The 230,686-nt window shown below is 51.8% G+C and carries 204 protein-coding genes, 6 tRNA genes, 5 pseudogenes and 1 riboswitch (2 of these 216 cut by a window edge); of the genes and pseudogenes, 126 read left to right on the top strand and 89 right to left on the bottom strand.

What is annotated here, in order from left to right; translation table 11 throughout:
- Positions 1-224 carry the start of a uroporphyrinogen-III C-methyltransferase gene (gene cobA, locus IB196_RS15600; RefSeq protein WP_005122542.1) on the bottom strand. It extends 565 nt beyond the left edge of the window, so only the first 224 of its 789 coding nucleotides appear in the window; its start codon is at positions 222-224; the stop codon falls past the left edge of the window.
- A 404-nt stretch (positions 225-628) separates the two neighbouring features.
- On the opposite strand from cobA, the gene IB196_RS15595 reads away from it, so the two are divergent.
- Complete coding sequence (locus IB196_RS15595) at positions 629-1,531, top strand: LysR family transcriptional regulator (RefSeq protein ID WP_005122541.1); 903 nt, start codon at positions 629-631, stop codon at positions 1,529-1,531.
- Positions 1,532-1,650: 119 nt separating this feature from the next.
- Here IB196_RS15595 and cobO read toward each other — a convergent pair whose 3' ends face one another.
- From cobO to glmS, 10 genes are all read right to left on the bottom strand, one after another.
- Positions 1,651-2,253: a cob(I)yrinic acid a,c-diamide adenosyltransferase gene (gene cobO / locus IB196_RS15590; protein ID WP_005122540.1), complete on the bottom strand. Its 603-nt coding sequence runs from the start codon at positions 2,251-2,253 to the stop codon at positions 1,651-1,653.
- 9 nt (positions 2,254-2,262) lie between these two features.
- Positions 2,263-3,915, bottom strand: a complete 1,653-nt coding sequence (locus IB196_RS15585) for a class I fumarate hydratase (RefSeq protein WP_005122539.1) — start codon at positions 3,913-3,915, stop codon at positions 2,263-2,265.
- 93 nt (positions 3,916-4,008) lie between these two features.
- A complete protein-coding gene (glsA, locus tag IB196_RS15580; RefSeq protein WP_188231801.1) occupies positions 4,009-5,010 on the bottom strand; it encodes a glutaminase A in 1,002 nt (333 codons plus the stop codon).
- A 141-nt stretch (positions 5,011-5,151) separates the two neighbouring features.
- Positions 5,152-6,459, bottom strand: a complete 1,308-nt coding sequence (locus IB196_RS15575; RefSeq protein ID WP_005122537.1) for a dicarboxylate/amino acid:cation symporter — start codon at positions 6,457-6,459, stop codon at positions 5,152-5,154.
- Positions 6,460-6,627: 168 nt separating this feature from the next.
- A complete protein-coding gene (locus IB196_RS15570; RefSeq protein ID WP_005122536.1) occupies positions 6,628-6,945 on the bottom strand; it encodes a DUF4387 domain-containing protein in 318 nt (105 codons plus the stop codon).
- Positions 6,942-8,312, bottom strand: a complete 1,371-nt coding sequence (locus IB196_RS15565) for an acyclic terpene utilization AtuA family protein (RefSeq protein WP_188231802.1) — start codon at positions 8,310-8,312, stop codon at positions 6,942-6,944. Before IB196_RS15565 ends, IB196_RS15570 begins: the two co-directional genes overlap by 4 nt.
- 3 nt (positions 8,313-8,315) lie before the next feature.
- Entirely contained in the window at positions 8,316-9,557 is a 1,242-nt protein-coding gene (locus IB196_RS15560; protein WP_005122534.1) for a methylaspartate ammonia-lyase, read from the bottom strand.
- The gene (locus tag IB196_RS15555; RefSeq protein ID WP_040232517.1) at positions 9,557-11,002 is read right to left on the bottom strand and encodes a methylaspartate mutase subunit E; all 1,446 of its coding nucleotides are present in this window, start codon (positions 11,000-11,002) and stop codon (positions 9,557-9,559) included. The genes IB196_RS15560 and IB196_RS15555 overlap by 1 nt, the downstream gene beginning before the upstream one ends.
- A 12-nt stretch (positions 11,003-11,014) precedes the next feature.
- Positions 11,015-12,409 carry a methylaspartate mutase accessory protein GlmL gene (gene glmL, locus IB196_RS15550; RefSeq protein WP_040232514.1) on the bottom strand — a complete coding sequence of 465 codons (1,395 nt, stop codon included), beginning with the start codon at positions 12,407-12,409 and terminating at the stop codon, positions 11,015-11,017.
- Positions 12,409-12,858, bottom strand: coding sequence for a methylaspartate mutase subunit S (glmS, locus tag IB196_RS15545; protein WP_005122530.1), 450 nt, complete (start codon positions 12,856-12,858; stop codon positions 12,409-12,411). Before glmS ends, glmL begins: the two co-directional genes overlap by 1 nt.
- Before the next feature lie 1,219 nt (positions 12,859-14,077).
- Here glmS and cydA point away from each other — a divergent pair.
- The 18 genes from cydA to pnuC all read left to right on the top strand — a co-directional run bounded on the left by cydA (position 14,078) and on the right by pnuC (position 25,846).
- Positions 14,078-15,646 (top strand): cytochrome ubiquinol oxidase subunit I, encoded by a 1,569-nt coding sequence (cydA, locus tag IB196_RS15540; RefSeq protein ID WP_005125442.1) that lies wholly within the window; start codon positions 14,078-14,080, stop codon positions 15,644-15,646.
- Positions 15,647-15,661: 15 nt separating this feature from the next.
- Positions 15,662-16,801, top strand: a complete 1,140-nt coding sequence (gene cydB / locus IB196_RS15535) for a cytochrome d ubiquinol oxidase subunit II (RefSeq protein ID WP_005125441.1) — start codon at positions 15,662-15,664, stop codon at positions 16,799-16,801.
- Between the two features lie 14 nt (positions 16,802-16,815).
- A complete protein-coding gene (cydX, locus tag IB196_RS15530) occupies positions 16,816-16,929 on the top strand; it encodes a cytochrome bd-I oxidase subunit CydX (protein WP_003022970.1) in 114 nt (37 codons plus the stop codon).
- A gap of 2 nt (positions 16,930-16,931) precedes the next feature.
- Positions 16,932-17,222 carry a cyd operon protein YbgE gene (gene ybgE, locus IB196_RS15525; protein WP_167335599.1) on the top strand — a complete coding sequence of 97 codons (291 nt, stop codon included), beginning with the start codon at positions 16,932-16,934 and terminating at the stop codon, positions 17,220-17,222.
- Between the two features lie 273 nt (positions 17,223-17,495).
- Positions 17,496-17,900, top strand: a complete 405-nt coding sequence (gene ybgC, locus IB196_RS15520; RefSeq protein ID WP_005125439.1) for a tol-pal system-associated acyl-CoA thioesterase — start codon at positions 17,496-17,498, stop codon at positions 17,898-17,900.
- Positions 17,897-18,589 carry a Tol-Pal system protein TolQ gene (gene tolQ, locus IB196_RS15515; protein ID WP_003022976.1) on the top strand — a complete coding sequence of 231 codons (693 nt, stop codon included), beginning with the start codon at positions 17,897-17,899 and terminating at the stop codon, positions 18,587-18,589. Before ybgC ends, tolQ begins: the two co-directional genes overlap by 4 nt.
- 3 nt (positions 18,590-18,592) lie before the next feature.
- Positions 18,593-19,021: a colicin uptake protein TolR gene (gene tolR, locus IB196_RS15510; RefSeq protein ID WP_005125437.1), complete on the top strand. Its 429-nt coding sequence runs from the start codon at positions 18,593-18,595 to the stop codon at positions 19,019-19,021.
- Positions 19,022-19,085: 64 nt separating this feature from the next.
- Positions 19,086-20,342, top strand: a complete 1,257-nt coding sequence (gene tolA / locus IB196_RS15505; RefSeq protein ID WP_003022980.1) for a cell envelope integrity protein TolA — start codon at positions 19,086-19,088, stop codon at positions 20,340-20,342.
- Positions 20,343-20,470: 128 nt separating this feature from the next.
- A complete protein-coding gene (gene tolB, locus IB196_RS15500) occupies positions 20,471-21,763 on the top strand; it encodes a Tol-Pal system beta propeller repeat protein TolB (RefSeq protein ID WP_003022981.1) in 1,293 nt (430 codons plus the stop codon).
- A 34-nt stretch (positions 21,764-21,797) separates the two neighbouring features.
- Positions 21,798-22,316, top strand: a complete 519-nt coding sequence (pal, locus tag IB196_RS15495; protein ID WP_003022983.1) for a peptidoglycan-associated lipoprotein Pal — start codon at positions 21,798-21,800, stop codon at positions 22,314-22,316.
- A 9-nt stretch (positions 22,317-22,325) separates the two neighbouring features.
- Positions 22,326-23,114 (top strand): cell division protein CpoB, encoded by a 789-nt coding sequence (cpoB, locus tag IB196_RS15490; protein ID WP_005125435.1) that lies wholly within the window; start codon positions 22,326-22,328, stop codon positions 23,112-23,114.
- Between the two features lie 164 nt (positions 23,115-23,278).
- Positions 23,279-23,354 (top strand) — tRNA-Lys (locus IB196_RS15485).
- A 36-nt stretch (positions 23,355-23,390) separates the two neighbouring features.
- A tRNA-Val gene (locus IB196_RS15480) sits at positions 23,391-23,466 on the top strand.
- A 3-nt stretch (positions 23,467-23,469) separates the two neighbouring features.
- Positions 23,470-23,545 (top strand) — tRNA-Lys (locus tag IB196_RS15475).
- A 45-nt stretch (positions 23,546-23,590) separates the two neighbouring features.
- A tRNA-Lys gene (locus IB196_RS15470) sits at positions 23,591-23,666 on the top strand.
- 33 nt (positions 23,667-23,699) lie between these two features.
- A tRNA-Lys gene (locus tag IB196_RS15465) sits at positions 23,700-23,775 on the top strand.
- A 281-nt stretch (positions 23,776-24,056) separates the two neighbouring features.
- Complete coding sequence (nadA, locus tag IB196_RS15460) at positions 24,057-25,100, top strand: quinolinate synthase NadA (RefSeq protein WP_188231803.1); 1,044 nt, start codon at positions 24,057-24,059, stop codon at positions 25,098-25,100.
- Between the two features lie 26 nt (positions 25,101-25,126).
- A complete protein-coding gene (gene pnuC / locus IB196_RS15455; RefSeq protein WP_040232503.1) occupies positions 25,127-25,846 on the top strand; it encodes a nicotinamide riboside transporter PnuC in 720 nt (239 codons plus the stop codon).
- On the opposite strand, the gene zitB is transcribed toward pnuC, so the two are convergent.
- Complete coding sequence (gene zitB, locus IB196_RS15450; protein ID WP_005125430.1) at positions 25,843-26,784, bottom strand: CDF family zinc transporter ZitB; 942 nt, start codon at positions 26,782-26,784, stop codon at positions 25,843-25,845. The two genes, pnuC and zitB, sit on opposite strands and share 4 nt — an antisense overlap.
- A 375-nt stretch (positions 26,785-27,159) precedes the next feature.
- Between zitB and aroG the strand changes: the two genes are divergently transcribed.
- Together aroG and IB196_RS15440 are read left to right on the top strand one after the other, a co-directional pair.
- Positions 27,160-28,212: a 3-deoxy-7-phosphoheptulonate synthase AroG gene (gene aroG, locus IB196_RS15445; protein WP_188231804.1), complete on the top strand. Its 1,053-nt coding sequence runs from the start codon at positions 27,160-27,162 to the stop codon at positions 28,210-28,212.
- A 199-nt stretch (positions 28,213-28,411) separates the two neighbouring features.
- Positions 28,412-30,802 carry an autotransporter outer membrane beta-barrel domain-containing protein gene (locus IB196_RS15440; protein WP_188231805.1) on the top strand — a complete coding sequence of 797 codons (2,391 nt, stop codon included), beginning with the start codon at positions 28,412-28,414 and terminating at the stop codon, positions 30,800-30,802.
- A gap of 57 nt (positions 30,803-30,859) precedes the next feature.
- On the opposite strand, the gene gpmA is transcribed toward IB196_RS15440, so the two are convergent.
- The 7 genes from gpmA to modE all read right to left on the bottom strand — a co-directional run bounded on the left by gpmA (position 30,860) and on the right by modE (position 38,638).
- Positions 30,860-31,612, bottom strand: a complete 753-nt coding sequence (gpmA, locus tag IB196_RS15435) for a 2,3-diphosphoglycerate-dependent phosphoglycerate mutase (protein ID WP_003022999.1) — start codon at positions 31,610-31,612, stop codon at positions 30,860-30,862.
- Positions 31,613-31,832: 220 nt separating this feature from the next.
- On the bottom strand, positions 31,833-32,873 hold the full coding sequence (galM, locus tag IB196_RS15430; RefSeq protein ID WP_188231806.1) for a galactose-1-epimerase: 1,041 nt from the start codon (positions 32,871-32,873) through the stop codon (positions 31,833-31,835).
- Entirely contained in the window at positions 32,867-34,015 is a 1,149-nt protein-coding gene (galK, locus tag IB196_RS15425; protein WP_040232498.1) for a galactokinase, read from the bottom strand. The genes galM and galK overlap by 7 nt, the downstream gene beginning before the upstream one ends.
- Before the next feature lie 3 nt (positions 34,016-34,018).
- The gene (gene galT / locus IB196_RS15420; RefSeq protein ID WP_005125424.1) at positions 34,019-35,065 is read right to left on the bottom strand and encodes a galactose-1-phosphate uridylyltransferase; all 1,047 of its coding nucleotides are present in this window, start codon (positions 35,063-35,065) and stop codon (positions 34,019-34,021) included.
- Between the two features lie 9 nt (positions 35,066-35,074).
- Positions 35,075-36,091 carry a UDP-glucose 4-epimerase GalE gene (gene galE, locus IB196_RS15415; RefSeq protein ID WP_040232497.1) on the bottom strand — a complete coding sequence of 339 codons (1,017 nt, stop codon included), beginning with the start codon at positions 36,089-36,091 and terminating at the stop codon, positions 35,075-35,077.
- A 219-nt stretch (positions 36,092-36,310) separates the two neighbouring features.
- Positions 36,311-37,783 (bottom strand): molybdate ABC transporter ATP-binding protein ModF, encoded by a 1,473-nt coding sequence (gene modF, locus IB196_RS15410; protein WP_005125422.1) that lies wholly within the window; start codon positions 37,781-37,783, stop codon positions 36,311-36,313.
- 66 nt (positions 37,784-37,849) lie between these two features.
- Positions 37,850-38,638 carry a molybdenum-dependent transcriptional regulator gene (gene modE, locus IB196_RS15405; RefSeq protein ID WP_040232496.1) on the bottom strand — a complete coding sequence of 263 codons (789 nt, stop codon included), beginning with the start codon at positions 38,636-38,638 and terminating at the stop codon, positions 37,850-37,852.
- A gap of 130 nt (positions 38,639-38,768) precedes the next feature.
- Between modE and IB196_RS15400 the strand changes: the two genes are divergently transcribed.
- The 4 genes from IB196_RS15400 (at position 38,769) to modC (ending at position 41,631) form a co-directional block, all read left to right on the top strand.
- Positions 38,769-38,918: an AcrZ family multidrug efflux pump-associated protein gene (locus tag IB196_RS15400; RefSeq protein WP_003023026.1), complete on the top strand. Its 150-nt coding sequence runs from the start codon at positions 38,769-38,771 to the stop codon at positions 38,916-38,918.
- A 189-nt stretch (positions 38,919-39,107) separates the two neighbouring features.
- On the top strand, positions 39,108-39,881 hold the full coding sequence (gene modA / locus IB196_RS15395; RefSeq protein WP_188231807.1) for a molybdate ABC transporter substrate-binding protein: 774 nt from the start codon (positions 39,108-39,110) through the stop codon (positions 39,879-39,881).
- Positions 39,881-40,570, top strand: a complete 690-nt coding sequence (gene modB, locus IB196_RS15390) for a molybdate ABC transporter permease subunit (protein WP_188231808.1) — start codon at positions 39,881-39,883, stop codon at positions 40,568-40,570. The genes modA and modB overlap by 1 nt, the downstream gene beginning before the upstream one ends.
- A 2-nt stretch (positions 40,571-40,572) precedes the next feature.
- A complete protein-coding gene (gene modC, locus IB196_RS15385; protein WP_005125417.1) occupies positions 40,573-41,631 on the top strand; it encodes a molybdenum ABC transporter ATP-binding protein ModC in 1,059 nt (352 codons plus the stop codon).
- Here modC and IB196_RS15380 read toward each other — a convergent pair whose 3' ends face one another.
- Complete coding sequence (locus tag IB196_RS15380) at positions 41,632-42,450, bottom strand: pyridoxal phosphatase (protein ID WP_005125416.1); 819 nt, start codon at positions 42,448-42,450, stop codon at positions 41,632-41,634.
- A 165-nt stretch (positions 42,451-42,615) separates the two neighbouring features.
- On the opposite strand from IB196_RS15380, the gene pgl reads away from it, so the two are divergent.
- The 3 genes from pgl (at position 42,616) to IB196_RS15365 (ending at position 50,905) form a co-directional block, all read left to right on the top strand.
- The gene (pgl, locus tag IB196_RS15375; protein ID WP_005125415.1) at positions 42,616-43,611 is read left to right on the top strand and encodes a 6-phosphogluconolactonase; all 996 of its coding nucleotides are present in this window, start codon (positions 42,616-42,618) and stop codon (positions 43,609-43,611) included.
- Positions 43,612-43,928: 317 nt separating this feature from the next.
- The gene (locus IB196_RS15370) at positions 43,929-47,534 is read left to right on the top strand and encodes a hypothetical protein (protein ID WP_188231809.1); all 3,606 of its coding nucleotides are present in this window, start codon (positions 43,929-43,931) and stop codon (positions 47,532-47,534) included.
- A complete protein-coding gene (locus IB196_RS15365; RefSeq protein ID WP_188231810.1) occupies positions 47,531-50,905 on the top strand; it encodes an OTU domain-containing protein in 3,375 nt (1,124 codons plus the stop codon). Before IB196_RS15370 ends, IB196_RS15365 begins: the two co-directional genes overlap by 4 nt.
- 47 nt (positions 50,906-50,952) lie before the next feature.
- Here the strand turns inward: IB196_RS15365 and IB196_RS15360 are convergent, their stop codons facing one another.
- Positions 50,953-52,236, bottom strand: coding sequence for a putative acyl-CoA thioester hydrolase (locus IB196_RS15360; RefSeq protein ID WP_188231811.1), 1,284 nt, complete (start codon positions 52,234-52,236; stop codon positions 50,953-50,955).
- Between the two features lie 224 nt (positions 52,237-52,460).
- Here IB196_RS15360 and hutI point away from each other — a divergent pair, with 224 nt between their 5' ends.
- The 5 genes from hutI (at position 52,461) to hutH (ending at position 58,837) form a co-directional block, all read left to right on the top strand.
- Positions 52,461-53,684: an imidazolonepropionase gene (hutI, locus tag IB196_RS15355; protein ID WP_040231279.1), complete on the top strand. Its 1,224-nt coding sequence runs from the start codon at positions 52,461-52,463 to the stop codon at positions 53,682-53,684.
- Positions 53,681-54,622, top strand: coding sequence for a formimidoylglutamase (gene hutG, locus IB196_RS15350; protein ID WP_040231277.1), 942 nt, complete (start codon positions 53,681-53,683; stop codon positions 54,620-54,622). Before hutI ends, hutG begins: the two co-directional genes overlap by 4 nt.
- A gap of 64 nt (positions 54,623-54,686) precedes the next feature.
- Positions 54,687-55,406 (top strand): histidine utilization repressor, encoded by a 720-nt coding sequence (locus tag IB196_RS15345; RefSeq protein ID WP_005123762.1) that lies wholly within the window; start codon positions 54,687-54,689, stop codon positions 55,404-55,406.
- 223 nt (positions 55,407-55,629) lie between these two features.
- Positions 55,630-57,315 carry a urocanate hydratase gene (gene hutU, locus IB196_RS15340; RefSeq protein WP_188231812.1) on the top strand — a complete coding sequence of 562 codons (1,686 nt, stop codon included), beginning with the start codon at positions 55,630-55,632 and terminating at the stop codon, positions 57,313-57,315.
- A 1-nt stretch (position 57,316) separates the two neighbouring features.
- Positions 57,317-58,837, top strand: coding sequence for a histidine ammonia-lyase (gene hutH, locus IB196_RS15335; protein WP_182290749.1), 1,521 nt, complete (start codon positions 57,317-57,319; stop codon positions 58,835-58,837).
- Between the two features lie 89 nt (positions 58,838-58,926).
- On the opposite strand, the gene IB196_RS15330 is transcribed toward hutH, so the two are convergent.
- Together IB196_RS15330 and bioA are read right to left on the bottom strand one after the other, a co-directional pair.
- Positions 58,927-59,403, bottom strand: a complete 477-nt coding sequence (locus IB196_RS15330; protein ID WP_005123759.1) for a kinase inhibitor — start codon at positions 59,401-59,403, stop codon at positions 58,927-58,929.
- A gap of 57 nt (positions 59,404-59,460) precedes the next feature.
- Positions 59,461-60,750: an adenosylmethionine--8-amino-7-oxononanoate transaminase gene (gene bioA / locus IB196_RS15325; RefSeq protein WP_005123758.1), complete on the bottom strand. Its 1,290-nt coding sequence runs from the start codon at positions 60,748-60,750 to the stop codon at positions 59,461-59,463.
- Positions 60,751-60,826: 76 nt separating this feature from the next.
- Here bioA and bioB point away from each other — a divergent pair, with 76 nt between their 5' ends.
- From bioB to bioD, 4 genes are read left to right on the top strand one after another with little or no spacing between them, the layout of a single operon-like run.
- A complete protein-coding gene (gene bioB / locus IB196_RS15320) occupies positions 60,827-61,867 on the top strand; it encodes a biotin synthase BioB (RefSeq protein WP_005123757.1) in 1,041 nt (346 codons plus the stop codon).
- Positions 61,864-63,018 carry an 8-amino-7-oxononanoate synthase gene (gene bioF, locus IB196_RS15315; protein ID WP_188231813.1) on the top strand — a complete coding sequence of 385 codons (1,155 nt, stop codon included), beginning with the start codon at positions 61,864-61,866 and terminating at the stop codon, positions 63,016-63,018. Before bioB ends, bioF begins: the two co-directional genes overlap by 4 nt.
- On the top strand, positions 63,005-63,790 hold the full coding sequence (bioC, locus tag IB196_RS15310) for a malonyl-ACP O-methyltransferase BioC (protein WP_005123754.1): 786 nt from the start codon (positions 63,005-63,007) through the stop codon (positions 63,788-63,790). Before bioF ends, bioC begins: the two co-directional genes overlap by 14 nt.
- Positions 63,753-64,451: a dethiobiotin synthase gene (gene bioD, locus IB196_RS15305; protein ID WP_155020839.1), complete on the top strand. Its 699-nt coding sequence runs from the start codon at positions 63,753-63,755 to the stop codon at positions 64,449-64,451. Before bioC ends, bioD begins: the two co-directional genes overlap by 38 nt.
- Here bioD and IB196_RS15300 read toward each other — a convergent pair.
- Complete coding sequence (locus tag IB196_RS15300) at positions 64,417-65,139, bottom strand: ATP-binding cassette domain-containing protein (protein WP_005123752.1); 723 nt, start codon at positions 65,137-65,139, stop codon at positions 64,417-64,419. The genes bioD and IB196_RS15300 overlap by 35 nt on opposite strands.
- Positions 65,140-65,907: 768 nt before the next feature.
- On the opposite strand from IB196_RS15300, the gene uvrB reads away from it, so the two are divergent.
- Positions 65,908-67,929: an excinuclease ABC subunit UvrB gene (gene uvrB / locus IB196_RS15295; RefSeq protein WP_149692112.1), complete on the top strand. Its 2,022-nt coding sequence runs from the start codon at positions 65,908-65,910 to the stop codon at positions 67,927-67,929.
- Positions 67,930-68,081: 152 nt separating this feature from the next.
- Here the strand turns inward: uvrB and yvcK are convergent, their stop codons facing one another.
- Positions 68,082-68,990 (bottom strand): uridine diphosphate-N-acetylglucosamine-binding protein YvcK, encoded by a 909-nt coding sequence (yvcK, locus tag IB196_RS15290; protein ID WP_005123744.1) that lies wholly within the window; start codon positions 68,988-68,990, stop codon positions 68,082-68,084.
- Positions 68,991-69,279: 289 nt separating this feature from the next.
- Positions 69,280-69,425, top strand: a riboswitch (molybdenum cofactor riboswitch).
- On the opposite strand from yvcK, the gene moaA reads away from it, so the two are divergent.
- The 6 genes from moaA (at position 69,413) to IB196_RS15260 (ending at position 72,863) form a co-directional block, all read left to right on the top strand.
- Complete coding sequence (gene moaA / locus IB196_RS15285; protein WP_149692113.1) at positions 69,413-70,402, top strand: GTP 3',8-cyclase MoaA; 990 nt, start codon at positions 69,413-69,415, stop codon at positions 70,400-70,402. Its footprint overlaps the riboswitch before it by 13 nt.
- A 19-nt stretch (positions 70,403-70,421) precedes the next feature.
- Positions 70,422-70,934: a molybdenum cofactor biosynthesis protein B gene (gene moaB / locus IB196_RS15280; protein WP_005123739.1), complete on the top strand. Its 513-nt coding sequence runs from the start codon at positions 70,422-70,424 to the stop codon at positions 70,932-70,934.
- A 2-nt stretch (positions 70,935-70,936) separates the two neighbouring features.
- Entirely contained in the window at positions 70,937-71,422 is a 486-nt protein-coding gene (gene moaC / locus IB196_RS15275) for a cyclic pyranopterin monophosphate synthase MoaC (RefSeq protein WP_005123737.1), read from the top strand.
- Entirely contained in the window at positions 71,415-71,660 is a 246-nt protein-coding gene (gene moaD / locus IB196_RS15270) for a molybdopterin synthase sulfur carrier subunit (RefSeq protein WP_005123735.1), read from the top strand. Before moaC ends, moaD begins: the two co-directional genes overlap by 8 nt.
- Before the next feature lies 1 nt (position 71,661).
- Complete coding sequence (gene moaE, locus IB196_RS15265) at positions 71,662-72,114, top strand: molybdopterin synthase catalytic subunit MoaE (protein ID WP_005123732.1); 453 nt, start codon at positions 71,662-71,664, stop codon at positions 72,112-72,114.
- Positions 72,115-72,158: 44 nt separating this feature from the next.
- Positions 72,159-72,863 (top strand): Bax inhibitor-1/YccA family protein, encoded by a 705-nt coding sequence (locus IB196_RS15260; RefSeq protein ID WP_040230421.1) that lies wholly within the window; start codon positions 72,159-72,161, stop codon positions 72,861-72,863.
- Positions 72,864-73,019: 156 nt separating this feature from the next.
- Here the strand turns inward: IB196_RS15260 and clsB are convergent, their stop codons facing one another.
- Complete coding sequence (gene clsB / locus IB196_RS15255) at positions 73,020-74,261, bottom strand: cardiolipin synthase ClsB (protein WP_005123729.1); 1,242 nt, start codon at positions 74,259-74,261, stop codon at positions 73,020-73,022.
- Positions 74,258-75,019: an endonuclease/exonuclease/phosphatase family protein gene (locus IB196_RS15250; protein WP_188231814.1), complete on the bottom strand. Its 762-nt coding sequence runs from the start codon at positions 75,017-75,019 to the stop codon at positions 74,258-74,260. The genes clsB and IB196_RS15250 overlap by 4 nt, the downstream gene beginning before the upstream one ends.
- A gap of 131 nt (positions 75,020-75,150) precedes the next feature.
- On the opposite strand from IB196_RS15250, the gene IB196_RS15245 reads away from it, so the two are divergent.
- On the top strand, positions 75,151-75,561 hold the full coding sequence (locus IB196_RS15245; RefSeq protein WP_003035203.1) for a YbhQ family protein: 411 nt from the start codon (positions 75,151-75,153) through the stop codon (positions 75,559-75,561).
- Here the strand turns inward: IB196_RS15245 and IB196_RS15240 are convergent.
- The 5 genes from IB196_RS15240 to cecR form a co-directional block, all read right to left on the bottom strand.
- A complete protein-coding gene (locus IB196_RS15240; protein WP_005123723.1) occupies positions 75,523-76,629 on the bottom strand; it encodes an ABC transporter permease in 1,107 nt (368 codons plus the stop codon). The two genes, IB196_RS15245 and IB196_RS15240, sit on opposite strands and share 39 nt — an antisense overlap.
- 115 nt (positions 76,630-76,744) lie before the next feature.
- On the bottom strand, positions 76,745-77,878 hold the full coding sequence (locus IB196_RS15235; protein WP_182290743.1) for an ABC transporter permease: 1,134 nt from the start codon (positions 77,876-77,878) through the stop codon (positions 76,745-76,747).
- Positions 77,871-79,607, bottom strand: coding sequence for an ATP-binding cassette domain-containing protein (locus tag IB196_RS15230; RefSeq protein WP_188231815.1), 1,737 nt, complete (start codon positions 79,605-79,607; stop codon positions 77,871-77,873). The genes IB196_RS15235 and IB196_RS15230 overlap by 8 nt, the downstream gene beginning before the upstream one ends.
- Positions 79,600-80,595: a secretion protein HlyD gene (gene hlyD, locus IB196_RS15225; RefSeq protein WP_005123716.1), complete on the bottom strand. Its 996-nt coding sequence runs from the start codon at positions 80,593-80,595 to the stop codon at positions 79,600-79,602. The genes IB196_RS15230 and hlyD overlap by 8 nt, the downstream gene beginning before the upstream one ends.
- Complete coding sequence (gene cecR / locus IB196_RS15220) at positions 80,592-81,269, bottom strand: transcriptional regulator CecR (RefSeq protein WP_040230429.1); 678 nt, start codon at positions 81,267-81,269, stop codon at positions 80,592-80,594. The genes hlyD and cecR overlap by 4 nt, the downstream gene beginning before the upstream one ends.
- A gap of 221 nt (positions 81,270-81,490) precedes the next feature.
- Here cecR and rhlE point away from each other — a divergent pair, with 221 nt between their 5' ends.
- Positions 81,491-82,840 (top strand): ATP-dependent RNA helicase RhlE, encoded by a 1,350-nt coding sequence (gene rhlE / locus IB196_RS15215; RefSeq protein ID WP_188231816.1) that lies wholly within the window; start codon positions 81,491-81,493, stop codon positions 82,838-82,840.
- A 68-nt stretch (positions 82,841-82,908) separates the two neighbouring features.
- On the opposite strand, the gene IB196_RS15210 is transcribed toward rhlE, so the two are convergent.
- Complete coding sequence (locus tag IB196_RS15210; protein WP_005123711.1) at positions 82,909-83,643, bottom strand: GntR family transcriptional regulator; 735 nt, start codon at positions 83,641-83,643, stop codon at positions 82,909-82,911.
- A 202-nt stretch (positions 83,644-83,845) separates the two neighbouring features.
- Between IB196_RS15210 and IB196_RS15205 the strand changes: the two genes are divergently transcribed.
- The 5 genes from IB196_RS15205 (at position 83,846) to IB196_RS15185 (ending at position 91,204) form a co-directional block, all read left to right on the top strand.
- A complete protein-coding gene (locus IB196_RS15205) occupies positions 83,846-85,198 on the top strand; it encodes an adenylosuccinate lyase family protein (protein ID WP_005123710.1) in 1,353 nt (450 codons plus the stop codon).
- A 33-nt stretch (positions 85,199-85,231) separates the two neighbouring features.
- The gene (locus tag IB196_RS15200) at positions 85,232-86,653 is read left to right on the top strand and encodes a DASS family sodium-coupled anion symporter (RefSeq protein ID WP_005123709.1); all 1,422 of its coding nucleotides are present in this window, start codon (positions 85,232-85,234) and stop codon (positions 86,651-86,653) included.
- A 154-nt stretch (positions 86,654-86,807) separates the two neighbouring features.
- Positions 86,808-88,958, top strand: coding sequence for an ATP-dependent DNA helicase DinG (gene dinG / locus IB196_RS15195; RefSeq protein WP_005123708.1), 2,151 nt, complete (start codon positions 86,808-86,810; stop codon positions 88,956-88,958).
- 29 nt (positions 88,959-88,987) lie between these two features.
- Entirely contained in the window at positions 88,988-89,956 is a 969-nt protein-coding gene (ybiB, locus tag IB196_RS15190) for a DNA-binding protein YbiB (RefSeq protein WP_188231817.1), read from the top strand.
- A gap of 162 nt (positions 89,957-90,118) precedes the next feature.
- Positions 90,119-91,204 carry a malate/lactate/ureidoglycolate dehydrogenase gene (locus IB196_RS15185; protein ID WP_155020846.1) on the top strand — a complete coding sequence of 362 codons (1,086 nt, stop codon included), beginning with the start codon at positions 90,119-90,121 and terminating at the stop codon, positions 91,202-91,204.
- Positions 91,205-91,301: 97 nt separating this feature from the next.
- On the opposite strand, the gene ybiJ is transcribed toward IB196_RS15185, so the two are convergent.
- From ybiJ to mcbA, 5 genes are all read right to left on the bottom strand, one after another.
- On the bottom strand, positions 91,302-91,562 hold the full coding sequence (ybiJ, locus tag IB196_RS15180) for a DUF1471 family protein YbiJ (protein WP_005123702.1): 261 nt from the start codon (positions 91,560-91,562) through the stop codon (positions 91,302-91,304).
- A gap of 301 nt (positions 91,563-91,863) precedes the next feature.
- Complete coding sequence (locus IB196_RS15175; RefSeq protein WP_188231818.1) at positions 91,864-92,130, bottom strand: DksA/TraR family C4-type zinc finger protein; 267 nt, start codon at positions 92,128-92,130, stop codon at positions 91,864-91,866.
- A gap of 75 nt (positions 92,131-92,205) precedes the next feature.
- Positions 92,206-92,883 carry a PKHD-type hydroxylase YbiX gene (gene ybiX, locus IB196_RS15170; RefSeq protein WP_188231819.1) on the bottom strand — a complete coding sequence of 226 codons (678 nt, stop codon included), beginning with the start codon at positions 92,881-92,883 and terminating at the stop codon, positions 92,206-92,208.
- Positions 92,884-92,926: 43 nt separating this feature from the next.
- Complete coding sequence (locus IB196_RS15165) at positions 92,927-95,212, bottom strand: catecholate siderophore receptor Fiu (protein ID WP_149692122.1); 2,286 nt, start codon at positions 95,210-95,212, stop codon at positions 92,927-92,929.
- Positions 95,213-95,502: 290 nt separating this feature from the next.
- The gene (gene mcbA / locus IB196_RS15160) at positions 95,503-95,763 is read right to left on the bottom strand and encodes a DUF1471 family periplasmic protein McbA (protein WP_040230433.1); all 261 of its coding nucleotides are present in this window, start codon (positions 95,761-95,763) and stop codon (positions 95,503-95,505) included.
- Positions 95,764-95,963: 200 nt separating this feature from the next.
- On the opposite strand from mcbA, the gene rlmF reads away from it, so the two are divergent.
- The gene (gene rlmF / locus IB196_RS15155; protein ID WP_005123691.1) at positions 95,964-96,890 is read left to right on the top strand and encodes a 23S rRNA (adenine(1618)-N(6))-methyltransferase RlmF; all 927 of its coding nucleotides are present in this window, start codon (positions 95,964-95,966) and stop codon (positions 96,888-96,890) included.
- On the opposite strand, the gene ybiO is transcribed toward rlmF, so the two are convergent.
- The 6 genes from ybiO to rhtA form a co-directional block, all read right to left on the bottom strand.
- Positions 96,887-99,124: a mechanosensitive channel protein gene (ybiO, locus tag IB196_RS15150; RefSeq protein WP_188231820.1), complete on the bottom strand. Its 2,238-nt coding sequence runs from the start codon at positions 99,122-99,124 to the stop codon at positions 96,887-96,889. The genes rlmF and ybiO overlap by 4 nt on opposite strands.
- Positions 99,125-99,242: 118 nt before the next feature.
- Complete coding sequence (glnQ, locus tag IB196_RS15145) at positions 99,243-99,965, bottom strand: glutamine ABC transporter ATP-binding protein GlnQ (RefSeq protein WP_005123686.1); 723 nt, start codon at positions 99,963-99,965, stop codon at positions 99,243-99,245.
- Positions 99,962-100,621 (bottom strand): glutamine ABC transporter permease GlnP, encoded by a 660-nt coding sequence (gene glnP / locus IB196_RS15140; protein WP_005123684.1) that lies wholly within the window; start codon positions 100,619-100,621, stop codon positions 99,962-99,964. The genes glnQ and glnP overlap by 4 nt, the downstream gene beginning before the upstream one ends.
- Before the next feature lie 137 nt (positions 100,622-100,758).
- Positions 100,759-101,505 (bottom strand): glutamine ABC transporter substrate-binding protein GlnH, encoded by a 747-nt coding sequence (glnH, locus tag IB196_RS15135; protein ID WP_188231821.1) that lies wholly within the window; start codon positions 101,503-101,505, stop codon positions 100,759-100,761.
- A 364-nt stretch (positions 101,506-101,869) separates the two neighbouring features.
- Positions 101,870-102,373 (bottom strand): DNA starvation/stationary phase protection protein Dps, encoded by a 504-nt coding sequence (dps, locus tag IB196_RS15130; protein WP_005123679.1) that lies wholly within the window; start codon positions 102,371-102,373, stop codon positions 101,870-101,872.
- A 302-nt stretch (positions 102,374-102,675) separates the two neighbouring features.
- Positions 102,676-103,563, bottom strand: coding sequence for a threonine/homoserine exporter RhtA (gene rhtA / locus IB196_RS15125; RefSeq protein WP_005123676.1), 888 nt, complete (start codon positions 103,561-103,563; stop codon positions 102,676-102,678).
- Between the two features lie 411 nt (positions 103,564-103,974).
- Between rhtA and ompX the strand changes: the two genes are divergently transcribed.
- Positions 103,975-104,490, top strand: coding sequence for an outer membrane protein OmpX (gene ompX / locus IB196_RS15120; RefSeq protein ID WP_005123672.1), 516 nt, complete (start codon positions 103,975-103,977; stop codon positions 104,488-104,490).
- Between the two features lie 64 nt (positions 104,491-104,554).
- On the opposite strand, the gene IB196_RS15115 is transcribed toward ompX, so the two are convergent.
- Together IB196_RS15115 and mntS are read right to left on the bottom strand one after the other, a co-directional pair.
- A complete protein-coding gene (locus IB196_RS15115; protein WP_040230439.1) occupies positions 104,555-106,141 on the bottom strand; it encodes a phosphoethanolamine transferase in 1,587 nt (528 codons plus the stop codon).
- Between the two features lie 276 nt (positions 106,142-106,417).
- Positions 106,418-106,546 carry a manganase accumulation protein MntS gene (mntS, locus tag IB196_RS15110; protein ID WP_005123669.1) on the bottom strand — a complete coding sequence of 43 codons (129 nt, stop codon included), beginning with the start codon at positions 106,544-106,546 and terminating at the stop codon, positions 106,418-106,420.
- Positions 106,547-106,732: 186 nt separating this feature from the next.
- Here mntS and mntR point away from each other — a divergent pair, with 186 nt between their 5' ends.
- The gene (mntR, locus tag IB196_RS15105) at positions 106,733-107,206 is read left to right on the top strand and encodes a manganese-binding transcriptional regulator MntR (RefSeq protein WP_003035264.1); all 474 of its coding nucleotides are present in this window, start codon (positions 106,733-106,735) and stop codon (positions 107,204-107,206) included.
- Positions 107,203-108,312: an anion transporter gene (locus tag IB196_RS15100; RefSeq protein WP_188231822.1), complete on the top strand. Its 1,110-nt coding sequence runs from the start codon at positions 107,203-107,205 to the stop codon at positions 108,310-108,312. Before mntR ends, IB196_RS15100 begins: the two co-directional genes overlap by 4 nt.
- A gap of 94 nt (positions 108,313-108,406) precedes the next feature.
- Here IB196_RS15100 and ldtB read toward each other — a convergent pair whose 3' ends face one another.
- On the bottom strand, positions 108,407-109,327 hold the full coding sequence (ldtB, locus tag IB196_RS15095) for a L,D-transpeptidase (protein ID WP_003035268.1): 921 nt from the start codon (positions 109,325-109,327) through the stop codon (positions 108,407-108,409).
- Between the two features lie 233 nt (positions 109,328-109,560).
- Between ldtB and IB196_RS15090 the strand changes: the two genes are divergently transcribed.
- Together IB196_RS15090 and IB196_RS15085 are read left to right on the top strand one after the other, a co-directional pair.
- On the top strand, positions 109,561-111,153 hold the full coding sequence (locus IB196_RS15090; protein ID WP_005123661.1) for an ABC-F family ATPase: 1,593 nt from the start codon (positions 109,561-109,563) through the stop codon (positions 111,151-111,153).
- A 100-nt stretch (positions 111,154-111,253) separates the two neighbouring features.
- Entirely contained in the window at positions 111,254-112,108 is an 855-nt protein-coding gene (locus tag IB196_RS15085; protein WP_223236841.1) for a hypothetical protein, read from the top strand.
- A gap of 69 nt (positions 112,109-112,177) precedes the next feature.
- On the opposite strand, the gene IB196_RS15080 is transcribed toward IB196_RS15085, so the two are convergent.
- From IB196_RS15080 to IB196_RS15065, 4 genes are all read right to left on the bottom strand, one after another.
- Entirely contained in the window at positions 112,178-113,440 is a 1,263-nt protein-coding gene (locus IB196_RS15080) for a DUF1479 domain-containing protein (RefSeq protein WP_188231823.1), read from the bottom strand.
- Positions 113,441-113,593: 153 nt separating this feature from the next.
- Positions 113,594-114,409, bottom strand: a complete 816-nt coding sequence (locus tag IB196_RS15075) for a Cof-type HAD-IIB family hydrolase (protein ID WP_188231824.1) — start codon at positions 114,407-114,409, stop codon at positions 113,594-113,596.
- Positions 114,410-114,574: 165 nt separating this feature from the next.
- Positions 114,575-117,007, bottom strand: coding sequence for a glycyl radical protein (locus IB196_RS15070; RefSeq protein WP_005123654.1), 2,433 nt, complete (start codon positions 117,005-117,007; stop codon positions 114,575-114,577).
- A 5-nt stretch (positions 117,008-117,012) separates the two neighbouring features.
- Entirely contained in the window at positions 117,013-117,912 is a 900-nt protein-coding gene (locus tag IB196_RS15065) for a glycyl-radical enzyme activating protein (RefSeq protein WP_149692127.1), read from the bottom strand.
- 132 nt (positions 117,913-118,044) lie between these two features.
- Between IB196_RS15065 and fsa the strand changes: the two genes are divergently transcribed.
- The gene (fsa, locus tag IB196_RS15060; RefSeq protein ID WP_005123650.1) at positions 118,045-118,707 is read left to right on the top strand and encodes a fructose-6-phosphate aldolase; all 663 of its coding nucleotides are present in this window, start codon (positions 118,045-118,047) and stop codon (positions 118,705-118,707) included.
- Between the two features lie 86 nt (positions 118,708-118,793).
- Here fsa and moeB read toward each other — a convergent pair whose 3' ends face one another.
- Together moeB and moeA are read right to left on the bottom strand one after the other, a co-directional pair.
- Positions 118,794-119,543: a molybdopterin-synthase adenylyltransferase MoeB gene (moeB, locus tag IB196_RS15055; RefSeq protein WP_005123649.1), complete on the bottom strand. Its 750-nt coding sequence runs from the start codon at positions 119,541-119,543 to the stop codon at positions 118,794-118,796.
- The gene (moeA, locus tag IB196_RS15050; protein WP_005123648.1) at positions 119,543-120,778 is read right to left on the bottom strand and encodes a molybdopterin molybdotransferase MoeA; all 1,236 of its coding nucleotides are present in this window, start codon (positions 120,776-120,778) and stop codon (positions 119,543-119,545) included. Before moeA ends, moeB begins: the two co-directional genes overlap by 1 nt.
- A 201-nt stretch (positions 120,779-120,979) precedes the next feature.
- Here moeA and iaaA point away from each other — a divergent pair, with 201 nt between their 5' ends.
- Genes iaaA through gsiD form a run of 5 tightly spaced genes read left to right on the top strand, consistent with a single transcriptional unit; the run spans position 120,980 to position 127,251 of the window.
- Complete coding sequence (iaaA, locus tag IB196_RS15045; RefSeq protein ID WP_005123646.1) at positions 120,980-121,945, top strand: beta-aspartyl-peptidase; 966 nt, start codon at positions 120,980-120,982, stop codon at positions 121,943-121,945.
- Positions 121,932-123,803 carry a glutathione ABC transporter ATP-binding protein GsiA gene (gene gsiA / locus IB196_RS15040; RefSeq protein ID WP_005123645.1) on the top strand — a complete coding sequence of 624 codons (1,872 nt, stop codon included), beginning with the start codon at positions 121,932-121,934 and terminating at the stop codon, positions 123,801-123,803. The genes iaaA and gsiA overlap by 14 nt, the downstream gene beginning before the upstream one ends.
- A gap of 28 nt (positions 123,804-123,831) precedes the next feature.
- Positions 123,832-125,370 carry a glutathione ABC transporter substrate-binding protein GsiB gene (gene gsiB / locus IB196_RS15035; RefSeq protein ID WP_005123644.1) on the top strand — a complete coding sequence of 513 codons (1,539 nt, stop codon included), beginning with the start codon at positions 123,832-123,834 and terminating at the stop codon, positions 125,368-125,370.
- Between the two features lie 46 nt (positions 125,371-125,416).
- Positions 125,417-126,337, top strand: a complete 921-nt coding sequence (gsiC, locus tag IB196_RS15030) for a glutathione ABC transporter permease GsiC (RefSeq protein ID WP_005123643.1) — start codon at positions 125,417-125,419, stop codon at positions 126,335-126,337.
- Between the two features lie 2 nt (positions 126,338-126,339).
- Positions 126,340-127,251, top strand: a complete 912-nt coding sequence (gene gsiD / locus IB196_RS15025; RefSeq protein WP_005123642.1) for a glutathione ABC transporter permease GsiD — start codon at positions 126,340-126,342, stop codon at positions 127,249-127,251.
- A 92-nt stretch (positions 127,252-127,343) separates the two neighbouring features.
- On the opposite strand, the gene rimO is transcribed toward gsiD, so the two are convergent.
- A complete protein-coding gene (rimO, locus tag IB196_RS15020) occupies positions 127,344-128,669 on the bottom strand; it encodes a 30S ribosomal protein S12 methylthiotransferase RimO (RefSeq protein ID WP_040230451.1) in 1,326 nt (441 codons plus the stop codon).
- 229 nt (positions 128,670-128,898) lie between these two features.
- Here rimO and bssR point away from each other — a divergent pair, with 229 nt between their 5' ends.
- Together bssR and IB196_RS15010 are read left to right on the top strand one after the other, a co-directional pair.
- Positions 128,899-129,282 carry a biofilm formation regulator BssR gene (gene bssR / locus IB196_RS15015; protein WP_040230452.1) on the top strand — a complete coding sequence of 128 codons (384 nt, stop codon included), beginning with the start codon at positions 128,899-128,901 and terminating at the stop codon, positions 129,280-129,282.
- A 102-nt stretch (positions 129,283-129,384) separates the two neighbouring features.
- On the top strand, positions 129,385-130,482 hold the full coding sequence (locus IB196_RS15010) for a PQQ-dependent sugar dehydrogenase (RefSeq protein WP_040230453.1): 1,098 nt from the start codon (positions 129,385-129,387) through the stop codon (positions 130,480-130,482).
- Between the two features lie 5 nt (positions 130,483-130,487).
- On the opposite strand, the gene IB196_RS15005 is transcribed toward IB196_RS15010, so the two are convergent.
- Positions 130,488-131,114, bottom strand: coding sequence for a glutathione S-transferase family protein (locus IB196_RS15005; protein WP_040230455.1), 627 nt, complete (start codon positions 131,112-131,114; stop codon positions 130,488-130,490).
- A 326-nt stretch (positions 131,115-131,440) separates the two neighbouring features.
- Here IB196_RS15005 and dacC point away from each other — a divergent pair, with 326 nt between their 5' ends.
- Positions 131,441-132,643 (top strand): serine-type D-Ala-D-Ala carboxypeptidase, encoded by a 1,203-nt coding sequence (gene dacC, locus IB196_RS15000; protein ID WP_005123632.1) that lies wholly within the window; start codon positions 131,441-131,443, stop codon positions 132,641-132,643.
- A 45-nt stretch (positions 132,644-132,688) separates the two neighbouring features.
- Here the strand turns inward: dacC and deoR are convergent, their stop codons facing one another.
- Both deoR and ybjG read right to left on the bottom strand, forming a co-directional pair.
- A complete protein-coding gene (deoR, locus tag IB196_RS14995; RefSeq protein WP_005123630.1) occupies positions 132,689-133,447 on the bottom strand; it encodes a DNA-binding transcriptional repressor DeoR in 759 nt (252 codons plus the stop codon).
- 64 nt (positions 133,448-133,511) lie between these two features.
- The gene (gene ybjG / locus IB196_RS14990; protein WP_005123628.1) at positions 133,512-134,120 is read right to left on the bottom strand and encodes an undecaprenyl-diphosphate phosphatase; all 609 of its coding nucleotides are present in this window, start codon (positions 134,118-134,120) and stop codon (positions 133,512-133,514) included.
- Positions 134,121-134,416: 296 nt separating this feature from the next.
- Here ybjG and IB196_RS14985 point away from each other — a divergent pair, with 296 nt between their 5' ends.
- Positions 134,417-135,649 carry an MFS transporter gene (locus IB196_RS14985; protein ID WP_040230458.1) on the top strand — a complete coding sequence of 411 codons (1,233 nt, stop codon included), beginning with the start codon at positions 134,417-134,419 and terminating at the stop codon, positions 135,647-135,649.
- A gap of 28 nt (positions 135,650-135,677) precedes the next feature.
- Here the strand turns inward: IB196_RS14985 and IB196_RS14980 are convergent, their stop codons facing one another.
- The 3 genes from IB196_RS14980 to IB196_RS14970 form a co-directional block, all read right to left on the bottom strand.
- Positions 135,678-135,959, bottom strand: a complete 282-nt coding sequence (locus tag IB196_RS14980; RefSeq protein ID WP_040230459.1) for a hypothetical protein — start codon at positions 135,957-135,959, stop codon at positions 135,678-135,680.
- Positions 135,960-136,066: 107 nt separating this feature from the next.
- Entirely contained in the window at positions 136,067-136,882 is an 816-nt protein-coding gene (locus IB196_RS14975; RefSeq protein WP_040230460.1) for a Cof-type HAD-IIB family hydrolase, read from the bottom strand.
- On the bottom strand, positions 136,882-138,090 hold the full coding sequence (locus IB196_RS14970; RefSeq protein ID WP_188231825.1) for an MFS transporter: 1,209 nt from the start codon (positions 138,088-138,090) through the stop codon (positions 136,882-136,884). The genes IB196_RS14975 and IB196_RS14970 overlap by 1 nt, the downstream gene beginning before the upstream one ends.
- 85 nt (positions 138,091-138,175) lie before the next feature.
- Here IB196_RS14970 and IB196_RS14965 point away from each other — a divergent pair, with 85 nt between their 5' ends.
- A complete protein-coding gene (locus IB196_RS14965) occupies positions 138,176-138,724 on the top strand; it encodes a TetR/AcrR family transcriptional regulator (protein ID WP_188231826.1) in 549 nt (182 codons plus the stop codon).
- 6 nt (positions 138,725-138,730) lie between these two features.
- Here IB196_RS14965 and IB196_RS14960 read toward each other — a convergent pair whose 3' ends face one another.
- The gene (locus IB196_RS14960) at positions 138,731-139,645 is read right to left on the bottom strand and encodes a LysR family transcriptional regulator (protein ID WP_040230463.1); all 915 of its coding nucleotides are present in this window, start codon (positions 139,643-139,645) and stop codon (positions 138,731-138,733) included.
- Between the two features lie 103 nt (positions 139,646-139,748).
- On the opposite strand from IB196_RS14960, the gene IB196_RS14955 reads away from it, so the two are divergent.
- Complete coding sequence (locus IB196_RS14955; protein WP_188231827.1) at positions 139,749-140,663, top strand: DMT family transporter; 915 nt, start codon at positions 139,749-139,751, stop codon at positions 140,661-140,663.
- 17 nt (positions 140,664-140,680) lie between these two features.
- Here the strand turns inward: IB196_RS14955 and IB196_RS14950 are convergent.
- Positions 140,681-141,126, bottom strand: a pseudogene (locus IB196_RS14950) (SDR family NAD(P)-dependent oxidoreductase); the annotation flags it as partial.
- A gap of 307 nt (positions 141,127-141,433) precedes the next feature.
- Between IB196_RS14950 and IB196_RS14945 the strand changes: the two are divergent.
- Complete coding sequence (locus tag IB196_RS14945; RefSeq protein ID WP_097412683.1) at positions 141,434-141,841, top strand: hypothetical protein; 408 nt, start codon at positions 141,434-141,436, stop codon at positions 141,839-141,841.
- Here IB196_RS14945 and IB196_RS14940 read toward each other — a convergent pair whose 3' ends face one another.
- The 4 genes from IB196_RS14940 to IB196_RS14925 all read right to left on the bottom strand — a co-directional run bounded on the left by IB196_RS14940 (position 141,842) and on the right by IB196_RS14925 (position 146,187).
- Positions 141,842-142,858, bottom strand: coding sequence for a tyrosine-type recombinase/integrase (locus IB196_RS14940; RefSeq protein WP_188231828.1), 1,017 nt, complete (start codon positions 142,856-142,858; stop codon positions 141,842-141,844).
- An 89-nt stretch (positions 142,859-142,947) separates the two neighbouring features.
- A complete protein-coding gene (locus IB196_RS14935; RefSeq protein WP_188231829.1) occupies positions 142,948-143,877 on the bottom strand; it encodes a hypothetical protein in 930 nt (309 codons plus the stop codon).
- Positions 143,878-143,893: 16 nt separating this feature from the next.
- A complete protein-coding gene (locus IB196_RS14930) occupies positions 143,894-145,570 on the bottom strand; it encodes a DUF4041 domain-containing protein (RefSeq protein ID WP_188231830.1) in 1,677 nt (558 codons plus the stop codon).
- A 20-nt stretch (positions 145,571-145,590) separates the two neighbouring features.
- Positions 145,591-146,187, bottom strand: a complete 597-nt coding sequence (locus IB196_RS14925) for a phage repressor protein CI (protein WP_087052922.1) — start codon at positions 146,185-146,187, stop codon at positions 145,591-145,593.
- 95 nt (positions 146,188-146,282) lie between these two features.
- Between IB196_RS14925 and IB196_RS14920 the strand changes: the two genes are divergently transcribed.
- The 9 genes from IB196_RS14920 (at position 146,283) to IB196_RS14880 (ending at position 151,689) form a co-directional block, all read left to right on the top strand.
- Positions 146,283-146,504: a regulator for prophage gene (locus IB196_RS14920; RefSeq protein ID WP_004201303.1), complete on the top strand. Its 222-nt coding sequence runs from the start codon at positions 146,283-146,285 to the stop codon at positions 146,502-146,504.
- 32 nt (positions 146,505-146,536) lie between these two features.
- A complete protein-coding gene (locus IB196_RS14915; RefSeq protein WP_188231831.1) occupies positions 146,537-147,046 on the top strand; it encodes a phage regulatory CII family protein in 510 nt (169 codons plus the stop codon).
- Between the two features lie 7 nt (positions 147,047-147,053).
- Positions 147,054-147,254, top strand: a complete 201-nt coding sequence (locus IB196_RS14910) for a phage filamentation protein Fil family protein (protein ID WP_188231832.1) — start codon at positions 147,054-147,056, stop codon at positions 147,252-147,254.
- Positions 147,218-147,559, top strand: a complete 342-nt coding sequence (locus tag IB196_RS14905) for a DUF5347 family protein (RefSeq protein WP_000963480.1) — start codon at positions 147,218-147,220, stop codon at positions 147,557-147,559. The genes IB196_RS14910 and IB196_RS14905 overlap by 37 nt, the downstream gene beginning before the upstream one ends.
- A gap of 67 nt (positions 147,560-147,626) precedes the next feature.
- Positions 147,627-147,860, top strand: coding sequence for a DUF2732 family protein (locus tag IB196_RS14900; protein ID WP_001244238.1), 234 nt, complete (start codon positions 147,627-147,629; stop codon positions 147,858-147,860).
- Positions 147,860-148,087, top strand: coding sequence for a TraR/DksA family transcriptional regulator (locus IB196_RS14895; protein WP_111465855.1), 228 nt, complete (start codon positions 147,860-147,862; stop codon positions 148,085-148,087). Before IB196_RS14900 ends, IB196_RS14895 begins: the two co-directional genes overlap by 1 nt.
- Positions 148,084-148,941: a DNA adenine methylase gene (locus IB196_RS14890; RefSeq protein ID WP_188231833.1), complete on the top strand. Its 858-nt coding sequence runs from the start codon at positions 148,084-148,086 to the stop codon at positions 148,939-148,941. Before IB196_RS14895 ends, IB196_RS14890 begins: the two co-directional genes overlap by 4 nt.
- Positions 148,932-151,343: a replication endonuclease gene (locus IB196_RS14885; RefSeq protein ID WP_188231834.1), complete on the top strand. Its 2,412-nt coding sequence runs from the start codon at positions 148,932-148,934 to the stop codon at positions 151,341-151,343. Before IB196_RS14890 ends, IB196_RS14885 begins: the two co-directional genes overlap by 10 nt.
- 157 nt (positions 151,344-151,500) lie before the next feature.
- The gene (locus tag IB196_RS14880; protein WP_101742980.1) at positions 151,501-151,689 is read left to right on the top strand and encodes a hypothetical protein; all 189 of its coding nucleotides are present in this window, start codon (positions 151,501-151,503) and stop codon (positions 151,687-151,689) included.
- Between the two features lie 68 nt (positions 151,690-151,757).
- Here IB196_RS14880 and IB196_RS14875 read toward each other — a convergent pair whose 3' ends face one another.
- Positions 151,758-152,057 (bottom strand): hypothetical protein, encoded by a 300-nt coding sequence (locus IB196_RS14875; RefSeq protein ID WP_188231835.1) that lies wholly within the window; start codon positions 152,055-152,057, stop codon positions 151,758-151,760.
- Between the two features lie 110 nt (positions 152,058-152,167).
- Positions 152,168-152,974: a DUF6694 family lipoprotein gene (locus tag IB196_RS14870; RefSeq protein ID WP_223236843.1), complete on the bottom strand. Its 807-nt coding sequence runs from the start codon at positions 152,972-152,974 to the stop codon at positions 152,168-152,170.
- Positions 152,975-153,479: 505 nt separating this feature from the next.
- On the opposite strand from IB196_RS14870, the gene IB196_RS14865 reads away from it, so the two are divergent.
- Both IB196_RS14865 and IB196_RS14860 read left to right on the top strand, forming a co-directional pair.
- Complete coding sequence (locus IB196_RS14865; protein ID WP_188231837.1) at positions 153,480-154,298, top strand: hypothetical protein; 819 nt, start codon at positions 153,480-153,482, stop codon at positions 154,296-154,298.
- A 1-nt stretch (position 154,299) separates the two neighbouring features.
- Positions 154,300-155,046 carry a hypothetical protein gene (locus tag IB196_RS14860; RefSeq protein WP_188231838.1) on the top strand — a complete coding sequence of 249 codons (747 nt, stop codon included), beginning with the start codon at positions 154,300-154,302 and terminating at the stop codon, positions 155,044-155,046.
- A 43-nt stretch (positions 155,047-155,089) separates the two neighbouring features.
- Here IB196_RS14860 and IB196_RS14855 read toward each other — a convergent pair whose 3' ends face one another.
- Together IB196_RS14855 and IB196_RS14850 are read right to left on the bottom strand one after the other, a co-directional pair.
- Positions 155,090-156,127, bottom strand: coding sequence for a phage portal protein (locus tag IB196_RS14855; RefSeq protein ID WP_188231839.1), 1,038 nt, complete (start codon positions 156,125-156,127; stop codon positions 155,090-155,092).
- Positions 156,127-156,870 (bottom strand): annotated as a pseudogene (locus tag IB196_RS14850) (terminase family protein); the annotation flags it as partial. The pseudogene IB196_RS14850 and the gene IB196_RS14855, both read right to left, overlap by 1 nt.
- On the opposite strand from IB196_RS14850, the pseudogene IB196_RS14845 reads away from it, so the two are divergent.
- From IB196_RS14845 to IB196_RS14830, 4 genes and pseudogenes are all read left to right on the top strand, one after another.
- A pseudogene (locus IB196_RS14845) lies at positions 156,870-157,133 on the top strand (hypothetical protein); the annotation flags it as partial. The pseudogenes IB196_RS14850 and IB196_RS14845 sit on opposite strands and share 1 nt — an antisense overlap.
- Positions 157,130-157,615 (top strand): phage tail protein, encoded by a 486-nt coding sequence (locus IB196_RS14840; RefSeq protein WP_000980407.1) that lies wholly within the window; start codon positions 157,130-157,132, stop codon positions 157,613-157,615. The pseudogene IB196_RS14845 and the gene IB196_RS14840, both read left to right, overlap by 4 nt.
- Complete coding sequence (locus IB196_RS14835; protein ID WP_188231840.1) at positions 157,612-158,712, top strand: phage late control D family protein; 1,101 nt, start codon at positions 157,612-157,614, stop codon at positions 158,710-158,712. The genes IB196_RS14840 and IB196_RS14835 overlap by 4 nt, the downstream gene beginning before the upstream one ends.
- A 67-nt stretch (positions 158,713-158,779) precedes the next feature.
- Entirely contained in the window at positions 158,780-158,995 is a 216-nt protein-coding gene (locus tag IB196_RS14830; RefSeq protein ID WP_058842448.1) for an ogr/Delta-like zinc finger family protein, read from the top strand.
- A gap of 286 nt (positions 158,996-159,281) precedes the next feature.
- On the opposite strand, the gene IB196_RS14825 is transcribed toward IB196_RS14830, so the two are convergent.
- Positions 159,282-160,967 carry an aspartate:alanine antiporter gene (locus IB196_RS14825; RefSeq protein WP_040233921.1) on the bottom strand — a complete coding sequence of 562 codons (1,686 nt, stop codon included), beginning with the start codon at positions 160,965-160,967 and terminating at the stop codon, positions 159,282-159,284.
- 269 nt (positions 160,968-161,236) lie between these two features.
- Between IB196_RS14825 and IB196_RS14820 the strand changes: the two genes are divergently transcribed.
- Positions 161,237-161,617 (top strand): inner membrane protein YbjM, encoded by a 381-nt coding sequence (locus IB196_RS14820; protein ID WP_040233923.1) that lies wholly within the window; start codon positions 161,237-161,239, stop codon positions 161,615-161,617.
- A 34-nt stretch (positions 161,618-161,651) separates the two neighbouring features.
- Here the strand turns inward: IB196_RS14820 and IB196_RS14815 are convergent, their stop codons facing one another.
- The gene (locus IB196_RS14815; RefSeq protein ID WP_188231841.1) at positions 161,652-161,915 is read right to left on the bottom strand and encodes a GrxA family glutaredoxin; all 264 of its coding nucleotides are present in this window, start codon (positions 161,913-161,915) and stop codon (positions 161,652-161,654) included.
- A 172-nt stretch (positions 161,916-162,087) separates the two neighbouring features.
- Between IB196_RS14815 and IB196_RS14810 the strand changes: the two genes are divergently transcribed.
- The 10 genes from IB196_RS14810 to rlmC all read left to right on the top strand — a co-directional run bounded on the left by IB196_RS14810 (position 162,088) and on the right by rlmC (position 170,949).
- On the top strand, positions 162,088-162,378 hold the full coding sequence (locus IB196_RS14810) for a DUF1418 family protein (RefSeq protein WP_040233924.1): 291 nt from the start codon (positions 162,088-162,090) through the stop codon (positions 162,376-162,378).
- Positions 162,362-163,084 carry a nitroreductase NfsA gene (gene nfsA / locus IB196_RS14805; RefSeq protein WP_005123605.1) on the top strand — a complete coding sequence of 241 codons (723 nt, stop codon included), beginning with the start codon at positions 162,362-162,364 and terminating at the stop codon, positions 163,082-163,084. Before IB196_RS14810 ends, nfsA begins: the two co-directional genes overlap by 17 nt.
- A 59-nt stretch (positions 163,085-163,143) precedes the next feature.
- Entirely contained in the window at positions 163,144-164,046 is a 903-nt protein-coding gene (rimK, locus tag IB196_RS14800) for a 30S ribosomal protein S6--L-glutamate ligase (protein ID WP_005123604.1), read from the top strand.
- A 90-nt stretch (positions 164,047-164,136) separates the two neighbouring features.
- Complete coding sequence (locus tag IB196_RS14795; RefSeq protein WP_005123602.1) at positions 164,137-164,613, top strand: YbjN domain-containing protein; 477 nt, start codon at positions 164,137-164,139, stop codon at positions 164,611-164,613.
- 430 nt (positions 164,614-165,043) lie between these two features.
- Positions 165,044-166,156 carry a spermidine/putrescine ABC transporter substrate-binding protein PotF gene (gene potF / locus IB196_RS14790; protein WP_005123601.1) on the top strand — a complete coding sequence of 371 codons (1,113 nt, stop codon included), beginning with the start codon at positions 165,044-165,046 and terminating at the stop codon, positions 166,154-166,156.
- A gap of 137 nt (positions 166,157-166,293) precedes the next feature.
- Positions 166,294-167,427, top strand: coding sequence for a putrescine ABC transporter ATP-binding subunit PotG (potG, locus tag IB196_RS14785; RefSeq protein ID WP_005123599.1), 1,134 nt, complete (start codon positions 166,294-166,296; stop codon positions 167,425-167,427).
- Between the two features lie 9 nt (positions 167,428-167,436).
- Positions 167,437-168,390, top strand: coding sequence for a putrescine ABC transporter permease PotH (gene potH, locus IB196_RS14780; protein ID WP_005123598.1), 954 nt, complete (start codon positions 167,437-167,439; stop codon positions 168,388-168,390).
- Positions 168,387-169,232: a putrescine ABC transporter permease PotI gene (gene potI, locus IB196_RS14775; protein WP_048212155.1), complete on the top strand. Its 846-nt coding sequence runs from the start codon at positions 168,387-168,389 to the stop codon at positions 169,230-169,232. Before potH ends, potI begins: the two co-directional genes overlap by 4 nt.
- A gap of 59 nt (positions 169,233-169,291) precedes the next feature.
- Entirely contained in the window at positions 169,292-169,780 is a 489-nt protein-coding gene (locus IB196_RS14770) for a YbjO family protein (RefSeq protein ID WP_005123594.1), read from the top strand.
- A gap of 41 nt (positions 169,781-169,821) precedes the next feature.
- On the top strand, positions 169,822-170,949 hold the full coding sequence (rlmC, locus tag IB196_RS14765; RefSeq protein WP_040233929.1) for a 23S rRNA (uracil(747)-C(5))-methyltransferase RlmC: 1,128 nt from the start codon (positions 169,822-169,824) through the stop codon (positions 170,947-170,949).
- A gap of 143 nt (positions 170,950-171,092) precedes the next feature.
- Here the strand turns inward: rlmC and IB196_RS14760 are convergent.
- The 3 genes from IB196_RS14760 to IB196_RS14750 form a co-directional block, all read right to left on the bottom strand.
- Positions 171,093-171,180 (bottom strand) — tRNA-Ser (locus IB196_RS14760).
- 149 nt (positions 171,181-171,329) lie between these two features.
- Positions 171,330-172,007: an isochorismatase family protein gene (locus IB196_RS14755; protein WP_005123590.1), complete on the bottom strand. Its 678-nt coding sequence runs from the start codon at positions 172,005-172,007 to the stop codon at positions 171,330-171,332.
- 16 nt (positions 172,008-172,023) lie between these two features.
- A complete protein-coding gene (locus IB196_RS14750) occupies positions 172,024-172,884 on the bottom strand; it encodes a pirin family protein (protein WP_188231842.1) in 861 nt (286 codons plus the stop codon).
- A gap of 108 nt (positions 172,885-172,992) precedes the next feature.
- On the opposite strand from IB196_RS14750, the gene IB196_RS14745 reads away from it, so the two are divergent.
- Entirely contained in the window at positions 172,993-173,904 is a 912-nt protein-coding gene (locus IB196_RS14745) for a LysR family transcriptional regulator (protein WP_005123587.1), read from the top strand.
- Between the two features lie 78 nt (positions 173,905-173,982).
- Here the strand turns inward: IB196_RS14745 and infA are convergent, their stop codons facing one another.
- From infA to trxB, 7 genes and pseudogenes are all read right to left on the bottom strand, one after another.
- Positions 173,983-174,201, bottom strand: coding sequence for a translation initiation factor IF-1 (infA, locus tag IB196_RS14740; protein ID WP_002211347.1), 219 nt, complete (start codon positions 174,199-174,201; stop codon positions 173,983-173,985).
- Positions 174,129-174,293: pseudogene (locus tag IB196_RS14735) on the bottom strand (hypothetical protein); the annotation flags it as partial. The gene infA and the pseudogene IB196_RS14735, both read right to left, overlap by 73 nt.
- A 119-nt stretch (positions 174,294-174,412) precedes the next feature.
- A pseudogene (locus IB196_RS14730) lies at positions 174,413-174,487 on the bottom strand (hypothetical protein); the annotation flags it as partial.
- Positions 174,488-175,192 carry a leucyl/phenylalanyl-tRNA--protein transferase gene (gene aat / locus IB196_RS14725; RefSeq protein ID WP_005123586.1) on the bottom strand — a complete coding sequence of 235 codons (705 nt, stop codon included), beginning with the start codon at positions 175,190-175,192 and terminating at the stop codon, positions 174,488-174,490. It lies immediately after the preceding pseudogene.
- 44 nt (positions 175,193-175,236) lie between these two features.
- Positions 175,237-176,958, bottom strand: coding sequence for a cysteine/glutathione ABC transporter ATP-binding protein/permease CydC (gene cydC / locus IB196_RS14720; protein ID WP_040233934.1), 1,722 nt, complete (start codon positions 176,956-176,958; stop codon positions 175,237-175,239).
- Positions 176,959-178,725, bottom strand: a complete 1,767-nt coding sequence (gene cydD, locus IB196_RS14715; protein WP_040233935.1) for a cysteine/glutathione ABC transporter permease/ATP-binding protein CydD — start codon at positions 178,723-178,725, stop codon at positions 176,959-176,961.
- Positions 178,726-178,839: 114 nt separating this feature from the next.
- The gene (trxB, locus tag IB196_RS14710; RefSeq protein ID WP_005123580.1) at positions 178,840-179,808 is read right to left on the bottom strand and encodes a thioredoxin-disulfide reductase; all 969 of its coding nucleotides are present in this window, start codon (positions 179,806-179,808) and stop codon (positions 178,840-178,842) included.
- Between the two features lie 618 nt (positions 179,809-180,426).
- Between trxB and lrp the strand changes: the two genes are divergently transcribed.
- The 10 genes from lrp to IB196_RS14660 all read left to right on the top strand — a co-directional run bounded on the left by lrp (position 180,427) and on the right by IB196_RS14660 (position 195,802).
- A complete protein-coding gene (gene lrp / locus IB196_RS14705) occupies positions 180,427-180,921 on the top strand; it encodes a leucine-responsive transcriptional regulator Lrp (RefSeq protein WP_002439523.1) in 495 nt (164 codons plus the stop codon).
- Between the two features lie 134 nt (positions 180,922-181,055).
- Complete coding sequence (ftsK, locus tag IB196_RS14700) at positions 181,056-185,057, top strand: DNA translocase FtsK (protein WP_188231843.1); 4,002 nt, start codon at positions 181,056-181,058, stop codon at positions 185,055-185,057.
- Between the two features lie 111 nt (positions 185,058-185,168).
- A complete protein-coding gene (gene lolA, locus IB196_RS14695; RefSeq protein WP_040233939.1) occupies positions 185,169-185,780 on the top strand; it encodes an outer membrane lipoprotein chaperone LolA in 612 nt (203 codons plus the stop codon).
- A gap of 10 nt (positions 185,781-185,790) precedes the next feature.
- Positions 185,791-187,134 carry a replication-associated recombination protein RarA gene (gene rarA / locus IB196_RS14690; RefSeq protein WP_040233941.1) on the top strand — a complete coding sequence of 448 codons (1,344 nt, stop codon included), beginning with the start codon at positions 185,791-185,793 and terminating at the stop codon, positions 187,132-187,134.
- 92 nt (positions 187,135-187,226) lie between these two features.
- Positions 187,227-188,519: a serine--tRNA ligase gene (serS, locus tag IB196_RS14685; RefSeq protein ID WP_003836908.1), complete on the top strand. Its 1,293-nt coding sequence runs from the start codon at positions 187,227-187,229 to the stop codon at positions 188,517-188,519.
- Positions 188,520-188,755: 236 nt separating this feature from the next.
- Positions 188,756-191,200 carry a dimethylsulfoxide reductase subunit A gene (gene dmsA, locus IB196_RS14680; RefSeq protein ID WP_188231844.1) on the top strand — a complete coding sequence of 815 codons (2,445 nt, stop codon included), beginning with the start codon at positions 188,756-188,758 and terminating at the stop codon, positions 191,198-191,200.
- A 10-nt stretch (positions 191,201-191,210) separates the two neighbouring features.
- Positions 191,211-191,828 carry a DMSO/selenate family reductase complex B subunit gene (locus tag IB196_RS14675; protein ID WP_188235311.1) on the top strand — a complete coding sequence of 206 codons (618 nt, stop codon included), beginning with the start codon at positions 191,211-191,213 and terminating at the stop codon, positions 191,826-191,828.
- 1 nt (position 191,829) lies between these two features.
- Positions 191,830-192,693: a dimethyl sulfoxide reductase anchor subunit family protein gene (locus IB196_RS14670; RefSeq protein WP_005123569.1), complete on the top strand. Its 864-nt coding sequence runs from the start codon at positions 191,830-191,832 to the stop codon at positions 192,691-192,693.
- A gap of 331 nt (positions 192,694-193,024) precedes the next feature.
- Positions 193,025-194,173, top strand: a complete 1,149-nt coding sequence (locus IB196_RS14665) for an MFS transporter (RefSeq protein WP_005123568.1) — start codon at positions 193,025-193,027, stop codon at positions 194,171-194,173.
- A gap of 207 nt (positions 194,174-194,380) precedes the next feature.
- Positions 194,381-195,802 (top strand): amino acid permease, encoded by a 1,422-nt coding sequence (locus IB196_RS14660; protein ID WP_005123567.1) that lies wholly within the window; start codon positions 194,381-194,383, stop codon positions 195,800-195,802.
- A gap of 43 nt (positions 195,803-195,845) precedes the next feature.
- On the opposite strand, the gene pflA is transcribed toward IB196_RS14660, so the two are convergent.
- The 4 genes from pflA to ycaO form a co-directional block, all read right to left on the bottom strand.
- On the bottom strand, positions 195,846-196,586 hold the full coding sequence (gene pflA / locus IB196_RS14655) for a pyruvate formate lyase 1-activating protein (protein WP_003035751.1): 741 nt from the start codon (positions 196,584-196,586) through the stop codon (positions 195,846-195,848).
- A gap of 185 nt (positions 196,587-196,771) precedes the next feature.
- Entirely contained in the window at positions 196,772-199,054 is a 2,283-nt protein-coding gene (pflB, locus tag IB196_RS14650; protein WP_005123565.1) for a formate C-acetyltransferase, read from the bottom strand.
- Between the two features lie 59 nt (positions 199,055-199,113).
- On the bottom strand, positions 199,114-199,971 hold the full coding sequence (gene focA, locus IB196_RS14645; RefSeq protein WP_003831909.1) for a formate transporter FocA: 858 nt from the start codon (positions 199,969-199,971) through the stop codon (positions 199,114-199,116).
- Between the two features lie 404 nt (positions 199,972-200,375).
- Entirely contained in the window at positions 200,376-202,136 is a 1,761-nt protein-coding gene (gene ycaO, locus IB196_RS14640) for a 30S ribosomal protein S12 methylthiotransferase accessory factor YcaO (protein WP_149692501.1), read from the bottom strand.
- 446 nt (positions 202,137-202,582) lie between these two features.
- Between ycaO and serC the strand changes: the two genes are divergently transcribed.
- The 12 genes from serC to IB196_RS14580 all read left to right on the top strand — a co-directional run bounded on the left by serC (position 202,583) and on the right by IB196_RS14580 (position 216,702).
- Positions 202,583-203,671 carry a 3-phosphoserine/phosphohydroxythreonine transaminase gene (serC, locus tag IB196_RS14635; protein WP_188232534.1) on the top strand — a complete coding sequence of 363 codons (1,089 nt, stop codon included), beginning with the start codon at positions 202,583-202,585 and terminating at the stop codon, positions 203,669-203,671.
- Between the two features lie 69 nt (positions 203,672-203,740).
- Positions 203,741-205,024, top strand: coding sequence for a 3-phosphoshikimate 1-carboxyvinyltransferase (gene aroA / locus IB196_RS14630; RefSeq protein ID WP_188232533.1), 1,284 nt, complete (start codon positions 203,741-203,743; stop codon positions 205,022-205,024).
- Positions 205,025-205,195: 171 nt separating this feature from the next.
- Positions 205,196-205,879 (top strand): (d)CMP kinase, encoded by a 684-nt coding sequence (gene cmk, locus IB196_RS14625; protein WP_005123561.1) that lies wholly within the window; start codon positions 205,196-205,198, stop codon positions 205,877-205,879.
- A 113-nt stretch (positions 205,880-205,992) separates the two neighbouring features.
- Positions 205,993-207,666, top strand: a complete 1,674-nt coding sequence (gene rpsA / locus IB196_RS14620; protein ID WP_003035776.1) for a 30S ribosomal protein S1 — start codon at positions 205,993-205,995, stop codon at positions 207,664-207,666.
- A gap of 159 nt (positions 207,667-207,825) precedes the next feature.
- Positions 207,826-208,110 carry an integration host factor subunit beta gene (gene ihfB / locus IB196_RS14615; RefSeq protein WP_003035780.1) on the top strand — a complete coding sequence of 95 codons (285 nt, stop codon included), beginning with the start codon at positions 207,826-207,828 and terminating at the stop codon, positions 208,108-208,110.
- Positions 208,111-208,316: 206 nt separating this feature from the next.
- Positions 208,317-210,581, top strand: coding sequence for a ComEC family protein (locus IB196_RS14610; RefSeq protein ID WP_188232532.1), 2,265 nt, complete (start codon positions 208,317-208,319; stop codon positions 210,579-210,581).
- Between the two features lie 36 nt (positions 210,582-210,617).
- Positions 210,618-212,366 (top strand): lipid A ABC transporter ATP-binding protein/permease MsbA, encoded by a 1,749-nt coding sequence (msbA, locus tag IB196_RS14605; RefSeq protein ID WP_005123558.1) that lies wholly within the window; start codon positions 210,618-210,620, stop codon positions 212,364-212,366.
- On the top strand, positions 212,363-213,340 hold the full coding sequence (gene lpxK, locus IB196_RS14600; RefSeq protein ID WP_005123557.1) for a tetraacyldisaccharide 4'-kinase: 978 nt from the start codon (positions 212,363-212,365) through the stop codon (positions 213,338-213,340). Before msbA ends, lpxK begins: the two co-directional genes overlap by 4 nt.
- Before the next feature lie 41 nt (positions 213,341-213,381).
- Positions 213,382-214,614 (top strand): winged helix-turn-helix domain-containing protein, encoded by a 1,233-nt coding sequence (locus IB196_RS14595; protein WP_005123555.1) that lies wholly within the window; start codon positions 213,382-213,384, stop codon positions 214,612-214,614.
- A 51-nt stretch (positions 214,615-214,665) separates the two neighbouring features.
- On the top strand, positions 214,666-214,848 hold the full coding sequence (gene ycaR / locus IB196_RS14590) for a protein YcaR (protein WP_003035793.1): 183 nt from the start codon (positions 214,666-214,668) through the stop codon (positions 214,846-214,848).
- Positions 214,845-215,591: a 3-deoxy-manno-octulosonate cytidylyltransferase gene (kdsB, locus tag IB196_RS14585; protein ID WP_005123554.1), complete on the top strand. Its 747-nt coding sequence runs from the start codon at positions 214,845-214,847 to the stop codon at positions 215,589-215,591. Before ycaR ends, kdsB begins: the two co-directional genes overlap by 4 nt.
- A gap of 217 nt (positions 215,592-215,808) precedes the next feature.
- Entirely contained in the window at positions 215,809-216,702 is an 894-nt protein-coding gene (locus IB196_RS14580; RefSeq protein ID WP_005123553.1) for a YcbJ family phosphotransferase, read from the top strand.
- On the opposite strand, the gene elyC is transcribed toward IB196_RS14580, so the two are convergent.
- Positions 216,679-217,455 carry an envelope biogenesis factor ElyC gene (gene elyC, locus IB196_RS14575; protein ID WP_149691725.1) on the bottom strand — a complete coding sequence of 259 codons (777 nt, stop codon included), beginning with the start codon at positions 217,453-217,455 and terminating at the stop codon, positions 216,679-216,681. The two genes, IB196_RS14580 and elyC, sit on opposite strands and share 24 nt — an antisense overlap.
- A gap of 135 nt (positions 217,456-217,590) precedes the next feature.
- Between elyC and cmoM the strand changes: the two genes are divergently transcribed.
- From cmoM to IB196_RS14540, 7 genes are all read left to right on the top strand, one after another.
- Positions 217,591-218,370 carry a tRNA uridine 5-oxyacetic acid(34) methyltransferase CmoM gene (cmoM, locus tag IB196_RS14570; RefSeq protein ID WP_040231810.1) on the top strand — a complete coding sequence of 260 codons (780 nt, stop codon included), beginning with the start codon at positions 217,591-217,593 and terminating at the stop codon, positions 218,368-218,370.
- Between the two features lie 3 nt (positions 218,371-218,373).
- The gene (gene mukF, locus IB196_RS14565) at positions 218,374-219,696 is read left to right on the top strand and encodes a chromosome partition protein MukF (protein WP_005123549.1); all 1,323 of its coding nucleotides are present in this window, start codon (positions 218,374-218,376) and stop codon (positions 219,694-219,696) included.
- On the top strand, positions 219,677-220,381 hold the full coding sequence (gene mukE, locus IB196_RS14560) for a chromosome partition protein MukE (protein ID WP_005123548.1): 705 nt from the start codon (positions 219,677-219,679) through the stop codon (positions 220,379-220,381). The genes mukF and mukE overlap by 20 nt, the downstream gene beginning before the upstream one ends.
- A complete protein-coding gene (gene mukB, locus IB196_RS14555; RefSeq protein WP_040231813.1) occupies positions 220,381-224,841 on the top strand; it encodes a chromosome partition protein MukB in 4,461 nt (1,486 codons plus the stop codon). The genes mukE and mukB overlap by 1 nt, the downstream gene beginning before the upstream one ends.
- A gap of 261 nt (positions 224,842-225,102) precedes the next feature.
- On the top strand, positions 225,103-226,854 hold the full coding sequence (ldtD, locus tag IB196_RS14550) for a L,D-transpeptidase (RefSeq protein ID WP_005123544.1): 1,752 nt from the start codon (positions 225,103-225,105) through the stop codon (positions 226,852-226,854).
- Between the two features lie 176 nt (positions 226,855-227,030).
- Entirely contained in the window at positions 227,031-227,579 is a 549-nt protein-coding gene (locus IB196_RS14545; RefSeq protein WP_003831948.1) for a YcbK family protein, read from the top strand.
- Positions 227,580-227,607: 28 nt separating this feature from the next.
- A complete protein-coding gene (locus IB196_RS14540; protein WP_149691722.1) occupies positions 227,608-228,255 on the top strand; it encodes an MBL fold metallo-hydrolase in 648 nt (215 codons plus the stop codon).
- 603 nt (positions 228,256-228,858) lie between these two features.
- Here the strand turns inward: IB196_RS14540 and aspC are convergent.
- Positions 228,859-230,049 (bottom strand): aspartate transaminase, encoded by a 1,191-nt coding sequence (aspC, locus tag IB196_RS14535; RefSeq protein ID WP_005123542.1) that lies wholly within the window; start codon positions 230,047-230,049, stop codon positions 228,859-228,861.
- Between the two features lie 183 nt (positions 230,050-230,232).
- Positions 230,233-230,686 carry the 3' portion of a porin OmpF gene (gene ompF, locus IB196_RS14530; RefSeq protein WP_040231815.1) on the bottom strand. The gene runs 623 nt beyond the window's last position, so 454 of the gene's 1,077 nt are visible here — the last part of the coding sequence; its start codon lies off the right edge, out of view — the gene reads right to left on this strand; it ends in the stop codon at positions 230,233-230,235.

The following is a 230,686-nucleotide window of genomic DNA, read 5'->3' as shown; positions in this document are numbered from 1 at the left end:
AGAAGCGCATTGATTTCATCCTGTGGCACGCAATGAAATCCCGGATTCTTACCGACATTGATAAGCTCACAGTCAGCGGATGCCCATTCCAGAATCTTAGGATTGACCAACCTGTCGTAAATAATGACATCTGCTTGTTTAATGCACATCACTGCTTTGAGGGTGAGTAATGAAATATCACCGGGACCTGCGCCAACGAGCCAGACCTTTCCGAAAGTTTTCACATTGTGTCCTTTATCACGTCTAACAAAAAAAGGCAGAACCACTCCGGAGAATGATTAAAAGCAGTCGTTTGCCTGTAAGTTATAACGCTAAATTTTCCTAAATTATCACAATGATAATATTGATTAATCTCGCAAAGTTTTTTCCACAATAAACAAGATAACTTGAAAAATTATTAAGAACTTATTGGCGCTATGTGTCTGAATTTAACCTTAATTAAATTGTGTTTATTGTTGTGCTTGAGTATTATTGGTTAATATTTATCCGCCATCAGTATGAACAAATCATGGATTGGATCAATGACATCAATGCCTGAAATAAAATATAACACTCGATGTTTGTTCGGGTGATATGAATTATTTTTTATAAATTAAACTATTTTTGTACGCTGCATATGGAAGAGGTTATGAGAGGAAAAATACCCAAAACGGAGTTGCTGGTAACTTTTGAAGTGGTTGCGCGTCACGAAAGTTATACCCGGGCAGCTGAAGAGCTGGCTTTAACACAAAGTGCTGTTTTCCGCCAGGTGAATGCGCTAGAGGATTTTCTTAATACAGCGCTATTTAATCATGCCAAAAAGCGCATTTTTTTAAATGCGGCAGGCAAACACTATTTAGCTATCGTTAAAGAAACACTGAACAAGCTTGAACGAGATACAACGACGATCATGACATGGCAGCCGACCGTACAAGTGATCGAACTGGCGGTTAACCCAACGTTCAGTACGCACTGGCTGATCCCAAACCTGCGTGAGTTCAATAAACTCAATCCTGATATTATCGTTAATATTCATTCTCTGGCGAATATTGGTGATTTTCTTAACCGGGAATATGACGCAGCGATCATGCGGGAAGATTTTTACTCACCGTGGTCGGGGGTCGAGTACCTGTTCGAAGAGGAAATTCTGCCAGTGTGCAGCCGTTGCCTGCTTGCCGAACCGGACCGGAAGCTGTCCGTCGATGAACTGCTGAACGAATACCCGCTGTTGCATCAAAGTACCCGCATCAAAGGCTGGCAGGAATGGTTTGCGCTGTCCGATGTCAGCAGTCCGCTGGTGAATAAAGGTCCGAGATTTGATCTCTTGTCGATGCTGATTGCGGCGGTACGTTCCAACCTTGGCGTCGCATTGCTCCCCCGTTTTGCCATTCAACACGATCTGGATAGTGGGGATATGGTGATTCCTTGCGATGTTCCAATGCGCACCGGGAATCGATTTATCATGACGTGGCGGGAGGAGAAATCAGAATCCCTGCATTTGGAGATCTTCCGCAACTGGTTGCTAAATAAATCCGTGATGTCGGCTGCCTGATGGCGGCTTGCGCCTTATCAGGCCTACAGGTTTCGGTGTTCACCATAGGCCCGATAAGCGTATCGGTTTCGGGCAAAACGCCGGATGCGGCGTAAACGTCTTATCCGGCAAAAGAACGATTACCAGTCGATTCCTGGCTGTGCCTGAATGCCGCTATCAAAAGCGTGTTTAACCGGGCGAAGCTCGCTGACCGTATCGGCAAGTTCAAGTAACAGCGCATGGCAACCGCGCCCGGTGACAATCACGCTTTGGTCGGCAGGGCGATTTTCGATGGCGCTGATAACCTCCTGCGTATCCAGATAGTGATAAGCCAACATATAGGTGAGTTCGTCCAGCACGACCAGATCGTAATGCGCATCGGCCAGCATGCGCTTACTTTCCTGCCACACTGCGGTGGCCGCCTCGATATCGGCTTCCCGGTTCTGGGTTTCCCAGGTAAAACCGGTACCCATAATATGAAACTCCACGCCGAGAGGGTGCAGTGTGTTGTACTCGCCATTATCCCACTGGCCTTTAATAAACTGCGCGACGCCAACGGTTTTTCCGTGACCAACCGCGCGCGTCGCTGTGCCGAAGGCTGCGGTAGATTTTCCTTTACCGTTGCCGGTAAAGACCATCAGAATCCCTTTCTTCTCCGTTGCCGCCGCCACGCGGGTATCAACCTGCGCTTTCAGTTTCTGCTGACGCTGGCGGTGCCTGTCATTATTGGCTCGCGCTTCCATGGTGACTCCTTAATGTCCTGCCGGACAGGTTGCGCAGCGATGCTGCTGCTCAAACTGACTGAAGAAGTTATTGCCTTTGTCATCGACTAATACGAACGCAGGCATATTTTTAACTTCCATCATCCACACCGCTTCCATTCCCAGCTCAGGATATTCAAGGCACTGCAGGCTCTTCACATACTGCTGGGCCAGCAGAGCCGCCGCGCCGCCAATGCTGCCGAGGCTAAATCCACCGTGTTTGTGACAGGCATCAGTGACCTGCTGACTGCGATTACCCTTGGTGAGCATAATGAGACTTCCGCCTTGTGCCTGGAAAGCATCGACATACCCATCCATGCGTCCGCCGGTTGTTGGACCCATTGAGCCGCAGGCCTGGTTTTCGGGGGTTTTGGCGGGGCCGGCGTAATAAACGATATGTTTTTTCATGTATTCCGGCATCGGTTCGCCGTTATCCAGGCGCGCTTTGATGTTTGCGTGGGCGATATCTCGGGCAACAACAATTGGGCCGCTTAACGACAAACGAGTCCCGATGGGCAGGGCGGAAAGGTCATGCAGGATTTCGCGCAGTGGGCGATTCAGATCCAGTTGAACGGTCTGGGCGCCGTTTTCCACTCGCTGTGAATCAGGGATAAATTTGCCCGGGTTATGCTCAAGTTTCTCCAGCCAGATTCCGTGTTTGTTGATTTTGGCTTTGATGTTGCGGTCGGCTGAGCAGGAGAGGGCCATGGCGATAGGGCAGGAGCCGCCGTGGCGTGGCAGGCGGATCACCCGGATATCGTGGGCAAAGTATTTCCCGCCAAACTGCGCGCCGATGCCAAACTCGCGGCTGGCATTGAGCAGCTCGGCTTCCAGCGCCGTATCGCGGAACGCCTGACCTAGCTCGTTCCCGCTGGTGGGCAGGTTATCGTAATATTTGGTTGATGCCAGTTTGGCTGTCTTCAGCGCCTGATCGGCAGATAATCCGCCAACCACGAAAGCGATGTGGTACGGCGGGCAAGCGGCGGTACCCAGCGATTTCATTTTTTCGATCAGGAAAGCCGTCAATTTCTCCGGCTGCAGAATAGATTTGGTTTCCTGAAATAGCGCCGCCTTATTAGCAGAACCGCCGCCTTTGTTGACGAACAGGAATTTATACTCATTACCCGGCGTGGCGCTGATGTCGATTTGCGCCGGCAGGTTAGTCTGGGTATTGATCTCGGTATACATGTCCAGCGGGGCATTTTGCGAGTAACGCAGATTGTTTTCGGTGAAGGTGGTATACACGCCTTTGCTTAAGGCTTCGGCGTCATCGCCGCCTGTCCAGACATGCTGTCCTTTGCAGGCCACAATAGTTGCCGTCCCGGTGTCCTGACAGTTAGGCAGGACGCCTTTGGCCGAAACCTCAGCGTTGCGCAGCAGTTGTAAAGCGACGTACTTATCGTTACCGCTGGCCTGCGAGTCGTGCAAAATGCTGGCTATCTGTTTCAAATGTCCGGCGCGCAGAAAAAATGAAGCCTCATAAAATGCCTGCTGTGCTAATAAGGTTAACGCTTCTGGCGCTACCTTAATCACTTCCTCTCCGTCTAACTCCGTTACCGTTACGTGCTGGTTACTCAGTAATTCATACTCGGTACTATCTTTACTCTGAACAAAGAGTTCCTGCCAGACAAATGGTTTAGACATGTTTACTTCTCACCTCTTCATTTTTGCCGGATGACGGCGTAAATAAGTGCGCTAATCGTAGGCCGGATAAGCGAAACGCCATCCGGCATAGTGTTATTTTGCTAAAAAGACATTGGCCTGCGTCGCTTCGGCGACATATTCGATAGTTTGCTGGGCGCGAACGCTGTTACCGGCTTTGTCCAACGGCGGAGAATAGACGGCAATCGCATATTTGCCGGGTACCACCGCAACCATTCCGCCGCCAACACCGCTTTTCGCCGGAATGCCAACGGTATACAGCCATTTACCGCTGCCGTCGTACAGTCCGGCAATTGCCATTTCCGCCAACACCTGCGGAACATATTTTTCATTCAGCAACTGCTTACCGTTGAACGGTGATTTGCCTTTGTTCGCCAATACGGCACCCATTTTGGCCAGTTGCTCAACGGTGATATCCACCGAGCACTGACGGGTATAAATTTCGACGGCGTCGTCGGTATTGCCATAGAAGCTGTTATAGGATTCCATCAGTTTCGCCAGCGCCTGATTGTGCTGGTTGGTCTCCATCTCGGATTTGAATACCGGTTCGTTGACCGTCAGTGAGGCATCCGCCCAGACGTTCAGGTTGTCGAGGATTTTGTTCCAGCGATCGGTTTTGTCTTTGGCTTCAATCAGACTAACGGTGCTCATGGCTCCGGCGTTTACCAGCGGGTTTTCCGGCGCGCCTTTGGTCAGTTCAACGGCTAAACCGGAATTAAATGGCAGGCCAGTAGCATTAGCCCCGAGTTTATCCAGCACCACCTGAGGACCGTGCTGTTCCATGGCGAGCGCCATGGTGAAGACTTTACTCAGGGATTCCATGGGGAAGGGTTTGTTAACATCGCCAACCTGGTAGATCTTGCCGTCCACCGTAGCAATAGTGATGGCAAAATTATTTGGGCTGTAGGTCGCCAGGGCAGGGATGTAGTCGGCGACTTTTCCATCGTTATTACTTTTGTACTTTTGATGCGCCTGTTCTATCAGTCTGGCGTAGTCCGGCGCGGTTTGCGCGAATGAGGTAGCGCTAAACAAGACGCTGAAAGAAAAGAGACTCACGCCGAGCAGAGTTTTAGTCATGGTGCTTTCCTGTTGGGGTACTTATCATGCGCCGGATGGCGGCGTACCGCCTGATCCGGCCTACCGCCTGATCCGGCCTACGGATAATTAAACGTTATGTAGGCCGGATAAGCGCAAGCGCCATCCGGCAATAACGAGGTATCAGGACATCGCAACTTCTGACGGTTCGGTAACCGGACGTTCCTGTTCCGGTGACTTCACTGGCGCAGTTCCACGGCAACCCTGGCCGAAGTGTTCGCCTTCCCAACGGCCCACAATGGCAGCGCCCATGGCGTTACTCATGACGTTGGTGGCTGAACGACCCATATCGAGGAACGGATCGACGCCCATCAGCAGGATCAAACCGGCTTCCGGAATGTTGAATTGGTTCAGGGTAGCGGCGATAACGACCATCGAGGCACGTGGTACACCCGCCATCCCTTTAGAGGTCAGCATCAGAATTAACAACATGGTAATTTGCTCGCCCATGCTCAGTTCGATATTGCACGCCTGAGCAATAAAGACGGTGGCAAAGGAGCAATAGGCCATGGAACCTACGAGGTTAAAGGAGTAACCAATAGGCAGAACGAAGCTGGCAATTTTTGACGATACGCCGAATTTTTCCAGCTTATCCAGCGTGCCCGGGAAGGCGGCTTCAGAACTGGACGTGGTAAAGGCCAGCAGCGCCGGTTCGAAGATTGATTTAGTGAGACGGCTGATGCAAGGACCAACAATGAGTGTCGACAGGCCAATCAGAATTGCCCACAGCATGCCCAGTGTCAGGTAAAACTCGCCCATAAAGATACCGGCGCTGACCATGACACCCAGACCACGTTCGGCAATCAAACCTGAAATAGCGGCAAAAACGGTCAGTGGCGCAAACAGCATGACGTAGCCTGTCAGCTTCAGCATCACGTGCACCAGGGAATCCAGAACCTTCACGATAGGCTCGGCTTTTTCACCGATTGCGGCCAGGCTGCAACCAAGGAAAATGGAGAACACCACGATCTGCAGGATTTCGTTCCGCGCCATCGCGTCAACGATACTGGTTGGTACGGCATGTGAGATAAAGACTTTCAGCGTGAAGGGTTCAGACTTAACGGCGGCAACAGCGCCTGCGTCATGAGCAACAAAGTTGATGCCTGCGCCCGGTTGGAAGATATTAACGATAACCAGACCCAATGCGATCGACAGCAGTGAGGCACAAATAAACAGGAAAAAGGTTTTAGAAAATATACGACCCAGCGTTTTGGCATCACCCATCTTGGCAATACCGACAACCAGCGTTGAAATAACCAATGGCGCAATAATCATCTTCACCATACGTAAGAATATAGTGGTGAAAATGGAAATATCCTGTGCATATGATTTTGCTGTTTCAGCCGCGGCCATATTATTAATGGCCACCCCGGCAATCATGCCGAGTATCAGGCCTAATATGATCATCTTCGTTAAACTAATTTTCTTCATGTGTACTCCATCGGATAAAGGTTGGTAATTGGAATTGTGTAGGGTGGCGTGCGCCTGAGCCTGGACAGCAGCTCAGACGCACGCCTGTTGTGACCAACCGCATGAATATTCGAAGCACTGTGATACAGCTGAACTCTGTGCTCCAATGGCTGTTATTGTGTTTTTTTGTTACAGATCGAATTCAATACTTAATAATGGTGCGTGTTGCTGCGCGCCATAAACATCATTGTCACCGACATTGCCGGAAATAATATCGCGCGGCATGACAATTTTTACTGCATTAGCGGGATCAAACCACACAATATTGTGAATAAAGTCAGGTTCGACATTATATAACCCAGCAATAAGTTGCGGAGTTAATTGCTCCGAACGCTTTACTCGCTGATAGTCTTCCCGGGTTTTAAATAAAATATCTAAAACCAGTTCGTACGGTCCGGCGTTTTTCGAGCGAATAACTTGCGCCAGTGAACAAATTGACTGTTTCATGCCTGAACTCCTTCTGGCGTCACCTGTTCAATGTGGAAATCAAAACGCAGCGCATCGCTTGCTTCAATCAGGTGATAGATCGAGAACTCATACACCGGTCCACTTTGAATATCAGATGGCGAGAACGGGAAGGCGAGGTTGCCCGCCGTCGCAATGCGATTCTCATAGCCGTAGTGCAGCAGGGTAGAGCGCACCAGCGAGCAAACGCTGTTGGCGATATCCTGCGTCGGTGCGACGACATCCAGTAAAATCCCCAGTTCGTGACCGGCGGTTTTCATCGGTTCATGGTTGCCCATCACGCCGTTCTTCCCGTACAGGTGGAACGTCATGCGGATGCTGTCGTCATTCAGGGAGAGGTTACGTGCTACGCTTGCCTGGACCTCTTCGAGAATGGTGTCAATTCCGGCAATCATAATCGGGTCGCGCGTTCCGGCGATGGTCAGGCAGCGGAAGCCAACCTGACGTGCACCTTCCAGTTTCAACGCATACGGTGTTTCTTCATGACGTGAACCGCTGACATACACTTCGCCCTCGTTAACCTGGGTAAAGGTGCACGCTTTCAGGTTCAGCACACCGCCGGGTCCCGGCAGGAAGTACGGATCGGACTTCTCATACAGGGTGTGCGCCGCAGCAGAAGTTTCAGTGAACTTACGCTTGGAATTGAACGCCTTCAGCGTAAAGCCGTTGTCGTCGATAATGCCCATCGCACAATCGGAGCCGGAGCCGGGGGTGGCAGCAATGGCAGCACACTCAAGGATCTTACCGCAATGCAGCGCCAGACCTTCATCAAAGCCCTGCATAATCGGCAGCGCGGCGAAGCAGGCCGGATCGTAGGCACGTCCGCCCAGCACCACTTGCGCACCGGCTTTCAGTGCGCGCTGGAAAGGCTCGATACCCATCTGCGCGACGATGTAGGTACTCTCTTCAATCGCCTCGTGAGTCAGTTCAGGCACAAAATCGAGCGCGGTGATTTTGCCGTTATCCAGCGCCTGATGAACAATTTCTTTGTCGACATCAGACGGGATCAGCGCCATTGAGAAGGACAGTTTTTCTTCCTGTGCGATCTCATGGATAATCTGGCGACACCACTCCAGATGCGGAGCTGCGCCAGAACCACCGGCGGTGCCGATCACGACCGGGATGTTATTCTTAACGCCCGCCACGATCATATAGCGCAGATCGCGTTTTACCCCAGCCCTGTCGGTAAAGGGTTTACCTGCCCCCAGGTAGTGGGGGCCAGGATCGGAGGAACCTGCGTCAACAGCAATAAGATCCGGTGACTCTTCCATGGCTTTACGAAAACTCTCTTCCGGGAAGCCATAACCCAGGATAGCCGTCGGCGATAAGATCTTAAATGTGCGAGCCATCTCTTAATCCTTAGTTTGCAACAACGCGATGGTGCGATTCATCTCGTTAAACACGATGTTGAGACCTTCATCGAATCCCATGCCAGGTTTGACCAGCATACGCATCGGACGCGCGGCAAGCGCCACGTGTACGCAGGTGCGGGCGCTGATCTCGGTTTCGTTACAGGTACCGCCCTGGTAGGCTTCCATGGCATGTTTGTTGCAGTACAACACTGCATCAACAATGTTATGAATGCCGCCAAGATCAGGGGTTTTGATCTGTACCATGTGGCAGCTGCCCGCATCGGTAAAGTCCACGATATCCTGATAGGTGTTACACCATTCGTCGGCGACAATTTTCACGCCGGAACCCAGACGGGTCAGCTCTTTGGTGATAGCGGTCAACATGCGGATCTGATCCGGCTTGTTACCGGCATCTACCGGCCCTTCGATATACAGCGGCAGGCCCTGAGCTTCGGCTTCCAGGCTGGCGATGTATTCGGCGCAGCGCACGGGATCCATATCGAAGATCAGACCGATCGTGCCGTACACATCAATATGCAGCGTTGGGTGATAACGTTCGCTGGTGCGCAGGCTTAAGATGCGGTCGGACAACCAACGTACATACTCACGCAGTTTTTCGCCTTTAAAGCCCAGCTTCTCTTCCACGTTGTTGATCAGCGCATGCGGCAGAACGTCCACACCTTTGAGGATCATCTTGTCAACGGCGATATAACGGTCATCGCCGCTCTGGCCAAATAATGGAATGGCTTCCGGCACGCACGGCAGTTGCCATTCATCGCAAACCACTTCAGTTTTCAGACGACCGGTGGCCAGCGCCGCCGCGTCAAGCAGTGCCTGAGACAGACCATAACGAACGGCGGTATGCAGCAGATGGCCGTCAATACGCAGTTGGTCAAAGAAACGGGCGTTCGGCAGGAACGCATCAACGTCACGGCCTTCCAGCAGCGGTTTGATGTGATCGTTGAGGAACGGAATGAAATTTTCTGCCAGGAATAGCGGATCACGGCCACCTGCACCTGAGTATTGCACTGCTGCACAATCGCCCACCGCTACCGCGCCATTTTCCAGAATCAGTTGCACGGAAACGCATTCACCCGCTTGACGAACAGAGGTAAATCCAGGTGTTACCGGATCGCCGGTATAGATAAACCCGTCATGACCGGCGCCATTTTTGATGGCCTGCTGATCGTCAAAATAAAATGAGGAGTAGCCAGCGGTGAAAAGGGCCTTTTTGATTTTCATTATGGTCTTCCTATTAATTTACTGTGGGATACGGCGTTGATGTCATCAATGACCATCTGGAAAGAAGGCTTGCGGCCTTCAAAATGTGCGCGCTCTGCGACATAGTCGTGGTGCAGGGCGAGAATATCTTTCGGCAGCGGAACCGCACCGGCTTCGAGAATACGGATAGCACCTGTGTTATCGCGCACCGGCAGAATTTTGCCTGCGTTGCAAGCGGCAGGTGCGAACGGTACATCCAGTACGCCAGCTTCAAAGGCCAGCACCGTGCCGCGCGCAATGTCGCCATTGCCCAGTTCGAAAACTTTTTTCAGCACTGCGCGGACTTCGCTCTTAATCAGATCAACTTCCTGTTCGACGGCAGCGCATTGCGGGAATTTCTGGTCGCTGACCATGTTGAGCATCTGGCGTGACGCTTTCAGTCCCTGGGCGTTGGCTGCAGCCGTTGGGATACCGAACGCTTCGTGCGGGCTTTTGGTGATCACTTTTGTGGCACCGGACATACCGGCAACCGCCGCACCCCAGGCGATAACGGAGAAGGCTTTCGCTTCATCTTCCGGGAATCCGCCCATCCACTGGTGGAAAACGGTACTCAGTTCGTAATCGTCGAAGCCATGGTTATGGAAGTATTCGTGGGACAGTTCACGCAGCGCCTGAATGGCGGCGATATCCTGAGTCAAACTACCGACCTGACCGTAGCCGACGGTAATGGACTTCACGCCTTGTTCCAGTGCCAGCAGACCTTCGATAATCGCTACCGAGTGGGACATAAACGGGGGGATCAGGGTGCCAGTCAATGGGCCAAACGGTTCACGGTTGATGCGAATACCATTTTCTTCGTACAGTCCCATCAGGCGATCACAGTACTGCCAGTCACGAATGGATTTTTCCAGGGTGACGCGTTTGGCGTAAGGGATGTTGTAGGAGATACCGCCGCCTTCGTAGCTGGTGAAGCCACTGGCCATGGCGATTTCTGCCAGCAGACGTGCATCTGGCGTACCGTGGCGGACCTGGATTGGTTTTTCCAGCGACTCAGTCATACGGCGGCAGGCAGCAACCCCATGATTGACGACGGGTAAACCATTCAGTTTGGAGGTGCCCGCCTCGATAGATTTTTGGATCCCGACAGCTGCTTCTTCATAGCGGTTCAGACGGGTGTAGGCATCGATGGTACTTGGCAGGAGGTCACATTCTTCCTGCAATGTTTTAAGCAGCTCGATATGCTCATCCATGAGTGCGACGCCTGCACGCGGCTGGCTCAGTGTTTTACCTTCTTGATCGGCCTTCAACAGCGCGAGGGAGAAGCGTTTTGAATCTGGAATTGATTGCTGGTACTTCACGCCATCTTCGAAGTTCTCAACGTCTTTGCCGGTTTCCCAGGTTTGCAATACCTGGTGCCTTTCGGTCATGAATTCGTCGTGGGTCAATTTTTTATTTCGAAGTTCCATTCGTAGCTGCCTTTAGTTTTGTAGGGTTAAACACTGAATGCTGGTGCGAGCAGCGGCTTGCGGGTACAGCCTGGCGACATTTGCCAGTAGCGGGAGCAGGCCATATGAATCGCGGTAATACTCAAACTGATTCGGTAACAGAATTCTTTTACCCTGGTCGTCCAGCTCCCGGTATTTAAGCCAGTTATGGATATCGAACTGGCTGGCACGAGAGAGCCATCCACCTGAACCGACGACTTTGCGTACGGTGGTGAGATCGCGACCCATCTGTAAATCCACGTTACCGACGCAGGTGCAAACCTGCTTCTTAGTGCCCGCGTGGCGCTCAGTGGCATAGCCCACGCACAAACCGGCTAACAGAGTGTCGAAATATTTCTCTTCCGCGTTGACCGGCAGGTAGTCCGGCTGCCCAACCAGATGACGCAGGTAGCGATAAAACGCCTCCTCACGTTGTGGCTGTTGGGCGAAAACAACTTTCACCATATCCTGCGTGCTTTCTCCCACCACGACGGCGGAAACGCGCATGCCCAGGTCACCTTCAACGGTACGTTTGACGAACGGTTCAGGAACACCATGCAGGACAGTGTCGGGGGAGAGGGTATTCGCGCTGGCCGAATAGACATCCGTGGTGGCTCCGCCCATATCAATCAGCATGAACTCCTTCCATGCGTTGTCGTAATCGCTAATGGCTTTGACTAACTCATAGACCGTCCATGGCGTCGGCATTGGCTCTTCGCCTGTTTCGCCGACAATGACGTCCAGACCTTTACCTTTGACAATGCGTGACAAGAACACATCGCAAATCGCCTGGCGCGCGGCAAACGGATTCGGGTGATCGAGGTCAGGAAGAATGTTGTCTACCGTGGTCAGATCTTTGTGTCCCAGAATCGTTTGTATTTCGTCCTGAATGTCCCGGTTTCCGGCGTAGATAATGGCGCAATCAAGCTTTGAACCTGCCAGCGCGTGCGCATTCGCCAGGCCGTAGCTTTCTTCACCGCCGTCTGTACCGCCGGTAAACAACAGAATATCTGGTGGTGATGATTCCAGCTCCTGGATGTCATGACGGTTCAGCTTGTACGAATAATATTGCGCGATTTTCGCTCCCGCCGAATGGGCGGTAACTTTTGCCGATTCCAGCGTAATGGAAGGCACCAGCCCCATTGCTGCTACGGCAAGTCCACCTTTGGCCGAGGAGGAGTATTTCAACTGCACTTCACCACTTTTCAGTAACGGGCGAGCATCGGCAACGTTCAGCACCTGATTCAGGCTGGCAAAAAAACCGTCTGCCAGATGATGTGTGGTGGTTGGGGTCAGGACATGGTTTACCAGGGTTAATTCCTCACCTTCATGGGCGAAGAGGGCTGCCTTGGTCCATGTCGAGCCGATATCGACAGAAACTGTTTGCATCAGATGGCCTCTTCCAGGCAACGCTGCTCGAGGCCTTTGTGTTGGTGAATATCATTAGTGATAAGCGCGCAGACATCTTCCAGGTCGTGGCTCGGTGCGAAGACGCGGTTAAATCCCATCTCTTTAAACTTCACTTCCACATCGGCGAAGTCATGTTTACCTACGACCAGGTTGCCGCCGACGTACAACAGGATGTCGCCGAGGCCACGTTCGATGCAGCGCTCACGCAGTCCGAGGCAGTCAATGTCGCCGTGGCCGTAGATGGAAGACACCACGATGGCATCGGCGCCTGTTTCAATTGCGGCATCAATATATTCATCCTGGCTCACCATCACCCCGAGGTTGATTACGTGAAAATCATGAGCAGTAAAAACGCGATCCAGAACTTTATTGCCTACTGCATGGCAGTCAGCACCGATGACGCCAATAACAAGTGTAGATTTCTTCATGGGTAATCCTCTGTAGGGCTGATGGTCAATAAGTAAAAAATATTTCTAATATTTAGAACATGGATTGTGACAACCTCTTAATAGGTTTGGAGTTTCAGTGGAAGCGGAAAAGGAAGCAATTGATCTATTTTCAAAATATCCTGCATAAAATGATTGTTATATTTTATTTTCATAAAAATTCATTTAAATCAGTATGTTATAAATTCATTTGCATTGGTTATTTTATTTATTAGCGAATTACCTAATAAACCACTTGCGATGTTTGTGATCGAAATCTTATTTTGTGGTGCAGGCTTTATCAGGGGCGTTTTTAATAATTTCGAAAATGATATTCGCTAAATAACTTGTGAACGACATAACGGTTTTTTATTTATTAATCTTATATGTCGTAAATATTTTTTGTTAAATTTAAGATAAAAATGATAATGAATTGTTTGGAATATATTCATTCATTGTCGTAGAAGCGATGTTGTGGTTGGAGCGATAACTTACAGTGATGATTTAAGCGAAACGGCGGGTCTCTGCAGGGAGATCGCCAAACCTCAGGGCGTCGGTCAATGCTTGCCGCTTCGCTTCCAGTTGAGATAGTTACATTGTGGTGTTAATTATAAGTGAAATTAAAATTAATGATTTGTATTAAATAATGGCTACGGAGCTTGCTAAACAAAAAACTGTGAGCTACCCAGCAATAGTGACTCTTTATCTGTCCATAATTTTGTCCCCCCCACTGGTTAAAAGATCGTGTAGATTTAAATAAATATTCTATCATTTGTAGTAACGGCAATTACTCATTGAAAAACATATTGTTAACATGATGTTCACTAGTTGCACTAGTGATAAACACTATTAACATTAAAATTGAAAATTGATTTAAATCAATGTTTAAAACTTGGTAAACATCATCAAATGAGGTTAAATTGCTGCAGATCAAATTGGTCTGAAGGTGATAAATTAGCTATAAATTGATCACTATCGAAAAATGCAAATTTACCTCGATAAAAACCTGTTTATTGTAAGGATTTTACGGCGTAATATAATTGCGGGATCAATTTGAGTGTTTTATTAACATGTTTGTAACTTTTCCATCATTGTCCTTTCTTCAAATGAGAAGAAAGAGCAGCGGCGGAAGGAAGCAAATAAATTTGTATTGGGGCATGCGTGTGACCCTTTCTAACGGGGTTCACTCTCGGAGTCTTCATGCGATGAGCAAGGAGTCATGATGTTAGATATAGTCGAACTGTCGCGCTTACAGTTTGCCTTGACCGCGATGTACCACTTCCTGTTTGTGCCACTGACGCTCGGTATGGCGTTCTTGTTGGCCATCATGGAAACGGTCTACGTCCTTTCCGGCAAACAGATTTATAAAGATATGACCAAGTTCTGGGGCAAGTTGTTTGGTATCAACTTCGCTCTGGGTGTGGCAACCGGTCTGACCATGGAGTTCCAGTTCGGGACTAACTGGTCTTACTATTCCCACTATGTAGGGGATATTTTCGGTGCGCCGCTGGCGATTGAAGGTTTGATGGCCTTCTTCCTCGAATCCACCTTTGTAGGTCTGTTCTTCTTCGGCTGGGACCGTTTGGGTAAAGTCCAGCATATGTGCGTCACCTGGCTGGTGGCCTTAGGTTCAAACCTGTCCGCACTGTGGATTCTGGTTGCGAACGGCTGGATGCAAAACCCAATCGCGGCGGATTTCAACTTTGAAACCATGCGTATGGAGATGCTGAGCTTCTCTGAACTGGTGCTCAACCCGGTTGCTCAGGTGAAATTTGTTCACACTGTGGCTTCTGGTTATGTTTGTGGCGCGATGTTCGTTCTGGGTATCAGCTCCTACTATATGCTGCGCGGCCGTGACTTCGCGTTTGCTAAACGTTCTTTTGCTATCGCCGCCAGCTTTGGTATGGCTGCCATTTTGTCTGTTATCGTTCTCGGTGATGAATCTGGTTACGAAATGGGCGACGTGCAGAAAACCAAACTTGCTGCTATTGAAGCCGAGTGGGAAACCCAACCTGCACCGGCATCCTTTACGCTGTTCGGTATTCCGGACCAGGATGCGCAGGAAAACCATTTTGCGATTCAAATTCCTTATGCGCTGGGCATCATTGCCACCCGCTCTGTTGATACACCGGTCATTGGTCTGAAAGATCTGATGGTGCAGCACGAAGAGCGCATCCGTAACGGGATGAAAGCGTATCAACTGCTGGAAGAACTGCGTGCTGGTAGTACCGATCAGGCCGTTCGCGACCAGTTCAACAGCATGAAGAAAGATCTGGGTTATGGTCTGCTGCTGAAACGCTACACGGACAACGTCACCGACGCGACCGAAGCGCAAATTCAGCAAGCCACGAAAGACTCTATCCCTCGTGTTGCACCGCTGTACTTCGCATTCCGTATTATGGTGGCGTGCGGCATCCTGATGCTGGCTATCATTGCTGTGTCCTTCTGGACCGTGATTCGTAATCGTATCGGCGAGAAAAAATGGCTGCTGCGCACCGCGCTGTATGCGATTCCGCTGCCGTGGATTGCCATTGAATCCGGTTGGTTTGTCGCAGAGTACGGTCGTCAACCGTGGGCGATTGGTGAAGTGTTACCAACAGCCGTAGCGAACTCTTCGCTGACCGCTGGCGACCTCATCTTCTCGATGCTGTTGATTTGCGGCCTGTATACCCTGTTCCTGGTGGCTGAACTGTATCTGATGTTCAAGTTCGCACGCCTTGGGCCGAGTAGCCTGAAAACCGGTCGTTATCACTACGAGCAGTCCACCGTGACTTCTCAGCCGGCACGCTAAGACAGGAGTCGTCAAATGATCGATTATGAAGTATTGCGTTTTATCTGGTGGCTGCTGGTTGGCATTCTGCTGATTGGTTTTGCGGTCACTGATGGTTTCGACATGGGGGTGGGCATGCTCACCCGTTTCCTCGGTCGTAATGATACCGAGCGTCGAATTATGATTAACTCCATCGCCCCGCACTGGGACGGTAACCAGGTTTGGCTCATCACCGCAGGTGGCGCACTGTTCGCTGCCTGGCCGATGGTGTATGCCGCTGCGTTCTCCGGTTTCTATGTGGCGATGATCCTGGTACTGGCGTCTTTGTTCTTCCGTCCGGTCGGTTTCGATTACCGCTCCAAGATTGAAGATATGCGCTGGCGCAACATGTGGGACTGGGGCATCTTCATTGGTAGCTTCGTTCCGCCGCTGGTTATCGGTGTTGCGTTTGGCAACCTGCTGCAAGGTGTTCCGTTCCACATGGATGAGTACATGCGCTTGTACTACACCGGTAACTTCTTCCAGTTGCTGAATCCGTTTGGTCTGCTGGCAGGGGTTGTGAGCGTAGGGATGATCATCACTCAGGGCGCCACCTATCTTCAGATGCGTACCGTGGGCGAGCTACACCTGCGTGCACGTACCACCTCACAGGTTGCGGCGCTGGTGACTCTGGTTTGCTTCGCACTGGCCGGCGTTTGGGTTATTTACGGTATTGATGGTTATGTTGTGACTTCCGCTCTGGATCACCACGCCGCCTCTAACCCGATGACCAAAGAAGTGGCACGTGAAGCGGGCGCATGGATGGTGAACTTTAACAATGCACCTATTCTGTGGCTGGTTCCTGCTCTGGGCGTGGTTCTGCCGCTGCTGACCATTCTGACTTCTCGTATGGAGAAAGGGGCCTGGGCGTTCATCTTCTCCTCACTGACGTTAGCCTGCATCATCCTGACTGCCGGTATCGCAATGTTCCCGTTTGTGATGCCATCCAGCACCATGATGAATGCGAGTCTGACCATGTGGGATGCAACGTCCAGCCAGCTGACGCTGAATCTGATGACGTATGTAGCTTGTGTGTTCGTACCGATCATTCTGCTGTACACCGGCTGGTGTTACTGGAAGATGTTTGGTCGCATCACCAAAGAAGATATTGAAAGCAACACCCACTCTCTGTACTAAGTAAGGAGCTTAAAATGTGGTATTTCGCATGGATTTTGGGAACGCTTCTTGCCTGTGCATTTGGGATAATCACAGCGCTGGCGCTTGAGCACGTTGAATCAGGCAAGGCCGGACAAGAAGATAGTTGATGATCAACATTATCGCGATGGTATACAACGCGATGGACAAGCGCCCCTTGCGGGCGCTTTCCTTTGTGCTGGCAATCGTGTTGGCCGGCTGCATATTCTGGGATCCGTCACGCTTCGCAGCCAAAACCAGTGAGCTTGAAATCTGGCATGGTTTCATGCTGATGTGGGCGGTCTGCGCAGGCATCATTCACGGCGTTGGCTTCCGTCCTCGCGCCGTACATTGGCAGGGCATCTTCTGCCCGCTGATCGCAGATATCGTCCTCGTTGTTGGTCTGATTTTCTTCTTCTTTTGAATAAGAAACATCCTTAAATATTTATGGGCTTGCATAAGCCCATAATTTTTTACTCTCCGTTTACTTTCCCCCATTCCAAAGCACCATTCCCGCGCGTATAGTAGCGAAGTTTGAAAGCACTAACCTAATTGCATTACCGGGATGTAAAGTGAAGACAGCGCGATATACAACGACATTCTTGATGCATCGCGGCGGCAAGAACGCGAGTCACCAGGAGCTTACAAAGTTAAGCGACCGGTGTGAGTGGGCAAAGCCAACAAAGAGGCAGTAAGAATGAATAAGTATATTTTCCGATGGCCGGTTCGTGTCTATTATGAAGACACTGATGCCGGTGGGGTGGTTTATCACGCCAGCTACGTCGCTTTTTATGAAAGAGCACGCACAGAGATGCTGCGTCATCATCACTTCAGTCAGCAGGTTCTGTTGGCCGAACGTGTAGCCTTTGTGGTGCGCAAGATGACCCTGGAGTATTTTGCGCCTGCCCGGCTTGACGATATGCTCGAAGTCCAAACCGAAATTACGTCAATGCGTGGCACCTCATTGGTTTTCACGCAACGCATTGTCAACGCAGAGAACGTCGTGCTGAATGAAGCCGAAGTTCTGATTGTTTGCGTTGATCCACTCAAAATGAAGCCTCGTGCGCTTCCCAAGTCTATTGTCGCGGAGTTTAAGCAGTGACTGACATGAATATCCTTGATTTGTTCCTGAAGGCAAGCCTTCTGGTTAAACTTATCATGTTGATTTTGATTGGTTTCTCAATCGCATCCTGGGCCATTATTATCCAGCGGACCCGTATTCTTAATGCTGCTTCACGTGAAGCCGAAGCATTTGAAGACAAGTTCTGGTCCGGCATTGAATTGTCGCGTCTGTATCAGGAAAGCCAGGGGCGTCGTGATAACCTGGCGGGTTCAGAGCAAATTTTCTACAGCGGGTTCAAAGAGTTTGCTCGTTTGCATCGGGCAAATAGCCACGCGCCGGAAGCGGTCGTTGAGGGGGCTTCCCGTGCGATGCGTATCTCGATGAACCGTGAGCTGGAAACGCTGGAAACGCATATTCCATTCCTCGGCACTGTCGGCTCCATCAGCCCGTATATCGGTCTGTTCGGTACCGTTTGGGGGATCATGCACGCATTTATCGCGCTGGGCGCGGTAAAACAGGCAACCCTGCAAATGGTTGCACCGGGTATCGCGGAAGCGTTGATTGCAACGGCCATCGGTCTGTTTGCGGCAATCCCGGCGGTTATGGCTTACAACCGACTGAATCAGCGCGTGAACAAGCTGGAACTGAATTACGACAACTTTATGGAAGAGTTCACCGCGATTCTGCACCGCCAGGCGTTTACCGTTAGCGAGAGCAACAAGGGGTAAACCATGGCCAGAACGCGTGGACGAGGTCGTCGCGAACTTAAGTCCGAAATCAATATTGTACCGTTGCTCGACGTACTGCTGGTGCTGCTGCTGATCTTTATGGCAACCGCGCCGATCATTACGCAGAGTGTGGAAGTCGACCTGCCGGATGCGACCGAATCGCAAGCCGTCAGCAGTAACGATGAACCGCCGGTCATTATTGAAGTTTCCGGTGTTGGGCAATACAGCGTGGTGGTTGAGAAAGACAGGATGGATCAACTGCCGCCGGAGCAGGTTATCGCGGAAGCGAAAAGCCGCCTGCAGACCAATCCGAAAACGGTATTTTTAATCGGTGGTGCGAAAGACGTGCCTTATGATGAAATAATTAAAGCGCTGAACTTGTTACACAGTGCAGGCGTAAAATCGGTTGGCTTGATGACGCAGCCAATCTGATGACGGCGTTTTGCTGGCTTGAAAGATAGCGCGTAACAGGCGAACAGTTTTTTGGGAACCGAGAGTGTCAAAGGCAACCGAACAAAACGACAAGCTCAAAAGGGCGATAATTATTTCAGCGGTGCTGCATGTTATTTTATTTGCAGCGCTGATCTGGAGTTCGTTCGATGAGCACATTGATGCTTCAGCCGGCGGCGGTGGCGGTTCGTCCATCGACGCCGTTATGGTCGATCCTGGTGCTGTTGTTCAACAGTACGACAGGCAGCAGCAACAGCAGGCAAGTGCGAAACGTGCAGAAGAACAGCGTGAGAAACAGGCGCAGCAGCAGGCCGAGGAGCTTCGTGAGAAGCAGGCGGCAGAGCAAGAGCGTCTGAAACAGCTGGAGAAAGAACGTTTAGCGGCGCAGGAAAAAGTGCGCGAGCAGGCGGAACAGCAGAAACAGGCTGAAGCCGCTGCGGCGAAAGCGCAGGAGCAACAAAAGCAGGCTGAAGAGGCTGCGGCGAAGGCTGCTGCAGACGCGAAAGCCAAAGCAGATGCTCAGGCGAAACAAGCGGCAGATGCCGCGAAGAAAGCCGCTGCTGATGCCCAGAAGAAAGCTGAAGCTGAAGCTGCAAAAGCGGCTGCCGATGCTAAGAAGGTAGCTGAGGCGCAGGCTGCCAAGGCCGCCGCAGACGCAGCGAAGAAAGCGCAGGCTGAAGCCGCTAAACAAGCTGCGGCTGAAAAAGCTGCCGCTGAGAAAGCAGAAAAAGCCGCCGCCGCGAAAGCCGCTGCGGCTGAAAAAGCCGCCGCTGACAAGAAAGCTGCTGCTGAAAAAGCTGCGGCAGATAAAAAGGCTGCAGCCGAGAAAGCCGCTGCCGATAAGAAAGCTGCGGCAGATAAAGCCGCTGCTGCGAAAAAGGCTGCGGCCGAAAAAGCTGCAGCAGCCTCTGGCGTTGACGACTTGTTGGGCGACCTAAGCTCCGGTAAGAATGCACCGAAATCGGGTGGTGGAGCGAAAGGAAACGGCCAACCGGCGAAAGATAGTGGTACAAGTGGTGCAAATGGCGGTGCATCTGGTGCTGATATCAGTGCTTACGCATCTCAAATTCGTAATGCGATTCAGAGCCGTCTGTATGGCGCCGATTTGTATGCAGGGAAATCCTGCGTATTACATATCAAGTTAGCGCCTGATGGTCTGCTACTGGATGTGACTGAAGAGGGCGGGGATCCGGCATTGTGCCAGGCTGCGCTAACGGCTGCGAAAACAGCCAGAATTCCTAAACCGCCTAGCCAGGCTGTTTATGAAAAAGTAAAAGATGCCAAACTGGACTTTAAACTGTAATAACGGCCCCTGAGAAATCGGGGGAAACGGTCTAAGGTTGAGACAGAGTTCTGGTAGTTTTGTGTATTTGAGTTTGTTAACATTCTGCTAAATTATCGTGGGCGTTCCGTCCAGATAAGGGAGATATGATGAAGCAGGCATTACGAGTAGCATTTGGTTTTCTGATGCTGTGGGCAGCGGTGCTGCATGCAGAAGTACGTATCGAGATCACCCAAGGGGTGGACTCGGCACGCCCGATTGGTGTTGTCCCCTTCCAGTGGGCAGGGCCGGGTGCTGCACCTGAAGATATCGGTGGTATCGTGGGCGCTGACCTGCGTAACAGCGGTAAATTTAACCCATTAGACCGTTCTCGCCTGCCGCAGCAGCCGGGTACCGCGCAGGAAGTTCAACCTGCCGCATGGTCTGCCCTGGGTATTGATGCCGTGGTGGTGGGCCAGGTCACACCGAATCCAGATGGCTCCTACAGTGTTGCTTATCAACTGGTTGATACCGGTGGTGCACCGGGTACCGTACTGGCACAGAACACGTATAAAGTGAACAAGCAGTGGCTGCGTTATGCGGGCCATACCGCAAGTGACGAAGTGTTTGAAAAACTGACTGGTATTAAAGGTGCATTCCGTACCCGTATCGCTTATGTTGTTCAGACAAACGGTGGTCAGTTCCCGTACGAATTACGTGTGTCGGACTACGATGGTTACAACCAGTTTGTCGTTCACCGCTCTCCGCAGCCGTTGATGTCTCCGGCGTGGTCTCCGGACGGTTCAAAACTGGCCTACGTTACCTTCGAAAGTGGTCGTTCGGCGCTGGTTATTCAGACGTTGTCCAACGGCGCAGTGCGTCAGGTTGCTTCGTTCCCGCGTCACAACGGTGCACCTGCGTTTTCTCCGGATGGCAGCAAACTGGCGTTTGCCCTGTCTAAAACCGGTAGCCTGAACCTGTACGTTATGGACATCGGTTCCGGTCAGATCCGTCAGGTCACTGATGGTCGCAGCAACAACACGGAACCGACCTGGTTCCCGGACAGCCAAAACCTGGCCTTTACGTCTGACCAGGCCGGTCGTCCGCAGGTGTATAAAGTTAACGTCAACGGCGGTGCTCCGCAGCGTATTACCTGGGAAGGTTCGCAAAACCAGGATGCTGATGTCAGCAGCGACGGTAAGTTTATGGTAATGGTAAGCTCGGCTAATGGTCAGCAGCACATTGCCAAACAAGATCTGGTAGCGGGTGGCGTACAAGTTCTGTCGTCAACGTTCCTGGACGAAACGCCAAGTCTGGCACCTAACGGCACTATGGTAATCTACAGCTCTTCTCAGGGGATGGGATCCGTGCTGAATTTGGTTTCTACAGATGGGCGTTTCAAAGCGCGTCTTCCGGCAACTGATGGACAGGTTAAATTCCCTGCCTGGTCGCCGTATCTGTGATAATAAATAATTGATTAATAAAGGAATCATTGAAATGCAACTGAACAAAGTGCTGAAAGGGCTGATGATTGCTCTGCCTGTTATGGCTATTGCGGCATGTTCTTCTAACAAGAACGCCAGCAATGACGGCAGCGAAGGCATGCTGGGTGCCGGCACTGGTATGGATGCAAACGGTAGCGGCAACATGTCTTCCGAAGAGCAAGCGCGTCTGCAGATGCAACAGCTGCAGCAGAACAACATCGTTTACTTCGATCTGGATAAGTACGATATCCGTTCTGACTTCGCCGCAATGCTGGATGCGCACGCTAACTTCCTGCGTAGCAACCCGTCTTACAAAGTCACCGTAGAAGGTCATGCGGACGAACGTGGTACTCCTGAGTACAACATCTCCCTGGGTGAGCGTCGTGCAAACGCCGTTAAGATGTACCTGCAGGGTAAAGGCGTTTCTGCGGACCAGATCTCCATCGTTTCTTACGGTAAAGAAAAACCTGCAGTACTGGGTCATGACGAAGCGGCTTACGCCAAAAACCGTCGCGCCGTACTGGTTTACTAAGAGAATTGCATGAGCAGTAACTTCAGACATCACCTGTTGAGTCTGTCGTTACTGGTTGGCATAGCGGCCCCTTGGGCCGCTTTTGCTCAGGCGCCAATCAGTAGTGTCGGCTCAGGCTCGGTCGAAGACCGTGTCACTCAACTCGAGCGTATTTCTAACGCTCACAGTCAGCTTTTAACCCAACTCCAGCAACAACTCTCCGATAATCAGTCCGATATTGATTCCCTGCGTGGTCAAATTCAGGAAAATCAGTACCAGCTGAATCAGGTTGTTGAACGCCAAAAACAGATATTGCTGCAGATGAATAATCTTGGCAGCGGTAGTGCGCCTGCGGCGCAGTCTGCGGCTGGCGATCAGAGTGGGGCGGCAACCCCGGCACCCGATGCCGGTGCTGCAGCTTCGTCAGGCACTCCGGCGCAAACTGGCGATGCGAATACCGATTACAATGCGGCAATTGCCCTGGTGCAGGATAAATCCCGCCAGGATGATGCGATCGTTGCATTTCAGAACTTCATCAAAAAGTACCCGGATTCGACTTACCTGCCAAATGCGAATTACTGGCTCGGTCAGTTGAATTACAACAAGGGTAAAAAAGATGATGCAGCGTTCTATTTTGCATCCGTAGTTAAAAACTTCCCAAAATCACCAAAGGCTGCAGACGCGATGTATAAAGTCGGCGTCATCATGCAGGACAAAGGTGACGCAGCAAAAGCGAAAGCCGTTTATCAGCAGGTTATCACTAAATACCCTGGTACTGATGGCGCGAAACAAGCGCAAAAACGTCTTGGCGCGATGTAATGACCACCATGCGACCAGAAATCGTGTTATTTCTGGTCGTGTCGTGTGATTCCTAAGCAGTTGAGTAATTTACATCGAAATTTTTGTTGCGCTAAAATCTGAAATCAGTAATATATGCCGCCGTTGCCAAGGGATATCAAACAAACCAAAAGCAGCGCAAAAGTGGGTCGTTAGCTCAGTTGGTAGAGCAGTTGACTTTTAATCAATTGGTCGCAGGTTCGAATCCTGCACGACCCACCACTAACTCAGTTAGTAAGTAGTATCCAGCGTAGTATCGGGTGATTAGCTCAGCTGGGAGAGCACCTCCCTTACAAGGAGGGGGTCGGCGGTTCGATCCCGTCATCACCCACCACTCGGGGCGTTAGCTCAGTTGGTAGAGCAGTTGACTTTTAATCAATTGGTCGCAGGTTCGAATCCTGCACGCCCCACCACTATTTTGGTGGTTCCGAGTAAAAATTTTCAGGTGACATCCGAGCGGGTCGTTAGCTCAGTTGGTAGAGCAGTTGACTTTTAATCAATTGGTCGCAGGTTCGAATCCTGCACGACCCACCATCTCTGAAAGAATAAAGAAGTAAACCCCATATGGGGGCGTTAGCTCAGTTGGTAGAGCAGTTGACTTTTAATCAATTGGTCGCAGGTTCGAATCCTGCACGCCCCACCAGTGTAAAAAAGCGCCCTAAAGGCGCTTTTTTGCTATCTGCGATTTATAAGATTCGAACCTGCTTGCCTGATGCGCTTCGCTTATCAGTCCTACAGACGACACTATTCACGTAGGCCGGATAAGACGTCAGTCGCCATCCGGCATTCATCACACGCAATTATTGTGACTTTCTTACGCCAATCCGCTATCTTGTTTAGCATATAAAACAAATCTAACCGAATACGGCGTGAGTCACGCTTTTAATCGGTTATTTCGTTAAGCCAGTAAAACGAGAAAGCAAGATGAGCGTGATGTTTGATCCAGAAGCAGCAATTTATCCGTTTCCGCCGAAGCCAGCGCCGCTGAGTGCGGATGAAAAGCAATTTTATCGTGAAAAAATCAAGCGCCTGCTGAAAGAGCGTGATGCCGTTATGGTCGCGCACTATTACACCGATCCTGAAATTCAGCAGTTGGCTGAAGAGACCGGTGGCTGCATCTCTGATTCTCTGGAGATGGCGCGGTTTGGTGCAAAACATTCTGCCTCTACGTTGCTGGTTGCGGGCGTGAGGTTTATGGGAGAAACCGCCAAAATTCTTAGCCCGGAAAAGACTATCCTGATGCCGACCTTACAGGCGGAATGTTCATTAGATCTGGGCTGTCCGATTGATGCGTTCAGCGCATTTTGCGATGCGCATCCGGATCGTACCGTGGTGGTTTATGCAAATACCTCAGCCGCCGTAAAAGCACGTGCGGATTGGGTTGTAACGTCCAGTATCGCAGTGGAACTTATTGAGCATCTTGATAGTTTAGGTGAAAAAATAATCTGGGCCCCGGACAGACATCTGGGCAACTACGTGCAAAAACAGACCGGCGCAGACGTGCTCTGTTGGCAGGGAGCCTGTATTGTCCATGACGAATTTAAAACCCAGGCTTTAACACGCATGAAAGCGCTGTACCCTGATGCAGCGGTGCTGGTGCACCCAGAGTCCCCTCAGTCTATCGTTGATATGGCCGATGCCGTTGGCTCAACCAGCCAGCTCATCACCGCAGCTAAATCGTTACCGCATAAGCAACTGATTGTGGTGACTGACCGGGGTATTTTTTACAAAATGCAGCAGGCCGTTCCGGATAAAGAGCTGCTTGAAGCGCCGACGGCCGGCGAGGGGGCTACCTGTCGTAGCTGCGCGCATTGCCCGTGGATGGCGATGAACGGCCTCAAGGCGATTGCTGAGGGGCTGGAACATGGCGGCGTGGCGCATGAGATACATGTTGATCACGCGCTGCGAGAAGGAGCGTTGTTGCCGTTAAACCGCATGTTGGAATTTGCGGCTACACTACGAGCGTAATGAATTTTTTTGCTCTGGGGGAAAAGATGGACTTTTTTAGCACGCAGAACATTCTGGTACATATTCCGATTGGCACGGGTGGTTACGATCTGTCGTGGATCGAAGCCGTGGGGACGATTGCCGGGTTGTTGTGTATTGGCCTGGCGAGTCTTGAGAAAATCAGCAATTACGTCTTCGGTCTGATAAACGTCACGCTGTTTGCGATTATCTTCTTTCAGATCCAGCTTTATGCCAGCCTGTTGCTGCAAGTTTTTTTCTTTGCCGCCAACATCTACGGCTGGTATGCCTGGTCCCGGCAAACCAACCAGCATGAAGCGGAACTGAAAATTCGCTGGCTGCCGTTGCCAAAAGCGATCGGCTGGCTGGCGGCCTGCGTGGTAGCGATCGGCCTGATGTCGGTCTATATCGATCCGGTTTTTGCGTTCCTGACCCGCATTGCGGTCAACATAATGCAGGCATTGGGATTACAGGTTGCTGTGCCTGAACTGCAACCCGATGCCTTCCCGTTCTGGGACTCCTGCATGATGGTGTTGTCGATTGTGGCGATGATCCTGATGACACGTAAATACGTTGAAAACTGGCTGCTGTGGGTAATCATCAACGTCATCAGCGTGGTGATCTTTGCACTGCAAGGCGTATATGCCATGTCGCTGGAATATATGATCCTGACGGTTATCGCCCTCAACGGGAGCAGGATGTGGATCAACAGCGCGCGTGAGCGAGGTTCCCACGCGCTGTCTCATTAATGGTGATGATGTGAGTGGCCGGACACGCCCTGATACAGGTGGCAGTCCGGTCCATTGCACGGCTGATATTCCATCTGGATCGTTGCGTGTTCAATCTGGTAGTGATGGATAAGGAAATGCTGAATACGCTCCAGCAACGCATCGTGATCGTGCGGTGGGATCACCTGCACATGCAGCGTCATTACCGGCTTTTCACCCACCATCCAGACGTGGACATGGTGCACATTGCGAACTTCGGGAATGTCCCGGCTGAGATGGCGCTGCAGTGCGGCGATATCCAGCGCCAGCGGAGCGCCTTCCAGCAATTCATTGACGCTATCTTTTAACAATCTCCAGGCACTGCGCAGCACCAGTACGGAAACCAAAATTGAGAGGATCGGATCCGCAGGTGTCCAGCCCGTCCAGATAATAATCAGCGCAGCGATGATCGCCCCGACCGAGCCGAGTAAATCCCCCATCACATGCAGCGCTGCGGCGCGGACGTTCAGGTTTTTCTCTTCACTACCGCGATGTAAAACCCAGAAAGCAAGCACATTGGCCAGTAAACCCGAAACAGCAATAACCATCATCATGCCGCCCGCCACGGGACGAGGTGTCTGGAAGCGCTCAATCGCCTCCCAGACGATTAAAATGGTGATAACGACCAATGCGATGGCATTAACGAATGCAGCCAGCGTCGTGAGCCTCAGCCAGCCGAAGGTGTGGCGTATTGTGGGCGGGCGACGGGAAAACTGGACGGCCAGCAGCGCGAAAAGCAGCGCTGCCGCATCCGTAAGCATATGCCCGGCGTCGGCCAGCAGCGCCAGTGAGCCTGAAAGTATTCCGCCCACCACTTCGACCAACATAAATCCCGCTGTAATGCAGAAGGCGAACATCAGTCGGCGGGCGTTATTGTCTTTGGGTTGCTCAGAGGAAGTATGAGTATGTGTGTGCGCCATTGTGCCATCCCTTTGTTATTCTCACCTTTACTGTATGACATCATACCGTTTTTGGGGGGATAAAATTAAAAAGGAGAGCTTCTATTCTCTCGTTATCAGCCACGTAAATATTGGGCGTTGCCTTACAGTACAGTGGGTAAAAATCCACGATATGTGTCGATAGCTAGCACAGAATTTTGAAAATAATAATGAAATCAGAAATTACAGTTGTGATTTGCTGTTTTGATCTCATTATTCGCTATATTCTTGCGTTTTTTTGCATAACCCTGGGATAACACGGTTCGTACTGTAAAACCCCGTTTACACTTTATGACTGAAGATATAGATTGGAGGGATTGCATTCATTTATATAAGTATGGCAACGCTGGAATAATCATGAATTATCAGAACGACGATTTACGCATCAAAGAGATCAACGAGTTATTACCGCCAGTCGCACTGCTGGAAAAATTCCCCGCTACTGAAAATGCCGCAAACACGGTGGCTCATGCCCGTAAGGCGATTCATAAAATTCTGAAAGGGAGCGACGATCGCCTGTTAGTGGTGATTGGGCCGTGCTCTATTCATGATCCGGCAGCCGCTAAAGAGTACGCCGCTCGCCTGCTGGCGCTGCGCGAAGAGTTAAAAGGCGAACTTGAAATCGTCATGCGCGTCTATTTTGAAAAACCGCGTACCACCGTCGGCTGGAAGGGGCTGATCAACGATCCGCACATGGACAACAGCTTCCAGATCAACGATGGGCTGCGCATTGCACGTAAATTGCTACTGGATATCAACGACAGCGGATTGCCGGCTGCGGGCGAATTCCTCGACATGATCACGCCGCAATACCTCGCCGACCTGATGAGTTGGGGAGCGATTGGTGCGCGTACCACTGAGTCCCAGGTACACCGCGAGCTGGCATCGGGTCTGTCTTGCCCGGTTGGTTTTAAAAACGGTACCGATGGCACGATCAAAGTCGCGATTGATGCGATCAACGCCGCAGGAGCGCCACACTGCTTCCTGTCCGTGACCAAATGGGGTCATTCGGCGATCGTGAATACCAGCGGTAATGGCGATTGCCATATTATTCTGCGCGGCGGCAAAGAGCCAAACTACAGCGCTCAGCACGTCGCAGACGTAAAAGAAGGTCTGATTAAAGCAGGACTCTCTGCGCAAGTGATGATCGACTTTAGCCATGCCAACTCCAGCAAGCAGTTCAAAAAGCAGATGGATGTTGCGAAAGACGTTTGCGGACAAGTCGCTGGCGGCGAAAAAGCGATTATTGGCGTGATGATCGAAAGCCATCTGGTCGAGGGGAATCAGAACCCGGATAGCGGTGAGCCGCTGACCTACGGCAAAAGCATCACTGATGCCTGCATTGGCTGGGATGATACCGATGCGGTGCTGCGCCAGCTGGCGGATGCGGTCAACGCGCGTCGCGGTTAAAGCTACTTTCCTCCCTTATTAAAACCGGCGAATCAGGCCGGTTTTTTAATTAATATTAATAAATTTATTTTATTTATATTGCCAATATATTGTTAGGGTGAATATAAATATATTCTTAATTTTATCATTCCTGTAATAAATATATTAAATCCAGGGTTATCATTCCATGAGGAATTTAATATTAATTAAAGGGATGACTATGAATAAAAATTTTAACATCGTCTGGAATACCGCGCGTAATATGTATGTCGTGGCTTCTGAACATGCACAGGGTGACAGTCAGATAAAAAACCAGGCCAGGGCGGCAGGCATCGCCACGCTGCTGGGGTTACTCTCTGGTCCGGCGATGGCGGATTATACCCCGACTGTTGCGGCCGGTGAGTCCGTTAGTGGAGAGACAATAGATGCCGGGGATCAGTTTGTTTACGGCAGCGCCTTCAATACGACGATAGAAGGCGGGTGGCAGTATGTCATGGACGGTGGTCTGTCCCAGGATGCGCAGGTAACGGGAGGCTATCTTGAGGTTGAAGAGAATGGCACCTCCGTGAATGCCGTGCTGAGCGAAAAAGGCCTACAGGTTGTCTATGGTACAGCAGAACACACTACCATCAATTCGGGAGCAAAAAACGATGTGTTCGGAACCGCAACGGATTCCGTCATCAATGCTGGTGGAACGGAAACCGTTTTTGGGTTGTCCACCGGCGCGACCATCAACAACAAGGGTATTCAGTCCGTTTATGGTCGCGCTAAAGAATCGACTGTAAATCAGGGGGGGACGCTGGTACTTAGAACAGAGGAGGACGGCAAAAAAATAGCCAGTTTCGCCAGCAACACCACCGTCAACAGCGGCGGCTCACTCTGGCTGGAATCAGATTATGCCATTCTTGAAGGCACCACTCTGATTAAAACCGGCGCCACCGTTAATGCCTTAACCGGTGTTATCACCAACAGTGGGATCCTGGATTATGACCTCGACGCGGGAGCCTCCCGTACCGAGAGCAACAGTATTCAGGGCATTGGGTCCCTGCAAAAAACCGGGCAGGGTACGTTGCTGCTTACCGGTAACAGCACCTACGCCGGTGACACGCTTGTCGATGAAGGCACCCTCTGGCTCGCTGATTCTGCCGTTATTGGCACACCCGGTGTCTCCGGCTCATCTTCGCAGTTAATGGCCACTACGTCTAACGGCTCCGTCAGCGTCGCAGCCGGGGCAACCCTCGGCGGTACCGGCGTTATCAATGATGATGTCTCGAATGCCGGCAACATTGCCATCAGCCAGAGCAATGAGACTGGTCACACCCTCACCATTAACGGCAATTACACCGGTAATAATGGCACGCTCTCCCTTAATACACAGCTGGGGGATGATGCCTCCCCGACGGATAAGCTCCTGATTTCCGGCGATACTGCAGGCACGACCACCGTCTTTGTTACTAATACTGGTGGGGACGGAGCCCTCACCACGCAAGGGATCGAGGTGATAGATGTCGGCGGTCAGTCTGACGGCGTCTTCACCCAGGGCAACCAGGTTCAGGTCGGAGTGTATGAGTACCGCTTGTATCAGGACGGTGGTGACTGGTATTTGCGCTCGCAGACCGTTACCCCGGTTAATCCAGATGACGGTGGTAATGTCACCCCTGTGGACCCTCAGTATCGCGCCGATATCGGTGCCTATCTCGGCAACCAGTGGATGGCGCGTAGTCTGCAAATGCAGACCCTTTATGACCGCGAAGGCAGCCAGTTACGCACCGATGACGGCAGTATGTGGATGCGTTTTAAAGCGGGTGATGCGTCGTCAACAGCAGCAAACGATCATGTGGATATTGACAACAACTATTCTCAGTTCCAGATCGGCGGCGATATACTGAGCTGGGATGATAGCGTGCAGAGCCTGAAAGCAGGGCTGATGGTGAGTTATATCAATGCCGATACGGATAGCACCGGTAACCGAGGGGCGGATGGGAGCCAGTTCTCTGCCAGTGGTAACGTAGCCGGTTACAATCTTGGGGCTTATGCCACCTGGTTTGCGGATGCGAAGGACCATAGCGGACTGTATGTGGATAGCTGGTACCAGTATGGTCTCTACAATAACAGCGTAAATAACGGTGACGTGGGGTCAAAGGATTATGATTCGACAGCCAGCGCTGTTTCTCTGGAAACGGGCTATCGGTACGACATCGGGCTTGAGAACCTGAATACTGTTAGCCTGACGCCACAGGCTCAGGTGACATGGCAGCAATATAAAGCGGACGCGGTTGTGCAGAATGGAACGCGTATTGACGGACAAAACGGTGACAGTTGGACCACGCGTCTCGGACTGCGGGTAGATGGCAAGTTGCACAAGAATACCACGTCGGTGATCCAGCCGTTTGCGGAGGTGAACTGGTTACACACCAGCGATGATGTTGCCGTTTCGTTTGATGGCGCGCAGGTGAAGCAGGATCTTCCGGCAGATCGCGCCGAGGTGAAAGTAGGTATTCAGGCGAATCTGAATAGCCAGTGGAGCATCACTGGTCAGGTTGCAGGGCAAAAGGGACGTAATGATTATGGCGATCTCAACGGTAGCCTGGATGTCCGTTACAGCTGGTAAAGTGGAATAAGAAATAGAGTAATCAGGCCTACAAGCAATCTTGTAGGCCTGATGAAATTACTTCGCTTTACCCTGGTTGGCTACCGCTGCAGCTTTTGCTGCGATCTCGTCAGCGTTACCCAGATAGTAATGTTTGATCGGCTTGAAGTTTTCGTCGAACTCATACACCAGCGGGACACCCGTCGGGATGTTCAGTTCCAGGATCTCATCTTCGCCCATGTTATCCAGGTATTTCACCAGCGCACGCAGGGAGTTACCGTGAGCGGCGATAATCACACGCTCACCGCTTTTCATGCGCGGCAGAATGGTTTCATTCCAGTAAGGAATAACGCGATCGATGGTCAGCGCCAGGCTTTCGGTAACCGGTAACTCTTTGTCGGTCAGCTTCGCATAGCGTGGATCGTGACCCGGATAGCGCTCGTCATCTTTAGTCAGTTCCGGTGGGGTTACCGCAAAGCCACGACGCCATTGCTTAACCTGCTCGTCACCGTATTTCTCAGCGGTTTCGGCTTTGTTCAACCCCTGCAGTGCGCCGTAATGACGTTCGTTCAGTTTCCAGGATTTCTCAACCGGCAGCCAGGCCTGATCCAGTTCGTCCAGGACATTCCACAGGGTGTGGATGGCACGTTTCAGCACAGAGGTATAAGCAAAATCGAAGCTGTAGCCTTCCTCTTTCAGCAGTTTACCTGCCGCTTTTGCTTCGCCCACACCTTTTTCAGACAGGTCAACATCATACCAACCGGTAAAGCGGTTTTCGTTGTTCCACTGACTTTCACCGTGACGTACCAGAACCAGCTTAGTTACAGCCATACACTCACTCCTATAAATCATGTTGAATGATAATAATTATCATTATATTGCCGTAATGCACCAGCGGCAATGCTTACGCATAACCATAGCGAAAATAGCGGCGCAGTGTAAGGTTCTTGTGAATTCAAGGTTGCGATTTTGTCTTTGAGTGGTGGGGTTTTGAACGGATCTGGCGTGGGAATAAATGACGAGCCGGGTATCGGCTCGTCACGGTTAACTATCAGGCAGGAATAAACCGGTATTCGGTCAGGCTGGAATACTCTTCACCCGGTCGCAGGAAGCAGTCTGGCTGCGGCCATTCCGGATGATTTGGGCTGTCAGGCAGAAACTCACTTTCCAGCGCCAGTCCTTGCCAGTCGGCGTAGGCTTCAGGTCCACGGGATGGTGTGCCGCCGAGGAAATTCCCGGAATAAAACTGCAATGCCGGGGCAGAGGTGTAGACCTCCATTTGCAGTTTTTCATCCTGGGACCAGACCATGGCGACCGGTTTGCGGGCATCGCCTTGCGTCTGCAACAAGAAAGCGTGATCGTAACCTTTCACCTTGCGCTGATCGTCATCGGCCAGAAATTCGCTGTCGATGCGTTTAGGTGCCCGGAAATCGAACGAGGTGCCCGCCACGGGTTTCAGTCCGTCATGCGGGATACCCATTTCATCAACCGGCAGGTACGTATCGGCCAGAATCTGCAGCTTGTGCTGGCGCACATCCGTTTTGTCGCCGTCGAGGTTGAAATAAACGTGATTCGTCAGATTCACCGGGCAGGGCATATCCACTGTCGCACGGTAGGTAATCGAAATACGGTTATCATCGGTCAGGCGATATTGCGCGGTGGCGCAGAGGTGACCCGGAAAGCCCTGGTCGCCATCGTCAGAGGTTAAGGCAAACAGCACCTGACGGTCATTCTGATTGACTATCTGCCAGCGACGTTTGTCGAAACCGTCCGGCCCACCGTGCAGCTGGTTGTCGCCCTGACTGGGTATTAATTCGGCGGTTTCGCCGGCAAAGGTATAACGGCTGTTGGCGATACGGTTAGCGTAGCGACCAATCGAGGCTCCCAAAAATGCAGCTTGTTGTGGGTATTGCTCCGGGCTTGCGCAGCCGAGTAATGCTTCGCGCACGCTACCATCGCTGAGCGGAATACGCGCAGACAGCAGCGTCGCGCCCCAGTCCATCAGCGTGACTACCATCCCCGCGTCATTACGCAGGGTGAGCAGGCGAAACGGTTGGCCGTCGGGCGCCATTACGGGAATTTCGTTTAGCACTGTCCGGCTCCTTGTGAAGGTTTGCAGACATAAAAGGTTTCCTTGATACCGGTTTTCGCTTCGTACTGTTCAGCGACAGCCTGCTGTACGGCAGGCACCAAATCTTGTGGGATCAGCGCCACGATGCAGCCGCCGAAGCCGCCGCCGGTCATACGTACACCGCCTTTATCGCCGATGGTCGCTTTGACAATCTCTACCAGCGTATCAATTTGCGGCACGGTGATTTCAAAGTCATCGCGCATTGAGGCGTGAGATTCTGCCATCAATTGGCCCATACGCAGCAGATCGCCTTTCTCCAGCGCCTGTGCGGCTTCAACGGTACGCGTATTTTCTGTGATGACGTGGCGGACGCGTTTGGCGACAATCGGATCCAGTTCGAGGGCGACAGCGTTAAACGCTTCAAGGCTGACATCACGCAGCGCTGGCTGCTGGAAGAAACGCGCGCCGGTTTCACATTGTTCGCGGCGGGTGTTGTACTCGCTGCCAACCAGCGTGCGTTTAAAGTTGCTGTTGATGATCACCACCGCCACGCCCTCAGGCATAGAAACGGCTTTGGTGCCCAGCGTACGGCAGTCGATTAGCAGCGCATGATCTTTCTTGCCGAGCGCAGAGATGAGCTGATCCATAATGCCGCAGTTACAGCCGACAAACTGGTTTTCCGCTTCCTGGCCGTTCAGGGCAATCTGCGCGCCGTCGAGCGGCAGGTGATAGAGCTGCTGGAATACTGTACCCACAGCGACTTCCAGTGAGGCGGAAGAGCTTAGACCCGCGCCCTGCGGGACGTTACCGCTGATCACCAGATCCGCACCGCCAAAGGCGTTATTGCGCTTTTGCAGGTGCTTCACCACGCCGCGCACGTAGTTTGACCACTGCTGGGTTTCGTGGGCGATAATCGGCGCATCAAGAGAGAACTCATCAATCTGATTGTCGTAATCAGCGGCGATCACACGAACTTTTCGATCGTCGCGGGGGGCACAGCTAATGACGGTTTGATAGTCGATGGCGCAGGGCAGAACGAAGCCGTCGTTATAATCGGTGTGTTCGCCGATCAGGTTTACGCGACCCGGTGCCTGAATAGTATGGGGGGCAGGGTAGCCAAACGTTTCTGCAAACAGAGATTGTGTTTTTTCTTTCAGACTCATTATTTAAACTCCGGATTCGCGAAAATGGATGTCGCTGACCGCACGCAGTCGCTCAGCCGCTTGTTCTGCCGTCAGGTCACGCTGGGTTTCCGCCAGCATTTCATAACCGACCATAAATTTACGCACGGTCGCGGAACGCAGCAGCGGCGGGTAAAAGTGCGCGTGCAACTGCCAGTGTTCGTTTTCTTCACCGTTGAACGGCGCGCCGTGCCAGCCCATAGAGTAGGGGAATGAGCACTGGAACAGGTTGTCGTAGCGACTGGTCAGTTTTTTCAACGCCAGCGCCAGGTCGGCACGCTGTTCGTCAGTCAAATCGGTAATACGCAGCACATGCGTTTTCGGCAGCAGTAGCGTTTCGAACGGCCATGCGGCCCAGTAAGGCACAACCGCCAGCCAGTGCTCGGTTTCTACGACCGTACGGCTGCCGTCCGCCAGTTCGCGCTGGACGTAATCAACGAGCATTGGCGTGCCCTGCTCGGCAAAGTACGCTTTTTGCAGACGGTCTTCACGTTCGGCTTCGTTAGGCAGGAAACTGTTGGCCCAAATTTGTCCGTGTGGGTGCGGGTTTGAACATCCCATCGCCGCACCTTTATTCTCAAATACCTGCACCCAGGGATAGGTTTTTCCTAACTCTGCGGTCTGTTCCTGCCACGTCTGTACAATTTCTGTCAGCGCAGGGACGCTGAGTTCTGGCAGCGTTTTACTGTGATCGGGCGAGAAGCAGATCACGCGGCTGGTACCGCGTGCGCTCTGGCAACGCATTAGTGGGTCGTGGCTGTCGGGAGCATCCGGGGTATCAGACATCAGTGCGGCAAAGTCATTGGTGAAGACATAGGTCCCGGTGTAATCCGGGTTTTTGTCGCCGGTAACGCGCGTATTGCCAGCGCAGAGGAAGCAGTCCGGATCATGCGCGGGCAGTACCTGTTTAGATGGCGTTTCCTGCGCCCCCTGCCAGGGGCGTTTGGCACGATGTGGCGAAACGAGGATCCACTGTCCGGTGAGCGGATTAAAACGGCGGTGTGGATGATCGACAGGGTTGAATTGCGTCATAACGTGTCCTTAATCCGAATATCCCTGTGGATGGCGTGATTGCCAGTGCCAGGTATCTTGTGCCATTTCATCCAGTGTACGCGTCACGCGCCAGTTGAGCTCGCGATCGGCTTTGCTGGCATCAGCCCAGTAGGCAGGCAGATCGCCGTCGCGGCGCGGAGCAAAATGGTAGTTCACTGGCTTACCGCAGGCTTTGCTGAAGGCGTTGACCACATCCAATACGCTGCTACCAACGCCAGCGCCAAGGTTGTAAATATGTACCCCTTGCTTGCCTGCCAGTTTTTCCATAGCGACAACGTGGCCGTCGGCAAGATCCATCACGTGGATGTAATCGCGAACGCCGGTACCGTCTTCGGTCGGGTAGTCATTACCAAATATGGCCAGAGACTCACGGCGGCCCACGGCAACCTGCGCGATGTATGGCATCAGATTGTTAGGGATGCCTTGCGGATCTTCGCCCATGTCTCCTGACGGATGTGCGCCAACCGGATTGAAATAGCGTAGCAACGCGATGCTCCACTCAGGTTGTGCTTTTTGCAGATCGGTCAGGATCTGCTCGACCATCAGCTTACTTTTGCCGTACGGACTTTGTGGGGTGCCGGTCGGGAAGCTTTCAACGTAAGGAATTTGTGGCTGATCGCCATAGACGGTGGCGGAGGAGCTGAATATGAAGTTTTTCACGTTGGCGGCGCGCATCGCATTGACCAGACGCAGAGTGCCGTTGACGTTGTTGTCATAGTACTCCAGCGGTTTAGCAACGGATTCGCCGACGGCCTTCAGACCGGCGAAGTGGATGACCGTATCGATGGCGTGATCGTGCAGGATTTCGGTGATCAGCGCTTCGTTACGGATATCACCTTCGACGAAGGTCGGATGTTTTCCACCTAAACGCTCAATAACAGGCAGTACGCTGCGCTTACTGTTGCAGAGGTTATCAAGGATCACGACGTCGTGGCCATTCTTAAGCAACTGCACACAAGTGTGGCTTCCAATGTAACCGCTACCACCTGTAACCAATACTCTCATAATTCGCTCCGTTATGCCTATATCATGTAATGAAGATAGCATAACAAAGTTGTGAAAAGTGTGACATGGAATAAATTAGTGGAATCGTTTACACATACTGATTCTCAACGCCTGAATTGTATTTTTTGATTTTAAATCATTATGTTATTTAATGATTGCAGCTTTTGTCTGAAAAATCAGGTTTAAAAAAGGGCGCATTAGCGCGCCCCGGTATGAAAACTAACGCAGGGATGATTGCCGATAGGTGTAGATATCGCCTTCGGGCACAAACTCCAGTCGGTGGGTAATGCAGGCGGGTGCATCTTCAGCATGGTGAGAAACAAACAGCAGCTGGGTTTCACCTTCACCGATCAGAACATCCACAAAACGGCGGATCAACTGGCGGTTTAGCGGGTCCAGACCCTGCAAAGGTTCATCAAGGATCAATAGCGTAGGGTGTTTCACTAACGCGCGGACGATCAGCGCCAGGCGCTGCTGTCCCCAGGAAAGGCTGTGGAAAGGGGCGTCTGCAGTGCGTTTATCCATTCCCAGAATATCCAGCCACTGTTGTACCAGCTTGTGTTGTCTGTCTGATACGGCCTGATAAATACCGATGGAATCGAAGTAGCCTGAGAGAATGACGTTACGCACCGTGGTGCTTACCCGGTAATCCAGATGCAGGCTGCTGCTGACGTAGCCAATGTGCTTTTTAATATCCCAGATAGTTTCGCCGCTACCCCGACGACGGCCAAACAGCGTCAAATCATTGCTATAGCCCTGCGGATGATCGCCGGTGATTAAACTGAGCAGCGTTGATTTTCCCGCCCCGTTTGGACCGACAATCTGCCAGTGTTCACCTGGATTTACCCGCCAGCTCAGATGATGAAGAATCGGGCGATCGTTATAGGAAACGACCCCGTCGTTGAGCATAATCCGCGGTTCGTTCTCAGACAACATGCGGCGTACGGAAGGTTCATCCGGTTCAGGGAGGGTAATACCATCAAGCCGTTCACTGTGGGCAAGTTGGGCGATTAACGCTTGTTGCAGAAGAGCTGTTTTTTCACCGGTTTCTGTCAATGTGCAATCGGCGAGTACGCCAGCAAATTGCACAAAATCGGGGATCTCATCAAAGCGGTTTAACACCAGCACTAACGTAAAACCGGCCTGATGTAACGCCGCGAGCACCTCTGCCAACTGGCAACGTGAAGCCACATCCAGTCCGTCAAACGGTTCATCAAGGATCAGCAAATCGGGTTCAGACATCAGTGCCTGACAGAGCAGAGTTTTCCGCGTTTCGCCGGTGGAAAGGTATTTGAAACGCCTGCTAAGCAGGGCGGAGATACCAAACTGCTGTGCCAGCGCAGCGCAGCGGGCGGGGTCGTGAACCTCATCCTGAATGATTTCTGCGGTGGTGCGCCCGGTGTCGTCCTCACCGGGACTGAGAAGATCGGTGTTGTTTCGCTGCCACTCGTCGCTGACCAGTTTTTGGAGCTGCTCAAAGGAGAGTCGGGTTATACGCGCGAACTGACAGCGGCGCTCGCCTTTCAGGAGCGGTAATTCTCCCGCCAGCGCACGAGCCAGCGCGGATTTCCCGCTACCGTTCGAGCCAACAAACGCCCAGCAGTCACCCGCGTTTAACGTCAACGCATCTAACTGGAGCGTTTTTGTGTCGCTAAGACGAAACGTGCCTTGCGAAATTTGCAACGATGACATTTTGTATCCCATTATTTGCAGCGATTAATAACAGGGATACGTGTTCTTCAGGCCGATGTCAATCACTCAGCATAGTGTGGCGATAATCACTCTGTCCGCGTTGAAATAGGCAGTGACATTCGCGCCTTCTTGCAGCGATAGGGCATCGTCAGTCGGAACGGTGGCGCACAGCGTCTGTCCATCCGGCAAGGTCATTAACACTTCACACTGCTCGCTACTGCGTTCAATATGACTGATGGTGCCTTGCAATTGGTTGTCGGCGGCCTGAGCGATAGCATCATCCTGGGTGATCCCCACCCACGGCGCTTTCAACAGGATCAAGACTTCTTTGCCTTCATCAAGCCCCAGACGTTCACCGCTCTGCGCGGTAATCGCGACTTTCAGCCGGGTTGCGCCATCAGCCAGCAGGACGTCGACATGCTGCTGAACCTGGTCGTGGTCGCGCGCGGTGATAGTGCCAAACCATTGGTTACGCGCACTGGTTTGCAGTGAAAAACGAGAGATAGCCGCCAGCAGGCTATTAAGTGGAACCGCATCGTCATCGCTGAGAACATCGAAGGCTTTTTGCTGAATTTGCGCCAGCAGGTCGTACAGCTGAATCAGGCGCTGGCCGTAGCGGGTTAACACTGCACCGCCGCCGCCTTTGCCACCGGTGGCGCGCTCTACCAGCGTCTGCTCACTAAGCTGGTTCATTTCGTTAATCGCGTCCCAGGCGCTTTTATAACTGATACCTGCATCCTTCGCGCCCTGACTGATGGAGCCGGAAAGCGCAATGTGCTTAAGCAGAGAAATGCGGCGGGGATCGGCAAACAGTTTTTGCTGAAGTTTCAGTGTAAGTAGGATTTCGGCCTGCATAACAAGCTCCTGGCAAAAAAGGGTATTGTGACGGAAAACCGCGCCTGAGCATAGCCGACCGCACAAAAGGGGAGTGCTTTTCTGTGTTATGTGGTTAGAATATAACTAAGGACTATATCTGGAGTTGACCATGTTAGAGTTATTGAAAAGTCTGGTATTCGCCGTAATCATGGTACCTGTGGTAATGGCCATCATTCTGGGACTGATTTACGGACTGGGTGAAGTGTTCAACATTTTTTCCGGTATCGGTCAGAAAGACCAATCCAGACAGAACCATTGATTCCCCGAACGCCCGCTTAGCCGGGCGTTTTTTATTGCTCATTATCCAACTGCGTTAGTTCCTCAAGATCCTGCTTTCCCTGCCGATATTTTCTTTGTGTAACCTCTAATTGGTAGTAATAACCACTGGGAAAATCCTGATTTAATCGTTATATTTGCGCCTACATAACGAAACGCAAAGGAGTTACAGATGGCACGTACATGGTTACGCTTGTTTGCAGGGGCAACACTTTCTCTTACCGTTGCCGGACATGCACTGGCGGATGAAGGTAAAATCACAGTGTTTGCAGCGGCGTCGTTAACGAACGCGATGCAGGACATTGCCGCAGAATATAAAAAAGAGAAGAACGTTGATGTCGTCTCTTCTTTTGCTTCTTCTTCCACGCTGGCGCGCCAGATTGAAGCAGGCGCACCCGCCGATCTGTTTATTTCAGCCGATCAGAAATGGATGGATTACGCGGTAGACAAAAAGTCTATCGATACCGCAACGCGCAAAACGCTGCTCGGTAACAGCCTGGTCGTTGTCGCGACGAAAGCCAGTGCACAGAAAGACTTCACCATCGACAGCAAAACCAACTGGACCAGCCTGTTGAACGGCGGGCGTCTGGCCGTGGGCGATCCGGAGCATGTTCCGGCGGGCATTTACGCGAAAGAAGCGCTGCAAAAACTGGGAGCATGGGATACCCTGGCGCCGAAACTGGCTCCGGCTGAAGATGTTCGTGGCGCATTGGCGCTGGTTGAACGTAACGAAGCCCCGCTGGGCATTGTCTATGGTTCTGATGCCGTCGCCAGCAAAGGCGTAAAAGTTGTGGCGACCTTCCCGGAAGATTCGCACAAAAAAGTGGAATACCCGATCGCGGTTGTTGATGGGCACTCCAACGCAACGGTCAGCGCGTTCTATGATTACCTGAAAGGACCGCAGGCTTCTGAAATCTTCAAACGTTATGGATTTACGACCAAGTAATGATACTGACCGATCCTGAATGGCAGGCCGTCTTACTGAGCCTGAAAGTTTCTTCCCTGGCCGTGTTGTTTAGCCTGCCGTTTGGGATCTTCTTTGCCTGGCTACTGGTACGCTGTAAGTTCCCGGGCAAAGCGTTGCTCGACAGCGTACTGCACTTGCCGCTGGTACTGCCGCCGGTGGTGGTGGGGTACCTGCTGCTGGTGGCTATGGGGCGGCGCGGATTTATTGGCGAGTGGCTGTACGACTGGTTTGGCATCACCTTTGCCTTTAGCTGGCGTGGGGCGGTGCTGGCCGCGGCGGTGATGTCCTTCCCTCTGATGGTAAGGGCTCTTCGTCTGGCGCTGGAAGGCGTTGACGTCAAGCTGGAGCAGGCGGCCCGCACGCTGGGAGCCGGGCGCTGGCGCGTATTCATGACCATTACCTTACCGCTGATGCTGCCCGGTATTATTGTCGGTACGGTGCTGGCGTTTGCGCGTTCACTCGGTGAATTCGGCGCAACCATTACTTTTGTTTCTAATATCCCTGGCGAAACGCGCACCATTCCTTCGGCAATGTACACCCTCATCCAGACGCCTGGCGGCGAAAGCGCGGCGGCAAGGTTATGCATTATTTCTATTGTGCTGGCGCTGATTTCGCTGCTCATTTCTGAATGGCTGGCGCGCATTAGCCGTGAGCGGACGGGGCGATAATCATGCTGGAACTTAATTTCTCCCAGACGCTGGGAACCCACTGTCTGACGCTCAACGAAACGCTGCCCGCCAGCGGCATCACCGCGATTTTTGGTGTTTCCGGCGCGGGCAAAACGTCGCTGATTAATGCTATCAGTGGTCTGACCCAACCACAGTCCGGGCGCATTGTGCTCAACGGTCGGGTACTGAATGACGTTGAAAACGGTATCTGCTTAACTCCTGAAAAACGCCGGGTGGGCTATGTTTTTCAGGATGCGCGTCTGTTCCCGCATTATAAAGTGCGCGGCAATCTGCGTTACGGTATGGCGAAAAGCATGGCCGGACAGTTTGATAAGCTGGTGGCGCTGTTGGGTATTGAACCGCTGCTTGACCGTCTGCCCGGCGGTCTTTCCGGCGGCGAAAAACAGCGTGTCGCCATCGGTCGGGCGCTGCTTACCGCGCCGGAACTGTTGTTGCTTGATGAGCCGCTCGCCTCGCTGGATATTCCGCGTAAGCGCGAACTGCTGCCTTACCTGCAACGCCTGGCGCGTGAAATTAATATTCCGATGCTGTATGTCAGTCACTCGCTGGATGAGATTTTGCACCTGGCCGACAAAGTAATGGTGCTGGAAAATGGGCAGGTGAAAGCGTTTGGTTCGCTGGAGGACGTCTGGGGCAGCAGCGTGATGCACCCCTGGCTGCCGAAGGAACAGCAAAGCAGCATTCTGAAAGTCAGCGTCCTGGAACATCATCCTCACTACGCGATGACCGCGCTGGCGCTCGGCGATCAGCATCTGTGGGTCAATAAACTGGATCAACCGCTGCAAACCGCACTGCGTATCCGGATTCAGGCATCTGACGTTTCGCTGGTGCTGCAACCACCGCAGCAGACCAGTATTCGTAACGTGCTGCGGGCGAAAGTCGCGCAGAGCTATGACGATAACGGTCAGGTGGAAGTTCAGCTTGAGGTCGGCGGGAAAACGCTGTGGGCGAGAATTAGCCCATGGGCCAGGGATGAACTTGGGATCAAACCTGGCCTGTGGCTGTACGCACAAATTAAGAGTGTGTCGATTACTGCCTGATTACAGTAGGTGGGAATAGATAAATTTCGCGATGCTGTCGGTGGTGTTATCACCAATCACGATATTGGCGCGGGCTTTGACCGCGTCGTCCGCATTGCCCATCGCTACGCCGGTGCCTGCGGCTTCCAGCATGCTGATATCGTTAAAGTTATCGCCAAAGGCAATCACGTTTTTCATTGACCCGCCCTGGGCTTCAATCCACTGGGTCAGGCGTCGTCCTTTGCTGTTGCCTTTACGGGCGATGTCGACCTGATCGTGCCACGACCATTCACACTCCAGCCCCAGCTGCTGTTCAACATGCTTACCAAACTGCTGCAGTTTCGGAATATCTTCATCGGTCAGGGCAAATTTCCACACGGCGTTGGCGTCATGCGCCGCCTGCGCCAGCGAAGGTACCTGAGTGAAAGTAGGGCGCTGTTCCGGCGGCAGAGTTTGCGCCCAGTTAGCGGTACGCACCACATGCCCGGTCGGGCGTTCATACAGCATGGCCTCATCCACATACATCAGCCCGTGGATCTGATGTTCATTCAGCATATCGATCAGCTGCAACGCCTGGTTAACCGGAAGGGGATCGGATTCCAGCACCTTTTTCGCCTGATAATCATACAAGTAGGTGCCATTGCAGCAAATTGCAGGTGTATCCAGCGCCAGTGCCTGATAAAAAGGATGGATGGCAACGTGATGGCGACCTGTGACAATGATAAGTTGGTAGCCAGCTTCTCTGGCGCGCGCGAGCGCCTCGAGAGAGGATGGCAGCAAGGTTTTTTTCGGGGTCAACAGGGTACCGTCTAAATCCAGGGCAATCACGCGTGCGGTCATAGTTTTTTCCAGATGAAGGTTGAGAATTTTGTCTGCTGGAATGGTACACCGAGACGGGAGCCGGACAAAATTCTGAGCCTTAATTAAGCATTCACCGTTAAAAGCGTCTACCTTAGGCGTGTGTCAGGCAATTGCAGCCACCTGCCAAAAAGCAAAGGAGTATTCATGAAGCAAACCGTTTATACCGCCAGTCCTGAGAGTCAGCAAATTCACGTCTGGAGCCTGAATCACGAGGGTTCTCTGACGCTGACGCAGGTGGTTGATGTGCCGGGTCAGGTACAGCCGATGGTCGTCAGCCCGGATAAGCGCTATCTCTATGTTGGCGTGCGTCCGGAGTTTCGCGTACTGGCTTATCGTATTGCGCCTGATGACGGTGCGCTGACCTTCGCGGCAGAGTCTGCGCTGCCGGGTAGCCCAACCCATATTTCTACCGATCATCAAGGGCGTTTCGTGTTCGTTGGCTCTTATAACGCGGGCAGCGTGAGCGTCACCCGTCTGGATGATGGCCTGCCGGTAGAGCTGGTTGACGTGGTTGAAGGTCTGGACGGCTGCCACTCGGCCAACATCTCGCCGGATAACCGTACCCTGTGGGTTCCGGCGTTGAAACAGGATCGTATCTGCCTGTTCACCGTCAGCGATGATGGTCATCTGGTCGCCCAGGAACCCGCGGAAGTGACCACCGTTGAAGGTGCAGGTCCGCGTCATATGGTGTTCCATCCGAATCAGCAATATACCTACTGCGTGAATGAGCTGAACAGTTCAGTCGATGTTTGGGAACTGAAAGATCCGTACGGCAAGATTGAGTGCGTACAGACGCTGGATATGATGCCTGCTGATTTCTCCGACACCCGCTGGGCGGCAGATATCCATATTACGCCAGATGGTCGTCATCTGTACGCCTGTGACCGTACCGCCAGCCTGATTACGGTATTCAGCGTCTCAGAAGACGGAAGTGTGCTGACGAAAGAAGGCTTCCAGCCGACCGAAACCCAGCCGCGCGGTTTTAATATCGACCACAGTGGGAAATACCTGATCGCCGCCGGGCAAAAATCGCACCATATCGCGGTGTATGAGATTGCAGGCGAACAAGGGCTGCTGACGGAGAAAGGCCGTTACGCGGTAGGGCAGGGTCCGATGTGGGTGGTGATTAACGCGTACTAACAACAGCGACGCCCGTTAGCGGGCGTCGCTATCTGTAAGATTGATTGCGAATACTTTTGCTGTTTCTGCCTGTTTAATTCCCTTCTACAGTTAGCCGTACTCGCGTTTCTGCTGACGGTTTACGTTTCTTCCTTTTTCTGCATTAAACATCACTGAATTTTTGTGTAAAAAAATTTCCGGAAAATGGAGCATTTTTTGAAATTTCCCATTCAAAACATATTGTATCTTACAGAGTGATAAGAATCAATGCTGCATATATATGCTGTGATTCATTCAAAGTAGTGATAATTAAATGGATTATATTCTGGAGTAATAATATGAGTACAATTGATGTATTGAATACCGGAAGTCAATGGAGCACTGCGCCTGAAGTACAAAACTCAATTCCGAAGCAATTATGCAGAAACAAAACGGTAGGCAACTTTAGGGATAACATTAAATCTGTATCTAATTCTTCAGACAAAAAACTTTCCAGAGCTGCAACATTTCACACCATTCAACGTATTTCTGATTGTCGACCTAATAGTGAAACTACGGCCACTGTTAACGTGCCTCTAAAAGCGCAGGTTAGTGTCATGGGAACCCTGACCCTTGTTTCTGGCAGCGGTGATGACGAGAAGACCCTTAACTTACATGTGCCTGCTAAACATGTTGGTAACCCTCTGGTTAAATATCTGTTGGTAGAGAAGGATGGGGGGACTACATTTGCCAGAACGTTGGACAGAAAAGAAAGGATGACACTCATCGCTGATAGTGCCATCGATGATAGTACAGGAAAGGAATCAATCAATATTGACGGGGTTAAACATGGCGATAATATTATTCCATGGGATAATATAATTGCCTGGCAGGAACCTGAAGCAGAATATAGCACCTTTGACAAACCCAATGATGTTGTGAAGTTAAAATTATTTATCCGTGAAAAAGACCAGGACCAGGGAATCATTCTTAACGAAAATAATGCACTCCCTCCTGGCGTATTATGTGGTAAAGAATCGTTAGAGACACACTTCCCCACACTTCTGGATACATCAAAATTATTTCAAGAGAATAAAGTCAGTGTAGAATATGTAAATTCTCTTGTTCATGAATTTGGTAGTGGTGTTCCTGCCAGGGTTATAGATATAGGAATAGATGCTGATATCAAGGAGTCTTTTGGAAAGGATAAATTGTATCATTTGCAGAAAAATATCTATTTAATGTTCCGTAACTCTAATGGAAAGAATTGGGAAGCGCTACAACAAAGTAAACGCAGTGCAGGTTCAACGCGGTCTATAGCTAAAAAACACTACGCGAAAGGGATAGATGCACTGTGTGCGGACTGGCCTGCAAAATCCATGGAAGGCTGGACAGACAAAGATAAACTGCGTTGTGCAGTTATTGAGAATCTTGTTAAAGAGGGTCATCTTAAATTTATATCTAAAGCTGATGCGGAGAAATATCTTCCTACGATTTATCATGGTAAGAAATTCAATCAGTATATTAATACTGTTTACGCTGCTGACTCTGGCTATCGAACAGCTCTGAGTCGCATGGTGAACGATAATAATTTTAGCGGAATACAAGATGTTAAAACGGTATCTTCGAGAGCGGATAATATCAGGGGTGCTATTTCCAGTCTGGAGAAGTTGGGAGATCTAACCCCTAAACAAATCAAGCGCGAACTGAAACAAAAGGAAAAAGAACAGTCCGATTATCAAGTGAATCATATCATTCCGGATCGTGATGCCAAATCGGCAGAGTACGGACAAGAGATTGGTGAACTAAAAAGACAGTTGGCATTGTTAAAAAATAAAGCATATCGTAAAGAAATTACCTCACTTAAAATGGAGTTAAAAAAAATCATCGAAGCAGAACCCGGTAGTAAAGCAGAACCCGGTAGTGTGGAGAGTATGGTTGCAGAATTCCTTAAAAACAAACATGTAGAAAATGCGTTTTCTCAGAAAGGTATTAATGCGCTCAGGGAATTGAGAGATGACAAGATATCTGGGCTTCACAATCTTAAAGACAAGCATAAGCGAGAAATTTCAAGGCATGAAATCGCATGGCTGGACAACCATATTGAGACCTCGACAGTTAAGGAAGCTGCAAAAGCCTCTTCGGTAGTGAAGTCCTATTACAATCAATTATCTCTGAAAGATAAAGTCCTGTTTTTACAGCAAGAATCCACTCATGCATGGGATAAGTATGCCTCGTATTCAGGTAAAGAGCATACATCGGGCAACAGGGAATTGGCCAGAAAATATCATCATCTGGCAATCACCAGAGAAAGCCAGTTGAAGTATTTGCTTTCTTCAATAGAAAAAATGGTCGATATAAAAGGTGCCGATTTTACATTTTCATCTCATGCGCTTGAAGAGATCCGCTCGCTTAATGACGAAAAATTAAAATCTGTAAACGGAACGGATCATCAGAATAAAGAACAATGTCGCGCAACTGAGAAACAGGCAAAAAGGATTAATGAGTTTCTAAAATGGGCTAGTGATTTACCGCAAAATGCAAAAACTAACGCTACAGTAGGGCAACTCAGTCAGCCTGAAGCGAGTGAGCATATTGTTGATACGCAGGCAACTGAAGCTGCAGTGAGTCAATCCAGTGAGCAAGTTGCGAAAGAGCAGTTTATCGATATGTCGTCAAGCGAGGAACTGGGGCAAGCCACTGAATCTGTAGAGGATAAACTGATTGTAGGGTTAAATTCTGGTAAAGAAACCATTGTATCAAATACATCTACAGTATCGACTGGTTCAACTGTTCCTAAGGGTCCTGAGGGGCATAACTCTATCTTTGATGACTTCTGGACCCCGGCCGATGCCCTGGCCCAGGCCCGGGACGAGAAGGACGAGGTAGATAAGGATTATAAGTACAGGATCGGGGAGTTCATACGTGATACTGTGGAACATCTATCAGCGGATATGAAAGCTGAAATGGAGCTTGAATTTTTTCTTAAATTTGTAAGAAGTTTATATGACAAACCAATAGATTTAGTAACCGTCCCAAAAGGCTCCTCGAAGAAAGATCGAAAAAAACTAATTGACGATATTAAAGCAGGCAAGAGATTCTACCCATATGGAACTCTAACTCCAAAGGAACTCGCTAATTGGATTTTCATACTGGATTACGGCGATGGCTCATTCCAGCTAGCGACCGAGGGTTCTAAAAGAGAAGATATTTTTGAGGCAGTGTATCGAGGATTACATATAAAAGATAACGGAAAGAGTATGCTTCCTTCGTTGAGACAGCGTTCTTCTGAGTACTACGCATTGTATAAATCGCAGCATAGTGTGATAAACAATGCAAAAAGCGATTTGACCCTGGGACAGTGCCTGGATGATGATTGGGATTTTAATACACTTTGCCAAATGAATCCAAAACTAAAAAAAAGTGATGAAATGATTCAAGAGCTAAAAGAAATAAAGACAAAGCTTTCTTTTAGAATACTAAATCGCCCGGCAGTGATGGAGCAGCTTTTTGGGGAGAAATATGAATATCCTGTAGACAATAGTGCATCTGAAGTGCCGCAAACTGGCAAAATTCCTGATTCTGAAGCCAGTCAGCCTGAAGCAAGTGAGCATATTGTTGATACGCAGGCAACTGAAGCTGCAGTGAATCAATCCAGTGAGCAAGTTGCGAAAGAGCAGTTTATCGATGTATCGTCAAGCGAAGAGAAACTGGTAAATGAAGCTGCGGTGAGTCAGGATAAACCGATTGTTGGGGGTAATGAAACCCTTGCATCAAATGTATCGACTGATTCAACTGTTCCTGTGGGGGGGAGTTCTCCTGCGTTTATATTTAATATTAATGGAAAAAATATAAATGTTCTTGAGGCAAAGGCCAGGGAAACCTCTGATAGAGCAGAAAAAAAACAGTTGCTTAAAGAAATTGAAGCGCAAAAGTTAATGTTAAAAAAATTAATAAAAAAATGAATAGCTCATTTGAAAATATTGAGTTTACTGAAAACGGTATAGTGGTCACGGAATTGCAGAAGCAGAAGAATTTGTTTGTGCAGATTAAATATTTTTATGATTCAAAAGGTAAGTGTAATGAACTTGCGACAGAATATAAACCAATATCTGGCAAAGGGGATCTTAAAATACCGGGGGTGAATGGTAAGATTTATACTATTCCTGGTTGTATTTATAAGAAATATGATAGAGGGTTGATTGCTTCTCATTTCTATGAGGATTTTAAGCAAGTAGAGGAGGCAAAAATAACCCATTCTTCACATAAAGGTTTTATCGAATATATTGATTCATTAATAAATGAAAACAGATTTGATTATATGAGAAGCATGACGCCATCGGAATTGAATGATTTTCGCAAGCAAATTGGAAATATGTCTCGGCAAGACGTGATGGATAGAGATAGTAGAAAGATTGAAAGCTATTTCAAGCCGCAAACAGCGGAAAATGAAAATAATCCTGGTCAGGGGAATATTATCAGGATTAATTCTGGTAATAGAATTCCCATTATCAATAGTGAGACTAAAGGTCTTGATCCGAGATTAATGACCATTGTCAATAACTTTCCGGATGTTTTTGAAAAATATGCCAAAAATGACAATAAGTTTTCAGGCGAATTTATTTCTGAATTTTCTGAATTTTGTAAAAATAATGAGAATAAAGTTAGAAAAATTCTTGCAGAAAATTATCTTGAGTTGAAGGATGAAGACGGAATTTTTCTTCGTTTTATGAAAGAATTTTTATTTGTTGCATCCGAGGTAGACTCAGGTGTTCCTTATCTATTGAAGGATGAATCAACCATACGAATAAAATCGCTATTCTCTTCCGACGTTGAAGGTGTCCGTTCAAAGGGACTAACAAATTTAAAATTTAAAAATGGAGTTGATTTGCCACTAAATGAATTTTTTGTTAAAAAAAGATATAGTGGGGGAGATGGTGTTATTATCGATGTGGAAAATAAATTTAATTATCCCGTTTTTAATAAATTGACAAACAATTTTAAAAAAGAAAAATTATTTATGTGGCAAGAGGAAGTAAAAGCCGAAGTTGTCAATTCAAGAGTATTACTTGATGTTGTTGCTCCTACTGGTCGTATTGTGCAGGAAGTTATTAAAAATAATGATATTACTGATGTGAATATTAAACGTAAACATTATAAATATGATTTTTCAATACTTAAAGAAATGGGGATAAATAAAACTCAATTTGTTGAGATAATTAATGATTTTGACTTAAAGAACCAGGATTTTTTGCGTGTTTTTCAAGATGAAAAATATAATTGTGATAATTCTGACGATAACTCCTACTTTGACTTTAAAATGCGTGAAGGTAGCTCGCATCTCAATGAGAAATTTAATCAACTTTTTGGAGAAAAGTACTCAGACTCATCACTGGGTAGCGTTTCCGCATCTGGTGATAATGAGATAAGTGACGATCTGTCGGATGTGGCGAGACCCAGAGATTATCTTGATGATATGATTGATGCTCTTGTACCGGATGACAATGCTTCACTACCTAAAACGGGTACGGATAACCCCACAACGGTATTTTCTGTGGAACCCGTGTTGTCACCGGTAAGCGAGAATATTTCGCAGGTGTTACCGCTGCAAACCCAGACGCCATCTCAATCATTGCAAGAAAATAATGTAATTGGCAAAACGATGAGTGGTCGGGAAATCCACCGTCTACAGAGGTCTTTAGGTTTGCCTGTCAGCAACAGCAATGAAACTTCTATTCAAAAAAATGAACAGCTAGTGGAAAATAGTCAGAATACCGGCAACATTAAACGCCAGGAGCCCTCCGTTGAGGATAAGGGCACGCTTGTGGCGTTCATACGTAATACTGTGCAAAATTCATCAATGGATGTGAAAGCTGAATTGGAGATTTCTGCACTTACTGAATTTGTTAAATCTGTATATAAAAAAGAAATAAACATCATTGAAGTCCCAGAAAGTTACTCGGAGAAAGATCGAAAAAAAATGTTTGACGGTATTAAAGTAAGTAATAAAGGCCATAAGAAGATTTCCATACTGGATTACGGCGATGGCTCATTCCAGCTAGTGGCCAAGGATTCTGGAAGAGAAAGTATTTTTGAGGCAGTGAGTCGAGCATTACCTAAAGAAAGAGGGATAACGCTTCCTCCGCTGCAACATCGGTCTTATTCGAGTTTCGCACGGAAAAGATTGGATGATGTAACGGTCGCTGACACCCCCCTGGACGATATCCTGAACCGTAATTGCGATTTGAATACAGTTCTCAATATGAGAACTCCAACAAATAGAAATGGTGGGAGAAATGATAAAAAGATTCAAGAAATAAAAGAAATGAAGGCGGTTTTTTCAATTATAAAATCTAGAGATATCATGAGTGTAATAAAACCTCTCGAGGAGGATTATTCTGTAGACTATAGTACATCGAGTACATTTGGATGGCCGAGTGCATCTGAATGGACGAGTGCATCTGAATGGACGAAAACTGCCAAAATTTCTAATCCTGAAGAGCCGCAAACTGTCAAAATTTCTAATCCTGAAGAGCCGCAAACTGTCAAAATTTCTAATCCTGAAGAGCCGCAAACTGCCAAAATTTCTAATCCTGAAGTGCCACAAACTGGCAGAATTTCTAATTCTGAAGTGCCGCAAACTGGCAGAATTTCTAATTCTGAAGTTGCGTTAACTAAACAAGAAGAATTGCGGAATAAAATTCTCAGTAAAATTGATTTTAAGAAGTTTCATTCGCAAATTGATGGCGAAATAGCTGTTTTAGCTCTTTACTCATATTTGGCAAGTGAAGGCATTCGTCTTAATGTTCTTAACTCAGTTGGTAATAACCTTGTAAATCGAGTTAATTTTAACTCGGCATCAGTATCTAGACAATTAGATATAGGGACGAAGTGGAAAACTGAAAAGGATATTTACGTTGTTTTAAAAAACGGACATTATAATGGCTTTAACCTACCTGTTCCGGTACCCCGTGATGGTAACTGTCTTTTTCATTCTGCGGCGGCGATGTTAAATGCAACTGCAAAGGAGCATGAGTCTGTAATGGATGGTGTCACGCTCAATTCCATGACAAAAGCATATCTGGAAGACAATTTCAATAAGTTTATTACGGCATTCTTTAATCCTCATGATGAATCCGAAATTGAATCGGAGATAGATGAAGAACTTAAAACGCATTCTGAAGAACTGTTCAGTCTTGTGAAAGAATATAAACAATTCATAACTAAAACAACAGAACCTGCCGCTCTACAGCCTGCAGTTAGCAAGACTCTGAAACACAGTCTCAGCAAAAGAGACATCGCCCGCAAGAGCCTTTCTTCCGGGCAATCAGTCTAAGTTGATAGACATGTTCAGGGATGGCGGTAAGCCATCCCTTTTTGCTATTACTGCTTCGGCTCAGCAACCACTTTGCTACCAATACCGCGGTTGTTGTATTCCCACATGCGGTTGAAGTTGGTGTCGTTCAGGTTGCGCTGAATTTCACCTTTGTCATCTTCCGCACCGGTGTTCCCGGCAAACGGACGTTTTGCGATAACGCTGTCAGCCCAGGGTTTCGCCATGTTAAAGCCTTCGTTAATCACGCTGTCGCGAATAACCACCTGACCGTTAGTGTTAGCATCGACATCCAGCGAGCGGCCTAGTTGCGCGACGCCATCGCCTGCTGCAGTATAGCGGCTGTTGGTGGCGAGGAAACCGTAGTAAATGTTTGACAGGGTAGCCGGTGCAAACACGTAGGCTTCCTGCTGGGTGCGGGAGTTCACTACGCGGAAATCGGTGTTATCGAACACCACTGCGCCGCGACCGGAAACAATATCCACATCGCCTTCAATGTAGCTGTTAGTCACCAGCGTACGCGGTTGACGATCGTTCTCCAGACGGTTTTGTACGCCGCTGTTAGTCACGAAGAAGGTGTTCTGACGACCCAGAATATTGACGTTGTTGATCTGCACTTTATCGCCATCGGTACGCAGGGCAACGGCCGGGTGATTACCCGCATCCACGCTGTCACCGAGGTTATTTTCGATGGTCAGGTTCTGTAATTGCAGGCCGTTGTTTTGCGACCAGACGACCGCAGAACACAGCACGCCAATGTTGGTACCGCGTTTGTTCTGGCAATTATCAAACATGTACCACGCAGGTTTGCCCGGCATGTATTTACCGCCAGGGTTTACCGTGCGACGCCAGTCAGCGGTGCTCATTTCACCGTCAATAGCCTGGCCAATCTTCACATCAAGCGGTTTTTCGCCCATACCGTACAGCGTCAGGCTTCCCGTTGCTGCCGGAATGTAGACCGTGCCCTGATACTCGCCTGGCATAATCGCGATGTACTGACGTTTGTTGGTACGTTTAATGATTGCCGCATCAACCGCGGCCTGAATGCTGGTATGCGTCACACCCTGGGTGCCTGCCGGGCCAACGACAAAGTCAGGCTGCGCGGGCAAAGTAATAGAAGAGGGGCTCCACGGCGCAGAGTTTGGCGTCAGCGCGGAAAAATAGTGCGCAGCGACGAAATTTTTCGCTTCATTGGCCGACAGAATCGGGCGCATAGACGTTCCTGGCGCGGTCTGATCGGAAGGAATTTGATCGGGCGGTGTAGAGCTACAGGCGGTCAGCGTCACGCCAAAAGCCATAGCCAGCGCCAGACGGGAAACTGATGAAATGTTCACAGGTTGCTCCGGGCTTTGAAAGTTATCCATTGAAGCCTGCTTTTTTATACTAAGTTGAGCGAAACGGGAAGGTGAAAAGGTAAAAAGTTGTTTTTTATAGCAGCAATCTCGGGTGTAGAGAGTCTTTATATCACAATTAGATAACAATTTTGGTTCTTCAGGTTGACAACATCCACAGGATGCAAAATAAATGTCTATACAACCTATGACAAGTGGTGAGTCGAATGCAGCAATTTTTCCCTGATGATGCTATCTGGCGTAATGTCCGCCTGGCGACCATGGATCCTGAACGTGATACCCCGTATGGGCTGGTGGATGGTCATGCGCTGATCGTCCGCCAGGGTAAGATTCGCGATATCGTCCCAGAGTCATCGTTATACCTCACGCATGACAATACCCTGGATATGCAAGGACGATTGATTACGCCGGGTCTGATTGACTGCCATACGCACCTGGTGTTTGGCGGCAATCGCGCAGGTGAATGGGAACAGCGGTTAAACGGTGTTTCATACCAACAGATCAGTGCGCAGGGGGGAGGGATCAATGCCACCGTGTCGGCGACGCGCAGCGCCTCCGATGAGCAGCTCTTACAGCTCGCACAGGGGCGAATGGAACGGTTGATCAAAGAAGGCGTTACGTTGCTGGAAATCAAATCGGGCTACGGCCTGGATTTGCAGACAGAAGAGAAGATTCTACGCGTGGCGGCGGCACTGGCTGCGGAGAATATCGTAGAAATAAGTCCGACGCTGTTGGCTGCGCACGCGACTCCAGCGGAATTCAGGGATGATCCTGACGGCTATATTACGCTGGTGTGCGAGACCATTTTGCCGCAGCTGTGGGAACAGGGTCTGTTCGAGACCGTCGATCTGTTCTGTGAAAGCGTCGGATTTAACCTCGCGCAGAGCGAACGGGTATTTAAGGCCGCCCAGACGTTGGGCATTCCGGTTAAGGGTCACGTTGAACAGTTGTCGCTGCTCGGTGGCGCGCAGTTAGTAAGCCGCTATCACGGATTATCCGCCGACCATATTGAATACCTCGATGAAGAGGGCGTGGCGGCGATGAGTCAAAGCGGTACGGTCGGCGTGCTGCTGCCCGGCGCGTTTTATTTCCTCAAAGAGCAGCAGCGCCCCCCGGTAGAGCTGCTGCGTCAATATCAGGTCCCGATGGCAGTGGCGACGGATTTCAACCCCGGCACCAGTCCGTTTATCAGCCTGCACTGGGCGATGAATATGGTCTGCGTTCAGTTTGGCTTAACGCCGGAAGAGGCATGGGCAGGGGTAACGCGTCATGCTGCCCGTGCGCTGGGGCGTCATGCCACTCACGGTCAACTGAAAGCCGGGTTTGTGGCCGACTTTGTGGTGTGGGACGCACAATTACCGGTCGAAATTCTTTATGAGCCCGGTCGTAACCCGATCTACCAGCGCGTATTCCGAGGACAACCATCATGACCAACTGGCAACCCGCTTCTTCTGCGCTCTGGCAAGGTCGCGATGACCGCGCTGAATCGCCAACTGCGCTGCGCCTGTTTCAGACCATCACGCTCAGTACAGCGTTTAGCCCTGAAAACTATCGCGAGCAGATAGCGCTACTGGGATTCGCCTGCGATGAAGGCGTGAAGCGAAATCAGGGACGCACGGGTGCCGCCGGAGCACCCGATGCGCTACGCAAAGCGCTTGCAAATTTAGCCAGTCACCACGGTCATGATCGGCTGGTGGATCTGGGTAATATTGTGGCGCAGGCTCCCGATCTCGAAGGCGCGCAGCAGGCGTTACGCCATGCGGTGCAACGCTGCCAGCAGGCTGAAATGCGTACCTTCGTGCTGGGTGGGGGGCACGAAACCGCCTTCGCGCACGGTGCAGGCGTACTGGATGCGTTCCCGCGTTCAACCGTAGGTATCGTCAACCTCGATGCTCACCTGGATTTACGCCATGCTGACCAGGCGACCTCTGGTACGCCTTTTCGCCAGTTGGCGCAGCTCTGCGATGCGCAACAGCGAGAATTTCGTTACGCCTGCTTTGGCGTTAACCGGGCGGCCAACACCCAGGCATTGTGGGATGAAGCGCAGCGACTCGGTGTGACCGTAGTGGAGGATCTGCACTGTCATAATGCGCAGGCGCAGATGGCGCAGTTCATATCAAGCGTCGACGTTATCTATCTGACTATCGATCTCGATGTTTTGCCGGTATGGGAAATGCCCGCCGTATCCGCGCCTGCTGCGTTGGGTGTCCCGCTGGCGACATTGCTGGGGCTGATTGAACCCCTTTGTCGCAGCGGTAAACTCCAGGCGGTGGATATGGTTGAATTTAATCCCCGTTTTGACGATGATGGCAACGCGGCGCGCGTTGCGGCGCGGCTTGGCTGGCAAATCGCACACTGGTGGCACTGACGTGCCTGATAACGTTACGCCGCCATTTGGCAACTCTTATTCTCAGCTTAAGGAAGGCTAACGCATGCACCCATCCCGTTCTGCTCCGGCTCCTTTTTACGAAAAGGTCAAAATGGAGATCAGTGAGAAGATTTCCAGCGGTATCTGGCAACCTCACGATCGTATCCCATCTGAGGCGGAACTGGTGGCGCAGTATGGTTTTAGCCGCATGACCATCAACCGGGCGCTGCGTGAGCTAACGGATGAAGGATTACTGGTGCGTTTGCAAGGGGTGGGGACGTTTGTCGCTGAGCCAAAAGGCCAATCCGCGCTGTTCGAAATTCGCAGCATCGCGGATGAAATTAATGCGCGCCAGCATCAGCACCGATGCGAGGTGCTGACGCTGGAAAGAACCCAGGCAAACGCGCAGCAGGCTTTGGAGTTAAACGTCAAAGAAGGCACCTCCATTTTTCACTCTGTCATGGTGCACTACGAGAACGCCCTACCCGTGCAGATTGAAGATCGCTGCGTGAATGCGGAGATTGTGCCCGAGTATCTGTTGCAGGATTACAGCCAGACCACGCCGCATGCTTACCTGTCACTCATCGCCCCTTTGACGGAAGGGGAACATATTGTCGAAGCGGTACGCGCCAGCGCGGAAGAGTGTGCGCTGTTGCATATCAAAGAGCACGATCCCTGCCTGTTGATCCGCCGTAAGACCTGGTCGGCATCTTCTATTGTCTCTCATGCCCGTTTGCTCTTCCCGGGTTCCCGCTATCGTCTGCAGGGGCGGTTTATGTCCTGATACAGGAGATGAAAACCGTGATTGCTGACGCAATATAATAAAAATGTATCTTAATTGTTAAAATCACCCTTGCGACAACTTGTATAGACAAGTATATACTCCAGATGTGCGTAACCATTCAACGTAGGCCTGATAAGACGCGTTAGCGTCGCCATCAGGCACTTGCCGGATGGCGGCGTAAACGCCTGATCCGGCCTACATTCTGTCCGAGGAGTGCTCTACCATGTCTCATAGCAAGTATCGTCAGCAGGATATTCGTGCCCCACGCGGCACTACCTTAACGGCCAAAAGTTGGCTGACCGAAGCGCCGCTGCGCATGTTAATGAACAATCTGGATCCTGATGTGGCGGAAAATCCGCATGAGCTGGTGGTTTACGGCGGGATTGGCCGTGCAGCGCGGGACTGGGAGTGCTATGACGCCATCGTCAAGGCGCTGACCGAACTTGAATCCGATGAAACCCTGCTGGTTCAGTCCGGCAAACCGGTCGGCGTGTTCAAAACCCATGACAATGCGCCGCGCGTGCTGATTGCCAACTCCAACCTGGTGCCGCATTGGGCTACCTGGGAACACTTTAATGAACTGGACGCCAAAGGGCTGGCGATGTACGGCCAGATGACCGCCGGGAGCTGGATCTACATCGGCAGTCAGGGCATCGTGCAGGGGACTTATGAAACCTTCGTTGAGGCCGGGCGTCAGCATTATCAGGGTAACCTGAGCGGACGCTGGGTTCTGACCGCCGGGCTGGGCGGCATGGGCGGCGCGCAACCGCTCGCTGCAACGCTGGCGGGTGCGTGTTCGCTGAATATTGAATGCCAGCAAAGCCGGATCGATTTCCGTCTGCGTACCCGCTACGTGGACGAGCAGGCGACATCGCTTGACGATGCGCTGGTGCGTATTGATAAGTACACCCGCGAGGGTAAAGCGGTGTCCATTGCGCTGTGCGCGAACGCCGCCGACGTTGTGCCGGAACTGGTGAAGCGCGGCGTGCGCCCGGATATGGTCACCGACCAGACCAGCGCCCACGATCCGCTGCATGGCTATCTGCCGTCCGGCTGGAGTTGGGAAGAATACCAGGCAAAAGCGGTGTCCGATCCGCAGGGCACGGTGCAGGCGGCGAAACGCTCCATGGCAACGCACGTCGAGGCGATGCTGGCGTTTAGCAAAATGGGCGTGCCGACGTTTGATTACGGTAATAATATTCGCCAGATGGCCAAAGAGATGGGGGTGGAAAACGCCTTTGATTTCCCGGGATTTGTGCCTGCTTATATTCGTCCGTTGTTCTGCCGCGGCATTGGCCCGTTCCGCTGGGTGGCGCTTTCCGGCGATCCGCAGGATATTTATAAAACCGATGCCAAAGTGAAAGAGATCGTGGCTGACGATAAACATCTACACCACTGGCTGGATATGGCGCGTGAGCGGATTAATTTCCAGGGTTTACCGGCGCGTATCTGCTGGGTCGGGCTGGAATGGCGGCAAAAGCTGGGGCTGGCGTTTAACGAGATGGTACGTAGCGGTGAAGTGTCCGCGCCGATTGTTATTGGCCGTGACCATCTGGATTCAGGCTCTGTTGCCAGCCCGAACCGCGAAACCGAGGCCATGCGCGACGGTTCTGACGCCGTATCCGACTGGCCGCTGTTGAACGCGCTGCTTAACACTGCCAGCGGCGCGACCTGGGTGTCACTGCACCACGGTGGCGGGGTAGGAATGGGCTTCTCCCAGCATGCCGGGATGGTGATTGTGTGTGATGGCACCGATGAAGCCGCTGCGCGTATCGCCCGGGTCTTACACAACGATCCGGCGACCGGGGTGATGCGTCACGCCGACGCCGGGTATGACATTGCGGTGGAATGCGCCGTCGAAGAAGGGCTGAATTTGCCGATGATTGCTGCGACGCAGGAGAAACGCTGATATGAACACCATGACATTAACACCCGGCCATCTGAGCTTTGCGCAACTACGCGACATCTGGCAGCAGCCGGTCAAATTGAGTCTGGATGCCGCCGCGATTGATGCTATCAACGCCAGCGTCGCCTGCGTCAATAATATTGTCACTGAAGGCCGCACGGCATATGGCATTAATACGGGGTTTGGCTTGCTGGCCCAGACCCGTATCGCCACGGAAGACTTGCAGAATTTGCAGCGCTCGTTGGTGCTTTCCCATGCGGCAGGCGTCGGCGAGGCGCTCGATGACGACATGGTTCGCCTGATTATGGTGCTGAAAATTAACAGCCTGGCGCGTGGTTTTTCCGGTATTCGCCTGAGTGTCATTGAAGCGCTGATTGCGCTGGTGAATGCCGAAGTGTATCCGCTGATCCCGGCGAAAGGCTCGGTGGGCGCATCGGGCGATCTGGCTCCGCTGGCGCATATGTCCCTGACGCTGTTGGGAGAAGGCAAGGCGCGCTGGCAGGGAGAATGGCTCCCGGCGACAGACGCGCTGAAGAAGGCCGGACTGGAGCCGATTACTCTGGAGGCGAAAGAAGGGCTGGCACTGCTGAACGGCACCCAGGCTTCCACCGCCTTTGCATTACGTGGGTTGATTGAGGCGCAGGAGCTGTTTGCTTCCGCGACGGTGTGCGGGGCGCTGACCACCGAAGCGGTTTTAGGCTCGCGTCGTCCGTTTGATGCCCGTATTCATGCGGCGCGAGGACAGCGTGGACAAATTGATGCCGCGACGTTGTATCGCCATGTGTTGACTGATTCCAGCGCACTTTCACAGTCGCATCATAACTGTGAAAAAGTGCAGGATCCCTATTCTCTGCGCTGTCAGCCGCAGGTGATGGGGGCGTGTCTGACGCAAATGCGCCTGGCAATGGATGTTCTGCTGGTGGAAGCCAACGCGGTTTCCGACAACCCGCTGGTGTTTGCCGAAGAAGGTGATGTGATTTCTGGTGGTAACTTCCATGCTGAACCGGTGGCGATGGCGGCAGATAATCTGGCGCTGGCGATCGCGGAAATCGGCTCGTTATCAGAACGACGTATTGCGCTGATGATGGACAAACATATGTCGCAGTTGCCGCCGTTCCTGGTGAAAAACGGCGGGGTGAACTCCGGCTTTATGATTGCTCAGGTGACCGCCGCTGCGCTGGCGAGCGAGAATAAAGCCCTCGCGCATCCGCACAGCGTAGACAGCCTGCCAACCTCCGCCAACCAGGAAGATCATGTGTCGATGGCGCCCGCGGCGGGACGCAGACTGTGGGAGATGGCGGCGAATACGCGCGGCGTGATTGCCGTGGAGTGGCTGGCGGCGTGTCAGGGAATTGACCTGCGTGAAGGGTTAACCTCAAGCCCGCTGCTGGAGCAGGCGCGTCAGACGCTACGTGAGCAGGTTGCCCACTATACGCAGGATCGCTTTTTCGCCCCGGATATCGAGTGCGCGACCGAACTGTTAGCGCAGGGCGCGCTGCTGCATTTAGTTCCGGAGTTTCTGTAAAAATGCCGGATGGCGCTGACGCTTATCCGGCCTACAAACCAGCTCGTAGGCCGGATAAAACGCGTCAGCGTTGCCATCCGGCACAGAGATTAACTAAACATCGCTGTAATCGAGGCGCTGGCGAGCGAGTGGAAATGGACATTAAATCCGACCATCGCGCCGCTGGCACCTTCATCGACATCAAGACGCTCCACATCCAGCGCATGGACCGTAAAGATATAGCGATGGGTTTCCCCTTTCGGCGGCGCTGCGCCGCCATAGCCCGCTTTACCAAAATCCGTACGGGTTTGAATCACCCCATCCGGCAGTGCAACCAGTCCGGAGCCAGACCCTTGTGGTAAAACCCGGGTATCTGCAGGCAGGTTAACCACCACCCAGTGCCACCAGCCGGAGCCGGTTGGCGCATCAGGATCGTAGCAGGTCACGACAAAGCTTTTGGTCCCAGCGGGTACGTCATCCCATGCCAGATGTGGCGAAAGATTATCCCCGTCATACCCCATGCCGTTAAAGACGTGGCGATGTGGTAGCTTTTCCCCATCGCGCAGATCGTTGCTGATTAGTTTCATACTGACTCCTCTCGTTAGCCAAAAAGTGTAGCCAGAAACCGTAGAGCTTACCGCTGATTAATCGCTAAAAAATGTTGCATGGCGCACAGCCTCATTGACGGCCTGCGTCAGGCGGCGCAACTGCTCAGGCTGAATAATGTACGGCGGCATCAGATAGATGAGCTTACCAAACGGTCTTATCCACACGCCCTGATCGACAAAGAACTTCTGTAGTGCTGCCATATTTACCGGCTGGGTGGTTTCGATTACGCCGATGGCGCCAAGCACGCGGACATCGGCGACCCAACGGGAGTCCGCCGCTGGGGCGAGCTCTGCCCACAGCTGCGCTTCAATGGCCGCGACCTGCGAGCGCCATTCATTGGTTTCGAGCAGCGACAGGCTGGCGGAGGCGACGGCGCAGGCCAGTGGATTACCCATGAAAGTTGGGCCGTGCATAAAGCAGCCAGCATCACCGTTGCTGATGGTTTCTGCGACCAGGCGGGTGGTCAGGGTCGCGGAAAGGGTCATTGTCCCGCCGGTTAACGCTTTGCCGAGGCACAAAATATCTGGCGTAATATCGGCGTGTTCACAGGCAAACAGCTTGCCGGTGCGACCAAACCCGGTGGCGATTTCATCGGCAATCAACAGGATACCTTCACGGTCACACATCTTACGAATACGTTTCAGCCATTCGGGGTGATACATACGCATACCGCCAGCGCCTTGTACGATTGGCTCAAGGATCACCGCCGCTATCTCGTGGCGATGCGCGGCCATCAGGCGGGCGAACGGTACCATATCCAGTTCATCCCACTCACCGTTCATACGGCTCTGTGGGGCTGGGGCGAACAGGTTTTCTGGCAGGTAACCCTTCCACAGGCTATGCATTGAGTTGTCGGGATCGCAGACCGACATTGCGCCGAAGGTGTCACCGTGATAGCCGTTACGAAACGTCAGGAAACGCTGACGCGCTTCGCCTTTGGCCTGCCAGTATTGCAGCGCCATTTTCATTGCCACTTCGACGGCAACCGAACCTGAATCCGCGAGAAAAACGCACTCCAGCGCCTCGGGCGTCATCGCCACCAACTGGCGACACAATGTAATGGCCGGGGCATGGGTGATACCACCAAACATCACGTGCGACATGGCATCAATCTGCGTTTTCATCGCGGCGTTCAGCTGCGGGTGATTGTAACCGTGGATTGCCGCCCACCAGGATGACATGCCGTCAATCAGTCTTTCACCGTTGGCTAAAATCAGTTCGCAACCTTCGGCGCGTGCTACCGGATAAACCGGCAAAGGGGAGGTCATGGAGGTATATGGATGCCAGATATGGCGTTGGTCAAAAGCAATATCGTCCGTTGTCATAATCGACTTGTAAACCAAATTAAAAAGATTTAGGTTTACGAGTCTACACGAAACTCACAACGAAACGTATATCAATATGGCTCACACTTCTCGCTGGACAATGTCGCAAGTCACCGAATTATTTGAAAAACCCCTGCTGGATCTGCTGTTTGAAGCGCAACAAGTGCACCGTCAGCATTTTGATCCGCGGCAGGTACAGGTGAGTACGCTGCTGTCGATTAAAACCGGTGCCTGTCCGGAAGACTGCAAATACTGCCCGCAAAGTTCCCGCTATAAAACCGGTCTGGAAACCGAGCGTCTGATGGAAGTTGAGCAGGTTCTGGATTCCGCGCGTAAGGCGAAGCAGGCAGGTTCAACGCGGTTTTGCATGGGCGCGGCGTGGAAGAATCCTCACGAACGCGATATGCCTTACCTGGAACAGATGGTTCAGGGCGTAAAAGCGCTGGGGCTGGAAGCGTGTATGACGCTGGGCACGTTGGACGAAACCCAGGCTCAGCGTCTGGCCAATGCGGGTCTGGACTACTACAACCACAACCTCGACACCTCGCCGGAATTTTACGGCAATATCATCACCACCCGTTCGTATCAGGAGCGCCTGGATACGCTGGATAAAGTGCGTGAGGCGGGCATTAAAGTGTGCTCCGGCGGGATTGTGGGGCTGGGGGAAACGGTCACCGATCGCGCGGGTCTGCTGCTGCAACTGGCGAATCTGCCAACCCCGCCGGAAAGCGTCCCCATCAACATGCTGGTGAAAGTAAAAGGCACGCCGCTGGCTGATAACGACGATGTCGATGCGTTTGATTTTATTCGCACTATCGCCGTCGCGCGCATCATGATGCCGACCTCGTATGTGCGTCTTTCCGCCGGGCGCGAGCAGATGAACGAACAAACCCAGGCAATGTGTTTTATGGCTGGGGCCAACTCGATTTTCTATGGTTGCAAACTGCTCACTACACCCAACCCGAACGAAGACAAAGATCTGCTTTTATTCCGCAAACTCGGTCTGAATCCGCAACAAACGGCGGTACTGGCGGGCGATAACGAACAGCAGCAACGCCTGGAGCAGGCGCTGCGTACTCCGGATACCGACGATTACTACAACGCGGCAACCGTATGACCTGGCAACAAAAAATCGACGATGCGCTGGCAGCGCGTTGTGCTGCCGATGCCCTGCGTCGTCGCTATGCAGTGACGCAGGGCGCCGGTCGTTGGCTGCAGGCTGATGGTCGCCAGTATCTGAATTTCTCCAGCAACGACTACCTTGGCTTAAGCCACCACCCGCATATTGTGTGTGCGTGGCAGCAGGGGGCAGAACGGTTTGGCGTCGGCAGCGGCGGCTCGGGTCATGTCAGCGGTTATTCGGTTGCGCATCAGGCGCTGGAAGAAGAACTGGCCCACTGGCTGGGCTATTCCCGGGCACTGTTGTTCATCTCCGGTTTTGCCGCTAATCAGGCGGTGATCACCGCGCTGATGGGCAAAGAGGATCGGATTGTTGCCGACCGACTCAGCCATGCGTCGTTGCTGGAAGCGGCCAGTCTGAGTCCCGCCGTGTTACGCCGTTTTACCCATAACGACCCGCAACATTTGGCTCGTCTGTTGGCTGCCCCCTGTCCGGGGCAGCAGCTCGTGGTGACTGAAGGCGTGTTCAGCATGGATGGCGATAGCGCACCGCTGGCGGATATCCATGCCGCAGCGCAACGCCAGGGGGCCTGGTTGCTGGTGGATGATGCGCACGGTATCGGTGTCACTGGTGAAGAAGGTCGCGGATCGTGCTGGCACTCGCAGGTCAAACCTGAACTGCTGGTGGTGACATTTGGTAAGGGATTTGGCGTCAGCGGCGCGGCAATCCTGTGTTCAGACAGCGTGGCTGATTATCTGCTGCAATTTGCCCGTCATCTGATTTACAGCACCAGCATGCCGCCTGCTCAGGCGCAGGCATTGCGTGCCGCGCTGGCAGTGATCCGCAGTCGTGAGGGCGATGAACGCCGGGAAAAACTGGCTATGTTAATCCAACGTTTTCGTGCTGGCCTGGATATTGCGGATTTCACGCTGGCAAACTCAGACAGTGCCATCCAGCCATTGATCGTGGGCGATAACCATAAAGCGCTGCAACTGGCGGAGGCTTTACGCGCTCAAGGTTGTTGGGTGACCGCCATCCGGCCTCCTACGGTACCGGTCGGCACAGCCAGATTGCGGCTGACGCTGACGCAGGCGCATGAATGCCAGGATATCGACTGTTTACTGGAGGTGCTGCATGGCGCAGGTTAATAAACAGGCCATTGCTGCCGCATTTGGACGCGCTGCTTCCCGCTATGAGCAACATGCCGGGCTACAGTGTCAAAGCGCCGACGCCTTGCTGGCGCTACTTGGTGAACGGGATTATGCACGGGTACTGGATGCGGGGTGCGGCCCTGGGCGCATGAGTCGCTACTGGCGTGAGCAGGGAAGCGAAGTCAGCGCACTGGATCTTTCTGAACAAATGCTGGCAGAGGCACAGCGGAAAAATGCTGCCCACCACTATCTGCTGGCGGATATTGAAGCCATCCCACAAAACGCCGCCACCTTTGACCTGGCCTGGAGCAATCTGGCGGTTCAGTGGTGCGATAATTTACGCGGGGCGCTAAACGAGCTTTGCCGGGTTGTGCGCCCCGGAGGCACGGTGGCGTTTAGTACGTTGGCACATGGTTCGATGCCTGAATTACGCCGGGCGTGGCAAGCGGTAGATGACCGGGAGCACACCAACCGTTTCTTGCCCGTGGAGCAACTTGAAAAGGCTCTGCATGGCTGGGACGTTGAGTATCAGCTTCATACGGTGACACTGTGGTTTGATGACGCGTTGAGCGCCATGCGCTCGCTCAAAGGGATCGGTGCGACGCATCTCCATGATGGACGCGAACAGCGCGTACTGACCCGTTCACAACTGCAGCAGTTACAGTTAGCCTGGCCCTCTGTGCAGGGAAAATACCCGCTGACGTATCAACTTTTTTTAGGAGTAATTCAACGTGACCAGAACGTATTTTGTCACCGGGACGGACACTGAGGTTGGTAAAACAATTGCCAGCTGTGCGCTCCTGCAGGCAGCGGGGCAATTGGGTTATCGAACGGTCGGCTATAAGCCTGTAGCCTCTGGGAGTGAAATGACGGCAGATGGTCTGCGAAACTCTGACGCCCTTGCCCTGCAGCGCAACAGCGCTGTGGCAGTGAATTATACGGCAATCAATCCCTATACCTTTGCCGAACCCACGTCACCGCATATCATCAGCGCTGATGAAGGGCGACCGATTCTGGCCTCAGTGATGTCTGCTGGTTTACAGGCGCTGCGAATGCAGGCTGACTGGGTGCTGGTGGAGGGCGCTGGCGGTTGGTTTACGCCGCTTTCACCCACGCTGAGTTTTTCTGACTGGGTACAAACAGAACAACTGCCGGTGATTCTGGTGGTTGGCGTCAAGCTTGGCTGCATCAACCATGCCATTCTGACTGCGCAAGCGGTACAACAGGCTGGGTTGACGCTGGCGGGGTGGGTCGCCAATGATGTGGCTCCGCCAGGGAAACGCCATTCTGAATATATGGCAACGCTGAAACGCGCGATTCCGGCCCCGCTGCTGGGGGAGATCCCATGGCTGGAAGACGAGCCAGAACGCGCAACGACAGGGCATTACCTCGACCTTAGCGTTTTGCCTCCGGCGCCATCCAGCCGTTAAGAAACGGGTCGTTGAGCTGCCCCAGTTGTCCCTGGGCCACATTGCGTCCGCGATGTAACAGGCAATAGCAATCAGCGACCCGACGAATAAACGGCAGGCTTTGCTCTGCGAGCATAATGGCGATGCCCAACTCCTGGCTTAGCCTCACAATCAGGTTCCCCAGCTTGTGGATATACGCCTGACCCGTTCCTCGCGTAGGCTCATCGAGGATCAGCAGGCGTGGGCGTGTAACCAGCGCGCTGGCGAGCGCGAGCTGGTGCTGATTATCCTCTGATAAGGCAACCCCTTTGGTCTGACGCAGACTGTATAACTGTGGGAAGAGGCGGTATATATCGCTGCTGTTCATCGTTTCGCTTTCCTCAACCGCCTGGCGCGCAATATGCAGATTTTCCTCGACCGTCAGCTGCGAAAAAATCCGTCTCTGTTGTGAAACGGAGTTAATACCCAGCGCAATGCGATTTGCCGCTGGGATCGGGCTCAGATCGCACGGTGGTGCGCCTGCCTGATGCCAGACCATCGTACCGCTTTCAATAGGCAAATTGCCGATGATGCAATTGGCCAGCGTCGTTTTCCCCATCCCCGGAAGTCCCAGCACACCGGTACACTTGCCGGGCTGCAGGTCGAGATCCACATCCCATAGCGTGTGCTGGTTACCGTAATAGTGATTCACTGCGCGAAGACTCAACATAGATTTTCTCCATCATGAAGTTATCCGCCCGACAGGCCGGGGAGCAGAAGAAAATTGCAAATCTCTTGCCACAAATGGGAAATGCGCGAAAAACAGCGGGATAGCGTGATCCACCGGCAGCGATATCTGGTTTTTAACGATACGGGTTAATTTTGCGCACATTGCCAGTGCCTGGTCGCGTCGGGATGGTGCAGGCAGGTAAATGGTGAAAATGCGAGCAAGATCTCGACCACCTCCAGGGCTTCGTTAGCTGATAAATATAAAAAAATGGCGATAATTTTTTTTTATCCCACTCGAAAAGAGCAAGTCGGTGTTTTTGCCAGGCGGCAGTCAGCACGGGCTGGAGGCAGTTATCCACTATTCCTGTGGATAACCTTGTGTATTAGAGTTAGAAAACACAATGTAAGCGAGAGAAGACGCGGCCTGCGACTAAATTGATGCGAAAGACGGCTCGAGAGAATAGTTATTGAAATACAGAATGTTAGATAAAAGCAATGGCTGTCGCGGAAGTGTCATGCGTTGCCATAAAACTTTCATCTGCCGTCTTGACAAATGTTAAAAAAGTCATTGGTTTGGGGATAACACATTTTTACTGGTGTTTTATCCCGCCAGTGCCAAAATTTTAGCCTGCTCTGACGGGCATTCTGATGGCGTAACAGAAATATTCTGGTGTGTTACTGTTTTTTCATCCAGTATATTTTACTGGCAAAATATACTGCTGCGGGTAAAATTACACACCTGCCCGCCCATTGCTTCAGGTAGCTGCTCATGAGTAAACCGTTCAAACTGAATTCCGCTTTTAAACCCTCTGGCGATCAGCCTGAGGCGATTCGTCGCCTGGAAGAAGGGCTGGAGGATGGTCTGGCGCATCAGACGCTGCTCGGGGTGACGGGGTCGGGGAAGACATTCACTATCGCCAACGTGATTGCGGACTTGCAGCGTCCTACCATGGTGCTGGCCCCCAATAAGACCCTTGCTGCTCAGCTGTACGGTGAGATGAAAGAGTTCTTCCCGGATAACGCAGTGGAATATTTCGTCTCCTACTACGACTATTATCAGCCGGAAGCTTATGTCCCGAGCTCGGATACTTTTATCGAGAAAGATGCGTCGGTCAACGAACACATTGAACAGATGCGCCTGTCGGCGACCAAAGCCCTGCTTGAACGGCGGGATGTGGTGGTGGTGGCCTCGGTTTCCGCGATCTATGGTCTGGGCGATCCGGATCTGTATCTGAAGATGATGTTGCACCTGACGGTGGGGATGATTATCGATCAGCGTGCGATCCTGCGCCGGCTTGCTGAACTGCAATACACGCGTAACGATCAGGCATTCCAGCGCGGGACGTTCCGCGTGCGTGGTGAGGTGATCGATATCTTTCCGGCCGAATCTGACGATATCGCGCTACGCGTCGAGTTGTTTGATGAAGAAGTTGAGCGCTTGTCGCTATTCGACCCGCTAACCGGGCAGGTTGAATCCGCTATTTCGCGCTTCACCATTTACCCGAAAACCCATTACGTGACGCCGCGCGAACGTATTGTGCAGGCAATGGAAGAAATTAAAGTCGAGCTGGCGGAGCGCCGCAAAATCCTGCTGGCGAACAACAAGCTGGTGGAAGAACAGCGTTTAAGCCAGCGTACGCAGTTCGATCTGGAAATGATGAACGAGCTGGGTTACTGCTCGGGGATTGAAAACTATTCACGCTATCTGTCCGGACGCGGTCCGGGCGAGCCGCCGCCGACGCTGTTTGATTACCTGCCCGCCGATGGCCTGTTGGTGGTGGATGAATCCCACGTTACGATTCCGCAAATTGGTGGGATGTACCGTGGCGACCGGGCACGAAAAGAGACGCTGGTTGAGTATGGATTCCGTCTGCCGTCGGCGCTGGATAACCGTCCGCTGAAGTTTGAAGAGTTTGAGGCGCTGGCACCGCAAACCATTTATGTCTCAGCGACACCGGGCAATTATGAGCTGGAGAAATCCGGTGAGGATGTGGTCGATCAGGTGGTGCGGCCGACCGGGCTGCTGGACCCGGTCATTGAAGTTCGTCCGGTGGCGACACAGGTTGATGACCTGCTGTCTGAGATCCGCACCCGTGCGGCGATTAACGAACGCGTGCTGGTGACGACACTTACCAAACGCATGGCGGAAGACCTCACCGAATACCTTGAAGAGCACGGCGAGCGGGTGCGCTATCTGCACTCCGACATTGATACCGTGGAACGCATGGAAATCATTCGTGATTTGCGCCTGGGCGAGTTTGACGTGCTGGTGGGTATCAACCTGTTGCGAGAAGGCCTGGACATGCCTGAGGTCTCTCTGGTGGCGATTCTGGATGCAGACAAAGAAGGGTTCCTGCGTTCGGAACGATCGCTTATCCAGACCATCGGTCGAGCGGCGCGTAACATCAACGGTAAAGCGATTCTCTACGGCGATAAAATTACCGCCTCAATGGCCAAAGCGATTGGTGAAACCGAACGCCGTCGTGAGAAACAGCAGCTCTACAACGAAGAGCACGGTATTACGCCGCAAGGGCTGAATAAGAAAGTGGTCGATATTCTGGCGCTGGGTCAGAATATTGCGAAGACCAAGGCGAAAGGCAAAGGGAAGTCACGTGCAGGTGCGAAGTCTGACGTTGTCGAACTGGATATGACGCCAAAAGCGCTGCAGCAGAAGATTCACGAGCTGGAAGGGCAGATGATGCAGCATGCGCAGAATCTTGAGTTCGAAGAGGCCGCGCAGATCCGTGACCAGTTGCATCAGTTGCGTGAATTGTTTATCGCGGCATCGTAGGTGGGTGCCGGATGCGGGGTAAACCCCTTATCCGGCCTACAAGCGCACCTGTAGGCCTGATAAGCGCAGCGCACCAGGCCGTGTTTGGTGCCGGATGGCGGCGCAGCGCGTTTTTGTAGGCCTGATAAGCGCAGCGCATCAGGCAAATACGTTCAACCTAACGCCTGCACCGCTTTCTCCAGCGCGCTATGCAGCAGTTGACGGTCATGACGGTAGGGAATATCGCTGGCCTCCAGTTCATCCTGAATCACAATGCGGTCGGTCACGGCGGAAACATCGACTTTTGGTCCGACAATCACCGCATCAATCACCTTCTTACCAACATATTGCTCAATGATGGCCAGCTTATCGGCAAGCGTCAGGCTGGCGGCAGGCAGGCTGAGTTCGCGTCCCAGATTGCCGATATAAACCATTGGAGCCGGTGTGCGACGTAACGCCTGCGCCAGCTCGTCTAGCAGCAGGATCGGCATCAGGCTGGTGTAAAAACTGCCTGGTCCTATCAGAATCAAATCCGCTTCGGCGATGGTTTCAATCGCCTCTCGCGTGGCGGGAACTTTAGGTGAGAGCATTAATTCTTGCGGCAGGGTAGTGAGCTGGTCGATATTTACTTCGCCATACACTTCATGTCCCTGATCGTCGAGCGCCATCAGGTCCACCGGTAGTTCTGACATGGGAATTAAATGTGCATCAACTTTTAGCAGGCTACGAATTAAATTGATGGCTTCTAAAGGCCGCACGCTGAGGTGATCGAGCGCCTTTAACATCAGATTTCCGAGGTTATGGCCGGAAAGTTCGCCATTACCGCCAAAACGATACTCAAACATCGCCGATGCGACGCTTGGTTGGGTAATTAACTGGTTGAGGCAGTTTCGCATGTCTCCCCAGGCAATGCCGCCTTCTGAACGGCGAATTCGCCCCGTGGAGCCGCCGTTATCGGTGGTCGTGACGATGCCCGTCAGGCGTGAACCTAAAGAGGAAAGTGATGACAGAACGCGTCCTAATCCATGCCCTCCGCCGAGAGCGACAACGCGATCCAGATCTGCCAGCGTACGAGTGCGCATAGTTATTCCTGATATCAATTGATCGGCGTTACAGTAACGTAAATAGCGTGTTTTCAGCAATTATCCAGTCGTCATCTGCAGAAAATAATTTTCTGCGATCTACCCCTTTCTGACGACATCGACCTGACAGCAAGATGATGTATATCAATGCAAAACTGTGGTTTTTGCTTATTCTGTAGCGAAAATGCACGATCATGCCGCTATATACATATTTATACAGCGAAAGTGTACATGGCAAAAGCGTCATTTACACGCTAGTATCGGCATAACCACAATGTACTCGAAGTATGACGAGTATAAACACTCTAGCCTCTGCACCTGGGTCAAATGATACGGTGCTTTGGCCGTGACGATACGTGAATACGATTGTCACCAGGGCGCAGGAAGAAATGACTTCGCCTCCCGTATTTGGAAAGGTGTACATGGGCTCTCAACTTACCGATGCTTTCGCGCGTAAGTTTTACTACTTACGTTTGTCGATTACCGATGTGTGTAACTTCCGTTGCACCTACTGCCTGCCGGATGGCTATAAGCCCGGCGGGGTCACCAATAACGGCTTTTTAACCGTTGATGAAATTCGTCGCGTCACGCGCGCGTTCGCCAGTCTGGGAACGGAGAAAGTGCGTCTGACGGGGGGCGAACCGTCACTGCGTCGCGATTTTACCGACATTATCGCCGCCGTGCGTGAAAACGACGCCATCCGTCAGATTGCGGTGACCACCAATGGTTATCGTCTGGCGCGCGATGCCGCCGCCTGGCGCGATGCCGGGCTGACCGCGCTCAACGTGAGCGTCGACAGCCTGGATGCTCGTCAGTTTCACGCCATTACCGGACAGGACAAGTTTCAACAGGTGATGGCAGGCATTGACGCCGCCTTCGATGCCGGTTTTGAAAAAGTGAAAGTCAACACCGTGCTGATGCGCGACGTAAACCATCATCAACTGGACACCTTCCTCGCCTGGGTTCAACCACGGCCGATTCAGCTACGTTTTATTGAACTGATGGAAACGGGTGAGGGCAGCTCGCTCTTCCGCAAACACCATATCTCCGGGCAGGTACTGCGCGATGAACTGCTTAAACGCGGCTGGATCCACCAGTTACGCCAGCGCAGCGACGGCCCGGCTCAGGTTTTCTGTCATCCTGACTATGCCGGCGAAATTGGTCTGATCATGCCTTATGAGAAAGACTTCTGCGCCACCTGCAATCGCCTGCGTATTTCATCCGTCGGCAAACTTCATCTGTGTTTATTTGGTGAAGGCGGGGTGAACTTGCGTGATTTGCTGACCGACGACGCCCAGCAGGCTGCGCTTGAAGAACGTATCTCTGCCGCGTTGCTGGAGAAAAAGCAGACCCATTTCTTACATCAGAACAATACCGGTATTACGCAAAACTTATCTTACATTGGCGGCTGACCGCTAAAAGGAGTTTCTCATGAGTCAGGTAAGCGCTGAATTTATCCCGACACGCATTGCTATTCTTACTGTTTCCAACCGTCGTGGCGAAGAAGATGACACCTCCGGCCATTATCTGCGTGACTCGGCGCTGGAGGCGGGTCATCAGATTGTTGATAAGGCGATTGTCAAAGAGAACCGCTATGCGATTCGCGCTCAGGTTTCAGCCTGGATTGCCAGTGACGATGTGCAGGTGGTGCTCATTACCGGCGGCACTGGGTTAACCGAAGGCGATCAGGCGCCGGAAGCGCTGCTGCCGCTGTTTGACAGAGAAGTCGAAGGTTTCGGCGAAGTGTTCCGTATGCTCTCCTTTGAGGAGATTGGTACCGCGACGCTGCAATCCCGGGCGATTGCCGGAGTCGCCAATAAAACGCTGATTTTCGCCATGCCGGGGTCGACCAAAGCGTGTCGTACCGCCTGGGAAAATATCATTGCGCCGCAGCTTGATGCCCGTACGCGTCCGTGTAATTTCCACCCACATTTGAAGAAATAAGTATGTCGCAACTGACTCATATTAACGCCGCTGGCGAAGCGCATATGGTGGATGTCTCCGCCAAAGCGGAAACCGTACGTGAGGCGCGTGCTGAAGCATTCGTGACCATGCGTAGCGAAACGCTGGCGATGATTATCGATGGTAGTCATCATAAAGGTGATGTTTTCGCTACGGCGCGTATTGCGGGTATTCAGGCCGCCAAACGTACCTGGGATCTTATCCCGCTGTGTCATCCGCTGATGCTCAGCAAGGTGGAAGTCAATCTGCACGCCGAGCCGGAACATAGCCGCGTACGCATTGAAACGCTGTGTCGCCTGACCGGGAAAACCGGTGTCGAAATGGAAGCGTTAACGGCGGCTTCCGTTGCGGCGTTGACCATTTACGACATGTGCAAAGCAGTGCAAAAGGATATGGTGATTGGTCCGGTGCGCCTGCTGGCAAAAAGCGGCGGCAAGTCCGGAGATTTTAAGGTGGATGTGCATGATTAAGGTTCTTTTCTTTGCTCAGGTGCGAGAACTGGTCAACACCGATATGCTAGAGGTGACGGCTGAATTTCCAACGGTAGAAGCACTGCGCCAGCATCTTGCGGCAAAAAGCGATCGTTGGGCGTTGGCGCTGGAAGACGGCAAGCTGCTGGCGGCGGTAAACCAGACGCTGGTCGATTTTGACCATCCCCTTAACGCCGGGGACGAAGTGGCCTTCTTCCCACCGGTAACCGGAGGCTAAGATGGCTGAAACGCGAATTGTTGTTGGCCCTGCGCCGTTTCGCGTCGGGGATGAGTATCCCTGGCTTGCCGAGCGTGATGAAGACGGCGCGGTGGTCACTTTCACCGGTAAAGTCCGCAACCACAATCTCGGTGACAGCGTGCAGGCGTTAACGCTGGAACACTATCCAGGGATGACCGAAAAAGCGCTGGCGGAGATTGTCGACGAAGCGCGTTCGCGCTGGCCGTTGGGTCGTGTGACGGTGATTCATCGCATTGGCGAACTGTGGCCGGGTGACGAAATTGTTTTTGTTGGCGTGACCAGCGCGCATCGCAGCAGCGCGTTTGATGCCGGGCAGTTCATTATGGATTACCTGAAAACTCGCGCGCCATTCTGGAAGCGCGAGGCTACGCCGGAAGGTGAGCGCTGGGTTGATGCCCGCGACAGTGATAAGCTAGCAGCAAAACGCTGGTAGAGTAGTACACTTGTGTTAGGCTCAAACTGATTCAGGAGATTGTCATGGACCGATTCCCACGATCCGATTCTATTGTGCAGGCCCGTTCCGGCCTGCAAACCTACATGGCGCAGGTCTATGGCTGGATGACCTGCGGGCTGTTGCTGACGGCGTTTATCGCCTGGTATGCGGCGAATACGCCTGCGGTGATGATGTTTGTTTTCTCCAGCAAGATCACCTTCTTTGGGCTGATCATTGCGCAACTGGCGCTGGTATTTGTCCTGTCGGGAATGGTGCAAAAGCTCAGTGCTGGAATGGCAACGACGCTGTTCATGCTCTATTCGGCGTTAACCGGGTTGACGCTATCGAGTATTTTTATCGTTTATACCTACTCGTCTATCGCCAGCACCTTCGTGGTTACCGGCGGGATGTTCGGTATCATGAGCCTGTACGGATACACCACTAAACGCGATCTCAGCGGCTTTGGCAACATGCTGTTTATGGCGCTGATCGGTATTGTGCTGGCCTCGTTGGTTAACTTCTGGCTGAAGAGCGAAGCGCTGATGTGGGCGGTGACCTACATTGGGGTGATCGTATTTGTCGGTCTGACCGCCTATGACACGCAAAAGCTGAAAAATATCGGTGAGCAAATTGACCTGCGCGACAGTTCCAACCTGAGGAAATACGCCATTCTTGGGGCGTTAACGCTGTATCTGGATTTCATCAACCTGTTCCTGATGCTACTGCGTATCTTCGGCAATCGTCGTTAATTGTCTGTTGCCGGATGGCGCTGCGCTTATCCGACCTACCGCTTGGTATCGAAAGTAGGCCGGATAAGGCGTTACGCCGCATCCGGCACTATATACACCATCATTTCGCCATCGCCTTCTCGTTTTTACCCGCAGCTTTTTCGTCCGACTTCGCCATCAGGTTTTTCCTCCTGCATCTTCGGTTTGAATGCGATCTTGTGTTTCGATCGCAGGTTGTGCTGGCGGCTCCACTTCAGTCAGGCGCGGAGTGTGTGCCGGTAGCCAGCCGACCAGCGCCGGGAAGTGGCGTAAAAAGTGGAAGGCCAGCACGCTTTTGGTCAGGTTCCACCAGGTGCGTCTGGGTAACATTGATTCATCAACCCGCTGGCAGTCATCTGCAATAATTGGATTCAGGTTGTCGCGCAGGATCTGATTGAAAGCACGGTCATGAATAATGAGATTGGCTTCCAGATTCAGCGACAGGCTCAGTGGGTCGAGATTGCTGGAACCGACCGTTGCCCAGTGGTCATCCATCAGCGCCACTTTGCCGTGCAGAGGCCTACGGCGGTATTCATAAACATGGACGCCGCCTTTAACCAGATAGTTGTACAGCAGGCGGGCACCCACTTTTACAATCGGCATATCCGGTTCACCCTGGACGATGAGTTTTACCCGCACGCCGCGTCGTGCCGCTTTACGCAGGGCATGCAGCAGGCGATAGCCAGGAAAGAAATAGGCATTGGCGATGATCACTTCCCGCCGTGCCTGGGTCAGCATTTTCAGATAGTGGCGTTCAATATCATTACGATGTTCTTCGTTATCGCGCCAGACAAACAGTGCCTGTGCTTCGCCGGGGCGATGATTGTCGATGGCCCGATGATGACGTCGCCACCAGCGTCGTACAACACTCTGTCCGGGCAAGTTTTCCAGCACGAATTTCAGAATGTCAGCAACGACTGGACCTTCAACGCGGACGGCGTAATCCTGCTTGGCCTCCGGGCCGTAATCAGACATATGTTCAGCGGAATAATTGATGCCGCCGACAAAAGCAACGCGATCGTCAATGACCACAATTTTGCGATGCATACGGCGAAAGAGATTAGTGCGCATCCCGAACAGGCGCGGACGTGGATCGTAGTAGCGGAAGACAACGCCGGCTGCGGTCAGCTCCTCAACAAAACGGTCGCTAAGATCCGGTGAACCGTAGCCATCCAGCAGTACCTCAGCTTTTATTCCCCGCCGGGCGGCACCGAGCAACGCGGTATGCAGCTGTTTTCCGACCGCATCTTCAAACCAGATAAAGGTCTCGAGGATAATTTTTTGTTGTGCCTGTTCAATGGCGTCAAAAACGGCGGGATAGTATTGATCGCCGTTTTCCAGCAGTTGAATTTGATTGCCTTCACGCCAGCCATTTTTCATAACTGAATCTCCGCACTCAGGGGAGCATGATCGGACAAATGTCGCCAGTGATGCAGCGCCAGCGTTGTTGGGGTACTGGCATTCGCGTTTTTCACATAGATCCTGTCCAGACGCAGCAGGGGAAACTGCACCGGAAACGTGCGCGCCGGGCGACCGTGGGCGCGGGTAAAAATCTCGTCAAGTCCGGCTCTGGTTTTCAACGGGTGATTGGCCGTTTGCCGCCAGTCGTTGAAATCTCCAGCGATCACCACCGGCTCCGCGCCGGGCAGGGCATTGACCCAGTCAGCCAGCATCGCGAGCTGGGCCTGGCGGTGAGCTTCACGTAAACCGAGATGTACGCACATGACATGAATGGGGTGAGAGAGCATTGGCGGCGCGATACGGCAGTAAAGCACCCCGCGCTTTTCACTCGCGTCGATCGACACATCGCGATTCTCATCATGCTCAATGGGATACCGCGACAGCACCGCATTACCGTGATGCCCCTGCGGGTACACAGCGTTACGCCCGTAGGCGAAGTCGCTCCACATTGTGTCCGCCAGAAATTCGTAATGGGGAGTATCCGGCCAGTTCTCAATGCGCAATGAGTGAGCTTCGTGCGCACCCATCACTTCTTGCAGGCACACAATATCTGCGCCAACTGCCCTGACGGCATCCCGCAGCTCGGGCAAAATAAAGCGTCTGTTAAAGGCGGTGAACCCTTTGTGAGTATTAATGGTGAGCACATTGAATGAAAATTGAACTCCCGATCCGCTCATGAGCCTCCCATTGGCGTCACTTCCTAAATAAAATAGTGTAGTCATCGTCACAAAAAGATGCAGTGTTGCGGAATTTTCCGTAAAGTCCGGTACTCTGAACAATTAGTTGAAAATCCTTCAGGAGAAAAGCCATGAGGTGGCAACAACGTGTTCGTGTCGCAACAGGTCTAAGTTGCTGGCAGATTGTGTTGCATTTACTGGTAGTGGCGTTGCTGGTAATGGGCTGGATGAGCGGCACGCTGGTGCGCGTCGGCCTGGGATTATGCGTCGTTTACGGCGTAACGGTTTTATTAATGCTGGCCTTGCAACGTCACCATGAACAACGCTGGCGCGACGTAGCGGATGTGCTGGAAGAACTCACCACCACGTGGTATTTCGGTGCTGCGATGATCGTGCTGTGGTTACTGTCGCGCGTGCTGCAAAACAACGTCTTGCTGGCACTGGCGGGGCTGGTGATCCTGGCCGGACCCGCCGTGGTCTCGCTGTTGGCGAAAGACAAAAAGCTACATCACCTTACGTCTAAACATCGCATACGCCGCTGAGCCGGTAGTGGCCGCTATCACCAACAGCGGCCACAAACTTTCCCAGACAATCTGCAGACTCGCATCCTTCAGGTAAATCTGTTTCGTAATGTCCGTAAAATGGCGGATTGGGTTTATCCACGTCAGATTCTGTAACCACACCGGCATATTTTCGACCGGCGAGACGTAGCCTGAGAGCAAAATCGCCGGCATCATAAACACAAACACGCCGATAAACGCTTGCTGCTGAGTGGCGCACAGCGATGAAATCAGCAGACCAAACCCGACCAACGACAGTCCGTAAATCACCATCGTGAAATAGAACAGCCCCAGTGAACCGGCAAATGGAATGTCATAAGCCCAGATGCCGATCGCCAGCACAATGGTGGCCTGAAAGGTGGCTACAATCAGCGCGGGAACTGCTTTGCCGATGAAAATCTGCCAGGTGGTAAGCGGGGAGACCAGTAGCTGATCCAGCGTGCCTTGTTCGCGCTCACGGGCAACCGACAGCGAGGTGACGATCATTACGCCGATAGTGGTGATCATGGCGATCAGCGACGGCACCACGAACCATTTATAATCCAGATTCGGGTTATACCAGTTACGCACGACCAGCTCGCTGTTGTTCGGTTTCGGCTTGCCGTCCATCAGCTCCAACTGATACGTCTTAACGATCTGCTGCAGGTAATTGGCGGCAATTTGCGCGCTGTTGGAGTTACGCCCGTCGAGGATAATCTGCATGGGAGCCTGCTGGAAGGTGTCCAGGTTGCGCGAAAAATTGGCCGGGAAGCGCACCAGCAGCAAGGCTTTTTGTGTGTCGATAGTCGGCTTAATCTCCTCTGGGCTTTTCAGCAGCAGAACATGCGTAAAGGCACTGGCGCGGGCGAAGCGTTGGGTTAACTCCACCGAATGTTTACCGTTGTCTTCGTTATAGATAGCGATCGTGGCGTTGGTCACTTCCAGCGTCGCCGCGAACGGGAACAGGATCACCTGAATCAGCACCGGTAAAATCAGAATGGCTCGCGTCTGCGGTTCGCGTAACAGCGATTGCAGCTCTTTGCGAATTAACGTCCATAAGCGATGAAACATGCCCGTCCTCTCAGTCCAGTTTGTAGGCCTGATAAGCCAAGCGCATCAGGCATAATGCCGGATGGCGGCGCGAACGCCTTATCCGGCCTACGGCTACAATTATCCATATACATATTTAATCCAGCCGACGTTTGGTTTTAAGCCACGTCAGGCCAATAAACATTACCGCCGAAGCGATTAAAAACAGCACGTTGACAATTAGCACCACAGGAATATTTCCCGCCAGAAACAGGCTTTGCAGGGTGCTGACAAAATAACGCGCCGGAATAATGTAGGTTACCGCCCGGATAATCGCGGGCATGCTGTCTATCTGGAAGATAAAACCTGACAGCATAATCGAGGGCAGGAAAGCGGCGTTCAGCGCGACCTGCGCGGCGTTAAACTGGTTGCGGGTGATAGTCGAAATCAACAGACCCATGCCGAGCGTACTCAGCAGAAACAGACTGGTAATGAAAAACAGGATCAGCAACGAACCGCGATAGGGCACGCCAAGAATAAACACCGACACCAGCATACACAGCAGCATCGCCAGCATGCCCAGAAAGTAATACGGGATCAGTTTGCATAGCAGCAGTTCGACGCGGGTGACTTCCGTAGACAGCAGCGCTTCCATGGTTCCGCGTTCCCATTCACGCGCCACCACTAATGAGGTGAGGATCGCGCCAATGACCGTCATTATGATGGTTACCGCTCCGGGAATAATAAAATGCTGGCTGATGGCCGCCGGGTTAAACCAGTAACGGGTCTGTACGTCGATCAAGGGCTCGAACGATTCCCCACGATCTTCCGCCCGCTGTTGCTGCCAAATCTGCCAGATGCCTTCGACATAACCCTGCACAAAGTTGGCGGTATTGGGTTCACTACCGTCGGTGATCACCTGGATCGGTGCCACGTCGTTTGGTCGCGCCATCTGCTGGGCAAAATCCACCGGGATCACCACCAGCCCGCGAATGCGCCCGGCCTGCATTTTCTCAATCAATTCCTGACGGTTATCGCTGATGGTGGCGTCAATATACGGCGAGCCGGTCATTGTATGGGTAAAATCCAGTGCCTCTTCGCTTTGCTGTTCGAGCAAAATCCCTACCCGTAACTTGCTGGAGTCGAGGTTGATCCCGTAGCCGAAGATAAACAGCAGCAGCAGCGGGATCACCACTGCAATCAGCCAACTGCTGGGATCGCGGACGATCTGGCGGGTCTCTTTCACGCACAGCGCGCGTACGCGACGCCAGGAGAGAGCGGAATTACTCATGTGCGTGCACCTTATCCCAGTCATTGATTAGCGTGATAAACGCCTGTTCCATCGTCGGATCCGGCGTGTCGTTGTCGGCAGCCTGAGCTTTCAGGTCGTCCGGCGTACCGCTGGCAATTAGTTTGCCGCGATACACCAGCCCGATGCGATCGCAGTACTCCGCCTCATCCATAAAGTGGGTGGTCACCATCACCGTGACGCCTTTTTCCACCATGCTGTTGATATGCAGCCAGAACTCCCGACGGGTGAGGGGATCGACCCCGGAAGTGGGTTCATCGAGGAACAGGATATCGGGTTCATGCATCAGCGAGCAGGCCAGCGCCAGGCGCTGCTTAAAGCCCAGCGGCAGTTCGTCGGTGGCGTGAGACGCGATGCTCTTCAGACCGAATGCCTCGCTCATACGATCGATTTTCTCCTTCTGTGCCCGACCGCGCAGGCCATAGACGCCGGAGAAAAAGCGCAGATTCTGTTCAACGGTCAGGTTGCCGTACAGCGAGAATTTCTGCGCCATATAGCCCAGATGCTGGCGCGCTTTGCCGGAGCTGACTTTCAGATCCATATCCAGCACCAGCGCTTTGCCGGAGGTGGGAACCAGCAGGCCGCACATCATTTTAAAGGTCGTAGATTTACCCGCGCCGTTAGGCCCTAGCAGGCCAAAAATCTCGCCGCGCTGAACGGCAAAGTCTACGTGGTCAGTCGCGGCAAAATCGCCAAATTTCTTGGTTAGTGCTTTGGCTTCGATCACCGTTTCACCTGGCGTTCCTTCCACGGTATGCAGGATCGCGCCCAGCGGGGACTCCGATGTTCCGGCACCACCCAGTAAATCAATGAAGGCATCCTCGAAGCGGGGAGTCGTTTCGCTGATGTTAATCTCTGGCATGCCGTCTGCCCGACGAATATCGTCCGCAGTGGCTGCTTTTTTCAGGATTAAACGGACGGATTTCCCCTGAATCATCCCATCGCTCACCTGCGGCAGTTTTAAGGCGCGTTGCAGCAGCCGGCGGTTATTTTCCTGCGGACTGCTCATCAGGAAGCTGCGACCCGCCATGGTTTGCGTCAGTTGAGTGGGATCGCCCTGGTACAACAGTTCACCTTCGTTCATCAGCAACACATCGCGGCACTGCTCTGCCTCATCCAGATACGAAGTGCTCCAGAGGATCAACATGCCATCCCCCGCCAGTTCGTGCACCATTTGCCACAGTTCGCGACGGGAGATGGGGTCGACACCGACACCCGGTTCATCCAGCAGCAACACTTTGGGTTCGCCGACCAGCGTACAGGCCAGCCCGAGCTTCTGTTTCATGCCGCCGGAAAGTTTGCCGGCCAGTCGTCCGGTAAATGGCCCCAGCGAGGTAAACTCCAGTAACCGGGCAAAGGTTTTTTCTCGCGCTTCACCGGTGACGCTGCGTAAATCAGCATAGAGATTGAGGTTCTCCATGACGGTCAAATCTTCATACAGACCAAATTTCTGCGGCATATAGCCCAGCACCGCATGCAGCGCGCTGTCGTCCTTGATGGGATCGAAGCCAATTACTGCAGCACTTCCGGCATCGGGTTTTAACAATCCCGCCAGCATGCGCATCAACGTGGTTTTCCCCGCGCCGTCCGGCCCGACAAGTCCGGTCACGTAGCCTGCATGTACGGTGCAGTCGAGCGGGGCAACGGCCGGTTTTTCCATTCCGGCAAAGTTTTTTGTCAGCCCTTTGAGCGTAATGACGGCATCATTCATGCCGTGCCTCGTCACTGAATTTGATCGTTACCGGCATTCCCTGGCGCAGCGCATCGTCCGCGTCGGTCACCACAATACGCAGGCGATACACCAGATCGGTGCGCAGGTCAGGAGTCTCAACCGTTTTCGGCGTAAACTCGGCAGTAGGCGACACGAAGCCGATTTTGCCGTGATACGGTTTGTCCGGACGGCCATCGGTGTAGAGCAGGATTTCACGTCCCGGCTGCGCCTGGCTCAGATTCCGCTCATCTACGTAGGCGCGAACCCAAACCGGACGCGTAAGCGACAGCGTCAACACCGTGCCGCCTTCGTTCAGCATGCTGCCTGGCTCTACCGCACGGGTGAGTAGCGTGCCGTCAGACGGGGAGATTAGCGTGGTGTCATGTAAATTGAGTTCTGCCTGCGCAAGCTGGGCCTGAGCTTGTTCGAGCGTGGCTTTCGCCTGTTCGATGTCCTGCACACGATTACCGCTGCGATATTGGGTGAGTTTGTCCTGTGCGGATTTCAACGAGGCTTGCGCCTGATCGCGTGATGAACGGGCGTTTTCCAGGTCGTTAGCGGAGATAGTGCGGCTTTTCCACAATCCTACCTGTCGATTATAAAAGTTCTGTGCGTAATCATAGGCGGCCTGCGCCTGTTTGACGGCCGCTGCCGCTTGGGCGATCTCTTCAGCGCGATACCCGGCCAGCATCAGATCGTATTGCGCCTGCGCGGCGGCAACATTGGCTTTCGCCTGCATTAACGCGTTTTCATACGGGGCGTGATCCAGTTCACCCAGCACCTGACCGGCTGTAATAGCATCGCCTTCGTCAACCGCCAGTGAGGCCAGCCTGCCGCCAACGCGAAAACTCAGGTTGACGCTACGGATATCGACATTGCCGTACAACGTCAGGCCGTTATCTTGTCGACTTTGATACCACCACGTTCCACCGGCAATCACGGCAACGAGGGCCGCGATAACCAGCCCGAGCACGACAGGTTTTTTCATGACTCCAGACTCCTTTGCGTTAAGCCTTGTAGGATAAGATCGATGTGACAGGTGATCGTTTGGTCAATCAGCGCGGTTTTATCTTCATCAAATTGTGACCAACCCGTACGCAACAGAATGGTTTCTTTCCCCAGACGAAAGGCCAGCACCTCGCCGAGTATGGCGTGGGTATGCAGAATCATTTGGGTATCATTGGCATCGCCGCCGGTATAAGCAGCAATCAGGCGCGTTAAGTGTGTATGCAGCGGATTGATAACCTGGTCGTGCACCAGTTGATAAGCCGCGGTGGGTGAAAGCTGTTCACGCGAGATAAATTTGCTCAGGTTTACGGTGTCGTCCTGGGTGAGCAACATGATCATATTTTTGCAGGCGCGCAGGATTAATTCGCGCATCGCGCCACGATCCGGCTCTGGCTGGGCAAACAGACGCTCGGCTTCTTCAGCGTGTGGGCGAAACTTTGAGCCGATAAAATCCGCAATCCACTGGGCGCAGGCGAGATATAAATCCTCTTTTGAGCCAAAATAGTAGGTGATAGCCGCGATATTTTGCCCGGCCTGTGCGGCGATATCGCGCGTTGTGGCGTGCAGACCATACTCGCCAAACTGCGCCAGCGCGGCGGCAATGAGCTGATTTTTCGCCTGTTCACCTTTGGTTGTCATGGTGGGTGTATTCATGGCACGACTCTGATCTTAATCAATCGATTGATTAAGATTATGACTGATGTGCAACCTTGTCCAGTCCGGACCGTTATTTTCCTTCGCAGGGATAATTTATGCGGCACATCACAAAAACTGCTACACTCCGCCCCTTCATGACATTGTGGTTTTTGTCATCTCTATTGTATGTATCTCCCTGAAAACGACACCGGTAACGGTCAGGGCGATTCGGAGTTGTTATGTCTTTTGATTCCCTTGGTTTAAACCCTGAAATTTTACGTGCCGTTGCCGAACAGGGTTACCGTGAACCTACCCCTATTCAGCAGCAGGCGATCCCTGCCGTGCTGGAAGGCCGCGATCTGATGGCCAGCGCCCAGACCGGTACGGGGAAAACGGCAGGTTTTACCCTGCCGTTGTTGCAGCACCTGATTACCCATCAGCCGCATGGTAAAAGCCGTCGCCCGGTGCGTGCGCTGATCCTCACGCCAACCCGCGAACTGGCGGCTCAGATTGGCGAAAACGTACGTGATTACAGTAAGTATCTGAACATCCGCTCGCTGGTGGTCTTCGGCGGCGTCAGTATCAACCCGCAGATGATGAAACTGCGCGGCGGCGTGGATGTGCTGATTGCCACGCCTGGTCGTTTGCTCGATCTGGAACACCAGAATGCGGTGAAACTGGATCAGGTTGAGATCCTGGTACTGGATGAAGCTGACCGCATGCTGGATATGGGTTTTATTCACGACATTCGTCGCGTTCTGGCGAAGCTGCCGGCAAAACGCCAGAACCTGTTGTTCTCAGCAACGTTCTCTGACGATATTAAGTCGCTGGCCGAAAAGCTGCTGCACAATCCGCTGGAAATTGAAGTGGCGCGTCGTAATACCGCGTCAGAGCAGGTGACTCAGCACGTTCATTTCGTGGATAAAAAACGTAAACGTGAGCTGTTGTCGCAGATGATAGGTCAAGGCAACTGGCAGCAGGTGCTGGTGTTTACCCGTACCAAACACGGTGCGAATCATCTGGCTGAACAGCTGAATAAAGACGGTATCCGCAGCGCGGCGATCCACGGTAACAAATCTCAGGGAGCGCGTACCCGCGCGCTGGCCGATTTTAAATCCGGTGATATTCGCGTGCTGGTGGCGACGGATATTGCCGCGCGTGGCCTGGACATTGAAGAGTTGCCGCACGTGGTGAACTACGAGCTGCCAAACGTCCCGGAAGATTATGTGCACCGTATTGGTCGTACCGGGCGTGCCGCCGCTACCGGCGAAGCGTTGTCTCTGGTGTGCGTCGATGAACACAAGTTGTTGCGTGACATCGAGAAGCTGCTGAAAAAAGAGATCCCGCGTATTACAACGCCAGGCTACGAGCCGGACCCCTCCATCAAAGCCGAGCCGATCCAGAACGGTCGCCAGCAGCGTGGTGGTGGCGGTGGCGGTCGCGGTCAGGGTGGCGCAGGGCGTGGTCAGCAGCCGCGTCGTCAGGATGGCGGTGCGCCAAAAGCGAAACCGCGTAGCGGCGAAGGCAAACCGGCAGGCGATAAGCCTCGTCCACCGCGCCGTCCGCGCAAACCGTCTTCCGCCCAGTAATTCACCTTGCTGTCTGGCAGTATAAACACGCTATCCGGTCTACACAGGGTGTAGGCCGGACAGCTCAATCACTCCCCCGAACTTTGCGATTTCAGCACGATCGAGCAGGTATATCGTCCTGCCGGGTGAATCGAAATCGTTGTCTCAAATACTTTCCCGTCCCTGTCCAGATAACGACGCACAATTCTCATTGCTGGCGAATCAGGCGCTACGTTAAGGATCTTTGCCACCTTTTTGGGCACACCGACAGCCGTAATAGTCTGATGCACCTCATGGCTTTTGATGCCGTAATGCGTTTCGATCAAATCGCTGATTAATGAGTGTGGATCGTCACGGATGTAGGTGCGCAGCTTGGCGTAATCCGTGCTGGCATAGCTGTCCGTCCAGCAGATTGGCGCGTCGGGGTTTTGCGCATCTTCGCGAGTGCTGGCAATGTGCAGCCAGCGGGAACCTGGCGGGCAGCCAATCATCTGGGACAACTCGATGTCTGCCACAATCTCATCGATTTTCTTGATGACGCGCAGATTGTTTTTGGCCAGCAGCAACAGATCCTCAAGATGCGATAGCGGGTGATTGACACCGTTAGTCTTAGGTTCGCAAACGCGAGTTCCCGCGCCTTTACGCCGTGAAATCAGCCCCTGTTCTGTTAATTCCCTTAACGCCTCACGCATGGTGTGGCGGCTGACCTGCCATGTTTCGCACAGTTCCATTTCCGTTGGAAACAGCGACCCGGGGGCAAAGGTCCCCACCGAAATTTGCTGCGCCAGTTCACGTGCTATTCGCTTGTACAGAGATTCTTTCATCGCGGTTTCATCAAAATATTAGTGATCTTTATCACGAAAATTTGTACGGACTATTCCCTACATTTCTTATGAATACTATAAATGTCCGTACATTCAAATGTACGGACATTTTATTATGTCTGGACATTGTGGCGGTGTTTGAATATCTAACAAACCACCGTAAACACGCATCTTATCACTATCAGATTTTCCAGGGGGATTTATGGCTTCGAATGTACTTGATTCTGTTCTGTTCAGGGATTCTTTCGGCACACCAGCGATGCGCGCGGTGTTTGACGATCGCGAGCTGGTACGCAAATACGTGGAAGTGGAAGTGGCATTAGCCAAAGCCCAGGCACGCTGCGGTGTGATACCCGAGGCTGCGGCGCAGGAAATTGCTGAAAAATGTAATGCCGATACGCTCGATTTTGATTTATTACGCCATGAAACCGAAATCGTGGGTTATCCGATCCTACCGCTGGTGCACCAGATTTCTAAACAGGCTGGCGAGTCCGGCGGCTATGTGCACTGGGGCGCAACCACGCAGGACATCATGGACACCGCGGTAGTTCTGCAAATTCGTGATGCATTCGCGTTAATTGAAACCGATATGGACAAGCTTCGTGCGACGCTGGCCGATCTCTCACGCCGTTACCGTGATACGCCGATGGCCGGGAGAACCCATTTGCAGCAGGCTCTGCCCGTAACCTTTGGTTATAAAACAGCCATCTGGCTGGATATGTTTGAACGTCACGCGGAACGTCTGACTCAGGCGCGTCCTCGTGTATTGGTCGGCGAATTTGCGGGTGCAGCCGGTACGCTGGCATCGCTGGGGGATAAAGGGCTGGCGGTACAAAAAGCGATGATGGAAGAACTTGGGCTGAATGTCCCTACGTCCACATGGCATGTTGCGCGTGATGGTTTTGCCGAAGCGGTGAATCTGTTAGCGGTGATTACCGGGTCGCTGGGCAAGATTGCCTACGACGTAATGCTGCTGGCAGCAAACGAGTTTGGTGAGTTGTATGAGCCGTTTGTTAAAGGGCGCGGCGCCAGCAGTACTATGCCGCAGAAACGCAACCCTATTTCCAGCGAGTTAATGCTGGCCTGTGCCAAAGGCGTTCGCCAACAGGCAGGGCTGATGCTTGATGCAATGGTGCAGGATCTGGAGCGTGCAACCGGGCCGTGGCATGCCGAATGGATTGCTATCCCGGAAAGTTTCGTCCTCAGCGCCGGGGCATTGCATCAGGCTAACTTTATGCTGGCGGGGCTGGTGGTTGATGAAGCGGCGATGAAACGTAACCTCGGCATGACCAACGGACTGATTGTGGCTGAAGCGGTCATGATGGGACTGGCGCCGTATATCGGTCGTCAGGATGCGCATGACGTCGTGTACGACGCCTGTCGTATCGTCAATGAACAAGGGGGACGACTGGCGGATGTGCTGAATGCGATGCCATCTGTCTCGGAACGACTTGACCCGCAGTTGATTGAAGAACTGACCGACCCGGCAAATTACCTTGGAATGGCGCCAGCAATGGTGGATCAGGTATTAGCGAGATATATGTCGCGGAAATGAACGCTCTTGGGCTAACGGAATAAGGATATTTTTATGTCAACAAATTCTGTCGCGGGAAAATCCATTCTGTCGTTCCTGATACCGCTGGCGATAGGCGCGATCGTTTGGTTTTATCCCGTACCTGATGGTCTGACGCCTCAGGCCTGGCATATGTTCGCGATATTTGCCGCGACCATTGCCGCGATCCTTACCCAGCCGCTCCCTTCGGGGGCGGTGATGTTGATTGCACTTTGCGTGGTCATTTTTACCAAAACCTTGCCAGAGGCAAAAGCATTGTCAGGTTTTGCATCCGGTACGGTATGGCTCATTTTCTGTGCCTACGTCTTGTCTCTTGGTTTTGTAACCTCGGGATTGGGGAAACGTATTGCGTATAAAATGTTATCGCTCTTTGGTGGCAGTAGCCTGGGTATCGCTTACTCACTGGGGGTTTCCGATCTGATTATGGCCCCGGCGATGCCATCCGTAACCGCGCGTTCCGGGGGGATTATTTTCCCTATCACTCGTTCCATCAATGATGTATTGGGTTCCGCACCAGGGGCAACGGGCAAGCGTATCGGCGATTTCTTAACCATGGTGTGCTTCCAGTTTACGCCGATTACCGGGGCAATATTTCTCACCGGGATGGCGGCGAATCCGCTGGTAGCGAGTCTGGCGAAATCGTCATTAGGAATAGAGATAACCTGGGGTGGATGGTTTATTTCCGCAGTGGTCCCTGCGATGGTCTGTTTCTGCCTGATGCCGCTACTGGTCTATAAATTATTGGATCCCGAGCTTAAGCGTACGCCGGAGGCGAAAGCGATGGGCAAACAGGCCCTCGGTGAGCTCGGTTCGATGAGCAGCAACGAGAAAAAGGTCGCGTTTGGTTTTGTGCTGGCGCTGGTTGGCTGGGGTACCAGCTTGATTACGGGATTGTCTGCCACATCTGTCGGGCTGGGATTAGCTGCGTATCTGTTTGCCTCGGGCGCTGTTAGCTGGAAAAGTTTGCTTAATGACCATGCGGCCTGGGATACGGTGATCTGGTTTAGCGTCATTATTAGTCTGGCGACAGGGCTTGCCGATCTGGGCTTTATTAAATGGATGACCATAAAATTAGGCAGCGGTATTCAGGGTTTTGGCGCGATCGAATCGTTTATTGTGTTGGGGATCCTTTACATTTACGTCCATTATCTCTTCGCTACGGCGACCGGGCATGTCGCTGCACTGTATGCCCCTTTCGCGGCCACGGCGATCGCAGCAGGCGCGCCGCCGATGATGGTGGCTATTTGCTTCGGTATCTTTAGTAACCTGATGTGGGGGAATACCGAGTACGGTGGTGGACCTGGCCCCATTTATTTTGCCCAGGGTTATTTTGAACGTCCGCGCTTTTACAAAATCAACCTCTGCGTGGTGACGGCGAATGTGATTATCATTTTTGTCGTGGGCATGCTGTGGTGGAAGCTGTTGGGATACTATTAAGCGTTAGCGAATTATTGGCCGGACAGGACCCGAACAGCCGTCCGGCCAGGAAAAATGAATTGCGAAGCGCTTTCCAGAATGGGGGAAAAAGGTACATCCAGGGACTGAAATGTGCCACAATAGTGGCTGTTTATACAGTATTTCAGGTTTTCTCATGGCACTAACGGCCGCGTTAAAAGCGCAAATCGCCGCCTGGTATAAGGCGCTTCAGGAACAGATCCCCGACTTTATCCCCCGTGCGCCGCAGCGGCAGATGATTGCTGACGTTGCGAAAACGCTGGCAGGTGAAGAAGGGCGGCATCTGGCGATTGAAGCGCCGACCGGGGTGGGGAAAACCCTGTCGTACCTGATCCCCGGTATTGCCATTGCGCGTGAAGAACAAAAAACGCTGGTGGTCAGTACCGCCAACGTTGCTTTGCAGGATCAGATCTACAGCAAAGACCTGCCGTTGCTGCGTAAAATTATCCCCGATCTGCGTTTTACCGCCGCGTTTGGTCGTGGTCGCTATGTCTGCCCGCGTAATTTAGCGGCGCTGGCCAGTACCGAACCCAATCAGCAGGATCTGCTGGCCTTTCTCGACGATGACCTGACGCCCAACAACCAGGAAGAACAAAAGCGCTGCGCCAGGCTAAAAGGCGATCTCGATAGCTACAAGTGGGACGGGCTGCGCGATCACACGGGTATCGCCATTGATGACGGACTCTGGCAGCGTCTGAGCACCGATAAAGCGAGCTGTCTGAACCGCAACTGCCACTACTATCGTGAATGTCCTTTTTTTGTCGCCCGCCGCGAGATTCAGGAAGCCGAAGTGGTGGTAGCCAATCACGCGTTGGTGATGGCGGCTATGGAAAGCGAAGCTGTTTTGCCAGAGCCGAAAAACCTGCTGCTGGTCCTTGATGAAGGCCATCATTTGCCGGATGTTGCCCGCGATGCGCTGGAGATGAGTGCAGAAATCAGCGCCCCCTGGTATCGGCTCCAACTGGATCTGTTTTGCAAATTAGTCGCGACCTGCATGGAGCAGTTCCGCCCGAAAACCACGCCGCCACTGGCGAACGCCGAGCGGTTGAACGGTCACTGTGAAGAGCTATATGAGCTGATTGCCTCACTTAATAACATCCTCAATCTCTATATGCCCGCTACCCAGGAAGCGGAACACCGCTTTGCAATGGGAGAACTGCCTGGTGAAGTGATGGAGATCTGCCAGCGACTGGCGAAACTGACGGAAATGCTGCGCGGTCTGGCGGAATTGTTTCTCAACGATCTCAGCGAAAAAACCGGCACCCACGATATTGTGCGTCTGCATCGGGTTATTTTACAGATGAACCGGGCGCTGGGCATGTTTGAGGCGCAAAGCAAATTGTGGCGTTTGGCATCGCTCGCGCAGTCATCAGGCGCGCCGGTGAGTAAATGGGCGACGCGTGAGGTGCGTGACGGACAGATCCACGTCTGGTTTCACTGCGTGGGGATCCGCGTGAGCGATCAGCTCGAACGCCTGCTGTGGCGCAGCGTGCCGCATATTATTGTCACTTCTGCCACGCTGCGTTCTCTCAATAGCTTCTCGCGTCTTCAGGAAATGAGCGGGCTGAAAGAAAAGGCCGGAGACCGCTTTGTCGCGCTGGATTCACCGTTTAACCACGTTGAGCAGGGCAAAATCGTTATTCCGCAGATGCGCTACGAACCGTTAATTGAGCACGAAGAGCAGCATATCGCGGAAATGGCCGCCTATTTCCGCGAACAACTGGAAAGTAAAAAGCATCAGGGCATGCTGGTACTGTTTGCCAGCGGTCGGGCGATGCAGCGTTTTCTTGAGCACGTTACCGATCTGCGCCTGCTGTTGCTGGTACAGGGCGACCAGCCGCGCTATCGTCTGGTGGAGTTACACCGAAAACGGGTAGAAAACGGCGAACGCAGCGTGCTGGTTGGGCTGCAGTCTTTTGCTGAAGGTCTGGATTTGAAAGGCGAGCTGCTGAGCCAGGTGCATATTCACAAAATTGCGTTTCCGCCTATCGACAGTCCGGTAGTGGTCACTGAGGGGGAGTGGCTGAAAAGCCTGAACCGCTACCCTTTTGAGGTGCAAAGCTTACCGGCAGCATCGTTCAATTTGATCCAGCAGGTTGGGCGACTCATTCGTAGCCATGGCTGCTGGGGTGAAGTCGTGATCTACGATAAGCGGTTGTTGACCAAAAACTATGGCAAGCGTTTACTGAATGCGTTACCCATTTTTCCGATAGAGCAACCTGCTGTGCCAGACGTTATAGTAAAACCAAAAGAAAAAACGAAACCTACGCGCCGCCGTCGGCGTTAACGATGCGAGCAACAGGAAAGGAGTTATCGATGGATTACCGCAAAATCATCAAAGAGATTGGGCGAGGTAAAAATCACGCGCGTGACCTGGACCAGGATACTGCTCGCGGACTGTATACCCATATGCTGAATGGCGATGTCCCTGACCTTGAGATGGGCGGCGTGCTGATTGCGTTGCGCATTAAAGGAGAGGGAGAAGCGGAGATGCTGGGCTTTTATGAAGCGATGCAAAACCACACCATTCGCCTGACGCCGCCAGTTGCCAAACCCATGCCCATTGTTATCCCCAGTTACAATGGCGCGCGCAAGCAGGCGAATTTGACGCCGCTATTGGCGATTTTACTGCATAAGCTGGGATTCCCGGTGGTGGTGCATGGCGTCAGCGAGGATCCTACCCGCGTGCTGACAGAAACCATTTTTGAACTGATGGGGATTGCGCCGACGCTGCATGCCGGGCAGGCACAGGCAAAACTGGATGGTCATCAGCCGGTGTTTATCCCGGTAAGCGCGCTGTGCCCTCCGCTGGAAAAACAGCTGGCGATGCGCTGGCGCATGGGCGTGCGTAACAGTGCCCACACGCTGGCTAAATTAGCCACGCCGTTTGCAGAAGATGCGGCGCTGCGTCTTTCCAGCGTTTCCCACCCGGAATACGTCTCGCGTGTGGCGAAGTTCTTCGGCGATATCGGTGGGCGCGGCCTGTTGATGCACGGTACCGAGGGCGAAGTGTATGCCAACCCGCAGCGCTGCCCGCAGATAAGCCTGATAGATTCGTCCGGCGTGCGAGTGCTACAGGACCGACAGAGCGAGATGCCTGACGAGCCGGTACCGCTGCCGGTGGCAAAAGACCCGGAAACCACCGCACGCTGGATTGAGCGTTGTCTGGCTGGCAGTGAGCCGGTTCCGGCATCGCTGAAAATCCAGATGGCCTGCTGCCTGGTGGCAACCGGTGAATCCGCGACGCTGGATGAAGGACTTGCTCGCGTCGAGCAAAGTTTCTAATCCATTTGTTGTTCCGGCGGGCCATTTACCAGGCCTGTCGGTTCTCTCTTTTCATCAACGTGAAATTTCTGCACGTTTATTGACCTCCTGAGCGCCGTGGCGCAGCATAGTTTGTTGAATAATAAGAAACACAATCAACACGCGACACAACAGGAGATAACAATGAACAGTGGACATCGCTTCCATGTGCCAACGCTGCACGCCTTTATCCAGGCCGTGTTTCACCAGATGGGAAGCAATAAACAGGAAGCGCAGTTGGTGGCCGATCATCTGATTGCCTCTAACCTCGCCGGTCATGACTCCCACGGCATCGGCATGATCCCAAGCTATATTCGCTCATTCTCGCAGGGACATCTGCAGATCAATCGTCATGCCAAAGTGGTTAAAGATGCGGGGGCGGTGATTACGCTTGATGGCGATAGTGCCTTTGGCCAAGTGGCGGCGCACGAAGCAATCACGCTGGGGATTGAAAAAGCGCGCCAGCACGGTATCGCCGCCGTGGCATTACATAATTCGCATCATATCGGACGTATTGGCTACTGGGCGGAGCAATGTGCGGCGGCAGGTTTTGTCTCAGTGCATTTTGTGAGTGTGGTCGGGATCCCGATGGTCGCACCGTTTCATGGCCGCGATAGTCGTTTTGGCACCAACCCCTTCTGTGTTGTTTTTCCGCGTAAAAATACCTTCCCGCTATTGCTCGACTATGCAACCAGTGCCATCGCGTTTGGCAAAACCCGGGTGGCATGGCACAAGGGGGAGCCGGTGGCTCCGGGATGCCTGATTGATACAAACGGGATGCCCACAACCGATCCTGCCGTGATGCAGGTCTCTCCGCTGGGGTCGTTGCTCACGTTTGCCCAACACAAAGGTTATGCGCTGGCCGCGATGTGCGAAATTATGGGTGGTGCGCTTTCAGGGGGTAAAACCACGCATGAAGAGAGCCTGCAGACCAGCCCGGACGCCATCATTAACTGTATGACCACAATTATTATGAATCCGGAACTGTTTGGCGCGCCGGACTGTGACAACCAGGTTGCGGCATTTGCTGAATGGGTGAAAGCGTCCCCGCATGCTGAAGATGCCCCGATCCTGTTGCCAGGGGAGTGGGAAGTGAATACTCGCGAGGAACGGCTGGAAAAAGGTATTCCGCTGGATACCGGAAGCTGGCAGGCGATTTGCGAGGCGGCCCTGCAAATAGGCATGCCGGACGCCGTGTTGCAGGAATTCCGTCAACGGCTGGAATACTAAGCAAAAAAAAGCCCGTCCAGTGGCGGACGGGCAAACAAAGGGTAACAAACAGGGTCAATGAGGGTTGGAGCATTGGGTCGTACAGGTAATCTTTCGGTTATTTATAGATAACCGCGGTGCCGCTCATTTTGTCTTTACCGACAGCGGAAGTGATGCTGTAACCAGATGCACCAGCAGCAGCCGCTTTCTCAGCCAGTTTGGCTTCCAGGCCATCCAGCGTGGTGGCGCCATCAGCAGAAACTACACCAATCTTATTCATGCTTTGTGCCTGAGTGGAGGAAACCGGCTCGGCAGCGAAAACGCCAAATGACAGGGTAGACAGGGCGATAGCAGCAACAGCAAATTTAATGTTTTTCATGATTTTTCTCTCGCAGGTTTATTCGGTTAGTCGATGTTCTGTTAAGAAGACGTTGTTCCGTCGATGTGATAAGTATCACGTTTTTTTGGGTGAGAGAAAATCGAATAGAATTGACGACATCAATCAAAAAAATTGAATGACAAATAACTTATTGAATATTAATAAATTCAGACGAAGGATTTACAGTTCTTGTCACTACGCTTTACAGAGAAACCAACAACGGCACATTTTGCCACACAGAGTGCGAAAAAGCGTGCTCGTAAAGGAAATCGTATGCGCTGAAACTTTTGGTAAAGATGAGTCAACGTAGCTGGCTATCTTTCGAACCTCTGCGATTATATCCTGAAAATGTAGAACTATGTGAATCTTTATCCTGCTGGCATGCGACACACAAGCGTACGCCAGGTACTGCCTCACGCCTGGCCTGTGGGATAGGATTGCCGCATTCTTCACATTCATACAGACTTTCCCCCGTCGGTAACTCACCGCGGGCGCGGGCAACAGCATCTTCAATAGTATTGTTGATCTGTTCGTTAACTGCGTCGTCATTTGCCCATCCGGATGCCATATGTACCTCCTGCTGATGTCTACAGAATAAGTATAGCGAATGTGATGGGCGAAAAACGACCACGCATCAGCGGTATCAGATTTCAGACCATTCGCGCAGCAGGTTATGGTAGAGATTGAGTAATGACAGGATCTCGCTACTTTCCCCATGACGTGCCTTCAGGGACTGAATGTTTTTATCCAGTTCAAAAAGCATGGCGCGATTATTATCGTCACGGATCATCGACTGGATCCACATAAAGGATGCCACACGAACCCCACGGGTTACCGGCGTAACGCAGTGCAAGCTGCTGGAAGGGTAAAGCACCAGATCGCCTGCCGGAAGTTTCACCGCATGCTGGCCGTAGGTGTCATTGACCAGCAGCTCTCCTCCCGCATAATCGTCGGGATTACTGAGGAATAAGGTGGCGGAAAGGTCTGTGCGCATCCAGCCGTTTTCCGGATGACTACGTACCGCGCCGTCAACGTGAAAACCGTAGGTTTCGTGGTCCTGGTAGCGATTAAACAGCGGTGTGGAGAGCGTTTTCGGTAATGCTGCGGCGAAGAGAAGCGGGCTGTTATTCACCGCGGTTTGTACCGCCTGTTGCAAAATGCCGTAACGCTCACTTTGCGTATCCACCTGCTGGTTGTTTTTTACCTGTGCGCCCTGAGCGCCGGTGGTTGCGCGGCCATCAACCCAGTCGGCAGCGTCCAGTTGTTCGCGAAACCAGGCAACATCCTGCGCCGACAGAACGCCGGGAATGTGGTACATCATCAGTGTTTCTCCTGAAAGTGGGGCTTACGCCCCACGAGATGGATCAGAAATGCATATTGGCGGTGAGCAGGAAGGTTCTTGGCTCGCCCGGATGGTAACGGTATCCGCTCTTGTTAATGGAGGATACATAATCGGTGTCGAACAGGTTATAGACGTTCAGCTGGAAATCGAGATTGCGATTCACACGATAACCCAGCTTGGCGTCGGCGACCCAGTAACCTTCAGTATAAGATGGCGTACCCACGGCGCCGTCCGAACCGCGATGCATACTGCCCACGTAGCGTGCGCCCGCACCAACGGAAATATCATCGGTAGCCTGATACTGGCTCCACAGCGTGAACGCATGTTCCGGCGTATAGGGCAGGGAAGAAGAACCATCCTGAGCAACGTTTTTGCCGCTGTGGATCGTGGCGCGTTGCTGGGTGTATCCCCCAATAACCTGCCATGCGGGGGTAATGTTGCCTGCTACAGAGAGTTCGTAGCCTTCAACGCGTTTCTCCCCGTACTGAGAATATGTTCCGTCGTCGTTCTGCTCTACTTCATTTTCAATATCCGTACGGAAAATCGCGGCGGTTAACAGCAGGCGCTTATCCAGCACCTCCCATTTGGTGCCGATCTCGCTGGTTTTCGCTTTTTGCGGTTTGAAGTCGGTACGGTTTGCGCTGTTACCGGTTCCGCCCTGCGCAAGGGCAAAGTTACTGCCGCCCGGCGGTTGCTGAGAAACGGCATAGTTAATGTAGACATTGCCGTTATCGGTCAGGTGATACAGCGCGCCTGCTTTCCAGTTCACCAGATTGCCTGATTTGGCAGTATCCACGGTCGTAACCGGAGAACCTTTGGCGACGCCTGTCGGACATGCAACTGCACCACGGCCAGAAGCGCCGCAAGCGGTGGCGCTGTCATATTCAGTGCGGTAATTGTCGAGGCGAATACCACCGTTCAGCTCAAACTCACGGGTAATTTGTAACGTATCAAAAGCGTATACGCCAAACGTGTCGGTTTGCCCGTTAGCGTTGGCGCCGTTACGCGATAATCCGCCGATATTCACGTCGCTGTTGGGGTGATAAATATTAACCGGCGGCGGGGTGATCGGGGCTACGCCATAGTTGGTTTGTGTTTCGCGCGTCAGCTCCACACCGGTACTGATGTCGTGACCGATGGACCCGGTATAAAATTTTGAGGTCAGGTTGGTCTGGTTGGTCAGGATTTTGTTACTGACGTCTTTGGTATTTGCCAGGCGTGACCATGTCCAGGTGTCGACGCTGCTGGTGGGTTGCGTAATGTTAGACGCACCGCCCATCACCGCCGTCATCAGATAATCCTGTTTAATACGAGACCAGCGGGTGGTGTTGCGAATCGTGGTGCTGTCGTTCAGATCATGTTCAAAACGCATTGTCGCGGTATCGGTCGTCGAATCGTCGTAATCCGAGTTGGTGCCGTAGAAGTTATGCGTATCCACTTTTCCTGAATGATTCAGTGCAGACGTCCCTGCGGAAGGCGCGGAATATCCCGGCAGGCCGATGGTGGGAATGCCTCCATCCGGTGTGTTGTGTTGAGTAACGTGCAGATAGTTCAGATACAGTCGGTTCTCAGTGCCTAAGCCAAAAGCGAGAGAGGGGGCCACGCCGTAACGTTCATTCTTCACGTTGTCGCGACCGGCATCATGTGTTTTTTCGCCCATCAGGTTTAAACGTGCTGCGGTGGTGTCACCGATGGCCTGATTAATGTCCAGCGTGCCGCGGCGGAACCAGGCGCTGCCGACGCTGGCCGACGCATCGATCCCGGAGTCGGTGCGCGGCTGTTTGCTGATCATATTGATGGAGCCCGTCGGCGCGCTACGCCCATAGTCGGTGCCGGAAGGGCCTTTGATCACTTCGACCTGTTCGGTATTGAAGGTATCGCGCGTGACGCTGCCGATATCACGAACACCGTCGATATAAATACTGTTCGAGGTATCTGCACCACGCATATAAACCGCATCACCGGTGGTGGAGTTGCCGTTTTCACCGGCGAAAAACGCGCCAACGCCCGGTACGTTTTTCAGCGCATCGGTCAGATTTGTTGCGCCTTGATCCTTAATCACTTGCTCAGAAATCACCGTCATGGTGCGGGTGGTATCCGCCACAGGGCGGGAGAATTTAGGGTCGGCAGACTGCGTAGGCGCATACAGCGAAGGTTTAGCCGCTTCAACGACCAACGTATCTTCTTGTTTTTTATCCTGATCGCCTGCTGCGACAGCCTGGGCTAGCGGAGACAGGCCAATGCACAGACCAGCAAAAAAAGTCAGTGAATGAAAACTACTGGACGGCAAGTTGCGATTTTTATCCATGTTAATAAGTGACTTATTATTTTTGAGTAGAAGGTTTCATTCACGCGAAGGGACATCTCTGTGGATGTTGTACCCTGCAGGTCTCGCGAAAATGAATGTGTAATTGATAATGATTTTGATAATCATTGCTAATCAGTGAGACGTTTTAGCATTCATTACTTCAAAAATAAATACATTTATTTACATTGGATTCAAAATTCCAACATGGCGGTTACAGTTCACGCAGGGGATATCAGAAAGAAAGGACAGCAAACTGCATTCAGGGCGAATGCAGTTGAGCTGAGGGAGAGTTACTTATAGATAGTTGCTGTACCGTACATCTGATTTTTACCGCCAGCGGAATTAACCACAAAACCTTTCGCGCCTTGCTCTTTTGCTTTTTCTGCCAGCTTACCTTCGAGGTCATCCAGGCTTGATGCTCCGCCCACGGAAATCGTACCGGAGGCTTGTAGTGGACCGGTGGCAGGACTGGTATTGGGCTGTGCAGCAAAAGTCGCAAATGTCATGCCGGTAAGTACGGTAGCGGCAAGGAATGTGAGGCATTTCTTCATGATGATATCCTCTGAGAAACAACAGATCGTGCCTGATAAGTTTAGGCCGTCATTGCAGGGCATTTGCCGCAAAAAATCGACCAACAACAGGCTGTTTTTTGAACGATAGAATTCGCATAAAAAATGAAATTTCCCTGCTGTGTATGTTTACCCCGTGGCGTTATGCGGGTATCTTACGCCGCTGTTAAAAGGAGAATGCTATGCCCCCCCAGAAACCGGGATTACATCCACGCAACCGCCACAATGGCCGTTATGATCTTGCGACGTTATGCCAGGTTACCCCAGAGCTGACGCAATTTCTCACCCTCACGCCAGGCGGCGAGCAGAGTGTTGATTTCGCGAATCCGCAGGCAGTTAAGGCGCTCAATAAAGCACTGCTGGCGCATTATTATGCGGTGGCAAACTGGGATATCCCGGAAGGTTTCCTGTGTCCGCCGGTTCCGGGTCGTGCGGACTACATTCACCATCTGGCCGACCTGTTGGGTGAAACTACCGGAACCATTCCGGCAAATGCGAGCATCCTGGACATAGGCGTAGGGGCAAACTGTATTTACCCGCTGATTGGCGTGCATGAATATGGCTGGCGTTTTACCGGCAGCGAAACCAGTAGCGAAGCGTTTAGCAGCGCTCAGGCAATTATCAATGGCAACCCTGGCTTAACCCGGGCGATTCGTTTGCGTCGTCAGAAAGATGCTTCGGCTATCTTCAATGGCATCATTCACAAAAATGAGCAGTATGAAGCTACATTGTGTAATCCGCCATTCCATGATTCTGCTGCCTCTGCCCGTGCCGGAAGCGAGCGCAAACGCCGCAATCTGGGGCAAGACAAAGATGATGCGCTGAACTTTGGCGGCCAGCAGCAGGAGCTGTGGTGTGAAGGTGGTGAAGTGGCGTTCATCAAAAAAATGATCGCCGAAAGCCAGGCCTTTGGTCGCCAGGTAATGTGGTTCACCACGCTGGTTTCGCGTGGCGAGAATTTGCCTCCGCTGTATCACGCGTTAACGGACGCGGGCGCGGTGAAAGTGGTGAAGAAAGAGATGGCCCAGGGACAAAAGCAGAGCCGCTTTATTGCCTGGACCTTTATGGATAACGATCAGCGTCGCCGTTTTATGGCGCGTCAACGCTAAAGCGTGGGCTCGGTTGGCGGCAGCGGTTCGCTTGCCGCAGGCGTTGGGCCATTCACCGGTGCAGGCAAGACCTGATATGTCTGTACCGGCGCGCGTATGTTCGCCAGATCGAAATATTTCTTCACCTGACTGTCGAGCGCAAAACGTACCGTCCACTGCTTCAGCGGCAGGGTGGTAAATGAGACCCGCAAGGTGAATGCCGTATTGGTTAATCCCACAATCCCGGCGAATGACGGCTCGCCAATGATAAGCCCACGAATATCATCCTTTTCCATCACCGCAGCGACTGCATCCTTCAGCGCCTGATTGGCTTTATCCGCATCTTCATGACGGTCTACATCGTAATTGGCGACGACCGATCCAATTCCACGCACAAAGTTGGCGAAGGTCGTTATCGAGGACCACGGGATGATGTGGTATGCCCCGGTGTCCTGACGCACGCCCACAGAGCGGATGGACATGCGTTCTACCGTGCCGGTTAACGGACCGATAGTGACCAGATCCCCGGTGTTCATCCCATTTTCGAACTGAATAAAGATCCCGGTAATAATATCTTTTACCAGCGTTTGCGAGCCGAAAGAGATCGCCAGCCCCAGCGCCCCGGCACCAGCCAGTAAAGGGGCGATATTGACGCCAATCTCTGACAGCACAATCATAATGGTGATCGTGCTGATGATCACCGCCAGCGCGTTGCGAAATAGCGTCAACAGCGTACGAGTCCGTGCACTGGGCAGCGGGCGACCATGAATATCGGAAGCCAGACGATTTTCAATCAGGCTGGCGAGAATCGTCCAGCCGATGGCGGAGAAGAATAAAATTAGCGCAATACGGATCAGGATATCGACCGTTTTTTCGCCTGCGCCGTAATGCAGCCAGTTCCAGAAGTCGAACAGCCCCCAGGCGTTGAGTAGCAACATAACGGCGACACACACGGTCAGGATCCTGGCCACGCTTAACGCCGTCGACAGCCAGCCATTCAACCTCTTTTGTAGTTCCGGATAGTTGCGCTGGGTATGCGGTGAAAGGGTGATGGTTTTGGCTATCCAGCGGGAAAGCATGCCCGAAACAAAGGCGGCGATCCCGACGATCACCAGGCTGCGCAGCGTAGCGCCCATCATGAATTTCAGGCTGTTGCCGGGATCAAACAGCGAGAAGAAAAACAGCACAATGAAGTAGGCGCTGGCCAGCCAATGCCATACCAACGCAAAAGCGCGAATAAACAGACTGAAAAAAGCGAGGGACCTTTCCGCCAGATTCAGCAAATGCTGCGTTATCTCTTTCTTGTTTCTGAAAATCAGGTACAGCGCCCATAGCGTGATACACAGCATGATGATGACGTTTGCCATCGCACCGACCTGCACATTGACCTGATTCGAAATAATCGGCACGGCAACGATAAGCCCGTAGCCAATCAGGCTGCTCAGTGAACTCAAACGGCGATTCCAGTAGCGCGCGCCAGCATCCTGAATATTAAATGGCCGCAGCTCTGTCACTGCCGGGCAAAAAATCAGGCGCAAAATGGCCTTAAAAAATTCAATCAGTGCGAAGGCATTGAGAAACAAGCTTTGCTGAAAGGCAATCGTGCGGCTGCCGGCATTCATTTTATCGCTCAGTATTTGCCCGACAAACAATGTCAGCGCCAGCAGCAGTAAATCGATAACGAATGCGCCAACGATCATCGCCGGAAGCTGGAGCCAGTTGCTGCGCTCGCGGTTTTTGCGTCGTGCCCATTGCCCCATTTTGCGATACAGCGGCAGCGCACACAGGCGAACCAGCCAGAAAAAACCGAACACTGACACCGCCAGCATTAAAAAATGCGTCAGGGCATTGGTGAACGTTTGCGAGTTAAAGCTCTTGTGCGGGGCATCGGTAATATTGCGATAAAGCTGGGCAAAGCGGCTGGAGAGGGCTTCACCGTAGTGGCGGGTGACATCCGTGACGTTTTCCAGCACCGTTTTTTCTTCCGTTAACGTGGGCGGGACAATGGTCGGTACCGGCTCGGCAGGAGGGGCAGTGGCCACTTTGCGTAACTGACCGATCAGCTCCCGACGCGAGGCGTCATTTTCCAGCACATCGGCCAGTGCGCCGTAAGCCGCTTTTTTCTGTTCAATATCCGGTTCTTTTGCCGGTGTGGCTTGTGCGTTGGTTGACGTTGGCGTGGTGATGCCAGGAATCGTCACCGCCTGGGTCGGAAGACTCAACAGACAAACAATGATGAACAGGATCCCGCGCATGACTCCTCCCATGAGAAAATAAATTCAAAAGGATAAGTATAGATGTCAGGGCGGGAGAGAATTGAAATGAGAGGATTCTGGTGAAAAACCTCCCTTCGGGAGAAGGGAGGCAGAGCTATCAGGAAACGTGCTGCAAGAATTCCTGTAAGCGTTGGCTGGGCGGATTTTCAATCAGGGCCTGCGGATTACCGTCCTCGGCAATACGACCCTTATCAATGAAAATCAGGCGTGAAGCCACTTTTTCGGCAAAACCGATTTCGTGGGTCACAATCACCATGGTCATCCCTTCTTCCGCCAGATCCTGCATAACTTTCAGCACTTCGTGGCGCAGTTCCGGATCCAGCGCAGAGGTTGGCTCGTCAAACAGCATCATTTTCGGCTTCACCGCCAGCGCACGGGCGATAGCCACACGCTGTTGTTGACCGCCGGACAGCTCAGAAGGGTAGTGATGGGCGCGCTCGGCCAGACCCACTTTCGCCAGCAGTTCTTTGGCCAGTTTTTCCGCCTGTTCTTTATTCGCCCCGCGTACGCGTAGCGGGCCAAACATGACGTTTTCCAGCGCAGTCAGATGCGGGAACAGGTAGAACTGCTGAAACACCATTCCGGCTTCCTGGCGGATTAACCGTTCGTCTACCTTCGGATCGTTCACTTTCAGACCGTCGACGATCAGATCGCCAGAGGTTATCTCTTCCAGTTTGTTAATGCAGCGCAGCAGGGTAGATTTACCGGAGCCAGATGGCCCGATAATGACCACCACTTCACCTTGCTCAATGTTCAGATCAATATTGTGCAGCACCTGGGTTGGACCAAAGTGCTTAGAAACGTTTTTAAATTCAATCACAGGATTTTCATCCTTCTTTCCAGACGACGCAGAATGAAGCTCAGCACCAGCGTAATGATCAGATAGAACACCGCAACGGCGCTCCAGATTTCCAGTGCGCGGAAGTTACCGGCAATGATTTCCTGGCCCTGACGGGTCAGTTCGGCGACGCCAATGACAATAAACAGCGAGGTATCTTTAATGCTGATGATCCACTGGTTGCCCAGCGGCGGCAGCATACGACGCAGCGCGAGAGGTAAAATTACGTGACGGATAGTCTCCGTGCGTGAAAGCCCAAGCGCCAGCCCAGCCTCGCTGAATCCTTTATGGATTGAGAGCACCGCGCCGCGGGTGATTTCCGCAATATAGGCTCCGGAGTTAATCATGATGGTGACAACAGCGGCGCTGAAGGGGTCAATACGCAAATCGTTAAACGCCATTGGCAGGGCGAAGTAAATAAACATCACCTGTACAACAATTGGCGTACCGCGGATGACTTCGATAAAGACCAGCGCTACGTGGTTGGCTATCCAACCGCCGAAGGTACGCGCAAAACCTGCTGCAAGCCCGATAATCAGACCGCCAGCCAGACCGAGGATTGAAATCCACAAGGTCATTTTGGCGCCTTCTATCAAAAGCGGGATGGCGGGCCAGATGGCACTCCAGTCAAACTGCATATGTCGTTCCTGTTACCGTGGTGTAAATATTCAATTGCCCATTTCGCCGGATGCGCTGTGCTTATCCGGCCTACAGGTCTCAAAAATCCAGGCGTAGGCCCGGTAAGCATCGCGCCACCGGGCAACGTTACCGGTTATTATTTAGGTTCAGTACCGAACCATTTTTTGTAGATTTCGTTGTAAGTACCGTTCTCTTTCAGCGTTTTCAGCGCGCCGTTCACTTTCTCACGCAGGTCGTCGCTGCCTTTCGGGAAGGCGATGCCGTACTGCTGGGCTTCTAGTGATTCGCCTACAGCTTTGAACTGACCGTTGCCCGCAGTCTTGATGAAATACAGAATGTTTGGTGTATCGTGCAGTACCGCGTCTGCGCGGTTGGTACCCAGTTCCATATACGCGTTATCAATGTTCGGGAACTGACGCAGGTCTTTGGTTTTGATGTTCGCTTTTGCGTAATCCACTGAGCCGGTACCGCCCTTCACAGCGACGACTTTACCGTCCAGATCTTTTACGCTTTTCACATCGTTATTGTTCGCTTTGACCATCACTAACAGGCCGCTTTTGTAGTAGCCGTCAGAGAAGTCGATGGCTTTTTTACGCTCTTCGGTAATAGTGATACCTGCCAGCGCCAAATCGACGTTTTTAGTTTGCAGGGCCGGGATGATGCCGCTGAAATCCATAGGTTTCAGTTCATAATCCAGCTTTAGTTCTTTGGCGACGGCAGCCCACAGATCCACATCAAAACCAACGTATTTGTCGCCCTGTTTGAATTCAAAGGGAACAAAGGCGGTGTCGGTTGCGACAACGAGTTTCTTATCTGCGGCATGGGAGGACACCGCAAAAGCCAGGGTAAGTGCAGCCAGTGAAACTTTTAATACAGACTTCATAGGATTTCCTTTTATATCCACGGGGCGATCCCCTGCGAGAACATATGGCTTAATGAAAGAATCGTGCCAATTTTGCAACTCATTGTTTTAACAAGAGGGCGTCTCATTTTGTTGCACAATAAGTAGGGCAAAGCGGGCTGTTTGCACCGTTTCAGGGCACTCATTTGGTGCATGACGGGCGCGGTGCAAACGGTATGACTATTTAGCGTAAAAATTGTTGATAAAACAATCTTTCGTTAACGATTGTGTGAGGTGATTATTACAAATAATTTACTTTGGAGTGACGAATGATCAATGTTGTGCACCATAGAAGTGCAAAACCCCCGCAAATGCGAGGGTAATATAGGTATTTCTTATATGTCTGTTATTCGATGTTCGCTTCGATAAACCACAAGAATTTGTCGAGGTCACGGGAGGCCGCAGTGAAGATATCTGCTGTATCCTCATCTTTTGCTTCACTTATCGCTTTACGTACGCTGTTAGCAACCACGGCATAACGTTCGGCCAGCTCTTTTAAGTGGTCCTGTACGTTATGGATATCCAGCGGGTAGCTTTTCAGTGGCGTTTTGCTGTTAATAACCTGCGTTGTCCCCAGTGCCACACCGCCTAACTGTACGGCACGCTCAGCCATGGTATCGAGGTGATCGGTCAGTGCAGTCCGGAAACCATCCAGCATTTCATGTACGGCAATGAAGTTTGCGCCGCGCATATTCCAGTGTGCCTGTTTGGTGATCAGTGACAGGTCGATGAATTGGATCACCTGCTGATTCAACAGTTCAACGGTCGCTTTTTTATCGCTGTCTGTTACATCGTTACGGGTATAAAGGAGGGCAGATGCTTTTGTTTTTACCAGTTTTGCGGTACTCATAATCTCATATCCTCTTGATGTTTATGTCCCAAATCTTCAACGAGAATAAGTATAGCGCTAATTTCAGTTTTATTTTTCCGGTGTTACCTATCACTTTAATAGCGAGGCGAATAAAAATATAAAATACCGATATAAATCAATCTTCTAAGTTATTTTAGTGCGGTGTATTGTTATTATTATGTTAATGCTATGCCTCAGCATAAATAGCGTGCTTCAACGGGAGGTAAAGGGCAATAATAATAGTGGGGATAGATAACAAGATATTCTGCATGATTATGCAAACCATGCAGAATATTGGCAGGTTAATTCACGTCAACTTGCTTAATTTGCGGGTCTTTACGGATGGTGAGCGTAGAGCCCATTGACGCAGCAATAATCGCGCCCAGAGCCAGCGTCTGAATAAACGTCAGCGTTTCCCCGAGGAAAATCATCCCAGACACCGCCGCCAGTGCAGGCTCCATACTCATCAGTGTCCCAAAGGTACGTGTAGGCAGTCGCGTTAATGCGATCATTTCCAGCGAATAGGGGAGCGCAGTAGAGAGGACTGCTACCGCTAAGCCCAACGGGAGAATAGACCAGTGCCACAGCGCATCGCCTGCCTGAATGACGCCAATCGGCACGAAAATTAGCGCTGCGATTAATGAGCCAACTGCGACCGTTGCCGGGCCATGCTCTTCCCCTGCGCGTTGCCCGGTAAGAATATAGATAGCCCAACAGGCGCCAGCACCCAATGCCAGCGCGGCACCGGTTAAATCAACGTGAGAAACATCCTGACCTAACGGCAGCAGGAACCACAGTCCGAGCACGGCCAGCGCAACCCAAATGAAATCCACCGGACGTCGGGATGAAAACAGCGCTACCGCGAGTGGCCCGGTGAACTCCAGCGCCACGGCAATGCCCAGCGGGACGGTCTGAATTGACAGGTAAAAGAGGTAGTTCATTCCACCCAGAGACAAACCGTAAAACAGCAGGGGAAGACGTTGCTCTTTGGCAAAACGTAAACGCCAGGGTTTAAAGAATGCGATAAGGATGAGCGTTCCCAGCGCGAGGCGCAGGGCGGTAACGCCTGGCGCGCCGACGAGAGGGAACAGCGATTTCGCCAGCGATGCGCCGCTTTGAATAGAGGACATAGCTATCAGCAAAACCAAAATAGGCAACCAGACTGGCGCTTTACGTGACGACCCCGGCATCCTTTCTCCTGTCAAATGATGGTTACACACCTTTCCCCGCGGGACGCCGCAGATTTGCTGCGATGCGCGTGAGTTTGTGTATAGAAAAGTAAAACAGCGAGTGTAATGGAAATACGCTCGGCTGGTTGAGTATTCGTTGAAAAAAAAATTACTGAGATCCGTACAATGGCATGAAAACGATGGATTAATAATCTGCGCGATTAGGAATCATCTGGATGAATATGCCGTGTTGTGCGCGCAATAATGGCATAAATCATTAGAAAAGTGATGTTAATTGAAAGAGATAGCGGGTTTCTGAAACGTTCTGTTACATGAAAAGTTTCGTTAGACATCGCGAATCGCAAAGAGTTTCCCATCAGTTTTTGGTATATTTAAAACTTAAGATTTACTTGAAGCACATTTGAGGTGGTTATGAAAAAAATTGCATGTCTTTCAGCACTGGCCGCTGTTCTGGCTTTCTCCGCAGGTACCGCTGTAGCTGCTACTTCTACCGTTACTGGTGGTTACGCTCAGAGCGATGCTCAGGGCGCAGCGAACAAAATGAACGGTTTCAACCTGAAGTATCGTTACGAGCAGGACAACAGCCCGCTGGGTGTGATCGGTTCCTTCACTTACACTGAAAAAGATCGTACCGACTCGTTTGGCGATTACAACAAAACCCAATACTACGGCATCACTGCAGGTCCGGCTTACCGTCTGAATGACTGGGCAAGCGTCTACGGTGTTGTAGGTGTTGGCTACGGTAAATTCCAGGATGCAGCCTCTCCGGCTGACAAACACGACACCAGTGATTACGGTTTCTCTTATGGTGCCGGTGTGCAGTTCAACCCGATCGAAAACGTTGCTCTGGACTTCTCTTACGAGCAGAGCCGTATTCGTAGCGTTGATGTAGGTACCTGGATCGCGGGTGTTGGTTACCGCTTCTAATCACTTCGGTGATATAAAAAATCCGCCTCCTGAGGCGGATTTTTTTTGCCTGCAATTTGAGCTGTTAACGAGATTTGGTCTCAAAGATGTCGGTACCAAGGTGGTTGTAGTCCACCTTCTGCAGCTTAAAGTTAGTGATATACACAGGTCCGGCTTTTTTCTCAGAGATAAAGCGGTAGCTGTTGGTAATTTCCTCCGCGCTGATCCCCGTCCACTGTGAGAAAAAACTCAGGAAATCATTCGCCGAGCGGCGGGCTTTAATCACCCGATGCGCTTTGTCATCGCTGGACAGTACCATAAAGGGCACCTGGAAGTTCTGCTGGAACTGATCGTCATGCGCCAGGTACTGTACCTCTTTTCCGCGCTCTTTAAAGGCGAGGCCATGATCGGAGAAATAGACCATCGAGAAGCTACTGCCGCTGTTACGTAACTGTTCGTAAAGCTGGCGCAGCAGGTCATCCGTCTGCGTCATGGTGTACAGATAACAGGAGGTCTCTTTCGACTGGACGAATGTGTCGTATTTTCCTTGCGTACGATCGCAGGCCTGCGGATGCGAGCCCATTAAATGCAGTACGATGAGCTGCGGCTGAGTGCGTTCGGTGGCCAGTACCTGGGCGGTCATCTTCAACAGCGCCTCGTCACGGGTGTTTTTGTCCGCTTCGAAATCACCGTTTTTGAGGAACTGAACTTCATCTGCTCGCTTCGCAATGCTGGCGATTGCCGTATCGTATTCACCAATCTGTCCCTGATTGGAAAACCACCACGTCTGGAATCCTGCGCGGTTGGCCAGCGTGACAAAGTTATCCTGGAACTGAGGCTTATTATCGACGACCCGGTTTAGCGTTAAGCCGAGCGATTTTTGCGTAGAACCGCTGGCGGCAATGTAATCCGCGAAGATATAGCCGTTAACCGAGCTGGCAAACGGGGTGTTATCCCAGTGGCCGCCAAATGCCCCTAACGCATCGCGGCGGGCGCTTTCGCCGATCACCACCATGTAGGTGTGATACTTCGGCTTCACGGCGGTTACCGTCCAGCTGTCTTTCACGCTCGACAGCTTAGCCATGCGCTCTTGCTCGTCGAGCACTTCGTTATTGTTGACGATAACGTCCTTGGCAAAGCGGAAAACCGGGTAACCGGTATCTTTTAACTTGAAAACGCCGCCCCATGCCAGGTTTTGTACCGGAGTAACAAAGAATGCAACGATGCTGAACAGCAAGCACAGGCTGTCGTACTTGTTCCAGCGACGTTTCTGCTCGTCTTTTTTACGCCGTACGGCGATAACGCCGAGCGCAAAAATAAACACGCCAACCAGATAATTGTACCAGGGGAAGATAGTCAGGATTTCGGTCGACTCTTCCATGTTGGTCGAATGCAGCGCCAACAACGTATTAAAGTTTGGCGAGCCGTAAGCCTGGCCGAACGGAAAGTACATTGCCGCAATCAGCGAGCAAATGCCAATCAGCACTTTCTGCGCGCGCGGCGCACTGCGCCACATCAGCATTAATATACAGGTGAAAGCAATGCTATAGAGCAGGCTAAGCGGATAGCCCAGCGCAAGGTTGATCAGCAGAGACTGTAAGAAATAGAGGCCAGTCCACGGACTAATCGCCCGGCTACGAGCAATGATTGAATCTTTGAGGGTTAAATTCATATGCCACTGTTACAAAAACGCCATGTGCTTACCCTGGCGCTAAGGGTCATTGCCTGCCTGAGAGAGCGAGAAGAGGGAATGGGTCCGCATCCGCGAGCCGCAATATATGCAGGGCTGCGAAAAGATAGAGTGTGCGCAAGAGAAGGTCAACTACTACAAAGAAATTGTTTTGCGAGGGACGTGGCAAAACTGACAAAAAGAAGGGTTATTGGTACGAAAACGATCGCCCTATTCGGGTGACGGCAGGAAAAAGAAGCGGCGTACCGCGACGCCGCATTATTTTGCTGAGGATTTATCCTGCTCTGGTTTGCTGTTAATCATGTCACACAGCATAGAGATCAGCATCAACCGTACTTTAAAGGGAGAGTGGCTAAACACGCGTATACACCTCTTAAATTCATTCATATAAACCTCCTGACTTCACGATCCCATCAGTCCTTGAGGGATGTCTTTATTATATACAGATATAGCACAGGCTATATTATATAGCTATTGCTAAAACGTTAATTTTTTGTGCCCGCGCAACTCTGGTTTACAATGAACGCTCTCTAATCAGATGCCGTTAACGCGTCACAGTAACGAGGAAGCAGAATGAGTCGTCGCGCAGGTACGCCAACAACAAAAAAAGTGACGCAATTGGTGAATGTCGAAGAACACGTTGAAGGATTTCGTCAGGTTCGGGAGGCGCATCGCCGCGAGCTGATTGATGACTACGTAGAGCTGATTTCCGATCTCATTATTGAGGTGGGGGAGGCGCGCCAGGTTGATATGGCCGCGCGGCTTGGGGTTTCCCAGCCGACGGTTGCCAAAATGCTTAAGCGCCTTGCTTCAGTCGGGTTGATTGAAATGATTCCCTGGCGGGGTGTGTTTTTAACCGCTGAAGGTGAACGACTGGCTCAGGAGAGTCGGGAGCGTCATCAGATCGTGGAAAATTTCCTGTTGATGTTAGGTATCAGCCCGGAAATTGCCCGTCGCGACGCGGAGGGAATGGAGCATCACGTCAGTAAGGAAACGCTGGAGGCTTTTAGCCGGTTTACGCAACAGCAAGGAACAGGCTCTGAATGAGTTTCCCTTTACTACGCGCTTTGCAGCGCGATCGCTTTTTCCAGCTGTTAATCATCGTCGGGGTTGCACTGAGTCTGTTCACGCCATTTGCGCCCCGGCTGTGGCCGGGGGCCATTGACTGGCACACGATTATTACGCTTAGCGGCCTGATGTTACTGACCAAAGGCGTGGAGCTCAGCGGCTATTTTGATGTGTTAGGGCGCAAGATGACCCGCCGCTTCAATACTGAACGCCAGTTGGCGATATTTATGGTGCTGGCGGCGGCGCTGCTGTCGACGTTTCTGACCAATGATGTGGCGCTATTTATTGTTGTTCCGCTGACGATCACCCTGAAAAAATTGTGCGCTATTCCGGTGAATCGCCTGATTATCTTTGAGGCGCTGGCGGTTAACGCCGGATCGTTGCTGACGCCAATAGGTAACCCGCAAAACATTCTGATGTGGGGGCGTTCTGGCTTGTCATTTGCCGCGTTTACCTGGCAAATGGCGCCGCTTGCGGGAGCCATGATGCTAACGCTGGTGGTGCTGTGCTGGTTCAGTTTCCCGAATAAAGCATTGCATTATCACACCGGTACGTCCGCGCCTGACTGGCAACCGCGTCTGGTGTGGAGCTGTCTGGCGCTGTATATCATCTTCCTGGCGGCACTGGAGTTAAAACAAGAGCTGTGGGGTCTGGCGATCGTCGCCGCAGGGTTCATGGTGCTGGCTCGCCGCGTGATCCTCAGCGTTGACTGGACGTTGCTATTAGTGTTTATGGCGATGTTTATTGATGTGCACTTACTGACGCAACTCCCGGCCTTGCAGGGGATTACCCACCAGATTGGCACGCTTTCAGCGCCGGGGCTGTGGTTGACGGCCATTGGCCTGTCGCAGTTTATCAGTAATGTTCCCAGTACGATTTTGCTGCTGAACTACGTCCCGCCGACGCTGCTGCTGGCCTGGGCGGTCAATGTGGGTGGCTTTGGGCTGTTGCCGGGATCGCTGGCGAATCTTATTGCTTTACGCATGGCAAACGACCGCCGGATCTGGTGGCGTTTCCATTGGTATTCGGTGCCGATGCTGATATGGGCGGCGCTGGTGGGGTATAGTTTGTTGCTGATGATGTAATTGATGTGGTGTGCCGGATGGCGGCTGGCGCCTAATCCGGCCTACAGTGTTGGTAGGCCCGATAAGCGTAGCGCCATCGGGCATGTATAGCAGATTAGTTCAGACGAACCGGCATACCAGAACGGTTCTGTACCGCCTGCTCAACGACGGCCTGATCGACGTCAGACTGACCGGTGATGCTGGTAATGCTCTTATTCAGCGTAATTGGTACGATTTCCCCGCCTTCAAACTGTGCTTCAGTAGTAGACAGTGGGTTATGTACCTCGATGTAACGGCTGCCGTCTGGTTCGGTAGTGGCTTTTACCGGCTCATCGATAAACTGTACGCGGGTGCCGACCGGCACATTTTCAAACAGGAACTTGATGTCGTCGTTACGCAGACGCACGCAACCGTGGCTGACGCGTAAGCCGACGCCGAAGTTAGCATTGGTACCGTGGATGGCGTACAGACGACCGATATACAGTGCGTACAGACCCATCGGGTTATCCGGACCTGCCGGAACAACGGCTGGCAGTGGTTCACCCGCAGCGCGGTATTCCGCATGCATTTTCGCCGTAGGTGTCCAGGTTGGGCCCGCTTTTTTACGTTCTACTTTGGTGGTCCAGTTGATTGGCGTGTCTTTGCCCAACTGGCCGATACCGATCGGCAGAACAATGACGGTGTTAGTGCCTTTCGGGTAGTAGTACAGACGCATTTCGGCGCTGTTAATCACAATACCTTCATGCACGGTATCCGGCAGGATCAACTGCTGAGGAATGTTCAGCACGGTGCCGCCTTTCGGCAGGAAGGTATCCACGCCTGGGTTAGCTTCCAGCATGTTAGACAGACCCATCTGATACTCTGCCGCAAAATATTCCAGCGGTTGGGTGTTGCCTTCAGGAATCGTGATGACCTGGTTTTGGCCAATCAAACGGCTGCCATCGGTAGGCAGCGGGTACGTGACGGCAGAAGCGGTGTTACAAAAACCAACTATTGCGAGTGCCGCCGCGAAAAGCGTTGTTAATTTCATATTCATGTTCATGTATGCGAGATTCAGTGCCAGGCAGGCTAGTGGGTTGAGATTTATGTAGTGTTGGGCACGCATTATATGTGCATTCTGAGCAACAAGGAATTCGGATGTGTACTAAATCACATTTTTTTCCTTTTGCTTTCACTTTATCTGTGCAGCATGAACGGCGCGATCTTATTGCAGAGTTATGGCATAATAAGCGGTTTGTCACATATTTCTTTCTCTTTCAGGATACGCCAGTGTTAGTTTCCAGCAACGTCACCATGCAGTTCGGCAGTAAGCCGCTGTTTGAAAATATTTCCGTCAAATTTGGCGGCGGCAACCGTTACGGCCTGATTGGCGCGAACGGTAGCGGTAAATCCACTTTTATGAAAATTCTCGGCGGCGACCTCGAACCGACGCTGGGCAACGTTTCCCTCGATCCGAATGAGCGCATCGGTAAGTTGCGTCAGGATCAATTCGCCTTTGAAGAATTCACCGTGCTTGACACTGTCATCATGGGTCACGGTGAACTGTGGGAAGTGAAGCAGGAGCGCGATCGCATTTATGCGCTGGCCGAGATGAGCGAAGAAGACGGCTATAAAGTGGCTGACCTCGAAGTTCAGTATGGCGAAATGGACGGCTATTCTGCGGAAGCGCGTGCGGGTGAACTGCTGCTGGGCGTCGGTATTCCGGTAGAGCAGCATTACGGCCCGATGAGTGAAGTCGCCCCCGGCTGGAAACTGCGTGTGCTTCTGGCACAGGCGCTGTTCTCTAACCCGGACATTCTGCTGCTCGACGAACCAACCAACAACCTGGATATCGACACCATCCGCTGGCTCGAGCAGACGCTCAATGAGCGTGACAGCACCATGATCATCATTTCGCACGACCGTCACTTCCTGAACATGGTCTGTACGCACATGGCGGATCTGGACTACGGCGAACTGCGTGTTTATCCGGGCAACTACGACGAATACATGACGGCGGCAACTCAGGCGCGTGAACGTCTGCTGGCCGATAACGCCAAGAAGAAAGCACAGATTGCCGATCTGCAATCCTTCGTCAGCCGCTTTAGCGCCAACGCGTCTAAATCTCGTCAGGCGACCTCTCGTGCGCGCCAGATTGATAAGATCAAGCTCGACGAAGTGAAAGCGTCCAGCCGTCAGAACCCGTTCATCCGCTTCGAACAGGATAAGAAACTGTTCCGTAACGCGCTGGAAGTGGAAGCGCTGGCGAAAGGTTTTGATGAAGGCCCGCTGTTTAAAAACTTCAACCTGCTGCTGGAAGTGGGGGAGAAGGTTGCCATCATTGGTGCCAACGGTGTGGGTAAATCCACCATGCTGAAAACGTTGGTTGGCGATTTGCGGCCGGACAACGGTACCGTGAAGTGGTCTGAAAACGCCCAGGTTGGTTACTACGCGCAGGATCATGAATACGAGTTTGAAAACGATCTGACCGTTTTCGAATGGATGAGCCAGTGGAAACAAGAAGGCGATGATGAGCAGGTTGTGCGCAGTTTCCTTGGCCGTCTGCTGTTCAGCCAGGACGATATCAAGAAACCGGCAAAAGTGCTCTCCGGTGGTGAAAAAGGACGCATGCTGTTCGGTAAGCTGATGATGCAGAAACCGAATATCCTGGTGATGGATGAACCGACCAACCACCTGGATATGGAATCTATCGAGTCGCTGAACATGGCGCTGGAAATGTATCAGGGCACGCTGATCTTTGTTTCTCACGACCGTGAGTTCGTCAGCTCGCTGGCGACCCGCGTGATTGAGATTACGCCGGAACGCGTGATCGACTTCACCGGCAACTACGAAGATTACCTGCGTAGTAAAGGTATCGAATAAGTTCCTCCCCCGCACTTTTCTGAAAAAATTTTCTGCTTATTAATCTTAGCCACAATTGTGGCTAAGATACTTTCCGTAACTATGAATACAGGGAAAGGAAATGAGTCAGATGGAACCGCTTTCTTTAGCCAATCTTAAATTAAACTTACTAAATTTAAACAACAGTAACGAGCATCCTTTCGTTTTACGTGAAGATGGCGATGATATTGTTGCATCCTGGAATATCGAAGATGCTGAGTGGGTAGATTATTTCAGCCAATACGGATTGCAAAAACAATATGAGTTAAGACTGTTTTTCAATGAAAGTAAAAAGCAGATTAGCTATCGGGAAAAAACGACCGATGTGGAATGGGATGCAGATTGGGGTGGGTTCAGATTGAGCAAATCTGTCCAAATAGGGAAACGTCTTGAGTTTTCTGCTGGGGGCTCCTGGGGTAAAAAAGAAGATGGTAGCTTCGGTAAAATTGATGGCTATAAATTTGCATCCACGGAAATTACCGACCCTGTTTTTGATATGGCTCGTGATGCTGGATGGCAGGTTCGTGGTCTGTTAGCAGACAAGAAAAAAAGGAAATTTGTTATTGCGGGAGCGGTGATTGCCGCACTGATTATTTTTATCGGCCTTGGCACTTTCCTTTTTTCCACGATGGGTGATTTGAAGGATGCTGCACGAACAGAGATAGATTTGCTCCGTAATGGACAATATGTTCAGGCTTATCAGGCAAGCTCTTCTTCTCTGCAAAGAAAAATGAACAGCGAGGATTTTAAGCTTGTAACCGAGTCTGTTCATTTTGATGATATTAGTGAATACAGTTTCGATAGTTTCAATGTAGTAAATGATGTTGGTTCTTTATCTGGAAGCGTAGAGTTTAAAAACGGAGAGTCTGGCGAGATTAACGTTACGATGCTCAAAGAACATGATAAATGGAAACTGGCAGCAGTATCAGTAGAATAAAAAAATACCCGGTTTTTATCACGTCGTGAAGAAAGCCGGGCTGTTTTAAAGATGCTGAAAGGGGACAGTTTATTCCATCCCCAGCGCGCGTTTACCGTGGATATTCAAATCCTCCAGCGTGAAGCGTCCTTCCCAGTGAGTTTCATAATCTTCTCGTGGGAAATCACCCGGCGAGGCGCCTTTTTCCAGCGCAGCTTTCACTTTGTGAGCGTAGGCCAGATTCTTTTCGCACATCGGTGCGGCAGGGATATACATCACGTTGCCCCAACCCTGTTGATTCTCAACCGGCGCAACGGAATGGATCACATCACAATGCCACCACACTGAGTCTCCGGCTTCCAGTTGTGGAATGCTGGTTAGCGCTTCAATCAGCAGCGGATGCCATTGCGCGGAAATCGGCAGCACTCTGCCGGGCGCTACGCCGCAAAGCTCATCTTCCGGCACATCGTCAAGCAATGGGCGTAACAACACATACGCCATCGCTTCAGGAATAGGAACCACGTGCAACAATCCCTGACCTGGCAGCATATCGGACAGCGCAGTCCAGCCCTGGAAGGTACGGAATACTGAACATTTGGTGGTGTTATCCACCGTGTACTCTTCTACTTCGGTGCGATGCGCAGCCTGCCATGGATCGTAATCGTCCAGCTTACCATTGAAAACATAAGCAAAGACCTGCTGATACGCAGGCAGCAGCCAGCGTTCCAGCGCGCCGGAATCCGTATGCGCCCCGAGACCTTTGGACGTCGTTCCCGGCGGGCGACGGCGGATACGGTCAGGATAGATTACGCTGACATCCGGGTTAAACCACTGTTTACCTTGACTTTCAAAGGTCCACAGGCGATTGAGGAACGACTGCGCGTTAGCCATCTCTTCACTCTGGCGGGCCTGCATTTGCGCCTGTGACCAGTAGATTGGGTAAATTTCAGGCCGTGATGCGCTCAGGGTGCCGAAGAAGTTATCGCCGGGCCCTTTGTAGACGTCATCAAAATGGTTGCGATCCAGGTAATCGAGCATCGACTGATCCCATGCCAGCGCCTGTTCGCGGGGGAAATGCCCTTTAATGACCGCGCATCCGCGACGCTTAATTTCTTCACGCTGCTCTGCGCTCACGCGACCCGCTTTGATATCCGCATAGGACAACACAGGCCATACCGGGGAACCTTGCGCTTTGAGGGCGTTGATTTCCGCCACGCGGGTGGCAATGGCATCGCTCAGTTGATTGAAGATCAACTGAACATCTCCAAGCTGTGCCCGCAGTTGCTGTTTCATGTGACGGATTGCCGCTTTGTGATCGGCGGGCAACGTGTCGCTGGTAAAAGTAAAAGCCATAACCACCTCGCATTAGCTTTCATTCGAAACTGAATTTGATTACAAATGACAATATAAGTTAAAAATTAGTTAATGCAAGTTTAAAAACCTGCTGGTATGCGCAAAATGGAAAAAGAGTGAAAACCGGGGTAAGGGATACCCCGGCTGGCAGGATTAGACGTTAAATGGCGAAGTGTTATCCAGCACTGCCTGAATCACGTTCAGCGCCCCCTGATGGTTATTATCGTCGGTCTGATAGCGGGCAATTGATTTGATACTCTCTGCCGCATTGGCCATGGCGAAAGAGTAGTGCGCCATCTTCAGCATTTCCGCATCGTTGCCGCTATCGCCGATGGCGACGACGTTTTGTGGCGACAGGTTCCAGCGTTTTAGCAGGCGGCTGATCCCGTTGGCCTTATGTAAGCCGGGAATAATCAGGTCGATAAATCCAAAGCCGCTGGTGACGGGCTTCATAATGCCGTCGAGAGCAGTATGCAGATGATCGATAACCAGCGGGATTTGCTGATCAGGCAGATTCAGCGAGAACTTGAACAGCACATCATCAATGTCCTGATAATCCTTTACGGGTTTCAGGCGATGATAATGTTTTGCCATCAACGCGACAAAGGACTCTGGGGCATTTTCGCTGACATAGGCGCTTTGCAGTCCACAGGCCACAAAGTTGAGCTGCTTATCTTTGAGCAATTCGCCAATGACAATGCGTGATTCGTGGCGCGTAAGCTCACCGTGAAACAGTTGTTTGCCATGTTCAAACACCAGCGCCCCGTTCTCGGCGACAAAAGAGATCTCATCTTTGAGCTGCGGGAAAAAGGAGATTAGCTGGTAATACTGGTTGCCGCTGGCCACGACAAATTCAATATCTCGTTTTTTCAGTTCCTGATACTGCGCCATAAAGCGTGCACGATCGTATTGCTTGGCGTCGTCGAGAAAAGTTCCGTCCATATCAGTGACGATAACTTTGATGGTCATACTTGCTCCTGGCTCATAACTGCGACCAGAAACATTCTAATAACAATGTGACCTGTAGCACAAATTTAATTTCGAATGAAAGTAAAAAGCCGGGTGGCAGCTTCGCCTTACCCGGCTAAAGGGAGAGTATGTAGGCCCGGTAAGCGCAGCGTCACCGGGCGGGGGTTACAGCATATGTTCAGTGCGCGCGATGATATCGTCCTGCGCATCCGGAGACAGAGCGGTGAAGAAGGCGGAATAACCTGCGACACGCACCACCAGGTCACGGTACTGATCCGGGTGTTTTTTGGCTTCCAGCAGCGTTTCACGAGAAACGATGTTGTACTGAATATGCCAACCTTTGTGCTCTTCAAAGAAGGTACGCAGCAGAATCATCAGCTTTTGTTTATCAGACTCATTTTCCAGCGTGGCCGGGTTCAGCTTCTGGTTTAACAGCACGCCGCCGAGGATCGAACCGGTAGGCAGTTTACCCACCGAGCCAATGACCGCCGTTGGGCCGAGATGGTCCGTACCGGAGGCAGGGCTGGCGCCTTCTGCCAGTGGAGTATGCGCTTTACGGCCGTCCGGCGTTGCCATGGTTGCCGCGCCGAATGGTACGTTTGCGGAGATAGACGAGGTCCCGGCGTAGTAGTTGCCGCCAACCGGACCACGGCCGTAACGCGGGTTGTGATACTGTTTCAGCTCGTTGATATAGGTCTGATAAGCGCGAGCCAGCAGCGCATCAACGCTATCGTCATCGTTGCCGTATTTTGGCGCGCCGTTGATCAGGCGTTGACGCAACTGCTCGTGGGTCAGACCATCAAAATCATCAGCCAGCGCGGCGGCCAGCTGTTGTTGGCCGATAACCCCCTGCTCGAAGACCAGTTTTTTCACTGCTGCCAGGCTGTTGCCGAGGTTGGCGATACCCACCTGCAGACCAGATACCCAGTCATACTTCGCACCGCCTTGTTTAATGCTTTTCGCTCGTTCAATACAGTCATCTACCAGCGCGGAGCACAGAATATCGTGTACGTTTTCTTCCAGCATGGTGTCGACGACATACTCTATTTCGATAGATTTGCGCGTGTAGTAGCGGATCTGTGTATCCCAGGCGTCCATCACTTCATCGAAATTATTGAAGTTGCCGGCTGAGAGCGCTTTCTCCTGCGGCAGGAATACCTTGCCGCTGGTGGCATCGCGTCCGCCTTCCAGCGCCGCCAGCATCACGCGGGCAAAGTTAATAAAGCTCATGCCGGTGCAGCGGTAGCCCCATTTGCCGCCGACGGCGGTTTCGATGCAACCAATAGCCGCGTAGTCATAGGCGTCCTGCGGTTCAATGCCCAGCTTAATGAATTCAGGTATGACGATTTCGTCGTTGTTAAAGGCTGGCATCCCGAAGCCGCAGCGGATCACCTGCACGCAGGCATCCAGGAAGTCATTACTCATCCCCGCGTGATAACGCACGCTGAGGTTTGGTTGGGTAGAGCGCAGTCGGCCACAGGACTCCAGAATGGCGTAGGAAAGTGGATTGACGGCATCCATCGCCTGACCGTTGACCAGATTCTGACCACCAATGGTGACGTTCTGATACAGCGGGCTGCCCGCCGAGGCTTTCGAGTGGGAGCCGGAGCGAATTTTGTTCACTTCCAGCAATTTCAGCCAGCAGCTGTGCAACAGCTCAATGGCGTGCTCGCGGTCGAGACTCTGGTTCAGTTCTACGTCACGACGGTAGAAAGGATAGAGGTACTGATCCATACGGCCAAACGATACTGAGTGACCGTTCGATTCAATTTGCAGGATCAACTGAATGAAATAGCACAGCTGCAACGCCTGCCAGAAGGTTTTTGGCGGCTCATGGGCAATGACATCGCAGTTTTCCGCCATGGTCAGCAGTTCATCACGGCGGCTGGCGCGCGTTTCTGCGGATGCCATTGTACGCGCCAGCGCGGCAAAGCGCTCAATGTGCAGACTGACGGCCTCCAGCACAATATCAATCGCTTTCAGGAACTGATCGCCATGGAGGTCTTCCAGACAAGTCAGATCGATGCGGGAACGACGTTCATCGACTTTGTGGCGCAGGCCGTCGAGACCTTTTTCCAGCAACAGCGGGAAGTTCACCGCCAGGTGTGCGTCGCCGGAGGTCATATTACCTTCAGCTTTGATAATGCCGGTTTCCAGTAGGCCTTTTTGTTCGTCGGTAAACATACCGTAACAGCGATCCTGTACGGTCTGACCGCGCCACCATGGGCATACTTCGTGCAATACGCGCTTGTTCTCTTCGCTAACCGCGAAACCTGCGCCAGGCCTGTCGGCGAGATCGTCGATCTCTTTTTCAATCCAGGAGACGGTGTATTCCGGGAAGATTGGCGCGGCGCGTACTTCGCTTGCCTGGTTACCGATGATCAGCTCGTCATGTTTGATCCAGATAGTACGTTCCGCCAGGTGATGAGCCAGCGCCAGCGCACGGCGTACCGGGATGGGTTTATCCAGATGCTGCTGGTACATCTCGGTATAGTGCTGGGCGCGCTCGGTACAAACCGGCGGTTTCACGATGTGGATCAGAGCCGTTTTATGCGCGTTGATACGATCGCTGAGTGTGTCCAGTTTCAGAGTGGTCATGGCGATTATCCTCGTAGGGTCGCGGTTAAACCTTTAAGGCTGGCGTACTGCTGGGCAAATTCGAGCAGCGCAGGCGCATCAAGCGGTTTATCCGGGGCGTTGTAGGGTTGATTGAGTAAGTGGTATTTGTTGATGCCCAGCGTGTGGTAGGGCAAAAAATGGATCTCTCCGACGTGGAGTTCGTCGGCGGCAAAATCGGTAATGGCCTGAATAGCCGCTTCGTCAGCGTTGAATCCCTGAATCAGCGGGACGCGGATAATTATTTTTTTACCGGCTGCGGCCAGTTTTTTCAGGTTTTCCAGCACGCGAGAGGCGCTACCATCGGTCCACTGTTTAAACGGCGCGTCGGCGACATGTTTTAAATCGGCCAGGAACAGATCAACGTAGGGTAATGACGGCTCAATATACTTCCACGGAACATGCAGACAGGTCTCTACTGCCGTATGAATGCCCGCCTCGTGGCTGGCCTGGAACAATTCAGCCGCCAGCTCTGGCTGCATAAACGGTTCGCCGCCGGAAAGAGTGAGGCCCCCTCCGCTGCGGTCGTAAAACGGTTTGTCACGCAGGACGGTCGCCATGATGTCATCCACGCTTTTTATCTCCCCACAGACGGTCAGTGCCTGGGTCGGACAGCAGTGGGTCAGCGCCGTAATGGCCTCATCCGTCAGTTTTTCACGGTGAATAAGCAGACCATTCAACGCACGTTCAACCACTGCCGGTGCAGCCTGCGCGCACAGTTCGCAACCATCAAGGCACAGACGTGCGTCATAGAGCAGATCCTGCGTCCGGGCGCGGCTCTCCGGATTCTGGCACCACCGACAGCCCAGGGAACATCCCTTAAGGAACACCACGGTGCGGATACCGGGACCATCATGAGTGGAATAGCGCTGGATATTGAAAATCATAAGCGGCCTCATTTCTTTCGTATAAAGATTAAATTACTTTCGAATGAAAGTTATATTGACGTGTGTCAACTAACCGCGAGGTTTTGCCGTGCTACCTTTTATTCATGCTAATTATTCGTTTGAGGAAAGGTTATGGAACTCTATTTAGATACGTCTGATGTTGCCGCGGTAAAAGCGTTGGCGCGTGTTTTTCCGTTGGCAGGGGTGACCACTAACCCAAGCATTGTGGCGGCAGGTAAGCAGACGCTGGACGTATTACTGCCGCAACTGCAGGACGCAATGGGCGGGCAAGGGCGTCTGTTTGCTCAGGTCATGGCGACCACCGCCGAAGGGATGGTCAGCGATGCGCGTAAACTGCGGGCAATCATCACGGATATCGTGGTCAAAGTGCCGGTGACGGCAGAAGGTCTGGCGGCGATTAAATTGCTGAAAGAAGAGGGTATCCCGACGCTGGGGACTGCGGTTTACGGTGCTGCTCAGGGGCTTTTAGCTGCGCTGGCGGGGGCTGAATACGTAGCGCCATACGTTAACCGCGTGGATGCTCAGGGGGGAGACGGCATTCAGACGGTGACCGATCTACAGGCCTTATTGAAAATGCATGCCCCGCACGCCAAAGTGCTGGCAGCCAGTTTCAAAACGCCGCGTCAGGCGCTGGATTGCCTGCTGGTCGGCTGTGAGTCCATCACGCTGCCGCTGGATGTCGCTCAGCAGATGATTAGCTCTCCAGCTGTTGATGCTGCCGTGGCGAAGTTTGAGCACGACTGGCAGAGCGCATTTGGTCGTACGTCGATCTGATGTTGTTGCCGGGTGGCGCTAACGCTTACCCGGCCTACGTTCGAGCCGTTGTAGGTCGGGTAAGGCAAAGCCGTCACCCGACTTTTTTACCGACTACAGACCTCACACCCCGGATTACGCATCAGCTTCATTTCGCGAAACTGGCAGGTCATGGCATCGTACATGACGATTTTTCCCGACGCCGGTTTACCGTAGTTTGCCAGCAGCTTAATGGCTTCCATCGCCTGTAACGATCCGATCACACCGATCAGCGGAGCCATCACGCCAGCCTCTACGCAGGTCAGGGCGTTTTCACCGAACAGACGGCTCAGGCAACGGTAGCAGGGCTCGCCTTCCTGATACGTAAAGACGGTAATTTGTCCTTCCATGCGAATTGCCGCACCGGAAACCAGCGGAATCCTGGCGGCAAAGCATCCTGCATTCAGCTGATTGCGGATGCTGACGTTATCCGTACAGTCCAGCACCAAATCGTGTTCGGCGATAAGTGAGTGAATCTCACTATCGCCCAGCAGCGCATTCACTGGCGTAATGGCGATATAGGGGTTAATCCGCGCCAGGGCGTCGCGGGCGGATAGCACTTTCGGCTGTCCAACGGTAGCATCGCTGTGCAGCGTCTGGCGCTGGAGATTCGACACGGAGACCGTGTCAAAGTCGAGCAGGGTTAACTGCCCGACGCCAGCGCCCGCCAGATACTGGGTAGCCGCACAACCGAGCCCGCCCAGACCCACGACCAGAACCCGTGCTTCCTTGAGCGCCTCCTGACCTTCAAAATCGAAGCCGCGCAGAATGATTTGCCGGTTATAGCGCATCATCTCCTGGTCGCTGAGTTCTGCCATTACAGGCCTCCAAACAGGGCGTTAAACGGCTCGACCTCAACCCATTCTCCGGCTTCGACGTTACCACGGTCGCGTTCCAGCACGATAAAACAGTTGCCCAGGCTAAAGGAGCTAAAAATATGCGAGCCCTGATGTCCGGTAGTGGTGACTTCCAGTTCGCCTTCTGCGGTACGCTGTAATACACCGCGCTGAAAATCCAGACGGCCAGGCGTTTTCTTCAGGCGTGATGCGGTGCGCACGCGCTGGCGTGGCGGCAGTCCGCAGGCGGTGTTACCGCTGAGTTTCGCCAATAGCGGTTGGACCAGTTGATAAAAGGTGAGAGCCGCAGACACCGGATTACCCGGCAGGCCGCAAAACCAGCTGTTGCTCAGTTTGCCAAAGGCGAACGGTTTGCCCGGTTTGATGGCCAACTTCCAGAAGGCGATTTCTCCCAGCTCTTCCAGAATGGTTTTGGTGTAATCCGCTTCACCAACGGAAACACCACCAGAGCTGATAACGACGTCAGCCTGGCTGTCGGCTTCGATAAACGCGGCGCGCAGCGCGTTGGGATCGTCACGAATAATCCCTAAGTTGATCACCTCGCAGCCCAACTGCTGCAGCATCAGATGAACGGTCAGACGGTTAGTGTCATAAATCTGTCCGTCCCCCAGCGGCTGACCAGGTAATTGCAGTTCATCACCGGTAGAAAACAGCGCCACGCGGACTTTGCGCACAACGGGGACATCGGCAATACCGAGCGAAGCCAGCACGGGAAGCTCTGCGGTTGTCAGGCGAGTCCCGGCGGGAAATACCACCGCACCGTTTGCAATATCTTCACCGCGCAGACGAATATTTTGCCCGCTGCGGACGTCGGCGGTAAAACGCACACCGTCGTCAGTTTGTTCCGTCTGCTCCTGCATCACTACCGCTTCGCAACCGGCAGGAACCGGGGCGCCGGTCATAATACGGATGCAGGTCCCCGCAGGCCATTCACCATGGAAAGGCTGACCGGCAAAGGCTTTACCTGCAACGGAGAGCGGCTGGCCGGATTGCAGATCGGCTAATCGCACCGCATAGCCATCCATTGCCGAGTTATCGAATCCAGGGACATCAATGGGAGAGACGATATCGGTGGCCAGAATGCGGCCAAAGCATTGAACCAGCGGTAGCGTTTCGACGGCGGTGAGCGGGGTGATACGCGAAAGCATCTGAGAGAGAGCCGTTTCAAGCGGCATCAGTCCGGCGGTAAATTCCATGAGAAGACTCCTGCGAGGCAAAATCGAATCCGGTCATTATGTCAGAAAATGGACGCAGACAGTATGCCACCTCAGACTTAGGCGCGGGCCTTTACCTTTACATGACGTCTGCATCTTTCTATATTCAAAAATCGAATCAATAACTCACAGAAATTCTGATATTTATAACCCCGTTACCTGCCACCTTAATGGATGAAAAAAATGGGTAAAGCAGTCATTGCAATTCACGGCGGCGCTGGGGCAATAACCCGCGCAGAGCTAAGCCAGGAGCAGGAGTTGCGTTATATACAGGCGCTGTCAGATATTGTTGAAACCGGTCAACGAATGCTGGAAGCAGGCCGAAGCGCGCTGGATGTTGTCACTGAGGCCGTGCGCCTACTGGAAGAGTGCCCTCTGTTTAACGCCGGAATTGGCGCGGTGTATACCCGTGATGAAACCCATGAGCTGGACGCCTGCGTGATGGACGGTAATACGCTGAACGCAGGCGCCGTCGCCGGGGTAAGCCATCTGCGAAACCCGATTCTTGCGGCGCGCCTGGTGATGGAACACAGTCCCCACGTCATGATGATTGGCGAAGGGGCAGAAAATTTTGCCATTGCGCAGGGTATGGCGCGCGTTTCGGCGGATATTTTCTCGACGCCAGAACGCTATGCACAACTGCTGGCGGCGCAAGCGGTGGGTGAAACGGTGCTGGATCACAGCGCGACTCCGCTGGATGAAAACAACAAAATGGGTACCGTGGGTGCGGTTGCGCTGGATATGTTTGGCAATCTGGCGGCGGCAACATCGACCGGCGGAATGACCAACAAATTACCGGGGCGGGTGGGCGACAGTCCTTTGGTTGGCGCGGGTTGCTATGCCAACAATGCCAACGTTGCGGTTTCATGTACCGGAACCGGAGAAGTATTCATTCGCGCGCTGGCGGCCTATGACATTGCGGCGCTGATGGATTATGGCGGCCTGAGTCTGTCAGAGGCGTGCGAGCGCGTGGTGATGGAAAAGTTGCCGGCGCTGGGCGGCAGCGGTGGATTAATTGCTATCGATCATGAAGGGAATGTGGCTTTGCCGTTTAACAGCGAAGGTATGTACCGCGCATGGGGATACGCTGGTGATACGCCCACCACCGGTATTTATCGGGAAAAAGGAGATAGCGTTGCCACACAGTGATGAGCTTGATGTTAGTGACGTACTGGCCGTCAGCAACCTGAATATCGCCTTCGAACAAGAGCAGCAGCGTATCAGCGCCGTACGGAATCTGTCTTTTCGTCTGAAACGTGGAGAAACGCTGGCGATTGTTGGCGAATCCGGTTCCGGAAAATCGGTAACGGCCTTGTCGCTGATGCGTCTGATTGAACAGGCGGGCGGCGAGGTGAGCTGCGATGAAATGCTCCTTCGACGCCGCAATCGACAGGTTATTGAACTGGGTGAACAGAGCGCATCGCAGATGCGTCACGTACGCGGCGCGGATATCGCAATGATTTTTCAGGAGCCGATGACGTCGCTCAACCCGGTGTTTACCGTCGGTGAGCAGATAGCTGAGTCCATTCGTCTTCACCAAGGGGCGAGTCGCGAAGAGGCGATGGTGGAAGCTAAACGCATGCTCGACCAGGTGCGTATCCCTGAGGCGAAGGCGATTTTATCGCGCTATCCGCACCAGCTTTCCGGCGGAATGCGCCAGCGAGTGATGATTGCCATGGCGCTATCCTGCCGCCCGGCGGTGTTGATTGCTGATGAGCCGACAACGGCGCTGGACGTCACTATTCAGGCGCAGATCCTGCAACTGATAAAAGTGCTGCAGCAAGAGATGTCGATGGGCGTCATTTTTATCACCCACGATATGGGCGTGGTGGCAGATATCGCTGACCGGGTGCTGGTGATGTACCAGGGCGAAGCGGTCGAGACGGGCAGCGTTGAGCACATTTTTCATGCTCCGCAGCACCCTTACACTCAAGCGCTGTTGGCAGCCGTGCCGCAACTTGGGGAGATGCGCGGGCATGACCTTCCGCGACGCTTCCCGCTTATTTCTCTGCACGATCCTCATCATGTTGAACCTCAAACCGAGCAGGACACGGTGGTTGAGGGAGAGCCGATTCTGCGGGTTCGCAACCTGGTGACACGTTTCCCCCTGCGTAGCGGCATCCTTAATCGCGTGACCCGCGAGGTGCATGCGGTGGAAAACGTCAGTTTTGATCTCTGGCCTGGCGAAACGCTTTCACTGGTAGGCGAGTCGGGGTGCGGTAAATCAACGACCGGGCGGGCATTGTTGCGCCTGGTGGAGTCCCAGCGTGGGGAGATTTTCTTCAAGGGACAACGCATTGATACTCTGTCAGCCAGCAAGTTGCAGCCGCTGCGTCGGGATATCCAGTTTATCTTCCAGGACCCTTATGCGTCGCTCGATCCGCGCCAGACGGTGGGATATTCCATCTTAGAGCCACTGCGGGTGCACGGTTTGTTGCAAGGCGATGCGGCGACAAAACGGGTTGCATGGCTGCTGGAACGCGTAGGATTGCTCCCTGAGCATGCCTGGCGCTATCCGCATGAGTTTTCCGGTGGTCAGCGCCAGCGTATCTGCATTGCCCGGGCGTTGGCGCTCAATCCAAAAGTAATCATTGCCGATGAGTCCGTCTCGGCGCTGGATGTCTCGATTCGCGGGCAAATTATTAATCTGTTGCTCGACCTGCAGCGGGAAATGGGTATTGCGTACCTGTTTATTTCCCACGATATGGCGGTGGTGGAGCGCATTAGTCATCGTGTGGCGGTGATGTACCTGGGGCAGATTGTTGAGATCGGCACCCGACGGGCGGTGTTTGAAAATCCACAGCATCCCTACACCCGCAAACTGATGGCGGCAGTCCCGGTCGCCGATCCATCGCATCAAAGGCCACAGCGCGTGCTGTTGTCGGATGATATCCCCAGCAATATCCGCAAACGCGGTGAAGAGATTTCCCCCGTTTCACTACAGTTAGTTGGCCCGGGGCATTATGTTGCGCGTGGGCAACCAGAAAATGCGCTTTCGCGTTTATGACAGGCAGGCAGGGTTTAAGGAGAATAATATGACAAAAATTGTTGCTCGGAAATGGCTGGTTGCTCTGGGGGTCGCCTCTGCGCTGGCTGCATCCCCGTCCTGGGCTGCCAAAGATGTGGTGGTTGCGGTAGGGTCTAATTTCACCACGCTCGACCCTTATGATGCCAACGACACGTTGTCGCAGGCGGTAGCCAAGTCGTTTTACCAAGGGCTGTTCGGCCTTGATAAAGAGATGAAGCTGAAAAATGTGTTGGCGGAAAGCTATACCGTTTCTGATGATGGCCTGACGTACACCGTTAAACTACGACAGGGCGTGAAGTTTCAGGATGGGACTGATTTCAATGCGGCTGCGGTAAAAGCCAACCTTGATCGCGCCAGCAATCCGGAAAATCACCTTAAACGCTATAACCTGTATAAGAATATCGATAAAACCGAGGTTGTTGATCCCGCTACGGTGAAGATTACGCTGAAGCAGCCATTCTCTGCTTTTATCAATATTCTGGCGCATCCGGCTACGGCGATGATATCCCCGGCTGCGCTGGAGAAATACGGGAAAGAGATAGGTTTCCATCCGGTAGGGACGGGGCCGTATCAGCTTGAAACCTGGAATCAGACCGACTTTGTCAAAGTTAAGAAGTTCGCGGGCTACTGGCAGCAAGGGTTGCCAAAGCTTGATACGATTACCTGGCGTCCGGTAACGGACAACAACACGCGTGCGGCCATGCTACAGACCGGGGAAGCCCAGTTTGCCTTCCCGATCCCTTACGAGCAGGCGGCGTTACTGGCGAAGAACAAAAACCTGGAACTGGTCGCCAGCCCGTCTATTATGCAGCGTTATATCAGCATGAACGTCACGCAAAAACCGTTCGATAATCCGAAGGTGCGCGAGGCGTTAAATTATGCCATCAACCGTCAGGCGCTGGTGAAAGTGGCTTTTGCCGGTTACGCGACGCCGGCAACGGGCGTTCTTCCGCCATCGATAGCCTATGCGCAAAGCTACACGCCGTGGCCTTACGATCCGGCAAAGGCTCGCGAATTGCTGAAAGAAGCGGGTTATCCCAACGGCTTTACCACCACGCTGTGGTCATCCCATAACCACAGCACCGCGCAGAAAGTGCTGCAATTTACCCAGCAGCAACTGGCGCAGGTGGGCGTGAAGGCTCAGGTTACGGCGATGGATGCCGGGCAGCGAGCCGCAGAAGTCGAGGGCAAGGCGCAGAAAGATAGCGGGGTACGGATGTTCTACACCGGCTGGTCGGCGTCTACGGGAGAAGCGGACTGGGCGCTGTCGCCGCTGTTTGCGTCACAGAACTGGCCGCCAACCTTGTTTAATACCGCGTTCTACAGTAACAAGCAGGTGGACAATGATTTAACGGCGGCATTGCAAACCAACGATCCGGCGCAAAAAGCGCAGTTGTACAAAGACGCGCAGGATATTATCTGGAAAGAGTCGCCGTGGATCCCGCTGGTGGTGGAGAAACTGATCTCGGCGCACAGTACGAATTTGACCGGATTCTGGATCATGCCCGACACCGGGTTTAGTTTTGATGACGCGGATTTGAAATAAGCTATTCATTCGGCCCTGCGTGGGTGGGGCCGGCGAAGGGAGTCTGATGCTCAACTATGTTTTTAAGCGCCTGCTGGGGTTGATTCCAACGCTGTTAATTGTGGCGGTGCTGGTGTTTTTATTTGTTCACTTGCTACCCGGCGATCCGGCGCGGCTTATTGCCGGGCCGGAGGCCGATGCAGAGGTGATTGAACTGGTGCGTACGCAGTTGGGCCTGGATCAGCCGCTGCACGTTCAGTTCTGGCATTACATGACCAACGTGTTGCAAGGCGACTTCGGGACCTCGATGGTTTCTCGTCGTCCGGTTGCCGACGAGATTGCCAGCCGTTTTATGCCGTCGCTGTGGCTGACCATTGCCAGCATGGCGTGGGCGGTGTTATTTGGCATGACGGCAGGGATCATTGCCGCCGTTTGGCGCAATCGCTGGCCGGACAGATTGAGTATGACGCTGGCAGTCACCGGGATCTCTTTCCCGGCCTTTGCGCTTGGCATGCTGTTAATGCAGATCTTTTCCGTTGAGTTGGGTTGGCTACCGACCGTAGGTGCGGATACCTGGTTACACTACATTCTCCCTTCAATTACGCTAGGGGCGGCGGTGGCCGCGGTACTCGCCCGTTTTACCCGCGCCTCGTTTGTCGATGTGCTTAGCGAGGACTATATGCGTACCGCGCGGGCCAAAGGGGTGAGTGAAACCTGGGTGGTATTAAAACATGGTTTGCGTAACGCGATGATCCCGGTGGTCACCATGATGGGGCTGCAGTTTGGCTTTTTGCTGGGTGGCTCGATTGTGGTTGAGAAGGTGTTCAACTGGCCTGGACTTGGGCGATTGTTGGTCGACTCAGTTGAAATGCGCGACTACCCGGTGATTCAGGCCGAAGTGCTGCTGTTTTCCCTGGAATTTATTCTTATCAACTTAGTGGTGGATGTGCTCTATGCCGCCATTAATCCGGCTATCAGGTACAAGTAAGGATGCGATTTTTTAACTGGCGCCGACAGGCGATTTTAAATGCGATGCCCCTCGTTAAGCCAGAGCAAATACGTACGCCGTGGCATGAGTTCTGGCGTCGTTTTCGTCGTCAACATGTTGCGATGATCGCGGGGTTATTTGTGCTGGCCCTGATCCTGGTGGCCATCTTTGCCCGTTGGCTGACGCCGTTTGATGCTGAAAATTACTTCGATTACGACCGGCTGAATGACGGGCCGTCGATGCTGCACTGGTTTGGCGTTGACTCGCTTGGGCGGGATATTTTTAGCCGCGTGCTGGTTGGTGCACAAATTTCGCTGGCGGCCGGAGTCTTTGCCGTCTTTATAGGCGCGGCGATTGGCACGGTACTGGGTCTGCTGGCTGGATATTACGAAGGCTGGTGGGATCGGCTGATTATGCGTATCTGTGACGTACTGTTCGCTTTTCCCGGCATTCTGCTGGCAATAGCCGTGGTCGCCGTGTTGGGCAGTGGGATTGCGAATGTGATTATTGCGGTTGCGGTGTTTTCCATTCCGGCTTTTGCGCGACTGGTTCGTGGCAATACGTTGGTTCTCAAGCAACAAACATTTATTGAGTCAGCACGCAGCATTGGTGCCAGTGACGCGACCATTATCTTTAACCATATTTTGCCGGGTACGGTCTCTTCAATCGTGGTTTTTTTCACCATGCGTATCGGGACGTCAATCATTTCTGCCGCCAGTCTGTCCTTCCTCGGTTTAGGCGCGCAGCCGCCGACGCCGGAATGGGGGGCCATGCTCAATGAAGCGCGGGCTGATATGGTGATCGCGCCGCACGTGGCGATTTTCCCGGCGGTGGCGATATTCCTGACGGTGCTGGCGTTTAACCTGCTGGGGGATGGGTTGCGCGACGCGCTGGATCCAAAAATTAAAGGGTGAACCGTAGGCCTGATAAGACGCTTCAGCGTCGCCATCAGGCATTGCCGGATGCGGCGTAAAGCCTTATCCGGCCTACGGTTGAGTTACGCTTATTAAACGCGCGTGCCCCACAGATCGTATTCATCTGCGTTTTCGACTTTCACGCGGAGGATATCGCCAGGCTTCACGTTGGTTTCGCCATTGAGGTACACCGCACCGTCGATTTCAGGGGCATCAGCCATACTGCGACCAATCGCGCCTTCTTCGTCAACTTCATCAACAATGACCAGAATCTCGCGGCCGACTTTCTCCTGCAAACGTTCAGCAGAGATCTGCTGCTGCAGCTGCATAAAGCGGTTCCAGCGTTCTTCTTTTACCTCTTCCGGGATTTGATCCGGCAGCTCATTGGCTCCCGCACCTTCTACCGGGCTGTATTTAAAGCAGCCGACGCGGTCCAGACGTGCTTCTTTCAGGAAGTCGAGCAGCATCTGGAAGTCTTCTTCGGTTTCGCCCGGGAAGCCAACAATAAACGTTGAACGCAGGGTCAGTTCAGGACAGATTTCACGCCACTGTTTAATACGTGCCAGCTGTCGGTCCACAGAACCCGGGCGTTTCATTAGTTTCAGAATACGTGGGCTGGCATGCTGCAGTGGGATATCCAGATACGGCAGGATTTTCCCTTCCGCCATCAGCGGGATCACATCATCTACGTGCGGATACGGGTAGACGTAGTGCAGGCGGGTCCAGATCCCCAGTTTTGACAACTGTTCGCACAGATCAACCATGCTGGTTTTGACCGGCTCACCGTTATGGAAACCGGTACGATGCTTCACATCCACACCGTAAGCAGAAGTATCCTGGGAGATCACCAGAATCTCTTTCACGCCCGCATCGACCAGACGTTTAGCCTCGCTGAGAACATCTCCAATCGGACGGCTCACCAGATCGCCACGCATCGACGGAATAATACAGAACGTGCAGCGGTGGTTACAGCCTTCAGATATCTTCAGATAGGCATAATGGCGCGGCGTCAGTTTGACGCCCTGCTCAGGAACCAGACTCAGGAACGGGTTGTGCTTTGGTTTGGGAACGTAGTGGTGAACGTGTTCCAGAACCTGCTCATAGCTATGCGGCCCGGTGATTTCCAGCACTTTCGGGTGGACTTCACGGATCTGATCGACTTTCGCGCCCAGACAACCGGTGACGATCACTTTGCCGTTTTCGTTCAGCGCTTCGCCAATTGCTTCCAGAGACTCCTGGACCGCGCTGTCGATAAAACCGCAGGTGTTAACGATGACCATATCCGCGTCGTCGTAGCTTGGCACGACATCATAGCCTTCGGTACGAAGTTCGGTCAGGATGCGTTCAGAATCGACAAGGTTTTTCGGGCAGCCGAGGGAGACAAAGCCGATTTTCGGCTGGTGGGTTACATTGCTCATAGCGTAAAAAGTGTTCAGTTATTGGAATATTCAGGGCAGGGATTCTACAGAGTTCTGAACAAAAATTGTATCGCAATCTCATACCATCAGCGGCCTGCCCGGCGCGGAATTAAAGATTATTTGTAAATTATGTTAATTTTAGGTGATGGATTGATCCTGAACACGACTTTGTTCAAAAATTAACCATACTATTAAGTTGCACCATAGTTGGAAAGAGGAGGAACAAAGTATGGTTGTTGACAGACTGAGAACCGATCTTCTCAACAAATTGATAAACGCCCGTATCGAACTTGCCGCTTATCTGCTGTTGAGAAAGGCGAAAGGCTACATGTCAGTCAGCGAGAGCGATCGTCTGCGTGATAATTTTTTTGCACTGAATCGCGAATTGCACGAGCAATCACAGCTTCACGGTATGCATCTTGATCAGGAAGAGTGGAATGCCTTTCATCGTGCTGAAGGGGCGTTAGCCGCCGCCGCTGTTTGTCTTATGAGTGGACACCATGATTGTCCAACGTTTATCGCCGTTAACGCAGAGAAACTGGAAAACTGCCTGACAACGCTGACGCTGAGTATCCAGAGCCTGGAATCTTACCCAACGCTGGAACACGTCTGAATCAGGGGGAGGGCGCTCCCCCTTTTCGTTAAGATTATGTAAATATGACGAGATAATTCCCCTTGCTGGCTACGCTTTATGCAGAGCCATTAAGGAGGTGTTATGCGTCGACTCTTGCTCTGTGCTATCCCCCTTGCGCTATTTTCCACTTATGCCGCCGCGGTAAAGGTGGAAGTGCTGCAAACCAAACTCGATCACCCGTGGTCACTGGCTTTTTTACCCGATAATCGCGGTATGCTCATTACGCTTAAAGGCGGCCAGCTTCGACTCTGGCAGCCTGGGAAGGGGCTTTCCGACCCGCTGACCGGCGTACCCAAAGTCTGGGCGAATGGTCAGGGGGGACTGCTTGATGTGGCGTTGGCACCGGATTTTGCTCAATCCCGCCGGGTGTGGCTAAGCTTCGCGGAAGCCGACCGCGAAGGCAAAGCGGGCACCGCGGTAGGCTACGGGCGATTGAGTGACGATCTCAAACACCTGCAAGGATTTCAGACCGTTTTTCGCCAACAGCCGAAGCTCTCTACCGGAAACCATTTTGGTGGACGTATGGTGTTTGATGGCAACGGCTATCTGTTTATTGGCCTTGGTGAGAATAACCAACGTTCAACAGCTCAGGATCTGGATAAGTTGCAGGGGAAGGTCGTACGGCTGACCGACGAGGGAAAAATTCCGCCGGATAATCCGTTTGTGAGTAAGACGGGAGCGCGGGCAGAGATTTGGTCGTATGGCATCCGCAACCCGCAGGGGATGGCGATGAACCCCTGGAGCGATACGCTGTGGCTCAATGAGCATGGCCCACGCGGTGGCGATGAAATCAATATCCCGGAGAAAGGGAAAAACTACGGCTGGCCGCTCGCGACCTGGGGCGTTAACTACAGTGGGCTTAAAATTCCTGAAGCAAAAGGCCAAATTGTTGCGGGTACGGAGCAGCCTGTCTTTTACTGGGAAAAATCACCTGCTGTCAGTGGGATGGCCTTTTATAACCACGATACGTTCCCACAGTGGCGACACAAGCTGTTTATTGGAGCGCTGAAAGAACAGGGGGTGATTGTGTTAAGCGTGAAAGGTAATACAGTGACGGAAGACGGGCGTATTTTGCATGACAGAGGGCAGCGAATCCGCGATGTGCGCGTCGGACCAGACGGTTATTTGTATGTATTAACCGACGAGTCCGACGGGGAATTGCTGAAAGTGAGTCCCTGACAGGATTAGCTGACCGGGATCATCACGACTTTCTGGAATGCCGGGCGCTCGGTGAGCTGTTGGTACCAACGTTCCAGGTGAGGGCGCGGCGTCCAGCTCAGGCCGACATTAAACAGGTTATAGATGAACGGTGCGACGGCGATATCGGCAGTGCCAAATTCAGCTCCGGAGAACCATGGCTGATCCGCCAGCGCGTTGTCCAGTATGGCAAACAGGTTATCGCAGACCTTAGCACCGGCCTCAATGGCCGCCATGTCACGTTTCTCCGCCGGGGTTCTGACCAGACCAAATAAGATAACCCGATGTGCAGGGCTCAGCGTCTGGTTAGCCCAGTCCATCCATTTTTCGCCCTCGGCGCGTTTCGCCGGGGCGTCAACCCACAGTCGTTTTTGCCCGTACTGGGCCGCGAGGTAGCGGACAATGGTATTGGATTCCCACAGCAATACATCTGTTTCGTCATCGCGTAGCAGTGGAACCAGCCCGTTAGGATTCATCGCCAGATAGTCTGCATCATGATTTACGCCATGCTGTCCGCCAGCCAGAATTTGGCTGTATGGCAGTTCCAGTTCTTCGAGTGTCCACAATACTTTTTTTACGTTGGTCGAATTATTGCGACCCCATAGTGTAATCATAGTAACCCCGCAAATTAATTGAGCAGCTTTATGGCTGCATTCTCTATTTGACTCGCTCACATGGTGGGGTAAACCTAATATTTACGCAACAAGGCGCAAAAAAATCGTGATGAGAGCAGCGCAGCGCTGCGTTATTGCATAAACTTTAAAAACTTTACCAACTTACGGTTTCTTTAAGCTCGTTAGTGCGTTATTACTCACCGCACTTATTTTACACGTCATCCATCAGAACTTTTCTGTATGGTTGGCTGAGGCAACTTAGCCGGTTTTGTGTAAACACGGTGTGGTATGACGTGGTTTTTGGAATGGATACTCGGGTGGCATTTATGACGCAATACTTCTCTTCCCTACGCAGCCTTGCTGCAGGTTCAGCACTCTTAATCCTTTTTGCGCCGACCGTACAGGCGGCGGAACAACCAACGGCTCCGCCGAGCGTTGACGCACGTGCGTGGATCTTAATGGATTACGCCAGCGGCAAAGTGCTGGCGGAAGGTAATGCCGATGAGAAACTGGATCCCGCCAGTCTGACCAAGATTATGACCAGCTATGTGGTCGGTCAGGCGCTAAAAGCCGGGAAAATTAATCTGAATGACATGGTTACCGTCGGGAAAGATGCCTGGGCGACCGGGAATCCGGCTCTGCGTGGCTCTTCGGTCATGTTCCTCAAACCTGGCGATCAGGTTGCGGTGTCCGATCTAAACAAAGGCGTTATCATTCAGTCTGGTAACGATGCCTGTATCGCGCTGGCTGATTATGTTGCTGGCAGCCAGGAATCCTTTATCGGTCTGATGAACGGCTACGCGAAAAAACTGGGGCTGACCAACACCACTTTCCAGACGGTGCATGGCCTGGATGCGGCAGGACAGTTCAGTACCGCGCGTGATATGGCGCTGCTCGGGAAGGCATTAATCCACGATGTACCGGAAGAGTATGCTATCCACAAAGAGAAAGAATTCACCTTTAATAAAATCCGTCAGCCGAACCGTAACCGTCTGTTGTGGAGTACCAATCTGAACGTGGACGGTATGAAAACGGGTACTACCGCCGGTGCGGGGTACAACCTGGTGGCTTCCGCGACCCAGGGCGATATGCGCCTGATCTCCGTGGTGTTGGGGGCGAAAACTGACCGCATCCGTTTTAATGAGTCAGAAAAGCTGCTGACCTGGGGCTTCCGTTTCTTTGAAACCGTCACGCCAATCAAGCCGGATGCCACTTTCGTGACCCAGCGCGTCTGGTTTGGTGATAAGAGCGAAGTGAATTTGGGCGCAGGGGAAGGCGGCTCAGTGACCATCCCGCGTGGTCAGCTCAAAAACCTGAAGGCCAGCTTTACCCTGACCGAACCCCAGTTAACTGCGCCGCTGAAGAAAGGCCAGGTTGTGGGGACTATCGACTTCCAGTTGAACGGGAAATCCATCGAGCAGCGCCCGTTGATGGTGATGGAAGATGTGGAAGAGGGCGGTTTCTTTAGCCGCATGTGGGATTTTGTGATGATGAAATTCCACCAGTGGTTTGGCGGCTGGTTCTCTTAATCACACCGATTGCCGGATGACGCTATCGCCATCCGGCATTATCTCTTAATACATCAGCTTTATACGTTGCGCTTTAGCGTACTCAACAAACTCATCATCAGGGCGGCTGTCGCTGATGATGGTATCAAAGCGTTTTACTTCCCCCATCCTCGCCGGACGCACCTTACCAAATTTGCTGTGATCGACCACCAGAACGTGATGCTGCGCCATCGACATCGCCCAATGTTTCACCGGCAGCTCTTCCAGGTTAAAACAGGTCGCGCCTTTCTCAATATGAACGCCTGCCGCGGAATAAAAAGCGATATCCGGGCACAGGTTGTTTAGCGTTTCCTGGAAATCAAGCGGTTTAAAAATGGCGTTGCTGGCATGGAATTCGCCACCACACAGAATGACGCGGCACTGCGGTTTTTCCTGCAGCACCAGAAATGTATTTAGTGAGTAGCAGATTGCGGTAAAAGGCAATTCATTGTCGATAGCTTCAATGATCCACGGCGTTGTTGTTCCGCAGTCGAAGAAAACGGTCTGATGCGCCTGGACGAGGCTGGCTGCCTGCTGCGCTGCCCGGCGTTTTTCATCAACCAGGCGGGATTTTTGATCGCTGATTAAATAGTGGCTGGCGCTACGGGGTTCCAGAACAATATAGCCCCCAAGCAATACGACCGGGGCCGTGTTATTATTCAGATCGCGACGAATGGTCATTTCTGATACACCCAGCAGTGTCGCGGCTTCTTTAAGGTGTAATTTATCGCAGCGTTTTAGCGCCTGCAGTAATTGACCAATACGCTCGTCGCGTCGAGTTTCCATAGTTCCCCTGGAGAGTAGAATACGTGCTCAGTTTCGCGCTTAATACTACTCTCTTTACCGTGGGTTAGTCACGTACCCAGCCTTTACGAATAGGCAGGGCGAAGCAAGTGCGATAGCAGGTCTGCAAACCGTGGTACAGGGTTGTGCCGAATCGTTGCCAGATCATCTGGGCGCTTAGGCAGCCGATCAGACCTGCCAGTAACCCCCCCAGCATATCCAGCGGCCAGTGTACGCCAAGGTAAACCCGCGACCAGGCAATCGCCACGGCAACGACCATCAGCAGCGCTCCGGACCACAGTCGGTGCCAGAACAGGAAGGCCAACGCAAAGGTAAAGATAACCGTACCGTGGTCGCTCGGGAAAGAGTCATCTGCAGCATGGTGCAGGAAGTTGTAGCCGATATGATTGACGAATGGCCGGTCGTGAGGGAATAAATGTCCCATGAGCCATGAAATGGTCAGGCCGACTGCCAGCGCAATCGCCATTTTTATGACCAACTGGCGCTGGATGGTCACATGGTTTTTCGGCCCCCAAAGCCAGAGAATGATCGCCAGTAGCGGTACGATGCTAATCAGATCTTTGGCAATAAAAATGGCGAGCGAGATCGTCCATTGCGCAGAGTCCGGCGTGGCGTTGATCAGGTAAAAAAGCGAGTTGTTCAGATTTTCCAGCATAACATCCAGACTCAATGTAATCGTTAAAAAGGCCCATATTGGGGATCATAAAATTGCTTTCAGGCGATAAAAAGCGGTCTTGTCCTATTTGTCTGTTAACTGACTCTTTTTAAGACAATTAATGAGGCTTATTGAGCATGATAGCGGTCTCAACTTAAATTAACCTTAAAACAAAAAGCTATCGTGCAATTGAGTGTAAAAATGTGCGCATTTTGCTTTCAAATCACATAATTCACTATCACCACTACCGCGCATTTATTACACTTTGCGCGTTTTTTCATTTGTTAAGAGATTGCATGCAGAACCGTTTATCTTCAGGCGCCCGCTTGGGGCGTCAGGCATTACTTTTCCCTCTCTGTCTGGTGCTTTACGAATTCTCTACATATATCGGTAACGATATGATCCAACCCGGAATGTTGGCGGTGGTGGAGCAATATCAGGCCGGTTTAGATTGGGTTCCAACCTCCATGACCGCCTATTTGGCTGGCGGCATGTTTTTACAGTGGTTGTTAGGGCCGCTGTCGGACCGTGTTGGTCGTCGTCCGGTGATGTTAACCGGCGTGCTCTGGTTCATTGTGACCTGTCTTGCGACCCTGCTTGCGCAGAATATTGAGCAGTTTACATTCTTGCGTTTTTTACAGGGGATTAGCCTGTGCTTTATTGGTGCGGTAGGTTACGCCGCAATTCAGGAGTCCTTTGAAGAAGCGGTGTGCATTAAAATCACTGCGCTAATGGCAAACGTAGCATTGATTGCACCGCTTTTGGGGCCGTTGGTTGGGGCCGCCTGGGTACATGTTCTGCCGTGGGAAGGCATGTTTGTTCTGTTTGCCGCGCTGGCTGCAATCGCCTTTTTTGGCCTGCAGCGCGCGATGCCGGAAACGGCTACCCGACTGGGCGAGAAGCTTTCCATCAAAGAGTTGGGCAAAGATTATAAGCTGGTGCTAAAGAATGTGCGTTTTGTCGCAGGCGCACTGGCATTGGGCTTTGTCAGTCTGCCATTGCTGGCGTGGATTGCGCAGTCCCCGATCATTATTATCAGTGGCGAACATCTCAGCAGCTACGAATATGGCCTGCTGCAGGTGCCGATTTTTGGCGCACTGATTGCCGGTAACCTGGTGCTGGCGCGTCTGACATCACGTCGCACGGTGCGCTCGCTGATTATCATGGGGGGCTGGCCAATCTCTGTGGGATTGATCATTGCCGCCGCAGCCACGGTTTTTTCTTCTCATGCGTATCTGTGGATGACGGCAGGTTTAAGTCTTTATGCGTTTGGCATTGGCGTGGCGAATGCCGGGTTGGTGCGCCTGACGCTGTTTGCCAGTGAAATGAGCAAAGGGACAGTTTCAGCAGCAATGGGTATGCTGCAAATGTTGATATTTACCGTCGGTATTGAGCTGAGCAAACATGCTTATCTGCTGGGTGGCAACGGCTTGTTCAGTCTGTTTAATCTGGCCAGCGGTGTGCTGTGGCTGATTCTGATGGTTATCTTCCTGAAAGATAAACGGGTTGGGGATTCCCGGGAAGGCTAAAGCCCGGTTGCCCGGGCCTGGCAGAAACTTAGTGGTGATCGTCAATCTGATGTTCGATGATCATGCCTTCACCGACGCTGGCAACATGACGCGCATACGGATGTGCGCGGTAAACAGGGGCTGGAGTGGCTGCCGGAGCAACATACACCGTTTGTGGCGCGGTAGTCACACTGACCGCCTGCGGAACGCTGACGGAAGAGGGCACGATCACCACTTTATAACCGCTTGGTACATCAACGGTAACGCTTTGTGCAAATACTGACCCTGCAAACCCCAGCAACACTGTTGCCATCAGTACACTTTTTTTCATAATTTGCTCACCTGAAATATTCACTGGAAGTAATAATCCAGCGGGTTAATTTGAGGCGGATTATGAATATATCATGCTGTCCTTTTGTTGCCGTCTGTGCTGATGCGTTAACGGGTAAAGGGCGCCTCATTTTTTAGTACGCGATCTATAACATTCAGCACGCCTTCTTCGTTATTCGAACCCGCACGATATTTTGCTGCCAGAACAACAGGTTCGTGAGCGTTGGCCATTGCGAAGCTAAATCCAGCCTGGCGTAGCATCTCAATATCATTTCCGCCATCGCCAAACACGACAACCTCATCGTCGGTAATATTCCAGCGTTGTTGCAGCAGGCGTAGACCGTTGGCTTTATGAACACCAGGAATAATTAAATCGATACTGCCGTATCCGGTATGCACCGGTACCATAATGCCGCCAATCGCCTCATGAAGATCTGCCTGTACCTGGGGAATGCGATCGTCGGAGATATTCAGGCCAAATTTGAAGAATACATCGTTGATGTTGTCGAAGTTATCGACAAACTCAAGACGGTGATAATACATGGCAGAGATGGATTTATGCTCATCGCTGTACTGCTTCAGGGTGTAGGCGCTGCTTTTACCGCAGGCAATGATATCAATGTCCGTGCGGGTCAGCAGATGCTCCACGATGGTCTGGAAATCGTCTTTTGCCAGTTCACCGTTAAAAATATCTTCCCCTTCGCTGACCACCCAGCCACCGTTTTCCGCCACAAATGAGATTTCGTCGGCCAGTTCGGGGAAAAAAGAGATCAACTGGTAATACTGATTGCCGCTGGCGACCACAAAACGGATCCCTTGTGCTTTCATTTGACGGTACTGCGCCATAAACCGCTCACGATTATAGGTTTTTTGGTCGCTTAAAAATGTGCCGTCCATGTCGACCGCAATTAACTTAATAGCCATTAGCCGTTCTCCATCACAGTGGTATTTTTGACATCCGGTTTAGCCACAGCCTTCGCTACGGTGGCTGCGACAAGCACCAGCGCCAGCACAACCAACATGGCGCTGCGTAGGCCGTAGTGTTCACCCAGGTAGCCCAGCAGCGGCGGTCCAACCAGGAACGCCAGATAGCCGGTGGTTGCGACAACGCTGACGCGCGTTGGCGCATCGGGGCCGGTGTCGCTGGCAGCCGAAATGGTCAGTGGGAAGCCGAGCGACGCGCCGAGTCCCCACAGAATAACGGAAACTCCGGCTACCCATGTGCTGTCGACAAAAATGATCAGGCTGATACCGAGTGCGCCCATCAGCGCACTGGCGCGTACCACTGTCACACGGCTGTAGCGGTCGATGAACCAGCCGCCGGTGAAGCGCCCGACGGTCATACCGAGCGTAAAGCCGGCATAAATCAGCGATCCAGATGTCGGGCTAAATCCATGCCCATCAACCATCAGTAATGGAAGCCAGTCGTTGGCAGAACCTTCAGCAAATGCCATTGCGAGCACCACGACGCCAATCAGCAGCAACTGCATATCGCGATAGAATGGCAACCCTTTTTCAACGGTGTGCGAACCGTCAGTAGCATTCTTACCTGTGCCGTCGGGAATAGCCTTAATAGCGATAAAAATAGGGGTAATAGCCACCATCGCCGCCAGCAGAATATGTGCTGTCGCGGGGACGCTGACGGCGGTAAGTACCATGCCAACACCTGCGCCAGCCAGCGTTCCCAGGCTGTAAAAACCATGCATCATCGGCAGCACGGTTTTATTCATTTCGCGCTCAACCGCTGCGCCTTCGACGTTGATGGCCACTTCAGCCGCGCCAAAACTGGCGCCAAACACGCACAGACCAAACGCAAACAGCCAGGCGGAATGCAGCCATAATGCGAGGCTGAGAATTGTCATTCCCAGAACCGCGCATGACATGGTGGCGCGGATGACGTTTCGCGTGCCAAATCGTTTCACCAGCCAGGCCGAACAAAGAATGCCACTCATCGAGCCAATTGAGAGTCCAAATAGCACCGCGCCCATTTCAGCGGTGGAAATAGAGAGGATATCTCGGATGGCAGGGGTACGCGTCGCCCAGGAAGCCATTAATAATCCTGGTAAAAAGAAGAACGTGAAAAGCGCCCACATACGGCGTCTTAAGGCTTTGCGTGATGAGATGCCAGTCATGAATTCGAGCCAAAGAAAAGAGGGAAGAAGACAACATTAGCAAGGTTGTGTACATTTGTACACAAATGCAAGAAGAGGTAATGCAGTGCGACGCGCGAACGATCCACAACGACGGGATAAAATAGTCCAGGCCACGCTGGATGCGGTTATAATCCATGGTGCTCATGGGGTTACACACCGGAAAATCGCCATGATTGCCGAGGTGCCGCTGGGCTCAATGACCTATTACTTTTCGGGAATAGATGAGCTTTTAATGGAGGCATTCGAGCGTTTTACTGACACCATGTCTGTGCAATATCAGGCATTTTTTGCCGGTGTTGAAAATGCGCCACAGGCCTGCCATGCCATTACCGATATGATCTATAGCTCCCAGGTCACGACGCCTGGTAATATGGAACTCATGTACCAATTGTATGCGTTTGCCAGTCGTAAACCGGCGTTAAAGACGGTTATGCAAAACTGGATGTTACGCAGTCAGCAGACGCTGGAGCAGTGGTTCGAACCGATTACCGCGCGGGCGCTGGATGCGTTTATCGAGGGGATGACGCTGCATTTTGTCACGGACAAAAAACCGCTGCAGCGAGAAGATATCTTGCTGATGGTGGCGCGTATTGCCGGGCTGCCACGTTCTTGAGCTGTATCAATAAGGTTTGTCGAGGCGGGTAATCACCTGACGTAAAAAATCGATGACTTTTCCAGCCTCGGTGGTCAGCGGTTGGTGTGTTGCTTTAACGGTGCCGACATCCATGTAAGTAATAAAATCATCAATCGTTCTGCGCATAACGCGCAGTCCGTCCAGTGACCACGGGCGATATACCAGATCGGATAAAATGGTGATCCCTCGGCCTTTGGCAACCAGGCTGCGTACCGCCTCAAAAGAGTTGCTGCGAAAGCAGATGTTGGGTACGTAGCCACGCTGTTGCCAGTACTCTGTGATGACGTCAGGATACTTGTCGGTTTCCAGCAGTAAAAACGGCAACTTGCCAACATCTTTCAACCGGATAGCGGACTGGCTCTGTAGCGGATGTCCGATCGACGTCCACAGACGTCGCTGGGAGCGAATAAAGGTTTCGATATCCAGATCGGCGTCGTGGCTGATGTTTGAGGTAAGCAGCAGACAAAAATCGACCTGTTTGTCCCGCAGTGCCTGTATTAATTCTGGCGCTGTGGCTTCATGAAAAACGATCTCAAGAAGAGGAAAACGGCGTTCAATGTCGCCAAGAATATCAGGTATCAGATAAGCGGAGAGCGTTTCTGCGACGCCGATACGCACCATTCCGGTAAGGATATCACTTGTATCTTGCAGGGAATCAATCGCAACGCGACTGCTGTTGATAATGTTACAGGCATGATTCAGAAAGCGCTCACCCTCGACGGTAAGCTTGACCCCTTTGGGATAGCGCACAAAAAGCTGTACGTTTAGCGCTTCTTCCAGGTTGCGCATGGCAATGGTCATTGATGACTGGGAGATATGACAACGCGCTGCAGCTTTGGAGATTTGTAATGTTTCTGTAAGTGCAATGTAAAATTCCAGTTGCCTGAGCGTAAATTTCATAGTTTTAATCTATCCACCTGGATAAAAAGGTTATATTAGCATTCATTCTGACGCCGCCGTAGCCTTGTTGTAATACAGAGAATGTGACAACAAGGCGGATAACATGCCCTATATTTTACTCAGTCTGGCAGCCTGTTTTTGGGGCGGGAACTATGTGGTTGGCCATATATTGGTCGCTGATGTTAATCCTGTCGTTTTATCAGCAGCACGCTGGATTTTTACTGCTCTGGTGTTAATGACGCTTTATTTTCGCCAGGTCGCAGAACAGTGGCCAATGATGAAAAAATCCTTTGGCACTATCGCATTCCTGGCGCTTTGTGGTCAGGTTCTTTTTCCGTTGACCTTGTACATTGGCCTGCAATACACGTCATCATTGAATGCCGCAATTTATATGTCGACGACGCCCGCGATAGTATTACTTATTAATAAGCTCTTTTTTAAAGAGCTTATTTCCACGCGCAATATTGCCGGAGTGATCCTCAGTACCCTTGGTGTTATCTGGCTGGTGTCACAGGGAGATCTGAAACATGCGCAGGTGCTTAATCATCTGAATCAGGGCGATCTCTGGACTATGGGTTCAGCGCTCAGTTGGGCGGTCTATTGTGCTTTTCTGCGGATTAAACCGCGAGCGGTGAAGGGAAACGCATTTGTTGCCGTCAGTGCACTATTGGGTGCTATCGCGCTTATTCCTGTTCTGGGCTTTGAACTGATGCGCAATGGCATGCCTGACTGGCATCATTATGCAAATTATGAGGTCATAACCGGATTAGCCTATCTGATTATTTTCCCTTCCTGGTTTTCATACTTACTGTGGAACAAAGGCATTAGCGCCATTGGTGCCACGCGCGGTGAAATCTATTCGCATTTGATTCCACTGAGTGGAGGGTTCTTCAGCGTAGTATTTTTAAACGTCACGCTGCATTCATATCATTTGGTAAGCGCGCTGGTTATCGTCTGCGGTATTACGCTGTGTTCTCGCTCGACAAAATACAATGCGGCGCAGCAGCCTTCGGTGTGAAAAGGTCGAAATCAGCCGACGATGTGTCCGAGGTGTTCTGGTATTGCCATAGGCGCTGCGGGAGCGACAACGGTAAGAATAAAGCCCGCACGATTGCCGCCCATGTGTGACGTTACGGCTTTTGCGATATTGAACTGTGTCGAGAGGAAAGGGGTGATACCGCTCATAAAACCGGAGAGGGATAATGCCTCGATGCGCTTGCCCTGCTCATGCATAAAACCGGTCGCGTTGACCACCACATCTATTCCACCGGTTTGCTGGATAAGGCGAGTAACTTGTTTTGATGCGTCGTGTTCGTCGAGAACATCGGTAATAAAAGTTTCGACTGCGCCACCCGCCGTTCTGATGCTGCTGGCGGTCCAATCCAGCTTTTCCTGACGGCGCGCGCCATAGTATGCGCAACTGCACTACCAATAGCGCCGCTGCCACCGAAGATCACCGTGACTTTGCCTGCGAGTAACATAGCAACCCCCCATCACCATTTAGCACCGAGTAAAAGTATGTGCCATAACCGGCATGCTGCAAATTTGGGGAGGAATTTCGGGGGGGAGCTAAAATCCAGGCAACAAAAAACCCATTTATGTAAACGGGTTAGTGAAAACAATGAGTTGCAAGGTAATCAATAAGTTAGGTTGGTGATAAGGAGTGGCGATTACGGGGCATTGCCAACCGCTGCCGCCACTTTGTCGCCACTTGGCATTTGTTACTTAGCCATTGCTTTAAGTGAAGTTTATAATGCGCTTCCCAATACAGGGCTACTGGAATGAGCCATGAAACTCTTTTTTGCCTCCATACTGATGTTGTTTTCCCCTCGTAAGGGATTTGAATGGTTCGTCAGAAAATTTTACCCAAATGAGTACCTTGACCCAAACTTCAACGAATCATCTTGTCACTTAAGGAGAAAACTGCGTTCTGCTGCCACGTATAATTTCTTCTTTTTCTCAGTTGCAATGGTTGTCATTTGGTACTTTTGGCGGTTTGAATTTTCATGGGTCAATGCTTTTAAAGCAGTTTCCTCATACATTGCACTGACAGTCACTGTAGGACGGGGTGGATGGAGCCTCCAAACATGGGATGGTAATACCCTCTCAGAGAGAATTGATCAAAGAATTTACAAGATGGCTCAATACACCAATGTGGTGATTTTACTGGTGACGATTTACTATCCCAATAAATAACTATGTTGCCATTGTAGCTAAGGGATTAAAGCGCAGGGCCGTTTCAAGGTGGTCAGGTGCTAAGTGCGCGTAGCGCATGGTCATTTTTATGTCGTGATGCCCAAGGATTTTCTGCAGAGCCAAGATGTTTCCGCCTGACATCATAAAGTGTGCTGCGAACGTATGACGCAGAACGTGTGTTAGTTGACCGCGTGGAAGCACGATAGAAGTCTTATCCATTACAGATAAAAACTGGAAGTAGCAGTCGGTGAAGAACTTGAAACCGTCCAGGGCAATGATTTCTTCATACAGCTCTTTGCTAATCGGAATGCTGCGGTTCTTTTTGCCTTTTGTCCTGACAAACGTGATCCGGTATTTCGTGACCTGAGAACGGGTCAGGTTCACAGCTTCGCGCCAGCGGGCACCGGTACTCAGACAGATTTTGACAACTAGGGCGAGTAGGGGGCTTTGGCGTTTGCAGTCGCACAAAAGCTCAGTGATTTGTTCATGTGTCAGCCAGGCCATCTCTTTTTCTGCGATGGTGAATTTGCGCATGTTCTCCAATGGGTTTGGCGCAGTCCATTCTCCAAGTCGTGCCAGCTCGCTAAACACTCCGCTCATATAGCTTTGTTCAAGATTGATAGTTACCGGGCTGGCTCCTTTCTTCCATTTTTCGCTAAAGTAGATTTCACCCGTCAGGCGTTTATCGCGATAGTGCGCGAACATTTTGGATGTTAAATCAGTGGCGAGGGGATTTCCGAGAGCATCGACCATCAGGATCAGCTTGTCGTGAACATGCTCGCCTGCGGTCAGAGATTTTCCGTGCAGCTTGTACCAGAGTTCGACGATATCTTTTAGCGTCCGGCGGTCTACCGATTCGCCCAGCCAGGGTTTCGCCTCAGTCTCATCCATCATGTGCCGTTCAAACGCTAACGCTTCACCTTTACTAGCGAACTGCCTACGCACGCGGCGTCCGCTACGACCTGCGGGATAGCATTCGCATATCCATTTACCTGTGTCGAGTTTTCGTACTGCCATAAAAAAGCCCTCATGTTTGAGGGCTAAATTTAACTGTATGTTTGAACAGTGGTCAATGTATGAATTTCATAAATTCAAACATCATCTACTTAAGTTCTTAAGGCCTTTGATAAGCGGTCACCTATTGCTCGTTTCCAAACTTTATTATGAACGATACGCTCATATTCAAGGTCACCATTAATGATCTCTGCTTTAGTTAATTGGGATAATATTTCCCAATCTTTTTTAAAAATGTAAGTTGCGTTATCAAGAAAAATGCTTTCAAGTACGTATATATTTTTACTTTCAAAACCAAAGATAAAATATCCGTTGAATCCCGCATGACCAGTAGCAATGAAATCAGGTTTGTAGACATTGATTAACTTGAGTCTGGATTCAATGACCTCTCTATCGCTATCTGATGCTGAAGTTTTTTGGGTGTTAGAAACTATTATTTTCGAAATTTCGTCCCATGGGTATTTCCCTTTAGGTAATACAGTCCATAACACTTTTTTGAATTTTGTTGTTATTAATGGTTCTTTTTCTGTATCTAAAATTTCTATCTCATCGAAACATTCGAGCATTAAGTTTATAATGTGGATGTTTAACTCTGAATTTTCTTCGGATAAATTTAGTAAAGGTGAAGTTATGTATGTCCCATTTTTTGTTTTAGCAACAGAGATCATTATCGCAGGAGCTGGAATATGCTCTCTTGCTATCCGCATAGCTGTTCGTGTGTGCATCCCATAATGAGGATTTCTATGCCAGTCGTATGTAGTGCTTGTATATGAAACGCTGTATTGTTCTTTTGGCAAATCAGGTCGTAGGATTTCCTTTCCGTTAGCATTGAAACTAGTAAACTTACCAATAACACTTGGTATTATCGATAGGCCTTCTTCTGGCGAAACGCCAAAACCAATTTCAACTAGCTTTTCAGGTCCTAAATCATCTAATTTGATACCTAATGTTATATTTTCTTGACCACCACAACATTTCAAAAAACGATCTAATGTTCTAATGGAATTAGCTTTAAATTTCATTACAAACTCTCCTTAGCTAAGCAACGATCAGTTCATCTTCGGGGATTTTATCAGTAAGGATTTTTTCAGTTAGGGCTAGTGACTCACGATATTCTTTAGCCTCTGCAAACATCGTCCAATGCGCATCAATACTCATTTCTTGAATCGTAGATTTGATGTCTTTTATACCAACATTGAAGAACTCTTTGCGTGAGTTAACTTTGTTCACTTGCTTATCGTTAAACACTTTGTGGAGATGATTTTCGAGTGATGGTGCATCATCACTGTAGATCATTGCATGCACATCGAATGAGAAAGGTACGCTGGCATCACCCAACTCACGGACGCGATCGAGCGGTTCAAGTCTGCGCGTCATCCCAATCTTATAAACGTTTTCTCCAAAGGAGCCGATGTTACTGATCACATATACGTGACCAGAGCGTGTTTGCTGCGCCATCGAGATAGCTCTTTGGTTTTTTGCTTCAGCTTCTTCGTATTTAATTTGTAGCTCAGCCAGTTTCTGTTCGAGGGCTATACGTTGTTCTTCGCCAGCAAGCATCAGTTCTTTAGTCGCTTTATCAATGGCCTGTTGAATTGCTTTTTCTTCTTTTTCAGCTTCTTTTATCGCTTTTTCATACTCGCGACGTGCTTTTTCTTCTTCACGTAACTGCTCTTTGATTCGTCTTTGTTCTTCTTTTTCCTCGAGCATAATTTCATTTACAGCAACCCCCCATTTAAGCTCGTTGAGTCGAGCCTGTAAGTAAATATCGGTGATCTTAGCGGACCTAAAGGCTGAACCGTTAAAATTCACAAGCTCAAATGCATCTTTTATTTCTTGGGATAGTTTACCGTAATTGTTATGCTTAATTTTCGAAAGGGTGCTATCAACCTTCCCGTTAAAAGCATCTAGTACAAAATTGATTGCGGTGTTTCGTCTGTTCGGTTCGACATATTCACAGCTTGCAGCTTTGCTTGTTTTGATAAGAGACTTGGTTAACTCCCTGGCTTTTTGCAGCTCTTTCCCGGCATCCGTAAATTCATAATTCTCTGCCAGTTCGTCCAAAACACTTCGGTTTGGAACTATCCATTCATCACCGTACCCTTCAATTTTATTTTTCATTGACTTGGCTACAGCCTGATAGGTCTCTGCGAACTCTTTTGCTTCATATGCGGACCCCGCAATTTCTTTTGCACGTATCTCAGCATCTGCGATTATTTTCATCGCATTATCATTTGCATTAGAGATTAGTTCATCCGCTTTACTATTCGCGTTATCGAGTCGTTCTTTGGCTTTCAAGCGGGCATCACGAGCATCTTGGGTGATAGCGACAGCTTCGCTATTGGCATTGCTTATTGTTAATTCAGCCTGGTGGTGGGCTTCGTTCACTGCTCTTGCAGCTTCTTTTTGAGCTTCTTCTATCTTTTCTTTGGCTATGGCGTCAGCAGTTTTTATCTTCTTCTCAGCATTTAGGACTGCATTATGCAATTCTTGATACTGCCATAAGGGAGCTGCTTTCCCTTCAAGTTCTGCGTGTTCGCGTATAGCCTGGGCTAATTTTTCCTGTGTTTCACCTAATTCACCTCCAAGAGTTTTATTACTGGAGGCTAAAACACTCATTTCCTCTCGATATTTTTTACTTTTCTTGAAAAGTACAACGGATAAAATGGGAGAGAGCAATGCTAATAAGAGTACTACTATAATAAATAAATCCATTTCAAAATCCTTTTACCATATCAATTTGAAACAGTTGTGCTTCTTACATATGCGATCACTTCTATATCTGCAAAAGCACATTCAAAACTATTATCTGTAGTGGAAATTTTAATCATGCCCTTAGGCAATCTGGTGATGAGTCTGATGGAATAAGTTCCATCAATGTTGATCAACCAGTGCCCATCAAGCACTTCTGTAAATTTTTGCTCACAGATGTATGTAGTAGGTCCGTCGAGAACAACAATCGGGGCAGAAAGCTTCGCAGGAAGAAATGACGCGTCAAAAACATATGAGCCATCTTCAACCATTTTTCCCGCAACCAGACGAAACTTCACGAGCTCTTCGGTGGTTGCTGTTTGAGAACTTAGTTTAAGGCCTTGCCCGGTGGTTAACCAATTGAGTGAAGTGCCTGTTTCGAGGGCACACTGAATTATCCAATCTGCGGGAAAGGTATCTCGCATGTATCTATTAGCCAAAGTGCTTTTTGACACTTCTAAGTGGTCAGCAAGGGCCTGCCGTGTCGTAAACCCATATGCCTCGACCAATCGCTCAATCGCAGCCTTGCCACCCTGATTGGGATTTATTTTGATCTCATTTGGGTACTTTGATGTTGACATATCTCTTATGCGATCCTAGTATCAATTTCGTTCCCATTTGGGGACTTGTCACGATTACTACCGGCTCACCACAAGCCAATAGGAGATGTTGCATCATGACCCCTAACATTTCAATCACTCTGAATACACCGCATGTCACAATTGAACGCTATAGCGAGCTAACAGGACTACCTGTAGACACCATTAACGACATGCTCGCTGATGGTCGTTTGCCTCGCCACCGTCTGCGTAAGGACAAGAAGCGCGAGAAAGTGATGATTAATATCGTCGCGCTGACGGTTGATGCGCTTTCTGATTGCAATGTCGCTATTAGTTAGTTCCATTTTGAGATACATCGGAGTTTCTTGCTATGTTTGACTATCGAGTTTCCAAACACCCGCATTTCGATGATGCCTGCCGTGCCTTTGCCTTACGTCATAACATGGCGAAGTTGGCAGAACGCGCTGGCATGAATGTCCAGACGCTGCGCAACAAGCTAAACCCGGAGCAACCGCATCTACTTACGCCGCCGGAGATCTGGCTGCTGACTGATATCACAGAAGACTCAACGCTGGTTGACGGTTTTCTGGCTCAAATCCATTGCCTGCCGTGCGTACCATTGAATGAAGTGGCAAAAGAGAACCTGCCACATTACGTCATGAGTGCAACTGCGGAGATTGGGCGTGTAGCTGCAGGCGCAGTATCCGGTGATGTGAAAACCAGTGCAGGTCGCCGCGATGTTATCAACAGCATCAACGCTGTTACACGCCTTATGGCCCTCACTGCAGTTTCATTGCACGCGCGTTTGCAGGCGAATCCGGCGATGGCAAGTGCAGTAGATACCGTAACGGGCCTCGGTGCTTCGTTCGGTCTGATCTGAGGTGGTTATGCTGACTAAAGAACCCTCTTTTGCATCACTTCTCGTTAAGCAAAGTCCTGCAATGCACTGCGGTCATGGCTGGATAATGGGGAAGGGTGGCAAGCGCTGGCACCCGTGCCGCTCTCAGGATGCGCTGCTGGTTGAACTGTCTACTAAAAAGCAGGAGAAACCATGGCTATTGAAGGCGATGCTGCGACTGTTCCGCTAAGTGCTGGCCTCCGCCTTAATGGGTTAAACCACATCGCGGAATTAAGGGCGAAAGTGTTTGGCTTAAATATTGATTCAGAACTGGAGCGCTTTATTAGCGATATGCGGGACCAACGGGATATTAACCATGAGCAGAATAAACGCGCATTAGCTGCAATATTCTTTATGGCAAAGATTCCGGCGGAACGTCATAGCGTCAATGTTAGTGAGCTGACGACTGACGAAAAGCGGGAGCTGATTAAAGCAATGAACCATTTCCGTACAGTGGTGAGTTTATTTCCAAATCGGCTAGCCATGCCGAATTAATTCACAACCGAAATTAAAGGCGTAAACCCGCCGGGCATCTTATTGCCCAAATTCAGGAGAAACAACAATGCGAAATATTGAAACCCGAATCACCAAAACAGGACCAGATGATGCTGGCCTTAACCAGATGCTGACTGATGCGCGCATGGAAGAACGCCGTGCACGTGCTGCGGCAATGGCAGCCCGTCTTGATAGCCTGGCTTGCCATATCACGTCACGCCAGCTTAATCACGTTGAAGCGGCGGAGCTGCTGCGTATTGCGGCTGAAAACATTCAGAACGAAGCGCAGGAGATCCACTGATGGCTGATTCAATGGACCTTGTACAGCAGCGCGTTGAAGAAGAACGTCAGCGCCACATCCACACCGCCCGCAACAGAACGCCGGGCGTTTCCCGTGTGCTTTGCATTGATTGTGATGCACCGATCCCGCCAGCTCGCCGCCGCGCCATTCCGGGCGTGCAGTGCTGTATCACTTGTCAGGAAATTGCAGAGCTGAAAGGCAAACATTACATAGGGGGGGCTGTATGAGCACCATCCTGAAATGGGCGGGAAATAAAACCGCAATAATGCCGGAACTGATTAAACACCTTCCTGCGGGCCTGCGACTGGTTGAACCTTTCGCGGGTTCCTGTGCTGTGATGATGGCGACAGACTATCCTCATTATCTTGTCGCGGATATTAATCCAGACCTGATTAATCTCTATCAGGTGATTAAGAATGATGTTGAATACTTCATCAAAGAGGGCCGATACCTTTTTGAAGCCCGTAATGATTCAGAGGCATATTATAAGACGAGACAGGAGTTTAACTTGCGCCATGGTGGCGCAATTGAACGCGCATTGTATTTCTTATATTTAAATCGCCATGGTTATCGCGGACTGTGTCGCTATAACTTGAAAGGTTATTTTAATGTTCCTTACGGTAATTATAAAAAACCGTACTTCCCTGAAAATGAAATATGCGCTTTTGCCGAGAAAGCAAAACGCGCAACGTTTATCTGCGCCAGCTATGACGAGACGCTGGCACTGCTGCAGACGGGGGATGTGGTTTATTGTGATCCGCCATATGACGGAACGTTTACCGGTTATCACACCGATGGTTTTACAGAGGATGACCAGTATCATCTGGCGTCAATTCTTGAGCGCCGGTCATCAGAAGGTCATCCGGTTATCGTGTCCAACAGCGACACATCCCTGACTCGCTCCCTTTATCGTAATTTCACCCATCACCGTATAACCGCTAAGCGCAGCATGGGCGTGGCTGCCGGTGATAGTAAAACTGCAGTAGAAACCATCGCCACAAAATCAGCATGCTGGTTTGGTGTTGATTTGGCGTCTGGTCCTGATATCTCGGTGGAAGCTGAGGTGCGGGCGTGGCAGTGAGTAAATTCACATTACATCATGCACAAACCACCGGCGACTCGAATGAGGCCGCCGTGGCTTTTCCATGGAATGCCCCAAAAAAAGCGGTTAACCCGTATCTGGACCCGGCGGAAGTTGCGCCGGAGTCTGCGCTTTCAAACCTCATCACTCTGTACGCTGCGGATAACGAGCAGGAGCATCTGCGCCATGAGGCGTTGAGTGATGAGGTTTGGGAACGCTATTTCTTTAATGAATCCCGTGATCCTGTCCAGCGTGAAATTGAACAGGATCGGCTGATTAGCCATGCCAAAATGGCCCGCGAACAGCAGCGCGTTAATCCCGATTTGGTGATTATTGCCGATGTAAGCGCCATGCCTGCCCATATCAGCAAACCTTTGCTGGAGCGGATTAAATACTTCCATAGCTTGGGACGTCCTAAAGCGTATTCCCGCTATCTGCGCGAAACAATCAGACCGTGTCTTGAGCGGCTGGAGCGCGTGCGTGACAGCCAGGTGTCTGCGTCTTTCCGGTTCATGGCGAGCCAGGACGGGCTGGAGGGGCTGCTGGTATTGCCTGAAATGAATCAGGAACAGGTCAAACGTCTGTCCACGTTGGTTGCGGCACATATGAGCATGTGTCTTTATGCGACCTGCGGTGATGTGTTTGTCAGTGACGATGTTAAACCAGAAGAAATCCGTAAGGCATGGGAAAGGGTTGCTGCAGAAGCCATGCGCCTTGAGGTAATTCCGCCAGCATTTGAGAAGCTGCGCCGTAAGAAACGCCGCCGCAAGCCGGTGCCTTACGAGCTGATCCCGCCGTCGCTGGCGCGCATGCTGTGTGCGGACTGGTGGTATCGCAAATTGTGGCAGATGCGCTGCGAGTGGCGGGAGGAGCAACTGCGCGCCGTCTGCCTGGTCAACAAGAAAGCGTCCCCGTATGTCAGCTATGAAGCCGTGATCCACAAACGCGAGCAGCGCCGCAAATCGCTGGAGTTCTTCCGCTCGCATGAGCTGGTCAACGAAGACGGTGACACGCTGGACATGGAAGATGTGGTGAACGCCAGCAACAGCAACCCGGCGCACCGCCGTAATGAAATGATGGCCTGTGTTAAGGGACTGGAGCTGATCGCGGAAATGCGCGGAGACTGCGCGGTGTTTTATACCATCACCTGCCCGTCACGCTTCCACGCAACCCTCAACAACGGCAGACCTAATCCGAAATGGACCAGCGCCACGGTCCGGCAGAGCAGTGACTATCTGGTTGATACATTCGCCGCTTTCCGCAAGGCCATGCACAAAGCCGGGCTGCGCTGGTACGGCGTCCGCGTTGCAGAGCCGCACCATGACGGCACTGTGCACTGGCATCTTCTGTGCTTTATGCGCAAAAAAGACCGTCGTTCCATCACCGCGCTGCTGCGTAAGTTTGCCATCCGTGAAGACCGCGAGGAGCTGGGCACCAATACCGGACCGCGCTTCAAGTCCGATCTAATCAACCCGCGCAAGGGCACACCGACAAGCTACATCGCCAAATACATCAGTAAGAACATCGACGGGCGCGGGCTGGCTAAAGAAATCAGCAAAGAAACCGGCAGATCACTGCGTGACAGCGCCGAGCATGTCAGCGCCTGGGCGTCACTGCACCGTGTCCAGCAATTTCGTTTCTTTGGTATTCCGGGGCGCCAGGCATACCGCGAGCTGCGCTTGCTGGCTGGTCAGGCGGCGAGAGTACAGGGCGAACGTAAAGCGGGTGCGCCGGTACTGGATAACCCGCGTCTGGATGCGGTACTGGCAGCTGCAGATGCGGGTTGCTTTGCCACCTACATCATGAAGCAGGGCGGTGTACTGGTTCCCCGCAAACATCACCTTGTCCGCACGGCTTATGAGCTTAACGACGAACCGAGCGCCTACGGCGATCACGGTATCCGTATCTATGGCATCTGGTCCCCGATTGTAGAGGGCAAGATTTGCACGCACGCGATGAAGTGGAAAAAGGTTCGTAAGGCCGTTGACGTTCAGGAGGCGGCAGCCGACCAGGGCGCTTGCGCCCCTTGGACTCGTGGCAATAACTGTCCCCCTGTTGAAAATCTGAACAAATCAGGGGGTGATTTACCCGATATTAAAACCATGGATGAGAAGGAGATGCAGGAATATCTCCACAATATGAGCCAGAAGGAACGGCGAGAGCTGACAGCCAGGTTAAGACTGGTGAAACCGAAACGGAAAAAGGCTTACAAACTGAATATATCGGATCAGCAGCGCCTGCAGCTCAAGGCAGAACTGAGCTCCAGAGGGGTTGCGGGCAATGAGTCAGAGATTGACCTGCTTCTGCGCGGTGGAAGTATTCCTTCAGGTGCCGGGTTGAGAATCTTTTATCGTAACCAGCGGCTGCAGGAAGATGACAAATGGCGGCAGTGGTACAGCTGACGCGGGTTTAACAATTTGTGCTTTCTTGATCAGCATCAGATCATCCAATTGACTGACAAAAAACAGTTTTACTTTTGTTAGTTCCTATTATACTGTAATTATAAACAGTGGATATATATACAGTATTTGTATATCCGTGGTAGTGATAGGAGGGAAAATGCAGGATTATCTTTTGGAGTCGTTGAAGCTCCAGCGCATTGATTTTTTTATCAAGCTTGTAGCGGCTAGTGAGTGCAGCGACGAAGAAAAACGTCTCGCTATCCAGTGGGTTTCTGAACTGACCGATGAACTGATGGCGAAAATTCGCAGCCATGAATACAGCAGGTCGATGGATGTAATCAGTTGAGCTGTGTCCTGAGTGCCCTTGATAGGATAACCGAAAAGGGGCATTAAGCCCCTTTCTCATAAGTTGATTTAGTTGTTCCCCAAAGAGCCAGCCATGGCTGCATATTTAATTTCGTCGGCGGGTATTTCAGGATGTAGTTGGATTTGCCTGATGACATAGCTAGGAACCTCATCACCCCATAGTTTAGCCGCATCCTTGCAGACTTTATACGCGAAGTCTCTATGCTCAAAGGCATAGGATTTTCCGTATGCGTATTGCTGACAAGCATGGACATAAGCTCCGAAGTCACCGTCTTTATCCGGCAAAGCACATCCAGCCAGAGCTATGATGATTGCTACTAACGTAAAGGGGAGAGTTATATGTTTCATGGTATCTTTCTAAGCATTTGGTATTATTTAACTAAGGATTACTTGCAAGTGCCTGGTAGTCCCCAAGATATATTCTTAGGGACTATGCTGTATCAGCTTTAATCACGACCTTATTTAGAAAGGTACTTTTCTCTAAGTTGATTCAGTCTATCAGCATCGCGTTCTGAAAACTCGGCGTCACCATAGATCGATTTTCCATCTGCGTCTTCAAGGCCAGTAACTGTGACGGTAAATACTGCATCAGCCGGAACCTCAAGTTTTCCCCAATCAGAGAACCTATTAGGGGCTAATTTCCAGTTGGCTTTCTCACTTGGTTCCAGACCTCCAGAAATTTTATAGTTGAAGACATCAGAGAACCAAGGGACGCTTCTTCCTGGGCTTGCAATCACTCCTTTAAAGAATACTCTAGCAACCGCTTTGTCTGTTCCGTTTTCAACGCTAATATCCAGAATTGGCTGGTCATTGCCGTAATTCTCTTTCTGGAAATAAAAACGGGAGCGTTCGACCTTGAAGGCTTTCATTTTTTCAGCTGCCTGTGCCGCCGAGGTTTGTTTGGCTTCCAGTTCTTTTATTTCTTGCAGAGCCTGTTCTTTCTCCCTCCTCTCACGCTCAAGGCGAATAGTTTCTGCGTAATTTATAACCTCATCACCAGTTTTACCTTCCAGCGCTGTCTTAATTTTAGTTTCGTAAACGTCTCCAGAAGACGCTCCAGCTTGCATTAGCTCTCTCATGTTGATTTGGCTAAAGGCAACGACTTTAACCGCATCATCAAACTGAGTTTTTTTATCTGCAGGTAAGGACTCCCTTACCTTTTGAATAGACTCTTTCATCGACTGATCGCTTGATGCATCGATCTTCGGTTTGTCACAAGCAGTAAGCAGCAGAGCAAGAACAATTACGCCAGTTAATTTCTTCATATCCCTATCCCAATCGTAAACAAACAAGACTAATCCTAACAGGATTAGCTGGCATGACAAACCCGTAGCCATATCATGTGCCAAGGTGTGCTGTGCAAGCTACTGGTCTGAGAAAACCTGTACGGATCCTCATGTTGAAACTTGAAGATCCTGTTAGCTTTAAGATGGAATCAGTTACTTGAAAGAGCTGACGCTAGTGCATATAAGATGGCTGATGTTCTATGACTCGTTTCACTGTTCTACCGATTTCCATTTCATGCATGTCTATGCCGCATGAAATCGCATGATCGTTTGAGGATCGTTTTTGCTGAGGCCCGCCAGAACTGGCGGGCTTTTGCTTATGTCATGCACCTGCATGAAAACCGCTACATAAAGCGGGCAGGCGTGGCGGGGATACGAGCGCGCGCCACTCCTTTTAGGGATGAGTGGTTCAAAAACTTTTATAGGTATGTTAATTTAAGAATACTCTTAAAGTTGAGCATCTTATTCTTCTCAAGGAAAGAAAATGCGTGTTAATTACGATGTCATAATTAAAAGTGGTGATGATGAAGTTGACATGGAATATGGCCTAGACACTCTTGCTGGAACTGCAGAAGTTACCTGCCTATTGGCAGAGGCGATACTTAGGAAAGTAATAATAAAGAGACGTAGCCATGTAAATCCGGCTAGAGCAGTACTAAAGAAAAATTTTATCGGTTCTTATGGTCAAAACTTTGATTTGGTTATTAACGAAGCTGAATTGATTTCAGAGCTTCGTAAAATTTCAAAACCAGTTTTTAATGAAGTGATGAGTTACTTTATTTCCCAGTCTCTATATTTAGAAACTCGTGAACTCTCCGATGAAGCGGAAGAAGTGGTTAAAGGACTTTCGGATATCGAGGATGAATTGATTTGTCGCATCAGAGCGCCGCTAAAAAGAATGCATGAAATTAATATTAAGAAAAACTATAATATTGAATTGAATTTTAAGCAGCGTGCACATGATAAAAAGAAAGTGATTGAACTAGACACATCTACTGCAACTAATTTATTCAAGTCACGAGTTTCAAAAAGAACAGAAGTGATTAGAGCATATATTACTCGTTTTAATGCACGTACAGGAAACGGTAGGCTTGTTCTTGAAGGGGAAAATGATACTGTCGCGTTTGGTTTTTACAGCCCATTACGAGTGATAATTCCTGATCAAAAAAGAATGATTTCAGCGAATTTACATGTAAATAATCCACCACCGACATCTGGCTATAACTATCTTGACTTAACTGTAAGTAGAGTAAGGATTAATAGCGGTGAGACTGTTAAATATTTAGTACATACGGTACAGTAATATGTTGAAGACGATTTGCTTAGCATTAATAATAATTGCTTGGGGAGTTTACTCTCTTAAGTTCGGTGTTGGGTATTTAAGTACTCAGAATGCTGATGTTTGGGGACAGTTTGGGGACTTCATGGGGGGAGTCCTTAATCCTATTCTTAGCTTTATTTCCATATGCTTGCTAATTCGATCTGTAACGTTACAAGTGCAATCTAACACAACATTAGCTCAGGAAATTAAAAGGCAGGAGTTACTTGAGGATTATAAGAAGTTCGAGGTGAGATTTTTTAGTCTTATAGAAGCTCAGGAGTCGAATTATAGTAAATTTCGAATTCTTATAGATGATGGTGCTGATAATGATGATCATCATGAGGATGGAAAGACTAGTAATTCTGCTATAACTGAATATAGAGCTAATAATGCAGTAACTTATATCGATGATAATTTGTGTCTCTTAGTTAAAGGCGGTATAGACGACGAAAGAATTATCTCATGGTTGGAATGTTTGGATGTTGATGATCAATTTTTTTCATTGGTTAGAAGATTTTATCTTTTAGTGAAGCTCATAGATGATAAAATTGATGTTGCAAAAAAAGAGGAACAGTATGAGTTGTTAATCAATTTAACAGATGAACGACTTTTAACTATTATCGTAATTATTTGCACCTACTTTAATTGGGAAAATGTGAGTTATATAAAAAACAGTGGGATATTAAAACAAGCTAAAATGGATGACTATATAACTAATTATCTGAAATGAATGCCTTAAACACTGTGTTTACAGTGTTTAAGGTTTAATTTATTTACTCTTCAAGAGTATATTGTGCAAATTTGATGATCTCATCTCCAAGCCAAGTATTGATTTCCTTCACTCGCTCTTGTAAATAAATCAGCTCGTTGCGAACAAAAACTCGACTCGCTTTCTCCACATCTCCAAATCCCCCAACATTACTCGGCATGATCCCCATCATCTGCGGCGGCACACGGTGCGCCGCCATCATGTCATCACGGCTCACGTTCTTTATGTTCAGAAATTCATCCTTTGCTGCCACTTCTGACAGTGGGATTATCTGAATGCCGTCTTTTTTGCCGTTGGGTGAGTACATAAACAGGTTGCGGAAGTTGCCCGGTCCTTTGGCGCTTTTCATCGCCTGGCGGATGTTGTTTACGTCCTCCTGGTTCTGCGCAGCGTCGGTCATGTACATGATGAAGCCCGCATGGCTACCGTTGATGTAGTACTTCCGGCGGAACAGTGTGGCGGACTCATTCAGCAGGGCGGAAGGGATGGCGGACAAGTATTCCGGCAGACCGTAAATCTCCTGGTTCAGGTCCGGCTCCATCAGGTGAAAGATGCTGCCTTTGGTGAACTCGTAGGGCTGTGTGGTCATGCCGTATTGCACAAACCAGTAGGTATCGAGATCGATCCCGCGGCGGGTATATTTCGCCAGTGATGGTTCCAGTGACAGAATGCCGCCCAGCCGATTCGTCCGTTTCTCCAGGTAGGCGTTACCAAACACCAGATAATCCTGTACGAAGCGGCTGAATGCCTGCTGGCTCAGTAACGGGTGCGGGATAAACGTGCTGGTCAGGATGTTGCGCTTCACCGCAATTGGTGAGCTGTGATGCACGGCGGCGCGATAGGTGCGGGCCAGGCCGTCAAAGCTGACTGGCGGCTCATACCACCTGCCCATCTGCACACATTCAACATAGTCCAGCAGTTCGCGGCGGTCCAGTACTGGGATCGGATCGCCAAAGCTGAAAGACTCAGCAGTTACGCCTGCGTTTTTAGGCGCCGTATCTTCTGTTGGCATTGTGTTGGTTAAGCCTTCGAGTTCACTCATCAAAAAATCTCCACAATATTGCTGGTATTGGCGGATTCGCCCTGCAGCGGTTCGTTAAACAGAGCGTGCATCGTTGCCCAGGCCAAATCTGCGTGGCTGGCTTCTTCGCTGCGGCTCGCTTCGTAGGTAGGGCGGTTGCCACTGGCGGTAGTGGCACGGCGGATTGCCATAAAGGACTGCGCAATATCGGTGTGCCCGGCGTCAAACTCCAGACGACGGTGGTTGATAATGTCGTACGCCTTGAGCACCAGGGCATTTTTGACGTTGGGGTTGTAGACAAACTCCCGCACGGCAGGAAAGAACGCTTTTACGTTTTCATAAACGCCGTGCCCAACGCCGGTCGAGTCGATGCCGATATAAGTCACGTTGTACTGCTGCGTCAGCTTTTTGATGGCATCAGCCTGGGCGCGGAAGTCCATCCCGCGCCACTGATGACGCTCCAGGATGCGGAACTTTCCGCCAGGTACAGTGGGTGGCGCCATAACCACACAGCCTGCGCTGTCACCGTTCTGCGTACCTTTCGCCGGGTCGTAACCGATCCAGACTTCCCGCCAGCCAAACGGGCGCAGCGCCAGCGCCTGAAAATCGGTCCAGACTTCCCAGCTGTCCACCATGCACGCCTGCAGCTCGCTGAGCGGGAATACTGACGCCAGATCGTCAATAAATTCGCACATCAGCAGGTTCTGGTATTCGTCCGGGCTGTACTCCATGCGCAGTTGGTCCAGGTCGAACAGGTTACAGCCTAGCTGCGACACCTGCAGAAGCGGCTCCGCTTCATCCGTTCAGTCTGCCTGCGAGGGCATACCAGACGCAGCCTGTTAAGGCGGACGGCCCGCCGTCAGTTATTCGTTATGAGATAAATGCGCCCATTCATATTGTCGCGCAGCCGGGACAGAGTGCGCAGGATATTGCCCGTGAAGTGGCACGCCAGCTTGACGAGCGGGAACGCAGGGCCAGGGCAAAAGCGCGCAGCAATTTCAGCGATCAGGGGGGGTATGAATCATGATGATGGTGCTGGGTTTATATGTATTTATGCTGCGCACTGTCCCTTATCAGGAACTGCAGTATCAGCGCAGCTGGCGACATGCCGCCAACAGCCGGGTGAACCGCCGTCCGTCAACGCAGTTTCTTGGCCCGGATAACGATTCACTGACACTGTCCGGGGTTCTGTTGCCGGAAGTCACCGGGGGCAGGCTGTCATTGCTGGCGCTGGAGTTGATGGCAGAACAGGGCAAAGCCTGGCCTTTGATTGAAGGCAGCGGAACCATTTACGGCATGTTTGTTATTGAGAGTCTGAGCCAGACAAAGACGGAGTTTTTTGCCAGCGGCATGCCCAGGCGCATTGAGTTTACGATCACCCTCAAACGGGTTGATGAGTCGCTGTCTGACATGTTCGGGAGTCTGAGTGACCAGCTCAGCAACCTGCAGGACTCTGCTGCCTCTGCGATTGGGGGGATTAAAAACACGGTAGGAGGATTGCTGCAGTGAACGTTAATTCTGATTTTCTGAATCTGCACAGCAAAAGCCCGGCATTCAGTATCGTCATTGAAGGTAAGGACGTGACGACCGTGCTGGATACCCGCCTGATGAGTCTGACGCTGACGGATAACCGGGGCTTTGAAGCGGACCAGCTTGATCTGGAGCTGGACGACGCCGACGGGCTGATCGCCCTGCCGCGACGTGGGGCAGTGATTCAGCTGGCGCTGGGCTGGAAAGGCCAGCCGCTTTTCCCTAAAGGGGCTTTTACTGTGGATGAAATTGAACACAGCGGTGCCCCTGACCGGCTGACCATCCGGGCGCGTAGCGCAGATTTCCGTGAAACTCTCAATACACGGCGCGAAAAATCATGGCATCAGACAATGGTGGGGGAGGTGGTAAAGGAAATCGCCGCCCGGCATAACCTCAAAATGGTGCTGGGTAAAGACCTGACGGATAAGGCGCTGGATCATCTGGACCAGACCAATGAAAGCGATGCAAGTTTTCTGATGAAACTGGCGAGACAGTATGGGGCGATTGCTTCCGTTAAGGACGGAAATCTGCTGTTTATCCGGCAGGGACAGGGAAGAACGGCGAGCGGCAAGCCGCTGCCGGTTATCACCATCACGCGCAAAGCCGGTGACAGTCATCGGTTTACCCTTGCTGATCGTGGTGCCTATACCGGTGTTATTGCCAGCTGGTTGCATACGCGTGAACCCGGGAAAAAAGAGACAACCAGTGTTAAGCGCCGTCGAAAGAAAACCACCACACCCAAAGAGCCGGAAGCAAAACAGGGAGATTATCTGGTGGGAACGGATGAAAACGTGCTGGTTCTTAATCGTACCTATGCTAATCGGAGCAATGCAGAGCGCGCAGCAAAAATGCAGTGGGAACGCCTGCAGCGTGGGGTTGCTTCATTTTCCCTGCAGCTCGCTGATGGGCGGGCTGATCTCTATACGGAAATGCCGGTGAAGGTGGCGGGGTTTAAGCAGCCGATCGATGATGCAGAATGGACCATCACTACCCTGACGCATTCTGTCAGCCCGGATAATGGATTTACGACCAGCATGGAGCTTGAAGTGAAAATAGATGAGTTCGCAATGGAATGATTAGTTCCAAATTGCGAACAATGATGTATCATTATTGCGAACTGGTTAATAGTGAGGGCTGATTATTATGATGAATTGTCCTATGTGTGGGCAGGCCGCACATACCCGAAGCAGCTTCCAGGTTTCCAATGAAACTAAAGAACGCTACAACCAGTGCACTAACATCGAGTGCGGGCATACTTTCGTGACGCATGAGACTTTTGTGCGCTCAGTATGCCGACCTCAAAAAATCAGCGCAGCACCGCCTCATCCAAAAGGTATGCAGGAACAATTTGCTTACTAATACTGACCCGCCGCTGGCGGGTTTTTTACGTCTGATGCCGCCATAACAAAAACGCTGTCGCCACTTTGTCGCCACACATGAAAAAGAAGTTATCTAAGTGGTTGATTGGAAGGGGGCTGAATTTCAGGCAACAAAAAACCCATCAACCTTGAACCAAAACGGCGGGGTTGATGGGCTCCACAAATTGGGGACATCAAAGAAAAGCAGTGGCAATAGTTATGACTGACGCCTTTAAGAAAAGTTCTGCTTACCTGCAAAAATTTTCATTAAAAGCAAAAAAACAGTTCTAACCGATGCCAGGCCAGATGATGACGATGAGTGTCCCCGCCAGCGTCAACAGAACGTTAGCAATCGCGTATGTGCCCGCATAGCCTAAAGCAGGAATGTTGCTGCGCGCGGTATCACTGATGATTTCCATTGCTGGCGCACAGGTACGCGCCCCCATCATCGCCCCGAACAGCAGGGCCCGGTTCATGCGCAATACATAAGCCCCAAACAAGAAACAGATGATTACTGGAACCAGGCTGACAATCAGACCCGAAATCAGCATTTGGCCACCCACTGCGCCGAGGCCATTACCAATGCCGCTACCTGCGCTTAAGCCGACACCAGCCATAAAGACCATCAGGCCAAACTCTTTGACCATGTTCAGCGCACCTTGAGGGATGTAGCCAAACGTTGGATGGTTAGCACGCAGGAATCCCAGCATAATTCCGGCGAAGAGCAATCCGGCCGCGTTGCCGATACCGAAGCTGAAGTTACTGAACTGGAAGGTGATCATCCCGATCATCAGGCCAATAATAAAGAATGCGCAGAAAGCCAGCAGATCGGTCACCTGGCTGTGAATTGAAATAAAGCCGATACGATCGGCAATGGTTTTCACACGGCGCGCATCGCCACTGACCTGTAATACATCGCCTTTATTAAGTACGACGTTGTCGTCAATGGGCATCTCGATCTGGCTGCGGATCACGCGGTTCAGGAAGCAGCCATGGTCGGTCAGCTTCAACTGAGCCAGACGACGACCTACGGCATTGTGGTTTTTCACCACAATCTCTTCAGTGACGATACGCATATCGAGCAGATCGCGATCGAACACCTCTTTACCGTTACGGAAGCTGGGGTCGAGGCGAGCATGTGCATCCGGGTAGCCCACTAAGGCAATTTCATCGCCCATTTGCAGCACTGCGTCACCGTCCGGGTTGGCCAGAATACCGTTGCGGCGGATACGTTCAATATAACAACCGGTCTGGCGGTAGATGCCCAGCTCGCGCAGATTTTTCCCGTCAGCCCATGCAACCAGTTCCGGGCCGACACGGTAGGCGCGGATCACCGGTAGATAAACCTTACGGTTGGCGTCAGTGTCGAGCCCACGCTCACGCGCGATTTGTTGGGCGCTGGTTTGCAGATCCTGATGCTGCAGTTTTGGCAGATAGCGCGCGCCAACAATCAGACTGACCAACCCAATTAAATAGGTGAGGGCGTAACCGAGGCTCAGGTTATCAAGGGCGGTGGATAGCTGTGTACCTTCCATCCCTGAATGGCGCAACGTATCGCCCGCGCCGACCAGAACGGGCGTAGACGTCATTGAACCAGCCAACATGCCTGCCGTCAGGCCGATATCCCAGCCAAATAGCTTACCCAGTCCCAGGGCGATCAGCAGTGCACTACCGACCATCACCAGTGCAAGCATCAGGTAATTTTTCCCATCCCGAAAAAAAATCGAAAAAAAGTTGGGACCGGCTTCCACCCCGACACAAAAAATAAACAGCATAAAGCCAAGATTTAATGCGTCAGTGTTAATACTAAAGTGCTGCTGACCTAATAATAGGGAGACCACTAAAACGCCAATGGAATTACCGAGTTGGACTGAACCCAGGCGTAATTTACCCAGACACAGGCCCAGAGCCAGGACCACAAATAATAACAGGATGTAATTCCCATTTAACAAATCTGCGACGTTTATATTCACGGAGGCTAACTTCTTGTTTACTAGTAAGCTATTGAAAGAAATGGCAATTTACGCTAATGTTTTTGCCAGAAATTAAGGGGCGACAGCATCGTACACAGCCCCAAATAATGCAGCACGACAATATATGCGGCTAGTTTAATCTCATTACGTATCAACGGCTATAAGAATCGTGTGGGTGTGTTTTTGGCATGGAATGCCGAGTAACTTTATCTGACTGGACGCCTACGGGCGAAAAGAGTGTTCGATAGAGAGGATGTCAGGAGGAACGATTGAAACATAAGCAAAGTTGGGCGGGTGCGATCTGCTGCTTTGTGCTCTTTATTGTAGTGTGTCTTTCATTGACGCTGAATATGAAAGGCGCATTTAGAGCGGCTGGGCATCCTGAGGTCGGGTTGTTGTTTTTTATTCTGCCTGGCGCTGTGGCAAGCTTTTTCTCCCACCGTCGCGAGGTGCTCAAACCCCTTCTTGGTGCAATACTGGCAGCGCCGTGCTGTTTGTTACTGATGCGGTTCGTTTTTATGCCGACGCGTTCGCTGTGGCAAGAGCTGGCATGGTTGTTCAGTGCAGTGTTTTGGTGTGCGCTTGGGGCATTGTGTTTTTTATTTATCAGTAGCTTATTCAACCAGCGTCAGCGGCGGAAAAAAAACTGATGACGCCCTCCAGCGGAGGGCGTAGAAACAGTTATCAGGCGAACAGATTCATATTCTCTTTTGCCCACGCTTCAAAATCCGTGCAGCCGCCGATGTGTTGTTGATCAACGAAAATCTGCGGAACGGTTTCAACTGGCTTACCTACCGTTTTTTCCAGATCTGCTTTAGTAATACCTTCGGCATGGATATCAATGTAGCGGAAGTTAAAATCGTCATGCTCATTGCCTAATTTTTCTGCTAATTCTTTTGCGCGCACGCAATACGGGCACCCTGGGCGACCAAAAATAACGGCAAACATCTCTCTCTCCTCGAGCTTATCAGGCCGGATGGCAATACTTGTTATGATGCCGCGATTTGTGACGGATGGAAAGCAGGTTCAGCCTGTTGCTTTGATATCCTCAAGCTATAACTGTTAAACACGACAAGGCGGAACGTTTTATAATGAAAGCCATTTCGCCGGGAGGCCGCTTATGCGCACAATTGGTGTATTACCCAAAAGTGTATTGATGCTGGAAATAATAGGGATGGTTTTGTTATCGCTGGCGCTGCTATCGCTTAACGATTATCTCACCTTACCCGCACCGCTTAGCAGCCCGTTAGCCTGCGTGGTAATGATATTTCTGGGCGTGCTGCTGATGCTTCCCGCCGCGGTGGTATTGATGTTGCGCATTGCGCAGCTGTTGGCACCGCAGCTGATGCCGCGTGCTCCCGACGCTTCTTCCCATTCAGCCAGAGAAAAAAAAGATGACTCCAACCATTGATTTACTTCGCAGCCACCGTTCCATTCGCCATTTCACCGATGAAAGTATTTCGGACGCACAGCGTGAGGCGATTATTGCTGCCGCTCAAGGGACATCAAGCTCAAGTTTTTTGCAGTGCACGACGATAATTCGTATTACCGATCAAAGTCTGCGTGAGTCCCTGGTGACCTTATCCGGAGGACAAAAGCACGTCGCACAGGCCGCTGAATTCTGGGTTTTTTGCGCTGATTTTAATCGCCATTTGCAGATTTGCCCCGATGCGCAACTGGGGTTGGCGGAGCAACTGTTGCTTGGCGTGGTTGATACGGCGATGATGGCGCAAAATGCGCTGACAGCGGCTGAATCGCTGGGACTTGGCGGTGTGTTCATTGGCGGTCTGCGCAACAATATTGAGCCGGTAACGGAATTACTGACGCTGCCGAAGCATGTTTTGCCACTGTTTGGCCTGTGTCTCGGCTGGCCTGCGGATAACCCGGACATCAAGCCCCGGCTGCCAGCAACACTGGTGGTGCATGAAAACCATTACCAGCCGCTCGATCAGGATGTTTTGTCGCAATATGACGAACAGCTTGCGCAGTACTATCTGACCCGTGGTAGCAACACGCGTCGCGATACCTGGAGCGATCATATTCGCCGCACCATCATTAAAGAAAGCCGTCCCTTTATCCTGGAATATTTACATAAACAGGGATGGGCGACGCGCTAAAGCGTTTAACCCAGTGTATGATACGCCAGCTTTTACCAGGTCTTTTAGAGAGGTGCAGGGTGAAAATTGCCATTTTGTCCCGGGATGGAACGCTCTATTCTTGCAAACGCCTGCGTGAAGCGGCGATGCAACGCGGTCACCTGGTTGAAGTTATCGATCCTCTTTCTTGTTATATGAACATTAGCCCGGCAGCGTCTTCTATCCATTATAAAGGCCGCCAGCTTCCCCATTTTGACGCGGTCATTCCAAGAATTGGCTCAGCCATTACCTTCTACGGTACGGCGGCATTACGCCAGTTTGAGATGCTGGGTAGCTATCCGCTGAATGAGTCAGTAGCGATTACCCGCGCACGCGATAAGCTGCGTTCGTTACAACTGTTGGCGCGACAGGGAATTGACCTGCCCATTACCGGAATAGCCCACTCGCCGGACGATACCAGCGATATGATTGATATGGTCGGCGGTGCACCGCTGGTGGTGAAACTGGTGGAGGGGACTCAAGGAATCGGTGTGGTATTGGCCGAAACGCGCCAGGCCGCAGAGAGCGTAGTGGATGCATTTCGTGGTCTGAATGCCCATATTCTGGTCCAGGAATATATCGAAGAGGCGAAGGGGCGAGATATTCGCTGTTTTGTGGTGGGAGACGAGGTGGTGGCCGCCATTGAGCGCCGGGCGAAAGAGGGCGATTTTCGTTCTAACTTGCATCGCGGCGGGGTCGCCACTATTGCCAATATCACGCTGCAGGAAAGGGACATTGCGCTTAAAGCTGCCCGCACGATGGGGCTTGATGTTGCTGGCGTCGATATCCTGCGTGCAGAACGCGGACCGCTGGTTATGGAGGTCAACGCTTCTCCAGGGCTGGAGGGCGTGGAAAAAACCACAGGGATAGATATTGCTGCGCGAATGATCCAGTGGATCGAGCGTCATGCTACTCCTGAATTTTGTCTTAAAATCGGCGGCTAAACGCAATATCGATAGCGATCGTGGTATGACACGGTCTTTTTGCGTAAGCTGTGCCGGTAATTTTTTCATCAATAGAGGTCGCACATTATTATGACATCACTGGTCGTTCCCACTCTGGATACGTTGCGTCAATGGCTCGACGACCTGGGCATGAGTTTTTTTGAATGTGATACCTGTCAGGCGCTGCATTTACCGCACATGCAGAACTTCGATGGCATTTTTGATGCAAAAATTGATCTGGTGGATAACGTCATTCTATTTTCCGCGATGGCGGAAGTCAGACCTTCAGCGCTGCTGCCGCTGGCCGCCGATCTGTCCGCAATCAATGCCAGCTCGCTGACGGTAAAGGCCTTTCTGGATATGCAGGATGATAATCTGCCAAAGCTGGTGGTTTGTCAGTCGTTATCCGTTATGCCGGGTGTGACGTTTGAACAGTTTGAATGTTTTGTGCGTCAGAGCGAAGAACAGATATCGATGGTGATCCTTGAAGCCGGGGCACATCAGTTGTTGTTTAATGCCGAAGAAGACGGGCAAAACGGCAATGCAGAGGTGCATTTCCTCCATTAATCGTTCCTGATTTTGGGTATCTATAGCGTAGCCGCTGCCAGAGCGGTTGCGTATTTCACGTTTTTATTCTGCATTTAACCTTTTCTTAAAGAATTATTCACTTCGATTCAGTCTCTATCGCTTTACGTCATAGACAAAACCTGCATAAAAAATTGATAAAAGACGTTTTTTTATCTGGGCTATATCCTCGAATCCTGGCTAAAGTTATTCTTGCAAGGCTTATAAACGTCACCGTTCAATGAGTCCACTATGAGCTATCTGTGGCTGTATGCATGTTGAATGAGTCAGCGGATATCAGCGAGCAATAGCGGCGGGGAGAGAGACCTCCCTTTCATTGGTGCCGAATGAAATAATATGCACGTTTCTTGCATATCATTAGAGTGTGACTTTTTTGTTCGTTTGTTAACGAACTTTCAGAAGGAAAGAGATTATGACCGCCTTAAATAAAAAATGGTTATCAGGCCTGGTTGCGGGTGCTCTGATGGCCATCTCTGCCGGCACGCTCGCTGCTGAACAAAAAACGCTGCATATTTATAACTGGTCTGATTATATTGCCCCGGATACAGTGGCTAATTTTGAAAAAGAGACCGGAATTAAAGTTATCTATGACGTATTTGATTCCAATGAAGTCCTGGAAGGTAAGCTCATGGCTGGCAGCACCGGTTTTGACCTTGTTGTCCCGTCAGCCAGTTTCCTCGAACGGCAACTGACCGCGGGCGTTTTTCAGCCCCTGGATAAGAGCAAACTGCCAGGCTGGAAAAACCTCGATCCTGAACTGCTGAAACTGGTGGGTAAACACGATCCAGACAATAAGTTTGCTATGCCGTATATGTGGGCAACCACCGGTATTGGCTACAACGTGGATAAAGTTAAAGCGGTGCTGGGTGCGGATGCCCCGGTTAACAGCTGGGATTTGATCCTCAAACCGGAGAATCTGGAAAAACTCAAAAGCTGCGGTGTCTCTTTCCTCGATGCGCCTGAAGAAGTGTTTGCCACTGTGCTGAACTATTTGGGTAAAGATCCAAACAGTACCAAAGCGGATGATTACACCGGGCCGGCAACCGATTTGCTGTTGAAACTGCGTCCGAATATCCGTTATTTCCACTCCTCGCAATACATTAACGATCTGGCAAATGGTGATACCTGTGTCGCGATTGGCTGGGCAGGGGATGTATGGCAGGCCGCAAACCGTGCGAAAGAAGCGAAAAATGGCGTCAATATCTCCTTCTCGATTCCCAAAGAGGGGGCGATGGCGTTCTTTGATGTGTTCGCGATGCCTGCAGATGCGAAAAACAAAGACGAAGCCTATCAGTTCCTCAATTACCTGCTGCGCCCTGATGTGATTGCGCATATTTCCGACCACGTGTTCTATGCCAATGCCAACAAAGAAGCGACAGCACTGGTCAGCCAGGAAGTTCGCGACAATCCTGGTATTTACCCGCCTGCGGATGTCCGCGCCAAGCTGTTCACGCTGAAAGTTCAGGATCCGAAGATTGATCGTGTCCGTACTCGCGCCTGGACGAAGGTAAAAAGCGGGAAATAACCTGATGTACGGGACGTGACCCGGCAGGATTTACGCCTGCCGGGCAGTGCCGATCCCGGACACACAAAACCCGGCAATACGCACCAATAAGGTGCGTTATTTGCACTGTTTCTTTATTTATGCCGGAGAGCACTTGAGTGAATGATGCAACCCCACGCCCACAAGCGAAAATCCGCAAGGCGCTGACCCCGCTGCTTGAAATTCGCAACCTGACGAAGTCATTTGACGGTCAGCACGCCGTCGATGACGTCAATCTCACTATCTACAAAGGCGAAATATTTGCCCTGCTGGGTGCGTCCGGTTGTGGTAAATCAACCCTGTTGCGCATGCTGGCGGGGTTTGAGCTGCCGACTACCGGGCAAATCATGCTGGACGGTGTCGATCTGGCGCATGTCCCGCCTTATCTGCGTCCAATTAATATGATGTTTCAGTCCTACGCTCTGTTTCCACATATGACGGTGGAACAGAATATTGCCTTTGGACTCAAGCAGGACAAGCTGCCGAAAGCAGAAATCGCTAGCCGGGTGAATGAGATGCTCGGGCTGGTGCACATGCAGGAGTTCGCCAAACGTAAGCCACATCAGCTTTCAGGCGGTCAGCGTCAACGCGTGGCACTGGCGCGTAGCCTGGCGAAACGCCCGAAGCTGCTGCTGCTGGATGAACCGATGGGCGCTTTGGATAAAAAACTGCGTGACCGCATGCAGCTGGAAGTGGTTGATATTCTTGAGCGTGTAGGGGTGACCTGTGTGATGGTGACGCACGACCAGGAAGAAGCCATGACCATGGCAGGGCGCATTGCAATCATGAACCGCGGCAAATTTGTGCAGATCGGCGAGCCGGAAGAGATCTACGAGCATCCGACCACGCGCTACAGCGCAGAGTTTATCGGTTCGGTAAACGTTTTTGAGGGGCTACTGAAAGAACGTCAGGAAGATGGTTTGATTATAGAGTCTCCAGGTCTGGTGCATCCGCTGAAAGTGGACGCAGATGCTTCTGTTGTCGATAACGTCCCGGTGTATGTCGCGCTTCGTCCGGAAAAAATCATGCTCTGTGATGCCCCTCCGCCGGATGGCTATAACTTTGCGGTGGGTGAGGTGGTGCACATTGCCTACCTGGGCGATTTGTCGGTGTACCACGTGCGTTTAAAAAGCGGCCAGATGTTGAGTGCCCAGCTGCAGAACGAACATCGCTATCGCAAGGGGCTACCGACCTGGGGTGACGAGGTACGTTTGTGTTGGGATGCGGACAGCTGTGTGGTGTTGACGGTTTAAGGAGCGAAGATGAGTACACTTGAACCTCCGGCACGTGCCGAAAAAGCGAGCCGTTTCACGCTGTATATGTCGCAGTTGCAAATGAAACATGGTCGCAAGCTGGTGATCGCGTTGCCGTATGTGTGGCTGGTTCTCCTGTTTTTATTGCCGTTTCTGATTGTCTTCAAGATAAGCCTGTCAGAAATGGCACGGGCGATACCGCCGTACACTGACCTTGTGGCATGGGCCGATGGTCAGCTATCTATTACGCTCAATTTAGGTAACTTCCTGCAGTTGACGGACGACCCGCTCTATTTCGATGCTTACCTGCAGTCTTTGCAGGTAGCGGGGATTTCGACGATCTGCTGTCTGTTGTTGGGGTACCCACTGGCGTGGGCGGTGGCACACAGCAAGCCTTCTACACGCAATATTTTGCTGTTACTGGTGATCCTGCCTTCCTGGACCTCTTTCTTGATTCGCGTCTATGCCTGGATGGGGATCCTGAAAAATAACGGGGTGCTGAACAATTTCCTGATGTGGCTGGGGGTTATCGATCAGCCATTGACGATCCTGCATACCAACCTGGCGGTTTATATCGGTATTGTTTATGCCTATTTGCCCTTTATGGTGCTGCCGATTTATACCGCACTGACGCGCATTGACTATTCGCTGGTGGAAGCGGCGTTGGATTTAGGCGCACGGCCGTTGAAAACCTTTTTTAGCGTGATTGTGCCGTTGACCAAAGGCGGGATTATCGCTGGCTCAATGCTGGTGTTTATCCCGGCGGTAGGGGAATTTGTTATTCCGGAACTGCTTGGGGGGCCGGACAGCATTATGATCGGCCGTGTGCTATGGCAGGAGTTTTTCAATAACCGCGACTGGCCGGTAGCGTCTGCGGTTGCCATCATTATGTTGCTGTTACTGATTGTGCCAATCATGTGGTTCCATAAGTATCAGCAGAAAAGCGTGGGGGAACACGGATGAATAACTTGCCGGTCGTCCGCTCGCCGTGGCGGATCTTTATCCTGGTTGTGGGGTTTACTTTCCTGTACGCCCCCATGCTGATGTTAGTTATCTATTCGTTTAACAGCTCTAAGCTGGTGACGGTGTGGGCGGGTTGGTCAACACGCTGGTACGGTGAACTTTTCCACGATACTGCAATGATGAGTGCCGTCGGCATGAGTTTAACGATTGCTGCCTGTGCTGCGACGATGGCGGCGATCCTTGGCACCATCGCCGCTGTGGTGATGGTGCGCTTTGGTCGTTTTCGTGGTTCGAATGGTTTCGCCTTTATGATCACCGCGCCGCTGGTCATGCCGGATGTCATTACCGGTTTGTCGCTGCTGCTGCTGTTTGTGGCGTTGGCTCATGCCATCGGCTGGCCGGCGGATCGCGGTATGTTGACCATCTGGCTGGCGCACGTCACCTTCTGTACGGCGTACGTAGCGGTGGTGATTTCCTCGCGTTTGCGCGAACTGGATCACTCCATTGAGGAAGCGGCGATGGATCTCGGCGCGACGCCGCTGAAGGTCTTTTTCGTCATTACGCTGCCGATGATTATGCCGGCGGTCATTTCCGGTTGGTTACTGGCCTTTACGCTATCGCTGGATGATTTGGTTATCGCCAGCTTTGTCTCTGGTCCTGGAGCCACAACGTTACCGATGTTGGTGTTCTCCAGCGTACGTATGGGGGTTAACCCGGAGATCAACGCACTGGCGACGCTGATCCTTGGCGTGGTAGGAATTATCGGATTTATCGCGTGGTATCTGATGGCGCGAACAGAAAAACAACGGATACGCGATATCCAACGTGCAAGACGCGGCTGAAAAAACTAAAATCTGCCAATCTGTCTATACGGCGCAGCTGTGGTGGTTGCGCCGTTTTCATGGAAGACGACGCGTTGGGATTTTTTAAGAAATCATCCACATCACATGCTCGCTTAAACGTCCCTGCTTTTGTGCAGGTGGCGGCGCTGGCTATCATCATGATCCGCTGTCTCGATCTGTTGATGATTTTTAATACGCTTGGGTTTCGTGGAACCAGTGAGTTTATTCATCGCAGTGTGCAGACCTGGAATTTGACGCTGGTATTTCTTGGCAGTCTGGTGCTGCTATTTATCGAAATTTACTGCGCATTTTCGCTGGTCAAAGGACGGAACTGGGCCCGCTGGATCTATCTGCTGACCCAGATTATCGCCAGCGTCTATCTGTGGGCGGCTTCGCTGGGCTACGGATATCCGGAACTGTTCAGTATTGCGGGGGAGTCCAGACGTGAAATTCTGCATACGCTGGTGATGCAAAAATTGCCGGATATGCTGGTGTTGCTACTGCTGTTTATTCCTGCGTCCAGCAGGCGGTTCTTCCGCTTGCAATAACGTGTATAATTCTGGCCCCCGGTTAATTTGTAGGTTTTTGTATGCAGTGCGCACTTTATGACGCCGAACGCTGTCGCTCCTGTCAGTGGATAGCACAGCCTGTCGCCGATCAACTCTTCGCCAAAACAGCCGATCTGCAAAATCTGCTGGCCGATTATCCAGTCGGTGAATGGTGCGCGCCAGTCAGCGGCCCGGAAAGCGCTTTTCGTAATAAAGCTAAAATGGTGGTTAGCGGCAGCGTGGAGAAACCGCTATTGGGAATGCTGCATCGTGACGGTACGCCTGAGGATTTGTGCGACTGCCCGCTTTATCCTGAGTCTTTTGCGCCCGTATTTGCCGCACTCAAACCGTTTATCGCCCGCGCGGGGCTGACGCCCTATAACGTGGCGCGTAAACGTGGAGAACTGAAATATCTGCTGTTAACGGAAAGCCAGTTTGATGGCGGTATGATGCTGCGTTTTGTCCTGCGTTCCGACGCGAAACTGGCACAGCTGCGTACGGCGCTACCGTGGCTGCAGGCACAGTTACCGCAGCTAAAAGTCATTAGCGTCAATATCCAGCCTGTGCATATGGCGATTATGGAAGGGGAGACAGAAATCTTCCTGACCGAACAGCAGGCACTGGCCGAACGTTTTAACGACGTACCGCTGTGGATCCGTCCGCAGAGCTTCTTCCAGACCAATCCGCTCGTGGCGGGGCAGCTATATGCCACGGCGCGCGACTGGGTGCGTCAGCTACCTGTTAATCACATGTGGGATCTGTTTTGCGGTGTTGGGGGGTTTGGGCTGCACTGCGCCACGCCGCAGATGAAACTGACGGGGATTGAAATCGCGCCAGAAGCGATTACCTGCGCGAAACAGTCGGCACAGGAGCTTGGGTTACAGAATCTGCATTTTCAGGCGCTGGACTCAACTCAGTTTGCTACCGCTCAGGGCGAAGTACCGGACCTGGTGCTGGTGAATCCACCGCGTCGGGGAATTGGCAAACCGCTGTGTGATTTTCTTTCTCACATGGCACCGCGTTTTATCGTTTATTCCAGCTGTAATGCGCAAACCATGGCGAAGGATATTCGTGAATTGCCAGGGTATCGCATTGAGCGCGTTCAGCTTTTCGATATGTTTCCGCACACTGCACACTACGAAGTGTTGACGCTGCTTAGTCGGCGATAAATGGCATGCCTGATGGCGCTTTGCTTATCAGGCCTACAGGTTATTCGTCATTCGTAGGCCGGATAAGGTGCTTGCACCGCATCCGGCAAATGCAATATGCGAAAAAAAAAGCCCGTACTTGCGTACGAGCTCTTCTTCAAATATGGCGGTGAGGCGGGGATTCGAACCCCGGATACGTTGCCGTATACACACTTTCCAGGCGTGCTCCTTCAGCCACTCGGACACCTCACCATATTGTATTGCTGCCTGACCGCTTGGGGGGCAACGGGGCGCTACTATAGGGAGTTGCGCTAAAACGGTCAAGCAGAATTTACGTGTTCACTCTCGTTTGGTTACGCAATGTACATATTCCTCCGCCCGGGCAGGCACGGAGGATAAGATCAGCGCTGAGAGTCCAGTTTTTCACCGTTGGTGACGACTTCCTGGGCTTTGCTGTAACTCTCAATCAGCAACTGATAAGCAGGGAAGACCTTGGTATACACTTCCGCCCATTCAGCGGCGTCTTCACGGTTCCATGTCCCCTGAATTTCAGACGCGACGGCGGCGGTATCCATCGGGACTACGCCTGCCTGAACGACACGAGCCAGGGTGATTTCCTGCGCCATTTTGCTGTAAGTACCGGAAGCGTCGATCACTGCGAAAACTTTGTAGCCTTCCGCAACCGCGCTGATGGCCGGGAAAGCCATGCATACGCTGGTGATCGTACCGGCGATGATCAGCGTCTTACGACCGGTCGCTTTCACGGCTTTCACGAAGTCTTCGTTATCCCAGGCGTTGATTTCACCTTTACGCGCCACGTATTGGGCATGTGGCGCATTAGCGTGGATCTCTGGGATCAACGGACCGTTAGGCCCCTGCGGTACAGATGCCGTAGTAATCACCGGCATCTTCGCCAGGGAGGCCATTTTAGCCAGCGCGGCAGCACGCGCACGCAGTTCTGGCATGGGCATATCGCCGACGGTCTGGAAAAGTCCGCTCTGGTGATCGATAAGCAGCATAACGGAATCATTTACATCGATGACCGGACGTGAACCATTAAAGTTTGCAGGGCTGGACATAGTATTCTCCTTTGATTCAGATTTGGCCAAAGCGGCCGGAGTTAAAATCGCGTACTGATTCTGCGATTTCTTGTTTAGTGTTCATGACAAATGGACCGTAACCCACAACCGGCTCGTTCAACGGTTCGCCGGACAGCAGCAGCACGCAGGCGTCGCTGGTGGCTTCAATGTGTAGCGTTTTCCCCTGCTGGCCGAGCACCACCAGTTGCGCTTCGCTGGCAGGCGTGGTGCCGTTTACGGTGATATTCCCTTTCAGTACCACCAGTGCAGTGCTCCATCCTTCCGGCTGGGACAACGTGAACTGATGATTACGCTGCAGACGCATATCCCAGACATTCAGCGGCGAGAAGGTATGTGCCGGACCTTTTGTTTCCTGATAGCTGCCCGCAATGACACGGAGAGTGCCGGCGTCATCTGGCAGCGCGACAGTAGGGATAACATCACTACTAATGCCCTGATATCCTGGTACGGCCATTTTGTCTTTTGCCGGCAGATTGACCCACAGCTGCACCATTTCCAGCTCGCCGCCCTGACGGGTAAATTCAGGCGAATGGAACTCTTCGTGCAATATCCCTGCGCCCGCGGTCATCCACTGCACGTCGCCGGGGCCGATAATGCCGCCGCGACCGGTTGAATCACGATGCTCAACTTCACCGCTGTACACGATGGTCACCGTTTCGAAACCACGGTGAGGGTGTTCGCCCACGCCACGTTTTTCATTACCTGGGGTGAAGGTATGTGGCCCGGCGTAATCCAGCAGCAGGAACGGACTTAACTGTTCAGCATGAGACTGGTAAGAGAACATCGAGCGAACCGGGAATCCATCGCCAACCCAGTGTGGGCGAGGTGCGGTGTAGACGCCTGTTACTTGTTTCATATGTGTCTCCTCAGTGGCGTTATCTTGATGTGAATAAGCTTATATTCATGACAGAAAACTGAGTAGTAGCTAAAATAGCTTTCACAGTCTCATAAATAGGACAATAAGATGACTAAGCCGGATCTCAATGATTTCGCGTGGTTTGTTCACGTAGTTGAAGAAGGAGGATTCGCTGCGGCCGGTCGGGCGCTCGATGAACCGAAATCAAAACTGAGCCGCCGAATTGCACAACTGGAGGAGAGGCTGGGGGTGCGATTGATTCAGCGAACCACCCGGCAGTTTAATGTTACTGAAGTTGGACAAACGTTCTATGAACACTGTAAGGCTATGTTGGTGGAAGCGCAGGCAGCGCAGGATGCCATTGCGGCGTTGCAGGTAGAGCCGCGAGGTATTGTGAAGCTGACCTGTCCGGTCACTTTACTGCACGTACATGTCGGCTCCATGCTCGCCCGTTTTATGGCACGTTATCCCGATGTATCCGTACAGCTTGAGGCGACAAATCGTCGGGTTGACGTGGTCGGTGAAGGCCTTGATGTCGCGATTCGCGTCAGACCCCGTCCTTTTGAGGATAGCGATCTGGTAATGCGTGTACTTGCTGACAGGGGGCATCGCCTGTATGCCAGCCCGCGATTGATCGAGCGGATGGGCACTTTACATGCGCCAGCGGAGCTGACCAGATGGCCTGGTCTGAGCCTGGCCACGGGTAAGCATGTGCATCGCTGGGAATTATTTGGCCCACAGGGCGCACGTGCGGAAGTGCATTTCACACCGCGTATGATCACCACTGATATGCTGGCTTTACGCGAAGCGGCAGTGGCAGGTGTAGGGGTCGTTCAGCTTCCGCAATTGATGGTAAAAGAGCAAATAGTGGCGGGCGAGCTGGTGGCATTACTCGACGGTTGGGAACCAAAGCGAGAGATCATTCACGCGGTTTTTCCATCGCGCAGGGGGTTATTGCCGTCGGTTCGTGCACTGGTGGATTTCCTCACGGAAGAATATGCACGAATGATCGAGGATTAAATACGTAATATCAGTCCACAAAAAAGGCCGGTTAAACCGACCTTTTATTATCTGGACGCCATTTGGGCGTTAAAACAATCAGCGACTACGGAAGACAATGCGGCCTTTGCTCAGGTCGTACGGGGTTAGTTCAACAGTCACTTTGTCGCCCGTCAGGATGCGGATATAGTTTTTACGCATTTTACCGGAGATGTGTGCAGTAACCACGTGACCGTTTTCTAACTCTACGCGGAACATGGTATTAGGTAACGTATCGAGAACGGTACCCTGCATTTCAATATTGTCTTCTTTGGCCATCTAATCCTCTGGGGTATCACTACCGTAATTTGAACCGGCAAGATAATGCCGAAGTTCTTTTAATAAGTAAAGATTTGTGCGTTTAAAACGCAGTAAATCGGGTTTGGCGCATTACTCTAACCACACACAACAAAGCCGCACTAAAAGCGCAACGTGTAAGGGAACGATGAGATAAACGATAGGCGTTGCCTGACGCGAACTGTTCCTTAACGGCGGCGGGGTAATGGGCTAAACCGACTCTGCGGCACCAATTATAACACCCCGACAAAAAATGTGCCGAAAACATTCACTCCTGAGGCGAAAATAACGTCCTGGGCACCCAGAAGTGGCTCGGTAGGCGCTGCTGGCGTAGCCTGCTTAAATGTTCAAGGTAGTCCCTGCGCGGAGTCTCAATGGCTCCCAGCGACGCGGTATGGGTATTTAACACCTGGCAATCAATTAATTTTCCGCCCTGACGGATAAATTCAGCGCAAAAAACAAGCAGTGCGGTTTTGGAGGCATTTTCCTGGCGACTGAACATCGATTCACCGCAAAAAAGGGTACCTTGCGCAACGCCGTACATCCCGCCGACTAATTCATTTTGCCGCCATACTTCAATAGAGTGCGCATGTCCAAGTTCATGCAGCCGATGATAGGCATCCACGACATCATGCGTTATCCAGGTGCCTTCTTCCCGGTCGTTTGCACATCCTTCAATGACCTGACCAAACGCGTAATTAAGTGTCACGCGATACGGTGAGTGTTTATGAAAGCGCTTCATGCTGCGACTTACGTGAAATTTGTCAGGCCAAAGAATGGCGCGTGGGTCGGGCGACCACCAGAGGATAGGGTCGCCAGGAGAAAACCACGGGAAAATACCGCGTTGGTAGGCCATTAGCAGGCGGGCAGGGCTGAGATCGCCCCCCAGCGCCAACAAACCATTAGGCTCGCGTAAAGCGCCTTCCGGTGAGGGGAAGGCGATAGAATGGCGGGACAGTTGCACCAGGCGCATGACAGCGAAACTCCACTACGCGAGTTGGATCGTTCAATAATAGCTTACAGACGTTGCTTAAACTGGTAATAACGCCCCTGCCTGGCTAACAGATCTGCGTGATTACCTTGCTCAATTATGCGTCCGTTGTCCATCACTATTATTTGATTAAATCGCGACAGTCCGCGCAGGCGATGTGTGACCATCAGGATGGTTTTATTGCGCATCACATCGTTAATCAATTCAAGCATTTGGCTTTCCGTTGTTGCATCCAGACCTTCAGTAGGTTCATCCAGAAGCATCAGCGGCGCATCGTGCAGCAAGGCTCGCGCGATAGCCAAACGGCGTAGCTCTCCGCCTGAAAGCTGACGACCGCCTTCACCCAACCAGGCATTGAGACCATCACCTTCAAGCAGTTTTTCCAGACCGACACGACACAGCATCTGGGATAGCGCTTCATCGCTGGCGTGTGGCGCAGCCAACAGCAGGTTATCGCGCAATGTCGCACTGAACAGATGCACTCGCTGTGGTACGACGCTGATGCATTGGCGCAATGCGGCTTCGTTCAGCGTTGAAATCGGACGATCGTTAATCAGGATTTCGCCGTGTTGTGGATCCCATGCACGGGTCAATAATTGCAGCAACGTTGATTTCCCACAGCCTGTCCGACCCAGAATCGCAATGTGTTCACCGGGTTTAGCGAGCAAAGAAAGGGTGTCCAGAGCTTTTTGTGTTTGCCCAGGATAGCTGAAAGACACCTCACGCAATGTCAGAGTAATCTGTTGCGAAACCGTAGATTCCGTATCCGGGAAGGTGACTTCCGGTTGCTGTTCTGTCAGTTCGGTAATACGTAGTGCTGAAGCAATCACCTGGCCGAGATGCTGAAATGCGCCGGTAACAGGGGCCAGCGCTTCGAAAGCGGCCAGCGCGCAGAACACAAACAACGCTATCAGTGCGCCTGGTTGAGTGTTTCCGCCTACGCCACCTGAAGCCATCCATAACATCATCACCACAGCCAGAGCGCCAATCAGCAGCATGACAGCCTGAGACAAGGCCGTTAATTCGGACTGACGACGCTGAGCTTCATGCCATTGCAGCTCGGTGGCTTCCATTTGTGTGCGGTAGCGTTCACTGGCGCCAAAAAGGGTCAGCTCCGCCTGACCCTGTAACCAGGAGGTCAACTGCTGACGGTATTGCCCGCGCAGATGCGTCAGGTTCTGCCCGGCGCTTTTACCCGCCTGGTAAAACAACGGAGGCAAGATAAACAGAGTCAGCAGCATAATACCGCCAAGGGTGATGGCGAGTGTGAGATCGAGAACGCTCAACCCTAGCGTGACTACCACAATAACGACAAACGCACCAACCAGCGGGGAAAGCACGCGTAAATAGAGATGATCGAGCGTGTCGACATCCGCCACAACGCGGTTGAGCAGTTCGCCCTGGCCGTATCGGGCGAGCCCGGCAGGGGAGAGCGGCAGCAATTTGCTGAAGGTGTAAATACGCAGATGCTGCAATACACGAAACGTCGCGTCGTGACTGACCAGTCGTTCGAAATAACGACCTGCGGTTCGGGTAATTGCCGCCCCGCGAACGCCAGCCGCCGGAAGCATGTAGTTAAAACTGTAAATCCCGGTGACACCGACAACGGCGGAAGCAGACAGGAACCAGCCTGAAAGCGTCAGTAAACCAATGCTTGCCAATAATGTAACGATCGCCAGAACGATCCCCAGTGTTAACATCCATTTATGACGTTTATACAGCGTCAGATAGGGTAGCAAAGCGCGCATTTAGATGTCCTCCTGACGGTGAGCCAGTAATGTCGCAAAAGCCCCGTTGGCTGCGCTAAGTTGCGCGTAGGTACCTTGTTCGACAATCTGGCCGTCTTGCATGACCCAGATAGCGTCCCAGTCGGCAAGATCTTCCAACTGGTGCGTAACCATCAGTGTGCTCTGGCGGCGCGATGCTGCATTCAATGCCTGCATCACACGTTGTTCGCTGTGAGCATCAAGACTGGCTGCGGGTTCGTCGAGCAGCAGTAACTGACACGGGTTGAGTAAGGCACGGGCAACGGCAACACGCTGCGCTTGCCCGACAGAAAGTCGACCTGCCTGGTCGCCCACAGGGGTATCCACACCCCGAGGAAGCAGCGGTAAAAACTCACTGACCCAGGCGCTATCGAGCGCGGCCTGTAACTGTTCTTCGCTGGCATCAGGGCATGCCAGCAGCACATTTTCGCGCAATGTAGCAGCCGGAAGCTGCGGGTTTTGCCCAACCCATGAGAGTTGTTTACGCCAGGCATCAGGCGACAAGTCACGAAGTTCAAAGCCATTAATACGCAATGAGCCCTGATACGAGAGAAAGCCTGACAGAACATTCAGCAGCGAGCTCTTACCGGAACCACTACGCCCAACCAGCACCGCGCGCTGGCCTGCGGGTAGGGAGAAGTTAAGCGGACCAGCCAGGATCTTGCCTTCGGGTGAGGTGATGATCAGATCTTCGGCTTCAATTGAAACCGCGTCTTTGGTCGCCAGCTCAATATCGCCACGCTCAGGATGCGCGAGCGGGGTTTCCATGAACGTTTTCAGACTGTCGGCAGCGCCTACCGCTTGCGCCTTGGCATGGTAAAACGTGCCCAGATCGCGCAGGGGCTGGAAAAATTCCGGTGCCAGAATCAGCGCCAGGAAACCAGCCGCCAGCGTGACGCCGGTTCCGTAGTGGCCGAAATCAAGCTCGCCGAGATAAGAAAAACCGAAGTACACGGCTACCAGGGCAATAGAGAGCGAAGTGAAAAACTCCAGCACGCCCGAAGACAGGAATGCCAGACGAAGCACTTCCATCGTACGCTGACGGAAATCCTGCGATGCAGCCCGGATGCTTTCCGTCTCCGCTTTGCCGCGACCAAAAATTCTCAGTGTTTCCATGCCGCGCAAGCGATCGAGGAAATGACCGCTGAGTCGGGCAAGTGCCTGAAAGTTACGCCGGTTGGCATCGGCAGCGCCCATACCGACCATCGCCATAAACAGAGGGATCAGTGGTGCGGTTCCCAGCAGGATAAGGGCTGCAACCCAGTTTGACGGGAAAACGGCAGCCACAATCAATAGCGGGACGCATACCGCAAGCGCCATTTGCGGCAAATAACGCGCATAGTAGTCATGCATATCGTCAATCTGTTCCAGAATCAGCGTGGCCCAGCTTCCGGCAGGCTTCCCCTGTATCCATGCTGGCCCCGCCTGTTGCAGACGATCCAGAACCTGGCGACGAATCTCAAAACGAATATGTTGGCCCGCATGAAACCCTATTCGCTCACGTAACCAGACAACCCACGCCCGCAGGATAAAAATCAAGACCAGCACGACGAAAGGGAACAGCAGCGCTTCACGGGGGATATTTTCCATGATCATGTGCTGCAGAATCCGAGCCATGAGCCAGGCCTGAGCGACAATTAACAGGCCACTCACGAACCCCAACAGGCGTGAAATATTCAGCCAGCGTTGAGAAATGACACTTTGCTGTTTTAACCAGCGGGTAAGCTCTTTTTGACGGGTTTTATTCATTGCACGCTTAGCAGGTGAGTTATTGGAATTTTTGGGCAGGACAATGTTACAACGGGGCAAAAATAAAGGCGACTTATAGTCGCCTTTTTTACTTTTGTTACTGATTTGTAAAAACTATTTGCAGGCGTCCGCCAGACCGTCGAGATAACGTTCTGCGTCCAGGGCGGCCATACAACCTGTACCCGCTGAGGTAATCGCCTGACGATAAATATGGTCCATCACGTCGCCGGCAGCGAACACACCAGGAATGCTGGTTTGTGTCGCATTGCCGTGAATACCGGACTGAACTTTGATATAGCCGTTTTCCAGTTCAAGTTGACCATCGAAAATAGCCGTGTTCGGGCTGTGGCCGATGGCGACAAACAATCCGGCGACGTCAAGAGATTCAACGTTGTCAGTATTTTGTGTATCGCGCAGACGCAATCCGGTTACACCCATTTGATCGCCAGTCACTTCTTCCAGTGTGCGGTGCGTGTGCAGCACGATGTTGCCGTTTTCAACTTTATCCATCAAACGTTTGATGAGGATTTTCTCGGCACGGAAACTGTCGCGGCGGTGAATCAAGTGAACTTCGGAGGCGATATTCGCCAGGTATAACGCTTCTTCCACCGCGGTATTGCCGCCGCCGATCACCGCAACTTTTTGGTTACGATAGAAGAAACCGTCGCAGGTTGCGCAGGCGGAAACCCCGCGGCCTTTAAAGGCTTCTTCTGAAGGTAAGCCCAGATAGCGTGCTGAAGCACCAGTGGCGATGATCAGTGCGTCACAGGTGTACTCGCCGCTGTCTCCGGTGAGACGGAAAGGGCGGTTTTGTAGATCTACCTTGCTGATGTGATCGAAGATGATCTCCGTTTCAAATTTCGTTGCGTGCTCGTGCATGCGCTCCATCAGCAACGGGCCAGTGAGATCGTTTGGATCGCCAGGCCAGTTCTCCACTTCTGTTGTGGTGGTCAGCTGACCGCCTTTTTCCATACCGGTAATCAGCACCGGCTGCAGGTTTGCGCGCGCAGCATAGACGGCAGCGGTATAGCCCGCAGGGCCTGAACCCAGAATAAGAAGTTTACTGTGTTTGGTCGTGCCCATGAGATCCCCATAGTTGTTGGTAGGCAATGGGCAGGATTGTAGGGAATTTGCAGACGTAAAAAAAGAGTATGGCGATTTTGTTAACAATATGTGTAATAGCGGAAACCGATGATGGGCAAAATTGAGGGTAATGCGCTTCCCTAATTTATTCGAGTTGGGGGGCCGCGTGAAGCCAACGCACCGGCGACGTGAACTATGACGGGGATATAATGATTTCTACTTAAAATCGGTCAGTTATAAGGTGATAAAATGACGATTTTCCATCACTCCCAATGAATAACTGGCATGTTGTACTAAAAATCGATGTTTTGCTTTGACAATCACCTGCTGTTTTGCGAAAACATTCAAGGAAGAAAAAAACTGTGTCATGTATATGCTGCATAATCATGCATGTAGATACCATGTTTACCGGGTTAGTGAAATCTACGCATGGTGTGGACAGATGCCATTCGTGATGTCGATAGCCGCCGACAGGCAACGGTCTTCTCACCATAAACCCAGGCATTGCGCACCGTAAATCCCTCTGGGTTGCGGTTTATTGTGATGGGTAGCGACTCTGAACAGTGATGTTAGTAGAGTCAGGCAGGAGTAGGGAAGGAATACAGAGAGACAATAATAATGGTAGATAGTAAGAAGCGCCCTGGCAAAGATCTCGACCGTATCGATCGTAACATTCTTAATGAGCTGCAAAAGGATGGGCGTATTTCTAACGTCGAGCTTTCTAAACGTGTGGGACTTTCACCAACGCCCTGCCTTGAGCGTGTGCGTCGGTTGGAAAGACAGGGTTTTATTCAGGGCTATACAGCGCTGTTGAACCCGCATTATCTGGATGCATCACTTCTGGTTTTTGTTGAGATTACTCTGAATCGTGGCGCCCCGGATGTGTTTGAACAATTCAACTCTGCAGTACAAAAACTTGAAGAAATTCAAGAGTGTCATTTAGTTTCCGGTGATTTCGACTATTTGCTGAAAACACGCGTACCGGATATGTCGGCATACCGTAAGCTGTTGGGGGAAACCCTGCTGCGTCTGCCTGGCGTGAATGACACACGTACTTACGTGGTAATGGAAGAAGTCAAACAGAGCAATCGTCTGGTAATTAAGACGCGCTAACACGGAACAGGTGCAAAATCGACGCAGTTTGATTACACTCCTGTTAATCCATACAGCAACAGTGCCGGGGTAACCCGGTGCTGTTGTCCGTTTTAGCATCGGGCAGGAAAAGCCTGAAACCTGGAGAGCCGTTTTTGAGCCAGGAATACACTGAAGACAAAGACGTCACATTGACGAAGTTAAGCAGCGGGCGCCGACTTCTGGAAGCGTTGCTGATTCTTATTGCCCTTTTTGCCGTCTGGTTGATGGCTGCCTTACTCAGCTTTAACCCTTCGGACCCTAGTTGGTCGCAAACCGCATGGCACGAACCTATCCATAATCTGGGAGGAATACCCGGAGCATGGCTGGCGGATACGCTGTTCTTCATTTTTGGTGTCATGGCTTACACTATCCCCGTGATAATCGTCGGCGGCTGCTGGTTTGCCTGGCGACATCAGGCCAGCGACGAATACGTCGATTACTTCGCCGTATCGCTGCGTATTATTGGCGTTTTGGCGCTGATTCTCACATCTTGCGGGCTTGCCGCAATCAATGCCGATGACATCTGGTATTTTGCCTCTGGCGGGGTTATTGGCAGCCTGCTCAGTACTACGCTGCAACCCCTGCTGCACAGCAGTGGCGGTACGCTTGCGCTGTTATGTATCTGGGCCGCGGGTTTAACGCTGTTTACTGGCTGGTCATGGGTGAGCATTGCCGAGAAACTGGGTGGCTGGTTACTGAATATCCTGACATTTGCCAGCAATCGTACCCGTCGCGATGATACCTGGGTCGATGACGAAGAATATGAAGATGATGAAGAGTCTGTCGACGCCGTTGATGGCACCCCACATGGATCTCGACGGGCACGTATTCTGCGCGGAGCGTTAGCGCGCCGTAAACGTCTGGCAGAGAAGTTCACCAATCCACTTGGACGTCACACTGATGCCGCGCTGTTCTCCGGCAAGCGCATGGATGATGAGGACGAAATTGAATACAGCGCGCGTGGCGTTGTAGCCGATCCTGACGATGTGTTGTTTTCTGGCAACCGTGCCACATTACCTGAATATGATGAATTCGACCCGCTATTAAACGGCCATTCAGTGACTGAGCCGGTCACCGCCGCAGCGGTCGCCACTGCCACTGCGGCAACTCAGGCCTGGAGTGCGCCAGTCGACCCGCTGTTGCAAAATGCGCCAGTACCGGGAACCGTTTCAGAGCAACCCACTCCCGCGGTGGCATGGCAATCCGCACCGGCTCCGCAAACCGGTGAAGCGGTTATCGCACCAGCGCCGGAAGGTTACCCTCAGCCCGTTCAGTACGCGCAGCCTCCGGTTCAGCCTTATGAACCCTGGCAGCAACCTGCCCCGGTTGAACCGCAGATGCCTTATTCTGTACCGCCAGTTGCCGAAGCTGGCTATGAACAGCCGACGATGCCGCAACCGGCAATGCCGTGGCAAGCACCTGAGTCGGTGGTGGAACACGCCTGGCAACCAGAACCGGTTTACCAGCAGAATGCGCCGCTTGAACCGCAGCCGGTCTATCAGCAAGACTCCGTGCAGCAACAACACGTGGTTCATCAGCAGCCGGTGGTGGAACAGTCGCCGGTTGCCGAGCCTGAACCTGTCGTTGAAGAGGTGAAGCCTGCGCGTCCACCTCTCTACTATTTTGAAGAAGTGGAAGAAAAACGTGCGCGTGAGCGTGAACAGCTAGCTGCCTGGTATCAACCGATTCCAGAACCCGCACAAGAGCCTGAGCGGGTGAAATCCGCTGCACCGTCTATGCCAACAGCATCCATACCTCCCGTTGAGTCTGTGGCTGCTGCAGCGCCGCTGGCTGCTGGGGTGAAAAACGCTGCATTGGGTGCCGGTGCAGCCGTTGCCGCACCGGTATTTAGTCTTGCTGGGAGCGGTGCGCCGCGTCCGCAGGTGAAAGAGGGAATTGGCCCGCAACTGCCGCGCCCTAATCGTGTGCGTGTCCCGACACGCCGAGAGTTGGCTTCATATGGCATTAAGTTGCCGTCACAACGTATGGCGGAAGAGAAAGCGCGCGAAGAGCAGCTTGATACGGATGCGCAATACAGTGACGATGAAATTGATGCCATGCAGCAGGATGAACTGGCGCGTCAGTTTGCCCAGTCGCAGCAGCACCGCTATGGCGAAGAGTATCAGGATGACACAGCGCATGCTGATGACGAAGATTCAGCCGCAGAAGCGGAACTGGCGCGTCAGTTCGCTTCTTCTCAACAGCAACGTTATTCCGGCGCACAGCCTGCCGGGGCAAATCCATTCTCGCTTGATGATTTTGAATTCTCACCAATGAAAGCGTTAGTGGATGAGGGGCCGCATGAGCCGCTGTTTACCCCCAGCGTGATGCCGGAACCTGCGCCACAGTATCAACAGCCTGTCGCACCGCAGCAGCATTATCAGCAGCCGCCGCAGCCTGTCGCACCGCCGCAGCATTATCAGCAGCCATCGCAGCCTGTCGTACCGCAGCAGCAATATCAGCAGCCGCCGCAGCCTGTCGCACCGCAGCAGCAATATCAGCAGCCGTCGCAGCCTGTCGCACCGCCGCAGCATTATCAGCAGCCATCGCAGCCTGCCACACCGCCGCCGCAGGAAAGCCTGATCCATCCATTATTGATGCGTAATGGCGACAGCCGCCCTGTACAGCGTCCGACGACGCTGCTGCCATCACTGGATCTGCTCACCCCTCCACCGGCGGAAGTTGAGCCAATAGATACATTCGCGCTGGAGCAAATGGCGCGTCTGGTGGAAGCGCGTCTGGCCGATTTCCGTATTAAAGCCGATGTGGTGAACTACTCGCCCGGGCCGGTCATTACCCGTTTTGAGCTAAATCTGGCACCGGGTGTTAAAGCTGCGCGTATTTCTAACCTTTCCCGGGATCTGGCGCGCTCGCTTTCAACCGCGGCAGTTCGTGTAGTGGAGGTTATTCCAGGTAAGCCGTATGTCGGACTGGAGTTACCGAACAAAAAACGCCAGACCGTCTATCTGCGTGAAGTACTGGATAACGCAAAATTCCGTGATAATCCGTCACCGCTTACTGTCGTTCTCGGCAAGGACATTGCTGGTGAACCTGTGACTGCCGATTTGGCGAAGATGCCGCATCTGTTGGTGGCAGGTACCACGGGGTCAGGTAAATCTGTTGGGGTCAACGCCATGATCCTCAGCATGCTCTACAAAGCGCAGCCGGAAGATGTTCGCTTTATCATGATTGACCCGAAAATGCTGGAACTTTCAGTGTATGAAGGCATTCCGCATCTGCTGACCGAAGTTGTGACCGACATGAAAGATGCTGCCAACGCCTTGCGCTGGAGCGTCAATGAAATGGAACGTCGCTACAAGCTGATGTCGGCGCTGGGCGTGCGTAACCTTGCGGGCTATAACGAGAAGATTGCGGAAGCAGATCGTATGGGACGTCCAATCCCGGATCCGTACTGGAAACCAGGCGATAGCATGGATGTCACTCATCCGGTGCTGAAAAAAGAGCCGTATATTGTGGTTCTGGTTGATGAATTTGCTGATCTGATGATGACTGTCGGTAAAAAAGTGGAAGAACTGATTGCCCGTCTGGCGCAAAAAGCGCGTGCGGCAGGTATCCATCTGGTGCTGGCGACCCAGCGTCCGTCGGTTGACGTTATCACTGGGCTTATCAAAGCAAATATCCCGACGCGTATAGCGTTTACTGTGTCGAGTAAGATTGACTCACGTACCATTCTTGATCAGGGTGGTGCTGAATCCCTGTTGGGCATGGGTGATATGCTCTATTCTGCGCCAAACTCAACGATTCCGGTGCGTGTACATGGTGCTTTTGTGCGCGATGAGGAAGTTCATGCGGTCGTCCAGGACTGGAAAGCGCGTGGTCGTCCACAGTACGTTGAAGGCATCACCTCAGACACCGAGAGTGAAGGTGGTGGCGGTGGTTTTGACGGTGGGGAAGAGCTGGATCCGTTGTTCGATCAGGCGGTGAATTTTGTGACCCAGAAACGCAAAGCCTCCATCTCCGGCGTCCAGCGCCAGTTCCGCATTGGTTATAACCGTGCGGCGCGCATCATCGAACAGATGGAAGCGCAGGGAATTGTCAGTGAGCAGGGACATAATGGCAATCGTGAAGTGCTGGCTCCACCGCCCTTTGATTGATTGCAAAGTTAAGTAATTCAGTATTTTCTACTTTCCTCATGCTGATTTTTGGCCTGAAATGGATAGCAGAAGGAGCTCCCCGTTGGGAGTGACGTATTTTGAGGAATAACGATGAAAAGAATCGCAATCACCTGTGCATTACTATCGAGCTTTGTGGTGAGCAGCGTTTGGGCTGACGCCGCCAGCGACCTGAAAAGCCGTCTGGATAAAGTCAGCAGCTTCCACGCCAGTTTTACCCAGAAGGTAACGGATGGTAGCGGCGCAGCGGTGCAGGAAGGCCAGGGTGATTTATGGGTTAAACGTCCGAATCTGTTTAACTGGCATATGACACAGCCTGACGAAAGCATTCTGGTCTCAGATGGTAAAACACTGTGGTTTTTCAACCCGTTTGTTGAGCAGGCGACGGCGACCTGGCTGAAAGATGCTACGGGTAACACGCCGTTTATGCTGATTGCGCGTAACCAGTCCAGCGACTGGCAGCAGTACAATATTAAGCAAAACGGCGATGATTTTGTGCTGACGCCCAAAACCAGCAGCGGTAACCTGAAGCAGTTTACGATCAATGTTGGGCGGGACGGGACGATCCACCAGTTTAGCGCCGTTGAACAAGACGATCAGCGCAGCAGCTATCAGCTGAAATCGCAGCAGAACGGCGCTATTGAACCTTCCAAATTCACCTTTACCCCGCCGCAAGGTGTAACGGTTGACGATCAACGTAAGTAGAGGCGTGTGAGTGAGCAATCTGTCGCTCGACTTTTCTGATAATACTTTTCAGCCACTGGCCGCGCGTATGCGGCCAGAAAATTTAGCGCAGTATATCGGCCAGCAACATCTGCTGGCTGCGGGTAAGCCCTTGCCGCGCGCCATCGAGGCCGGGCACCTGCACTCCATGATTTTATGGGGGCCGCCGGGGACGGGCAAAACCACGCTTGCCGAAGTTATTGCCCGTTACGCCAACGCCGATGTTGAACGCATTTCGGCGGTTACGTCTGGTGTAAAAGAAATTCGTGAAGCTATTGAGCGTGCGCGTCAGAACCGTAACGCTGGTCGGCGTACGATCCTGTTTGTGGACGAAGTTCACCGTTTTAATAAAAGCCAACAGGATGCGTTTTTACCGCATATTGAAGACGGTACCATCACGTTTATTGGCGCGACCACTGAAAACCCCTCGTTTGAGCTGAACTCGGCGCTGCTGTCGCGGGCGCGCGTTTACTTACTGAAATCGTTAACCACCGACGATATTGAACAGGTGCTGGACCAGGCGATGTCAGATAAAGCGCGGGGTTATGGCGGCCAGGACATCGTTTTGCCGAACGAAACGCGTCGGGCGATTGCTGAACTGGTAAACGGTGACGCGCGGCGGGCGTTAAATACGCTGGAAATGATGGCCGACATGGCCGAAGTGGATGACAGCGGAAAACGCGTTTTACACGCTACGTTACTGACTGAGATTGCCGGTGAACGTAGCGCGCGTTTCGATAATAAAGGCGATCGTTTTTACGACCTGATATCAGCATTACATAAGTCGGTCCGCGGTAGTTCGCCGGATGCGGCGCTTTATTGGTATGCGCGTATCATCACCGCTGGCGGCGACCCGCTGTACGTTGCCCGTCGCTGTCTGGCGATTGCCTCTGAAGATGTGGGCAATGCCGATCCTCGCGCCATGCAGGTGGCAATTTCTGCATGGGATTGTTTTACCCGCGTGGGGCCAGCGGAAGGTGAGCGCGCGATTGCTCAGGCGATTGTCTATCTGGCCTGTGCGCCGAAAAGTAATGCGGTATACACCGCCTTTAAAGCCGCGCTGGCTGATGCCCGGGAACGTCCGGATTACGACGTGCCGGTCCACCTGCGCAACGCGCCGACGAAGCTGATGAAAGAGATGGGTTATGGCCAGGAATATCGCTACGCCCATGATGAGCCAAATGCCTACGCTGCCGGAGAAGAATACTTCCCGCAGGAAATGGCACAAACGCGCTATTATCGTCCCACAAACAGAGGTCTTGAAGGCAAGATTGGCGAAAAGCTCGCCTGGCTCGCCGGACAGGATCAAAATAGCCCTATAAAACGCTACCGTTAGTGTTATCGTTGCGGTAATGTTGTCTCCGTATCCCTGTGACCGCAGGCTGTGGTCACTTTCTCCTATTTTAATTCGATAAGCACAGGATAAGCATGCTCGATCCCAATCTGCTGCGTAATGAGCCAGACGCAGTCGCAGAAAAACTGGCAAGCCGGGGCTTTAAGCTGGATGTAGATAAGCTGCGCGCTCTTGAAGAGCGTCGTAAAGTTCTGCAGGTACAAACTGAAAACCTGCAGGCAGAGCGTAACTCTCGATCGAAATCCATCGGCCAGGCAAAAGCGCGCGGGGAAGATATCGAGTCTTTACGTCTGGAAGTGAACAAACTGGGCGAAGAGCTGGATGCCGCGAAAGCTGAACTTGATACCTTACAGGCCGAGATCCGCGACATTGCGCTGACCATTCCCAACCTGCCAGCGGACGAAGTTCCGGTGGGTAAAGATGAAAATGACAACGTCGAAGTCAGCCGCTGGGGTACACCACGCGAGTTCGATTTCGAAGTGCGCGATCACGTTACTCTGGGTGAAATGCACACGGGGCTTGATTTCGCCGCGGCGGTTAAGCTGACCGGCTCTCGTTTCGTTGTTATGAAAGGGCAGATTGCGCGTATGCACCGTGCGCTGTCTCAGTTTATGCTGGATCTGCATACTGAACAGCATGGTTACAGCGAAAACTACGTTCCGTATCTGGTTAACCATGACACGCTGTACGGCACAGGCCAACTGCCGAAATTTGCTGGTGACTTGTTCCATACGCGTCCGCTGGATGAAGAAGCTGACAGCAGCAACTATGCGCTGATCCCAACGGCAGAAGTGCCGCTGACCAACCTGGTACGTGACGAAATCATCGACGAGGATGCGCTGCCGATCAAAATGACTGCGCATACGCCATGCTTCCGTTCTGAGGCTGGTTCTTACGGTCGTGATACCCGCGGTCTGATCCGTATGCACCAGTTCGATAAAGTTGAGATGGTGCAGATTGTTCGTCCAGAAGATTCGATGGACGCGCTGGAAGAGATGACTGGTCATGCTGAGAAGGTCCTGCAACTGCTGGGTCTGCCGTATCGTAAGATCATCCTGTGCACAGGCGACATGGGCTTCGGCGCATGCAAAACCTACGATCTGGAAGTGTGGATCCCGGCGCAGAATACCTATCGTGAAATCTCCTCTTGCTCCAACGTGTGGGATTTCCAGGCTCGCCGTATGCAGGCGCGTTGTCGTAGCAAATCTGACAAGAAAACACGTTTAGTGCATACGCTGAACGGTTCTGGTCTGGCTGTGGGACGTACGCTGGTTGCAGTTATGGAAAACTACCAGCAAGCTGATGGCCGTATTCAGGTACCGGAAGTATTACGTCCGTACATGAATGGCCTGGAATTCATCGGTTAAGTCATTTTTCCTTGCTAAAAAAGCGCCTCAGGGCGCTTTTTTTACGCCCGTTTGATACCGGACAATAACCCTTACTCTATTAGTGGTAATACTGCCTTCGAATGAAAGTCAGTATTTATCTCTGTCTTTGCATAAATTCGCTATATAACGGTCTGTATAACGATAATGTCGATATATAAACGACTATACAACGAACATTCCCTTTCTGTTTATTGTGAGCAGCAGAGTGAGCCACTATGAAAACTAAGATCCCCGATGCCGTACTGGCAGCTGAGGTTAGTCGCCGCGGTCTGGTGAAAACGACGGCGATAGGCGGACTGGCGGTGGCCAGTAGCGCGCTTACCCTGCCATTTACCCGTATTGCAAATGCTGCAGAAGCCCTTAATCCAACACAGGCCAGTGAGAAAGTGATCTGGAGCGCGTGTACGGTGAACTGCGGTAGCCGTTGCCCGCTGCGTATGCACGTGGTAGATGGTGAAATAAAGTATGTTGAAACCGACAACACCGGTGATGACAACTATGACGGCCTGCACCAGGTACGTGCCTGTCTGCGTGGGCGCTCTATGCGCCGTCGCGTCTATAATCCCGATCGTCTGAAATACCCAATGAAGCGTGTCGGCAAACGCGGCGAAGGTAAATTTGAGCGCATCAGTTGGGATGAAGCCTACGATATCATCGCCAGCAATATGCAGCGTCTGATTAAAGACTACGGTAACGAGTCTATCTATCTGAACTACGGTACCGGCACGCTGGGCGGCACGATGACGCGCTCATGGCCGCCGGGTAAAACGCTGGTGGCACGTTTAATGAACTGCTGCGGCGGTTACCTGAACCACTATGGGGACTATTCTTCTGCGCAAATCGCGGCAGGACTGAACTATACCTATGGCGGATGGGCAGACGGTAACAGCCCGTCTGACATTGAAAACAGTAAGCTCGTTGTCTTGTTTGGTAATAACCCAGGCGAAACCCGGATGAGCGGTGGTGGGGTGACCTATTACCTTGAACAGGCGCGGCAGAAATCTAATGCCCGCATGATCATAATCGATCCCCGCTACACGGATACCGGTGCGGGACGCGAAGATGAATGGATCCCCATTCGACCGGGTACAGATGCAGCGCTGGTTAACGGTATTGCCTATGTGCTGATCAGCGAGAATATGGTTGATCAACCGTTCCTCGATAAGTACTGCGTGGGCTATGACGAAAAAACCCTCCCGGCGGGAGCGCCGAAGAACGGTCACTATAAGGCGTATATTCTCGGTCAGGGTAAAGACGGTATCGCGAAGACCCCGGAATGGGCTGCGCAGATAACCGGTATTCCTGCTGAACGAATTGTTAAGTTGGCGCGTGAAATTGGTAGCGCGAAACCCGCTTATATTAGCCAGGGCTGGGGGCCGCAGCGTCACGCTAACGGTGAGATTGCGACCCGTGCCATTTCGATGTTGGCCATTCTGACCGGCAACGTTGGGATCAACGGCGGCAACAGCGGTGCACGCGAGGGATCATACGATTTACCGTTTGAGCGTATGCCAACGCTGGAAAACCCCATCGAAACCAGTATCTCAATGTTTATGTGGACGGATGCGATTGAGCGTGGTCCGGAAATGACGGCGCTGCGCGACGGTGTTCGTGGTAAGGATAAGCTCGACGTTCCGATTAAGATGATCTGGAACTATGCCGGTAACTGCCTGATTAACCAGCACTCTGATATCAACCGCACGCATGAAATCCTGCAGGATGATAAGAAGTGTGAAATGATCGTCGTTATCGACTGCCATATGACCTCCTCGGCGAAATATGCCGATATTCTACTGCCGGACTGCACGGCCTCTGAGCAGATGGACTTTGCGCTGGATGCATCTTGCGGGAATATGTCCTACGTGATTTTCACCGATCAGGCGATCAAACCGCGCTTTGAATGCAAGACTATCTACCAAATGACCAGCGAGCTGGCGAAACGCCTTGGCGTCGAGCAACAGTTCACGGAAGGCCGTACTCAGGAAGAGTGGATGCGTCATCTGTATGAACAGTCGCGCAAGGCTATACCGGAACTGCCGACATTTGAAGAGTTCCGTAAGCAGGGCATCTTTAAGCAGCGTGATCCTGAAGGACATCACGTGGCATATAAAGCATTTCGTGAGGACCCCAAAGCCAATCCGCTTACCACACCGTCAGGCAAGATTGAAATTTATTCTCAAGCGCTGGCAGACATCGCCGCAACCTGGGAACTGCCGGAAGGCGATGTGATCGATCCATTACCGATTTATACACCGGGCTTTGAAAGCTTAAACGATCCACTGGTGGAAAAATTCCCTCTGCAATTAACGGGCTTCCATTATAAATCTCGCGTCCACTCGACCTATGGCAACGTTGATGTTCTGAAAGCGTCCTGTCGCCAGGAAATGTGGATTAACCCGATGGATGCACAACGGCGGGGTATTAACAACGGTGACAAGGTACGTATCTTTAACGACCGTGGAGAAGTGCATATTGAGGCTAAAGTTACCCCACGTATGATGCCTGGCGTTGTAGCGCTGGGCGAGGGCGCCTGGTATGACCCGGATGTGAAACGTGTGGATCAGGGCGGTTGTATTAACGTGCTGACGACCCAGCGACCTTCTCCTCTCGCTAAGGGGAACCCATCACATACGAACCTTGTTCAGGTTGAAAAGGTGTAAGGAGTAACCGATGACAACCCAGTATGGATTTTTTATTGATTCCAGCCGTTGCACCGGTTGCAAAACTTGCGAACTGGCCTGCAAAGACTTCAAAAATTTAACGCCGGACGTCAGTTTCCGCCGTATTTACGAATACGCCGGCGGTGACTGGCAGGAAGATAACGGTGTCTGGCACCAGAACGTTTTCGCCTACTACCTCTCCATTGCGTGTAACCACTGTGAAGACCCGGCCTGTACCAAGGTGTGTCCAAGCGGCGCGATGCACAAACGTGAAGATGGTTTTGTGGTCGTGGATGAAGACGTGTGCATTGGCTGTCGCTATTGCCACATGGCCTGCCCGTATGGCGCACCGCAATACAATGCCGCCAAAGGACACATGACCAAGTGCGATGGCTGTCATGAACGTGTTGCTGAGGGTAAGAAACCCATCTGTGTCGAATCCTGCCCGCTGCGTGCGCTGGACTTCGGCCCGATAGAGGAACTGCGTAAAAAACACGGCACCCTGGCCGCGGTTGCGCCGCTCCCTGGCGCGCACTTTACCAAACCGAGCATCGTCATCAAACCAAATGCCAATAGCCGCCCGACCGGGGATTCCACGGGTTATCTGGCTAATCCGAAGGAGGTGTAAGATGGGAAGTGGATGGCATGAATGGCCGCTGATGATCTTCACTGTTTTCGGGCAGTGTGTTGTGGGTGGCTTTATCGTTCTGGCGCTGGCGCTGATGAAAGGCGACTTACGCCCTGATTCACAACAGCGTGTGATTGCCTGCATGTTTGGCCTGTGGGTATTGATGGGCATCGGTTTTATTGCTTCCATGCTTCATCTGGGCTCACCGATGCGGGCGTTTAACTCCCTCAACCGTGTCGGTTCTTCCGCGCTAAGTAACGAAATCGCCAGCGGCTCGATCTTCTTTGCCGTTGGCGGTATTGGCTGGTTACTGGCGGTGTTGAAAAAAATGTCGCCGGCATTACGCAATCTGTGGTTAGTTCTCACCATGGTGCTGGGCGTCGTTTTTGTCTGGATGATGGTGCGCGTATATAACACTATTGATACGGTGCCTACCTGGTATAGTGTCTGGACGCCGATTGGATTCTTCCTGACGTTGTTTATGGGAGGTCCGCTGCTGGGATATCTGCTATTACGCGTTGCCGGAATTGACGGCTGGGCGATGCGACTGCTGCCTGCTATTTCAGTGCTAGCGCTGGTCGTGAGCGGCATCATGTCCGTGATGCAGGGTGCCGAGCTGGCGACAATCCACAGCTCAATTCAGCAGGCATCTGCGCTGGTGCCCGATTACGGTTCGCTGATGGCATGGCGGATTGTGGCGCTGGCTTTAGCGTTATGCTGCTGGATTGTTCCGCAGGTGAAAGGCTACCAGCCGGCAATACCGCTGCTTTCCGTCGCGTTTATTCTGCTGTTAGTCGGTGAGCTGATTGGCCGCGGCGTGTTCTATGGTCTGCATATGACCGTCGGCATGGCGGTCGCCAGCTAACCTGAAAATGCCGAATGGCATCGCGATTGTCCGGCCTACACATTACAGTACTGAACGTGTAGGTCGGATAAGGCGTTAATACGGTCATCCCACAAATAAAAGATGCCGATTATCCATGAATTTTTTCGACTGAACGTAGCGGGGTAATTTTGTTTTAGATCAATTAAAACAAATAGATGTACTTTCCCATTTTTTATCAATCCGCATTAAGAATCAGTAATACGAATCGATCCCCCTGAAAGCGCCTCAGGCCCCTGATTGCGCCGATTGACAATGTTTTTTGCAGTGGCATGATGCGCATGAAATTTGAACTTCCTCACGGTTTTTATTCATGTCCACCTATACCCGTCCCGTTATGCTATTGCTGTGCGGGCTGCTTCTGTTGACCCTGGCGATCGCCGTGTTAAACACGCTCGTCCCGCTTTGGCTCGCCCATGAAAATCTGCCAACCTGGCAGGTAGGAGTGGTCAGTTCGTCCTATTTCACCGGAAATCTGGTTGGGACGTTACTGACCGGGTACTTAATTAAACACCTCGGTTTTAACCGCAGCTATTACATAGCCTCGCTTATTTTTGCTGCGGGCTGTGTCGGACTGGGCGTCATGGTAGGTTTTTGGAGCTGGATGACCTGGCGTTTTATTGCGGGTATCGGTTGTGCCATGATCTGGGTGGTGGTGGAAAGTGCGTTGATGTGCAGCGGGACGTCGCGTAACCGTGGACGCTTACTTGCCGCCTATATGATGGTCTATTACGTAGGGACGTTTTTAGGACAATTATTGGTCAGTAAAGTCTCGACAGAATTAATGAATGTTCTGCCGTGGGTGACCGGCACTATCCTTGCCGGAGTATTACCGTTGCTCTTTACCCGCATTGTGAATCAGCAGGGTGATGAACAACAGTCAACCCCCATTGTCTCTATGCTGAAGCTTCGCCAGGCGCGTCTGGGCGTGAATGGCTGCATTATTTCCGGGATTGTGCTGGGGTCGTTGTATGGCCTGATGCCGCTGTACCTCAACCATCAGGGTGTCAGCAATGCCAGCATTGGCTTCTGGATGGCGGTACTGGTCAGTGCAGGTATTCTGGGACAATGGCCAATTGGTCGTCTGGCCGATAAGTTAGGTCGCCTGCTGGTTTTGCGCGTTCAGGTCTTTGTGGTAATCGTCGGGAGTATCGCCATGCTGAATCAGGCGGCGATGGCACCCGCATTGTTTATGCTGGGCGCGGCAGGTTTCACCCTTTATCCGGTGGCGATGGCCTGGGCCTGCGAGAAAGTAGAACATCATCAGTTGGTCGCTATGAACCAGGCATTGTTATTAAGCTATACCGTGGGTAGCCTGCTTGGGCCGTCATTTACCGCCATGCTGATGCAAAATTATTCTGACAGTTTACTGTTTATAATGATTGCCAGCGTATCGTTTATTTATTTACTGATGCTGCTGCGTAAGACAGGGCATACACCGAATTCTGTGGCGCATATCTGAACAGGATAAAAACAGGTTCCCATACATGCTGTTTATGTATCCTTTATAGGAGCCTGTTTTATTTAATCATCGCTATTCTTTCCTGAAAATAAAATGTGCAGAAGATTATAGTTTTACATTCTGCCGTTTCCGCTTGGCCATTTTACCGCGCATAATTCCTCGCTTCATTTATTGATTATCAAAAGTAGCGTCTACGAAGGATCGCCAATGGCAAGTGTGCAGGAAAAACAATTGCGGTGGTACAACATCGCATTGATGTCTTTTATTACCGTATGGGGATTCGGCAATGTTGTAAACAACTATGCTAATCAGGGATTAGTGGTTGTCTCTTCATGGATATTTATTTTTGCCCTCTATTTTATCCCTTATGCACTGATTGTCGGACAACTTGGCTCCACGTTTAAAGACGGTAAAGGTGGGGTTAGTACCTGGATTAAACACACAATGGGACCGGGACTGGCTTATCTTGCAGCGTGGACCTACTGGGTGGTGCATATCCCTTATCTGGCGCAAAAGCCACAGGCTATTCTGATTGCTCTGGGATGGGCGCTGAAAGGCGATGGCTCGCTGATTAAAGAGTACACTGTGGTGGCGTTGCAGGGGCTGACGTTGGCGCTGTTTGTCTTTTTCATGTGGGTTGCATCCCGTGGCATGAAATCGCTTAAAATCGTTGGATCTGTTGCGGGGATCGCGATGTTTGTGATGTCCATTCTGTATGTCGTAATGGCCGTCACCGCCCCGGCGATTACTGATGTGCAGATCGCCACAACCAATATCACCTGGGAATCTTTTATCCCGCATATCGATTTTACCTATATCACAACGATCTCGATGCTGGTCTTTGCGGTCGGTGGTGCGGAGAAAATCTCTCCATATGTTAACCAGACGCGTAACCCTGGCAAAGAGTTCCCGAAAGGGATGTTAGTTCTGGCGGTTATGGTGGCGGTGTGTGCGATTCTGGGTTCTCTGGCAATGGGGATGATGTTTGACTCTCAGCATATTCCTGATGACTTAATGACTAATGGCCAGTATTACGCTTTCCAGAAGCTCGGGGAGTATTACGGCATGGGTAACACATTGATGGTTATTTATGCAGTTGCCAACACGTTAGGTCAAATTGCGGCTTTGGTGTTTTCTATTGATGCGCCGCTTAAAGTTTTACTGGGCGATGCCGATCGCAAATATATTCCTGAAAGCCTGTGTAAAACCAATGCCTCTGGAACACCGGTGAATGGCTATATTCTGACACTGGTGCTGGTGGCCATTTTGATTATGTTGCCAACCCTGGGGATTGGCGACATGAACAATCTCTACAAATGGTTGCTAAATCTCAACTCTGTCGTGATGCCATTGCGTTATTTATGGGTGTTTGTGGCGTTTATTGCTGTTATTCGCTTAGCGCAGAAATATAAGCCGGAATATGTCTTCATTCGTAACCGATCGCTGGCGATGACGGTGGGAATTTGGTGTTTTGCGTTTACTGCGTTTGCCTGCCTCACGGGGATCTTTCCGAAAATGGAAGCCTTTACTCCAGAGTGGACATTCCAGCTCACGCTGAACATCGTGACGCCGTTTGTGCTGGTTGGACTGGGATTGATTTTCCCGCTGCTGGCAAGAAGAGGGCGTTAAAGGGAAATGTGGTGGGTAACAGGCTCGTTACCCACCACAAAGCTTAGTACATCACTTTGTGACCATACTGCTCAAGGATGCCTTTTACGCGTTCCATGGTCTCTTTTTTCGGCGGCTTCACGCCATCCAGTTTGTATTCTTCACCCATCGCCACCCATTTGTGTTTACCCAACTCGTGATATGGCAGCAGTTCAATTTTTTCGACATTGCCCATATCACGGGTAAATTCGCCCAAACGGTGTGCTGAATCATCATCATCGGACCAGCCAGGTACGACAACATAGCGGATCCACACCTTGATATCTTTGTTGGACAGGTAGCGGGCGAACTCCAGCGTGCGATGGTTAGATACGCCGACCAGGTTCTGGTGGATCTCGTCGTTCATTTGCTTGAGATCGAGCATCACCAGATCGGTCACTTCCAGCAACTCATCAATCACCGGGTCGTAGCGGCGGACAAAACCGTTAGTATCAAGGCAGGTATGAATACCTTCTTTCTTACAGGCACGGAACCAGTCACGGACGAATTCAGCTTGCAGAATGGCCTCTCCGCCGGATGCTGTTACGCCACCACCGGATGCGTTCATAAAGTGACGATAGGTCACGACTTCTTTCATTAATTCATCGACGGTGACTTCTTTACCGCCGTGCGTATCCCATGTGTCACGGTTGTGGCAGTACAGGCAGCGCATCAGGCAGCCCTGAAAGAAGGTAATAAAGCGGATGCCCGGGCCATCAACAGTGCCACAGGATTCAAAGGAGTGAATGCGACCAATAACTGACATTGCGGTGTTTCTCCAGGTGTGGCCCATCCGGGGCCAGTGTTAGTGCACAGTTATTAACTGCGTCGAGTCTGTTTTGGCTGTTATCCATAAGTATAGATAGCTGACAAAACAGGCTATTAAAAAGGCCCCACTTACGTGGAGCCTTTATTGTACGCTTTTTAAAGTACGATTTCAGTCAAAACCAATTACATGGTCTGAGTGAAGGTACGAGTAATAACGTCCTGCTGCTGTTCTTTAGTCAGGGAGTTAAAACGTACTGCGTAGCCAGAAACACGGATGGTCAGCTGCGGATATTTTTCCGGATGTTCCATCGCATCCAGCAGCATTTCACGGTTCATGACGTTCACGTTCAGGTGCTGACCACCTTCGATGGACGCTTCGTGGTGGAAGTAACCATCCATCAGACCCGCCAGGTTGGTCTTACGAACTTCGTCGTCTTTACCCAGAGCGTTCGGAACGATAGAGAAGGTGTAAGAGATACCATCTTTAGCGTAAGCAAACGGCAGTTTAGCAACGGAGGTCAGAGAGGCAACAGCACCTTTCTGGTCACGGCCGTGCATTGGGTTAGCACCCGGTCCGAACGGCGCGCCAGCACGACGACCATCTGGGGTGTTACCAGTTTTCTTACCATAAACCACGTTAGAGGTGATGGTCAGAACAGACTGAGTCGGGATAGCGTTACGGTAAGTAGTCAGTTTCTGAATTTTCTTCATGAAACGTTCTACCAGGTCAACCGCCATGTCATCAACGCGAGAGTCGTTGTTACCAAACTGCGGGTATTCGCCTTCGATTTCGAAGTCGATAGCCAGACCGTCTTCGTCACGAATCGGTTTAACTTTCGCATATTTGATTGCAGACAGGGAGTCAGCAGCAACGGACAGACCAGCGATACCACACGCCATGGTGCGGATAACGTCACGGTCGTGCAGCGCCATCAGAGAGGCTTCGTAGCTGTACTTGTCGTGCATGTAGTGAATAACGTTCAGTGCAGTGACGTACTGTTTAGCCAGCCAATCCATGAAGTGATCCATGCGGTCCATAACTTCGTCGAAGTTCAGAACGTCGCCTTTGATCGGTTCAGATTTAGGACCAACCTGCATTTTCAGTTTTTCATCAACGCCACCGTTGATTGCGTACAGCATGGTTTTCGCCAGGTTTGCACGCGCACCGAAGAACTGCATTTGTTTACCAACAACCATCGGGCTTACGCAGCAAGCGATAGCGTAGTCGTCGTTGTTGAAGTCCGGACGCATCAGGTCATCGTTCTCGTACTGCAGAGAAGAGGTGTCGATGGACACTTTAGCGGCGAATTTCTTGAAGTTCAGAGGCAGTTTTTCAGACCACAGAACAGTGATGTTCGGCTCCGGAGAAGGACCCATGGTGTACAGGGTGTTCAGGAAGCGGAAGCTGTTTTTGGTAACCAGAGTACGGCCGTCAACGCCCATACCACCGATAGATTCAGTTGCCCAAATCGGGTCACCGGAGAACAGTTCATCATATTCAGGCGTACGCAGGAAACGAACCATACGCAGTTTCATGACCAGGTGGTCAATCATTTCCTGAGCGTCTTGCTCGGTGATTTTGCCCGCTTTGATATCACGTTCGATGTAAGCATCCAGGAAGGTGGATACGCGACCGAAGGACATTGCTGCACCGTTCTGAGATTTAACCGCGGCCAGGTAGCCGAAGTAAGTCCACTGGATAGCTTCCTGAGCGTTGGTAGCCGGACCAGAGATATCGCAGCCATATTTAGCCGCCATTTCTTTGATCTGACCCAGAGCGCGGTGCTGTTCAGCGATTTCTTCACGCAGACGGATAGTTGCTTCCAGGTTTACGCCGTTTTCCAGATCGGACTGCAGAGAGACGAACTGAGCATATTTGTCTTTCATCAGGTAGTCGATACCGTACAGCGCAACGCGACGGTAGTCACCGATGATACGGCCACGGCCATACGCATCAGGCAGACCAGTCAGAACACCGGATTTACGGCAGTTCAGAATGTCTTTGGTGTAAACATCGAATACGCCCTGGTTGTGGGTTTTGCGGTATTCGGTGAAGATTTTTTTCAGCATCGGGTCCAGTTCGCGATTGTACGCTTTGCAGGAACCTTCAACCATTTTGATGCCGCCAAACGGAATGATCGCACGTTTCAGCGGAGCTTCAGTCTGCAGACCAACAATTTTCTCGAGCGCTTTGTTGATGTAGCCAGCGTCGTGAGAAGTGATGGTAGAAGCAACGGAGGTGTCAAAGTCAACAGGCGCATGAGTGCGGTTTTCCTGTTTAACGCCTTCCATCACGCTGTCCCACAGTGCAGTGGTCGCATCAGTTGCGCCAGCCAGGAAGGACTCGTCACCCTCATATGGAGTGTAGTTTTTCTGAATGAAGTCACGGACGTTTACTTCATTCTGCCAGTCACCTTTGGTAAAACCTTCCCAGGCTGTGGCTAACTTTTCATTAAGCTCGGACATGTAACACCTACCTTCTTAAGTGGATTTTTTATTTACTGCGTGTAATGGGCATCATCAGATTAATGATGATCGTTACCACGCAGGTAAATGACCCAGTATGTCAACCCGACCAACAAACCGCCGCCGATAATGTTACCGATCGTAACCGGAATCAGGTTATCGGTGATGAAATTCATCACGGTCAGGTGAGAAAAATTCTCCGGAGAAGAACCGACAGCGGTCCAGAATTCCGGGGTGGCGAAATCGCGTATTACGATACCCATAGGGATCATAAACATGTTTGCGATACTGTGCTCAAAACCGCTGGCAACGAACATTGCGACCGGTAATACCATGATAAACGCTTTGTCCATCAGGCTGCGGCCAGAGTAGCTCATCCATACCGCCAGGCACACCATCAGGTTAGCCAGAATACCAAGGCTTACAGCTTCAACAAAAGTATGGTGCACTTTGTGGTCGGCAGTTTGCAGGACGTTGAGTCCCCACGCGCCGTTGGCGGTCATATACTCGCCAGAAAGCCACATGAGTAACACAAAAATCAGCGCACCAATCAGGTTACCGACATAAACGTTAAGCCAGTTCTTCGCTAACTGACCCCAGGTAATACGACCACTGGCTTTAGCGACGACAATCAGTACGGTTGAAGTGAAGAGGTCAGCGCCGCAGACAACGCAAAGGATCAGCCCCAGGGAAAAGCAGATACCACCCACCAGCTTTGCCATGCCGAAAGGCATTGTGCCGGTACCGGTTGTGGCAGTGATATAGAAAACAAAGGCAATTGAAATGAACACACCGGCAGTAATTGCCAGATAGAACGTCTTAAGCGGATGTTTCGTTGCTTTATAGACGCCTGCTTCTTCGGCAACTTTGGCCATAGCAGCAGGAAGTATAAGATCAAAAGGGTTGTCAGCTTTCACACTAACTCTCTCTTTATTAAGTCGGCGACGAGATACTAACAAAGCATTATAGATGAGAATTTGATATAGATCATATCTCGCCTGGCTTATAGGCCCGCAAGGCGCATGGTTTTTATGCGATTACGGAGTAACTTGTTGATTATCCATATAAAAATAAATTTTAAAAATTATAAGGTGAGTTGAATTTTTTCTTTTTGTCTCCTGTCAGACAGTTAATTAAAATGGAGTAATTGAGATAAAAAAACACATTGATACGCTATTTTTTTTAATATCAACTACTAATATTTAACCTTGTTTTTACATTTATTTTCCGATTTGACCAAAATAAAAAACAGGGCGCTTAAAGCGCCCCGTAATATATCCCAGACAATACCTTTAGCCTACTTAGCGCAGGCTGACTGTCACTATTTTGACCAATGTGCAGCTTTCGCGCGTTGCAGCTTCTCATAGGCTTTCAGCAGAGACTGATGTGCCGGGAAAGCCTGCAGATCGCTATCAACGGTTTGCAGCCCGTAGAATGGCGCTTCGCCACTCAATGCCGCACTTGCCGCTTCAACCGCCTCGGCACCGTACATGCGGACAAACGCATTCAGATATTGCAGCGGCTGACGATCTTCTTCCTGAGAGAGCAGCAGTAGCGTTTGCAGACAGCGGTAGTAGTTGGCACGTTCAGCGCTAAAGACGGAGGCATTGAATTCCATCGTCCATTCCGTCCAGACCAGCGCCTGCTCCAGGTCGCCACCGGCCAGCGCCAGCATCACTTTTAGCTCGCCAATGCGCAGGGTATACCAGCCGTTATCCGCACCGGTTGCCAGACCAAGCAGTTCGCGTACGCGGGTGAAGTCGTCAAAGCCTTCTTCATCCAGCTGTTCGATCAGATTGAGATAGTCTTCTTTATCCCATTCACTGCCCGGCAGAGAGAGGATGGTGTCACGTAGATGGGCGCCCATGGCGTTGTTGGCTAACCACAGATCTTCAGCCGGGTAGATGTCAGACATTCCCGGAACAATAATACGGCAGGCGTAAACGCTCAGATGCTCATAGTCGGCGATGTAGACTTCCTTATCTTCCGCTTTGAAGATGGCCATCAGGGTGGCGAACTCTTCTTCTGTTGTACCGGAGAAACTCCAGTCAACGAACGGGTAATCGGCATCCTGCTTGAACAGATCCCAGGAGATCAGACCGCTGGAATCGATGAAGTGCGTTTCGAGGTTAGTGTGCTCAGCCACTTCTTCATCGTCGAAGGTTGGGGGAGTGAAGACATCAAGATCTTTCAGACCACGGCCCTGCAACAGTTCAGTGACGGTACGCTCCAGTGCAACACCGAAATCCGGGTGCGCACCGAAAGAGGCAAAACAGGTACCGTTAGCCGGGTTGAACAGTACAACGCAGATAACCGGGTATTTGCCGCCCAGCGAGCCGTCGTATGCGAAGATTGGGAATCCTTCGGCTTCCAGCTTTGCGATGGATTCAACGACTGCCGGGTAACGCGCCATCACTTCGGCCGGAATTTCCGGCAGGCTGATGCTTTCCGCGATAATGCGGTTCTTCACATAGCGCTCAAAAACTTCAGACAGCCCCTGAACGCGGGCTTCATTCGGTGTGTTACCCGCAGACATACCGTTAGATACGTACAGGTTACCGATAATGTTCATCGGAATGTAAACGGTCTGATTATCTGACTGACGGGTAAACGGCAGGCCGCAAACGCCGCGTTCTTCATTGCCGGATTGCAGATCGATAAGCATGCTGCCGGTCAGTTCATTGTCTGGATCGTAGAATGCACGCAGACGCGCATCCAGCAAACCTTCAGGTACGTCATCATCTTCTGTCAGTGGGAACCATTTTTCGTTCGGGTAATGTACGAACGGACCGTTGGCGATGGTGTCGCCCAGCCAGAAATCCGCAAAGAAGTAGTTAGTCGACAGACGCTCAAAATATTCACCCAGTGCGGAGGCCAGCGCCGCTTTTTTCGTCGCACCTTTACCGTTGGTAAAGCACAGCGCGCATTCTTTGTCGCGAATATGTACAGACCAGACGTTAGGAACGGGGTTCAACCATGAGGCTTCTTCAATTTGAAAACCGAGGTCGAGTAATTTTTGCTGGAAGCGAGCGATGGAATCTTCCAGTGCGGCATCTTTGCCGGGGATAAATGTTTGCGTCATGAAAATCACTTTTGTCGTACGGAAAGCGCGCAATGATACGGGTTTTCAATGAATGGCGCTATCGCCGCCGGAGCCTCGGCGTAAATAAAGCATTTGATTCACACCGTAGCGTGTTCAGTTGAATGTCTGCGGACTATCTGCTGAAGGGAAGGGGGGCTTCTTTCTTTATATATCTCTGCGCTATGCAAAACCAGAATGGTCGAAGGCCAGTCGGGCAAAACGGGCCACCTGATAGCGAAAATCTCGGTTTTTATCCGTCAATCCGATAGATTCTGTTGTGTGACGCATCGCTCATTTTTGCCCTGGTCGGTTTTACCCATTGCGGCGCGTGTCACTGAATGATAAAACCGATATCCACAGGAATAACTTATACCCAATGTCTGTCACAGGAATTATCGTAAACGACAGGATGTTGATTGGACAACAACACAACGTGGTGAGGGGAAATGGCTCAGGTCTTCAATTTTAGTTCAGGTCCGGCAATGCTACCGGCAGAAGTACTTAAACTGGCTCAACAGGATCTTTGTGACTGGAACGGTCTTGGCACGTCGGTAATGGAAATTAGCCACCGTGGCAAAGAGTTCATCCAGGTTGCAGAGGAAGCGGAGCAGGATTTTCGCGATCTTCTCAGTATCCCCTCCAACTATAAAGTGTTGTTCTGCCATGGCGGTGGTCGTGGGCAGTTTGCGGGTATTCCGTTAAATATTCTGGGTGATAAAACGACGGCGGATTACGTCGATGCCGGTTACTGGGCAGCCAGCGCGATTAAAGAAGCGAAAAAGTACTGCACGCCAAACGTTATTGATGCCAAAGTCACCGTTGACGGCCTGCGCGCTGTTAAGCCGATGAGTGAATGGCAGCTTTCTGACAACGCGGCGTATCTGCACTATTGCCCGAACGAAACCATCGACGGTATCGCGATTGATGAAACGCCGAATTTTGCCAGCAATGTGGTGGTTACGGCGGATCTGTCCTCGACTATTCTTTCCGCACCGCTTGACGTTAGCCGTTATGGCGTAATTTATGCCGGAGCGCAGAAAAACATCGGCCCGGCCGGGCTGACGATTGTCATCGTACGCGAAGATTTACTGGGTAAAGCCCACGTGTCTTGCCCGTCGATCCTTGACTATACCGTACTGAATGACAACGACTCCATGTTTAACACGCCACCGACCTTTGCCTGGTATCTGTCAGGCCTGGTCTTTAAATGGCTGAAAAAACAGGGCGGTGTCAGCGCAATGGATAAAATTAACCAGCAAAAAGCAGAACTGCTGTACGGCGTGATTGATAACAGCGATTTCTACCGCAACGATGTGGCGAAGTCGAACCGTTCACGTATGAACGTACCGTTCCAGCTGGCTGACAGCGCGCTCGATAAACTCTTCCTGGAAGAGTCTTTCGCTGCGGGCCTGCACGCGCTGAAAGGGCACCGTGTGGTCGGCGGTATGCGCGCGTCCATCTACAATGCGATGCCGCTGGAAGGCGTAAAAGCGCTGACCGATTTCATGATCGATTTTGAGCGTCGCCGCGGCTAATCTGCTGTACTTTTCATCCCCGCAGCCAGCCTGTGGGGTTTTTATGTCTGTTTTTGAGAGTTGAGTTTCATGGAATCCCTGACGTTACAACCCATTGCGCGGGTGGATGGCACCATCAATCTGCCTGGATCCAAAAGTGTTTCTAACCGCGCTTTGCTGCTGGCTGCATTAGCAAATGGCACCACTGTCCTGACCAACCTGCTGGACAGTGATGATGTCCGCCATATGCTGAATGCGCTGAATGCGTTAGGGATTAGCTACACCCTTTCTGCCGATCGCACGCGTTGCGAGATAATCGGTAGTGGCGGCGCGCTGCATGCAGAAGGCGCTGTAGAGCTGTTCCTTGGTAATGCCGGAACCGCAATGCGCCCGCTGGCTGCCGCTCTGTGCCTGGGCAGCAATGACATCGTGCTGACGGGCGAACCGCGCATGAAAGAGCGCCCGATTGGTCATCTGGTTGATGCGCTACGCCAGGGCGGAGCCAACATTGAATACCTGGAGCAGGAAAACTATCCGCCTTTACGTCTGCGTGGTGGTTTCACCGGAGGACAAGTTGAGGTTGACGGCAGCGTATCCAGCCAGTTCCTCACTGCATTGCTGATGACTGCGCCGCTGGCGCCGCAGGATACGACAATCGCGATTAAAGGCGAGCTGGTATCCAAACCTTACATTGATATCACACTGAACCTGATGAAAACGTTTGGTGTTGAAATTGAGAATCAGAACTACCAGCGTTTTGTCGTGCAGGGTCAGCAGCAGTATCAGTCGCCGGGTGCATATCTGGTTGAAGGCGATGCTTCTTCAGCTTCCTATTTCCTCGCGGCAGGCGCTATTAAAGGCGGTACGGTGAAGGTTACCGGGATTGGGCGTCATAGCATGCAGGGTGATATTCGCTTTGCCGATGTGCTGGAAAAAATGGGCGCGACCGTGACATGGGGTGATGATTTTATTGCCTGTACTCGCGGTGAGTTGAACGCTGTCGATATGGATATGAATCATATTCCTGATGCGGCAATGACCATTGCGACCGCCGCGCTGTTTGCAAAGGGCACAACGACTTTACGGAACATTTACAACTGGCGCGTCAAAGAGACCGACCGTCTGTTTGCGATGGCAACGGAGTTGCGGAAAGTGGGCGCGGAAGTTGAAGAGGGGCATGATTTTATCCGTATCACTCCGCCGGTTAAGCTGCAGTTTGCGGATATTGCGACCTATAACGATCACCGTATGGCGATGTGTTTCTCGCTGGTAGCGTTGTCTGACACGCCGGTAACCATTCTGGACCCTAAATGCACCGCCAAAACCTTCCCGGATTATTTCGAACAGTTGGCGCGTATTAGTACTCCTGCCTGATTTTGTTGCCGCACTAACTGGTGCGGCACATTCTAACATCTCCGATTGCCTATTTATTCTACACTCAGCTTCAATGATTCTGCATTTTTCACACAAAGATAACGATCATTGTCGTTGGCGCGTATAATGCGCGGCGTTCACGTTAACGTATGCCCGTTTAAGGAGAAAAAGATGACGGCAATTGCCCCGGTTATTACCATTGATGGCCCAAGCGGTGCAGGAAAAGGCACCTTGTGCAAGGCAATGGCGGAAGCATTGCAGTGGCATCTGTTAGATTCAGGCGCGATCTACCGCGTACTGGCGCTCGCAGCGTTACATCACCATGTTGATGTCACTTCTGAAGATGCTCTGGTACCGCTTGCCTCACACCTGGATGTGCGTTTTATCTCAACGGACGGCAACCTGGAAGTCATTCTGGAAGGCGAAGATGTCAGCGGTGAAATCCGCACCCAGGAAGTGGCGAATGCCGCCTCTCAGGTCGCTGCGTTTCCTCGCGTACGCGAAGCGCTGTTACGTCGTCAACGCGCGTTTCGTGAAGCGCCCGGCCTGATTGCCGACGGACGTGACATGGGGACCGTGGTATTCCCGGATGCACCAGTGAAAATTTTTCTGGACGCCTCCTCGCAAGAACGTGCGCATAGACGTATGCTACAGTTGCAGGAAAAGGGCTTTAGTGTTAACTTTGAACGCCTTTTGGCCGAGATCGAAGAACGCGATTACCGCGATCGTAACCGTGCTGTAGCGCCGCTGGTTCCCGCTGCTGATGCTTTAGTTTTGGATTCAACCCGATTAAGCATTGAGCAAGTGATTGAAAAAGCGTTACAATACGCGCGCCAAAAACTGGCTCTCGCATAAGTGCGACCGAATTTGCAGTACCCCCGTTGCAATGGATTGACAGCGGGTATGTTAAACAACCCCATCCGGCATGGAGCCAGGTGGACGTTAAATATGAAACCTGAAGATTAAACATGACTGAATCTTTTGCTCAACTGTTTGAAGAATCCTTAAAAGAAATCGAAACCCGTCCGGGTTCCATCGTTCGTGGTGTTGTTGTTGCTATCGACAAAGACGTAGTACTGGTTGACGCCGGTCTGAAATCTGAGTCCGCCATTCCGGCAGAGCAGTTCAAAAACGCCCAGGGCGAGCTGGAAATCCAGGTTGGTGACGAAGTTGACGTTGCTCTGGATGCAGTAGAAGACGGCTTCGGTGAAACCCTGCTGTCCCGTGAAAAAGCTAAACGTCACGAAGCTTGGATCACGCTGGAAAAAGCTTACGAAGAAGCTGCAACCGTTACTGGTGTTATCAATGGCAAAGTCAAGGGTGGCTTCACTGTTGAGCTGAATGGTATTCGCGCGTTCCTGCCGGGTTCCCTGGTAGACGTTCGTCCGGTCCGCGACACGCTGCACCTGGAAGGCAAAGAGCTTGAATTCAAAGTAATCAAGCTGGATCAGAAGCGTAACAACGTTGTTGTTTCCCGTCGTGCCGTTATCGAATCCGAAAACAGCGCAGAACGTGATCAGCTGCTGGAAAACCTGCAGGAAGGCATGGAAGTTAAAGGTATCGTTAAGAACCTCACTGACTACGGTGCATTCGTTGATCTGGGTGGCGTTGACGGCCTGCTGCACATCACCGACATGGCATGGAAACGCGTTAAGCATCCGAGCGAAATCGTAAACGTTGGCGACGAAATCACTGTTAAAGTGCTGAAGTTCGACCGCGAGCGTACTCGTGTATCTCTGGGCCTGAAACAGCTGGGCGAAGATCCATGGGTAGCTATCGCTAAGCGTTATCCGGAAGGTACCAAACTGACTGGTCGCGTGACCAACCTGACCGACTACGGCTGCTTCGTTGAAATCGAAGAAGGCGTTGAAGGCCTGGTTCACGTTTCCGAAATGGATTGGACCAACAAAAACATCCACCCGTCCAAAGTTGTTAACGTTGGCGACGTAGTGGAAGTTATGGTTCTGGATATCGACGAAGAACGTCGTCGTATCTCCCTGGGTCTGAAGCAGTGCAAAAACAACCCATGGCAGCAGTTCGCGGAAACCCACAACAAAGGCGACCGTGTTGAAGGTAAAATCAAGTCTATCACTGACTTCGGTATCTTCATCGGCCTGGACGGCGGCATCGACGGCCTGGTTCACCTGTCTGACATCTCCTGGAACGTTGCAGGCGAAGAAGCAGTACGTGAATACAAAAAAGGCGACGAAATCGCAGCAGTTGTTCTGCAGGTTGATGCAGAACGTGAGCGTATCTCTCTGGGCGTTAAACAGCTCGCAGAAGATCCGTTCAACAACTGGGTTGCACTGAACAAGAAAGGCGCAATCGTAAACGGTAAAGTCACTGCAGTTGACGCTAAAGGCGCAACCGTAGAACTGGCTGACGGCGTTGAAGGTTACCTGCGCGCTTCTGAAGCTTCCCGCGACCGCGTTGAAGATGCAACTCTGGTTCTGAGCGTAGGCGACGACGTTGAAGCTAAATTCACCGGTGTTGATCGTAAGAACCGTGCAATCAGCCTGTCTGTTCGTGCTAAAGACGAAGCTGATGAGAAAGATGCAATCGCAACTGTTAACAAACAGGAAGATGCTAACTTCTCTAACAACGCAATGGCTGAAGCTTTCAAAGCAGCTAAAGGCGAGTAATATCGAGTGCTCTAAATCCTTTGTGCTGTTAACAGCACAAAGGGTGACGAGTAGCTTGACAGATTACAGGATTCGTCCTGTAATCAATGACAAAGGGCGGCTACGGCCGCCCTTAATCAATGCAGCAGCTAATTTTGCCTTTAAGGAACCGGAGGAATCATGACCAAGTCAGAATTGATTGAAAGACTTGCAACCCAGCAACCTCATATTCCCGCGAAAGCGGTTGAAGATGCAGTAAAAGAGATGCTGGAACATATGGCCTCGACTCTTGCGCAGGGCGAGCGTATTGAAATCCGCGGTTTCGGCAGCTTCTCTTTGCATTACCGCGCACCACGCACCGGACGTAATCCGAAGACTGGCGATAAAGTGGACCTGGAAGGAAAATACGTTCCGCACTTTAAGCCGGGTAAAGAACTGCGCGATCGCGCCAATATTTACGGTTAAGTCCTCAGCAAGACTTAGCTCCGAGAAAAGCACCTGTATGGGTGCTTTTTTCATTTTTACCTCTCTGTACTGGAATCTCTCTCCCAACTTATTTGTATGTTACATCTGCAGTTAAATAACAGCGGAATGCACCTCGTTTACCGGTAAATAGCTGCCAGACATCTGCTGAGTTGTCCTGCACACTCCCTGTCACAGGGAGGTGTCATATGAAAATAACAACAGTTAGTACGTGTGCGTTATGCGGCATTCTCCCGCTGACGGTATTACCCGTATTACCTGACATGCTGTGTGTCAGCTTTGTATTTGGTCTGGCGTGTCTGCTTTGCCTCATTCCTCATCGATATATGCATTACGCCGGGTTAGTCCTGCTGTTTTTCCTGTGGGGAATACTGGCAGCGAAAGAGGTTATCTGGACTGGTGATGCGCTCCCAGCCAAAACGCAGCAGGCTATCGTTCAAATAACCGGGACTGACAATATGACCACGCACTACGGTCAGATTACACACCTTCAGGGGAGCCGGATATTTCCTGCCGTTGGCGTCGTACTGTATGGGCAGTATTTACCCGGCGATGTTTGCGCTGGTCAGACATGGGCGATGACGCTGAAAGTTCGCGCTGTGCATGGGCAACTGAATGAAGGTGGATTTGATAGCCAGCGCTATGCATTGGCACAGCATCAGCCGCTGACGGGGCGTTTTCTGCAGGCCTCAGTGATTACGCCGCAATGCAGTCTGCGTGCACGTTATCTCTCCTCGCTAAAAACCACGCTTGCCGCCTATCCCTGGCAGCAAGTCATACTGGGGCTGGGGATGGGAGAACGTTTGTCTGTATCGCAGGCGGTAAAAAATATAATGCGTGATACCGGAACAGCACATTTGATGGCCATTTCCGGGCTGCATATTGCTTTTGCCGCACTCCTCGCTGGCGGACTGATACGAGGTGGACAATTTTTAATGCCGACACGCTGGATCTGCTGGCAGGCTCCGCTAGTCGGGGGTGTGCTCTGCGCTGCATTTTATGCCTGGCTGACGGGCCTGCAACCACCGGCATTACGCACGGTCATCGCGCTAATGGTATGGGGGGCACTAAAACTAAGCGGCAGGCAGTGGAGTGACTGGACGGTCTGGATTACCTGCCTGGCAGCAATTGTGGTAGTGGATCCGGTCGCGGTGCTTTCACAAAGTCTGTGGTTGTCTGCTTTCGCTGTGGCGGCACTGATATTCTGGTATCAGTGGATGCCGATGCCGTACTGGCCGCTCTCGCGTATCGGACGTGCAGTGCTGGCGCTTGCTCATTTGCAATTTGGCATTACGCTTCTGCTTCTGCCTGCCCAAATCGCATTATTTCACGGTGTTAGCCTGAGCTCATTTCTGGCCAATTTATTTGCGGTACCGCTGGTCACATTTGTTTCAGTTCCTCTGATATTAGCGGGTATGGTCGTGCATTTAACCGGTCAGGTGATGATTGAGGCAGGCCTGTGGTATCTCGCTGACCGTTCCCTGGCGCTGTTATTTTGGGGTCTCAATAGCTTACCGGAAGGATGGCTCAACATTGATGCGCGTTGGCGATGGTTTGCACTGTCCCCATGGCTGATGCTTATTGCATGGCGATTAAATGCCTGGAAAACGCTACCGGTTGCCTGTTTTACCGGGCTTTTGTTATTGAGTGGGCCGTTCTGGAGAACACCCCGCGCTGATTTGTGGCAGGTACATATGCTGGATGTAGGACAGGGGTTGGCAATGGTGATTGTCCGTAATGGCAAAGCGATTCTCTATGATACCGGGTTGGCCTGGCCCGAGGGCGATAGTGCGCAGCAGTTGATCATTCCCTGGCTACGTTGGCACAACCTGGAACCGCAAGGGGTAATTCTAAGCCACGAACATTTGGATCATCGGGGAGGGTTGCAATCACTACGGCAAGCCTGGCCGTCACTGTGGGTCAGAAGTCCGTTGGGCTGGAAAGGGCATCTCCCTTGTTTTCGCGGGGAGCGTTGGCAATGGCAGGGATTAACATTTAGCGCACATTGGCCAGTCAGTGGAAATAAAGAGCAGGGGAATAACCATTCCTGCGTGGTAAAGGTGGATGACGGACATCAGAGTATTCTCCTGACAGGTGATATTGAATCCTCTGCTGAACAAAAAATGCTAAGTCACTACTGGCAGCATCTGCAGGCTACGTTTGTGCAGGTTCCACACCATGGGAGTAACACATCATCCTCACTGGCGCTGATTCAACGCGTTAGCGGACAGGCCGCAATAGCCTCAGCATCCCGCTACAATGCCTGGCGTCTACCGTCATGGAAAGTCCGACAGCGTTACCGGCAACAAAATTATCAGTGGCTGGACACACCCCACCAGGGGCAAATCACGCTGGATATTTATCAAAAAAGTTGGCGAATACGCAGCTTACGGGATCAGATTTTACCCCGTTGGTATCATCAGTGGTTTGGCGTGTTGGAGGATAACGGGTAGAATATGCGGCTATTCTAACAAATGCTGGTTTTTTGAATGCATAACGATAAAGATCTCTCTACGTGGCAGACGTTTCGCCGACTATGGCCAACCATAGCGCCTTTTAAATCGGGTCTGATCGTGGCGGGTATAGCGTTAGTCCTTAACGCGGCCAGCGATACCTTCATGTTATCGCTCCTCAAGCCATTACTGGATGATGGTTTTGGTAAAACTGATCGCTCTGTGCTGCTGTGGATGCCTCTGGTGGTCATTGGGCTAATGATAGTTCGCGGTATTACGAGCTATGTCTCCAGCTACTGCATTTCATGGGTGTCAGGTAAAGTGGTCATGACCATGCGTCGCCGCCTGTTTGGTCATATGATGGGCATGCCTGTCGCCTTTTTTGATAAACAGTCTACAGGCACGTTGCTATCACGTATTACCTATGATTCCGAGCAGGTCGCGTCTTCGTCTTCCGGCGCATTGATCACTGTGGTACGTGAAGGGGCCTCAATTATTGGCCTGTTTATCATGATGTTCTACTACAGTTGGCAGCTGTCATTGATCCTGATTGTGCTGGCGCCCATCGTATCGGTGGCCATTCGAGTGGTCTCCAGGCGTTTTCGTAGCATCAGTAAAAACATGCAAAACACCATGGGGCAGGTGACAACCAGTGCGGAGCAGATGCTGAAAGGCCACAAAGAAGTTTTGATTTTTGGTGGTCAGGAAGTTGAAACCAAGCGTTTTGACAAAGTCAGCAACAAGATGCGTCTGCAGGGTATGAAGATGGTTTCCGCCTCTTCTATCTCTGACCCTATCATCCAGCTGATTGCGTCTCTGGCTCTGGCCTTCGTGTTATATGCGGCCAGCTTCCCAAGCGTAATGGAAAACCTGACGGCAGGGACAATCACCGTTGTCTTCTCCTCAATGATTGCGCTGATGCGTCCGTTAAAATCGCTGACTAACGTCAACGCGCAGTTCCAGCGCGGTATGGCGGCGTGCCAGACTTTATTTACCATTCTGGATAGCGAACAGGAAAAAGATGAAGGTAAACGCGTTATCGAACGTGCGACCGGCGATCTGGAGTTCCGTAATGTGACCTTTACCTACCCGGGCCGTGACATTCCTGCGTTACGTAACATCAACCTGAATATTCCGGCGGGCAAAACCGTTGCCCTGGTTGGACGTTCTGGTTCGGGTAAATCCACTATCGCCAGCCTGATCACGCGCTTCTACGATATCGATGAAGGGCAGATTCTGATGGATGGGCACGACCTGCGTGAATACACCCTGTCATCTCTGCGCGATCAGGTGGCGCTGGTATCGCAGAACGTTCACCTGTTCAATGATACGGTTGCCAACAATATTGCCTACGCGCGTACCGATATGTATAGCCGTGAGCAGATCGAAAAAGCTGCGCAGATGGCCTACGCCATGGATTTCATCAACAAGATGGATGATGGTCTGGATACGGTGATTGGCGAAAACGGCGTGCTGCTTTCAGGTGGTCAGCGCCAGCGTATCGCCATTGCTCGCGCCTTGCTGCGCGACAGTCCGATCCTGATCCTCGATGAAGCTACGTCGGCGCTGGATACCGAATCCGAACGCGCGATTCAGTCTGCACTTGATGAGCTACAGAAAAACCGTACCTCTCTGGTTATTGCTCACCGCCTTTCTACCATTGAACAGGCGGATGAGATCATCGTGGTAGAAGACGGGCTGATTGTTGAGCGCGGAACCCATAGCGAACTGCTTGAGCAGCGTGGGGTTTATGCACAATTACATAAAATGCAATTTGGTCAATGATCGCACGTATCTGGTCCGGTGAATCGCCGTTGTGGCGATTATTATTGCCACTTTCCTGGCTGTATGGTCTGGTGAGTGGCGGGATTCGTCTATGCTACAAGCTTGGGCTTAAACGTGCATGGCGTGCGCCAGTACCGGTGGTGGTGGTCGGCAATCTTACCGCAGGCGGCAATGGTAAAACACCGGTAGTCATCTGGCTGGTTGAACAGCTGCAGCAACGCGGTATTCGTGTGGGCGTAGTGTCTCGTGGCTATGGCGGGAAAGCGGCGACTTATCCGCTATTGCTAACAGCAGACACTACTAGCGCAGAAGCGGGTGATGAGCCTGTGCTTATCTTTCAACGTACCGGCGTACCCGTAGCGGTATCTCCGGTAAGATCGGATGCGGTAAAAGCGATCCTTGCTCACCATGATGTGCAGATTATTGTGACAGACGATGGGTTACAGCACTATCGTCTGGCACGTGATGTGGAAATCGTGGTGATTGACGGTGTTCGTCGGTTTGGTAACGGCTGGTGGCTCCCTGCGGGCCCAATGCGTGAGCGTGCGGGTCGGCTGAAATCGGTGGATGCCACGATCGTTAATGGCGGTGTGGCGCGACCGGGTGAAATTCCCATGCATCTTGAGCCTGGGCTGGCCGTTAATTTACGTACTGGTGAACGCCGCGATGTCGCGCAACTGCCTGATATTGTCGCCATGGCGGGTATCGGCCATCCCCCCCGTTTTTTTGCCACGCTTGAGGCATGTGGCGCCAGGCCACAAAAATGTGTCGCACTGGCGGACCATCAGTCTCTGACCTACAGTGACGTCAGTGCGTTGTTAGCCGAAGGACAAACGCTGGTGATGACGGAAAAAGATGCCGTGAAATGCCGCGCATTTGCCGATGATAACTGGTGGTATTTACCCGTTGACGCACATCTGTCAGGCGAACGGCCTGATGCGTTGCTGGATAGCTTAATCTCGCTGACTCGCTGACTGATTCACGCTGCGGCAGCGAATCATTTATGAGGCCATAAATGTTGTTGCCGCGTCTTTCTCTGACGGATGCCCGTCATCTTCACCTTGCTGCCCAGGGGCTGCTGAAAAAAACACGCCGTCGGGCAACGCCTGCAGATATTCTTCCCACCATTTCGCGCATGTCGTTACTGCAAATCGATACCATCAATATTGTCGCGCGCAGCCCCTATCTGGTGCTGTTTAGTCGTTTGGGCGACTATTCCCCCCAATGGCTCGATGACTCCTTAATGCAGGGCGAACTGATGGAGTATTGGGCGCATGAAGCCTGTTTTTTACCGCGCAGCGACTTTACGCTGATACGCCATCGTATGTTGGCTCCGGAAAAAATGGGCTGGAAATACAAAGCGGCGTGGATGAAAGAACATGCTCATGAAATAGAGCAACTGTTGCAGCATATCCAGCATAACGGGCCGGTACGTTCAGCCGATTTCGAGCATTCGCGTAAGGGTGCCAGCGGCTGGTGGGAATGGAAACCACAAAAGCGGCATCTGGAAGGGCTTTTTACATCCGGGAAAGTGATGGTGGTGGAGCGGCGTAATTTTCAGCGAGTGTATGATTTAACGCATCGCGTCATGCCTCATTGGGATGACGAGCGTGACCGGCTGTCGCAGGATGAAGCCGAAATTGTGATGCTGGATAACAGCGCCCGTAGTTTGGGTATTTTCCGTGAGCAGTGGCTGGCGGACTACTATCGCCTGAAGCGTCCGGCGTTAAAAAACTGGTGCGATATGCGAAGGGAACAGCGACATATAATTCCTGTTGATGTAGAAGGGCTGGGCACCTTGTGGCTGCATAGCCACCTTCAGCCGCAACTGGAACTTGCTCTGGCGGGAAAGTTGACTGCCACCCACAGCGCTGTTTTATCCCCGTTTGATCCGGTGGTCTGGGATCGTAAACGGGCAGAACAGCTGTTTGATTTTAGCTACCGACTGGAATGCTATACGCCAGCGCCCAAACGTCAGTATGGTTATTTCGTCTTGCCGCTGCTGTATCGCGGGCAGTTAGTTGGGCGCATGGACGCCAAAATGCACCGTAAAACCGGCGTGCTGGAGGTTATTTCGCTGTGGTTGCAGGATGGCATCAAACCAGGGGTTACTCTGCAAAAAGGCTTGCTCCAGGCCATCAGTGATTTTGCTCGCTGGCAGCAGGCGACGCGAGTGACATTGGGGAATTGCCCGGACGGTTTATTTGCTGACTCCCGGCACGGTTGGGAAATAGACCCAGCCTCTTAATTGATTATGTTAATATTTACGGATTCACAATCCGGTCCATCTGGAGGAACTATGGATCATCGTCTGCTTGAAATCATTGCCTGCCCGGTATGCAATGGCAAACTCTGGTTTAACCAGGAAAAACAGGAACTGATTTGTAAACTGGATAACCTTGCTTTCCCACTGCGCGATGGCATTCCAGTTTTGCTGGAAACCGAAGCCCGTGTTCTGACTGCTGATGAGAGTAAATCATGAGTTTTGTGGTCATTATTCCTGCGCGTTATGCGTCCACACGTTTACCGGGTAAGCCGCTGCTGGATATCAACGGCAAGCCCATGATTGTGCATGTGCTGGAGCGAGCGCGTGAATCTGGCGCTGAGCGTATTATTGTTGCTACCGATCATGAAGATGTCGCTCGTGCGGTAGAAGCGGTGGGTGGCGAAGTGTGCATGACACGTGCCGATCACCAGTCTGGCACGGAGCGACTGGCGGAAGTTGTCGAGAAATGTGGTTTTAGCGATGATACCGTTATCGTGAACGTACAGGGTGATGAGCCGATGATCCCGGCGGTCATTATTCGCCAGGTCGCTGAGAATCTGGCGCAGCGCCAGGTTGGTATGGCGACCCTTGCAGCCCCGATTCACAGCGCGGAAGAGGCATTTAATCCGAATGCGGTAAAAGTTGTGCTGGATGCCGAAGGTTATGCGCTCTATTTTTCACGCGCGACCATTCCGTGGGATCGCGACCGTTTCGCCAAAAGCCTCGAAACGGTGGGCGATACTTTCCTGCGTCACCTGGGCATTTACGGTTATCGCGCCGGATTTATTCGCCGTTATGTAAACTGGCAGCCGAGTCCGCTTGAGCATATTGAAATGCTGGAGCAACTGCGTGTGCTGTGGTACGGCGAAAAAATTCACGTCGCCGTTGCTAAGGAAGTTCCTGGCACAGGGGTTGATACCGCTGAAGATCTTGAGCGTGTTCGCGCTGAGATGCCTTAGTTTTTCTCACGATTCTCCATTAAGATACGCTGAATAATTTAAGTTGCAGGAGGCTTGACTCACCTGCAGCTTGAAGTATGACGCGTATTTTTGGGAGGCGTATCGTATCGTTACGCTTTTCCTCCACTTTTCTTTTCATCAATTGATCTCATCCGGGTGACATCTGTCTGCACGACGCTCATTATGAAAGCAGTAGCATTTATGAGGGCAATCTGAAATGGAACAGTTGCGTGCCGAACTCAGCCATCTGCTGGGTGAAAAACTCAGTCGTATTGAATGCGTAAATGAAAAAGTGGATACGGCTCTGTGGTCACTGTATGACAGCCAGGGAAATCCGATGCCACTGATGGCGAGAAGTTTCACCACACCGGGGATGGCGCAGCAGTTAGCATGGAAAACCACCATGCTGGCACGCAGCGGGACGGTGCGTATGCCAGTCATTTATGGTGTCTTAACGCACGAAGAGCATCCCGGCCCTGATGTCCTGTTGCTTGAGCGTTTACGCGGTGTGCCGGTAGAAGCGCCTGCCAGAACGCCCGAACGCTGGGAACATTTAAAGGATCAGATTGTAGAAGGTCTGCTTTCATGGCATCGGCAGGATAGCCGCGGCTGTGTGGGAATGGTGGATAACACGCAAGAGAATATCTGGCCATCCTGGTATCGTCAGCGAGTAGAGGTGCTGTGGACTACGCTAAGTCAGTTCAACAATACCGGGCTGACGATGCAGGACAAACGGATCCTGTTTCGCACCCGTGAGTGTTTGCCCGCTTTATTTGAAGGATTCAATGATAACTGTGTGCTGATCCACGGTAATTTCAGCTTACGCAGTATGCTTAAAGACGCCCGTAGCGATCAGCTTCTGGCGATGGTGGGGCCTGGGTTGATGTTGTGGGCGCCGAGGGAATATGAACTGTTCCGCTTAATGGATAATGCGCTGGCGGAAAGCCTGCTATGGCAATACCTGCAGCGCGCGCCAGTGGCGGAGTCGTTCATCTGGCGGCGCTGGTTGTATGTGTTATGGGATGAGGTTGCGCAACTGGTCAATACCGGACGTTTTAATCGTTCCAACTTTGACCTGGCAACGAAATCACTGCTGCCGTGGCTCGCCTGAACCTTTTAGCCACTGCCAGATGCGCCCCAACGTTTCGTAACCAACACGATCGCTATGCATCAGCCAGACAGGCGAAGGGATTGCCCGCTCCCACGGATTGAGTGGGGAATCGATGGCCAGTTGATTGGCGGGTGCAGGCAAAGGATACAGTCCGGCCTGCTGGAAGAAAATCATCGCACGCGGTAAGTGCGATGCGGATGTCACCAGCAGGAACGGCGCATCGCCAATGGCCTGTTTCACTGCGGTCGCTTCTTCTTCGGTATCTTTAGGTTTATCCAGCGTAATGATCTCGCTGCGGGGGACGCCCAGCGACTGCGCCACGCGAGCGCCAGCTTCAGCCGTGCTGACATTATTGGTCTTTGCGGCAGCGCCGGTAAAGATAAGCTTCGATCCCGGGTTTGCGCGCCATAGGCGAATACCTTCATTCAGACGTGGAAGGCTGTTGTTGATCAGGTTTGAACTCGGCGCCCACTGCGGATTCCAGGTATATCCGCCACCCAACACCACAATGTACTCCACTTTTTGCCTATCCTGCCAGGTTGGATAACTATCCTCAAGCGGTTTCAACAGGCTATCGGCGACGGGCTGCAAACTAAGAAGTAACAGCGCCAGCCAACTCAGACTAATACACACTTTCCCCGTTTTCTGAAAGCGGCTAAACCAGATTAACCCCAGGCCGATGCCCATCACAAGCAGCATCAACGGAAGCGGCAGCATCATACCGCCAATCACTTTCTTCAGCGTAAAAAGCATCCTTTTTGGTTCCTTTTTTAACCATACAGCAGGGGATCTGCAGGGATATTACACCAGGAAGGTTCATTCTCGGCGTGGGTGTGACAAAATAGCGGTTTTACTTAGTCGCCCTAAAGCCAGCCTGTGGAGAGCCCGATGCGGGATCGCAATTTTGATGACATTGCAGAGAAGTTTTCCCGTAACATTTACGGCACCACCAAAGGTCAATTAAGACAGGCTATTCTCTGGCAGGATTTGGATCGCCTACTGCCCACGCTCGGTGAACAGAAATTACATATTCTGGATGCTGGGGGGGGCGAAGGGCAAACGGCCATCAAAATGGCGGAGCGCGGTCACTTCGTGACATTATGCGACCTGTCCGGTGAGATGATCGCCCGTGCGCAACAGGCAGCAGAGGCAAAAGGTGTGAGCGGAAACATGCATTTCATACAATGCGCCGCTCAGGATGTTGCTGCGCATTTGGAAAGCCCGGTTGATCTGATATTGTTTCATGCTGTGCTGGAATGGGTGGCCGAACCGGTTTGCGTGCTGCAAACCCTGTGGTCGGTATTACGTCCCGGCGGCGCGTTATCGTTAATGTTCTACAATGCTAACGGTCTGCTGATGCACAACATGGTCGCAGGGAATTTCGACTATGTGCAGGTTGGGATGCCAAAACGTAAAAAACGTACGCTTTCACCAGACTATCCGCGTGAACCAGGACAGGTTTATCAGTGGCTGGAAGAGATCGGTTGGCAGATAACCGGTAAGACAGGCGTACGCGTGTTTCATGATTATCTGCGAGATAAGCATCAACAGCGTGACGGTTATGAAATGTTACTTGAGTTAGAAACGCGCTATTGCCGCCAGGAACCGTATATCAGCCTTGGCCGCTATATTCATGTCACCGCGCGCAAACCGCAGATGCAAGGATAACCTATGAGTGAATTTTCCCAGACAGTCCCCGAACTGGTTGCCTGGGCCAGAAAAAATGACTTCTCCATTTCTCTGCCGGTAGACAGACTTTCGTTCCTGCTGGCGGTAGCCACGCTGAACGGTGAGCGACTTGACGGTGAGATGAGTGAAGGCGAGCTGGTGGATGCGTTCCGCCATGTGAGTGATGCGTTTGAGCAAACCAGCGAAACCATCGGTGTTCGCGCCAATAACGCGATTAACGACATGGTACGTCAACGTCTGCTGAACCGCTTTACCAGCGAGCAGGCGGAAGGTAACGCTATTTATCGTTTAACGCCGCTGGGAATTGGCATCACGGATTACTATATTCGTCAGCGCGAATTCTCTACATTGCGTTTGTCGATGCAGTTGTCGATTGTTGCTGGTGAGCTGAAGCGTGCGGCAGATGCCGCCGCGGAAGGTGGTGATGAATTCCACTGGCACCGCAACGTCTATGCGCCATTGAAGTATTCGGTAGCGGAAATTTTCGACAGTATTGATTTGACTCAGCGCATTATGGATGAGCAGCAGCAGCAGGTAAAAGACGATATCGCACAGTTGCTGAATAAGGACTGGCGGGCGGCAATTTCCAGCTGTGAAATGCTGCTGTCTGAAACGTCTGGTACGCTGCGTGAGCTGCAGGATACGCTGGAAGCGGCAGGGGATAAGCTCCAGGCGAACCTGTTACGCATTCAGGATGCGACGATGGCACATGACGATCTGCATTTTGTCGACCGGTTGGTGTTTGACTTACAAAGCAAGCTCGATCGCATTATCAGCTGGGGTCAGCAATCCATCGATTTGTGGATCGGTTACGATCGTCACGTGCACAAGTTTATCCGTACCGCGATCGATATGGACAAAAACCGCGTCTTTGCCCAGCGTCTGCGCCAGTCCGTGCAGACCTACTTTGACGATCCGTGGGCGCTGACCTATGCCAACGCCGATCGTCTACTGGATATGCGCGACGAAGAGATGGTGCTGCGTGATGAAGAGGTCACCGGCGAGTTGCCCGCCGATCTGGAATATGAAGAATTTAACGAGATCCGCGAACAGCTGGCGGCAATTATCGAAGAGCAGTTGGCTATCTATAAATCCAGACAAACGCCACTGGATCTCGGATTGGTCGTGCGCGAGTATCTGGCGCAATACCCACGTGCGCGTCACTTCGACGTAGCGCGTATTGTTATTGATCAGGCGGTACGTCTTGGCGTAGCGCAAGCAGACTTCACCGGACTGCCCGCGAAATGGCAGCCGATTAATGATTACGGAGCCAAGGTACAGGCGCATGTCATTGACAAATATTGAACAAGTGATGCCGGTAAAGCTGGCGCAGGCGCTGGCGAATCCGTTATTTCCAGCGCTGGATAGCGCTTTACGTTCGGGTCGCCATATCGGCCTGGATGAACTGGATAATCATGCCTTCCTGATGGATTTTCAGGAATATTTTGAAGAGTTTTACAGCCGCTATAACGTGGAATTGATCCGTGCCCCGGAAGGGTTCTTCTACCTTCGTCCACGTTCAACGACGCTCATTCCCCGTTCGGTTCTGTCTGAACTGGATATGATGGTCGGTAAAATTCTTTGCTATCTCTATCTCAGCCCGGAACGCCTGGCGAACGAAGGGATTTTTACCCAGCAAGAGCTGTATGACGAGCTATTAACGCTGGCGGATGAAGCCAAACTGCTGAAGCTGGTGAACAACCGTTCAACCGGTTCGGACGTTGATCGCCAGAAACTCCAGGAAAAGGTTCGTTCTTCGCTAAACCGTCTCCGCCGCTTAGGCATGGTATGGTTTATGGGTCATGACAGCAGCAAATTCCGTATTACGGAATCAGTCTTCCGCTTTGGCGCGGATGTACGCAGCGGTGACGATCCGCGCGAAGCGCAGCGTCGCTTGATTCGTGATGGCGAAGCGATGCCGGTCGAGAACCGCCTGCAGCTTAACGATGAGCCAGAAGATAATCAGCCGGACAGTGGAGAAGAAGAATAATGATTGAACGCGGTAAATTTCGCTCACTTACGCTGATTAACTGGAATGGTTTTTTTGCCCGTACGTTTGACCTTGATGAACTGGTTACCACGCTGTCCGGCGGTAACGGTGCGGGTAAATCCACTACCATGGCGGCATTTGTTACGGCGCTCATCCCTGACTTGACTCTGCTGCATTTCCGTAACACCACCGAAGCCGGTGCAACCAGCGGCTCACGTGATAAAGGCCTGCACGGTAAGCTGAAAGCAGGTGTCTGTTACTCAATGCTTGACGTGCTCAACTCGCGCCATCAGCGTGTGGTCGTCGGCGTGCGTCTGCAGCAGGTTGCCGGGCGCGATCGTAAAGTGGACATCAAGCCGTTTGCGATTCAGGGGTTGCCGATGTCGGTGCAGCCAACCCAACTGGTTACGGAAACCCTGAACGAACGCCAGGCTCGCGTTCTGTCTCTCGCAGAGCTGAAAGAGAAGCTTGATGAGATGGAAGGTGTGCAGTTTAAGCAGTTTAACTCAATCACCGATTATCACTCGTTGATGTTCGATCTGGGGATCATCGCCCGTCGTCTGCGCTCTGCCTCTGACCGTAGTAAATTCTATCGCCTGATTGAAGCCTCACTGTACGGCGGTATTTCCAGCGCCATTACCCGCTCGCTGCGTGACTACCTGCTGCCGGAAAACGGCGGCGTGCGTAAAGCGTTCCAGGATATGGAAGCGGCGCTACGTGAAAACCGCATGACGCTGGAAGCGATTCGCGTCACCCAGTCAGATCGTGACCTGTTTAAGCATTTGATCAGCGAAGCGACCAACTATGTGGCTGCGGATTATATGCGCCACGCCAACGAACGTCGTATCCATCTTGATAAAGCGCTGGAATATCGTCGTGAGCTGCATACCTCACGCAAGCAGTTGGCCGCAGAGCAGTACAAGCACGTGGATATGGCGCGTGAACTGGGCGAGCATAACGGCGCGGAAGGCGATCTGGAAGCGGATTATCAGGCGGCAAGCGATCACCTGAATCTGGTGCAAACCGCGCTGCGTCAGCAGGAAAAAATTGAACGCTACGAAGCGGATCTCGAAGAACTGCAGGTTCGTCTCGAAGAACAAAATGAGGTGGTCGCGGAAGCCGTTGACCGCCAGGATGAAAACGAAGCCCGCGCGGAAGCCGCCGAACTGGAAGTGGATGAGCTGAAAAGCCAGCTTGCCGATTACCAGCAGGCGCTGGACGTTCAGCAAACGCGCGCCATCCAGTACACTCAGGCGATTCAGGCGCTAAATCGGGCGAAAGAGCTCTGTCACTTACCGGATCTGACGCCCGACAGTGCTGCCGAATGGCTGGAGACGTTCCAGGCGAAAGAGCAGGAAGCCACTGAAAAACTGCTGACGCTGGAACAAAAAATGAGCGTGGCACAAACCGCGCACAGTCAGTTCGAGCAGGCTTATCAGCTGGTGGCGGCTATCAACGGCCCACTGGCACGTGGTGATGCCTGGGGCGTCGCACGTGAGCTGCTGCGCGAAGGTGTTGAACAGCGCCACCTGGCGGAACAGGTTCAGCCATTGCGCATGCGTTTGAGCGAGCTGGAACAGCGTTTGCGCGAACAGCAGGAAGCCGAGCGTCTGCTGGCTGAATTCTGCAAGCGTCAGGGTAAACAGTTCGATATCGATGAGCTGGAAGCACTGCACCAGGAGCTGGAAGCGCGTATCGCCGCCTTGTCGGACAGCGTCTCTTCTGCCAGCGAACAACGTATGACGTTGCGCCAGGAGCAGGAGCAGTTGCAGTCTCGTATCCAGCATTTGATGCAACGCGCGCCGGTCTGGCTGGCCGCGCAAAATAGCCTGAACCAGCTTAGCGAACAGTGTGGCGAAGAATTTACCTCCAGCCAGGACGTCACCGAGTACCTGCAACAGTTGCTGGAGCGCGAGCGTGAAGCCATTGTTGAGCGTGATGAAGTCGGCGCGCGTAAAAATGCAGTTGATGAAGAGATTGAACGTCTAAGCCAGCCGGGCGGGGCGGAAGATCAGCGTCTGAACGCGCTGGCAGAACGCTTCGGCGGCGTGTTGCTGTCTGAAATCTATGACGATGTTAGCCTTGAAGATGCGCCGTACTTCTCTGCGCTTTACGGTCCTTCGCGTCATGCCATCGTGGTGCCGGATCTGTCGCTGATTACTGAGCAACTTGATGGGCTGACGGATTGCCCGGAAGACCTCTACTTCATCGAAGGGGATCCGCAGTCGTTTGATGACAGCGTTTTCAGTGTCGATGAGCTGGAAAAAGCGGTGGTGGTGAAAACCGCCGAGCGCCAGTGGCGTTACTCCCGCTTCCCAACGGTGCCGATTTTTGGTCGTGCCGCGCGTGAAAGCCGCATCGAAACGCTACACGCCGAGCGTGAGGGGCTGTCTGAACGTTTTGCAACGCTCTCTTTTGACGTCCAGAAAACCCAACGTCTGCACCAGGCGTTTAGCCGCTTTATCGGCAGCCATCTGTCGGTGGCGTTTGAGGCCGATCCGGAAGCCGAAATTCGTCAGTTGAACAGCCGTCGCGTTGAACTCGAACGTGCGCTGACCAACCATGAAAATGATAATCAGCAAAGCCGCACGCAGTTTGAACAGGCGAAAGAGGGGGTTTCTGCTCTTAACCGCCTGCTGCCGCGTTTGAATCTGCTGGCGGATGACACGCTGGCCGATCGTGTGGACGAAATTCGCGAACGTCTGGATGAAGCCCAGGAAGCGGCGCGTTTTGTGCAGCAGCACGGCAATCAGTTAGCCAAGCTGGAGCCGATGGTTTCCGTTCTGCAAAATGACCCGGAGCAGTTTGAACAGCTGAAAGAAGACTACGCGTATTCTCAGCAGACGCAGCGTGATGCACGCCAGCAGGCCTTTGCACTCACTGAAGTCGTTCAGCGCCGGGCGCACTTTAGCTATTCCGACTCCGCCGAAATGCTGAGCGGCAACAGCGATCTGAATGAGAAACTGCGTGAACGTCTGGAACAGGCGGAAGCTGAACGTACCCGCGCCCGTGAAGCGTTGCGCAGTCACGCCGCGCAGTTGAGCCAGTACAATCAGGTTATGGCCTCGCTGAAAAGCTCCTACGACACCAAGAAAGAGCTGCTTAACGATTTACAACGCGAATTGCAGGATATCGGCGTTCGCGCAGACAGCGGCGCTGAAGAGCGTGCGCGTATCCGTCGTGACGAACTGCATGCGCAGCTCAGCAACAACCGTGCACGCCGCAACCAACTTGAGAAAGCACTGACCTTCTGCGAAGCGGAGATGGAAAACCTGACCCGCAGACTGCGCAAGCTGGAACGTGATTATCATGAAATGCGCGAGCAGGTAGTTACCGCCAAAGCCGGCTGGTGTGCAGTCATGCGGATGGTGAAAGACAACGGCGTTGAGCGCCGTCTGCACCGTCGCGAGTTGGCGTATCTGTCCGGTGATGAACTGCGCTCGATGTCGGATAAGGCGCTCGGCGCGCTGCGTCTGGCCGTTGCGGATAACGAACATTTGCGCGATGTGCTGCGCATGTCTGAAGATCCCAAACGTCCAGAACGTAAAATTCAGTTTTTTGTCGCGGTTTACCAGCATCTGCGTGAACGTATTCGCCAGGATATTATCCGTACCGACGATCCGGTCGAAGCCATCGAGCAGATGGAGATTGAATTGAGCCGTCTGACGGAAGAGTTAACCTCCCGTGAACAGAAGCTGGCTATCAGCTCTCGCAGCGTGGCGAATATTATTCGTAAGACGATTCAGCGTGAACAGAACCGTATTCGTATGTTGAACCAGGGTCTGCAAAGCGTGTCGTTTGGTCAGGTAAACAGCGTTCGTCTGAACGTAAACGTGCGAGAAACGCACGCTACTTTGTTGGATGTCCTGTCCGAGCAGCATGAACAGCATCAGGACCTGTTTAACAGCAACCGTCTGACCTTCTCTGAAGCGCTGGCGAAGTTGTATCAGCGTCTTAATCCGCAGATCGACATGGGACAGCGTACGCCGCAAACCATTGGTGAAGAACTGCTCGACTACCGCAACTACCTGGAAATGGAAGTTGAGGTTAACCGTGGTTCTGACGGTTGGCTGCGTGCCGAATCGGGCGCGCTGTCCACAGGGGAAGCGATCGGTACCGGGATGTCAATCCTCGTGATGGTTGTTCAAAGCTGGGAAGATGAAGGTCGTAGACTGCGTGGGAAAGATATCTCGCCATGCCGCCTGTTGTTCCTTGATGAAGCCGCACGACTCGATGCCCGCTCCATCGCAACCCTGTTTGAACTGTGCGAGCGTTTGCAGATGCAGCTGATTATTGCTGCGCCGGAAAATATCAGCCCGGAGAAAGGCACAACCTACAAACTGGTGCGTAAAGTCTTCCAGAATACCGAACACGTTCACGTGGTGGGTCTGCGTGGTTTTGCCCCTCAGTTGCCTGAGCCGTTACCTGGGATAGAAGATGCCTCTTCGCAGGCAAGCTAAGTAAAAAGGCGGCGCTAAAGCCGCCTTTTTCTTTTCCGATATGCTCATGATACCTGGTGTAATTTCTTTAGACTTCTTTACATTAGGTTAGGCAAAAATGATTTGATGTTTATATACTGAAGGTAAGCCTAACGCGTCACCGGGCTTGCTCGTCATACTTCAGAATGTATTGGCGTTTTACAGGCCCGCTCCCGTGAGAGTAACGGGGAATACAGGCGGTCTGGCTACTCAAAGTATGATAAAGAAAACAGGGGGCAAGGGATGTTGCTTAATAAAATGTGTGGTCGTCGGCTGTCGGCAATCAGTTTGTGCCTGGCCGTAACATTCGCTCCACTGTTCAATGCGCAGGCCGATGAGCCTGAAATGATTCCTGGCGACAGCTCTGCGGCCGTTAGCGAACAGCCTACAGCGTTATCGCAACCGCAGGTACAATCTTCCGCGACGGCGATCATGGCGGGGATTCAACCGCTGCCGCAGGGCGTGTCAGTTGATCAAGCCCGCGCTGAATTGCAATCTCAGCTACCAGCAGGCTATACGCCGGTTTATATGAGCCAGCTGGAATTACTGTATGCCGCACGCGAAATGAAACCGATGTGGGAAAATCGTGATGCGGTAAAAGCCTTTCAACAACAGTTAGCCGAGGTGGCGATTGCCGGCTTTCAGCCGCAGTTCACCTCGTGGGTTGCACTTCTGACTGACCCGGCAGTCACTGGCCTTGCACGTGATACTGTGCTTTCTGATGCGATGATGGGCTATCTGCACTTTATTGCCAATATCCCCGTCAAAGGTAGCCGCTGGCTGTATAGCGATAAGCCTTATGCTCTGGCAACGCCACCGCTCTCCGTTGTTAACCAATGGCAGGTGGCGCTGGACAATGGTCAGCTAACGTCATTTATCACCAGCCTTACACCTCAACATCCACAGTATGCAGCGATGCATGAGTCGTTGCTGAAGCTGGTGGGGGATTCGCGACCCTGGCCACGGTTAACCAGCACCACGACGTTGCGTCCCGGTGAATGGAGTAATGATATCCCGGCGCTGCGCGAAATTCTGCGTCGCACCGGAATGCTGAACGCCGGTGTCAGCACTTCTGCCAAAGAAGGGCGTAGCGCCTACGATCGCGAACTTGTTGATGCGGTGAAACGTTTTCAGACATGGCAGGGGCTGGGGGCCGATGGCACGATTGGTCCTGCAACACGCGACTGGCTGAACGTGACGCCTGCTCAACGCGCGGGCGTACTGGCGTTAAATATTCAGCGTTTGCGCCTGCTGCCGAGCGATCTGTCTACCGGCATCATGGTAAACATCCCAGCCTACTCGCTGGTTTATTATCAGAACGGAAATCAGGTGCTGGCTTCCCGTGTTATTGTCGGACGTCCCGATCGTAAAACGCCGATGATGAGCAGCGCGTTGAATAATGTGGTTGTAAACCCACCGTGGAACGTACCGCCGACGCTGGCCCGAAAAGATATTCTGCCTAAATTGTGGAACGATCCGGGGTACCTTGAGCGTCACGGGTATACTGTAATGCGCGGCTGGAACAGCAAAGAGACGATAGATCCGTGGCAGGTCGACTGGGCTACAATCACCGCCTCAAATCTGCCGTTCCGCTTCCAGCAGGCACCGGGCGCGCGTAATTCGCTGGGGCGCTATAAATTCAACATGCCGAGTTCTGATGCCATTTATCTGCACGATACGCCAAACCATAATTTGTTCCAGAAGGATACTCGGGCGCTAAGTTCTGGCTGTGTGCGCGTGAATAAGGCCTCGGAACTGGCGAATATGCTGCTGCAGGATGCTGGCTGGAATGATACGCGCATCTCGGATGCCCTGAAGCAAGGGGATACGCGGTATGTAAATATCCGCCAGAATATTCCGGTCAACCTCTACTATCTGACTGCCTTTGTGGGAAGCGATGGACGCACTCAGTATCGTACAGATATTTACAATTACGATCAGACAGCGCGATCCAGCGCACAAATCATGTCGAAAGCTGAGCAATTAATCAGATAAATGAAGCAGTTCGAGGAAAATGATTGTCGTAAGTTATGACGAAAACGGGGCAGGATGGCTGTAAGCCCCGTATTTCCTGGGTTTGGGAGCCTTGACGTGGACTACTTAGCCAGATAAGGTTTCCCGCGTGCGCTAGAGCATACATACGATAACATTGACCTGTAGACCTTAATACCATGGACAAATTTGACGCTAATCGCCGCAAATTGCTGGCGCTTGGTGGTATTGCCCTCGGCGCTGCCATCCTGCCCACGCCTGCGTTTGCAACACTCTCCACCCCACGTCCGCGTATATTGACGTTGAATAACCTGCATACCGGTGAGTCAATTAAAGCAGAGTTTTTTGATGGCAGGGGCTATATTCAGGACGAATTAGCAAAACTTAATCACTTTTTCCGTGACTTTCGGGCGAATAAAGTGAAATCCATCGACCCGGGATTGTTTGATCAACTCTTCCGTCTGCAGGGACTGCTGGGTACGCGTAAACCCGTACAACTGATCTCCGGCTATCGCTCCATCGATACCAATAACGAACTCCGTGCACGTAGTCGTGGTGTGGCAAAGAAAAGCTACCACACGAAAGGACAGGCCATGGATTTCCATATTGAAGGCATCGCATTAAGTAATATTCGCAAAGCTGCGTTATCTATGCGCGCAGGTGGTGTAGGATACTACCCCAGCAGTAACTTTGTGCATATTGACACCGGGCCTGCACGGCACTGGTGATCCGTAAGCTTAATGAAACAGGAGCTGTATGAACTATCGTATTATTCCGGTCACTGCGTTCGCCCAGAACTGCTCGTTAATCTGGTGTGAGCAGACGCGTCTGGCCGCACTGGTCGATCCCGGCGGTGATGCCGAGAAAATCAAACAGGAAGTCGATGCCAGCGGTCTGACGCTTATGCAGATCCTGCTTACCCACGGTCATCTTGACCATGTAGGGGCAGCGGCTGAACTGGCACAGCATTACGGTGTACCGGTTATTGGGCCGGAAAAAGAAGATGAGTTCTGGCTGCAGGGGCTGCCTGCGCAAAGCCGTATGTTTGGCCTGGGTGACTGTGAGCCGCTGACGCCCGATCGCTGGCTAAACGAAGGCGATCGGATTAGCGTCGGCAACGTAACCTTACAGGTGCTGCATTGCCCGGGTCACACGCCAGGGCATGTGGTCTTCTTTGATCAACAATCAAAATTACTGATCTCGGGTGACGTGATTTTCAAAGGCGGCGTAGGACGCAGTGATTTCCCTCGCGGAGATCACAACCAATTGATTGATTCGATTAAACATAAACTCTTGCCATTGGGTGATGACGTGACGTTTATTCCGGGTCACGGCCCACTTTCTACACTGGGTAACGAACGGCTACATAATCCGTTCCTGCAGGATGAAATGCCTGTCTGGTAATAGCTTAGATAAGTAAAAGGGCTGCGACTGCGGTAATGCTAGTTAGTTAACGGACCGGAGGTAATGAATCTGTTGCCTCCTGCGTATTGCTACGTTCGCCTTAAAGCGCGCCCTGAGCCAGCATCCATGCTGGCTCTCCCTGCCTTACGGAAACATGTCGGCAATTTTCAGCCGGACCAGCCCACACCTGACCATCTGCATTTTTATTTGAACAGGTTTGAACAGCAAAACAGATTGAACTGGAAGTCAGAGCGTTGCAGCGATGACACCGGTCCGGCTGAAAATCGATGAGGCGTTGAAGGCTGACCGGGTCTGCCCGCAGGGATGCGGGCAGAGGGGACGGCCTGCATGGACGCAGGCTCGACCCCGGCCCGACCGGCAGACGGCATAAGACGAATGAATCGCGTAGCGACGATTTTCCCGCCGGGAGCCTGGGATGTAAGGGAGGCGGCGGTGAGCCTCCCTTACACGTTCACGGGTTTCTGGGCCTCAGAGAAGTGACAAACATAGGGTGAACGGAACCCTGAGCCTGAATTACATATTCTCAATAATGCTTAACTGACAGGCATTACGGCTATTGAGGCCTTTTCTGTACGCGATAGATTACAGCACTGCGACAATCGCTTCGCATAACGGCGCCATGTTGTCTGGCGTCATTCCTGCGACGTTTACGCGTCCGGAAGCAACAGCATAAACACCAAACTCTTCACGCAGGCGCAGAACCTGTTCTTTCGTCAGTCCGCTGAATGAGAACATACCGTTCTGTTTGATGATAAAGCTGAAGTCGCGGTTCGCACCTTTCTCCTGCAGCGTATTGACGAACAGTAAACGCATGCGCTGAATGCGTTGGCGCATATCGGTCAGTTCCTGTTCCCAGATGGCACGCAGCGCGTCGTTGCTCAGAATCGTGGCGACTACAGATGCGCCGTGGGCTGGCGGGTTGGAATAGTTAGCGCGGATGGCGGATTTCATCTGACTAAACGCACGGTCGACGGTTTCAGCATCAGCTGCAACCAGCGTACAGGCACCTACGCGCTCATTGTACAGACCAAAGTTCTTGGAGTAGGAGCTGGCGACAATCAGCTCTTTATGCAGCGCGGCAAATGCACGCAGACCTTCTGCATCTTCTTCCAGACCGCGGGCAAAGCCCTGGTATGCGAAGTCAAACAGCGGCAACCATCCTTTTTCGACAGAAAGCTGAGCCAGCGTTTGCCACTGCTCAAGCGTCGGATCGATACCGGTTGGGTTATGGCAGCAGCCGTGGAACAGTACTACATCGCCAGCCTGCGCTTCGCTGAGGCTTGCCAGCAGCGCATCAAAGTCTAACGAGTGGTTCGCCGCATCGTAATAGTTATATTCACGCACTTCCAGACCAGCAGAATTAAATACGCTCTTATGGTTCGGCCAGCTTGGGTTGCTGACCCACACGCGTTTTGCACTGGTGTTTTTTGCCAGGAAATCAGCGGCCACACGCAGGGCTCCTGTACCACCAGGGGTCTGTGCTGTACGCGCGCGTTTTTCATTAATCAGTGCACTTTCTTTACCAAACAGTAATTCCTGAGTGCAGCGACCAAACTCTGGAATACCGTCAATGCCAAGATAGTTTTTGGTGGTTTCATTTTCCAGGATATATTGCTCGGCTTTTTTAACGCTGGTCAATACCGGCGTTTTGCCTGTCTCATCTTTATATACACCGATTCCGAGGTTTATTTTCCCCGGGCGATCATCGGCACGAAACAAATCAGCCAGGCCCAAAATGGGGTCGGCAGGAGCGGCGGTAATGTTCTCAAACATGACGAGGTTCCATTGTGGTTACAGAAGGGAAGTCCGCTATCAGGTTAACGGTAGATTTACAAAATGCCAACCGTTAGTGACGAAAAGCAGGGGTGTTTTTTGAAGACGCAAGAATCCGCTGGCGGATATAAAAAAACAGGACCGAAGTCCTGTTTTTTAGGCATTTAGCAAAGAGGTCTGCTATTAGAACTGGTAAACGATACCTACTGCAACGGTGTCGTCAGAGCCTACGCCCAGTTTGTTGTCAGAATCGATCTGGTTGATGATGTAATCAACATAGGTGGACATGTTTTTGTTGAAGTAGTAAGTCGCACCCACTTCAACGTAGTTCACCAGATCTACGTCACCGATACCTTCGATATCCTTACCTTTAGATTTGGTATAGGCGATGGACGGACGCAGACCGAAGTCGAACTGGTACTGAGCAACTAACAGTACGTCTTCAGTTTTGTTCGCATAACCGTTAGAAATGCGGGTTGCGTTGCGGGTTTCGCTGTAGTTCGCTGCCAGGTAGATGTTGTTAGCATCGTATTTCACGCCGGTAGCCCACTGCTCAGCTTTGTCGCCATGGCCACGCAGAAGCGGGTTTTGCTGAGCATCGGTACGGTCAGCCGCGCCGTATGCACCGACGATACCG

This window comes from Citrobacter sp. C6_1, from assembly GCF_014596835.2.
Taxonomy (GTDB): domain Bacteria; phylum Pseudomonadota; class Gammaproteobacteria; order Enterobacterales; family Enterobacteriaceae; genus Citrobacter; species Citrobacter pasteurii.
This window is presented reverse-complemented; position numbering and strand designations above follow the sequence as displayed.

Coding starts and splice junctions, on each gene's coding strand:
- IB196_RS15595 (WP_005122541.1), top strand. CDS start 629: ATGAGAGGAAAAATACCCAAAACGGAGTTGCTGGTAACTTTTGAAGTG.
- cobO (WP_005122540.1), bottom strand. CDS start 2,253: ATGGAAGCGCGAGCCAATAATGACAGGCACCGCCAGCGTCAGCAGAAA.
- IB196_RS15585 (WP_005122539.1), bottom strand. CDS start 3,915: ATGTCTAAACCATTTGTCTGGCAGGAACTCTTTGTTCAGAGTAAAGAT.
- glsA (WP_188231801.1), bottom strand. CDS start 5,010: ATGACTAAAACTCTGCTCGGCGTGAGTCTCTTTTCTTTCAGCGTCTTG.
- IB196_RS15575 (WP_005122537.1), bottom strand. CDS start 6,459: ATGAAGAAAATTAGTTTAACGAAGATGATCATATTAGGCCTGATACTC.
- IB196_RS15570 (WP_005122536.1), bottom strand. CDS start 6,945: ATGAAACAGTCAATTTGTTCACTGGCGCAAGTTATTCGCTCGAAAAAC.
- IB196_RS15565 (WP_188231802.1), bottom strand. CDS start 8,312: ATGGCTCGCACATTTAAGATCTTATCGCCGACGGCTATCCTGGGTTAT.
- IB196_RS15560 (WP_005122534.1), bottom strand. CDS start 9,557: ATGAAAATCAAAAAGGCCCTTTTCACCGCTGGCTACTCCTCATTTTAT.
- IB196_RS15555 (WP_040232517.1), bottom strand. CDS start 11,002: ATGGAACTTCGAAATAAAAAATTGACCCACGACGAATTCATGACCGAA.
- glmL (WP_040232514.1), bottom strand. CDS start 12,409: ATGCAAACAGTTTCTGTCGATATCGGCTCGACATGGACCAAGGCAGCC.
- glmS (WP_005122530.1), bottom strand. CDS start 12,858: ATGAAGAAATCTACACTTGTTATTGGCGTCATCGGTGCTGACTGCCAT.
- cydA (WP_005125442.1), top strand. CDS start 14,078: ATGTTAGATATAGTCGAACTGTCGCGCTTACAGTTTGCCTTGACCGCG.
- cydB (WP_005125441.1), top strand. CDS start 15,662: ATGATCGATTATGAAGTATTGCGTTTTATCTGGTGGCTGCTGGTTGGC.
- cydX (WP_003022970.1), top strand. CDS start 16,816: ATGTGGTATTTCGCATGGATTTTGGGAACGCTTCTTGCCTGTGCATTT.
- ybgC (WP_005125439.1), top strand. CDS start 17,496: ATGAATAAGTATATTTTCCGATGGCCGGTTCGTGTCTATTATGAAGAC.
- tolR (WP_005125437.1), top strand. CDS start 18,593: ATGGCCAGAACGCGTGGACGAGGTCGTCGCGAACTTAAGTCCGAAATC.
- tolB (WP_003022981.1), top strand. CDS start 20,471: ATGAAGCAGGCATTACGAGTAGCATTTGGTTTTCTGATGCTGTGGGCA.
- pal (WP_003022983.1), top strand. CDS start 21,798: ATGCAACTGAACAAAGTGCTGAAAGGGCTGATGATTGCTCTGCCTGTT.
- cpoB (WP_005125435.1), top strand. CDS start 22,326: ATGAGCAGTAACTTCAGACATCACCTGTTGAGTCTGTCGTTACTGGTT.
- nadA (WP_188231803.1), top strand. CDS start 24,057: ATGAGCGTGATGTTTGATCCAGAAGCAGCAATTTATCCGTTTCCGCCG.
- pnuC (WP_040232503.1), top strand. CDS start 25,127: ATGGACTTTTTTAGCACGCAGAACATTCTGGTACATATTCCGATTGGC.
- zitB (WP_005125430.1), bottom strand. CDS start 26,784: ATGGCGCACACACATACTCATACTTCCTCTGAGCAACCCAAAGACAAT.
- aroG (WP_188231804.1), top strand. CDS start 27,160: ATGAATTATCAGAACGACGATTTACGCATCAAAGAGATCAACGAGTTA.
- IB196_RS15440 (WP_188231805.1), top strand. CDS start 28,412: ATGAATAAAAATTTTAACATCGTCTGGAATACCGCGCGTAATATGTAT.
- gpmA (WP_003022999.1), bottom strand. CDS start 31,612: ATGGCTGTAACTAAGCTGGTTCTGGTACGTCACGGTGAAAGTCAGTGG.
- galK (WP_040232498.1), bottom strand. CDS start 34,015: ATGAGTCTGAAAGAAAAAACACAATCTCTGTTTGCAGAAACGTTTGGC.
- galT (WP_005125424.1), bottom strand. CDS start 35,065: ATGACGCAATTCAACCCTGTCGATCATCCACACCGCCGTTTTAATCCG.
- galE (WP_040232497.1), bottom strand. CDS start 36,091: ATGAGAGTATTGGTTACAGGTGGTAGCGGTTACATTGGAAGCCACACT.
- modF (WP_005125422.1), bottom strand. CDS start 37,783: ATGTCATCGTTGCAAATTTCGCAAGGCACGTTTCGTCTTAGCGACACA.
- modE (WP_040232496.1), bottom strand. CDS start 38,638: ATGCAGGCCGAAATCCTACTTACACTGAAACTTCAGCAAAAACTGTTT.
- IB196_RS15400 (WP_003023026.1), top strand. CDS start 38,769: ATGTTAGAGTTATTGAAAAGTCTGGTATTCGCCGTAATCATGGTACCT.
- modA (WP_188231807.1), top strand. CDS start 39,108: ATGGCACGTACATGGTTACGCTTGTTTGCAGGGGCAACACTTTCTCTT.
- modB (WP_188231808.1), top strand. CDS start 39,881: ATGATACTGACCGATCCTGAATGGCAGGCCGTCTTACTGAGCCTGAAA.
- modC (WP_005125417.1), top strand. CDS start 40,573: ATGCTGGAACTTAATTTCTCCCAGACGCTGGGAACCCACTGTCTGACG.
- IB196_RS15380 (WP_005125416.1), bottom strand. CDS start 42,450: ATGACCGCACGCGTGATTGCCCTGGATTTAGACGGTACCCTGTTGACC.
- pgl (WP_005125415.1), top strand. CDS start 42,616: ATGAAGCAAACCGTTTATACCGCCAGTCCTGAGAGTCAGCAAATTCAC.
- IB196_RS15370 (WP_188231809.1), top strand. CDS start 43,929: ATGAGTACAATTGATGTATTGAATACCGGAAGTCAATGGAGCACTGCG.
- IB196_RS15365 (WP_188231810.1), top strand. CDS start 47,531: ATGAATAGCTCATTTGAAAATATTGAGTTTACTGAAAACGGTATAGTG.
- hutI (WP_040231279.1), top strand. CDS start 52,461: ATGCAGCAATTTTTCCCTGATGATGCTATCTGGCGTAATGTCCGCCTG.
- hutG (WP_040231277.1), top strand. CDS start 53,681: ATGACCAACTGGCAACCCGCTTCTTCTGCGCTCTGGCAAGGTCGCGAT.
- IB196_RS15345 (WP_005123762.1), top strand. CDS start 54,687: ATGCACCCATCCCGTTCTGCTCCGGCTCCTTTTTACGAAAAGGTCAAA.
- hutU (WP_188231812.1), top strand. CDS start 55,630: ATGTCTCATAGCAAGTATCGTCAGCAGGATATTCGTGCCCCACGCGGC.
- hutH (WP_182290749.1), top strand. CDS start 57,317: ATGAACACCATGACATTAACACCCGGCCATCTGAGCTTTGCGCAACTA.
- IB196_RS15330 (WP_005123759.1), bottom strand. CDS start 59,403: ATGAAACTAATCAGCAACGATCTGCGCGATGGGGAAAAGCTACCACAT.
- bioA (WP_005123758.1), bottom strand. CDS start 60,750: ATGACAACGGACGATATTGCTTTTGACCAACGCCATATCTGGCATCCA.
- bioB (WP_005123757.1), top strand. CDS start 60,827: ATGGCTCACACTTCTCGCTGGACAATGTCGCAAGTCACCGAATTATTT.
- bioF (WP_188231813.1), top strand. CDS start 61,864: ATGACCTGGCAACAAAAAATCGACGATGCGCTGGCAGCGCGTTGTGCT.
- bioC (WP_005123754.1), top strand. CDS start 63,005: ATGGCGCAGGTTAATAAACAGGCCATTGCTGCCGCATTTGGACGCGCT.
- IB196_RS15300 (WP_005123752.1), bottom strand. CDS start 65,139: ATGTTGAGTCTTCGCGCAGTGAATCACTATTACGGTAACCAGCACACG.
- uvrB (WP_149692112.1), top strand. CDS start 65,908: ATGAGTAAACCGTTCAAACTGAATTCCGCTTTTAAACCCTCTGGCGAT.
- yvcK (WP_005123744.1), bottom strand. CDS start 68,990: ATGCGCACTCGTACGCTGGCAGATCTGGATCGCGTTGTCGCTCTCGGC.
- moaA (WP_149692113.1), top strand. CDS start 69,413: ATGGGCTCTCAACTTACCGATGCTTTCGCGCGTAAGTTTTACTACTTA.
- moaB (WP_005123739.1), top strand. CDS start 70,422: ATGAGTCAGGTAAGCGCTGAATTTATCCCGACACGCATTGCTATTCTT.
- moaC (WP_005123737.1), top strand. CDS start 70,937: ATGTCGCAACTGACTCATATTAACGCCGCTGGCGAAGCGCATATGGTG.
- moaD (WP_005123735.1), top strand. CDS start 71,415: ATGATTAAGGTTCTTTTCTTTGCTCAGGTGCGAGAACTGGTCAACACC.
- moaE (WP_005123732.1), top strand. CDS start 71,662: ATGGCTGAAACGCGAATTGTTGTTGGCCCTGCGCCGTTTCGCGTCGGG.
- IB196_RS15260 (WP_040230421.1), top strand. CDS start 72,159: ATGGACCGATTCCCACGATCCGATTCTATTGTGCAGGCCCGTTCCGGC.
- clsB (WP_005123729.1), bottom strand. CDS start 74,261: ATGAAAAATGGCTGGCGTGAAGGCAATCAAATTCAACTGCTGGAAAAC.
- IB196_RS15250 (WP_188231814.1), bottom strand. CDS start 75,019: ATGAGCGGATCGGGAGTTCAATTTTCATTCAATGTGCTCACCATTAAT.
- IB196_RS15245 (WP_003035203.1), top strand. CDS start 75,151: ATGAGGTGGCAACAACGTGTTCGTGTCGCAACAGGTCTAAGTTGCTGG.
- IB196_RS15240 (WP_005123723.1), bottom strand. CDS start 76,629: ATGTTTCATCGCTTATGGACGTTAATTCGCAAAGAGCTGCAATCGCTG.
- IB196_RS15235 (WP_182290743.1), bottom strand. CDS start 77,878: ATGAGTAATTCCGCTCTCTCCTGGCGTCGCGTACGCGCGCTGTGCGTG.
- IB196_RS15230 (WP_188231815.1), bottom strand. CDS start 79,607: ATGAATGATGCCGTCATTACGCTCAAAGGGCTGACAAAAAACTTTGCC.
- hlyD (WP_005123716.1), bottom strand. CDS start 80,595: ATGAAAAAACCTGTCGTGCTCGGGCTGGTTATCGCGGCCCTCGTTGCC.
- cecR (WP_040230429.1), bottom strand. CDS start 81,269: ATGAATACACCCACCATGACAACCAAAGGTGAACAGGCGAAAAATCAG.
- rhlE (WP_188231816.1), top strand. CDS start 81,491: ATGTCTTTTGATTCCCTTGGTTTAAACCCTGAAATTTTACGTGCCGTT.
- IB196_RS15210 (WP_005123711.1), bottom strand. CDS start 83,643: ATGAAAGAATCTCTGTACAAGCGAATAGCACGTGAACTGGCGCAGCAA.
- IB196_RS15205 (WP_005123710.1), top strand. CDS start 83,846: ATGGCTTCGAATGTACTTGATTCTGTTCTGTTCAGGGATTCTTTCGGC.
- IB196_RS15200 (WP_005123709.1), top strand. CDS start 85,232: ATGTCAACAAATTCTGTCGCGGGAAAATCCATTCTGTCGTTCCTGATA.
- dinG (WP_005123708.1), top strand. CDS start 86,808: ATGGCACTAACGGCCGCGTTAAAAGCGCAAATCGCCGCCTGGTATAAG.
- ybiB (WP_188231817.1), top strand. CDS start 88,988: ATGGATTACCGCAAAATCATCAAAGAGATTGGGCGAGGTAAAAATCAC.
- IB196_RS15185 (WP_155020846.1), top strand. CDS start 90,119: ATGAACAGTGGACATCGCTTCCATGTGCCAACGCTGCACGCCTTTATC.
- ybiJ (WP_005123702.1), bottom strand. CDS start 91,562: ATGAAAAACATTAAATTTGCTGTTGCTGCTATCGCCCTGTCTACCCTG.
- IB196_RS15175 (WP_188231818.1), bottom strand. CDS start 92,130: ATGGCATCCGGATGGGCAAATGACGACGCAGTTAACGAACAGATCAAC.
- ybiX (WP_188231819.1), bottom strand. CDS start 92,883: ATGATGTACCACATTCCCGGCGTTCTGTCGGCGCAGGATGTTGCCTGG.
- IB196_RS15165 (WP_149692122.1), bottom strand. CDS start 95,212: ATGGATAAAAATCGCAACTTGCCGTCCAGTAGTTTTCATTCACTGACT.
- mcbA (WP_040230433.1), bottom strand. CDS start 95,763: ATGAAGAAATGCCTCACATTCCTTGCCGCTACCGTACTTACCGGCATG.
- rlmF (WP_005123691.1), top strand. CDS start 95,964: ATGCCCCCCCAGAAACCGGGATTACATCCACGCAACCGCCACAATGGC.
- ybiO (WP_188231820.1), bottom strand. CDS start 99,124: ATGCGCGGGATCCTGTTCATCATTGTTTGTCTGTTGAGTCTTCCGACC.
- glnP (WP_005123684.1), bottom strand. CDS start 100,621: ATGCAGTTTGACTGGAGTGCCATCTGGCCCGCCATCCCGCTTTTGATA.
- glnH (WP_188231821.1), bottom strand. CDS start 101,505: ATGAAGTCTGTATTAAAAGTTTCACTGGCTGCACTTACCCTGGCTTTT.
- dps (WP_005123679.1), bottom strand. CDS start 102,373: ATGAGTACCGCAAAACTGGTAAAAACAAAAGCATCTGCCCTCCTTTAT.
- rhtA (WP_005123676.1), bottom strand. CDS start 103,563: ATGCCGGGGTCGTCACGTAAAGCGCCAGTCTGGTTGCCTATTTTGGTT.
- ompX (WP_005123672.1), top strand. CDS start 103,975: ATGAAAAAAATTGCATGTCTTTCAGCACTGGCCGCTGTTCTGGCTTTC.
- IB196_RS15115 (WP_040230439.1), bottom strand. CDS start 106,141: ATGAATTTAACCCTCAAAGATTCAATCATTGCTCGTAGCCGGGCGATT.
- mntS (WP_005123669.1), bottom strand. CDS start 106,546: ATGAATGAATTTAAGAGGTGTATACGCGTGTTTAGCCACTCTCCCTTT.
- mntR (WP_003035264.1), top strand. CDS start 106,733: ATGAGTCGTCGCGCAGGTACGCCAACAACAAAAAAAGTGACGCAATTG.
- IB196_RS15100 (WP_188231822.1), top strand. CDS start 107,203: ATGAGTTTCCCTTTACTACGCGCTTTGCAGCGCGATCGCTTTTTCCAG.
- ldtB (WP_003035268.1), bottom strand. CDS start 109,327: ATGAATATGAAATTAACAACGCTTTTCGCGGCGGCACTCGCAATAGTT.
- IB196_RS15085 (WP_223236841.1), top strand. CDS start 111,254: ATGAGTCAGATGGAACCGCTTTCTTTAGCCAATCTTAAATTAAACTTA.
- IB196_RS15080 (WP_188231823.1), bottom strand. CDS start 113,440: ATGGCTTTTACTTTTACCAGCGACACGTTGCCCGCCGATCACAAAGCG.
- IB196_RS15075 (WP_188231824.1), bottom strand. CDS start 114,409: ATGACCATCAAAGTTATCGTCACTGATATGGACGGAACTTTTCTCGAC.
- IB196_RS15070 (WP_005123654.1), bottom strand. CDS start 117,007: ATGACCACTCTGAAACTGGACACACTCAGCGATCGTATCAACGCGCAT.
- IB196_RS15065 (WP_149692127.1), bottom strand. CDS start 117,912: ATGATTTTCAATATCCAGCGCTATTCCACTCATGATGGTCCCGGTATC.
- fsa (WP_005123650.1), top strand. CDS start 118,045: ATGGAACTCTATTTAGATACGTCTGATGTTGCCGCGGTAAAAGCGTTG.
- moeB (WP_005123649.1), bottom strand. CDS start 119,543: ATGGCAGAACTCAGCGACCAGGAGATGATGCGCTATAACCGGCAAATC.
- moeA (WP_005123648.1), bottom strand. CDS start 120,778: ATGGAATTTACCGCCGGACTGATGCCGCTTGAAACGGCTCTCTCTCAG.
- iaaA (WP_005123646.1), top strand. CDS start 120,980: ATGGGTAAAGCAGTCATTGCAATTCACGGCGGCGCTGGGGCAATAACC.
- gsiB (WP_005123644.1), top strand. CDS start 123,832: ATGACAAAAATTGTTGCTCGGAAATGGCTGGTTGCTCTGGGGGTCGCC.
- gsiC (WP_005123643.1), top strand. CDS start 125,417: ATGCTCAACTATGTTTTTAAGCGCCTGCTGGGGTTGATTCCAACGCTG.
- gsiD (WP_005123642.1), top strand. CDS start 126,340: ATGCGATTTTTTAACTGGCGCCGACAGGCGATTTTAAATGCGATGCCC.
- rimO (WP_040230451.1), bottom strand. CDS start 128,669: ATGAGCAATGTAACCCACCAGCCGAAAATCGGCTTTGTCTCCCTCGGC.
- bssR (WP_040230452.1), top strand. CDS start 128,899: ATGGTTGTTGACAGACTGAGAACCGATCTTCTCAACAAATTGATAAAC.
- IB196_RS15010 (WP_040230453.1), top strand. CDS start 129,385: ATGCGTCGACTCTTGCTCTGTGCTATCCCCCTTGCGCTATTTTCCACT.
- IB196_RS15005 (WP_040230455.1), bottom strand. CDS start 131,114: ATGATTACACTATGGGGTCGCAATAATTCGACCAACGTAAAAAAAGTA.
- dacC (WP_005123632.1), top strand. CDS start 131,441: ATGACGCAATACTTCTCTTCCCTACGCAGCCTTGCTGCAGGTTCAGCA.
- deoR (WP_005123630.1), bottom strand. CDS start 133,447: ATGGAAACTCGACGCGACGAGCGTATTGGTCAATTACTGCAGGCGCTA.
- ybjG (WP_005123628.1), bottom strand. CDS start 134,120: ATGCTGGAAAATCTGAACAACTCGCTTTTTTACCTGATCAACGCCACG.
- IB196_RS14985 (WP_040230458.1), top strand. CDS start 134,417: ATGCAGAACCGTTTATCTTCAGGCGCCCGCTTGGGGCGTCAGGCATTA.
- IB196_RS14980 (WP_040230459.1), bottom strand. CDS start 135,959: ATGAAAAAAAGTGTACTGATGGCAACAGTGTTGCTGGGGTTTGCAGGG.
- IB196_RS14975 (WP_040230460.1), bottom strand. CDS start 136,882: ATGGCTATTAAGTTAATTGCGGTCGACATGGACGGCACATTTTTAAGC.
- IB196_RS14970 (WP_188231825.1), bottom strand. CDS start 138,090: ATGACTGGCATCTCATCACGCAAAGCCTTAAGACGCCGTATGTGGGCG.
- IB196_RS14960 (WP_040230463.1), bottom strand. CDS start 139,645: ATGAAATTTACGCTCAGGCAACTGGAATTTTACATTGCACTTACAGAA.
- IB196_RS14955 (WP_188231827.1), top strand. CDS start 139,749: ATGCCCTATATTTTACTCAGTCTGGCAGCCTGTTTTTGGGGCGGGAAC.
- IB196_RS14945 (WP_097412683.1), top strand. CDS start 141,434: ATGAAACTCTTTTTTGCCTCCATACTGATGTTGTTTTCCCCTCGTAAG.
- IB196_RS14940 (WP_188231828.1), bottom strand. CDS start 142,858: ATGGCAGTACGAAAACTCGACACAGGTAAATGGATATGCGAATGCTAT.
- IB196_RS14935 (WP_188231829.1), bottom strand. CDS start 143,877: ATGAAATTTAAAGCTAATTCCATTAGAACATTAGATCGTTTTTTGAAA.
- IB196_RS14930 (WP_188231830.1), bottom strand. CDS start 145,570: ATGGATTTATTTATTATAGTAGTACTCTTATTAGCATTGCTCTCTCCC.
- IB196_RS14925 (WP_087052922.1), bottom strand. CDS start 146,187: ATGTCAACATCAAAGTACCCAAATGAGATCAAAATAAATCCCAATCAG.
- IB196_RS14920 (WP_004201303.1), top strand. CDS start 146,283: ATGACCCCTAACATTTCAATCACTCTGAATACACCGCATGTCACAATT.
- IB196_RS14915 (WP_188231831.1), top strand. CDS start 146,537: ATGTTTGACTATCGAGTTTCCAAACACCCGCATTTCGATGATGCCTGC.
- IB196_RS14910 (WP_188231832.1), top strand. CDS start 147,054: ATGCTGACTAAAGAACCCTCTTTTGCATCACTTCTCGTTAAGCAAAGT.
- IB196_RS14905 (WP_000963480.1), top strand. CDS start 147,218: ATGGCTATTGAAGGCGATGCTGCGACTGTTCCGCTAAGTGCTGGCCTC.
- IB196_RS14900 (WP_001244238.1), top strand. CDS start 147,627: ATGCGAAATATTGAAACCCGAATCACCAAAACAGGACCAGATGATGCT.
- IB196_RS14895 (WP_111465855.1), top strand. CDS start 147,860: ATGGCTGATTCAATGGACCTTGTACAGCAGCGCGTTGAAGAAGAACGT.
- IB196_RS14890 (WP_188231833.1), top strand. CDS start 148,084: ATGAGCACCATCCTGAAATGGGCGGGAAATAAAACCGCAATAATGCCG.
- IB196_RS14880 (WP_101742980.1), top strand. CDS start 151,501: ATGCAGGATTATCTTTTGGAGTCGTTGAAGCTCCAGCGCATTGATTTT.
- IB196_RS14875 (WP_188231835.1), bottom strand. CDS start 152,057: ATGAAACATATAACTCTCCCCTTTACGTTAGTAGCAATCATCATAGCT.
- IB196_RS14870 (WP_223236843.1), bottom strand. CDS start 152,974: ATGAAGAAATTAACTGGCGTAATTGTTCTTGCTCTGCTGCTTACTGCT.
- IB196_RS14865 (WP_188231837.1), top strand. CDS start 153,480: ATGCGTGTTAATTACGATGTCATAATTAAAAGTGGTGATGATGAAGTT.
- IB196_RS14860 (WP_188231838.1), top strand. CDS start 154,300: ATGTTGAAGACGATTTGCTTAGCATTAATAATAATTGCTTGGGGAGTT.
- IB196_RS14855 (WP_188231839.1), bottom strand. CDS start 156,127: ATGAGTGAACTCGAAGGCTTAACCAACACAATGCCAACAGAAGATACG.
- IB196_RS14840 (WP_000980407.1), top strand. CDS start 157,130: ATGATGATGGTGCTGGGTTTATATGTATTTATGCTGCGCACTGTCCCT.
- IB196_RS14830 (WP_058842448.1), top strand. CDS start 158,780: ATGATGAATTGTCCTATGTGTGGGCAGGCCGCACATACCCGAAGCAGC.
- IB196_RS14815 (WP_188231841.1), bottom strand. CDS start 161,915: ATGTTTGCCGTTATTTTTGGTCGCCCAGGGTGCCCGTATTGCGTGCGC.
- IB196_RS14810 (WP_040233924.1), top strand. CDS start 162,088: ATGCGCACAATTGGTGTATTACCCAAAAGTGTATTGATGCTGGAAATA.
- nfsA (WP_005123605.1), top strand. CDS start 162,362: ATGACTCCAACCATTGATTTACTTCGCAGCCACCGTTCCATTCGCCAT.
- IB196_RS14795 (WP_005123602.1), top strand. CDS start 164,137: ATGACATCACTGGTCGTTCCCACTCTGGATACGTTGCGTCAATGGCTC.
- potF (WP_005123601.1), top strand. CDS start 165,044: ATGACCGCCTTAAATAAAAAATGGTTATCAGGCCTGGTTGCGGGTGCT.
- potH (WP_005123598.1), top strand. CDS start 167,437: ATGAGTACACTTGAACCTCCGGCACGTGCCGAAAAAGCGAGCCGTTTC.
- potI (WP_048212155.1), top strand. CDS start 168,387: ATGAATAACTTGCCGGTCGTCCGCTCGCCGTGGCGGATCTTTATCCTG.
- IB196_RS14770 (WP_005123594.1), top strand. CDS start 169,292: ATGGAAGACGACGCGTTGGGATTTTTTAAGAAATCATCCACATCACAT.
- rlmC (WP_040233929.1), top strand. CDS start 169,822: ATGCAGTGCGCACTTTATGACGCCGAACGCTGTCGCTCCTGTCAGTGG.
- IB196_RS14755 (WP_005123590.1), bottom strand. CDS start 172,007: ATGTCCAGCCCTGCAAACTTTAATGGTTCACGTCCGGTCATCGATGTA.
- IB196_RS14750 (WP_188231842.1), bottom strand. CDS start 172,884: ATGAAACAAGTAACAGGCGTCTACACCGCACCTCGCCCACACTGGGTT.
- IB196_RS14745 (WP_005123587.1), top strand. CDS start 172,993: ATGACTAAGCCGGATCTCAATGATTTCGCGTGGTTTGTTCACGTAGTT.
- infA (WP_002211347.1), bottom strand. CDS start 174,201: ATGGCCAAAGAAGACAATATTGAAATGCAGGGTACCGTTCTCGATACG.
- aat (WP_005123586.1), bottom strand. CDS start 175,192: ATGCGCCTGGTGCAACTGTCCCGCCATTCTATCGCCTTCCCCTCACCG.
- cydC (WP_040233934.1), bottom strand. CDS start 176,958: ATGCGCGCTTTGCTACCCTATCTGACGCTGTATAAACGTCATAAATGG.
- cydD (WP_040233935.1), bottom strand. CDS start 178,725: ATGAATAAAACCCGTCAAAAAGAGCTTACCCGCTGGTTAAAACAGCAA.
- trxB (WP_005123580.1), bottom strand. CDS start 179,808: ATGGGCACGACCAAACACAGTAAACTTCTTATTCTGGGTTCAGGCCCT.
- lrp (WP_002439523.1), top strand. CDS start 180,427: ATGGTAGATAGTAAGAAGCGCCCTGGCAAAGATCTCGACCGTATCGAT.
- lolA (WP_040233939.1), top strand. CDS start 185,169: ATGAAAAGAATCGCAATCACCTGTGCATTACTATCGAGCTTTGTGGTG.
- serS (WP_003836908.1), top strand. CDS start 187,227: ATGCTCGATCCCAATCTGCTGCGTAATGAGCCAGACGCAGTCGCAGAA.
- dmsA (WP_188231844.1), top strand. CDS start 188,756: ATGAAAACTAAGATCCCCGATGCCGTACTGGCAGCTGAGGTTAGTCGC.
- IB196_RS14675 (WP_188235311.1), top strand. CDS start 191,211: ATGACAACCCAGTATGGATTTTTTATTGATTCCAGCCGTTGCACCGGT.
- IB196_RS14670 (WP_005123569.1), top strand. CDS start 191,830: ATGGGAAGTGGATGGCATGAATGGCCGCTGATGATCTTCACTGTTTTC.
- IB196_RS14665 (WP_005123568.1), top strand. CDS start 193,025: ATGTCCACCTATACCCGTCCCGTTATGCTATTGCTGTGCGGGCTGCTT.
- IB196_RS14660 (WP_005123567.1), top strand. CDS start 194,381: ATGGCAAGTGTGCAGGAAAAACAATTGCGGTGGTACAACATCGCATTG.
- pflA (WP_003035751.1), bottom strand. CDS start 196,586: ATGTCAGTTATTGGTCGCATTCACTCCTTTGAATCCTGTGGCACTGTT.
- pflB (WP_005123565.1), bottom strand. CDS start 199,054: ATGTCCGAGCTTAATGAAAAGTTAGCCACAGCCTGGGAAGGTTTTACC.
- ycaO (WP_149692501.1), bottom strand. CDS start 202,136: ATGACGCAAACATTTATCCCCGGCAAAGATGCCGCACTGGAAGATTCC.
- serC (WP_188232534.1), top strand. CDS start 202,583: ATGGCTCAGGTCTTCAATTTTAGTTCAGGTCCGGCAATGCTACCGGCA.
- aroA (WP_188232533.1), top strand. CDS start 203,741: ATGGAATCCCTGACGTTACAACCCATTGCGCGGGTGGATGGCACCATC.
- cmk (WP_005123561.1), top strand. CDS start 205,196: ATGACGGCAATTGCCCCGGTTATTACCATTGATGGCCCAAGCGGTGCA.
- rpsA (WP_003035776.1), top strand. CDS start 205,993: ATGACTGAATCTTTTGCTCAACTGTTTGAAGAATCCTTAAAAGAAATC.
- ihfB (WP_003035780.1), top strand. CDS start 207,826: ATGACCAAGTCAGAATTGATTGAAAGACTTGCAACCCAGCAACCTCAT.
- IB196_RS14610 (WP_188232532.1), top strand. CDS start 208,317: ATGAAAATAACAACAGTTAGTACGTGTGCGTTATGCGGCATTCTCCCG.
- msbA (WP_005123558.1), top strand. CDS start 210,618: ATGCATAACGATAAAGATCTCTCTACGTGGCAGACGTTTCGCCGACTA.
- lpxK (WP_005123557.1), top strand. CDS start 212,363: ATGATCGCACGTATCTGGTCCGGTGAATCGCCGTTGTGGCGATTATTA.
- IB196_RS14595 (WP_005123555.1), top strand. CDS start 213,382: ATGTTGTTGCCGCGTCTTTCTCTGACGGATGCCCGTCATCTTCACCTT.
- ycaR (WP_003035793.1), top strand. CDS start 214,666: ATGGATCATCGTCTGCTTGAAATCATTGCCTGCCCGGTATGCAATGGC.
- kdsB (WP_005123554.1), top strand. CDS start 214,845: ATGAGTTTTGTGGTCATTATTCCTGCGCGTTATGCGTCCACACGTTTA.
- IB196_RS14580 (WP_005123553.1), top strand. CDS start 215,809: ATGGAACAGTTGCGTGCCGAACTCAGCCATCTGCTGGGTGAAAAACTC.
- elyC (WP_149691725.1), bottom strand. CDS start 217,455: ATGCTTTTTACGCTGAAGAAAGTGATTGGCGGTATGATGCTGCCGCTT.
- cmoM (WP_040231810.1), top strand. CDS start 217,591: ATGCGGGATCGCAATTTTGATGACATTGCAGAGAAGTTTTCCCGTAAC.
- mukF (WP_005123549.1), top strand. CDS start 218,374: ATGAGTGAATTTTCCCAGACAGTCCCCGAACTGGTTGCCTGGGCCAGA.
- mukE (WP_005123548.1), top strand. CDS start 219,677: ATGTCATTGACAAATATTGAACAAGTGATGCCGGTAAAGCTGGCGCAG.
- mukB (WP_040231813.1), top strand. CDS start 220,381: ATGATTGAACGCGGTAAATTTCGCTCACTTACGCTGATTAACTGGAAT.
- ldtD (WP_005123544.1), top strand. CDS start 225,103: ATGTTGCTTAATAAAATGTGTGGTCGTCGGCTGTCGGCAATCAGTTTG.
- IB196_RS14545 (WP_003831948.1), top strand. CDS start 227,031: ATGGACAAATTTGACGCTAATCGCCGCAAATTGCTGGCGCTTGGTGGT.
- IB196_RS14540 (WP_149691722.1), top strand. CDS start 227,608: ATGAACTATCGTATTATTCCGGTCACTGCGTTCGCCCAGAACTGCTCG.
- aspC (WP_005123542.1), bottom strand. CDS start 230,049: ATGTTTGAGAACATTACCGCCGCTCCTGCCGACCCCATTTTGGGCCTG.